This window comes from Pseudomonas sp. R151218B TE3479 (assembly GCF_053629195.1).
The window spans coordinates 2,115,408-2,341,555 of sequence record NZ_JBRJHV010000001.1 but is presented as its reverse complement, the minus strand read 5'-3'; the positions used below and the strand labels follow the sequence as shown (position 1 = coordinate 2,341,555).

The 226,148-nt window shown below is 61.4% G+C and carries 228 protein-coding genes (1 of these 228 only partly in view); 59 read left to right on the top strand and 169 right to left on the bottom strand.

Annotated features, from left to right (window positions below; translation table 11 throughout):
- Positions 1–67: 67 nt before the first annotated feature.
- The 4 genes from AB7M32_RS10465 to tsaA all read left to right on the top strand — a co-directional run bounded on the left by AB7M32_RS10465 (position 68) and on the right by tsaA (position 2,568).
- A complete protein-coding gene (locus AB7M32_RS10465) occupies positions 68–541 on the top strand; it encodes a GNAT family N-acetyltransferase (protein ID WP_072410535.1) in 474 nt (157 codons plus the stop codon).
- Positions 542–624: 83 nt separating this feature from the next.
- Positions 625–1,335 carry an rRNA pseudouridine synthase gene (locus AB7M32_RS10460; RefSeq protein ID WP_454249853.1) on the top strand — a complete coding sequence of 237 codons (711 nt, stop codon included), beginning with the start codon at positions 625–627 and terminating at the stop codon, positions 1,333–1,335.
- A gap of 59 nt (positions 1,336–1,394) precedes the next feature.
- On the top strand, positions 1,395–1,856 hold the full coding sequence (locus AB7M32_RS10455; RefSeq protein WP_072410539.1) for a YehS family protein: 462 nt from the start codon (positions 1,395–1,397) through the stop codon (positions 1,854–1,856).
- A 13-nt stretch (positions 1,857–1,869) separates the two neighbouring features.
- Positions 1,870–2,568: a tRNA (N6-threonylcarbamoyladenosine(37)-N6)-methyltransferase TrmO gene (gene tsaA / locus AB7M32_RS10450; protein ID WP_454249852.1), complete on the top strand. Its 699-nt coding sequence runs from the start codon at positions 1,870–1,872 to the stop codon at positions 2,566–2,568.
- 182 nt (positions 2,569–2,750) lie between these two features.
- On the opposite strand, the gene fpr is transcribed toward tsaA, so the two are convergent.
- Positions 2,751–3,530 (bottom strand): ferredoxin-NADP reductase, encoded by a 780-nt coding sequence (gene fpr, locus AB7M32_RS10445; RefSeq protein ID WP_003184787.1) that lies wholly within the window; start codon positions 3,528–3,530, stop codon positions 2,751–2,753.
- Between the two features lie 121 nt (positions 3,531–3,651).
- Between fpr and AB7M32_RS10440 the strand changes: the two genes are divergently transcribed.
- Positions 3,652–4,578 (top strand): LysR family transcriptional regulator, encoded by a 927-nt coding sequence (locus tag AB7M32_RS10440; RefSeq protein WP_024617637.1) that lies wholly within the window; start codon positions 3,652–3,654, stop codon positions 4,576–4,578.
- Positions 4,579–4,582: 4 nt separating this feature from the next.
- On the opposite strand, the gene AB7M32_RS10435 is transcribed toward AB7M32_RS10440, so the two are convergent.
- From AB7M32_RS10435 to AB7M32_RS10425, 3 genes are all read right to left on the bottom strand, one after another.
- A complete protein-coding gene (locus AB7M32_RS10435; protein ID WP_053118952.1) occupies positions 4,583–4,945 on the bottom strand; it encodes a diacylglycerol kinase in 363 nt (120 codons plus the stop codon).
- 72 nt (positions 4,946–5,017) lie between these two features.
- Positions 5,018–5,671: a response regulator transcription factor ErdR gene (gene erdR / locus AB7M32_RS10430; RefSeq protein WP_454249851.1), complete on the bottom strand. Its 654-nt coding sequence runs from the start codon at positions 5,669–5,671 to the stop codon at positions 5,018–5,020.
- A 211-nt stretch (positions 5,672–5,882) separates the two neighbouring features.
- Complete coding sequence (locus AB7M32_RS10425) at positions 5,883–6,629, bottom strand: tRNA-uridine aminocarboxypropyltransferase (protein WP_454249850.1); 747 nt, start codon at positions 6,627–6,629, stop codon at positions 5,883–5,885.
- Positions 6,630–6,813: 184 nt separating this feature from the next.
- On the opposite strand from AB7M32_RS10425, the gene AB7M32_RS10420 reads away from it, so the two are divergent.
- Complete coding sequence (locus AB7M32_RS10420; protein WP_003198359.1) at positions 6,814–7,236, top strand: quorum-sensing-regulated virulence factor family protein; 423 nt, start codon at positions 6,814–6,816, stop codon at positions 7,234–7,236.
- Here the strand turns inward: AB7M32_RS10420 and AB7M32_RS10415 are convergent, their stop codons facing one another.
- Entirely contained in the window at positions 7,237–7,431 is a 195-nt protein-coding gene (locus tag AB7M32_RS10415) for a hypothetical protein (protein ID WP_072410549.1), read from the bottom strand. It abuts the gene before it with no gap.
- Positions 7,432–7,885: 454 nt separating this feature from the next.
- Here AB7M32_RS10415 and AB7M32_RS10410 point away from each other — a divergent pair, with 454 nt between their 5' ends.
- On the top strand, positions 7,886–9,004 hold the full coding sequence (locus AB7M32_RS10410; RefSeq protein ID WP_454249849.1) for an LOG family protein: 1,119 nt from the start codon (positions 7,886–7,888) through the stop codon (positions 9,002–9,004).
- A gap of 47 nt (positions 9,005–9,051) precedes the next feature.
- Here AB7M32_RS10410 and recX read toward each other — a convergent pair whose 3' ends face one another.
- The 44 genes from recX to AB7M32_RS10190 form a co-directional block, all read right to left on the bottom strand.
- Positions 9,052–9,519: a recombination regulator RecX gene (gene recX, locus AB7M32_RS10405; RefSeq protein WP_454249848.1), complete on the bottom strand. Its 468-nt coding sequence runs from the start codon at positions 9,517–9,519 to the stop codon at positions 9,052–9,054.
- A gap of 8 nt (positions 9,520–9,527) precedes the next feature.
- Entirely contained in the window at positions 9,528–10,580 is a 1,053-nt protein-coding gene (gene recA / locus AB7M32_RS10400; RefSeq protein WP_003198351.1) for a recombinase RecA, read from the bottom strand.
- An 83-nt stretch (positions 10,581–10,663) separates the two neighbouring features.
- Positions 10,664–11,164, bottom strand: coding sequence for a CinA family protein (locus tag AB7M32_RS10395; protein WP_454249847.1), 501 nt, complete (start codon positions 11,162–11,164; stop codon positions 10,664–10,666).
- A gap of 71 nt (positions 11,165–11,235) precedes the next feature.
- The gene (locus tag AB7M32_RS10390; RefSeq protein WP_454249846.1) at positions 11,236–11,772 is read right to left on the bottom strand and encodes a lysis system i-spanin subunit Rz; all 537 of its coding nucleotides are present in this window, start codon (positions 11,770–11,772) and stop codon (positions 11,236–11,238) included.
- A complete protein-coding gene (locus tag AB7M32_RS10385; protein WP_454249845.1) occupies positions 11,754–12,317 on the bottom strand; it encodes a glycoside hydrolase family 19 protein in 564 nt (187 codons plus the stop codon). Before AB7M32_RS10385 ends, AB7M32_RS10390 begins: the two co-directional genes overlap by 19 nt.
- 24 nt (positions 12,318–12,341) lie before the next feature.
- A complete protein-coding gene (locus AB7M32_RS10380) occupies positions 12,342–12,788 on the bottom strand; it encodes a phage tail assembly chaperone (RefSeq protein WP_454249844.1) in 447 nt (148 codons plus the stop codon).
- On the bottom strand, positions 12,789–13,688 hold the full coding sequence (locus tag AB7M32_RS10375) for a gp53-like domain-containing protein (protein ID WP_454249843.1): 900 nt from the start codon (positions 13,686–13,688) through the stop codon (positions 12,789–12,791). It lies immediately after the preceding gene.
- A 119-nt stretch (positions 13,689–13,807) separates the two neighbouring features.
- Positions 13,808–14,368, bottom strand: coding sequence for a tail fiber assembly protein (locus AB7M32_RS10370; protein WP_454249842.1), 561 nt, complete (start codon positions 14,366–14,368; stop codon positions 13,808–13,810).
- A gap of 7 nt (positions 14,369–14,375) precedes the next feature.
- On the bottom strand, positions 14,376–15,476 hold the full coding sequence (locus tag AB7M32_RS10365; protein WP_454249841.1) for a phage tail protein: 1,101 nt from the start codon (positions 15,474–15,476) through the stop codon (positions 14,376–14,378).
- A 25-nt stretch (positions 15,477–15,501) separates the two neighbouring features.
- A complete protein-coding gene (locus AB7M32_RS10360) occupies positions 15,502–16,011 on the bottom strand; it encodes a phage tail protein (RefSeq protein WP_454249840.1) in 510 nt (169 codons plus the stop codon).
- The gene (locus AB7M32_RS10355; protein ID WP_454249839.1) at positions 16,008–17,159 is read right to left on the bottom strand and encodes a phage tail protein; all 1,152 of its coding nucleotides are present in this window, start codon (positions 17,157–17,159) and stop codon (positions 16,008–16,010) included. The genes AB7M32_RS10360 and AB7M32_RS10355 overlap by 4 nt, the downstream gene beginning before the upstream one ends.
- Positions 17,160–17,169: 10 nt before the next feature.
- The gene (locus AB7M32_RS10350; protein WP_072410592.1) at positions 17,170–17,769 is read right to left on the bottom strand and encodes a YmfQ family protein; all 600 of its coding nucleotides are present in this window, start codon (positions 17,767–17,769) and stop codon (positions 17,170–17,172) included.
- Positions 17,757–18,797, bottom strand: a complete 1,041-nt coding sequence (locus AB7M32_RS10345; protein WP_454249838.1) for a baseplate J/gp47 family protein — start codon at positions 18,795–18,797, stop codon at positions 17,757–17,759. The genes AB7M32_RS10350 and AB7M32_RS10345 overlap by 13 nt, the downstream gene beginning before the upstream one ends.
- The gene (locus AB7M32_RS10340; RefSeq protein WP_072387841.1) at positions 18,787–19,185 is read right to left on the bottom strand and encodes a phage GP46 family protein; all 399 of its coding nucleotides are present in this window, start codon (positions 19,183–19,185) and stop codon (positions 18,787–18,789) included. The genes AB7M32_RS10345 and AB7M32_RS10340 overlap by 11 nt, the downstream gene beginning before the upstream one ends.
- Positions 19,185–19,694 carry a phage baseplate assembly protein V gene (locus AB7M32_RS10335; RefSeq protein WP_072410595.1) on the bottom strand — a complete coding sequence of 170 codons (510 nt, stop codon included), beginning with the start codon at positions 19,692–19,694 and terminating at the stop codon, positions 19,185–19,187. The genes AB7M32_RS10340 and AB7M32_RS10335 overlap by 1 nt, the downstream gene beginning before the upstream one ends.
- Before the next feature lie 254 nt (positions 19,695–19,948).
- A complete protein-coding gene (locus tag AB7M32_RS10330; protein ID WP_454249837.1) occupies positions 19,949–20,989 on the bottom strand; it encodes a phage baseplate assembly protein in 1,041 nt (346 codons plus the stop codon).
- A 3-nt stretch (positions 20,990–20,992) separates the two neighbouring features.
- Positions 20,993–22,231, bottom strand: a complete 1,239-nt coding sequence (locus AB7M32_RS10325) for a DNA circularization protein (RefSeq protein WP_454249836.1) — start codon at positions 22,229–22,231, stop codon at positions 20,993–20,995.
- Positions 22,218–23,792, bottom strand: coding sequence for a phage tail protein (locus AB7M32_RS10320; RefSeq protein ID WP_454249835.1), 1,575 nt, complete (start codon positions 23,790–23,792; stop codon positions 22,218–22,220). The genes AB7M32_RS10325 and AB7M32_RS10320 overlap by 14 nt, the downstream gene beginning before the upstream one ends.
- A 130-nt stretch (positions 23,793–23,922) precedes the next feature.
- Positions 23,923–24,219 (bottom strand): phage tail assembly protein, encoded by a 297-nt coding sequence (locus AB7M32_RS10315; RefSeq protein ID WP_092165897.1) that lies wholly within the window; start codon positions 24,217–24,219, stop codon positions 23,923–23,925.
- Positions 24,216–24,563: a phage tail tube protein gene (locus AB7M32_RS10310; RefSeq protein ID WP_003198314.1), complete on the bottom strand. Its 348-nt coding sequence runs from the start codon at positions 24,561–24,563 to the stop codon at positions 24,216–24,218. The genes AB7M32_RS10315 and AB7M32_RS10310 overlap by 4 nt, the downstream gene beginning before the upstream one ends.
- Positions 24,564–24,630: 67 nt before the next feature.
- A complete protein-coding gene (locus AB7M32_RS10305) occupies positions 24,631–26,127 on the bottom strand; it encodes a phage tail sheath subtilisin-like domain-containing protein (RefSeq protein WP_454249834.1) in 1,497 nt (498 codons plus the stop codon).
- Complete coding sequence (locus AB7M32_RS10300) at positions 26,127–26,309, bottom strand: DUF2635 domain-containing protein (RefSeq protein ID WP_454249833.1); 183 nt, start codon at positions 26,307–26,309, stop codon at positions 26,127–26,129. Before AB7M32_RS10300 ends, AB7M32_RS10305 begins: the two co-directional genes overlap by 1 nt.
- Positions 26,306–26,872: a phage tail terminator protein gene (locus tag AB7M32_RS10295; protein WP_454249832.1), complete on the bottom strand. Its 567-nt coding sequence runs from the start codon at positions 26,870–26,872 to the stop codon at positions 26,306–26,308. The genes AB7M32_RS10300 and AB7M32_RS10295 overlap by 4 nt, the downstream gene beginning before the upstream one ends.
- A gap of 221 nt (positions 26,873–27,093) precedes the next feature.
- Positions 27,094–28,110 (bottom strand): phage late control D family protein, encoded by a 1,017-nt coding sequence (locus AB7M32_RS10290; RefSeq protein ID WP_454249831.1) that lies wholly within the window; start codon positions 28,108–28,110, stop codon positions 27,094–27,096.
- Between the two features lie 9 nt (positions 28,111–28,119).
- The gene (locus AB7M32_RS10285) at positions 28,120–28,332 is read right to left on the bottom strand and encodes a tail protein X (RefSeq protein WP_454249830.1); all 213 of its coding nucleotides are present in this window, start codon (positions 28,330–28,332) and stop codon (positions 28,120–28,122) included.
- Positions 28,325–28,708 carry a phage tail protein gene (locus tag AB7M32_RS10280; RefSeq protein ID WP_072410629.1) on the bottom strand — a complete coding sequence of 128 codons (384 nt, stop codon included), beginning with the start codon at positions 28,706–28,708 and terminating at the stop codon, positions 28,325–28,327. Before AB7M32_RS10280 ends, AB7M32_RS10285 begins: the two co-directional genes overlap by 8 nt.
- Positions 28,708–30,888: a phage tail tape measure protein gene (locus tag AB7M32_RS10275; protein ID WP_454249829.1), complete on the bottom strand. Its 2,181-nt coding sequence runs from the start codon at positions 30,886–30,888 to the stop codon at positions 28,708–28,710. The genes AB7M32_RS10280 and AB7M32_RS10275 overlap by 1 nt, the downstream gene beginning before the upstream one ends.
- Positions 30,889–30,894: 6 nt before the next feature.
- On the bottom strand, positions 30,895–31,020 hold the full coding sequence (locus tag AB7M32_RS10270; RefSeq protein WP_256573040.1) for a hypothetical protein: 126 nt from the start codon (positions 31,018–31,020) through the stop codon (positions 30,895–30,897).
- Positions 31,017–31,592 (bottom strand): phage tail assembly protein, encoded by a 576-nt coding sequence (locus AB7M32_RS10265; protein ID WP_454249828.1) that lies wholly within the window; start codon positions 31,590–31,592, stop codon positions 31,017–31,019. Before AB7M32_RS10265 ends, AB7M32_RS10270 begins: the two co-directional genes overlap by 4 nt.
- 152 nt (positions 31,593–31,744) lie before the next feature.
- Positions 31,745–32,251 (bottom strand): phage major tail tube protein, encoded by a 507-nt coding sequence (locus AB7M32_RS10260; protein ID WP_072410645.1) that lies wholly within the window; start codon positions 32,249–32,251, stop codon positions 31,745–31,747.
- Complete coding sequence (locus tag AB7M32_RS10255) at positions 32,251–33,417, bottom strand: phage tail sheath protein (protein WP_060738969.1); 1,167 nt, start codon at positions 33,415–33,417, stop codon at positions 32,251–32,253. The genes AB7M32_RS10260 and AB7M32_RS10255 overlap by 1 nt, the downstream gene beginning before the upstream one ends.
- Before the next feature lie 2 nt (positions 33,418–33,419).
- Positions 33,420–33,629, bottom strand: a complete 210-nt coding sequence (locus tag AB7M32_RS10250) for a hypothetical protein (RefSeq protein ID WP_454249827.1) — start codon at positions 33,627–33,629, stop codon at positions 33,420–33,422.
- A gap of 89 nt (positions 33,630–33,718) precedes the next feature.
- Positions 33,719–34,156 (bottom strand): phage tail protein, encoded by a 438-nt coding sequence (locus tag AB7M32_RS10245; protein WP_454249826.1) that lies wholly within the window; start codon positions 34,154–34,156, stop codon positions 33,719–33,721.
- An 81-nt stretch (positions 34,157–34,237) separates the two neighbouring features.
- Positions 34,238–35,785 carry a phage tail protein gene (locus AB7M32_RS10240; RefSeq protein ID WP_454249825.1) on the bottom strand — a complete coding sequence of 516 codons (1,548 nt, stop codon included), beginning with the start codon at positions 35,783–35,785 and terminating at the stop codon, positions 34,238–34,240.
- On the bottom strand, positions 35,786–36,421 hold the full coding sequence (locus tag AB7M32_RS10235; protein ID WP_454249824.1) for a phage tail protein I: 636 nt from the start codon (positions 36,419–36,421) through the stop codon (positions 35,786–35,788).
- The gene (locus AB7M32_RS10230) at positions 36,418–37,413 is read right to left on the bottom strand and encodes a baseplate J/gp47 family protein (protein ID WP_454249823.1); all 996 of its coding nucleotides are present in this window, start codon (positions 37,411–37,413) and stop codon (positions 36,418–36,420) included. The genes AB7M32_RS10235 and AB7M32_RS10230 overlap by 4 nt, the downstream gene beginning before the upstream one ends.
- Positions 37,410–37,742, bottom strand: coding sequence for a phage baseplate protein (locus tag AB7M32_RS10225; protein ID WP_014336817.1), 333 nt, complete (start codon positions 37,740–37,742; stop codon positions 37,410–37,412). The genes AB7M32_RS10230 and AB7M32_RS10225 overlap by 4 nt, the downstream gene beginning before the upstream one ends.
- 11 nt (positions 37,743–37,753) lie before the next feature.
- Entirely contained in the window at positions 37,754–38,365 is a 612-nt protein-coding gene (locus AB7M32_RS10220) for a phage baseplate assembly protein V (RefSeq protein ID WP_454249822.1), read from the bottom strand.
- A gap of 3 nt (positions 38,366–38,368) precedes the next feature.
- Positions 38,369–38,881: a hypothetical protein gene (locus AB7M32_RS10215; protein ID WP_454249821.1), complete on the bottom strand. Its 513-nt coding sequence runs from the start codon at positions 38,879–38,881 to the stop codon at positions 38,369–38,371.
- Between the two features lie 36 nt (positions 38,882–38,917).
- Complete coding sequence (locus tag AB7M32_RS10210) at positions 38,918–39,268, bottom strand: phage holin family protein (protein WP_025212143.1); 351 nt, start codon at positions 39,266–39,268, stop codon at positions 38,918–38,920.
- A gap of 130 nt (positions 39,269–39,398) precedes the next feature.
- Positions 39,399–39,827: a hypothetical protein gene (locus AB7M32_RS10205; RefSeq protein WP_454249820.1), complete on the bottom strand. Its 429-nt coding sequence runs from the start codon at positions 39,825–39,827 to the stop codon at positions 39,399–39,401.
- Positions 39,828–39,912: 85 nt separating this feature from the next.
- Entirely contained in the window at positions 39,913–40,557 is a 645-nt protein-coding gene (locus AB7M32_RS10200) for a hypothetical protein (protein WP_454249819.1), read from the bottom strand.
- Positions 40,558–40,576: 19 nt separating this feature from the next.
- Positions 40,577–40,759 (bottom strand): Com family DNA-binding transcriptional regulator, encoded by a 183-nt coding sequence (locus AB7M32_RS10195; protein WP_454249818.1) that lies wholly within the window; start codon positions 40,757–40,759, stop codon positions 40,577–40,579.
- A 469-nt stretch (positions 40,760–41,228) separates the two neighbouring features.
- On the bottom strand, positions 41,229–41,963 hold the full coding sequence (locus tag AB7M32_RS10190; RefSeq protein ID WP_072343527.1) for a LexA family transcriptional regulator: 735 nt from the start codon (positions 41,961–41,963) through the stop codon (positions 41,229–41,231).
- Between the two features lie 629 nt (positions 41,964–42,592).
- On the opposite strand from AB7M32_RS10190, the gene AB7M32_RS10185 reads away from it, so the two are divergent.
- The 5 genes from AB7M32_RS10185 to fdxA all read left to right on the top strand — a co-directional run bounded on the left by AB7M32_RS10185 (position 42,593) and on the right by fdxA (position 47,298).
- On the top strand, positions 42,593–42,946 hold the full coding sequence (locus AB7M32_RS10185; protein ID WP_063322743.1) for a DUF6124 family protein: 354 nt from the start codon (positions 42,593–42,595) through the stop codon (positions 42,944–42,946).
- A 127-nt stretch (positions 42,947–43,073) separates the two neighbouring features.
- Complete coding sequence (locus AB7M32_RS10180; RefSeq protein WP_454249817.1) at positions 43,074–43,832, top strand: zeta toxin family protein; 759 nt, start codon at positions 43,074–43,076, stop codon at positions 43,830–43,832.
- Complete coding sequence (locus AB7M32_RS10175; RefSeq protein WP_454249816.1) at positions 43,829–43,996, top strand: hypothetical protein; 168 nt, start codon at positions 43,829–43,831, stop codon at positions 43,994–43,996. The genes AB7M32_RS10180 and AB7M32_RS10175 overlap by 4 nt, the downstream gene beginning before the upstream one ends.
- 268 nt (positions 43,997–44,264) lie before the next feature.
- Positions 44,265–46,832, top strand: coding sequence for a DNA mismatch repair protein MutS (mutS, locus tag AB7M32_RS10170; RefSeq protein WP_187330234.1), 2,568 nt, complete (start codon positions 44,265–44,267; stop codon positions 46,830–46,832).
- A 142-nt stretch (positions 46,833–46,974) separates the two neighbouring features.
- On the top strand, positions 46,975–47,298 hold the full coding sequence (gene fdxA / locus AB7M32_RS10165; RefSeq protein WP_030139464.1) for a ferredoxin FdxA: 324 nt from the start codon (positions 46,975–46,977) through the stop codon (positions 47,296–47,298).
- A gap of 660 nt (positions 47,299–47,958) precedes the next feature.
- On the opposite strand, the gene rpoS is transcribed toward fdxA, so the two are convergent.
- The 8 genes from rpoS to AB7M32_RS10125 form a co-directional block, all read right to left on the bottom strand.
- A complete protein-coding gene (rpoS, locus tag AB7M32_RS10160; protein WP_047227588.1) occupies positions 47,959–48,966 on the bottom strand; it encodes an RNA polymerase sigma factor RpoS in 1,008 nt (335 codons plus the stop codon).
- Positions 48,967–49,072: 106 nt separating this feature from the next.
- Complete coding sequence (locus AB7M32_RS10155) at positions 49,073–49,918, bottom strand: peptidoglycan DD-metalloendopeptidase family protein (protein ID WP_060738980.1); 846 nt, start codon at positions 49,916–49,918, stop codon at positions 49,073–49,075.
- Positions 49,919–50,129: 211 nt separating this feature from the next.
- Complete coding sequence (locus AB7M32_RS10150) at positions 50,130–50,765, bottom strand: protein-L-isoaspartate(D-aspartate) O-methyltransferase (protein WP_161796107.1); 636 nt, start codon at positions 50,763–50,765, stop codon at positions 50,130–50,132.
- A gap of 41 nt (positions 50,766–50,806) precedes the next feature.
- On the bottom strand, positions 50,807–51,556 hold the full coding sequence (gene surE / locus AB7M32_RS10145; protein WP_072408313.1) for a 5'/3'-nucleotidase SurE: 750 nt from the start codon (positions 51,554–51,556) through the stop codon (positions 50,807–50,809).
- Positions 51,544–52,602, bottom strand: coding sequence for a tRNA pseudouridine(13) synthase TruD (gene truD, locus AB7M32_RS10140; protein ID WP_454249815.1), 1,059 nt, complete (start codon positions 52,600–52,602; stop codon positions 51,544–51,546). The genes surE and truD overlap by 13 nt, the downstream gene beginning before the upstream one ends.
- Positions 52,599–53,072, bottom strand: a complete 474-nt coding sequence (ispF, locus tag AB7M32_RS10135; protein WP_072408310.1) for a 2-C-methyl-D-erythritol 2,4-cyclodiphosphate synthase — start codon at positions 53,070–53,072, stop codon at positions 52,599–52,601. The genes truD and ispF overlap by 4 nt, the downstream gene beginning before the upstream one ends.
- A 43-nt stretch (positions 53,073–53,115) precedes the next feature.
- Positions 53,116–53,961, bottom strand: a complete 846-nt coding sequence (gene fghA / locus AB7M32_RS10130; RefSeq protein ID WP_454249814.1) for an S-formylglutathione hydrolase — start codon at positions 53,959–53,961, stop codon at positions 53,116–53,118.
- Between the two features lie 8 nt (positions 53,962–53,969).
- A complete protein-coding gene (locus AB7M32_RS10125) occupies positions 53,970–55,082 on the bottom strand; it encodes an S-(hydroxymethyl)glutathione dehydrogenase/class III alcohol dehydrogenase (protein ID WP_060738985.1) in 1,113 nt (370 codons plus the stop codon).
- 107 nt (positions 55,083–55,189) lie between these two features.
- Between AB7M32_RS10125 and AB7M32_RS10120 the strand changes: the two genes are divergently transcribed.
- Entirely contained in the window at positions 55,190–56,086 is an 897-nt protein-coding gene (locus tag AB7M32_RS10120) for a LysR substrate-binding domain-containing protein (protein WP_454249813.1), read from the top strand.
- A gap of 170 nt (positions 56,087–56,256) precedes the next feature.
- Here AB7M32_RS10120 and ispD read toward each other — a convergent pair whose 3' ends face one another.
- The 23 genes from ispD to rpsB all read right to left on the bottom strand — a co-directional run bounded on the left by ispD (position 56,257) and on the right by rpsB (position 82,817).
- Positions 56,257–56,964 (bottom strand): 2-C-methyl-D-erythritol 4-phosphate cytidylyltransferase, encoded by a 708-nt coding sequence (gene ispD, locus AB7M32_RS10115; protein ID WP_072408301.1) that lies wholly within the window; start codon positions 56,962–56,964, stop codon positions 56,257–56,259.
- The gene (gene ftsB, locus AB7M32_RS10110; protein WP_003184873.1) at positions 56,961–57,239 is read right to left on the bottom strand and encodes a cell division protein FtsB; all 279 of its coding nucleotides are present in this window, start codon (positions 57,237–57,239) and stop codon (positions 56,961–56,963) included. Before ftsB ends, ispD begins: the two co-directional genes overlap by 4 nt.
- Positions 57,240–57,410: 171 nt before the next feature.
- Positions 57,411–58,700 (bottom strand): phosphopyruvate hydratase, encoded by a 1,290-nt coding sequence (eno, locus tag AB7M32_RS10105; protein WP_092330631.1) that lies wholly within the window; start codon positions 58,698–58,700, stop codon positions 57,411–57,413.
- Positions 58,701–58,946: 246 nt separating this feature from the next.
- Complete coding sequence (gene kdsA, locus AB7M32_RS10100; protein WP_053152762.1) at positions 58,947–59,792, bottom strand: 3-deoxy-8-phosphooctulonate synthase; 846 nt, start codon at positions 59,790–59,792, stop codon at positions 58,947–58,949.
- A 4-nt stretch (positions 59,793–59,796) separates the two neighbouring features.
- The gene (locus AB7M32_RS10095; protein WP_058542194.1) at positions 59,797–61,428 is read right to left on the bottom strand and encodes a CTP synthase; all 1,632 of its coding nucleotides are present in this window, start codon (positions 61,426–61,428) and stop codon (positions 59,797–59,799) included.
- Positions 61,429–61,702: 274 nt separating this feature from the next.
- Complete coding sequence (gene tilS, locus AB7M32_RS10090) at positions 61,703–63,031, bottom strand: tRNA lysidine(34) synthetase TilS (protein WP_454249812.1); 1,329 nt, start codon at positions 63,029–63,031, stop codon at positions 61,703–61,705.
- Positions 63,032–63,166: 135 nt separating this feature from the next.
- Complete coding sequence (locus AB7M32_RS10085) at positions 63,167–64,114, bottom strand: acetyl-CoA carboxylase carboxyltransferase subunit alpha (protein ID WP_060738991.1); 948 nt, start codon at positions 64,112–64,114, stop codon at positions 63,167–63,169.
- A 149-nt stretch (positions 64,115–64,263) separates the two neighbouring features.
- Positions 64,264–67,785: a DNA polymerase III subunit alpha gene (gene dnaE, locus AB7M32_RS10080; RefSeq protein WP_454249811.1), complete on the bottom strand. Its 3,522-nt coding sequence runs from the start codon at positions 67,783–67,785 to the stop codon at positions 64,264–64,266.
- A 241-nt stretch (positions 67,786–68,026) separates the two neighbouring features.
- Positions 68,027–68,686, bottom strand: a complete 660-nt coding sequence (rnhB, locus tag AB7M32_RS10075) for a ribonuclease HII (RefSeq protein ID WP_454249810.1) — start codon at positions 68,684–68,686, stop codon at positions 68,027–68,029.
- The gene (gene lpxB / locus AB7M32_RS10070) at positions 68,683–69,813 is read right to left on the bottom strand and encodes a lipid-A-disaccharide synthase (RefSeq protein WP_454249809.1); all 1,131 of its coding nucleotides are present in this window, start codon (positions 69,811–69,813) and stop codon (positions 68,683–68,685) included. The genes rnhB and lpxB overlap by 4 nt, the downstream gene beginning before the upstream one ends.
- 2 nt (positions 69,814–69,815) lie before the next feature.
- The gene (gene lpxA / locus AB7M32_RS10065; protein WP_454249808.1) at positions 69,816–70,592 is read right to left on the bottom strand and encodes an acyl-ACP--UDP-N-acetylglucosamine O-acyltransferase; all 777 of its coding nucleotides are present in this window, start codon (positions 70,590–70,592) and stop codon (positions 69,816–69,818) included.
- Complete coding sequence (fabZ, locus tag AB7M32_RS10060) at positions 70,589–71,029, bottom strand: 3-hydroxyacyl-ACP dehydratase FabZ (RefSeq protein WP_003184897.1); 441 nt, start codon at positions 71,027–71,029, stop codon at positions 70,589–70,591. The genes lpxA and fabZ overlap by 4 nt, the downstream gene beginning before the upstream one ends.
- Positions 71,030–71,134: 105 nt before the next feature.
- Entirely contained in the window at positions 71,135–72,190 is a 1,056-nt protein-coding gene (lpxD, locus tag AB7M32_RS10055) for a UDP-3-O-(3-hydroxymyristoyl)glucosamine N-acyltransferase (RefSeq protein WP_454249807.1), read from the bottom strand.
- 3 nt (positions 72,191–72,193) lie between these two features.
- Positions 72,194–72,697, bottom strand: coding sequence for an OmpH family outer membrane protein (locus AB7M32_RS10050; RefSeq protein WP_003184901.1), 504 nt, complete (start codon positions 72,695–72,697; stop codon positions 72,194–72,196).
- 45 nt (positions 72,698–72,742) lie between these two features.
- Positions 72,743–75,118: an outer membrane protein assembly factor BamA gene (bamA, locus tag AB7M32_RS10045; RefSeq protein ID WP_454249806.1), complete on the bottom strand. Its 2,376-nt coding sequence runs from the start codon at positions 75,116–75,118 to the stop codon at positions 72,743–72,745.
- 74 nt (positions 75,119–75,192) lie between these two features.
- The gene (gene rseP / locus AB7M32_RS10040) at positions 75,193–76,545 is read right to left on the bottom strand and encodes an RIP metalloprotease RseP (protein ID WP_072408283.1); all 1,353 of its coding nucleotides are present in this window, start codon (positions 76,543–76,545) and stop codon (positions 75,193–75,195) included.
- A 52-nt stretch (positions 76,546–76,597) separates the two neighbouring features.
- Positions 76,598–77,788, bottom strand: a complete 1,191-nt coding sequence (ispC, locus tag AB7M32_RS10035) for a 1-deoxy-D-xylulose-5-phosphate reductoisomerase (RefSeq protein ID WP_158457680.1) — start codon at positions 77,786–77,788, stop codon at positions 76,598–76,600.
- Entirely contained in the window at positions 77,785–78,591 is an 807-nt protein-coding gene (locus AB7M32_RS10030; RefSeq protein ID WP_454249805.1) for a phosphatidate cytidylyltransferase, read from the bottom strand. Before AB7M32_RS10030 ends, ispC begins: the two co-directional genes overlap by 4 nt.
- Positions 78,591–79,346, bottom strand: coding sequence for a polyprenyl diphosphate synthase (uppS, locus tag AB7M32_RS10025; protein WP_454249804.1), 756 nt, complete (start codon positions 79,344–79,346; stop codon positions 78,591–78,593). Before uppS ends, AB7M32_RS10030 begins: the two co-directional genes overlap by 1 nt.
- Positions 79,347–79,359: 13 nt before the next feature.
- Positions 79,360–79,917 carry a ribosome recycling factor gene (frr, locus tag AB7M32_RS10020; protein WP_072408276.1) on the bottom strand — a complete coding sequence of 186 codons (558 nt, stop codon included), beginning with the start codon at positions 79,915–79,917 and terminating at the stop codon, positions 79,360–79,362.
- Positions 79,914–80,657, bottom strand: coding sequence for a UMP kinase (pyrH, locus tag AB7M32_RS10015; protein ID WP_024779012.1), 744 nt, complete (start codon positions 80,655–80,657; stop codon positions 79,914–79,916). Before pyrH ends, frr begins: the two co-directional genes overlap by 4 nt.
- Positions 80,658–81,017: 360 nt before the next feature.
- Entirely contained in the window at positions 81,018–81,884 is an 867-nt protein-coding gene (gene tsf, locus AB7M32_RS10010) for a translation elongation factor Ts (RefSeq protein ID WP_092165839.1), read from the bottom strand.
- A gap of 195 nt (positions 81,885–82,079) precedes the next feature.
- Positions 82,080–82,817 (bottom strand): 30S ribosomal protein S2, encoded by a 738-nt coding sequence (gene rpsB / locus AB7M32_RS10005; RefSeq protein ID WP_003198231.1) that lies wholly within the window; start codon positions 82,815–82,817, stop codon positions 82,080–82,082.
- 490 nt (positions 82,818–83,307) lie between these two features.
- Here rpsB and map point away from each other — a divergent pair, with 490 nt between their 5' ends.
- The 3 genes from map to dapC all read left to right on the top strand — a co-directional run bounded on the left by map (position 83,308) and on the right by dapC (position 88,181).
- Positions 83,308–84,090, top strand: a complete 783-nt coding sequence (gene map / locus AB7M32_RS10000; protein WP_053118843.1) for a type I methionyl aminopeptidase — start codon at positions 83,308–83,310, stop codon at positions 84,088–84,090.
- 53 nt (positions 84,091–84,143) lie between these two features.
- Positions 84,144–86,846, top strand: coding sequence for a [protein-PII] uridylyltransferase (locus AB7M32_RS09995; protein ID WP_454249803.1), 2,703 nt, complete (start codon positions 84,144–84,146; stop codon positions 86,844–86,846).
- Positions 86,847–86,981: 135 nt separating this feature from the next.
- Complete coding sequence (gene dapC, locus AB7M32_RS09990) at positions 86,982–88,181, top strand: succinyldiaminopimelate transaminase (RefSeq protein WP_018603735.1); 1,200 nt, start codon at positions 86,982–86,984, stop codon at positions 88,179–88,181.
- A 266-nt stretch (positions 88,182–88,447) separates the two neighbouring features.
- Here dapC and AB7M32_RS09985 read toward each other — a convergent pair whose 3' ends face one another.
- The gene (locus tag AB7M32_RS09985) at positions 88,448–88,807 is read right to left on the bottom strand and encodes a DUF6124 family protein (protein ID WP_454249802.1); all 360 of its coding nucleotides are present in this window, start codon (positions 88,805–88,807) and stop codon (positions 88,448–88,450) included.
- Between the two features lie 641 nt (positions 88,808–89,448).
- Positions 89,449–91,095: a Na+/H+ antiporter gene (locus tag AB7M32_RS09980; protein WP_454249801.1), complete on the bottom strand. Its 1,647-nt coding sequence runs from the start codon at positions 91,093–91,095 to the stop codon at positions 89,449–89,451.
- A 299-nt stretch (positions 91,096–91,394) separates the two neighbouring features.
- On the opposite strand from AB7M32_RS09980, the gene AB7M32_RS09975 reads away from it, so the two are divergent.
- The 4 genes from AB7M32_RS09975 (at position 91,395) to AB7M32_RS09960 (ending at position 94,604) form a co-directional block, all read left to right on the top strand.
- Positions 91,395–91,757, top strand: coding sequence for an ArsC family reductase (locus AB7M32_RS09975; RefSeq protein WP_053119206.1), 363 nt, complete (start codon positions 91,395–91,397; stop codon positions 91,755–91,757).
- 32 nt (positions 91,758–91,789) lie between these two features.
- Complete coding sequence (gene dapD / locus AB7M32_RS09970) at positions 91,790–92,824, top strand: 2,3,4,5-tetrahydropyridine-2,6-dicarboxylate N-succinyltransferase (protein ID WP_092202214.1); 1,035 nt, start codon at positions 91,790–91,792, stop codon at positions 92,822–92,824.
- A 173-nt stretch (positions 92,825–92,997) separates the two neighbouring features.
- Complete coding sequence (locus AB7M32_RS09965; protein WP_454249800.1) at positions 92,998–94,203, top strand: aminotransferase class V-fold PLP-dependent enzyme; 1,206 nt, start codon at positions 92,998–93,000, stop codon at positions 94,201–94,203.
- Positions 94,200–94,604: a SufE family protein gene (locus AB7M32_RS09960; RefSeq protein ID WP_454249799.1), complete on the top strand. Its 405-nt coding sequence runs from the start codon at positions 94,200–94,202 to the stop codon at positions 94,602–94,604. Before AB7M32_RS09965 ends, AB7M32_RS09960 begins: the two co-directional genes overlap by 4 nt.
- Before the next feature lie 111 nt (positions 94,605–94,715).
- On the opposite strand, the gene tcdA is transcribed toward AB7M32_RS09960, so the two are convergent.
- Entirely contained in the window at positions 94,716–95,534 is an 819-nt protein-coding gene (tcdA, locus tag AB7M32_RS09955) for a tRNA cyclic N6-threonylcarbamoyladenosine(37) synthase TcdA (protein WP_092202220.1), read from the bottom strand.
- Between the two features lie 372 nt (positions 95,535–95,906).
- Between tcdA and dapE the strand changes: the two genes are divergently transcribed.
- The 3 genes from dapE to AB7M32_RS09940 all read left to right on the top strand — a co-directional run bounded on the left by dapE (position 95,907) and on the right by AB7M32_RS09940 (position 98,329).
- Positions 95,907–97,058, top strand: coding sequence for a succinyl-diaminopimelate desuccinylase (gene dapE, locus AB7M32_RS09950; protein WP_454249798.1), 1,152 nt, complete (start codon positions 95,907–95,909; stop codon positions 97,056–97,058).
- Complete coding sequence (locus AB7M32_RS09945) at positions 97,058–97,867, top strand: putative RNA methyltransferase (protein ID WP_454249797.1); 810 nt, start codon at positions 97,058–97,060, stop codon at positions 97,865–97,867. Before dapE ends, AB7M32_RS09945 begins: the two co-directional genes overlap by 1 nt.
- Positions 97,868–97,951: 84 nt before the next feature.
- Entirely contained in the window at positions 97,952–98,329 is a 378-nt protein-coding gene (locus AB7M32_RS09940; RefSeq protein WP_053182357.1) for a hypothetical protein, read from the top strand.
- 266 nt (positions 98,330–98,595) lie between these two features.
- Here the strand turns inward: AB7M32_RS09940 and AB7M32_RS09935 are convergent, their stop codons facing one another.
- Positions 98,596–98,805, bottom strand: coding sequence for a cold-shock protein (locus AB7M32_RS09935; RefSeq protein WP_454249796.1), 210 nt, complete (start codon positions 98,803–98,805; stop codon positions 98,596–98,598).
- 234 nt (positions 98,806–99,039) lie between these two features.
- On the opposite strand from AB7M32_RS09935, the gene plsB reads away from it, so the two are divergent.
- The 4 genes from plsB (at position 99,040) to AB7M32_RS09915 (ending at position 103,310) form a co-directional block, all read left to right on the top strand.
- The gene (gene plsB, locus AB7M32_RS09930) at positions 99,040–101,538 is read left to right on the top strand and encodes a glycerol-3-phosphate 1-O-acyltransferase PlsB (protein ID WP_454249795.1); all 2,499 of its coding nucleotides are present in this window, start codon (positions 99,040–99,042) and stop codon (positions 101,536–101,538) included.
- A 187-nt stretch (positions 101,539–101,725) separates the two neighbouring features.
- Positions 101,726–102,097, top strand: a complete 372-nt coding sequence (locus tag AB7M32_RS09925; protein ID WP_454249794.1) for a hypothetical protein — start codon at positions 101,726–101,728, stop codon at positions 102,095–102,097.
- Between the two features lie 94 nt (positions 102,098–102,191).
- Positions 102,192–102,587 carry a YbaY family lipoprotein gene (locus tag AB7M32_RS09920; RefSeq protein WP_060739014.1) on the top strand — a complete coding sequence of 132 codons (396 nt, stop codon included), beginning with the start codon at positions 102,192–102,194 and terminating at the stop codon, positions 102,585–102,587.
- Between the two features lie 33 nt (positions 102,588–102,620).
- On the top strand, positions 102,621–103,310 hold the full coding sequence (locus AB7M32_RS09915) for a DUF4197 domain-containing protein (RefSeq protein ID WP_454249793.1): 690 nt from the start codon (positions 102,621–102,623) through the stop codon (positions 103,308–103,310).
- A 135-nt stretch (positions 103,311–103,445) separates the two neighbouring features.
- Here the strand turns inward: AB7M32_RS09915 and AB7M32_RS09910 are convergent, their stop codons facing one another.
- Positions 103,446–106,511 carry an efflux RND transporter permease subunit gene (locus AB7M32_RS09910; protein ID WP_454249792.1) on the bottom strand — a complete coding sequence of 1,022 codons (3,066 nt, stop codon included), beginning with the start codon at positions 106,509–106,511 and terminating at the stop codon, positions 103,446–103,448.
- 6 nt (positions 106,512–106,517) lie between these two features.
- A complete protein-coding gene (locus AB7M32_RS09905; RefSeq protein ID WP_454249791.1) occupies positions 106,518–107,618 on the bottom strand; it encodes an efflux RND transporter periplasmic adaptor subunit in 1,101 nt (366 codons plus the stop codon).
- A 94-nt stretch (positions 107,619–107,712) separates the two neighbouring features.
- On the opposite strand from AB7M32_RS09905, the gene AB7M32_RS09900 reads away from it, so the two are divergent.
- Complete coding sequence (locus AB7M32_RS09900) at positions 107,713–108,348, top strand: TetR/AcrR family transcriptional regulator (RefSeq protein ID WP_454249790.1); 636 nt, start codon at positions 107,713–107,715, stop codon at positions 108,346–108,348.
- A 123-nt stretch (positions 108,349–108,471) separates the two neighbouring features.
- On the opposite strand, the gene AB7M32_RS09895 is transcribed toward AB7M32_RS09900, so the two are convergent.
- Positions 108,472–109,254 (bottom strand): class I SAM-dependent methyltransferase, encoded by a 783-nt coding sequence (locus AB7M32_RS09895; RefSeq protein ID WP_092253813.1) that lies wholly within the window; start codon positions 109,252–109,254, stop codon positions 108,472–108,474.
- Between the two features lie 91 nt (positions 109,255–109,345).
- Between AB7M32_RS09895 and AB7M32_RS09890 the strand changes: the two genes are divergently transcribed.
- Positions 109,346–109,966 carry an energy transducer TonB gene (locus AB7M32_RS09890; RefSeq protein ID WP_454249789.1) on the top strand — a complete coding sequence of 207 codons (621 nt, stop codon included), beginning with the start codon at positions 109,346–109,348 and terminating at the stop codon, positions 109,964–109,966.
- A 1-nt stretch (position 109,967) separates the two neighbouring features.
- Here AB7M32_RS09890 and AB7M32_RS09885 read toward each other — a convergent pair whose 3' ends face one another.
- The 7 genes from AB7M32_RS09885 to ppc all read right to left on the bottom strand — a co-directional run bounded on the left by AB7M32_RS09885 (position 109,968) and on the right by ppc (position 117,401).
- Positions 109,968–110,666 carry an extensin-like domain-containing protein gene (locus tag AB7M32_RS09885; protein WP_454249788.1) on the bottom strand — a complete coding sequence of 233 codons (699 nt, stop codon included), beginning with the start codon at positions 110,664–110,666 and terminating at the stop codon, positions 109,968–109,970.
- Between the two features lie 16 nt (positions 110,667–110,682).
- Positions 110,683–111,504, bottom strand: a complete 822-nt coding sequence (locus AB7M32_RS09880) for an isocitrate lyase/PEP mutase family protein (protein WP_092330731.1) — start codon at positions 111,502–111,504, stop codon at positions 110,683–110,685.
- A 33-nt stretch (positions 111,505–111,537) separates the two neighbouring features.
- Positions 111,538–112,398 carry a DUF72 domain-containing protein gene (locus AB7M32_RS09875; RefSeq protein WP_454249787.1) on the bottom strand — a complete coding sequence of 287 codons (861 nt, stop codon included), beginning with the start codon at positions 112,396–112,398 and terminating at the stop codon, positions 111,538–111,540.
- Positions 112,398–112,706, bottom strand: a complete 309-nt coding sequence (locus tag AB7M32_RS09870) for a hypothetical protein (protein ID WP_454249786.1) — start codon at positions 112,704–112,706, stop codon at positions 112,398–112,400. Before AB7M32_RS09870 ends, AB7M32_RS09875 begins: the two co-directional genes overlap by 1 nt.
- A 353-nt stretch (positions 112,707–113,059) precedes the next feature.
- Complete coding sequence (tsaB, locus tag AB7M32_RS09865; RefSeq protein WP_454249785.1) at positions 113,060–113,737, bottom strand: tRNA (adenosine(37)-N6)-threonylcarbamoyltransferase complex dimerization subunit type 1 TsaB; 678 nt, start codon at positions 113,735–113,737, stop codon at positions 113,060–113,062.
- A 94-nt stretch (positions 113,738–113,831) separates the two neighbouring features.
- Positions 113,832–114,479 (bottom strand): adenylate kinase, encoded by a 648-nt coding sequence (gene adk, locus AB7M32_RS09860; RefSeq protein WP_072408226.1) that lies wholly within the window; start codon positions 114,477–114,479, stop codon positions 113,832–113,834.
- 291 nt (positions 114,480–114,770) lie between these two features.
- The gene (gene ppc / locus AB7M32_RS09855; protein WP_072408224.1) at positions 114,771–117,401 is read right to left on the bottom strand and encodes a phosphoenolpyruvate carboxylase; all 2,631 of its coding nucleotides are present in this window, start codon (positions 117,399–117,401) and stop codon (positions 114,771–114,773) included.
- A gap of 180 nt (positions 117,402–117,581) precedes the next feature.
- On the opposite strand from ppc, the gene AB7M32_RS09850 reads away from it, so the two are divergent.
- From AB7M32_RS09850 to AB7M32_RS09840, 3 genes are all read left to right on the top strand, one after another.
- Entirely contained in the window at positions 117,582–117,926 is a 345-nt protein-coding gene (locus AB7M32_RS09850; RefSeq protein ID WP_025212083.1) for a hypothetical protein, read from the top strand.
- A gap of 387 nt (positions 117,927–118,313) precedes the next feature.
- The gene (locus tag AB7M32_RS09845; RefSeq protein WP_003198164.1) at positions 118,314–118,727 is read left to right on the top strand and encodes a DUF4398 domain-containing protein; all 414 of its coding nucleotides are present in this window, start codon (positions 118,314–118,316) and stop codon (positions 118,725–118,727) included.
- 51 nt (positions 118,728–118,778) lie between these two features.
- Positions 118,779–119,567: an OmpA family protein gene (locus AB7M32_RS09840; RefSeq protein WP_454252119.1), complete on the top strand. Its 789-nt coding sequence runs from the start codon at positions 118,779–118,781 to the stop codon at positions 119,565–119,567.
- 190 nt (positions 119,568–119,757) lie between these two features.
- Here AB7M32_RS09840 and AB7M32_RS09835 read toward each other — a convergent pair whose 3' ends face one another.
- From AB7M32_RS09835 to AB7M32_RS09765, 15 genes are all read right to left on the bottom strand, one after another.
- The gene (locus AB7M32_RS09835) at positions 119,758–120,087 is read right to left on the bottom strand and encodes a hypothetical protein (RefSeq protein WP_454249784.1); all 330 of its coding nucleotides are present in this window, start codon (positions 120,085–120,087) and stop codon (positions 119,758–119,760) included.
- The gene (locus AB7M32_RS09830) at positions 120,084–120,989 is read right to left on the bottom strand and encodes an alpha/beta hydrolase (protein WP_454249783.1); all 906 of its coding nucleotides are present in this window, start codon (positions 120,987–120,989) and stop codon (positions 120,084–120,086) included. The genes AB7M32_RS09835 and AB7M32_RS09830 overlap by 4 nt, the downstream gene beginning before the upstream one ends.
- Before the next feature lie 149 nt (positions 120,990–121,138).
- On the bottom strand, positions 121,139–122,416 hold the full coding sequence (locus AB7M32_RS09825; RefSeq protein ID WP_053118756.1) for a flavohemoglobin expression-modulating QEGLA motif protein: 1,278 nt from the start codon (positions 122,414–122,416) through the stop codon (positions 121,139–121,141).
- Between the two features lie 36 nt (positions 122,417–122,452).
- Entirely contained in the window at positions 122,453–123,007 is a 555-nt protein-coding gene (locus tag AB7M32_RS09820; protein WP_454249782.1) for a hypothetical protein, read from the bottom strand.
- Between the two features lie 74 nt (positions 123,008–123,081).
- Positions 123,082–123,798: a TetR/AcrR family transcriptional regulator gene (locus AB7M32_RS09815; RefSeq protein ID WP_072408214.1), complete on the bottom strand. Its 717-nt coding sequence runs from the start codon at positions 123,796–123,798 to the stop codon at positions 123,082–123,084.
- 101 nt (positions 123,799–123,899) lie between these two features.
- A complete protein-coding gene (gene lysS, locus AB7M32_RS09810) occupies positions 123,900–125,402 on the bottom strand; it encodes a lysine--tRNA ligase (RefSeq protein WP_072408212.1) in 1,503 nt (500 codons plus the stop codon).
- Positions 125,403–125,510: 108 nt separating this feature from the next.
- Positions 125,511–126,606 (bottom strand): peptide chain release factor 2 gene (prfB, locus tag AB7M32_RS09805; protein ID WP_095963568.1). Its coding sequence is split into 2 segments (ribosomal slippage): positions 125,511–126,533 and positions 126,535–126,606, totalling 1,095 coding nucleotides; the frame shifts between segments, so codons are not numbered across the junction.
- Positions 126,607–126,881: 275 nt separating this feature from the next.
- Positions 126,882–127,883, bottom strand: coding sequence for a diguanylate cyclase domain-containing protein (locus AB7M32_RS09800; RefSeq protein WP_454249781.1), 1,002 nt, complete (start codon positions 127,881–127,883; stop codon positions 126,882–126,884).
- A 45-nt stretch (positions 127,884–127,928) separates the two neighbouring features.
- A complete protein-coding gene (gene cheB, locus AB7M32_RS09795; RefSeq protein ID WP_454249780.1) occupies positions 127,929–128,939 on the bottom strand; it encodes a chemotaxis-specific protein-glutamate methyltransferase CheB in 1,011 nt (336 codons plus the stop codon).
- Positions 128,936–131,200, bottom strand: a complete 2,265-nt coding sequence (locus AB7M32_RS09790; RefSeq protein WP_454249779.1) for a response regulator — start codon at positions 131,198–131,200, stop codon at positions 128,936–128,938. The genes cheB and AB7M32_RS09790 overlap by 4 nt, the downstream gene beginning before the upstream one ends.
- Entirely contained in the window at positions 131,197–131,865 is a 669-nt protein-coding gene (locus tag AB7M32_RS09785) for a chemotaxis protein CheW (RefSeq protein WP_072408204.1), read from the bottom strand. The genes AB7M32_RS09790 and AB7M32_RS09785 overlap by 4 nt, the downstream gene beginning before the upstream one ends.
- Positions 131,862–133,127, bottom strand: coding sequence for a CheR family methyltransferase (locus AB7M32_RS09780; RefSeq protein WP_454249778.1), 1,266 nt, complete (start codon positions 133,125–133,127; stop codon positions 131,862–131,864). Before AB7M32_RS09780 ends, AB7M32_RS09785 begins: the two co-directional genes overlap by 4 nt.
- A complete protein-coding gene (locus AB7M32_RS09775) occupies positions 133,124–133,660 on the bottom strand; it encodes a chemotaxis protein CheW (RefSeq protein ID WP_454249777.1) in 537 nt (178 codons plus the stop codon). Before AB7M32_RS09775 ends, AB7M32_RS09780 begins: the two co-directional genes overlap by 4 nt.
- Complete coding sequence (locus tag AB7M32_RS09770) at positions 133,660–135,282, bottom strand: methyl-accepting chemotaxis protein (RefSeq protein WP_454249776.1); 1,623 nt, start codon at positions 135,280–135,282, stop codon at positions 133,660–133,662. Before AB7M32_RS09770 ends, AB7M32_RS09775 begins: the two co-directional genes overlap by 1 nt.
- Before the next feature lie 871 nt (positions 135,283–136,153).
- Positions 136,154–136,864 carry a tellurite resistance TerB family protein gene (locus AB7M32_RS09765; RefSeq protein WP_060739037.1) on the bottom strand — a complete coding sequence of 237 codons (711 nt, stop codon included), beginning with the start codon at positions 136,862–136,864 and terminating at the stop codon, positions 136,154–136,156.
- 184 nt (positions 136,865–137,048) lie between these two features.
- On the opposite strand from AB7M32_RS09765, the gene AB7M32_RS09760 reads away from it, so the two are divergent.
- The 9 genes from AB7M32_RS09760 (at position 137,049) to AB7M32_RS09720 (ending at position 146,139) form a co-directional block, all read left to right on the top strand.
- Entirely contained in the window at positions 137,049–137,963 is a 915-nt protein-coding gene (locus AB7M32_RS09760) for a LysR family transcriptional regulator (RefSeq protein WP_092202279.1), read from the top strand.
- Between the two features lie 202 nt (positions 137,964–138,165).
- Positions 138,166–139,623, top strand: a complete 1,458-nt coding sequence (locus AB7M32_RS09755; RefSeq protein ID WP_454249775.1) for a gamma-aminobutyraldehyde dehydrogenase — start codon at positions 138,166–138,168, stop codon at positions 139,621–139,623.
- 90 nt (positions 139,624–139,713) lie between these two features.
- Positions 139,714–140,865: a putative ABC transporter substrate-binding protein YdcS gene (gene ydcS / locus AB7M32_RS09750; protein WP_092202283.1), complete on the top strand. Its 1,152-nt coding sequence runs from the start codon at positions 139,714–139,716 to the stop codon at positions 140,863–140,865.
- A gap of 235 nt (positions 140,866–141,100) precedes the next feature.
- On the top strand, positions 141,101–142,138 hold the full coding sequence (locus tag AB7M32_RS09745) for an ABC transporter ATP-binding protein (RefSeq protein ID WP_454249774.1): 1,038 nt from the start codon (positions 141,101–141,103) through the stop codon (positions 142,136–142,138).
- Between the two features lies 1 nt (position 142,139).
- On the top strand, positions 142,140–143,087 hold the full coding sequence (locus AB7M32_RS09740; protein WP_072408186.1) for an ABC transporter permease: 948 nt from the start codon (positions 142,140–142,142) through the stop codon (positions 143,085–143,087).
- A complete protein-coding gene (locus AB7M32_RS09735; protein WP_454249773.1) occupies positions 143,077–143,895 on the top strand; it encodes an ABC transporter permease in 819 nt (272 codons plus the stop codon). The genes AB7M32_RS09740 and AB7M32_RS09735 overlap by 11 nt, the downstream gene beginning before the upstream one ends.
- 147 nt (positions 143,896–144,042) lie before the next feature.
- The gene (locus tag AB7M32_RS09730) at positions 144,043–145,467 is read left to right on the top strand and encodes a gamma-aminobutyraldehyde dehydrogenase (protein ID WP_072408182.1); all 1,425 of its coding nucleotides are present in this window, start codon (positions 144,043–144,045) and stop codon (positions 145,465–145,467) included.
- Positions 145,468–145,613: 146 nt separating this feature from the next.
- Entirely contained in the window at positions 145,614–145,877 is a 264-nt protein-coding gene (locus tag AB7M32_RS09725; RefSeq protein WP_063322816.1) for a CopG family ribbon-helix-helix protein, read from the top strand.
- Positions 145,840–146,139: a type II toxin-antitoxin system RelE/ParE family toxin gene (locus AB7M32_RS09720; RefSeq protein ID WP_454249772.1), complete on the top strand. Its 300-nt coding sequence runs from the start codon at positions 145,840–145,842 to the stop codon at positions 146,137–146,139. Before AB7M32_RS09725 ends, AB7M32_RS09720 begins: the two co-directional genes overlap by 38 nt.
- 44 nt (positions 146,140–146,183) lie before the next feature.
- Here the strand turns inward: AB7M32_RS09720 and AB7M32_RS09715 are convergent, their stop codons facing one another.
- Positions 146,184–146,369 (bottom strand): hypothetical protein, encoded by a 186-nt coding sequence (locus AB7M32_RS09715; protein WP_003198116.1) that lies wholly within the window; start codon positions 146,367–146,369, stop codon positions 146,184–146,186.
- 361 nt (positions 146,370–146,730) lie between these two features.
- Between AB7M32_RS09715 and AB7M32_RS09710 the strand changes: the two genes are divergently transcribed.
- Complete coding sequence (locus AB7M32_RS09710) at positions 146,731–148,359, top strand: glucan biosynthesis protein D (RefSeq protein ID WP_060739047.1); 1,629 nt, start codon at positions 146,731–146,733, stop codon at positions 148,357–148,359.
- 176 nt (positions 148,360–148,535) lie between these two features.
- Here the strand turns inward: AB7M32_RS09710 and AB7M32_RS09705 are convergent, their stop codons facing one another.
- From AB7M32_RS09705 to AB7M32_RS09695, 3 genes are all read right to left on the bottom strand, one after another.
- Positions 148,536–149,642 (bottom strand): NADH:flavin oxidoreductase/NADH oxidase, encoded by a 1,107-nt coding sequence (locus AB7M32_RS09705; protein WP_072408178.1) that lies wholly within the window; start codon positions 149,640–149,642, stop codon positions 148,536–148,538.
- Positions 149,643–150,031: 389 nt separating this feature from the next.
- On the bottom strand, positions 150,032–151,741 hold the full coding sequence (gene recJ / locus AB7M32_RS09700) for a single-stranded-DNA-specific exonuclease RecJ (RefSeq protein ID WP_454249771.1): 1,710 nt from the start codon (positions 151,739–151,741) through the stop codon (positions 150,032–150,034).
- A 167-nt stretch (positions 151,742–151,908) separates the two neighbouring features.
- Positions 151,909–152,451 (bottom strand): YaeQ family protein, encoded by a 543-nt coding sequence (locus AB7M32_RS09695; RefSeq protein ID WP_060739050.1) that lies wholly within the window; start codon positions 152,449–152,451, stop codon positions 151,909–151,911.
- Positions 152,452–152,598: 147 nt separating this feature from the next.
- Here AB7M32_RS09695 and AB7M32_RS09690 point away from each other — a divergent pair, with 147 nt between their 5' ends.
- Complete coding sequence (locus AB7M32_RS09690; RefSeq protein ID WP_454249770.1) at positions 152,599–153,798, top strand: CaiB/BaiF CoA transferase family protein; 1,200 nt, start codon at positions 152,599–152,601, stop codon at positions 153,796–153,798.
- Positions 153,799–154,092: 294 nt separating this feature from the next.
- Here AB7M32_RS09690 and AB7M32_RS09685 read toward each other — a convergent pair whose 3' ends face one another.
- From AB7M32_RS09685 to ffh, 11 genes are all read right to left on the bottom strand, one after another.
- Positions 154,093–154,380, bottom strand: a complete 288-nt coding sequence (locus AB7M32_RS09685) for a DUF3509 domain-containing protein (protein ID WP_060739052.1) — start codon at positions 154,378–154,380, stop codon at positions 154,093–154,095.
- Between the two features lie 163 nt (positions 154,381–154,543).
- Positions 154,544–155,932 carry a transporter substrate-binding domain-containing protein gene (locus tag AB7M32_RS09680; protein WP_454249769.1) on the bottom strand — a complete coding sequence of 463 codons (1,389 nt, stop codon included), beginning with the start codon at positions 155,930–155,932 and terminating at the stop codon, positions 154,544–154,546.
- A gap of 120 nt (positions 155,933–156,052) precedes the next feature.
- The gene (thrC, locus tag AB7M32_RS09675; RefSeq protein WP_454249768.1) at positions 156,053–157,462 is read right to left on the bottom strand and encodes a threonine synthase; all 1,410 of its coding nucleotides are present in this window, start codon (positions 157,460–157,462) and stop codon (positions 156,053–156,055) included.
- Between the two features lie 103 nt (positions 157,463–157,565).
- Positions 157,566–158,870: a homoserine dehydrogenase gene (locus AB7M32_RS09670; RefSeq protein WP_072408170.1), complete on the bottom strand. Its 1,305-nt coding sequence runs from the start codon at positions 158,868–158,870 to the stop codon at positions 157,566–157,568.
- A 132-nt stretch (positions 158,871–159,002) separates the two neighbouring features.
- Positions 159,003–159,734: a bifunctional protein-disulfide isomerase/oxidoreductase DsbC gene (gene dsbC / locus AB7M32_RS09665; protein WP_454249767.1), complete on the bottom strand. Its 732-nt coding sequence runs from the start codon at positions 159,732–159,734 to the stop codon at positions 159,003–159,005.
- A gap of 300 nt (positions 159,735–160,034) precedes the next feature.
- Positions 160,035–160,931 carry a site-specific tyrosine recombinase XerD gene (gene xerD, locus AB7M32_RS09660; protein ID WP_158455857.1) on the bottom strand — a complete coding sequence of 299 codons (897 nt, stop codon included), beginning with the start codon at positions 160,929–160,931 and terminating at the stop codon, positions 160,035–160,037.
- 132 nt (positions 160,932–161,063) lie between these two features.
- Positions 161,064–161,414 carry a 50S ribosomal protein L19 gene (gene rplS / locus AB7M32_RS09655; protein WP_003175895.1) on the bottom strand — a complete coding sequence of 117 codons (351 nt, stop codon included), beginning with the start codon at positions 161,412–161,414 and terminating at the stop codon, positions 161,064–161,066.
- A gap of 45 nt (positions 161,415–161,459) precedes the next feature.
- The gene (trmD, locus tag AB7M32_RS09650) at positions 161,460–162,233 is read right to left on the bottom strand and encodes a tRNA (guanosine(37)-N1)-methyltransferase TrmD (protein WP_454249766.1); all 774 of its coding nucleotides are present in this window, start codon (positions 162,231–162,233) and stop codon (positions 161,460–161,462) included.
- A complete protein-coding gene (gene rimM, locus AB7M32_RS09645; RefSeq protein WP_058544503.1) occupies positions 162,215–162,751 on the bottom strand; it encodes a ribosome maturation factor RimM in 537 nt (178 codons plus the stop codon). Before rimM ends, trmD begins: the two co-directional genes overlap by 19 nt.
- 5 nt (positions 162,752–162,756) lie before the next feature.
- Complete coding sequence (rpsP, locus tag AB7M32_RS09640) at positions 162,757–163,008, bottom strand: 30S ribosomal protein S16 (protein WP_003198088.1); 252 nt, start codon at positions 163,006–163,008, stop codon at positions 162,757–162,759.
- 251 nt (positions 163,009–163,259) lie between these two features.
- The gene (gene ffh / locus AB7M32_RS09635) at positions 163,260–164,636 is read right to left on the bottom strand and encodes a signal recognition particle protein (RefSeq protein WP_060739058.1); all 1,377 of its coding nucleotides are present in this window, start codon (positions 164,634–164,636) and stop codon (positions 163,260–163,262) included.
- 195 nt (positions 164,637–164,831) lie between these two features.
- Between ffh and AB7M32_RS09630 the strand changes: the two genes are divergently transcribed.
- From AB7M32_RS09630 to cmoB, 8 genes are all read left to right on the top strand, one after another.
- Positions 164,832–165,644, top strand: a complete 813-nt coding sequence (locus AB7M32_RS09630) for a cytochrome C assembly family protein (protein ID WP_060739059.1) — start codon at positions 164,832–164,834, stop codon at positions 165,642–165,644.
- A gap of 12 nt (positions 165,645–165,656) precedes the next feature.
- Complete coding sequence (locus AB7M32_RS09625; RefSeq protein ID WP_454249765.1) at positions 165,657–166,898, top strand: HlyC/CorC family transporter; 1,242 nt, start codon at positions 165,657–165,659, stop codon at positions 166,896–166,898.
- Positions 166,899–167,308: 410 nt separating this feature from the next.
- A complete protein-coding gene (locus AB7M32_RS09620) occupies positions 167,309–168,622 on the top strand; it encodes an MFS transporter (protein ID WP_092202319.1) in 1,314 nt (437 codons plus the stop codon).
- Positions 168,623–168,774: 152 nt separating this feature from the next.
- Positions 168,775–171,189 carry an endopeptidase La gene (gene lon, locus AB7M32_RS09615; RefSeq protein ID WP_454249764.1) on the top strand — a complete coding sequence of 805 codons (2,415 nt, stop codon included), beginning with the start codon at positions 168,775–168,777 and terminating at the stop codon, positions 171,187–171,189.
- A 214-nt stretch (positions 171,190–171,403) separates the two neighbouring features.
- Positions 171,404–171,796, top strand: a complete 393-nt coding sequence (locus tag AB7M32_RS09610; RefSeq protein ID WP_014336724.1) for a protease inhibitor I42 family protein — start codon at positions 171,404–171,406, stop codon at positions 171,794–171,796.
- Between the two features lie 2 nt (positions 171,797–171,798).
- Complete coding sequence (locus AB7M32_RS09605; RefSeq protein ID WP_454249763.1) at positions 171,799–172,434, top strand: lysoplasmalogenase; 636 nt, start codon at positions 171,799–171,801, stop codon at positions 172,432–172,434.
- Between the two features lie 152 nt (positions 172,435–172,586).
- The gene (gene cmoA, locus AB7M32_RS09600; protein ID WP_018611163.1) at positions 172,587–173,330 is read left to right on the top strand and encodes a carboxy-S-adenosyl-L-methionine synthase CmoA; all 744 of its coding nucleotides are present in this window, start codon (positions 172,587–172,589) and stop codon (positions 173,328–173,330) included.
- A complete protein-coding gene (cmoB, locus tag AB7M32_RS09595) occupies positions 173,327–174,283 on the top strand; it encodes a tRNA 5-methoxyuridine(34)/uridine 5-oxyacetic acid(34) synthase CmoB (protein ID WP_454249762.1) in 957 nt (318 codons plus the stop codon). The genes cmoA and cmoB overlap by 4 nt, the downstream gene beginning before the upstream one ends.
- Before the next feature lie 117 nt (positions 174,284–174,400).
- Here cmoB and tadA read toward each other — a convergent pair whose 3' ends face one another.
- The 8 genes from tadA to treP form a co-directional block, all read right to left on the bottom strand.
- Entirely contained in the window at positions 174,401–174,898 is a 498-nt protein-coding gene (gene tadA / locus AB7M32_RS09590; RefSeq protein WP_122568785.1) for a tRNA adenosine(34) deaminase TadA, read from the bottom strand.
- Positions 174,898–176,274, bottom strand: coding sequence for a multicopper oxidase family protein (locus AB7M32_RS09585; protein WP_072408147.1), 1,377 nt, complete (start codon positions 176,272–176,274; stop codon positions 174,898–174,900). Before AB7M32_RS09585 ends, tadA begins: the two co-directional genes overlap by 1 nt.
- Positions 176,275–176,449: 175 nt before the next feature.
- Entirely contained in the window at positions 176,450–176,842 is a 393-nt protein-coding gene (locus tag AB7M32_RS09580; RefSeq protein WP_454249761.1) for a DUF6632 domain-containing protein, read from the bottom strand.
- Positions 176,843–176,947: 105 nt separating this feature from the next.
- Positions 176,948–177,235, bottom strand: a complete 288-nt coding sequence (locus AB7M32_RS09575) for a PTS transporter subunit EIIB (protein WP_454249760.1) — start codon at positions 177,233–177,235, stop codon at positions 176,948–176,950.
- A gap of 2 nt (positions 177,236–177,237) precedes the next feature.
- On the bottom strand, positions 177,238–179,772 hold the full coding sequence (gene ptsP / locus AB7M32_RS09570) for a phosphoenolpyruvate--protein phosphotransferase (RefSeq protein ID WP_454249759.1): 2,535 nt from the start codon (positions 179,770–179,772) through the stop codon (positions 177,238–177,240).
- Positions 179,773–179,843: 71 nt separating this feature from the next.
- The gene (locus tag AB7M32_RS09565) at positions 179,844–181,067 is read right to left on the bottom strand and encodes a carbohydrate porin (RefSeq protein WP_454249758.1); all 1,224 of its coding nucleotides are present in this window, start codon (positions 181,065–181,067) and stop codon (positions 179,844–179,846) included.
- A gap of 142 nt (positions 181,068–181,209) precedes the next feature.
- Positions 181,210–182,853, bottom strand: a complete 1,644-nt coding sequence (treC, locus tag AB7M32_RS09560) for an alpha,alpha-phosphotrehalase (protein WP_454249757.1) — start codon at positions 182,851–182,853, stop codon at positions 181,210–181,212.
- 70 nt (positions 182,854–182,923) lie between these two features.
- On the bottom strand, positions 182,924–184,366 hold the full coding sequence (gene treP, locus AB7M32_RS09555) for a PTS system trehalose-specific EIIBC component (RefSeq protein WP_454249756.1): 1,443 nt from the start codon (positions 184,364–184,366) through the stop codon (positions 182,924–182,926).
- A 244-nt stretch (positions 184,367–184,610) separates the two neighbouring features.
- On the opposite strand from treP, the gene treR reads away from it, so the two are divergent.
- A complete protein-coding gene (treR, locus tag AB7M32_RS09550) occupies positions 184,611–185,315 on the top strand; it encodes a trehalose operon repressor (protein ID WP_158455845.1) in 705 nt (234 codons plus the stop codon).
- Between the two features lie 39 nt (positions 185,316–185,354).
- Here treR and AB7M32_RS09545 read toward each other — a convergent pair whose 3' ends face one another.
- From AB7M32_RS09545 to AB7M32_RS09535, 3 genes are all read right to left on the bottom strand, one after another.
- Entirely contained in the window at positions 185,355–185,879 is a 525-nt protein-coding gene (locus tag AB7M32_RS09545) for a helix-turn-helix transcriptional regulator (RefSeq protein ID WP_454249755.1), read from the bottom strand.
- A gap of 4 nt (positions 185,880–185,883) precedes the next feature.
- The gene (locus tag AB7M32_RS09540; RefSeq protein ID WP_454249754.1) at positions 185,884–186,159 is read right to left on the bottom strand and encodes a hypothetical protein; all 276 of its coding nucleotides are present in this window, start codon (positions 186,157–186,159) and stop codon (positions 185,884–185,886) included.
- Between the two features lie 299 nt (positions 186,160–186,458).
- Positions 186,459–187,373 (bottom strand): SDR family oxidoreductase, encoded by a 915-nt coding sequence (locus tag AB7M32_RS09535; protein WP_454249753.1) that lies wholly within the window; start codon positions 187,371–187,373, stop codon positions 186,459–186,461.
- Positions 187,374–187,477: 104 nt separating this feature from the next.
- On the opposite strand from AB7M32_RS09535, the gene AB7M32_RS09530 reads away from it, so the two are divergent.
- Positions 187,478–188,089: a TetR/AcrR family transcriptional regulator gene (locus AB7M32_RS09530; protein WP_454249752.1), complete on the top strand. Its 612-nt coding sequence runs from the start codon at positions 187,478–187,480 to the stop codon at positions 188,087–188,089.
- A 142-nt stretch (positions 188,090–188,231) separates the two neighbouring features.
- On the opposite strand, the gene AB7M32_RS09525 is transcribed toward AB7M32_RS09530, so the two are convergent.
- Entirely contained in the window at positions 188,232–189,014 is a 783-nt protein-coding gene (locus tag AB7M32_RS09525) for an SDR family oxidoreductase (protein ID WP_454249751.1), read from the bottom strand.
- Entirely contained in the window at positions 189,011–189,337 is a 327-nt protein-coding gene (locus AB7M32_RS09520) for a nuclear transport factor 2 family protein (RefSeq protein ID WP_072408120.1), read from the bottom strand. Before AB7M32_RS09520 ends, AB7M32_RS09525 begins: the two co-directional genes overlap by 4 nt.
- A gap of 101 nt (positions 189,338–189,438) precedes the next feature.
- Between AB7M32_RS09520 and AB7M32_RS09515 the strand changes: the two genes are divergently transcribed.
- A complete protein-coding gene (locus AB7M32_RS09515) occupies positions 189,439–190,350 on the top strand; it encodes a LysR family transcriptional regulator (RefSeq protein WP_454249750.1) in 912 nt (303 codons plus the stop codon).
- Positions 190,351–190,450: 100 nt separating this feature from the next.
- Here the strand turns inward: AB7M32_RS09515 and AB7M32_RS09510 are convergent, their stop codons facing one another.
- From AB7M32_RS09510 to AB7M32_RS09495, 4 genes are all read right to left on the bottom strand, one after another.
- On the bottom strand, positions 190,451–191,314 hold the full coding sequence (locus AB7M32_RS09510) for a class I SAM-dependent methyltransferase (RefSeq protein WP_454249749.1): 864 nt from the start codon (positions 191,312–191,314) through the stop codon (positions 190,451–190,453).
- 63 nt (positions 191,315–191,377) lie between these two features.
- Positions 191,378–192,223 carry an alpha/beta fold hydrolase gene (locus AB7M32_RS09505; RefSeq protein ID WP_072408114.1) on the bottom strand — a complete coding sequence of 282 codons (846 nt, stop codon included), beginning with the start codon at positions 192,221–192,223 and terminating at the stop codon, positions 191,378–191,380.
- Positions 192,224–192,392: 169 nt separating this feature from the next.
- Entirely contained in the window at positions 192,393–192,770 is a 378-nt protein-coding gene (locus AB7M32_RS09500; protein ID WP_072408112.1) for an antibiotic biosynthesis monooxygenase family protein, read from the bottom strand.
- 56 nt (positions 192,771–192,826) lie between these two features.
- On the bottom strand, positions 192,827–193,720 hold the full coding sequence (locus AB7M32_RS09495; protein ID WP_454249748.1) for an NAD(P)/FAD-dependent oxidoreductase: 894 nt from the start codon (positions 193,718–193,720) through the stop codon (positions 192,827–192,829).
- Between the two features lie 104 nt (positions 193,721–193,824).
- On the opposite strand from AB7M32_RS09495, the gene AB7M32_RS09490 reads away from it, so the two are divergent.
- Positions 193,825–194,454: a TetR/AcrR family transcriptional regulator gene (locus AB7M32_RS09490; RefSeq protein ID WP_454249747.1), complete on the top strand. Its 630-nt coding sequence runs from the start codon at positions 193,825–193,827 to the stop codon at positions 194,452–194,454.
- A gap of 207 nt (positions 194,455–194,661) precedes the next feature.
- Here the strand turns inward: AB7M32_RS09490 and guaA are convergent, their stop codons facing one another.
- The 4 genes from guaA to AB7M32_RS09470 all read right to left on the bottom strand — a co-directional run bounded on the left by guaA (position 194,662) and on the right by AB7M32_RS09470 (position 199,415).
- The gene (guaA, locus tag AB7M32_RS09485; RefSeq protein WP_072408106.1) at positions 194,662–196,239 is read right to left on the bottom strand and encodes a glutamine-hydrolyzing GMP synthase; all 1,578 of its coding nucleotides are present in this window, start codon (positions 196,237–196,239) and stop codon (positions 194,662–194,664) included.
- A gap of 79 nt (positions 196,240–196,318) precedes the next feature.
- Entirely contained in the window at positions 196,319–197,788 is a 1,470-nt protein-coding gene (gene guaB, locus AB7M32_RS09480; protein ID WP_060739079.1) for an IMP dehydrogenase, read from the bottom strand.
- A gap of 244 nt (positions 197,789–198,032) precedes the next feature.
- Complete coding sequence (locus tag AB7M32_RS09475) at positions 198,033–198,581, bottom strand: sugar ABC transporter ATPase (RefSeq protein ID WP_072408104.1); 549 nt, start codon at positions 198,579–198,581, stop codon at positions 198,033–198,035.
- A gap of 66 nt (positions 198,582–198,647) precedes the next feature.
- The gene (locus tag AB7M32_RS09470) at positions 198,648–199,415 is read right to left on the bottom strand and encodes a sulfite exporter TauE/SafE family protein (RefSeq protein WP_454249746.1); all 768 of its coding nucleotides are present in this window, start codon (positions 199,413–199,415) and stop codon (positions 198,648–198,650) included.
- A gap of 229 nt (positions 199,416–199,644) precedes the next feature.
- Here AB7M32_RS09470 and xseA point away from each other — a divergent pair, with 229 nt between their 5' ends.
- The 3 genes from xseA to leuA all read left to right on the top strand — a co-directional run bounded on the left by xseA (position 199,645) and on the right by leuA (position 203,991).
- Positions 199,645–201,024: an exodeoxyribonuclease VII large subunit gene (gene xseA / locus AB7M32_RS09465; protein ID WP_454249745.1), complete on the top strand. Its 1,380-nt coding sequence runs from the start codon at positions 199,645–199,647 to the stop codon at positions 201,022–201,024.
- Positions 201,025–201,027: 3 nt separating this feature from the next.
- Positions 201,028–201,849, top strand: coding sequence for a peptidoglycan DD-metalloendopeptidase family protein (locus tag AB7M32_RS09460; RefSeq protein ID WP_158455838.1), 822 nt, complete (start codon positions 201,028–201,030; stop codon positions 201,847–201,849).
- Positions 201,850–202,311: 462 nt separating this feature from the next.
- Positions 202,312–203,991 carry a 2-isopropylmalate synthase gene (gene leuA, locus AB7M32_RS09455; RefSeq protein WP_158455836.1) on the top strand — a complete coding sequence of 560 codons (1,680 nt, stop codon included), beginning with the start codon at positions 202,312–202,314 and terminating at the stop codon, positions 203,989–203,991.
- Between the two features lie 276 nt (positions 203,992–204,267).
- Here leuA and AB7M32_RS09450 read toward each other — a convergent pair whose 3' ends face one another.
- The 21 genes from AB7M32_RS09450 to trmJ all read right to left on the bottom strand — a co-directional run bounded on the left by AB7M32_RS09450 (position 204,268) and on the right by trmJ (position 223,178).
- Positions 204,268–205,062: an amidohydrolase gene (locus AB7M32_RS09450; protein WP_454249744.1), complete on the bottom strand. Its 795-nt coding sequence runs from the start codon at positions 205,060–205,062 to the stop codon at positions 204,268–204,270.
- On the bottom strand, positions 205,050–206,198 hold the full coding sequence (locus AB7M32_RS09445; protein ID WP_454249743.1) for a pyridoxal phosphate-dependent aminotransferase: 1,149 nt from the start codon (positions 206,196–206,198) through the stop codon (positions 205,050–205,052). The genes AB7M32_RS09450 and AB7M32_RS09445 overlap by 13 nt, the downstream gene beginning before the upstream one ends.
- 235 nt (positions 206,199–206,433) lie before the next feature.
- On the bottom strand, positions 206,434–207,906 hold the full coding sequence (der, locus tag AB7M32_RS09440) for a ribosome biogenesis GTPase Der (protein WP_072408094.1): 1,473 nt from the start codon (positions 207,904–207,906) through the stop codon (positions 206,434–206,436).
- Positions 207,907–208,107: 201 nt separating this feature from the next.
- Positions 208,108–209,259: an outer membrane protein assembly factor BamB gene (bamB, locus tag AB7M32_RS09435; protein WP_454249742.1), complete on the bottom strand. Its 1,152-nt coding sequence runs from the start codon at positions 209,257–209,259 to the stop codon at positions 208,108–208,110.
- The gene (locus AB7M32_RS09430; protein ID WP_025212011.1) at positions 209,252–209,893 is read right to left on the bottom strand and encodes a YfgM family protein; all 642 of its coding nucleotides are present in this window, start codon (positions 209,891–209,893) and stop codon (positions 209,252–209,254) included. Before AB7M32_RS09430 ends, bamB begins: the two co-directional genes overlap by 8 nt.
- Positions 209,894–209,933: 40 nt before the next feature.
- Entirely contained in the window at positions 209,934–211,223 is a 1,290-nt protein-coding gene (gene hisS, locus AB7M32_RS09425; protein ID WP_025212010.1) for a histidine--tRNA ligase, read from the bottom strand.
- 22 nt (positions 211,224–211,245) lie between these two features.
- A complete protein-coding gene (ispG, locus tag AB7M32_RS09420; RefSeq protein WP_003185136.1) occupies positions 211,246–212,355 on the bottom strand; it encodes a flavodoxin-dependent (E)-4-hydroxy-3-methylbut-2-enyl-diphosphate synthase in 1,110 nt (369 codons plus the stop codon).
- A gap of 3 nt (positions 212,356–212,358) precedes the next feature.
- Positions 212,359–213,381, bottom strand: a complete 1,023-nt coding sequence (locus AB7M32_RS09415; protein WP_454249741.1) for a RodZ domain-containing protein — start codon at positions 213,379–213,381, stop codon at positions 212,359–212,361.
- Positions 213,381–214,139, bottom strand: a complete 759-nt coding sequence (gene pilW / locus AB7M32_RS09410; RefSeq protein WP_072408090.1) for a type IV pilus biogenesis/stability protein PilW — start codon at positions 214,137–214,139, stop codon at positions 213,381–213,383. Before pilW ends, AB7M32_RS09415 begins: the two co-directional genes overlap by 1 nt.
- Positions 214,140–214,151: 12 nt before the next feature.
- Positions 214,152–215,300 carry a 23S rRNA (adenine(2503)-C(2))-methyltransferase RlmN gene (rlmN, locus tag AB7M32_RS09405; protein ID WP_053118626.1) on the bottom strand — a complete coding sequence of 383 codons (1,149 nt, stop codon included), beginning with the start codon at positions 215,298–215,300 and terminating at the stop codon, positions 214,152–214,154.
- A 28-nt stretch (positions 215,301–215,328) separates the two neighbouring features.
- Positions 215,329–215,754, bottom strand: a complete 426-nt coding sequence (gene ndk, locus AB7M32_RS09400) for a nucleoside-diphosphate kinase (RefSeq protein WP_042727994.1) — start codon at positions 215,752–215,754, stop codon at positions 215,329–215,331.
- A gap of 87 nt (positions 215,755–215,841) precedes the next feature.
- A complete protein-coding gene (gene iscX / locus AB7M32_RS09395) occupies positions 215,842–216,042 on the bottom strand; it encodes a Fe-S cluster assembly protein IscX (protein ID WP_072408088.1) in 201 nt (66 codons plus the stop codon).
- 13 nt (positions 216,043–216,055) lie between these two features.
- Positions 216,056–216,397: an ISC system 2Fe-2S type ferredoxin gene (gene fdx / locus AB7M32_RS09390; RefSeq protein ID WP_042727996.1), complete on the bottom strand. Its 342-nt coding sequence runs from the start codon at positions 216,395–216,397 to the stop codon at positions 216,056–216,058.
- Positions 216,398–216,400: 3 nt separating this feature from the next.
- A complete protein-coding gene (hscA, locus tag AB7M32_RS09385; protein WP_454249740.1) occupies positions 216,401–218,263 on the bottom strand; it encodes a Fe-S protein assembly chaperone HscA in 1,863 nt (620 codons plus the stop codon).
- Positions 218,264–218,313: 50 nt separating this feature from the next.
- Positions 218,314–218,835, bottom strand: coding sequence for a co-chaperone HscB (gene hscB, locus AB7M32_RS09380; RefSeq protein ID WP_072408084.1), 522 nt, complete (start codon positions 218,833–218,835; stop codon positions 218,314–218,316).
- Positions 218,836–218,843: 8 nt separating this feature from the next.
- Positions 218,844–219,167, bottom strand: coding sequence for an iron-sulfur cluster assembly protein IscA (gene iscA, locus AB7M32_RS09375; RefSeq protein ID WP_003185155.1), 324 nt, complete (start codon positions 219,165–219,167; stop codon positions 218,844–218,846).
- Positions 219,168–219,192: 25 nt separating this feature from the next.
- Positions 219,193–219,579, bottom strand: coding sequence for a Fe-S cluster assembly scaffold IscU (gene iscU, locus AB7M32_RS09370; protein WP_003185157.1), 387 nt, complete (start codon positions 219,577–219,579; stop codon positions 219,193–219,195).
- 43 nt (positions 219,580–219,622) lie between these two features.
- Positions 219,623–220,837 carry an IscS subfamily cysteine desulfurase gene (locus tag AB7M32_RS09365; RefSeq protein WP_265033997.1) on the bottom strand — a complete coding sequence of 405 codons (1,215 nt, stop codon included), beginning with the start codon at positions 220,835–220,837 and terminating at the stop codon, positions 219,623–219,625.
- 50 nt (positions 220,838–220,887) lie between these two features.
- Positions 220,888–221,379 (bottom strand): Fe-S cluster assembly transcriptional regulator IscR, encoded by a 492-nt coding sequence (gene iscR / locus AB7M32_RS09360; protein ID WP_003185160.1) that lies wholly within the window; start codon positions 221,377–221,379, stop codon positions 220,888–220,890.
- A gap of 250 nt (positions 221,380–221,629) precedes the next feature.
- Complete coding sequence (gene cysE / locus AB7M32_RS09355; RefSeq protein WP_454249739.1) at positions 221,630–222,406, bottom strand: serine O-acetyltransferase; 777 nt, start codon at positions 222,404–222,406, stop codon at positions 221,630–221,632.
- Position 222,407: 1 nt separating this feature from the next.
- Positions 222,408–223,178: a tRNA (cytosine(32)/uridine(32)-2'-O)-methyltransferase TrmJ gene (gene trmJ, locus AB7M32_RS09350; RefSeq protein WP_454249738.1), complete on the bottom strand. Its 771-nt coding sequence runs from the start codon at positions 223,176–223,178 to the stop codon at positions 222,408–222,410.
- 144 nt (positions 223,179–223,322) lie between these two features.
- On the opposite strand from trmJ, the gene suhB reads away from it, so the two are divergent.
- Positions 223,323–224,141: a type III secretion system regulator SuhB gene (gene suhB / locus AB7M32_RS09345; protein ID WP_003185165.1), complete on the top strand. Its 819-nt coding sequence runs from the start codon at positions 223,323–223,325 to the stop codon at positions 224,139–224,141.
- Positions 224,142–224,460: 319 nt separating this feature from the next.
- Here suhB and AB7M32_RS09340 read toward each other — a convergent pair whose 3' ends face one another.
- From AB7M32_RS09340 to secD, 3 genes are all read right to left on the bottom strand, one after another.
- Entirely contained in the window at positions 224,461–225,009 is a 549-nt protein-coding gene (locus AB7M32_RS09340) for a glycine zipper 2TM domain-containing protein (RefSeq protein WP_014336691.1), read from the bottom strand.
- Positions 225,010–225,126: 117 nt separating this feature from the next.
- Positions 225,127–226,041: a protein translocase subunit SecF gene (gene secF, locus AB7M32_RS09335; RefSeq protein WP_072349309.1), complete on the bottom strand. Its 915-nt coding sequence runs from the start codon at positions 226,039–226,041 to the stop codon at positions 225,127–225,129.
- Between the two features lie 9 nt (positions 226,042–226,050).
- Positions 226,051–226,148, bottom strand: the end of a protein-coding gene (gene secD, locus AB7M32_RS09330) for a protein translocase subunit SecD (protein ID WP_072408078.1). Its footprint extends 1,771 nt past the window's final position; 98 of the gene's 1,869 nt are visible here — the last part of the coding sequence; the start codon falls outside the window, past its right edge; its stop codon occupies positions 226,051–226,053.

The following is a 226,148-nucleotide window of genomic DNA, read 5'->3' as shown; positions in this document are numbered from 1 at the left end:
GATGCGGGGCTTTTTTACGGCTATTGTATGGAGAAACCAGCACATCCAGCACAAGGAACAGGCGGACATGCGCCAGCATTCGGTCATCCATACACCGAAACCGAGCGATTACCAGGAACTGACCCAGGTTTGGGAGGCCTCGGTGCGGGCCACCCATGAGTTTCTGCCGGACAGCTACATCGAACTGCTGAAAAACCTGGTGCTCACCCGTTACCTGGATGCGGTGATGCTCATTTGCACCCGGGACGCACGCCAGCGGATCACCGGTTTCGCCGGTGTCGCGGCTGGCAAGGTCGAGATGCTCTTCATAGCCCCGCAACACCGTGGCCAGGGCCTGGGCAAGCTGTTGCTGCGCTACGCCATGGAACACCTGAACGCCAACCAACTGGACGTCAACGAACAGAACCCGCAAGCCTTGGGCTTTTACCTCAAGCAAGGCTTCGAAGTGGTAGGGCGCTCGGCAAAAGATGGCATGAACCAGCCCTACCCACTGCTGCACATGCGCTACAAGCAGCCCGACCTGAAGGCCGGACGCGGCTAAAAGTTGCATGAGGCAAATGGACCCGCGATTAACCGGCCCCAGGCAGGTACAATGCCCACCCTCTTTTTGTTACGGCCCCCGTCATGACTGACCCGATTCGTCTCTCCAAACGCCTCATCGAACTCGTCGGCTGTTCCCGTCGCGAGGCTGAGCTGTTCATCGAGGGCGGCTGGGTCACCGTGGATGGCGAAGTGATCGACGAGCCGCAGTTCAAGGTAACGACCCAGAAGGTCGAACTCGACCCCGAGGCCAAGGCCACCGCGCCGGAGCCGGTGACACTCCTGCTGAACGTCCCGGCGGGCATGGACGTAGACACCGCGATGGCCTCTCTTGGACCGCAGACCCTGAGCGAAGAACATCGCTTCGGCAAGCGGCCCCTCAAGGGCCATTTCCTGCGCCTGACCGCCAGTGCCGACCTGCAAGCCAACGCCAGCGGGCTGCTGGTGTTCACCCAGGATTGGAAGATCTTGCGCAAGCTCACCGCCGACGCCGCCAAGATCGAGCAGGAATACGTGGTGGAAGTCGAAGGCGAAATGGTCGCCCATGGCCTCAATCGCCTGAACCATGGCTTGACCTACAAGGGCAAGGAGCTGCCGGCGGTCAAGGCCAGCTGGCAGAACGAGAACCGCCTGCGCTTTGCCATGAAAAACCCGCAGCCCGGCGTGATCGCTCTGTTTTGCCAGGCGGTCGGGCTCAAGGTCATCGCCATTCGCCGTATCCGCATCGGCGGCGTGTCCATCGGCAAAGTGCCGCTGGGCCAGTGGCGCTACCTGTCCGCCAAAGAGAAATTCTAATTTTTTCCGGCGCCGCACCGAACGCAGGCGCCCACTGCCGATTGATCAGGACTGCACACATGATTCACAACGACGTACTGCGCAGCGTGCGCTACATGCTCGACATCAGCGACAAGAAAGTCATCGAGATCATCAAGCTGGGCGGCCTGGACGTCTCCCTGGCGGACCTGGCGGGCTACCTCAAGAAAGACGAGGAAGAAGGCTTCGTGTTCTGCCCTGACGAGGTCATGGCGCATTTTCTCGATGGCCTGGTGATCTTCAAGCGTGGCAAGGACGAAAGCCGTCCGCCCCAGCCGATCGAAGTGCCGGTGACCAACAACATCATCCTCAAGAAACTGCGGGTGGCCTTCGAGCTGAAGGAAGACGACATGCACGCCATCCTCAAGGCCGCCGAGTTCCCGGTGTCCAAGCCGGAACTGAGCGCGCTGTTCCGCAAATTCGGCCACACCAACTACCGCCCGTGTGGCGACCAATTGCTGCGCAACTTCCTCAAGGGCCTGACGCTGCGCGTCAGGGCTTAAACAGCAGCCAAAAATGACCTACAGCGTCTCTCCCATCGGCTTCGTCCGCTCCTGCTTCAAGGAAAAGTTCGCCATCCCCCGCCAACCGCAACTGGCTCCGGCCGCACGCGGTGTGCTGGAGTTGGTGGCGCCGTTCGACCAGGGCGAGGCGGTGCAAGGCCTGGAGCAGGTCAGCCATGTCTGGCTGCTGTTCCTGTTCCACCAGACCCTGGAGGACAAGCCACGCTTGAAAGTGCGGCCGCCACGCCTGGGCGGCAACAAGTCCATGGGCGTGTTCGCCACCCGCGCCACCCATCGCCCCAATGGTATTGGCCAGTCGGTCGTGAAGCTGGAACGGGTCGAAGCCGGGCGCCTGTGGCTCTCGGGTATCGATTTGCTGGACGGCACGCCGGTGCTCGACATCAAGCCCTACGTGCCCTACGCCGACATCATCGGCTCGGCCTCCAATAGCATCGCCAGCGCCGCGCCTGAGTTGATCGCGGTGCAATGGGCGGACACCGCCCGGGTTCAAGCACACGAACATGCCTCGCGCCTGGAAGAGCCGTTGGTGGAGTTGATTGAACAATGCCTGGCCCAAGACCCACGCCCGGCGTACCAGATTCCCACAGCCGAACGGGAATATGGCGCGCAGTTCTGGGATGTGGACGTTCGCTGGCGTTACCCGCAACCGGGGCTGATCCGGGTATTGGAAGTCGTTCCTGCCGTTAAATAAAACCCGGAAACGAAAAAGCCCGCGCGGCCTTTATCAGGCGGCGCGGGCTTTTTTTATGCTCAGTCAGTTGGACCGAGTCGCTGCCATCGCGAGCAAGCTCGCTCCCACAGGTGGATTCAATCCAAGTCCCCATGTGGGAGCGAGCTTGCTCGCGATGGCGATCTACCAGTCACCACAACAGCTTACTTCTCTACAAACGCCCGCTCGATCAGGTAGTCACCCGGCTCGCGCATACGCGGAGAAACGGTCAGGCCGAAGCTGTTGAGCACTTCACTGGTCTCGTCGAGCATGCTCGGGCTGCCGCACAGCATGGCGCGGTCGTCCTGCGGGTTGATCGGTGGCAGACCGATGTCGCGGAACAGCTTGCCACTGCGCATCAGGTCGGTCAGCCGGCCTTCGTTCTCGAACGGCTCGCGCGTCACGGTCGGGTAGTAGATCAGCTTGTCACGCAGGGCTTCGCCGAAGAACTCGTTCTGCGGCAAGTGCTCGGTGATGAATTCGCGGTAAGCGACTTCATTGACGTAACGCACGCCGTGGCACAGGATCACTTTTTCGAAACGCTCATAGGTTTCCGGATCCTGGATGACGCTCATGAACGGCGCCAGGCCGGTGCCGGTGCTGAGCAGGTACAAATGCTTGCCAGGCTTGAGATCGTCCAGCACGAGGGTGCCGGTGGGTTTCTTGCTGATGATGATCTCGTCGCCTTCCTTCAGGTGCTGCAACTGGGAAGTCAGCGGACCATCGGGCACCTTGATGCTGAAGAATTCGAGATGCTCTTCCCAGTTCGGGCTGGCAATCGAGTAAGCGCGCATAAGCGGGCGGCCGTTGGGCTGTTGCAGGCCGATCATCACGAACTGACCGTTCTCGAAGCGCAGGCCCGGATCGCGGGTGCACTTGAAGCTGAACAGAGTGTCGTTCCAGTGATGAACACTGAGGACACGCTCGTGGTTCATGTTGCTCATGTACGGGGACTCCTGGGAATGATGCCTGCGCCGATAATCTGCGCAATTGCATCGCATTCTAATGGCGGCGACAATATCTGTTAAATGGATTATTAAGATAAGGGTTATCGGTTATATCGATATGCGATTTACTCTACGTCAACTTCAAGTCTTCGTCGCCGTCGCCCAGCAAGAAAGCGTGTCTCGCGCTGCGGGCCAGCTCAACCTGTCGCAGTCGGCGGCCAGCACCTCCATCACCGAACTGGAGCGCCAATCGAGCTGCCAGCTGTTCGACCGTGCCGGCAAACGCCTGAGCCTCAATGCCCTGGGCAAACAGTTGCTGCCCCAGGCGGTGGCGCTGCTGGACCAGGCCAAGGAGATCGAAGACCTGCTCAATGGCAAGTCCGGTTTCGGCTCACTGGCGGTCGGCGCGACGCTGACCATCGGCAATTACCTGGCGACCTTGTTGATCGGCGGGTTCATGCAGCGCCATCCGGAAAGCCAGGTGAAGCTGCACGTGCAGAACACTGCCAATATCGTGCACCAGGTTGCCCACTATGAAATTGATCTGGGTCTAATCGAAGGCGACTGCAGCCATCCGGACATCGAAGTGCAAAGCTGGGTCGAGGACGAACTGGTGGTGTTCTGCGCTCCTCAACACCCGCTGGCCAAGCGCGGCCAGGCGACCATGGAGGAATTGACCCATGAAGCCTGGATTCTGCGGGAACAGGGTTCGGGCACGCGACTGACTTTCGACCAGGCCATGCGCCACCACCGCAGCGCATTGAACATCCGCCTGGAGCTGGAACACACCGAAGCGATCAAGCGCGCCGTTGAATCCGGCCTGGGCATTGGCTGCATCTCACGCCTGGCCCTGCGCGACGCCTTCCGCCGCGGCAGCCTCGTCGCAGTGGAAACACCGGACATGGACCTGGCGCGGCAGTTCTACTTCATCTGGCATAAACAGAAGTACCAGACCTCCGCCATGCGTGAATTTCTCGAATTGTGCCGTGCGTTCACCGCCGGGGCCCAGCGCAGCGACGAAATCGTGCTACCGGCCATTGCCTGAGCCGTTACAGCAGGATCAGGCCCCACACCAACGCGATCATCGTCAGGGCGACGAACTGGGCAGCGCTGCCCATGTCCTTGGCGTTTTTCGACAACGGGTGCAGCTCCAGGGAGATGCGGTCGATGGCCGCCTCCACCGCCGAGTTGAGCAATTCCACGATCAATGCCAGCAGGCACACGGCAATCAGCAGCGCCTGTTCGACACGGCTGACGTTCAGGAAGAAGGACAACGGAATCAGCACGACGTTGAGCAGCACCAACTGACGGAAAGCCGCTTCGCCGACAAAAGCCGCGCGCAGCCCGTCCAAGGAATAGCCGGAGGCGTTGAGGATGCGTTTCAGGCCGGTCTGGCCTTTAAAAGGTGACATAGAGTGAGCAACTGATCGAAAAGGAGTGGAGAAACTAATTCAAACCCGGTCAAAAAAGCGTGAAGCAGCGCATTAAGCCTGCGGCGAAATTGACTCAAGTTGTTGCAGCAGCAGGGCCGCCTGGGTCCGGGTGCGTACGTTCAGTTTACGGAAGATCGCCGTGACGTGGGCCTTGATAGTGGCCTCCGACACGTTCAATTCATAGGCAATCTGCTTGTTCAGCAGGCCTTCGCAGACCATGGTCAACACTCGAAACTGCTGTGGCGTGAGGCTGGCCAGGCCCGCACTGGCGGCCTTGGCTTCCTCGGACACACTCACGGCTTCAAACGCCTGGGGCGGCCAGCTGACATCGCCGTCCAGGACCGCCTTCACGGCCTTTTGAATCATTTCAAGGGAGCTGGACTTGGGGATGAAGCCACTGGCGCCGAACTCCCGGGCCTTGACCATCACTGACGCTTCTTCCTGGGCCGAGACCATGACCACGGGGATCTGCGGGTATTGGCCACGCAACAGCACCAGACCTGAAAAACCGTAGGCACCGGGCATGTTCAGATCCAGCAGCACCAGGTCCCAATCGGACTTCGCTGTCAACTGGACCTCCAGTTCCGCGATACTGGCCACCTCCGTCAATCGGACATCCGGGCCAAGGCCCAGGGTCACTGCCTGATGCAACGCGCTGCGAAAGAGCGGGTGGTCATCGGCAATCAGGATTTCGTATGTGGCCATTTTTCAAATGATCCTGTTTTTAATGGCAGGCCCGAAGCATTCGCACCTCGCCAAGACAACTCAAGACACCGCCCTGCGGCGGCATCCACAGGGCACGTGCAATGCCAAACATGACGTTTCAACACGGGCGGCGCCCTGGTCGGCGCCAAGCATGCCCAGCGAAGCCGGGGTGGTCAAGCAGCACGGCCGCCCCTGAGTCCAGTATGGGCCACTATTGAGCCAATACTGTGTGCGACGTACGAATGAAGGGTTGCAACTCGGCATGGGCCGGGGTCGACACATTGACCTCCTGCTGGCCCTTGGCGCCCAGGTAATGCTGGCTGAACACATCGAAATAGGCATCCAGGGCCGACGCGGCATTGCTGTCCCCCGCCAACTCCAGACACAACGCCGCCACTTCCGCAGTGCACAGGTGCTCGCTGCGGGTCGAACGACGCAAACGGTAGCGCGACAGTTTGTCGGGCAGCAGGCTCAGGATCGGCAGCCGATCGAAATACGGGCTTTTACGGAAAATCTTCCGTGCCTCCGTCCAAGTCGCGTCCAGCAGAATGAACAACGGGCGCTTGGACTGATCGAGGTCCACCGTGTGGGTGACCCGCGATGGCTCGACGTATTCGCCCGGAAACACCAGGTACGGCTGCCATTGCGGATCGTTCAGCAACGTCAGCAGTTGCTCATCGACCTCCGTGCGCGACCAGATGAACGCATGGTTGTCGCGCACCACGTCGGCGATCAGCCAACCGGTGTTGCTCGGTTTGAACACTTCCTTGTTGGTCATTATCAGGCAGACCCCGGAACGGGTTTCAACGCTCGGACGCCAAGCGCACAGGCAATGGCTCTCGATCACCCGGCAGGCGCTGCAACGGGGGGCGCGCCAGCCTCGGGCCTGGATCGGCTTGATCCCTTCATCGATGCGCTGGTCGCGCAGGCGGGCTACGGCGTTAGGGGCGTGATTCATCGTGGGCGACGCCGACAGACAGAAAAACTCGACACGAACAACACTCGGCAGGGCAATAAAGGCCGGCAGTCTACCAGAGCGCACGAGCCTGTACCGTCCACCCGAGCTCCCCTATAATCCCCGGCCACTGAACGCACAGTCATGTGATCGGTCGAACCACCAGTCACTGAACCAGGAGAGTTTCATGCTGCGCCTTATCGTCCCTACCGTTGCCGTTCTGCTGGCGACGTCCTTCAGCGCTCAGGCTGCCTCGCTGAAAGAACTCGAACTGAACAAGATGCTGCAGAACGTTGCCAAGGAAAGTAGCGTCGGTACGCCGCGGGCAATCAACGAAGACATTCTCGATCAGGGGTATACCGTCGAAGGCACCGAGCTGATCAACCACCTCAGCGTGCAAAGCAGCCATGCCCAGAAAATGCGCGCAGACCCCAAGGCCGTGTATTTCCAGTTGGGCTCCACGGTGTGCACCAATCCGGGCTTCCGCAAGTTGATGGCCAAGGGCGCGACAATGCGCTACGAATTCACCGAGGTTAAGACCAACCGCCCGGTCGCGACCGAGCGCTTCCAGGAATCGGATTGCCCGAAACCCGCCAAGACGAAGAAGTAATCAACCCGAGCTTGCGCGCCGCTGCTCATCGTCGGCGCGCAATTCCGCTACCAGCGCCTGCAGGTAGCGCGAGCGCCATGCCCGCCCTTCCAGTCGACGACAGCATTCCTCCTCAAGACTCACCCGATTGGCCTGTGCCGATTCCAACAACATCAAGTACAACTGCCTGTCGAGCTCCAGAGTCACCCTGGTCATCTCTCCCGCCTCCATGCCCGTCCGCTTCAATCCATCACGTAGCACCAGCCCTGAGCGCCAAATTGCATTGCCACGCTTGTTATCAGTAAATCAGAGCGGCACGCACCCGGCCGGCAATCTGACGAGCGGCGCGATATGGCGGTGCACTTATCCAGCGGTTGCCAACGGTCACTTTTGAGCGCCATGATCAGGACAGCAAAGATCGGCTAGATTCAAAAGTATTCTGAGTATTTGCATCGGGCAGAAAGAGGCTGCCCGACCAACACCTTGGTGTGCTTGTTTTCATTAAAAGGGAAAAACAGAACCCGCTGGATGGCTTGGTCGCCCTGCTGCAGACCGCGTCAAGCCAGGTCAACCTCCAGGCCGCTGCCTGGGCTGACGACGACACACGAAGTGTCGTGGTCCTGATGAATCTCTCATCCGGGCCAGGGTCCTGTTAAGAAGGAGAAGTTGAATGCCTTATAAACCGAATGACCTGCTCAGTCGTCATTTTGAGAACCACGGCCACGACCTTACCCACAAGGTCGAAGAACAACTCAACCTGGTGTCTCCCAACAGCCCCAACCTCCCCATTTACCGTGACATGATCCTGACTGTGCTGCGCATGGCCCAGGAAGATCACAACCGCTGGAATGCCAAGATCACGCTGCAGACCCTGAGGGAATTGGAACACGCCTTCCGTACGCTCGAACAATTCAAGGGCCGGCGCAAGGTCACGGTTTTCGGCTCGGCCCGAACGCCTATCGAACATCCGCTGTACGGCCTGGCCCGAGAGTTGGGCGCTTCGCTGGCCCGCTCGGACATGATGGTCATCACCGGTGCCGGCGGTGGCATCATGGCCGCTGCCCATGAAGGCGCGGGACGGGACCATAGCCTGGGATTCAATATCACCCTGCCTTTCGAACAGCACGCAAACCCGACCGTTGAAGGCACGTCGAACCTGCTGCCGTTCCACTTCTTCTTCACCCGCAAGCTGTTTTTCGTCAAGGAAGCCGATGCATTGGTGCTCTGCCCTGGCGGTTTCGGCACGCTTGACGAGGCGCTGGAAGTTCTGACGCTGGTCCAGACCGGTAAAAGCCCACTGGTACCGGTGGTCCTGCTGGATGTTCCCGGGGGCAAGTTCTGGCAAAGCGCCCTGGACTTTATCCGCGAGCAGTTGGAGGAAAATCGCTACATCCTGCCCACCGACATGAAGCTCATGCGCCTGGTGTACAACGCCGAAGAGGCCGTGGAAGAGATCAACCAGTTCTACCGCAACTTCCACTCCAGTCGCTGGCTCAAGCATCAGTTCGTGATCCGCATGAATCACAAGCTAAGCGAACAGGCACTGCAGCAGATGCAGGTAGATTTCGCCGACCTGTGCCTGAACGATTGTTTTCATCAACATGACTACAGCGGTGAAGAGCACGACGAGGCCCGGTTCAGTCATCTGACACGTCTGACATTCACTTTCAACGCCCGTAATCATGGTCGCTTGAGGGAATTGGTGGACTACATCAACCTGCCGGAAAACTGGGCCCAACCTGCCCAAAAGACCCACCCCCTTACCTGGGAGCCGATCAAGGTAACCTGAGCCCATAAAAAAACGGCCCGCTATCGAAATAGCGGGCCGTTTTTTATTCAATCATCCATGCCGCGACCGCTGAACAAGCGGTTGATCATTTCCATGGAGTAGCCTCGGTACGCCAGGAAACGCCCCTGCTTGGCTCGCTCTCGTGCATCGATGGGCAAATGCCCTGAGAACTTGCGACGCCAGGTGTCCGTCAGTTGCTCCTGCCAATCGATACCGCTTTCGCGCAAAGCGAGCTCGATATCCGGGCGTTGCAAACCGCGCTGGCCCAGCTCCTCACGAATGCGCAAAGGACCGTAGCCGGAGCGGGCGCGATAAGCGATGAAGCTTTCCAGGTAACGGGACTCCGACAGCAGGCCCTCTTCAGTCAAACGGTCGAGGGCCGTGTCGATCAATTCATCGGGCGCGCCGCGCTGACGCAGTTTACGCGTCAGCTCGACCCGACCGTGCTCGCGCCTGGCGAGCAGGTCCATCGCAGTTCGCCGCACCGCGACGAGGGTATCGAGTACGGCGGTCATCGGATCGATCAGATGTCAGCGTCAGCCAGATCGTCAGCGGTCTCGCGATTAGCCACGGACTTGACGTCTGCGACCGGGCTCAACAGTTTGTCACGCAGTTGTTTCTCGAGGGCAGCGGCAACTTCCGGGTTATCCGCCAGGAACTTGGCCGAGTTGGCCTTGCCTTGACCGATCTTGGTGCCGTTGTAGGCGTACCAAGCGCCCGACTTCTCGACGAAACCGTGCAACACACCCAGGTCGATCATCTCACCATTGAGGTAGATGCCCTTGCCGTAAAGAATCTGGAACTCGGCCTGACGGAACGGCGAAGCCACCTTGTTCTTCACGACCTTGACGCGGGTTTCGCTGCCGACCACTTCATCACCTTCTTTCACCGCGCCAGTACGGCGGATGTCGAGGCGAACCGAGGCGTAGAACTTCAGTGCGTTACCCCCGGTGGTGGTTTCCGGGCTGCCGAACATCACGCCGATCTTCATACGGATCTGGTTGATGAAGATCACCAGGCAGTTGGCGTTCTTGATGTTACCGGTGATCTTGCGCAGGGCCTGGGACATCAGGCGAGCCTGGAGGCCCACGTGCATGTCGCCCATTTCACCTTCGATTTCAGCCTTTGGCACCAGCGCCGCCACGGAGTCGACGATGATCACGTCGACCGCGTTGGAACGCACCAGCATGTCGGTGATTTCCAGGGCCTGCTCGCCGGTGTCCGGCTGGGAAACCAGCAGGTCGTCGACGTTGACGCCCAGTTTGCCGGCGTATTCCGGGTCCAGGGCGTGTTCGGCGTCGACGAAGGCGCAGGTCGCGCCGGCTTTTTGGGCCTGGGCGATCACGGACAGGGTCAGTGTGGTTTTACCGGAAGACTCAGGACCGTAGATTTCAACGATTCGGCCTTTTGGCAGACCGCCGATGCCAAGCGCAATGTCCAGGCCCAGGGAGCCGGTGGAGATGGAAGGAATAGCCTGACGGTCCTGATCGCCCATACGCATTACGGCACCCTTGCCGAATTGACGTTCGATCTGACCCAAGGCCGCAGCCAAGGCTTTCTTCTTGTTGTCGTCCATTAAAGTCCTCACGTAATCAATAAGGCCTGACGGCCAACACCTGTATAAGTAGCCAGTATTATTCCACAGCGATTGAGGATCGCCTACCCCTGATTTGAGATTTCTACAGCGGCATGTTGCAGCAGCCCCTCTAGCGCGGCCTTCACCGTTTGTCGGCGGACCTCGTCGCGGTTGCCTGAAAAGAAGCGCTGTTCGCTGATCAGCGTCTGGCCGACGGCCCAGGCGAGCCATACGGTACCCACCGGCTTGCTCGGCGAGCCCCCATCCGGCCCGGCCACCCCGCTGACCGCCACGGCAAAACGCGCCAGGCTTTTGCGCTGGGCGCCTTGTGCCATGGCCTCGACCACCTCGCGGCTGACCGCCCCGACTTTTTCGAACAGCTCGGCCGGCACCTCCAGCTGCTGGCTCTTCTGGCGATTGGAATAGGTGACATAACCGGCCTCGAACCAGGCCGAACTCCCGGGAATCCGGGTAATCGCCTCGGCAATCCCGCCGCCCGTACAGGACTCGGCCGTGGTGACGTGGGCATTGAGCAACTGTAGGCGTCTGCCCAATTCAGCGGCCAGTTCGGTAATGTCGTCCATGGTGCTCTCCTGATTCCACGCGATTGAGGCCTACCGTACACGAGCAGTCGACGCTTGCAAGGCTCGCCGGATTACCGACCCAGCGCTCTGATATAGGCCTGACAGGCCTGCAAGGCAATCAGTGCGCGATCACCGGCGTCGGTGATGGCGATAATTCGTTGAGCATGCGCCGGGTCAAGTCGGGCGCGTGGGGCGCCATGATCCAGGCCGCCGGCGCCGGTGGCGGCAGGCACTGCACAACCGGCGGCAACATCGTTGGCGTCGAGGAGGACTGACAGCCGGACATCGGCAGTAGCAAGGCGATCGCGCAGGCGATCCTGGTCACGTTGGGCATCGCTCAAGGCTCGGTAATGGGTTTGTTCGCTGGTGGAGAGTTGTTGTTCAAGGGCGAGGCGTTTGTCCTGCTCGGCCTTTTGCTGCATCGCGGCCGCCTGGCTTATCTGACTCAACGTCGCAGTCTGGGCTTGTGCCAGTTGCGCCAATTGTTGGCCATAACGCCAATCTTGGAGTCGCCACGCGAGCATTGCCGGACCACCCGCCAACACTGCCAGTAAAACGACAATGCCAAGGCTGCGAGCAGAAAAAGGCATCAGGCCGAAGGCTGGCATAACACCGCCCTCGCCCGCGCCCAGAGTTGCAGGCGCTCCTCCAAGCCGTTCAAACCGCCGTTGATGCGGCGGGTGATGGTATTGAATTGATCGCGGTCGGCCAGTTCGTTCAAGCCGTTCTGCTCCCAGAACCACGCCGCGGATTCAGCGGCCCATTGCGGTTGCTCCAGCAGCTCCGGCAAAGCCAGCAGGCGTTCGTCGCCAAACAAACCCAGGCTGCAACGAAGGTAGTTGTCGTGCCCGGTTATCTGAATCAACCCTCGGCCTCGGTACTTCTGACCGTCACCGTCGGCCTGGGGCGTATTGCCCAGGCGCACGGCCAACGGTCCCGTGTCGTACTGGCTGAGGTATTGATCACCGCCGAGTTCGCGCACATAGCGCAATTGCCCCGATTCATGGCCGACCTGCGCCAGAAACGCAGCGATGCGTTTAGGCGTTTCGATACGGTGACGGGGCATGGCGCTGTTAAGCGCGGAAACAAAAACGCCCGCTTGGCTGCGGGCGTTAGGCATGATTTTGATGAGTTGCTGTTGGGTAACGTCCATGCTCAGACCATAGAAAACAGATTATTAAAGTTGCCCAGCCAGCCAGGGCGGCGCGACCGGGCGATGTTCAATGGCCGGGAAAAACTCATTCTGCGGCCAATCCCTGAGGGCGCGACGGTAAGCCTGGAGCGCTGTGTATTGCGTTTGGTCCAGGGTTGTACCGCCGCCATCGTCCATTTCGTCGCGATCCCGGGCTACCAGGCGGTCGGTGGCCGTAAGCTGGCCGTTGCGCCAGGCATACTCGTTCGCAGTAGCCTGGGCCGCGATCATAGGAGGCGGATCTATGAGAATGGGGTAACCGTTGTCTGGGTTGACTGAGATTCTCTTGGGCGAAACGGCCAGTTGTTGAAGCAGCGAGAGCCAATAAGCCCGCGGGATTTCTATGACATCTTCGGGAATGTCTGAAGTATTGATACCAGGAACATAAGCTCCGCAGGTACTTGGACTGAACAACACGCTCAATTCGTTCATTCAATAACCCTTCGCGAAATAAGTGACACCCCATCCAGCCGCTACTTGCCCTACATAGTTTCGGACTTTCAGACGTACGCCTTGCCGTGTGGCTGTCCCGCCCACCACAATCACGATGGCTGAGTCGCCGCCCGCGTGAGTCGCCACTGCCGAGACGAAGGCGTTGGGAAAGGAAATGGGAAAAGTAACGAAGACCTCGCCATTGGCATCGGTCGTACCGAAGCCCCACTGGTCGATGTTTCCACTGGCATATTTCTGGTAACCCGGATTACCGAGCTGGCCCGAAAACAACGAGGTGTACTTCAGCAGAATGGTGCCGCCGATCAACCGCCATTGGTTGTCCAGTTTAATGAACTCCGCTGTTTCACCCCGCCCCAGATCGATCGGTCCCAATGCCGCACTTGACGAACCTATCGTATCGACAGCCGAGGCCGTCAAAACGGTCACCACGCCGGTTCCCACATTGATAAGGTTGAGCGTCGCCCCATGCATGACTCCGGCTGTATCGGGCAACGTCGCGCTGATCGGTGTCGCACTAGCGAAACTGACGACCCCGCCGATGTGAGCCACTGTCAACGCGGTATTGGTCGCGTATGCAGTAAAGCCGGAATACTGGAGCCCGCTGCGTCTCACGAACTCCGTAGTCGCCACGGATCTGTCGTTGTCGAACTGTGGAGCGGTGGTGAATAACCCGCTGCCTCGCAATGCTGTCAATAACTGATTGTTCAGTTGTTCCGACGGTGTCAACCCGGCGGCTTGAATGACATTAAGCACCTCTTGCGTGACGCCATTCCCCCAACTGGCGGGGATCAATGATCCCGGCGTACCTGCCAGTGGATCCTCATCCACGAACCGACCATTCACCAGGCCCGCACTGGGCACACTTTTGGGATAATCCAAGTTCCTCTCCTTTAAATTTCAAACGGTCGAAAACGGCAATAGAAAGCCTCGCCTGTTGACTCGCGCCAACAGCGTCTGGGAAGAATGAACGTTTCTTAGCCGTCCAACCTGTATTGGGTTTAAACAGCGGACTCAGGCACGACCGGCCAGGTGATGTCGGTTGGGAAACCGGCTTGATGCTGGATGCGGTTCAATTCGACGCTGTAGAGTTTCCAGTCCAGCAACGTCAGCTGTTCCTGGTCACTGGCCTCGCCGATGTCTTCGGCGTACTGGAAGGGAGCGATTTTCTGAACCGCGTCCCGCAGCAATTTGTCGCGTTTGGATAACACTTCGCGCTTGATGTCGGCCAGTTTCAGCGTTTCATCAAAGACCCAGGCGTTATCACGCCAGATGTAATAGTTACCGGGCCAGGGCTCGGCGGTGTACATCTCCGGCAATTCGCCGAACTCGGTCCATTGCAAATGAGCGCCGTTGTCCTTGCGATAAACCGACCCACGCCAGTCCACCATCTCTCGCGGAACGCCGTTCACCATGACCCATGAATGGTGCTCTTGGGCAGCGGGTAATTCGAAGGAAAGCTGGATGCCGTTACTTGGGATTTGAATGCCCATGCCGGGGGTGACGAAAAGTTCTATCGGGCCAGATAGAACACCTGAGCCGTCAAACAGATAAATATACATAATGGCCTCAGATCAGCTTGATTCGGGCGGGATAGGCAATGTTTCTAGGGCGAGTTTCAGTGCTGAAAGTGCCGATATTGCCTACAAGTTCGCCACTGGAAAAGAAAAGTGGATTGGGATACGTCGTACCAACTATCCCCGTTGCAGGAGCAGCATTAACGTCACGAGTCACGTCCCAAGAGCCATCAGCAATACCAGGCCCCGGACGATTAGCACTACCCGAACTGGTAGGCAAAAAGTGGTTGTGACTTTCAAGGGCATACATTTGTCTGCTGCCCGCCGAACGATCAACATCTACGCCTCGGGCCTCATCCAACACGCGCAAGAACTCGCCACGAATATCGGGAAGTCGAAAGGTTGTCGCACCATCACCGCTGGTCCACGCACCTTCGTTCCCCGCTCTGGCAGCTTCGGTCACTAGCGCACCGGACGCTTGCGCAAAGTCCCACAGCCACGGCCATTCGCTACGCACCAGCAAATTACCGTTAAGCACTGCATACCCGCCGGGGATAACCTGGCGTGTGCTCTCGAAGGAAATGCGTCCCAGCGCCGTCGAATCAAAGCGATTTACCGGCCACCAGACCCCAGCCTCGTCGCTGCGCAAATGCCACCAGTCACCGCTACCCATCAACACTAAGAATGGATAACCACTGGCTGCCAAGTGAGTGTGGAACCTAACCCTATCAGTTCCTGCAGCGCGCACCGTCAGGCGGTTACCGCTGTTATCCACACGTCGCACAATCACATCGCGAACACCAAGCGCCGCGTTGGCTGTCGGCAGGGTTACAGTGTTCGCACCAGCACTGGCATCGATCAGCACAAGCCCCAATTCCTCGGCGGTCAGCACTTTTGAAACCGATAACCGTGTAATCACCGAACGCATCGGGCTGCTGCGTCCAAGGATGGTTTGCAACGCCTTGATCAACTGTCCGGTGTCTGCTTCGGAGGGTGTCATGCCGGCCGCCGAGATCACGCTAAGGATTTCCTGGGTGACACTGTTTCCCCATACGGCAGGAATCAGCGATCCAGGCGTGCCCGCCAGCGGACTTTCATCCACGAACCGACCGTTCACCAGCCCGACGCTGGGAACACTTTTTGGATAATCCATGTTTTATTGCTCTCTATGGATGGGTTCAAGCGCGAAGAGATAGCGCTCGGATAGTCGCAAGCACCTCATCAGCCACTTGGCTGGCAAGATCCGCCTTGCCTTTGGCCATGTGTGCGCGAATCTGTGCCTTGGCCTTGAGGCGCAGTTCGCGAAGCGCCAGCAGGTTCGCTTCAAATTCAGCGGCCTTGGCGAGAATCTGATCCGCCGCCTGCCTGGCTGTGCGCCCTTTTACGACCCAGGCAGAAACCGACAACGGAACGGCTTTTTTCGGGTAGCCCTGATCCTTGAAGGCCTGCGCTTCAAGGGCCGCTTGTCGATATTCCAGGGCGCGCAGGGGATCACCGGCCAAGGCGCGACGGGCGCTGTCGGCAGCGGAATCGATCTTGTCGCACAGGCGTTCGCCTTCCTGTTGTTTAAGCACACCCGCTTTCTCAACATCCAGCACCCAACTGTCACCGTTCCAGTCATGGGCTGGAGAAGGCCGCGCGGGACGCAGCCCTTCCTCGAACTGATGCAATTCTTGAACGACGTTCATCGAATCAACTCCCAGGAAAAATTAACGTTCACAGCAGCGGAAAAGTTGATTGCAATGCCGTTGGAATAGTCCGATTGCGCAAAGGTCTTGATCCCCATGCTGAATAGCAACTCGTCACTAGCAGCATTTGCGGCCCCAAGGGTATGTTCGGCTTGGTATACCTGCCACAGCGAACGTAGTTCGGAGTGATCAAAACTGGCCGTCAAAGTCGAAACGGTAGTATCGCCAACGACATTGCTGGAAAAAATCAAGGCCGGCGCACCGGCGGAGGACCAACCATCCCAATTACTGGATGTCCCCACCGTGGGATTCAACGAGCAGTAGTTACCACCGAGCCATCCGCCCGGAGCAAAACCAACAGTTGTAAGGCCAGTGGGGTGGGGCGTCGGATTACCCACTATCAAACGTGCCGCCCGGGCGTGAGGATCAAGCGGTAGTGAAACCACGCCACTGCCATTGACGGTCTGCGTCCACATTAACCGGGCACGGTTGTAGATCAGCCTGACGACAGGTACCGATCCGGGTCCAGCTGTCACTATCCAGGCAATGCAAATGTCTAGCGGGGTCGACTGAAAGCCCCCACCCGCAGCCCCATTGGCGATACCCTTCAGCCCCTCGGGGGCCGAGTCATGAGGGGCTCCGCGCTGCGTGTAGAAGGTCAGCGCTCCACCGCTCACCTGCGCTCGCAAGAAGTAGCTAGAGGTCGGCAATAGATCGCCGCTGCTCCATGCCTGAGTGGTAAAGGTACGCACTCTGCCCAACTGTCCCGACACCACTTCCTGTCCCAGGCCAATCAATACGCCCGCGGGAATCGAAACGCGTCCGCCGCTGGTTGAAACCGCAGAGGGAGTCACCACCAGACGTCCGTCAGTAGTGGCCACGGTCGGCATGGGCAGCGAACTTATCGGCAAAGCAGAATCAAGCGTCCATCCCCTGGCCGACACACTGCGAATTGCTTGCAGCAACTGATCATATTTCTGCTCGTCCGGCGTCAGCTCACCCGCCTTGATGACGTTCAGAATTTCCTCCGTCACCCCATTTCCCCAATCCGCCGGAATCAACGACCCCGGCGTCCCGGTCAGCGGGTTTTCATCCACGAACTTCCCATTCACCAGTCCGGCGCTGGGCACACTCTTCGGATAATCCATCTTCTATTCCTTAGTCATAATTGATGTGAACCTTCGTATGCGCCGGTGCACTGCGATGAATCAGGCACTCCAGAGCCGAGCCCGGATTGACGCCAAAACGCTCGCCCCAATAGCTCGCGCCAAAACGCCGCCCCAGCAGCAGCCGGCCACCGGTATTGAGGGTCCACATGAACTGCGCCTGCCAGGTGCCAAAATGCGCTTCGCCGAACCGGGCGCGGCCCATGCGCGGCGCCTTCAGTTCGGTGATGGTGGCGTTGGGGTAACCCTGGCTCTTGGCGATTTCCACGTAATAGGCAATGGCTTGGCTGCCCACCGCCAACAACCGTCGGCGCACCGCCAAACGGCGATCGTCATACAACGGCGTGGCCCCGAGGCACGGATCCGGCAGGTTCATCACCCGCTCCCAGTCCGGCACCAGCTCACTCACGCCCGCCGGGTCCATCTCGTTGAGCAGGTCGGCGGCACGGGCGTCGAGGCGGGCCAGTTCCTGGGCGATGCCTTGCAGCACGTCGTCCAGCTCCGGCACGTGCTCCGGATCCCATGCCGGGCCGCTGGGCAGCAGGCTGCGCAGTTGGGCCTGGTACTGTTCGGCGGTTCTTATTCCAGCCATGTGCAGCCTCCGAACGTCAGCAACTGGTTGCTGGCGGCGACGACATCGGCGACTGGCGCGCTGAGTTTGTGGTCGGTTTCGCCGGTGGCGCTGCTGATGGCTTCAGCGATATGACTGAGCAACAGCGTTTCGCCGAGGCCGGCTTCACGGTTATGCAAGTCGCGCAGTTGGGCCTCGATGGCGGCCCGCACGGCGCTGGTGTCCGGCGTGATGCGCAGCCGGTAGTTCACCGGTACCTGCGTCGGCGCCAGCACGTGCAGCTCGGCGGTCACCGGGCGCAAGGGCTCGATATAGGCCCGCACCTCTTCCAGTTGCTCGGCGTTGGGGATCGGTTGCGGGTCGTCGTCCCGCATCACGAACAGGCCGACGGTGCCTGGCCCCAGGTAGCTGCCCCGACACCACGCACGGGTGATGCCGGGGCACTCCAGGGCCCAGGTTTCATAGTCCTGGGCCGAACCGCCGTGGGGAATCACGCGATAGGAACGGATCACCCTGGCCCGCAGGGACTCAAGGCTTTCCCGGGCAACACCGCCGGTCAGCCCCGGCGCCAGCACGGTGAAGCGATTGTCGATGCCCAGAAGCGGCTGCACCGGTGTCAGCACCAGGCCGGCATCGGCATTGCCCAGGCTACCGGCCTCCAGCGCCGCGACGGTGGCGGTGTTCAGGCCATTGCTGGTGGTGCGGGCGGTGGTCACTTTATAAGTGCGGCCATCGGTGGATTGCAGCAGCGTATCGACATCCAGCACAGCACCGGCCGTAGCGCTGAAACTGACATTGCCGCTGGCCACTTGGGCCGCTTTGCGCGCCTGGTTCAGGCGCAGGGCGGCGATGCGTTCCAGGGTGGACTCATCGGCCTTGTCCGGCAGGATCTGCTCGGCGATCCAGTCCAGGTAGCCATACAGGCCGTAGGCGGCGCCGCCAAGGGTGCGGGCCAGCACCTGGGCATCGGACTGGCGCAGCGAATCGCTGGCCAGGTCGCTTTGGGCGCGCTTGATCAGCACCGGCAGCGAAGGGGTTTCAAACGGCATAGGTCACCTGCCAACTGTTATCGGGGTTGATGTCCAGGCGCTCGCCGTCGGCCAGGGTCAGGACCGTGCGCAGGTTCAGGCGCTGGGCGTCGAGGCGTTCGCTGATGATGTCGATGGCGCTGCAGTGGCCGTCATCGATCAGCCATTGCAAGGCTTCGCGGGCATAGAATTCGGCGTCGAGCTGGGTCTGGCGGGTCAGCTTGACCCGGCGCAACAGCCACAGCCGCGAGCCGATGCGGTCGTCGGCAACGGTGGGAAAGGTGTCGCCCCACCAGCCGAAACGTTCGTCATCATCGACGGCATCGTCGTCGGCGGCGCGGCGCCAGGTGAACAGGCTGATCAGCACCGAGCGGGTCAGCGCGGCGTGCAGGTTCTGGCTGATGAACATCATTGGCCTCCCGCCGGCGCACCGGTCTGGCCGTTGCCGGCCTGTACGCCAACATGCACATGTTTGATCTGGCTGATGCCGCCGGCGATCTGGTCGCCTTGGGAGACGATCTTGCCGGTGTGGTTGATGACCGGGCTGTCGATGTTCACCGCGCTACTGGCGCGGATGTTCAGGGTTGCAGTCTCGATGTCGATGACACGACCGCGCTTGAAGTGGAGCTTGTCGCCTTCGTCGGTGTAAAGCGCCACTTCGCCGGGGGCCAGGGCCTGGAGACGGAAGCGGCGATCGGCAACCACCAGGACCACGGCATGGGAGCGGTCGCCCCCCAGGAACGTGGCAATGCCCTCGGCACCGGCCAGCGGGTTGCTGGTGAAGCCGTAGGGTTCGAAGTGCTCCATGTCGTCGTTCACTTCGCCGGCGGTGAGGCGCATTTGCAGCGACTGCAACTTGGTGGCCGAATTGGCGAGCACGACAGTGCCGCGCGCCAGGAGGCGGGTCAGTAGGCTCATTGAGGTTTCCTTGAGAATCGGGGACTTGAACGCGGTGTTCGGATCAACGTCTCTATTGGCTGCACTGCCGCCATCGCGAGCAAGCTCGCTCCCACAAGGGATTTGTGGTGGGCGGATACTTTGGGGTCGCTCTCGAAATACTGTGGGAGCGAGCTTGCTCGCGATAGCGGCAGCACATCCGACATCGATGCAAGCTGACCCACTGCCATCGCGAGCAAGCTCGCTCCCACAGGGGATCTGTGGTGGGTCGGGGCTCAGGGTTTTGGCGGCACCGGGTTGGCGTCGAAGGTATGCGGCGGCGCGACTTGCAGGGTGGTGACGGAGCCTTGGGACGACAGCGAATACGTCACTTTGGAAATCAACATGTCACCGTCGAACCCCAGCACCGGGTCGATCACCCGTACCAAGGTGTTGTGCCGCCACAAGTCACCATTGGCCTGGCGCCAGCCTTGCACGCGGTAGGTGGTGGTCAGGGCCTTGCCGGTGCGGATGGCGCTTTCCCAATCGGCCCGTTGCTGGGCCAGTTCGAAGGTCAATTGCGCGCTCTCGCTGATCACCGTCACCCGCTTGCGCTTGAAGCCCAGATCGGTGGCGGTGCCAGAGACTTCACTCACCACCGCCCCGCTCTGTTGATCATTGCCCTTGTGCTGGCCGATGACCCGGTATTCGGAGAACACCTGGCTATAGTCCATAGGTGCGCTGCCCGACAGAATGTTCTTGCCCAGCTCCAATACATCACTGGCCCGCCCACCGCTGCCGGGTTTGGCCAGCAACACACGTCCTTGTGCGTCGTCGGTGGAGAACACTCGGAACAACGTCAGCAAACGGTCGATGGATTGAAAGACCGTTTCCCCCGGCACGATGCTGTGTTCGCTCAACCGCGCGGTTTCAGGGATCTCGCTGATGACTCCCACGCCGTATTGCGATGCCAGGGCCTGGACGATGCTCAGCAGCGTTTGCCCGCGCCATTGGGTCGGGCGGTTGATCGCGGCGCAGTCCACCAGGTCCTGGGTCTTGGAACCGCCTTCAATGCTCAGGCTGATCTGTCGACCGTCATAGCTGACCGGTGCCTTGAACACATAACCGCTGAGGACCAGATCGGCACCAATGCGCACCTGGCACTCATCGCCCGGACGGATCGGCACGGCTTGGGTCTGCCCCGGCCATTGCCAAGTGATGTCGAGTTTGAAGGTGCGAAACTGGCGCTCCAGGTCCGCACTGATTTCCACGCTTTTCCAGCCGCCGTAATCCAACCCGCCGACAGTAAGCGAGACAGCGTTGTCGAGCTCGCTCATGGCTTATTCCCCCGAGACTTTCAGGTCATTGGGCGGCAGGAAACCAGGATGGGCGACGCCGTTACGCTGGGTCACCTCCGTCACCCGGGTGGCATCGGCGAATTGCTGATACGCCACCACCAGCGCCGGCAGGCTTTGCTTGAACGACAGGTTGATCAGCCTGACACCCGAAGACGCCACCGCCGTCAGGTGCGCGGCCATTTGCTGGCGCAGGTTGTTCATCGCCTGGTAGTGCTCCGGATCAGCCTTGAGGGAGGCCTGCCAGATGACATCGTTGAGGGCATCGCGCAGGGCCAATACATCGTCGGCCACCGGCACGTCCCGGCGCTGGACCGGTTGCACGGCCTGTTGCGCCACCGATGGCGTGGTGCCCAACTTGACCGCAGGCGCTGCTACCGGCATCGCCGCAATCCATTGCGCGGCCTGCACCAACAGCGTGTCCTGCACCAGGTCGGCCACGGCCTGGGCCGCCGCCGTGGTGTCCTTGCCCGTCGTGAGTTTGGGCGCGTCGGCCTTGCGAATGGCCTCCACCTGTTGCGACACGCTGGCAATCACGCCGCGATAGCCGTCACGGGCAAAGTCCTTCAGTTCCCGAATATCGCCCAGCAACCCCTTGAACTCGGCCACCACCTCCTTGGGCAACGCTTTCACCGCCTTGACCAGATCGCTGAGTTGCCGATAGGTCTCGATCAACGGCTTGAGCTCCTGCTCGATCACGCCGTAGATCTCCTTGAGGCTGTTGCGCAGGTCAGCGATGCCGATCCGTGCGGCCTTGATCAAGGTCATGGCGTCTTCGAAGCGCCGCACCGCCGAACCGAGGAAGCTGTCGGCCGAGACCAGCAGCAGTTTCTGGCTGTTGATCGTGGCCGAAGGGAATTGCAGCGGCTGGTCGGGATAGAACTTCAGGGCGAACGTCACCAACCCGCCGTCCTGACGGGTCTGGGTCATGTCGCACTCGCCGACCTTGACCTGCAGGCGCCCCAGCCACGGGTGCACCAGTTCGCCGCTGCCCTGCTCCAAGGCCTTGAGCAGCTTGTCGCGCTGCTCCAGGCAATCGGGGCCGACGATGAACGCCGTCAGCTCATGAATTTTCGCCTGCTGGCCGAGCCCCTCGAAAAACGGCTGGTCACGCTGGGGATATTCATGCAGTTGGCCTTTGTGGCCGACCGGGGTTTTCGCCTGGTCGACCCAGAACCCGACGCCACGAAACGACGCCGGCAACAAACGATCACGCCAGCTCATTGGAGCCTCCTGTGGACAGTGAGCGATAGCCGATGCGCGAACTCACCGCCAGGGCCGGTTGATTGGTCTGGGGCGGATCGGCGCGCAACCCGGCCGGCGCATTTTCGAAGCGCACGGTCAGGCCGCCTTCGAGTTGCGTGCGGTTATTGGCGGCGCTTTGTTGCACCAGGGCGCTGGAGGTTTGTGGCAACGTACCCGGCGCCAGCGAGGTCTTCGCCGGAACGTTGGCGGAGGCTGGCGCCAGGCTGGACGACAGGCCCGGAGGCTGCTCGCTGGCCGCGCCAAAAAACGCCGGCGCCAGCTCACCTTTGCCTTCGGCGTTGGTGGCGCGCTGCGCCTCGGTCAAACCCTCGACCTTAGCGGTGAACGAGGTGATCATCTCGCCGAAGCCGCCGTTGAAAAATGCCTTGATCGGCGCGATCACCGCCTGCAACTCGTTCCACCACTGGCTGAACCACTCACCCACCGGCCCCCACTGCTTGACGAGACCCTCGATGGGTGACCAGTCGAACAGGCCGCTGAACACCGCCAGCATGATTGACACCTGGTTGCGCACGCCCTCCCAGATCCCGGCGAAGACTTCACCGATCGTGCCCCAGTTGGCCATGATCAGCCCCAACGGCGTCCAGTCGAACAGGCCTTTCAAGGCGTCCATCACCGGCACGGTCAAGGCCCTGAGCAGGTCCCAGATCGCCGCGAACAACCCGGTCAGGGGCGCCCAATTGGCAACGATCAAGCCCAAGGGCGACCAGGCAAACAGCGTCTGCATGAAACCGATGACCGGCGTTGCCGCCGCCACGATCACATTCCAGAGGGCGCCAAAAAAGCTGCTGATCGGCCCCCAGTTGCTGATCACCTGCCCCATCGGGGTAAAGGCGAACATCGTCTTGAAGAACTCGACCATCGGCAGGACGATCGGCGCAAGCCTCTGCCAGAGTCCGGCGAAGAACGCTGAAATCGGCTCCCAATGGGCGACGATCATCCCTGCCGCCAAGGCGATGCCCATGGCAATCAAGCCGATGGGGTTCATCTTCAAAGCCAGGTTCACCACTTCGAACGCCTGGCTCGCGCCGCTGACCGCCATCTGAATCGCGTTGAACGCCACGACGCCATTCGCCAGGCCCTGTACCAGTTGCGGGTTGTCCTGCAGCACCTGGGCCACGCCGCTGACCATGGGCTGTAAACTGACCGCCACTGCGTTGACCGCTGGCCCCAAGGCTGAGCCGAACTGCACCGACACGTTACTGATGGAAGTCTTCAATCCATCCAGGTTCTGTGCCGCTACACGGGGCGCTTCAGGGGCCTGGACGGCGCTGGCCGCCGCGCTCGCGGCGCCCGCTTCGTCCTTGAAGGCCAGCGCCGACTTGAGCCCGTCCATAAAGGGCTGGGCCAGGCCGCCGCTGGGCAACAGACCGGAAATATCCAGGCTGCCCAGACCCGTGGCGTCGAGGTTCTGCTTGAAACTCGCGACCTTCGCACGAAGGCCGGCGAGCTTGGGTGACAGCTCGTCGATGCCCGTCAGCAGCACCGCTTTTCTCTCTACCTTTTGTGTGTCTGCCATCACTGCACCTGCTGCATCGCATTGATCCGTTGCGCGTGCTCCAGAGATTCGCGGAGCACATCCAGTGGCCTGGCCATCATCTGTTCGGGGTCAACCTTCCAGAACCAGGCCAGGTCATAGGCGGCGGCGATCAGGTCGCCGATGGCTGCGACGCCGCACTCATGAAAAAACTCGCGACGGCCCAGCTCAGGGCGTTGAGGTCAGCCAGGTCCAACTGGTTGACCGACGACGGTGGGATGCCGGCGCACACCGCGATGTATTTGGCCGCGACGTCCATGTCCAGGCTCACCTCCTCGCTCTTGTCGATCTTGTAGGGCAGCGCCTTGATCGCCCGGACCTCTTGCACCGTCGGACGGCGCAGGGTCAGTTCGCTCAGCGGCTCGCCGTGGGCCTCGATGGCCACGCGCAGCGTCACGAGATCAGTCATTGCCAGGTCCCCTTGATGCCTTCGAATTTCAGCTCGATGGTGGCGTCGTCGCCCTTGGACACCGGCTCTTCCACCAGGTAGGCGCCAGCCAGCACGTAGACCTTGCCGTTGTTGAATTCGCAAGTGACGGTCATATCAGTGCCGGCGACCAGTTGCTTGAGCGGGAAGTCCGCGGTGTGCAGGGCCGTCACCTTGAAGGACGGGGCGATGTCGGTTTCCTTGTAGAAACCCGGTACGACGGTTTCGCGTTTGGTGAACATCAGTGGCGCTTCGCAGCCGCCATTGATGGTCAGTTGAGCGCCGTCCACTTTGACGTAGCAGGTGCCCGCAATCAGTTGACCCATGGTGTTTCTCCCTTCAAATAAAAAGCCCACGCAAGGTGGGCTGAATGCATGCGACTGAGTGCTACCGTCAGGCGGCGGCGTCGTATTGCAGGCGGAATTGGTTGAGCAGCGCGAACACCCGCAGGCCGTTGATGTAGTCCGGTGGGAACAGCACATTGACCCGGCTCGGGTCCTGGCTGTCACGCTCCACAACCAGGTGTTCGGCGAACAGCTCGGCGTTTTCCACGTGGCCTTCCAGTTCGAGCTTGGCGTATTGCGCGATCAGCTCGCCGCGGATGGTGCTCGGGGTCACGATGGGCTGGCCGGCGCCGAAACGGGTGCCGTCGGAGGCCAGTTTGTGGCGACCGTACTTGCTGGTGATCACGCTTTGCAGACGACGGACGATGAACGCCGACTGGTGCATGGTTTCGCTGTCCAGGTAGGAGTTGTCAGCCTGGCCGAAGGCATTCTTCTGATACGTGGTGATGGAACGCTGGATGCGTACGTAGCCACCTTCGTAATACGCCGTGGCGATGCCGTAGTTGAGCAGCGACTGGCGCTCGGTCAGGGTGAAACGCTCGCTGGCCGGTGCCGGGTCCAAGCCTGGCAGGCTGCCGCTCTGGGTCGGACGGCTGGCGTCGGCGGAGATGAACACCGCCGTGCGAGCCGCCAAGGCCGCGGCCTGGACCCAGAACGGTTGCGGCACGCCCAGCTCCAGCGCCTGGAGGGTCATGTGCTGGTCGTTGCGCGCCTGTCCGGCGGCGACCAGGGTGCCAATGGTGCCGCGCTTGGCGCTGTAGACATGGCCGAACAACTGCTTGGCCCAGGACCAGCGGCCGGTGTTGTCGTCCATGACCGCTTGCCAGGTGTTGAGGCTCGCCACGTCGGACCAGGGCATGGCGATGAATTCGAAAGGCTCGTCGCCCAGGGCCGCGACGGCAGCGGTCTGGTCCGGCACACCGGCGCCCCCGGTCATGGCGTTGATGGCGGTGGTCAGCCCCGCCGGGGTGTCTTCGCCATTGCTCTTGCCCAGGCGATTGAACTGCAGGCTGATGTCGTTGCCGCTGTCGCCGGTCCATTTGGCACTGAGAGTCACGACGCCTTCGGCGGCCGCAGCGGTCACCGGCAAGTCGGCGGCGGCGTTGATTTTCAAGGCCAGCGCAGTGGCGGCCTGGGCCGCCGTGGCACCGTTGACGATGGCGGCCTGGACGCGCACACCGCCGACGTACAGGTTGAGCACACCGCTTTCAGTCGCGGTGCCGGTGAAGGTCAGCACGCCCTTGGCGATGGCGCCTTCGACGTTGTGCAGCGGCAGGCACCAGATTTCGCCGAGCGGGTCGGTCTTGCGCCAGGTTTCGTACATCGAGGCAAGCATCGAGCCTTGCCCGCCGATGTTCTTGGCCAGCGCGACGCTGGACACCAGCACCAGTTTGCCGACATCGGCCGGGGCGACATTGTCGTTGACCTGGGCGACGATCAACCGGCGCATGGCCGATGACGCACTATTGGCGGCCGAGTTGTCCATTTCGGCGTAAAACAGCGGAACACGAATGTCCGCGGGAATGTTGCTGAATCCGATCGCCATTATTTGGCTCCCTGTGGTTTGGCCGCTTTCACGGCTTTGGTAGTGATATCGCCATCGGCCAGACGTCGACGCCACCAGGCGTTGTCCGGCACTTCACGGCCGTGGAGGGGCAACAGATCGCCCGCTTCCGGGTCCGGTACGGCACGGCCCGGGGCCGGCAGCACGGTGATGCGTTTGCTCATGGGGTTACGTCTCCAGAGAAAGTCAGTTCCACGCGCCCGTCGGGGCCGGGATGTTTCAGGTTGGGGTCCGCCGGGTCGATGGCATCGACCCGCACGGTGGCCCCGGTAAAGGACGACAAGCCGTCCAGTTCACGCTCGTGCCAGCTTTCGGCAGGCTGGCTCGCCAGATTGCGGCCCAGCTGGAACTCGGCGAAAAAGCGCAGCCGGTACACCACACGGCTGTTGTTGAGGGAAACCAGCTCACCGCCGTCGTACTCGATGCCGGTGTAGTCGCCAGCGGGTTTGAACCCCACCAGCGCGCGCCAAAATTCGGCACGCAGGTCGTGCAATTGATTCAGCGCTGTTGTCACGTCGGTGAAATCAAGAACCAAGGTCACTTCGAAGCGGTCGCGGATCGCTTGCCGGGTGGCGTTTTGCGCCGTGTTTGCACTGGCCAGATCGTTGACCGGCGCTACGTAGGCGCAGGGGGGTTGCAATGTGCCAAGGTCGATACCGGCGGCCACTCGATTGGCCACGGTTGGGCATTGCTCACGCAACTGCGTGAGGATCGGAGTGATCTTCATGGAGGAACTCCAGGTGTATGGAAAGTGCTGCGAGATATCGCGAGCAAGCTCGCTCCCACACGGAGGGCGGTTGGACACGGGGATGTGCAACACGAACAAAACTTGTGGGAGCGAGCTTGCTCGCGATAGCGGTGGGTCAGGCAACATTGATGCTGAATGTGCTGCCGTCTTCGCGAGCAAGCTCGCTCCCACCGGGTTCAGCGGTGTTTGAGGGTCAGGTGTCAGGCCCTGGCATCCAGGCAGGTCGCGTCAATCTTGCAGCGATAGCTGTTTGCACGGTCACCGGAGGCGGTGACTTTATCGATCGACCAGCGACCACGCATGAAGTCCGGCCAGGTGGGGTCCAGCAGCACGATGCCTTCCGCCGACAGCCCCGGGTTGCCCGGGCATTCGATCTTCACCTTGAGTGCTTCGCGCATCATCCGACGCACCTCACCTTCACCGGCGGCACGGGCGTCGTTGGCGCTCTGGAAACGCTGGCGAAGGGTCTTGAACGGCGCGATGCCGCTCTCCTCCACTCGCAATGTGCCGGTTGCCGCGTCCCACCAACGGGTCTTGCAACCCTGGTATTTCGCCCGGGCGGTTTCATCAAGGACGGCTGAGATAAAAGCCTGATCGCCTGGACGATTGTTCGTCGTCACTGACAGTTTGATTTGCGGCAGGACTTTGCCCGACAACGACTTCGCCTGACCGCGCCGCGCCAGTACATACAACTCGTTGACCGGCTTGGCGACCGCGTCATAACGGTGAGCCAGGCGCGTCAGGAACCCCATGTCGGTTTCATTGGACTGGTCGATGTGTTCGATCTTAATCAGCGACAAGTCCGGCGCCACACGGGGAGAAAAGCCATGCCTGGAGGTCAATTGACGAAACAGCGCGCCCAAGGTCGTCGGGCCATGGCTGACGGAGCGGCGCTGCTTGAATCCAGTCTGGTCCGCCGCACTGAACGGCGCGGCCATGGCCACCAACGTCAGGCGCAACGGGAACAGCGTCGGCGTGCGCCGGGTAATGACGAACTCGCCCTTGTCCACCAACCCCGACTCCAGATAACCAACCCGCAGACCGATTTTCCCGCCCAGGCTGGGCAAGCCTTCAAGCCCCTCAAGGCTGATCGTCAACGTCAGTTGGTCAGACTCGATTCCCGCCGCGTCGACGTGGCTCCAACTGAGCAATCGTTCGTTGAGCAGCGCGGCGTTCGCGCCATAAATTTCCACCGCGGGCGTGAAACCCAATGACATGTCGCCTCCTTAATCCCAGGCCGAAACCGGTGGGCTTGCCACGGGTTTGAGGTCCACTTCCGGCAAGACAACCCATACGCCCGCCGGCAATACCGGGCTCCATTCAGCCAATCCCGGATTGAGCAGCCAGAGCGCCTCCTCGACGATATCGTCACAACGCTCCAGCTCTCGGTACAGCAACAGATTCACCGAGTCACCGGCGATACTTCGAACCCTACGCATTGGCGAACTCCATCAATTCAACCACCCAGCCGACCACCATCGCCGTGCCGTCATCAATGATTTCGGTCTGGGTTTCCGTGACCTTGTTGATCTGCCACAGACCCCAGTTGCGACCGATGCCATCGACCAGCGGCAGCGGGATGCGCTGCGCCTGCAATGCGCGCAGCTCATCGAGACGATCCATGGCAGTCGCGTACATCGACTTGCCCGTGATCGTCAGCCCTTGCAGGCCTTGGCCGATCTGGCTGGACTTGGGTTTACTGGTGAGAATGTCGATGCTTTTCCAGCCACCGTCCGACGTGTGTACCAACTGGTGGTACGCAAACTTTCTCGACAGCCCAAAGATGAAACTGCCGAGTGCCATTTGTTGACGCATCACGTACCTCCGTCGGTCAGGGCGGCGTCACTGCGCATGGCCAGTGAGCTGGGCATGGTCGTTAAGCCGAATTGGCCCGAGAGCTGCTGCACGACCAGGTTGGCCAACTGACTGGCACTGGCCTGGTCCTGGCCGTTGATGTAGATGTTCGCGGTCATGGTGTTCTGCTGTGTGGTTGTCTGGGTGCTGGCCAGGTCTTTGCTGATCTGGTCTGGAGCGGCGAGCCTGTCGGCGGGGGCGACGAGTTTTTCACCCAGGGACGCGCCGGCATCGCTTCCCAGCCAACCGCCCAGCAGTCCGCCAATCAGCCCTCCGATGGCAGTGCCGATCACCGGTACGACACTGCCCAAAGCGGCACCGGCCGCAGACCCCGCAGCAGCGCCTGCCCAGCCGCCACCCGCGGCTCCCAAACCTGCGCCCATCATCCGTTTGTCGCCGGTCAACACACCCTCGGCCACATCAGCGACGGCGCCGACCACTTTTAATGGGCCGGGCCCCTTACGCGTCATCGAGCGTAATGAGGCCGTGGGCGCGAGTGAAAAACGCCCTGCGCCTCCCCGCGAGCCTCGTGTACTCACCCGTACTTTCGGCCCTCTCGTGGATTCGGGACGCTGGCTGGCATTGCTTGTATCCAGCTTGTCCCCTGGAGGATTTTTCCTGAAATCTTCGGAGATCACCTCGCCCAATCGGCCGGGAAGGTGCGCAGCAGCCTTGCCCAACACCCGCTTGGCCACCTGATTGGACATCTCATCCGCTACGGCTTTGAGCAGCGCCCCCACCAGCGGTTTGATCGCCGCGCCTAGCAGCACAATGGCCGCGGTGGCTTTAGGAGAGGACTCAGCCAACTCACTCAGGCCATCGGTCAGCGAGCCCAGCCACTGAAACGAGTTATCCGCCACAGGCATCAGGGCGTTTCCCGTGGCCACCGACAAGCGCTCGTTGCGGGCGTTGAGGATGTTCAACTGGCCCTGCCGGGTGTTCGACAGCGCCAACGCGTCCTGCCGCACCGAGCCGTCATTGCCCAATTGCGACGTGGCGTATTGGCCTGGGTCTTTCACCTGCAAGAAGGCGGCGTTCACATCGGGCAGTTTCTGCGCCATGCGCAGCACCGCCTCATCGCCATTGCCGAATAGCGTGGCGGCAAGGGTCGAGCGCCTCTCGGCCGGTTGCGCGTTCAACGCCGCCAGCACCGTCATCACCGTGCCAGGCGCGGTGTCCTTGTCACGCAAACCGCTCGCCACCGCCTTGGGCTCCAGGCCCAGCTGTTTCCAGGCCGTTTGCTCGGTGGCGGAGGTCTGGTCAGCCTTGCCCAGGGCCGTGGTGAAACTATCCAGCGCCACGCCAGCTTCAGCTTGTTGGGTACCGGTATTGAGCAACGCCGCCGTCAACGCGGCGGCTTGTGCAGGGGCCAGGCCTGCCGCCGTCGCCGCCGCACCGTCACGCTGCAAGACCGCACCGATCTCAGCCGGTTTCGCACCATTGGGTAGCTTGCCCAACTGGTTGGCGGCATCCGCCAAGTCAAAGGCTTCGGCGCCGTTGAGCTTCATGGAGATGCGCCAGTCGGCCAGCATTTCGGCGGCCTTCATGGCCGGCATCTCGAACGCCGTCGCAGTGACGCCAGCATCCGAGGCAAAACGCGACAGTGCCAACTGTCGCTCAGAGGCATCGTGCACATCGCTACCGATGCCTTTGCTGGCCGCCAGGCTTTGCATCCTCACCACTTCAACCGCCGTGGTGCCCCTGGCCGCCACCAGCGGTGCGGTGGCGATCTGCTGGGTTGACTCAGCCACCTGTTGAATCTGGCGCGGCCCGAATTGGGTGGCCTTCTTCAGATCGGCCATGGCCGAATCCATCGCTATCGCGGGTTTGAGCAGCGCCGGTGGTTCGATACCGCCACTCGGCTTGCCCTTTGGCTCACTGGCCGACTCGCCCTTGGCGTCGGCGCCCATCGTTTGGGAAAGCAATCGTTGCGCCGACAGCTTCACGGTCAGCGACTCGATTGCCGTGGTCAGCAGGCCGAGCTTGAGCCCGAGTGTTTCCAGCGCCAGATCGAGGCTCGCCAGTTGATCCCTGGCGAACGCGCCTTGGGCCGACATGCCACTGGTGAGGCTGGTATTACCGAACGCCAACCCACTCTCGTTGAAGGCTGCGTATTTGAGCGAATATCTATCGTCCGCCATCCCGCTCTACTCCTGTTTCACGCCAAGGCGAGCGATCGCGATGTCGTAGCGGCGCAAGGCCTTGCCGGCGTCCCACTCCAGGATTTCCGCCTCACTTACCGAGTAAATGAGCGGCACCACATCGAGGATCACTTCGATGTCGCGCTCCGAAAGAAGTCCGCCGGTTTGTTTAAAAAATCGTCGATGCGTACCTGCAGTTGCGTCCAGTCGGGCACGGTCAGCCGATCGAGATCGGGGATCATCAGACCGGCGCAATGGGCGGTGATGAACTCGGCGCGTTCCTTGGCCGTCTTCAGTTTTTTCATCGCCTTGGTGGCCCGCAGCACCGGCATTTCCAGGGTCAGCGAAGTCATGCTGCGGCCCGCGACGTCGAGCGGTTGCAGCAGCTGTACCTGATCAGGGTCGACGGATGAGCCGGCCACCTGTTCCAGGAAGTGGGACGTCGGACGGGTAGACATTTCATGCACGTACTGCGCAATGCTCACGTAGTCCGGGCGCGTGAGCTGGTCGAGTTCCTTGACCGACAGCCCGGTGGCCAGTTTGGCCAGTTCGAAGAACTGATCGTCTTCGTCATCGCCGGCGCGGGCCAGGGCGTCTTTTTGCGCGGCGTAGTACAGCGGCTTCAGTTGGAGTTGCTTGATCTGCGACTCGTCGTCACCGGTGATCGGCGACAGCAAGACGTGAACGGGAGGCGTCCAGGACATGGAATCAGTTCCTTGATAAATCAGAGGACAACCTGTGGGAGCGAGCTTGCTCGCGATGACGTCGGATCAGTCAGCATCGATGTTGGCTGACACACCGCTATCGCGAGCAAGCTCGCTCCCACAGGGATTGGGTTCAACTGACGGGCATTCGTTTACGGCAACAACACCGCACGGCGAGCATCGCCGAGGATGTCGACGCCGTTGAGTACGAACTTCTGGGTGCGCACGTCGATGTCGATCACCGGGACGCCGTTTTCCAGGCGGTTGTAGGTGCGGCAGGACAGATCGAGGATGGTCTTGGGTTTCTCGTTCATTTTCAGCGTCGTTTCCTCAAGGGACTTCAACTTGCCGCCCACCGTGTGGTAAGTGAACCAGGTGTTGCCGTCCTGATCCTGGCCGGCTTCACGCACGTTCAGCAGAATGTCGTCGCCCACACTCACGCCCAGCGCCAGCATGACTTCCGGACCGAGGCCTTGCAGTGTCAGCTTGGCCGTCAGCGCTTTGCCGGCCTTGGCCATTTCCTCGCCAATGAAACGGCCGCCACGCATCTCTTCCATCTCGAATTCGATCTTCGGCGGGGTGAAATCTTCCACGGTCGCCGACAACGGCAGGCCCTGCAGGGTGGCCGCGATGGCCTGTCTTACGCGGTTGGTAAACATTAGAGAACGTCCTCCAGGAACTGCTCGATGATTTCATCGCGGGCATTGAGTTGATAAATCATGTGTTCGTTCGGCGCGTAGCGGCCGTAGTCGATGACCACGTACCAGGTACCATTCTTGTACTTCTCGACGCTGTTCAATTCCGGGTGCAGGTACACGCTGCCGCCGGGGATGGTTTCGTCAGCGACCAGGGTTTGCAGCCAGTCGTTGATGCGCTTGACCTCCTGGTCCATGAACGACTTGGTCAGGTTCTTGGCCATGGCTTTCTGGCCGGCCTTGACCAGCTTGCGGCTGATGGCATCTTCCAGGCCGACGTAGCTGATGAACTTGCCGGTGATGGAGCGGTTGCCCAGCAACGAGAAGCCGCCGAGGATGGTCCGGGCGTAGTAGCTGACGCCGTAGCGGTTGAGCAGATCGCCTTCGGTGGAGGTGTCGAGGATGTTGTATTCGACGGTGCGGGAAACGTCTTCGGCGTAGGTGACCTGGTTGCCCGGGCTCTCCCATTGCTTGACCTTGGCAAGGGCGGCGATGGCCAGGCTCGACGGCGCCAGGAAGACGTTTTTCTTCGCGGCCTTGGAGTACACCGCCGGCATGTTGTGCACCACCAGGCAACGGTCGAAACCGAGGTCGGCGCCGCCCAGTTCCTGGCTGTAGGTCACCTGGTCGGCGACCGCGACGTCCTTGCCATCGAGCACCACACGGGCCTTGATACGCTTGCCGAACGAGGCGAACTCGCTGGCCACGGCCTTGGTGCCGGTAAAGCCCGGCGCGCCGATGATGGTCAGGTCTTCAGCGACCCCACTCAACGCGGCCAAGCCCAGCTTGCGCCCGGTCTGCGCCTCGATACCGCCGATCACATTGTTCTGCGTGTCGGCCAGCGTGGCGCCCTCTTCGACGATGACCACGTACACCGGCACCTTGACCACTTTGAGGATCTGGTAGACGGCGTGGAACAACGTCCCCGCTTCGGCACCGGTCGGATCCAGCTGGGCCTGGGTGGTGAAGCTGTTGATGCGGAACGGGGTGTTTTTCGGAATCAGCGGGTTGGCATTCGGCGCGGTGCCGACCAACCCGATGACGTTGTCACCCAGGCCACCCATGGCCTCGGGAGATTCAGTGGCATTGACGGTAATGCCGTTGTGCTCGAAGTTCAAAACCTCAGCCATGGTTATTCAGCCTTCTTGGTGGCGGCCTTTTTGGCCGGGGTGGATGCAGAGACCGGTTCACCAGCCTCGGTTTTTTTCAGCTCCAGGCGACCCGCACTGCGCAAGGCATTGGCCTCGACGTCGAGCAGGTCGAGTTCCTGGCCGGCGGTCGACCAGTGACCACCGCCGGTGGGGAATGGGAGGAGCACGGTGTAGGTTTGGCGTGGTGCCATTTTGGGGTTCTCCAGATACGAAAAAGCCCCTTGAGAAGGGGCTGTTGGGTGTTGGACGGATAAGAAAACGCCCCGTCGGGGCGGGGCGTTTATTGGGGCTGTTTAAGCAGCCAGAACGGTGTTATCGGACGGTGATCGACCAAGGGGAACTCTTTCCGCTCCGGCCAGTTGCGTAGCGTTCGTCGATACGTTTGAAGCTCCGAGTACTGTTCGACAGAAAGAGTGGTCTCTTGCCCCTCCTCCAGCTCGTCTCGATGCCGGGCAACCATGCCATCGGTCACAACAAGCTGGCCGTCACGCCATACACGCTCAATCGCTGCTAAAGACTCAGGCGACTGTTCAGGTGGATTGACAAGTATTGGATAACCATCTTCGCCACTTGAAATCCGCTTCCCTTTGGACTGTCCCTCAAGAAGCGCCATATGTCGCTCTTGGGTTATTTCGACTACATCTTCGGGGATCTGAGCAGCAGAGTGAATGGAGTCATCGTAGAAACCACCCGTTGTCTTGCTTGAAAAAAGAGTCACGTTCTCACCTCACACTCACAGTCCCTGTATCCAAGACTGATAAAGTAGTTTTATTTTGTTAGGAGTTCCTTATCCTGAATGTCAGTAACCGATGGCAAACAGGAAGATGGCGTCGCCCCCAGTCGCCAACTGACTCGCGATGCTGGCTGATACTTTAGAACTTCCAGATGGATGAGCACCACATGCGTACATGCTGCCACCAGAAGCCGTGGCGTCGTTACTGGCAAACACACGAAACACTGCGTTTGGGAATGCTATCGGGTAAGTCCATGTACCAAATCCGTTTGTAGTCCCTGCAGTGCCCCACTGGATGATCAGACCGCTCGGGAGTCTCTGATAGCCATTGGCCACGAGACTAGCGCCAAACTGGCTACTGTGTTTGTTAAGGTGCGAACCGCCAACCATTCGCCAGCCTGATCCGACGTTCACAAGAGTGACTGAATCAAGCGCCTCAATTGAAAACGAGGTGATGGTTGAACCCGTTGCCCCTACGTTCGGACCTATGATGTCGGACCCTGCCGCCGCAATAGTGGTATCAGCCACACCGGCAGAAAAATGAATCGTCGCGCCGGTTGGCAGCCCACTGATGGGTGGCAACGTAACAGTTTTACCAAGAAGTCCAACGGACCCTACCAGTAGGAAGCCACAATGCGCAGCCGTCAGGCTGATCGTATCGGTAATAGCTATAGCGGCACTTAGATTACCCAGAGCTCGTTGCACAAACAGGTTTGTAGCAAGCTTGTTCGTGTTATCAAACTGAGCCCCTGTTTGAGCTGTAGGCGCTCCTTGGAAAGCTGGGGAATTAATCGGCGCAAACCCTTGAGTGATGTTCTGAAAACTCAGCGCCGTAGTACCTAGCACGATCACACCATCGGTTATCAACTGCCAGATCGTATTAGCAAATGTCGTCCCTTCCTCAACCGAGACAATCAACCCCGAGGTAACCTCGGCACTTGCGTCGGCATCTTTCGCACGAATCCATGCGCTGTTTGCAACCACATAGATTCCATTGTCTTTCGCCAACGTCTGGGCTTTAACAAGCACCCGATCCCCAGCGACGGCGGCCACTCCATCGATCATTTGCGCGCCACTCAAGACAACATTGATGGTCGTCGCCACCCGCACAGACTGTTTCCTGTCGAGCTTGGCAAGCTCATCGGCAACGTAGCTTTGCACCCAGGCCCGCGTCGCCTTGACCACCGTATCGTCAATCAGCAACGTCACCGACTCAGCATTGCTGGTCTCGAAAATCGACCGAATGTAAAACTCTTTCCCCGAACCGGAAGTCGCCAACACCGGTTTGAACGACTCTGGATATTTGACAATCGCATACAAAATCCCGGTATCGGTCCAGATCCCGGCCTCCCGCACATACCAGCCGCCCACTTCAGGCGGGATGGTCACTTCAGCCAGCAACCAGCTCGGGTTTTTCTCATCCTGGAACAGTGCATTGAGCGGCCCGCGCCACACTTCGCGTTTAAGCGCCGTGGCGGTGGCGGCTGGGTTGTAGACCGCGCCGCCGCCGTCACCAACGGAAATCTGCGACAGCTTGATGGGTGTGCCCGCCGCCTTGCAGGCGGTTTCGTAGGCGATCCCCGCATCGGTGAGCAGGGTGTAGTAGTCGGCCATTTAGGACCCCTGTGGATAAATAGTGGAGGTTTCGACGCTGTAGAGCCCGGCGGCCATGAAGGCCTGGCCCGAGGCTTCGAGCCCTTCGATGACAACCGGATAAACCGTGGTCAGTTCGCCGCACAGCGTCGCGGCACCGATGACGTGCCTGCCGAAGGCCCTCAAGCCGACAGACACCGTCAAGGTGTCGCGTTCGCTCTTGGCATCGGCCAGGCGACGGTCGAGACGGGCGTCGATGGCTTCGCTGTAGGGTTGCTCGGTAAACGCCCTGACGGAAAAACTGTAGGGCGGACCCGATGGCGTTTGCTCATACCAGGCGCGTACTTCAGGCATCAGTTGCAAACCCTTGGCGGCATTTTCCAGCGCCTTTCGCGTCCCGGCCTGCCGCGCGGTGGGCCAGGCGAGTTCAACGGTCAGGCGCTTTTCAGTCTCAGGCGCTGCAGAGCTCCACTCACCGACGCCGCGGTCCGCCGCGAGATACGGCAGGAATGCGAGGGGCGTGGCCGCCGGGTTCATCAGCTCGGGAAACGGCGGATCGATGCGTTCGAGCAGCCGGGCGAAACCGAGATCCAGCGCCCGTTCCAATGGCGAACTGTTGACCGGCAGCAGGCTCAGGCGGGGTGTGTCGTCAGTCATAACGTGTCCACCTCGACCTCAACGCCTGTGCAGTACGGGGCTTGGAAAGCCGTCGTCACAATCGGTGCAAGTGGTTCGAGAATCTGGAGCTGAACCGCGCCAGCACTGTGCAGCGTGTAGTCGATCCAGCTCGGGTCCACCCGACCTTCCAAGCGATGACACGCCTCGGCGTATTCCCGCAATTGCTGTTCGGCGGCAACCTGGGTCAGGCCCGAATCCGGGCCGGCGTTGATCTTCGCCACGACGCGGATTTTGTAGGGCTTGATTTGCGCGGCCTGCACGATGACCAGATCGGTTTCCGGCCGCACATCAGGCCGGGCGAAGTGCTGGCGAACACCGTTCAGCAGCGCTTCGGACGGTGTGCCGTCGCCCTCGCGGGAAAGCACCGTGACCGTGACTTCGCCCGGTGCCGTCCGGCGTCCGTTGCCGTCCTTGACTTGCGCGGCGAGACCATCCGGATCGAACGTGTAGGTCACGTTCACGACACCGCCAGCGGCACTTTCCACCTTCACCGCAGGCCGTTCGCCGAGGGTGAAGACCTCTCGCCGATACTGCATGCGCGAGCCCGCCGCCGGAGCATGGGGCGCCAGGTAGTAGCGCAACCGCGCATCGTCATCGCTCTCGTAGACCGGGGCGATGGGCGGGAACGCTGCCGGGTCGCCCGGGTCGAGCAACTGACGCTCAAGCCCCATGTCCGCAAGGCGGGCATCAAGGTTGGTCCCGGTGGCCCACCACGCCAACATCTGCTTGATGCGAGCGTTGTATTTGCGTTCGTGGGTTTGCAACCGTACGCAGAACGCCTCAAGCGCCAGGGTCAGCAGTTCGCTTTCGTTTTCGAGGCTGTCCACCAGCTTCGCCGCGCTGGCGGGAGAGCGTGCGGCGACGTACTCGACCACGAAGGTCTTGAACTCCGCGAGAAGGTCCTCGAATGCTTCGACGGTGACGATGGCCGGTTCGGCCAGTTGGTTCTGGCCGGGTATCAACATGCTCATGTCACCACCTCGAAAGTCTGTTTGCGGTTTTTCCAGGTGCCGGCGAAACGCAGCAGCAATCCGGCACCGTGCCGGCTGGCGACAATGACCTGTGGCTCGAAATCATCGATGCCATTGTCCGGGTTGTAGAACGCTTGGGCCGCGTGGCTCTGGGCGAGGATCAGCAGGTCGTCGCCGAGGTTCTGACCCAGCAACTGCGTGAGTGCGCAGCCATACAACGGGCGCTTCTGGCGAGTGCCCAACGGCGTGGTCAATGCACGGGTGGCGCGCTGCACGAACTGCAGCCAGTCGTCGACGGTGGCGCCGGTATTTCGATCGATTCCAATCATGAGGAAATCTCTTATGCGGTACTGATGACGCGTCCTTGGTGATCCACCACCGGGCCGCTCAGGTGCACACCGGAAGCGTCGAGCCGCAGGCCGACGGCGCCCAGTTGCAGTTCGATGGTCTCGGGCGTCATCGCCAGCCGCGCCGGGCCGATGTTCAGCTCGAGGGATTCACGGGAACCGGTGAACGCCGCCGGGCCGTTTTGCCAGTGCAGGACATGGCTGGCATGGTCGTAGCCGTTTTCCGTACCGTCCTGATAGAGGCGCCGCGTCAGCGAGGCCTGGGTCGAGACGGGCGGGAACTGACCGCCGTTGAGGCCGAACAACGCCACCGCCTGCCCGCCGCTCTCGCCGCCGCCATGGTTCAGCAACAGGCACTGCTCGCCCACGGACGGAATCCGCGACTCGCTCTGGGCGCCGGCGCTCGGATTGAAAAAACGGATCGCCGGTGTCAGCAACCCGCCATGGCTGACCTTGCAGGTGTTGCTGGCCGCATCGACTTCCTGGCAAACGCCGATGCGGCAGAAACTCTCCGCACGCCGATGCAGGTCTTCCAGCTCGGTTTCCATCTGTGCCAGACGCTCGATGATCGGCCCCAGATGCATCTGTAACAGCCCATCGAACATGGCTCAGCCCTCGAGTGCGGTGTATTGATCCGGGTCGTCGATGTTCGACACTTCCCAGGTACGGGCAAATTTCGGGATGCCCAACGGGTCCTCCAGCAGCGTCGGGCCGAGGTACAGGGTTTGGTTGAAGGAAAGGCTCCAGGCGCTGTACACCCGTGCTTCGTGGATGAACGTGGATGCGATGCCATCGATCTCCGTGGGCAGATCGCATTGATCGCCCGACAGGCCCCAGCGGTTATCCACGACCAAGTGCTTCAATTCACTGGCCAGATCGCAGGCCTCCCAGCCTGGAACGGCCATGACCACTTGCAGGGAAACCGTCAGGACATGGGCGATACGCCCGTCATTGGCGCGGTTACCTGACGCATCGCGTTCAATGCCAATCAGCACCCAGGGTTGGTCATCGGTGCCATCGAATTCCTGGGGGCTACCGACTTTCAAGGTGGGATAAGTGATGCGCAGCGTCTGGGCAATGGCGGCGAACAGCTGCGACGGTTTTTCGATAAGGACGGGCATTGATCGCCTCCTTGTGTATGGATCAGCGATGTGGGATCACGGCTGGTCGGGAGGAAGGTCTCGCGGTGGCACTTCGCAAACGCCGATCCGCTTGGCGACCCAGCGCTCGTAAAGACCGATCGCCACATCGGCGCCGGCCATGGCGGTCAGGCAACCCAGGGCGCAAGCACTCCAGATCGACATACCGAGGGCATACAACAGCATGGTTGCCGAAACCCCGCAGACCACGCAGGCACCGGAGCGCAGCACCACGCGGCGCAGCAACGGCCAGCCACGGGCCCCCTCCTTGTCGGCGCGCCACATCTCGCCGGACACCCCGCCCACCAGGGCGAGCACGATGACCAGCCAGATCGGCATGTCCAGCAACGCTTGTTGCTCGTTTGTCATGTCTCGTTTCCTGGGGTGATTAAGATTGGGCGGGGAAGTTGTTTGAAGTTGAAAGAGATGTGGGTCGTTGCAACCCATTAAGTCACTGGAAACGGCGTTCAAACGTTTATCAGCTCATTGAAGGCTGACATCACTTTGGCGCAGCGCAGGTCGCGCCTTTGTAAGTCATGGTGTAGGTGTAGTGCCTGTCCCAGGGTAGCGGTAGCGCACTGGGTGCTGCCCATTCCGCGTAGTTACCCGACATCGAACCTGCGGCAACGAACTTGCCCATGGCAATGGTCGCGAGATTGTTGGCGCTCCCTGCACCCGGCATTGGCACACTCCCATTCCATTGGAGATCGTCCCCATTCTGGAACCATGCGCCCTTCCAACCGGCCTGGGAGCTCGAGTACCAGGTATTGTCTTCTTTGAAACAGATCGTCTGGTTGGCATAAAAACCGCCGCCCGGAACATGGTAGGAAGCGAATTGCCAGGAACCGACAGGCGAGGTTTCGGCAATGGCTTGGATGGCCTGGGTCGCCAGGACGGCTGCGAGCAGCATGCTGAATAATTTTTTCATTAGTTTACTTCCCTTAGATAAATAGGTTTTTGAGGCGAGTTAATACAGCTCTTTTAACTGGATACCTCCAGAGTCCTTGTTACGCCTACCGAGTAATCAGCATGTCTACGCTGGTCGCGTCGCAAGAGTTGTTAGCCTTTCTGTCGATGACCAGATAAAGCGAAGACGTCGGCGTGACTGCGACGTTGTTCAACATGAACGTAGTGCTACCGCCGTTTGCTAGGCTCCCGGACTGGAGCACGGTGTCACCCAGGTTGAGCGACCAGCCAATCCCATCCCCGCAGGCGTTATGCAGGTCGTTGACCCGACCCAGCACGTTGATGTTGCCGGTGACAGGACTGGCCCAGCGGAAGATGCTCTGGCTGTTGGTGCCCGGATGCGCAACCACGTCCCCCTGTTTGAATACGAAACTGGTGCCCGAGCCAGTAAAGGTGAAGCTTTTCTTGGGAATAGCGATCCAGGAAGCCGGGACATCGTCTCGCCAGCAAGTCGTTGGATTACCGTTACACACCTCGGCCTGGAACGTAGGAAAGAGCGTGTAGTTGGCCGAGGCATTCACCCCCGATTTGTTTTGCATGAACGACCACGGCGAACCGGCCGGTGCGGCTTCGGTCATCAGGTACATGTCCCGGGCCAGGTTCCACGACATGGCCGTATCAGCCCAGGTGTTCAGAGATACGAAGGACGATAGAAACGCAGTCGCCAGGAGGATTTTTTTGAGCAATTTCATTTTTTTACCTCGATGAATGTCATTGAGTACGGAGTGCAGGGTCTCTTCCGCACGCTGTTCGCTCGCCGGCGTTCACTCGAGGCTCAACGGCCTTCACATGATTCAACGTCCCACACCGGGGACATTTGATCTGGAGTTCGGTGTTCTCGCCCATGCGGGCCAGAAGTCGTTTGCAGTGACCGCATCTGAAATCCTTCAGCATTGAAAGCCCTCCATTGGCGGCGGTGATGTGTTTGAACGCACCTCACGGTGCAGGCATTCCAAAAAGCCCGGTCGCCCAGGCTTTTCAGTAATGCGCTTGATCTTTCGGCGCGACTGGCGCGGTACGGATCCATTCAAATTGTTCCTCCGGCCGCGGTCCCTGCCCGCCGGATAACTGCTTCTGGTGCTTTACGCTGCACACCCGGGTCAGTTGCCAACCCTCTGAACCGTTAAGGCCGGTTCATCGCTGCCTGTTGGTGGAACTAAAGAGCTTCGTTGCCAGCCGCTTTGTCGAGCGGCTTGGACACAGAATATGCATGGATGCATATACAGTCAATGCGCAAATGCATTTATTTATGCATTAGAAATGCGTAGGCGCATGAAACCTCGTAAATGCGGGGGGGGTAGTGGGTTTTCGGGAGGCGAAAAAAAACCCGCACGGCGGCGGGTTTTATCTGACAGCCGAGGGGTTAACGGGCGTACATGCCCCACCAGAAGACGTGACCGAGGATGACGATTTGCTCGTCCTGCATTTCCTGGAACGTGTAGTCCTCGTCCGGATGTTCGTCGCGGTTGAAGCTGCGCAGGCGGATGCCGGTGGGCAGGCGATAAAGCTGCTTCACTCGCAGTTGGCCGTTGTGATTGATGGCGTAGAGGTCACCGTCGACGATGTCGCCAATTCCACACTTACCTGCGTTCACCCCGACCGTGGCACCGTCGCGCAGCACCGGCAACATGCTGTTGCCGCGCACCGTCACGCACTTGGCCTGGTCGAACTGCACGCCGTTATGCCGCAGGCTACGCTTGCCAAAGCGCAGGCTTGAGCGCTCGCTTTCCTCGATGACGAATCTTCCTGATCCAGCAGCCAATTCAACCTCGCGCAGAAAAGGGACCGACACTTCGTCTTCTTCGACGGGTGTTTCGTCGTCCCACAGGCTTATGTCCTTGAGTTCGGAATGCGGCTCATCGCGGCGGGCATTGCCGGCAGGCGCAACGTCCGCGCGCCCGCGCAACTGGTCGGTGCTCACGGCAAAATATTCGGCGATCTTCGAGATGTGTTTATCCGAAGGATCGACAATCTTGCCGCTGAGGATCCGCGAGAGGGTGGACTGAGGCACGCCGGTACGCCGGTGAAGCTCCGTGGGGGAGATCCCGTGCTGATCGAGCAATGCTCTTAATACGGTAGAAACGTTGCGTTTTTGCATAACGCGCATAGTGCTTGTTCTTTTCGCAGAAGACAAATGCTGTTTTGCATAAGCGTGCATATCGATGAAGAAACCATTCACTCAAGGTCGGCCCGATCCACCGTGGCGAGGGAGCTTGCTCCCGCTGGGCTGCGCAGCAGCCCCAAAAAAACTTCCGACCACTGAGCATCAGGCCGATTGAGTTCAATCCTGTTGGGCGCGCTCCGCACGCCAGCGGGAGCAAGCTCCCTCGCCACAGGTTCAATCCAATCCTTGAATTGGGGAATTTCCCCTACAACTTCTTGGGAAAATCCTCAATCCGCGTCCTTCAAATATGCGACACCAGGCTACATCGCCTTGCGCCTCTGCCTACGACTGCGCCAGAATCCGCCGGCTTGTCCACCTTGGATCCCATCAGTACTTTGATTCTCGTCACTGCCCATCAGTGATCGGGTTTAGTCGCTCGGTATTCCAAGGTGCTCATTGCTCCATTCAGTCAGGTACTTCTATTCCTGCACTTGATGGTAGCTGTGCGCAGGGCGCCCTCGGGCGCGCCGGTTTCTTGGATCCCCGGTCGACTAACCTGCGTACAGCTGCCGCCCCTCGTTTAGTCGCGAGTGAGTGGTGGCTCAACTTCAAGGATCCATAGAATGCCGAAGAACACTCCAAATCCCCCAGACGATCACGTCTCCCGCAGCCAATCGGCCAATGCCAGGAAACTCGACGAAGCCGCCACCCGCGCCTTGGACTATTACCTCAAGCCCAAAGCCGGCAAAGAAACATCCGACACACTCGATACCCTTTTCATCATCGCCCCTAACATCGACGCCGAATGCCTGCTCGCCAACCTCAGCGAAACCCTGGCCTCGGCCAATGCGATGGTCAGTGACCTGGCGTTCGACCTGGAGGGCTCACGACGACATATCGCGTTGGGGGTCCAACAGATGATTGAGCTGGGCCAATTGCTGGCGAATCGGGCGTTGGATGTAGTTGAGCCTAGGTAGGCGTTCATGATGCAGCCCCGGCGAGGGGGGGCGTGCCCCTCGCTAGGGGCTCACCCACTTCACTAAACAGTACTAGCCAGCCTAGCTCGGCTCAGACAGCAAGCATTATCGAGAAGGAGTTGGATTGATGACGGACGATGCCGATTCACGCAACCAGGTAATGACGCTAGCAGACCAAGCCGTTTGTGAAGACGCGCTGCGCTTCGCTCGATCTAATAAAAAAATAATCGCGAGAAGACTCACAGATAAGCTGATTTATCCGCCAGAAGAGGCACCAGTATCAGTTTTCATGGCAGGCTCTCCGGGCGCAGGCAAAACCGAGGCCTCCATAGCCTTGGTAAATCTATTTGCGGATGCAGCCATCCTACGCATAGATCCCGATGAGCTGCGAAACGAATTTCCCGCTTACACGGGGGCTAACTCCTGGCTTTTTCAGGGTGGCGTGTCGATTCTGGTCGAAAAAATATTGGATTTTGCGTTGGACCAAAGGCAGTCCTTCATCCTTGACGGAACGTTTTCCAACATAGACGTAGCAAGACGGAACGTAGATCGCTCCTTGAAAAAAGGCCGATTCGTACAAATTTTGTATGTCTATCAATCGCCGGTGCTTGCCTGGGGATTCGTCAACGCTCGTGAAGCGGCTGAAGGCCGGAGAATTCGCAAAGAACATTTCATCGAGCATTACTTCGCCGCACGTGACGTAGTGAACGCGCTTAAGCTAGAGTATCAAGGCGACGTCCATGTGGATCTATTGCTCAAGCATATCGACAACTCGGGACGACTTTACAAAGCTGGTGTCGATAAAATTGACTACCATATCCCTGAGCGACATACGCGGGCCGACCTAGAGGCCACGCTCGGGCCACCATTAGGAGCGCACCTATGATCTCGATCAAGCTAGGCTTGACTAAAGGGGCCAAAAGCACCTTTGCCGATTTTATTCGCAATGCAAAATCGGACCAAAAGAAGCGTGTTTACAGCGAGGTTTTGACTGAAGCTACCAAGCAGCAGAATCAGTTGATGATGCAAGCCGAGGCGAAACGAACCTAATATCCAGATTTTAAGAGAAGCCCGACCAAGCGTCGGGTTTTTTATTATCTTTAGCCCATGCTCCGTAAGGCGATTGCAAGCACTCCGCTGGCAAGAAATACCCAAGGGTCAGAAATCCAACTTTACCAAAGCGATGGAAGACGCTCATCCCTGGGTAGCACCAGACCACCCATGTTAACCTTGCGCCCATCGCGGAAAAGCCGGGCCAATGCCCCTCCTTTTGCCCCACATCTTTCAACGAGCTTGCCTGACACCCATGAATACCGCCGTGAACGACCTGTCCAGCCACACGCCGATGATGCAGCAATACTGGCGCCTGAAGAACCAGCATCCCGACCAGTTGATGTTCTACCGCATGGGCGACTTCTACGAAATCTTCTACGAGGATGCGAAGAAGGCCGCCAAGCTGTTGGACATTACCCTGACGGCGCGTGGGCAGTCGGCGGGCATGGCGATTCCGATGTGTGGGATTCCTTACCACGCGGCGGAAGGTTACCTGGCGAAGCTGGTCAAGCTCGGCGAATCCGTGGTGATCTGCGAGCAAGTCGGCGACCCGGCCACCAGCAAGGGCCCCGTGGAACGCCAAGTCGTGCGGATCATCACTCCGGGTACGGTCAGTGACGAGGCCTTGCTGGATGAACGCCGGGACAACCTGATCGCCGCGGTGCTGGGGGATGAACGCCTGTTCGGCCTGGCGGTGCTGGATATCACCAGCGGCAATTTCTCGGTGCTGGAAATCAAGGGCTGGGAAAATCTGCTGGCGGAGCTGGAGCGGGTCAACCCGGTGGAGCTGTTGATCCCGGATGACTGGCCCAAAGACCTGCCGGCAGAAAAACGCCGTGGCGTGCGACGTCGGGCGCCGTGGGATTTTGAGCGTGACTCGGCGCTGAAAAGTCTCTGCCAGCAGTTCTCCACCCAGGACCTCAAGGGTTTCGGCTGCGAGAACCTGACCCTGGCCATTGGCGCAGCCGGTTGCCTGCTGGCCTACGCCAAGGAAACCCAGCGTACCGCCCTGCCACACTTGCGCAGCCTGCGTCACGAACGCCTGGATGACACCGTGGTACTGGACGGCGCGAGCCGCCGCAACCTGGAACTGGACACCAACCTGGCCGGCGGGCGCGACAATACCCTGCAGTCGGTGGTCGACCGCTGTCAGACCGCCATGGGCAGCCGCCTGCTGACTCGCTGGTTGAATCGGCCGCTGCGGGACCTGACCGTGCTGCTGGCGCGTCAATCCTCCATTACCTGCCTGCTGGATCGTTATCGCTTCGAGCAGTTGCAACCGCAGCTCAAGGAAATCGGTGACATCGAGCGGATCCTGGCCCGTATCGGCCTGCGTAACGCCCGTCCCCGGGACTTGGCGCGCCTGCGCGATGCCCTCGGCGCCTTGCCCGAGCTGCAAGTGGCGATGACCGACCTCGAAGCGCCGCACCTGCAACAACTGGCGCGCACCACCAGCACTTATCCGGAGCTGGCCGCGCTGCTGGAAAAGGCCATTATCGACAACCCACCGGCGGTGATCCGCGACGGCGGCGTGCTGAAAACCGGCTACGACGCCGAACTCGACGAGTTGCAAGCGCTGAGCGAAAACGCCGGTCAGTTCCTGATCGATCTCGAAGCCCGGGAAAAAGCCCGCACCGGCCTGGCCAACCTCAAGGTCGGCTACAACCGCATCCATGGCTACTTCATCGAGCTGCCCAGCAAGCAAGCCGAGCAAGCCCCGGCCGATTATGTTCGCCGCCAGACCCTCAAGGGCGCCGAGCGCTTCATCACCCCGGAACTCAAGGCGTTCGAAGACAAGGCGCTGTCGGCCAAGAGCCGCGCCCTGGCCCGGGAAAAAATGCTCTACGAAGCGCTGCTCGAAGACCTGATCAGCCAACTGCCACCGTTGCAGGACACCGCCGGAGCCCTGGCGGAACTGGACGTGCTGAGCAACCTGGCCGAACGTGCGCTGAACCTGGACCTCAACTGCCCGCGCTTCGTCAGCGAACCGTGCATGCGCATCAGCCAGGGCCGTCACCCGGTGGTCGAGCAGGTACTGACCACGCCGTTCGTGGCCAACGACCTGAGCCTGGACGACAACACCCGCATGCTGGTGATCACCGGTCCGAACATGGGCGGTAAATCCACCTACATGCGCCAGACCGCACTGATCGTACTGTTGGCCCACATCGGCAGTTTCGTCCCGGCGGCCAGTTGCGAACTGTCCCTGGTGGACCGGATCTTCACCCGGATCGGCTCCAGCGATGACCTGGCCGGTGGGCGTTCGACCTTCATGGTGGAGATGAGTGAAACCGCGAACATCCTGCACAACGCCACCGAACGCAGCCTGGTGCTGATGGACGAAGTCGGACGCGGCACCAGTACGTTCGACGGCTTGTCCCTGGCCTGGGCGGCAGCCGAACGGTTGGCGCACCTGCGGGCCTACACGCTGTTCGCCACCCACTACTTCGAGCTGACGGTGTTGCCGGAAAGCCAGCCGCTGGTGGCCAACGTGCACCTCAACGCCACCGAGCACAACGAGCGTATCGTGTTCCTGCACCATGTGCTGCCCGGTCCGGCCAGCCAGAGCTACGGCCTGGCGGTGGCACAACTGGCCGGTGTACCGAGCGAAGTGATCAGCCGTGCCCGCGAGCACCTGAGCCGCCTGGAAACCACCAGCCTGCCTCACGAAGTGCCACGCCCGACCAAGGGCAAGCCGGCCGCACCGCAGCAAAGCGACCTGTTCGCCAGCCTGCCACATCCGGTGCTCGACGAGCTGGCCAAACTCGATCTGGACGACCTGACCCCACGCCGGGCGCTGGATTTACTCTATACATTGAAGACACGGATCTAACGCACAGGCTTTCAAGCTGTTAGAATCTCGCGCGGTTTGGGATGCTGCGGACTATTAGCCTGGTTTGCAGACTATCGCTCCCAAACCTGGCGAGCCCACCGTGAAGGGTCTTCGCTGCCGCCGCCTGAGGAGAGAATTAGAAATGACCTTCGTCGTCACCGACAACTGCATCAAGTGCAAGTACACCGATTGTGTAGAAGTCTGTCCGGTGGACTGCTTCTACGAAGGCCCGAACTTCCTGGTCATTCACCCGGACGAGTGCATCGACTGCGCCCTGTGTGAGCCGGAATGCCCGGCGAATGCCATCTTTTCGGAAGACGAAGTGCCGGCCGGCATGGAGAACTTCATCGAGCTGAACGCCGAACTGGCGGACATCTGGCCGAACATCACCGAGAAGAAAGACGCTCTGCCGGACGCCGAAGAGTGGGATGGCAAGACTGGCAAGATCGCAGACCTGGAACGCTGATTACCCATCGTTCGCTAAAAAGGCCCCTTGCGGGCCTTTTTTGCTTTTCCGGATTCAAGAAATCGCAGGCAAAAAAAGGGGCGGTTTGACCCGCCCACATTTTTTCCCTAATCCCTTTAATCCTATTCATCGTCCTGATGAATCGCGTCCTGCGATGTCCTTCCTTCCCATCGTCCTTGACGGGTGTGTCTGTCCGTCGACACAGGACTGATATTAGTGTTTTACCCGCCGAGTGCAATTCACCGGATACCGTCGACTGTCTCTGTCATGATACAGCCACAAATAAAACAACCTTATAAATCAGCAAGTTAAAAAGATACGACAACCTTTATAGTCGTCTATCCCGTGCACGGGAATCCGAACGCTTACGCAACACTAGGCAAAAGCTTACACGCCGAATCTATAAATAGAGAAGGCTGAGGAACGCACTCTTGTGGCGAGGGGATTTAGCGAAACGTCGCACCGCCCCGTTGGACTGCGTAGCAGTCCCAAATTATTGAATTGAACACCGCGATTTCTGTTTCAGGGCCACTTCGCGCCCCATCGGGGATAAATCCCCTCGCCACAAGAGTGCGTCGCATGGCGTAGTGCTCAATGCATCTGCTCAGAAACGAAAAAGCCCCGAACCAGTCGGGGCTTTTGCTGCTGCACTTGCGTTCGTTACTGGAACAGCGACTCACTCGACAGGCCATTCTTCTCCAGGATCTCCCGGAGACGCTTGAGGCCTTCCACCTGGATCTGCCGGACCCGTTCACGGGTCAAGCCAATCTCCAGGCCTACATCTTCAAGTGTGCTGCTTTCATGCCCCCGCAAGCCGAAGCGGCGGATCACCACTTCCCGTTGCTTGTCGGTCAGCTCCGAAAGCCACTGGTCGATACTCTGGGACAAGTCATCGTCCTGGAGCAACTCGCATGGATCGGTAGGTCGATCATCGGTGAGGGTGTCGAGCAAGGTTTTATCCGAGTCCGGCCCCAGGGAAACGTCCACCGAGGAGACCCGCTCGTTGAGCCCAAGCATGCGCTTGACCTCACCCACCGGTTTTTCCAGCAGGTTGGCGATTTCTTCGGGTGAAGGCTCATGGTCGAGTTTCTGGGTCAACTCGCGGGCGGCCCGCAGGTAGACGTTCAGTTCCTTGACCACATGAATCGGCAACCGGATTGTCCGGGTCTGGTTCATGATCGCCCGTTCGATGGTCTGGCGGATCCACCAGGTGGCGTAGGTCGAGAAGCGGAAGCCGCGCTCGGGGTCGAACTTCTCCACGGCACGAATCAGGCCCAGGTTGCCCTCTTCGATCAGGTCCAGCAGCGAAAGGCCGCGATTGACGTAGCGTCGGGCGATTTTCACCACCAGGCGCAGGTTGCTTTCAATCATGCGTTTTCGACCGGCTGGGTCGCCACTTTGCGACAGCCGCGCAAAATGAACTTCTTCCTCGGGAGAGAGCAGTGGCGAAAAACCGATTTCGTTGAGGTACAGCTGAGTGGCGTCCAGCGCCCGGGTGTAATCGATGTACTTATGTTGTTTAAGTGAAGCGGAGTGTCTGGATTTGGCACGAACGGAAGGTGGAGTCGCCCCTTCATCATTCGACATCGAATCCATAGCGATGCCGGTCTCCATAAGGAGAACCTCATCGTCGATGTCAAACTCCGGCACTTCTTTACTGAGAGCCATTGTTATAGTCCTTTGGTGAGTTCGACCTCAAGCTCAAGCGACGCCTTTATCCTTGGCAACGCTGGAGCCTGTTCCCTCTACGTGACGGAACAGGCTGACAATCAAATCAACGACGTGGCAGGAATTGCAGCGGATCGACTGGTTTACCTTGTCGGCGAATCTCAAAGTGCAGTTTCACCCGGTCCGTTCCCGTTGATCCCATTTCGGCAATTGTCTGTCCGACCTTGACCTGCTGCCCCTCCCGAACCAACAGCCTGCGGTTGTGACCGTAGGCACTGACGTAGGTATCGCTGTGTTTGATGATCACGAGTTCGCCGTAGCCCCTCAAACCACTCCCGGCGTACACAACCGTGCCATCAGACGCGGCTAAAACAGGCTGTCCCAAATCCCCGGCGATATCAATTCCTTTATTCAAACTACCGTTTGAAGAGAATTTTCCAATGAGAACGCCATTAGAAGGCCATCCCCAGCCAGTCGGGGCGGGACCCGCAGGAGGCATCGGAGCAGGGGCCGGTTTGCTCGCGACGGACGGTATTACCGCCGTTCCAGACCCCGCCGGCCGGCGAATGACCGTGGTTTTGCTCGATGACGAAGCCGTCGAGCCCGACTGAGTCACCACCGCGGTAGGCGTTGAACCGCTCCGGCCATCGAAGCGAATCGTCTGACCGGGGTGAATCGTATAAGGCGCAGGAATGTTGTTGCGCGCCGCGAGGGCCTTGTAGTCCCAGCCGTAGCGAAAAGCGATGGAAAACAGCGTATCACCGCGACGGACTACATATTGGCCGGTCGTTACCGTAGGACGTTGAGGTGTTGCGCTGTTGCGATCGACAACCCGGACATTGCTCGACGGCGTACTGGAACAACCGACCAGCAAAGTGCTCAAGACAAGGCCAGTCACCAGGCGCTGAAAGCTCGTGATACCCATACGCTGCGCAATGACTGTGAGACTCACCCGCCGCTCCCTTTGTGGTGGCTGAAAAATTGGAGGCTGCCTGTCCAGGCAGCGTTCATACAAATATAGCTGGCAACGACTGCGCCTCTATTAATGAAGCGCAACGCGCCGCCGCACACGTTTGCTCGACGCCATTGGGCTCTGTTCAGCGAATCGGTGCCGCTGTAAGACACAGACGTGGCCACGGAATTCAGCGTCCGTTTATAAATGCTCAGGCCAACGGTCCATTGAGCAACGGCACGAACCGCACCGCGCCCAGGACATGTCGTGAAAAACCGTGTTCTTCGCGCACGATCAGCATCAGTTGCTGGACTTCACCGGCGCCCACGGGAATGACCAGCCGTCCACCAGGGGCGAGCTGATCCAGCAGGGCCTGGGGCACGTCGGTGGCCACGGCGGTCACGATGATGCCGTTGTATGGCGCCAAGGCCGGCCACCCTTCCCAGCCATCGCCCCAACGAAACACCACATTGCGCAGGTTCAGCTCCACCAGGCGTTCCTTGGCGCGATCCTGCAGCACCTTGATCCGCTCGACGGAAAACACCCGCTCGACCAGTTGCGACAACACCGCCGTCTGGTAACCCGAACCTGTGCCGATCTCCAGCACCTTGTCCAGCGGCCCGGCCTCGAGCAGCAACTCGCTCATGCGGGCCACCATGTACGGCTGGGAAATGGTCTGGTTGTGGCCGATGGGCAATGCCGTGTCTTCGTAGGCGCGATGGGCCAGGGCCTCATCGACGAACAGATGGCGCGGCGTGCGGCGAATCACCTCCAACACCTGGGCATTGGACAGGCCTTCTTCGTAAAGACGCTGGATCAGTCGTTCACGGGTGCGCTGGGAGGTCATGCCGATTCCACGGCGCAGCATATCGTCTTGCTCACGAGCCATCAGCGCAGCCCCTCCAGCCAGCCATCGAGGTTTCGAAAGGCGTCATTGAAGGTACGGTCCAACTGCAACGGCGTGATCGATACATAGCCCTGCATCACCGCATGGAAATCAGTACCCGGCCCGCCATCCTCGGCATCGCCGGCGGCGGCGATCCAGTAACCGGCCTTGCCGCGCGGGTCGACGACGTGCATCGGTTGGGCGGCGCGGGCACGATGGCCCAGGCGCGTGAGCTGGATGCCACGGATGTGATCGAGCGGCAGGTTCGGGATATTCACGTTCAGCACCGTACGGGGTGGCAGGTCCAGTTCACCGTGGGCTTCGACCAGTTTACGGGCGAAATAGGCGGCGGTCGGCAAGTTATCGACCTGCCGTGAAACGAACGAAAAGGCAAACGACGGCTTTTCCAGGAAGCGCCCTTCCAGGGCAGCGGCGACCGTGCCGGAATACAGCACGTCATCTCCCAGGTTGGCGCCCAGGTTGATGCCCGACACCACCATGTCCGGTGCTCGTTCCAGCAACCCATTGATACCCAGGTGCACGCAATCGGTCGGGGTCCCGTTGAGGCTGATGAAACCGTTATCCAGATAGCAAGGGTGCAACGGACGGTCGAGCGTCAGCGAGCTGCTGGCGCCGCTTTTGTCCTGGTCCGGAGCGATGACCACGCACTCGGCAAAATCCGCCAGCGCAGCATAAAGCGCGGCAAGACCGGGTGCTGTCACCCCGTCGTCGTTAGAAATCAGAATACGCATGGGCTGTCCGTCTGCCCCACCGGCACCAGATCGACGAGTTCGCGCACCAAGACAGTGGCGAAACATCCGGCCGGCAGGACGAATTCCAGTTGCAGAATGTCAGGCTGGGGATAATGCCACGACAGCCCGCCAATGGGCAGTCGCAGGATGCGACGTTCGTGACTCATTCCCGCGTTTATCAACCAGTCCCGCAGATCGGCCTCGTCCTCGGCGATGGCCTGTTCCAACTCAAAGGTCGCGCCGGCGGCAGGCGATGGTCCCTCGCCCCACTGCGGCCCGGTCGGGTGCAGATCGAGGATCGCCAGGCGTGGATCGCTGCATTCAGCCTCATCGGCCGGGAAAAAACTGCGGCTGTCGGTGAAGGCCAGCAAGTCGCCGACCTGCGCTTGTTGCCAGGTGCCATCGGCGACCCGCGCCGCCAGCACCCGGTTGAACAGGAAACTGCGGGCGGTGGACAACAGTCGCGAGCGCACGTTGCGCTGTTCCGGCAAGGCCTTGCGCGCGGCCCAGGCACGGGCATCGGCGACATTCCCGCCGTCATGGCCGAACCGCTGGGCGCCGAAATAATTGGGGATGCCCTGGCGCATGATCTGTTGCAGACGCGCCTCGATGGCGGCCACGTCCCCCTTGAACTGGGTCAGGCGCAGGGTGAAGCCATTGGCCGAGTGCGCGCCGCGTTGCAGCTTGCGTCGATGCCGGCCGGTCTTGAGGATCTTCAGCGTGTCGTTTTCTGCCGCTGACAAGTCCGGATCGGCCTTGCCCGGCAGTTGGACGCTGAACCACTGACGGGTCAGGGCCTGGCGGTCCTTGAGCCCGGCGTAGCTGACGGTGCGCAACGGCACGCCGGCGGCCTTGGCGATGCGCCGGGCGGCCTCTTCAGTGTTCAGGCCGCGCTTTTCCACCCAGATCCACAAATGCTCGCCATCGCCGGTCAACGGGATATCGAGCACTTCGTCGACCTGGAAATCTTCAGCGGTGGCCTTGAGGACCGCGCTGCCCAGCGATGGGCCGTAGGCACGCGGCCCCAACAGTTCCAGTTCGGTCATGGGCGCAGCAACAAGGCAACGGAATGGACAGCGATGCCTTCTTCACGGCCGACGAAGCCAAGCTTTTCGGTGGTGGTGGCCTTGACGTTCACTTGGTCCAGCTCAACTTGAAGATCCTCGGCGATCAGGCGACGCATCGACTCGATGTGCGGCGCCATCTTGGGCGCCTGGGCGACAATGGTGTTGTCGACATTGCCGACTTTCCAGCCCTTGGCATGAATCAGCGCGACCACATGGCGCAGCAGCACGCGGCTGTCGGCGCCCTTGAATTGCGGGTCGGTGTCGGGGAAGTGCTTGCCGATGTCACCCAGCGCCGCGGCGCCGAGCAAGGCATCGCTCAAGGCATGCAGCAGGACATCACCGTCAGAATGCGCGAGCAGCCCGAAGCCGTGTGCGATCCGCACGCCGCCCAGAGTAATGAAGTCGCCTTCAGCGAAACGGTGAACATCGTAGCCGTGGCCAATACGCATAAAAAAACGCCCCGATTTTTGTCAGGGCGTGATTCTACCTGCATTAGGCGTTTAGAGCGCGCGCATGATGCTGCAAGTGGTCGTCAATGAAGCTGGCGATGAAGAAGTAGCTGTGGTCGTAGCCCGGTTGCAGGCGCAACTCCAACGGATGGCCGGCGGACTTGGCCGCCTGTTGCAAGGCTTCGGGCTTGAGCTGGTTGGCCAGGAAATCATCGCGATCGCCCTGGTCCACCAGCAATGGCAGCTTCTCCTGCGCCTCGGCAATCAATGCACAGGCATCCCATTCCCGCCATTTCGAGCGGTCTTCTCCCAAGTAACGGGAGAACGCCTTCTGACCCCATGGGCAATCCATTGGATTGTTGATCGGCGAAAAGGCCGACACCGAACGGTAACGCCCCGGGTTGCGCAAGGCGCAGACCAGCGCACCGTGACCGCCCATGGAGTGGCCACTGATGCCGCGTTTGTCCGAAGCCGGGAAATGCGCTTCGACCAGCGCCGGCAATTCGTGCACCACGTAGTCATGCATCCGATAGTGCCGCGCCCACGGATCCTGCGTGGCGTTCAGATAAAAGCCCGCCCCCAGGCCGAAGTCCCAGGCATTGTCCGGATCACCCGGCACGTCGGCACCACGAGGGCTGGTGTCCGGCGCGACGATGATCAGGCCCAACTCGGCGGCCATGCGCTGGGCGCCGGCCTTTTGCATGAAGTTCTCGTCGGTGCAGGTCAGCCCGGACAACCAATACAGCACCGGCAACTTACCGCCCTGCTCGGCTTGCGGTGGCAGGTACACGGCAAACACCATGTCACAACCCAGCACGTCGGAACGGTGCCGGTAGCGCTTGTGCCAGCCGCCAAAGCTTTTCTGGCAAGAAATGTTTTCCAGACTCATGACCGACCTCAGAAATGGATAACGGTGCGGATGCTCTTGCCTTCATGCATCAGGTCGAACGCCTTGTTGATATCTTCCAGGCCCATGGTGTGGGTAATGAAAGTATCCAGCGGGATCTCGCCCTTCTCGGCCATTTCCACGTAGCTTGGCAATTCGCTGCGCCCGCGCACGCCGCCAAAGGCCGAACCGCGCCAGACGCGCCCGGTCACCAACTGGAATGGACGGGTAGCGATTTCCTGGCCGGCCCCGGCTACGCCGATGATCACCGACTCGCCCCAGCCCTTGTGGCAGCATTCCAGCGCGGCGCGCATCAACTGCACATTGCCGATGCATTCGAAGGAGAAGTCCACGCCGCCATCGGTCATGTCGACGATGACTTCCTGGATCGGACGGTCGAAGTCTTTCGGGTTGACGCAATCGGTGGCGCCCAGTTGCTTGGCGATTTCGAACTTGGCCGGGTTGATGTCGATGGCGATGATCCGCGCGGCCTTGGCCTTCACGGCGCCGATCACGGCCGACAGGCCGATGCCACCCAGGCCGAAGATCGCCACGGTGTCACCCGGCTTGACCTTGGCAGTGTTGAGCACCGCACCGATGCCCGTGGTGACGCCACACCCCAGCAGGCAGACTTTTTCCAACGGCGCTTCTTTTGGAATCTTCGCGACGGAGATTTCCGGCAGCACGGTGTACTCGGAGAACGTCGAGGTGCCCATGTAGTGGAAAATCGTCTCGCCCTTGTAGGAAAAACGCGAAGTGCCATCCGGCATCAGGCCTTTGCCCTGGGTGGCGCGAATCGCCTGGCAGAGGTTGGTCTTGCCCGACTTACAGAATTTGCACTGACCGCACTCCGGCGTGTACAGCGGGATCACATGGTCGCCCACCGCCACCGAAGTCACACCTTCGCCGATGGCTTCGACAATGGCGCCGCCTTCATGACCCAGGATCGACGGGAAGATCCCTTCCGGGTCGGCGCCCGACAGGGTGTAGGCATCGGTGTGGCAGACACCGGAAGCCACCACGCGCAACAGCACCTCGCCCGCCTTGGGCATGGCGACGTCGACTTCAACGATTTCCAGGGGTTTCTTGGCCTCGAAGGCAACGGCAGCGCGCGACTTGATCATTCGGGTACTCCAGCAAATAAATACAAGACCGGGAGTGTAATCCTCCGCCGGACAATGAATAATCCAGCCAAAAGCAAAACATTATTGCTGCACAGGGATAATCTTTCATGTCCGATAACCGCTGGGAAGGCATCGACGAATTTGTGGCCGTGGCCGAATGCAACCAATTCACCGCCGCCGCCGAGCGTCTCGGGGTTTCCTCCTCCCATATCAGTCGACAAATCGTACGACTCGAAGAGCGTCTACAGACACGCTTGCTGTACCGCAGCACCCGCCGGGTGACCCTGACCGAAGCCGGACAAACTTTTTTGCAACATTGCCAGCGTCTGCAGGATGGACGCGAAGAAGCACTGCGAGCCGTCGGCGACCTGACCAGCGAACCCAAGGGCATGCTCCGCATGACCTGTGCCGTGGCCTATGGCGAACGGTTTATCGTGCCACTGGTGACGCGGTTCATGGGGCTCTACCCGCAGTTGCGGGTCGACATCGAGCTGAGCAATCGCCCGCTGGATCTGGTGCATGAGAGCCTGGACCTGGCGATTCGCCTGGGTCGCTTGCAGGACTCCCGCCTCGTCGCCACGCGCCTGGCCCCCCGGCGCATGTACGTGTGCGCCTCCCCCTCTTACCTGGAACGCTACGGCCGGCCCCACAGCGTGTCGGAACTGAGCCGCCACAATTGCCTGATCGGCAGCTCCGACATCTGGCAACTGGAACAGAACGGGCGGGAATTTTCCCAACGGGTGCAGGGAAACTGGCGCTGCAACAGTGGGCAAGCGGTGCTCGATGCGGCGCTGCAGGGCGTGGGGTTATGTCAGTTGCCGGATTACTACGTGCTGGAGCATTTGCACAGTGGTGCGTTGATCTCCCTGTTGGAAGCCCATCAGCCGCCGAATACGGCGGTGTGGGCGTTGTATCCACAGCAGCGGCATCTGTCGCCGAAGGTGCGCAAGTTGGTGGAGTATTTGAAGGAGGGGTTGGCGCAGCGGCCGGAGTATCGGGGATGACAGTGAATTTTATGTTGCCTGACCGATTGCTATCGCGAGCAAGCTCGCTCCCACTGGGGTTTATCGTCGAATGATGGGCAAGTGTTCCACACCGGTCCATTGTGGGAGCGAGCTTGCTCGCGATGGCGCCGGCCCAGATGCTGAAGATCTAACGAGGGGACAGGTCCCGCTTAATGCCGATTCGCCCAACGCTGGCGCAACCACTCCAGGTCCTCCGGCCGGGTGACCTTGATGTTATCCGAACGCCCCTCGATCAACCGAGGCGCCTGCCCCGCCCATTCCATGGCGGACGCTTCGTCGGTAATCACCGCATCCGCCACCAGGCTGTCGGCCAGGGCGCGGTGCAAGGCACCGAGGCGAAACATCTGCGGCGTGTAGGCTTGCCAGATCACGCTGCGATCAACGGTTTCCAGCACGCGGCCATGCTTGTCGACGCGCTTGAGGGTGTCGCGCGCCGGAACGGCCAGCAGGCCGCCGACCGGGTCGTTCGCCAACTCGCTGAGCAGTGTGTCAAGGTCGGCCCGAGCCAGATTGGGGCGGGCAGCGTCGTGTACCAGCACCCAATCGTGATCGTCGGCACCCTGCCCGTGCAGATGCAGCAAGGCATTGAGCACTGAATCGGAACGTTGCTCGCCACCGTCTACACGCTGGATGCGTGTGTCGCTGGCGCAGGCCAGGGTCGGCCAGTAAGGATCATCGTGTGCAAGGCTGACCACCACACCCTTGACGGTGGGATGGTCGAGGAAACAGCCGAGGCTGTGTTCGAGAATTGTGCGTCCGCCCAGTTGCAGGTATTGCTTGGGACGGTCGGCGGCCATCCGGGCGCCAACGCCCGCGGCAGGAATCACGGCCCAGAAGGCCGGCAAACGCATACTCATTGGGCCAACTGGTAGAGGGTTTCGCCCTCCTTGACCATGCCCAGCTCATGTCGAGCCCGCTCTTCAACGGTCTCCATGCCTTTTTTCAACTCTGTGACTTCGGCGTCCATCACCCGATTACGCTCCAGCAGCGCCTCGTTTTCGGCGTGCTGGTCGGCAATTTGCTGAGTCAGGTCGGCCACTTGCGCCAAGCTGCCATTGCCCACCCACAAGCGGTACTGCAGGCCGGCCAGCAACAGGAGCAAGACAAGAAACAACCAATTGGGACTGCGCATCGAATATCAGGTATCCAGTGAAAAAAGACCGCCATGCCAAACTTTGAAGCGTCTGATAGCACGAAGCCTGGAAGAACCAGGCTTGTGCTTGATAAGGCATCAGATTAGAGGGAAAAGCACCGCCATGGCGACTTTTCCGACCTAAGCCGCTGTCTTTTTATCATTTACCGCTTAACCGCGAAACTCGGCGCGACCGTTGTACTTGGCCTTGCCATTCAATTGCTCTTCGATACGCAGCAATTGGTTGTACTTGGAAACACGGTCGGAACGGCACAGCGAACCGGTCTTGATCTGGCCCGCCGCAGTGCCCACGGCCAGGTCGGCAATGGTCGAGTCTTCGGTTTCACCGGAGCGGTGGGAGATCACGGCGGTATAACCGGCGGCCTTGGCCATCTGGATGGCTTCCAGGGTTTCGGTCAGGGTGCCGATCTGGTTGAACTTGATCAGGATCGAGTTGGCGATCTTCTTGTCGATGCCTTCTTTCAGGATCTTGGTGTTGGTCACGAACAGGTCGTCACCCACCAGTTGGGTCTTCTCGCCGATCTTGTCGGTGAGAATTTTCCAGCCAGCCCAGTCGGACTCGTCCAGACCGTCTTCGATGGAGATGATCGGATAACGTTCGGTCAGGCCCTTGAGGTAGTCGGCGAAACCTTCGGCGGTGAACACCTGGCCTTCGCCGGACAGGTTGTACTTGCCGTCTTCGAAGAACTCACTGGCGGCGCAGTCCAGGGCCAGGGTCACGTCGGTACCCAGTTTGTAGCCAGCGTTGGCCACGGCTTCGGAGATCACTTTCAGCGCGTCTTCGTTGGACGCCAGGTTCGGTGCGAAACCGCCTTCGTCGCCAACGGCAGTGCTCAGGCCACGGGCCTTCAGCACGGCCTTGAGGTGATGGAAAATCTCGGTGCCCATGCGCAGGCCTTCGGAGAAGGTCTTGGCGCCAACTGGCTGCACCATGAACTCCTGGATGTCGACGTTGTTATCGGCATGCTCGCCGCCGTTGATGATGTTCATCATCGGCACCGGCATCGAGTAGACACCCGGAGTACCGTTGAGGTTGGCGATGTGCGCGTACAGCGGCAGGTCCTGGTCCTGGGCAGCGGCCTTGGCAGCGGCCAGGGACACAGCGAGGATAGCGTTGGCGCCCAGGGAGGCTTTGTTCTCGGTACCGTCGAGCTTGATCATCGCGTGATCGAGGGCTTTCTGGTCGGCAGGGTCCTTGCCCAGCAACAGTTCACGGATCGGGCCGTTGATGTTGGCGACGGCTTTGAGCACGCCCTTGCCCAGGTAACGGCTCTTGTCGCCATCACGCAGCTCCAGCGCTTCGCGCGAGCCAGTGGAAGCACCGGACGGCGCGCAGGCGCTGCCGATGATACCGTTGTCGAGAAGCACGTCCGCTTCAACAGTGGGGTTGCCACGGGAGTCGAGAACTTCACGACCTTTGATGTCGACGATTTTTGCCATTGTTGTAAACACTCCAAAGTTGACTAGAACGTTGCAGAAAACTTGCTCGCGCTCAGCTGCGAAGCAGCCAAGCGCCTGGATGGGAGCGCTTCGCACTCCAGCGGGAGCAAGCTCCCTCGCCACAAAGAGCAAGGCTTGCCGACGATGAGCCCTGAAGGGCACCATCGCAGGCCATGCTCCCACAAGAGCAGTGCGGCCAGCGGGCCAGAGCGATAATCGAGCGGTACTTTACCGGAGAAAACCGCGTTACGCGGTTTCTATCGTCGGAAAACCCTTGACCAGCTCGTCCAATGCCTTGAGCTGAGACAGGAAAGGTTCCAGCTTGTTCAAGCGCAAGGCACAAGGGCCGTCGCACTTGGCGTTGTCCGGATCGGGGTGGGCCTCCAGGAACAGGCCGGCCAGGGACTGGCTCATGCCCGCCTTGGCCAGGTCGGTGACCTGGGCGCGACGACCGCCGGCGGAGTCGGAGCGACCACCGGGCATCTGCAAGGCGTGGGTCACGTCGAAGAACACCGGGTACTCGAACTGCTTCATGATGCCGAAGCCGAGCATGTCCACCACCAGGTTGTTATAGCCGAAGCTCGAACCACGCTCGCAGAGGATCAACTGGTCATTGCCGGCCTCTTCGCACTTGCTCAGGATGTGTTTCATTTCCTGGGGCGCGAGGAACTGGGCTTTCTTGATGTTGATCACCGCACCGGTCTTGGCCATCGCCACCACCAGGTCGGTCTGGCGCGACAGGAAAGCCGGCAACTGAATGATGTCGCAGACCTCGGCAACAACCGCGGCCTGGGCAGGCTCGTGCACGTCGGTGATGATCGGCACACCAAAGGCTTGCTTGATGTCCTGGAAGATCCGCATGCCTTCCTCCAGGCCCGGGCCACGGTAGGACGTCACGGACGAACGGTTGGCCTTGTCGAAGCTGGCCTTGAACACGTAAGGAATACCCAGTTTCTGGGTCACCTTCACGTATTCTTCGCAGACCTGCATCGCCATGTCGCGGCTTTCCAGCACGTTCATGCCGCCGAACAGCACCATGGGCTTGTCGTTGGCAATCTCGATGTCGCCGACGCGGATGATCTTCTGGGCCATCGTCTTATGCCTTTTTCTGGTGTTGAGCCAAAGCGGCCTTCACGAAACCACTGAACAGCGGATGGCCGTCCCGTGGCGTCGAGGTGAACTCGGGGTGGAACTGGCAGGCGACGAACCACGGATGGTCCGGGGACTCGACCACTTCCACCAGCGCGCCATCACCGGAACGACCGGAGATTTTCAGGCCGGCCTCGATCAGTTGCGGCAGCAGGTTGTTGTTCACTTCGTAGCGATGCCGGTGACGCTCGACGATCACATCCTTGGCATAGCAATCGTGCACCTTGGAGCCGGCTTCGAGCAGGCATTCCTGGGCGCCCAGACGCATGGTGCCGCCCAGGTCCGAGCTTTCGGTGCGCACTTCCACGGCGCCGGTGGCATCTTCCCACTCGGTGATCAGGCCCACGACCGGATGGCCGCTGGCGCGATCGAACTCGGTGGAGTTGGCGTCTTTCCAGCCCAGCACGTTACGGGCGAACTCGATGACCGCCACTTGCATGCCCAGGCAGATCCCCAGGTAAGGCACCTTGTTTTCGCGAGCGTATTGCACGGCGGTGATCTTGCCTTCCACGCCCCGCAGGCCGAAGCCGCCCGGCACGAGGATCGCATCGGCGCCTTCGAGCAGGCCAGTGCCCTGATTCTCGATGTCTTCGGAATCGATGTAGCGCAGGTTGACCTTGGTGCGGTTGCTGATACCGGCGTGACTCATCGCCTCGATCAGCGACTTGTAGGCGTCCAGCAGTTCCATGTACTTGCCGACCATCGCGATGGTGACTTCGTGTTCCGGATTGAGCTTGGCATCGACCACGGCGTCCCATTCGGACAGGTCGGCGCTGGCGCACTGCAGGCCGAAGCGCTCGACGACGAAATCGTCCAGGCCCTGGGAGTGCAGGATGCCCGGGATCTTGTAGATGGTGTCGGCGTCTTCCAGGCCGATGACCGCGCGCTCTTCAACGTTGGTGAACTGGGCGATCTTGCGACGCGACGAAATGTCGATCGGGTGATCGGAGCGGCAGATCAACACGTCAGGCTGCAGGCCGATGGAACGCAGTTCCTTGACCGAGTGTTGCGTGGGCTTGGTCTTGGTTTCGCCAGCGGTGGCGATGTACGGGACCAGAGTCAGGTGCATCAGCATCGCGCGCTTGGCGCCGATTTCGAAACGCAACTGGCGGATAGCTTCGAGGAACGGCTGGGACTCGATATCGCCCACGGTCCCGCCGATTTCGACCATTGCCACGTCGGCGTCGCCGGCACCCTTGATGATGCGGCGCTTGATTTCGTCGGTGATGTGCGGGATGACCTGGATGGTCGCGCCCAGATAGTCACCACGACGCTCCTTGCGCAGCACGTGCTCGTAGACACGGCCGGTGGTGAAGTTGTTGTTCTGGGTCATGGTCGTGCGGATGAACCGCTCGTAGTGGCCCAGGTCCAGGTCGGTCTCGGCGCCGTCGTGGGTGACGAACACTTCACCGTGCTGGAACGGGCTCATGGTGCCCGGGTCGACGTTGATGTACGGGTCCAGCTTGAGCATGGTGACCTTAAGTCCCCGCGCCTCCAGGATGGCCGCCAATGAAGCCGAGGCAATGCCTTTCCCCAATGAAGAAACAACACCGCCCGTGACGAATATGTAGCGCGTCATGAAAAACCCTAGAAGTCTGCGTTAAAGCGGTCCGAGCCGCCGGGGAAAGCGAAGGAAGGCCGAAGCCCCCGATCACCTGCATTAATCACAGTGCACCTTTCAAAAAAACCGCCGCGTTGGGACAGACCGGAAGTGAAATCACCGGTACGTTGCTCGCTACACATTTTTTGGAATCGCCCAGCAAAGACTGCTTGGTAATCGGCAACTCCTGCAATTCAGGCGAATCCACAGAAGTTGTATCAAGAAGGGAGCGTAGTCTACCGGAAAGCCCCTTTCAGCTCAAACCCAGATCTTGGTTTCCTGGCGTCCAGATCAATCGCCAACTGCTATCAGCTTGTGCATCGAGCCCGGCCAGGTTGGCCACCGCCAGCAATTGCTCGCCTTGATAGAGCAGCGGCAATCGGCCGCGAACGAACGCCGGCACGCCCTTTTCATTGAGCAAACGCTTGAGATCACGATGACCACGACCCGCTAACGCCAGCACCTCGCCGCCTTGACGATAGCGCACGCTAAGCGGCCCCGCAGGCGGCTGGCCGATAAGCACCACCTGGCCATTGCCCGGCAAGCGCAGCGGCAGTACCGGATCCGCCCAGTCGACGGGGCCTGGCGGCGAACATCGCCAGTGGTCGGATAACCACCAGACCCGCCCGGCGGCCCGGTGCAGCTCGCCGCCGGCCAGGCGCCAGATGGGCCGCGCATCGTCCGCGGCATCGCGCAACGAGTCCCAGCCCGCCCAGTGATCGGTGTCGGGCAGCAGGGTCAGCGGCGCCAGCCAGTGGCTCAACGCGTTGCGCTGACGGGCCGGCGACAACACCCGCAACGGCGCCAGCACCAGCGATTGCAGCCCAAGCCAGTCGAACGCGTCCGGCGTCATGGCCTGGGCCAAGTCGATCCGCGCCAAGTCGTCCAGCAAGCCTTGGGCTTCACCCATGTGCGCAGCACTTCGGGCCAGGGTCGCCGAGGCTTGCGGCCAATGCTCGGCCAGCACTGGAAAAACCCGCTGGCGCAGGTAGTTGCGCGCGTACCGGTGATCATCGTTGGACGGGTCGTCGATCCAGCTCAAGCCCTGTTGCGTCGCATAGGCTTGCAGCTCGGCATGGGACACCTCGAGCAAAGGCCGCAGCAGATGCCCCAGACCCAAAGGCCGCTGCCGTGGCATCGCCGCCAAACCCCGCACCCCTGCCCCCCGCAGCAGGCGAAACAACAAGGTTTCGGCCTGGTCATCACGATGCTGGGCGGTGAGCAGCACTTCATTGTCATGGAGGGCCGCCACGAACGCGCCATAACGCGCCTCCCGGGCGGCACCCTCGATACTGGCGCCAGGGCGCACTTGCACATTCACCACGTCCAGCGGTACGCCAAGGGCGGCACAGACCGAACGGCAATGATCCGGCCACGCCTCGGCCACCGCCTGAAGGCCGTGATGCACATGGATAGCACTTAGCGCGGGCAAGGCGTGGTGTTGCGAAAGGGTCACGAGCAGGTGCAGCAGGACGGTGGAGTCGAGGCCGCCGGAGAAGGCGATGCGCCAGGTGGCGGCGTTGCGCCAGGGGGATAGCTGTGTGAGGAGCCGGGTTGGCAGATCGATCCTGGACTGATTCATAGAAACTGGCCTTCACACAAATCAAATGTGGGAGCGAGCTTGCTCGCGATGGCGGTGTATCAGTCAACTTATCTGTTGAATGTTAAACCGTTATCGCGAGCAAGCTCGCTCCCACACAGGGGGACAGCGCTTGGATCAGAGACCGTAGCTCATCAACCGCTCGTAGCGACGGGCCAGCAGCGCGTCGTTGTCGAACTTCTTGAGCATCGACAGCTGGGAACTCAGCTCGGCGCGGATCAGTGCCGCCGCCGCAGCCGGGTCGCGGTGGGCGCCGCCCACGGGCTCGTTGATCACTTTGTCGACGATGCCCAGGCCTTTGAGACGCTCAGCGGTAATGCCCATGGCCTCGGCGGCATCCGGCGCCTTCTCGGCAGTTTTCCACAGAATCGAGGCGCAGCCTTCCGGCGAGATCACCGCGTAAGTGGAATACTGCAGCATGTTCAGTTGGTCGCAGACACCGATGGCCAACGCACCGCCGGAACCGCCTTCACCAATCACGGTGGCGATGATCGGGGTTTTCAGGCGTGCCATGACGCGCAGGTTCCAGGCAATCGCTTCGCTCTGGTTGCGCTCTTCGGCATCGATGCCCGGATAGGCGCCCGGCGTGTCGATGAAGGTCAGGATCGGCATCTTGAAGCGCTCGGCCATCTCCATCAGGCGGCACGCCTTGCGGTAGCCTTCCGGACGCGGCATGCCGAAGTTGCGGCGCACCTTCTCGCGGACTTCGCGGCCTTTCTGATGGCCGATAACCATCACCGGCTGCTCGTCCAGGCGGGCAACGCCGCCGACGATCGCGGCGTCATCGGAGAAGTGACGGTCGCCATGCAGCTCATCGAACTCGGTAAAGATGTGGTCGATGTAGTCCAGGGTGTACGGACGACGCGGGTGACGCGCCAGGCGGGCGATCTGCCAACTGGTCAGCTTGCCGAAGATGTCTTCGGTCAGCGTGCGGCTTTTGTCCTGCAGACGAGAGATTTCATCGCCGATATTCAGCGAATTGTCATTACCGACCAAGCGCAACTCTTCGATCTTGGCTTGCAGGTCGGCGATCGGCTGTTCGAAATCTAGAAAATTCGGGTTCATAGGCGTCCGTCTTGGGTCGACGTCCAAGAGAGCTTGGGCCGGCCGGTTGTCTATTCGCGCCTACCTTAAGGGAGAGGCGCGTTCAGGTCGAGATTAAAAATTCAGGTCGAGATCAGGGGCATTCCGGTTTCAACAGTGGCCCCTGGCCGTCAACGGTATTGGAGGAAGACGTTGTCTTTGCCGAACTGGTCACGCAAGGCTTGAATCAACGCATCCGCCGGATCGATCCGCCAGCCTTCACCGAACTGCAGCACGGCCTTGGCATCGGGGCGTACGTACTCCATGGTGATCGGACAGGCACCGCGATGGCGCTTGAACAATTCGCCCAACCAGCGTAGCTGATCGCCCTTGAGGTCCTGGGTCTGCAACTTCAGGCGCAGGCTCTCGGCCAGGTTGGTCCGGGCATCTTCCATGCTCATAACCCGCTTGACCCGCAGCCGCAGGCCACCGGAGAAGTCATCGTTGCTGACTTCGCCTTCCACCACCACCATCGCGTCGGTCTGCAACAGCGACTGCGCCGAATGGAACGCATCGGCGAAGAGTGACGCCTCGATGCGCCCGGAGCGGTCGTCGAGGGTGATGAAACCCATCTTGTCGCCCTTTTTGTTCTTCATCACCCGCAGGGCGATGATCATGCCGGCGACCGTCTGGGTGTCGCGCGCCGGTTTGAGGTCGATGATGCGCTGGCGGGCGAAGCGGCGGATCTCGCCTTCGTATTCGTCGATCGGGTGACCGGTGAGGTACAGGCCCAGGGTGTCTTTTTCACCCTTGAGGCGTTCCTTGAGGGTCAGCTCCTTGGCCTTGCGATGGTTGCCGTAGACATCGGCGTCTTCCTCGACGAACAGCCCGCCAAACAGGTCGGCGTGGCCGCTGTCGTGGGTACGGGCGGTCTGTTCGGCGGCCTTGATCGCCTCCTCCATTGCCGCCAGCAACACCGCGCGGTTGCGGTCGATGTTGGCCTGGTAGGCCTTGGGCTCATCCTGGAAGTAAGGCCCGAGCCGGTCCAGGGCGCCACTGCGGATCAAACCATCGAGGGTGCGTTTGTTGATGCGTTTGAGGTCGACCCGCGCGCAGAAATCGAACAGGTCCTTGAACGGCCCGTCCTGGCGCGCTTCGGTGATGGCTTCCACCGGCCCCTCGCCCACGCCCTTGATCGCACCGAGACCATAGATGATGCGGCCTTCGTCGTTCACCGTGAACTTGAACTCCGAAGCGTTCACGTCCGGTGCGTCGAGGCGCAGCTTCATGGTCCGCACTTCTTCGATCAAGGTCACGACCTTGTCGGTGTTGTGCATATCCGCCGACAGTACCGCGGCCATGAATGGCGCCGGGTAATGCGCCTTCAACCATGCCGTCTGATACGACACCAGGCCATAGGCGGCGGAGTGGGATTTGTTGAAGCCGTAGCCGGCGAATTTTTCCACCAGGTCGAAGATGTTGCCTGCCAGGTCCGCATCAATGCCGTTGTTCGCGCAACCTTCGATGAAACCGCCGCGCTGCTTGGCCATTTCCTCGGGCTTTTTCTTACCCATGGCTCGACGCAGCATGTCCGCGCCGCCGAGGGTGTAGCCGGCCATCACCTGGGCAATCTGCATCACCTGTTCCTGGTACAGGATGATGCCGTAGGTCGGGGCCAGCACCGGCTTGAGGCCGTCGTACTGATAATCCGGGTGCGGGTACGCCAGCTCGGCGCGGCCGTGCTTACGGTTGATGAAGTCATCCACCATGCCCGATTGCAGGGGCCCCGGACGGAACAGGGCCACCAGTGCGATCAGGTCTTCCAGGCAGTCGGGCTTGAGCTTCTTGATCAGCTCCTTCATGCCCCGGGATTCAAGCTGGAACACCGCCGTGGTTTCGGCTTTTTGCAACAGGCTGTAGGTCGGCTTGTCATCCAGCGGGATGAAGGCAATGTCCAGCGGCTCTTCGCCGACCTTGGCCCGGTCGCGGTTGATGGTTTTCAGCGCCCAGTCGATGATCGTCAGGGTCCGCAGGCCGAGGAAGTCGAACTTCACCAGGCCCGCCGCCTCGACGTCGTCCTTGTCGAACTGGGTCACCAGGCCGTCGCCTTCTTCGTCGCAATAGATCGGCGAGAAGTCCGTCAACTTGGTCGGCGCGATGACCACGCCCCCGGCGTGCTTGCCGACGTTACGCACCACGCCTTCGAGCTTGCGGGCCATCTCCCAGATTTCCGCGGCCTCTTCGTCGACCTTGATGAAGTCCCGCAGGATTTCTTCCTGCTCGTAGGCCTTTTCCAGGGTCATGCCGACTTCGAACGGAATCATCTTCGACAGACGATCCGCCAGACCGTAGGACTTGCCCTGCACCCGCGCCACGTCACGCACCACCGCCTTGGCGGCCATGGAACCGAAGGTGATGATCTGGCTTACCGCGTTGCGGCCGTATTTCTCGGCCACGTAGTCGATGACCCGGTCGCGACCGTCCATGCAGAAGTCGACGTCAAAGTCGGGCATGGATACCCGCTCAGGGTTGAGGAAACGTTCGAACAGCAGGTCATATTCCAGCGGGTCGAGGTCGGTGATCTTCTGCACATAGGCCACCAACGACCCGGCACCCGATCCACGGCCAGGGCCCACCGGCACGCCATTGTTCTTGGCCCACTGGATGAAGTCCATCACGATGAGGAAGTAACCGGGAAAACCCATCTGGATGATGATATCCAGCTCGAAATTCAACCGATCGACATAGACCTGGCGCTTGGCTTCGTAATCTTCGGTGGTGTCCTTGGGCAACAGGACGCGGAGGCGGTCGTCGAGGCCATCGAAGGAGACTTTGCGGAAATACTCGTCGATGGTCATGCCATCGGGAATCGGGAAGTTGGGCAGGAAGTGCTTGCCCAGCTTCACTTCGATGTTGCAGCGCTTGGCGATCTCGACGGTGTTCTCCAGCGCCTCGGGCAAGTCGCTGAACAACTCGGCCATTTCCTCGGCGCTCTTGAGGTATTGCTGGTCGCTGTAGTTCTTCGACCGACGCGGGTCGTCGAGGGCACGGCCCTCACCGATGCAGACCCGCGTTTCGTGGGCTTCGAAATCTTCCTGCTTGATGAACCGCACGTCGTTGGTCGCCACCAGCGGCGCACCGATCCTATCGGCCAGGGCCACGGCGGCATGCAGGTGCTCTTCGTCATTGGGGCGGTTGGTGCGTTGCACCTCGATGTAGAAACGGTCCGGGAACACCGCCATCCAGTCACGGGCCAGGGTCTCGGCTTCGTCGGGATTGCCACTGATCAGGGCCAGGCCGATTTCACCTTCCTTGGCCGCCGACAGCATGATCAGCCCTTCGCTGGCCTCGGCCACCCACTCGCGCTCGATGATGATCGAGCCGTTGCGCTGACCATCGATAAAGCCGCGGGAGATCAGCTCGGTGAGGTTGCGATAACCCACGGCGTTCATCACCAACAGGCTGATACGGCTCAGCGGCGCGTCCGGGTCCTTGTTCGACAGCCACAGGTCGGCGCCACAGATCGGCTTGATCCCGGCGCCCATGGCGGCCTTGTAGAACTTGACCAGCGAGCACATGTTGTTCTGGTCGGTAACCGCCACGGCAGGCATGTTCATGCCCACCAGGGTCTTGACCAGGGGCTTGATCCGCACCAGACCGTCGACCAGGGAGTATTCAGTGTGCAGGCGTAGATGAACGAATGAAGCCGGCATAGTGATCCTGCGTTAAGTCATGAAAACAACAAGGCCCGGATTGTACCGGGCCTTGGGTAAAACATCAGCCATGAGTGTCCGGTCTTGAAAACGCGAACAGGGCTTTTGTGGCGAGGGGATTTATCCCCGCTGGGGCGCGAAGCGGCCCTTAAACCTGACAACCCGTTACGCCTGATAGACTTCGGGACTGCTTCGCAGTCCAACGGGGATAAATCCCCTCGCCACAAAAGCAGCGTTCGTCTTAAGAAACAGGGCACTGACTGTTTATCATCAACCCTTCACGGGCCTCATAGGCCAGCCGCACCGGGGCGAACGAGCGCCGATGAATCGGCGTCGGCCCCAGGCGCGCCAGGGCTTCCAGATGAACGGGGGTCGGGTAGCCCTTGTGGCTGCCGATGCCGTAGCCCGGGTAGATCAACTCGAAGGCGCTCATTTCCCGGTCACGGCTGACCTTCGCCAGGATCGAGGCCGCCGCGATGGCCGGCACCTTGCCGTCGCCCTGGATGACCGCTTCGGCGCGCATCGACAGTTTCGGGCAGCGATTGCCATCGATCATCGCCAACTTCGGCGTGATGTGCAGCCCCTGCACCGCACGCTGCATGGCCAGCATGGTGGCGTGCAGGATATTGAGCTCATCGATTTCTTCGACTTCGGCCCGGGCGATGCACCAGCTCAGGGCTTTCTCGCAGATTTCGTCGTAGAGTTTTTCGCGACGGGCTTGCGTGAGTTTCTTCGAGTCATTGAGCCCCAGGATCGGTCGGTTCCGGTCGAGAATCACCGCCGCCGTCACCACCGCGCCGCACAACGGGCCGCGCCCCACTTCATCGACACCGGCCACCAGCTCTTCCACTTCGGCGACCAGGTTGAAATCCAGGCCCATCTGTAGCTTTACGTTGCTCATGGTTTTGCGCCGATCAGGGTCAGTACTGCATCAGCCGCCTGGTTGGAGGCATCGCGACGCAGGGTGCGGTGAATTTCGTCAAAGCCCCGCGTCTGTTCCTCGCCGCCGTCGATCAAGGGCGAGAGCGTGGCGGCCAGCGCCTCGGCGGTCGCATCGTCCTGCAGCAGCTCCGGCACCAACAGGCGTTGGGCCAGCAGGTTCGGCAAGGACACGTAGGGGCTCTTGACCATGCGCTTGAGAATCCAGAACGTCAGCGGCGCCAGGCGATAGGCGACCACCATCGGGCGTTTGTACAACAACGCCTCAAGGGTAGCAGTGCCGGAGGCAATCAACACCGCATCACAGGCCGCCAACGCGTCATGGGAACGGCCGTCGAGCAACGTCACCGGCAAATCGCGACCGGCCAGCAGGGCTTCCAGCTGGACGCGCCGCTGCGGACTGGCACACGGCAGGACAAAACGCACACCAGGGCGTAGCGCCCGAAGGCGTTCGGCGGCGTCGAAGAACAAGCCACCCAGGCGACTCACTTCGCCGCCCCGGCTACCGGGCATCAAGGCCACCAGCGGTCCGTCGGGCAAGCCCAACGCCTGGCGAGCGGCCTCGCGGTCGGCTTCCAGGGGAATGGTATCGGCCAGGGTATGCCCGACAAACCGCACCGGCACACCCTTCTCTTCGTAGAACCTGGCCTCGAACGGCAGTAGCGTCAGCATCAGGTCGCAGCCTTCGCGGATCTTCAGCACCCGCTTCTGCCGCCAGGCCCAGACCGACGGGCTGACGTAGTGCACGGTCTTGATCCCGGCCTGACGCAATTTGAGTTCGATATTGAGGGTGAAATCCGGCGCATCGATGCCGATGAACACATCCGGTTTTTCTTCGATCAGGGTCTGGATCAGTTTCTTGCGCCGGGCCAGCAGCTCGCGCAGGCGACCGAGCACTTCCACCAGCCCCATCACCGACAGGCGTTCCATCGGAAAATAGGAGGTCAGGCCTTCGGCCTGCATCAATGGCCCACCGACGCCGATGAATTCCACTGCGGGGTGCTGCGCCTTGAGCGCTCGCATCAGACCCGCGCCCAGAATGTCACCAGAAGCCTCTCCCGCCACCAGTGCAACGCGCACGTTAGCCATGGTCAGCGAGTGATGCCGCGGGTCGAAGATTGGATGGAATCGCGGAAGATCGCGACTTCCGGGTATTGCGCCGACGCCTCGGCCAGTTCGGCGAGCGCCTGCTCGACGGTCAGGCCCTGGCGGTACACCACCTTGTAGGCGCGACGCAGGGCCGTAATCGCGTCTTCGCTGAAACCACGACGGCGCATGCCTTCGAAGTTCATGCTGCGGGCTTCGGCCGGGTTGCCGAACACCGTGACATAGGCTGGGACGTCCTTGCCGATGGCGGTGCCCATGCCAGAAAAGCTGTGGGCGCCGATATGGCAATACTGGTGTACCAGGGTGAACCCGGACAGGATCGCCCAATCGTCCACATGTACATGGCCGGCCAACGCGGTGTTGTTGACCAGGATGCAATGGTTGCCAATCACACTGTCATGGCCGATGTGTGCATAAGCCATGATCAGGTTGTGGTCGCCCAGGGTCGTTTCGGAACGATCCTGGACGGTGCCACGGTGAATCGTCACGCCTTCGCGGATCACGTTGTGATCGCCAATGACCAGACGGGTTTCTTCACCTTTGTACTTGAGATCGGGCGTGTCCTCGCCTACCGAAGAAAACTGGTAGATGCGATTGTGACGACCGATCCGGGTCGGCCCCTTGAGCACTACGTGGGGACCGATCACCGTACCCTCGCCGATTTCCACACCTGCGCCGACAATCGACCACGGGCCGACCTCGACATCGGCGGCCAGGACGGCCGTCGGATCGATGATTGCGCGAGGGTCAATCAAACTCATAGTTTGCGTTCCGCACAGATGATTTCAGCGGAGCAGACTGGCTTGCCGTCGACCGAAGCCTGGCATTCGAATTTCCAGATCTGGCGCTTGCAACTGATGAACTTCGCTTCGAGGATCAACTGATCGCCCGGGGTGACCGGCTGGCGGAAGCGCAGCTTGTCGGAACCGACGAAGTAATAGAGCGTGCCATCGGCAGGCTTGACGTCGAGCATTTTGAAACCAAGGATCCCGGCAGCCTGGGCCATCGCCTCGATGATCAATACGCCCGGCATGATTGGATGCGCGGGGAAGTGACCATTGAAGAACGGCTCGTTGATGCTGACATTCTTATAGGCGCGAATGCGCTTGCCTTCAACGTCCAGGTCCACCACCCGATCCACCAGCAGGAACGGGTAACGGTGAGGCAGGTATTCGCGAATCTCGTTGATGTCCATCATTTCGGGGGGAAGCCTATGTAAAGATTGGGAGCGCACGAGTGACGCGCACTCCGCTAGCAAATCAAGATGCCCTAACGGCTGTGCACACTTGATATGGAAATGGTATCAGCCATCTGATGAAGCATTACCGCCAGGGGTCACGTCCCCTACACGCTTTTCCACCTGCTTGAGGCGCCGCGCGATGTCGTCGAGCTGGCGGATACGCGCCGCGCTCTTGCGCCATTCGGCTGCCGGTTGCATGGCTGTGCCGGAAGAATAGGCGCCCGGCTCGGTAATCGAATGGGTCACCATGGTCATCCCGGTCAGGAATACGTTGTCACAGATGTCGATATGGCCTACCAGGCCCACGCCACCGGCGAGCATGCAATGCTTGCCGATCTTGGTGCTACCGGAGATACCCACGCAAGCGGCCATGGCGGTGTGGTCACCGACCTGGACGTTGTGGGCGATCTGGATCTGGTTGTCGAGCTTGACGCCATTGCCGATGACTGTGTCGGCCAGGGCACCGCGGTCGATCGCGGTATTGACGCCGATCTCCACGTCATCGCCGATGGTGACACCACCGATCTGGGCGATCTTCTGCCAGATGCCTTTCTCGTTGGCAAAACCGAACCCTTCGCCACCCAGCACGGCGCCAGACTGGATCACCACCCGCTTGCCGATGCGCACATCGTGATACAGGGTAACCCGTGGCGCCAGCCAGCCGCCTTCGCCGATCTCGCTGCGCGCACCAATGACGCAATGGGCGCCCAGTGTGACGCCGGCACCGATTCGGGCCGCGCTTTCGATGACCACGAACGGACCGACGCTGGCCGTGGGGTCCACCACGGCATCTGCGGCGATCACGGCGCTGGGATGAATACCGGCGGCCGATGTCGGCTTGGGATCGAACAGATGGGAAATGCGGGCGTACGCCAGGTACGGATCGGGCACGATCAGGGCATCGCCGGTAAACCCATCGGCATCAGCGGCCTTGAGCAACAGCGCGGCGGCCCGGCTGTCGACCAGGTACTTGCGGTATTGAGGGTTTGCCAGAAAGCTCAACTGAGCTGGGCCAGCCTCTTGCAAAGTGGCTAGCCCAGTAATTGTCTTCTCCGGGTCGCCACGCAGGGTGGCGCCGAGGAACTCGGCCAACTGGCCGAGCTTGATAATCGCTGTCATGGATTACTTCAGCTGATTCATGCGCTCGATCACTTGGCGCGTGATGTCGTATTGAGGCTTGACATCGATCACTGCGCCACGCTCGAACACCAGGTCAAAACCACCCTTCTTGATGACTTCTTCCACGGCGCTGTCGAGCTTCGGCTTGAGTTGCTTGAGCATTTCGCGGTCGGCAACGGCTTTCGCTTCGTTCAGCTCCTTGGACTGGAACTGGAAGTCACGGGCCTTTTGCTTGAATTCAAGCTCCAGACGCTCGCGCTCGCCCTGGGCCATTTTGTCGCCACCGGCGACCAAACGATCCTGGATGCCCTTGGCGCTGCTTTCCAGGCCTTTGAGCTTGGTCAGTTGCGGGCCGAATTTTTTCTCCGCATCCACAGCGTATTTCTTCGCCGCGTCGGATTCCAGCAGGGCCATCTGATAATTCAGCACGGCAATCTTCATGTCGGCAAAAGCCGGACCTGCGACCAGTACGGTCGCCAGGAGAACCAATTGAGTCAACTTACGCACGATGCACTCCTACAAAATCCATTGTCGTTATCTTGGGTCAGACGCTTAGAACGTCTGGCCGAGGGAGAATTGGAACACTTGGGTTTCAGCGTCATCCGGTTTCTTGATCGGCATCGCCAGCGCGAAGCTCAAAGGACCCAGCGCGGTGACCCAGGTCACGCCCACACCCACGGAACTGGCCAGGTTGCTCAGGCTGATGTCGTTGCACTTTGTGTCGGACTTGGTGCCGTTAGCGTTGGTGGTGTCACTGCAACTTGAATCGAAAACGTTACCCACGTCCCAGAATACCGAGGTACGCAGGGAGCGTTGATCCTTGACGAACGGCATTGGGAACAGCACCTCAAGGCCACCCTGGATAAGGACGTTGCCACCGAACGGCAGTGGATCCTGGTCCGGGTCTCTAATGGTACCCGGGTTATTGCCCTGACTCGGCGTACTACGCGGACCCAGGGTGCTGTCCTTGAAGCCACGTACCGAGTTGAAACCACCGGCGTAGTAGTTCTCGTAGAACGGCAGGCCATCGGTGGAACCGTAACCGTCACCAAAGCCCAGTTCGGTGTGCAGGCGCATGGTGTAGGTGTCGGTCAACGGCTGGAACAGCTGGCCACGATAGTCGAGCTTGAAGAACGACAGGTCACTGCCTGGCGTGGTTGTTTCGAACACCAGGCTCTGGGAATGGCCACGGGTCGCCAGCACGCCCTTGTTCAGGGTCGACTCGGACCAGCCGGCGGACGCCTTGAAGTTCAGGTAGCTGTCGCCTTCCTTGTTCACGAAGTCGAAGATCTCGTCGACGGTGTAGCGACCGGTGTTGATCTTGTCCTGCTGGGCGGTGAGGCCGAAGGTCAGGCGCGAGGTCTCGCTGATCGGGTAGCCGATGTTGGCGCCGACACCGTAGCTGTCCACCGCATAGCTGGAGATGTCAGAGTCCAGCTCGTCATAGTCGGTGGTGCGGTAGAAGGCGTTATAGCCCAGGCTCACACCATCAGCGGTCCAGTAGGGGTCCACGAAACCGAAGTTGTAGCGGGTCTGGTATTCGCTGCGGGTCAAGCCGATGCTGACCTTGTTACCGGTACCCAGGAAGTTGTTCTGGGTAATGGAGCCACCGAGGATCAGGCCGGCGCTCTGGGCGAAACCGACGCTCGCGGTGATCGAGCCGGAAGCCTGCTCTTCGACGCTGTAGTTCACATCGACTTGGTCATCGACGCCCGGCACGGCCGGTGTCTCGACGTTGACTTCCTTGAAGAAGCCCAGGCGCTCCAGGCGGGTCTTGGACTGGTCGATCAGGTAGGTCGACGCCCAGCCACCTTCCATCTGGCGCATTTCACGGCGCAGCACTTCGTCCTCGGACTTGGTGTTGCCACGGAAGTTGATGCGGTTGACGTAGGCACGCTTGCCCGGGTCCACGGCGAACGTGATGTCGACGGTGTGATCTTCATCGTGTGGCTGCGGCACGCCGTTGACGTTGGCGAAGGTGTAGCCCTCGTTACCCAGGCGGCGGGTGATCAGCTCGGAGGTGGTGGTCATCAGCTTGCGCGAGAACACCTGGCCCTTCTGTACCAGCAGCAGCGACTTGACCTGGTCCTCGGGAACCTTCAGGTCACCGCTGAGCTTGACGTCACGAACGGTGTACTTCTCGCCTTCGTTGACGTTGACGGTGATGTAGACGTGCTTCTTGTCCGGGGTGATGGACACCTGGGTCGAAGCGATGTCCATGTTGATGTAGCCACGGTCCAGGTAGTAGGAACGCAGGCGCTCCAGGTCACCGGAGAGTTTTTCACGGGCGTACTTGTCGTCGTTCTTGAAGAACGACAGCCAGTTGGTGGTCTTGAGTTCGAACAGGTCGATCAGGTCTTCATCCGGGAACACCGTGTTGCCCACCACGTTGATGTGCTGGATGGCCGCCACGGTGCCTTCGTTGATGTTGACCTTCAGGCCGACGCGGTTGCGCGGCTGCGGCACCACTTCGGTGTCGACGGTGGCCGAGTAGCGGCCCTGGGCAACGTATTGGCGCTGCAGCTCGTTACGCACGCCTTCGAGGGTGGCTCGCTGGAAGATCTCGCCTTCGGCCAGGCCGGATTGCTTGAGGCCCTTCATCAGGTCTTCAGTGGAGATCGCCTTGTTGCCTTCGATCTCGATACTGGCGACCGACGGGCGCTCGACAACCGTGATGACCAGGACATTGCCGTCACGGCCCAGCTGGATATCTTGAAAGAAGCCGGTCTTGAACAGCGCACGCGTGGATTCCACCAGGCGCCGATCATCCGCCTGCTCGCCGACGTTCAACGGCAAGGCACCAAAGACGCTACCCGCGGAGACCCGCTGGAGGCCATTGACGCGAATATCAGAGATAGTGAAGGACTCGGCGTGAACTTCGGCGATCATCAATACGGTGAGAACCGCAGTTAGCAGCAGACGTTTCATGAAGTCCTTTCTTATTCCAACTGGCAATAAACAAACTGCCGCAAAATGCGGCAGATTCGCAATTCAGCGAAGCGTTACAGACGACCCAGATCGTTGACGAGGGCAAGCAACATGACCCCGACCACCAAGCTGATACCGATCTGTATCCCCCAACCTTGCACCCGATCCGACAAGGGACGACCACGCGCCCACTCGATCAGATAAAACAGCAGATGCCCCCCATCCAGTACCGGAATGGGCAGCAAATTCAGAACCCCCAGGCTAATGCTCAGATAAGCAAGGAAATTCAGGAAATCAGCGACGCCCGACTGGGCAGAAGCGCCCGCCACTTTAGCAATGGTTATCGGTCCACTCAAGTTTTTTACCGAGAGCTCACCGAACAACATTTTCTTGAGCGAGTCCAGCGTCAGGATGCTCATGGTCCAGGTACGACGCGCACCCTCGCCAATCGCCGCCACTGGGCCGAAACTGACCTCGCGGATCATTTCCGGTGGCCAGTCGACCGCCTTGACGCCCGCGCCCAGGTAACCGGTCGGCGCCTTGCTCTCGCCACGGGCGGCCAGGGTCACCGGGACATCGATTGGAGCACCGTCGCGCTCGATGCGCAGCACAATTTTGGTATCAGGACGTACACGAACCGAATCGACGACCTGTTGCCAGTCGCTGACCGGCTGGCCGTCGAGGGCCAGCAACCGATCGCCGGTCTTCAGACCAGCCGTTTGGGCCGGGCCTTTCGGGTCGAGTTCGGCGAGGATCGGCGGCAAGGCTGGACGCCATGGCCGGATCCCCAGGGAGCGGATCGGATCCGGCTCGTCCGCGCCCTTGAGCCAGTTGTCCAAAATGAGTTCGCGAGGCGAATCCACTGTGGAGCCTTGCTCGCGCACCATCAATTGCAACGAACCGCTCTCACCCAGGCGACGTACCAATTGCAGATTGACCGCCGCCCAGCCCGATGTCGGCTCGCCATCGATGGCGACGATTTCCTGCCCAGCACCCAGCCCGGCACGGGCGGCAACGCTACCGGCCTCTACCCCACCGATGACCGGGCGCACCTGCTCGCTGCCCAGCATGGCCAGGCCCCAGAAAAACACCATGGCCAGCAGGAAGTTGGCGATCGGCCCCGCCGCGACGATGGCAATACGCTGACGGACGGTCTTGCGATTGAAGGATTGATCGAGCTGATCGGCCGGGACTTCGCCTTCACGCTCGTCGAGCATCTTGACGTAGCCACCCAACGGGATGGCCGCCACGACGAACTCGGTGCCTTTCTTGTCGTGCCAGCGCAGCAATGGCATGCCAAAGCCCACGGAAAAACGCAGGACCTTGACGCCACAGCGACGCGCAACCCAGAAATGACCGAATTCGTGAAAAGTGACCAACACCCCCAAGGCAACCAGGGTGCCGACAATCATATAGAGCGCGCTCATCTGTTTTCTCCGCAATCCTGTCCAGGGCAACCCTGGCTAACGTATCGCAGCTTCAACGCCCGTGGCGCTGCAGCCATTGGCCCGCCAACTCACGAGCCCTGGCATCCGCCGTAAATACTGTATCGAGGTCATCGACCGAAACCACGGCCTCGAGATTCAAGACTTCCTCGATGATACTCGCGATCTCGAGGTAACGGACACGTCCATCGAGAAATGCGGCAACGGCCACTTCATTGGCCGCGTTCAACATGGCCGGCGCACTGTTGCCCGCCTCGGCCGCCTGGCGCGCCAGGCGCAGGCAGGGGAAGCGCTGCTCATCGGGCGCCTGGAAATCCAGGCGAGCGATAGCGAACAGGTCCAACGGCGCAACGCCCGAGTCGATACGCTCCGGCCAGGCCAGGGCGTTGGCAATCGGAGTGCGCATGTCCGGGTTACCCAACTGGGCCAGTACTGACCCGTCGACGTAGTCCACCAGGGAGTGAATCACGCTCTGGGGGTGAATCACCACCTCGACCTGCGACGGCTTGGCATCAAACAGCCAACAGGCCTCGATCAGCTCCAGGCCCTTGTTCATCATGCTGGCCGAATCCACGGAAATCTTGCGCCCCATGGACCAGTTCGGATGGGCACAGGCCTGCTCGGGTGAAACATGCACCAATTCTTCCAGCGGCGTCTGCCGGAACGGACCACCGGAGGCTGTCAGCAAAATCCGCCGGACACCTACCGCGCCGAGACCACGGGAAAAATCCCGCGGCATGCATTGAAAAATCGCATTGTGCTCGCTGTCGATCGGCAGCAACACCGAGCCGCTCTTGCGTACAGCCTGCATGAACAGCGCGCCGGACATCACCAGCGCCTCTTTATTAGCCAGCAGGATCTTCTTGCCGGCTTCCACCGCTGCGAGGGTCGGACGCAGGCCCGCCGCACCGACGATCGCCGCCATCACGGCGTCGACTTCAGGGTCGGCAGCCACTTGGCAGAGCCCCTCCTCCCCCACCAGCACACGGGTTTGCAGGCCGGCTGCGCGCAGATCATCCTGCAACGTCCGCGCCACGCCAACCTCAGGCACGACGGCAAACCGCGGAGTGTGGCGAATGCACAACGCCAGCAATTCGCTCAAACGCGTGAAACCACTGAGGGCGAACACCTGGTAGCGCTCCGGATGCCGGCCTATGACATCCAGCGTACTGAGGCCAATCGAACCGGTCGCACCAAGAACAGTGATCTGCTGGGGGCGACTCACGATGCCGCCATCCACAACAGCACGGCAAAGATCGGGATCGCGGCAGTCAGGCTGTCGATGCGATCCAGCACACCACCGTGACCCGGCAACAGGTTACTGCTGTCCTTGATCCCGGACTGACGCTTGAACATGCTTTCGGTCAGGTCGCCGACCACCGACACGAATACGATCAGGGCGGCGCCAATAAGGCCTATGAACAGTTGCGCGACCGTCCAGTCCCGCACAAAACCGACCACGGTGGTGATCACCAGGCTCAAGGCCAGGCCACCATAGACCCCTTCCCAGCTCTTGCCCGGGCTGACTTGCGGCGCGAGCTTGCGCTTGCCGAAGGCCCGACCGGAGAAGTAGGCGCCAACGTCGGCCCCCCAGACCAGCACCATCACGGCCATGATCTGCCAGTTGCCCAACGGGCCTTGCTTGATCCAGATCAGCCCCTGCCAGGCTGGCAGCAGGATCAACAGGCCGATCACCAGCTTGGTCGCCGTATTGGCCCAATGATGCGTCGTCCGTGGATAGGTCAGGACGAGGAAGGTCGCCGTCGCCCACCACAACACCGCGGCACCCAGCACCCAAGGCGCGAGGCCGGGCACCACGTACATGATGAACAGCATGGCCGCCACGGCCGTCGCATAGGTCACGCGCGCCGACTGCGCAGGGAAACCCGCCAGCCGCGCCCACTCCCACGCACCCAAGGTCACGACCAGCCCGATGAACAGCGCAAAGCTGCCACCTTCGAGCAGGAAGAACCCAGCCAGGGCGATAGGCAACAGGATCAAGGCAGTGATGATTCGTTGTTTAAGCATTAAACCCGGGCTCCAGCTTCGATCTGCTCGCTTGTTTTACCGAAGCGACGCTGACGGGAAGCGAAATCGGCCAGTGCGGTGCGCATGGCTTCGTGTTTGAAGTCCGGCCAGAACAGGTCGGAGAAGTACAGCTCGGCATAAGCCAACTGCCAGAGCAGGAAGTTGCTGATGCGATGCTCGCCACCGGTGCGGATGCACAGGTCCGGCAATGGCAGGTCACCAGTCGCCAGGCAGGTCTGCAACAGTTCAGGAGTGATGTCTTCCGGGCGCAAGTGCCCGGCCTGGACTTCCCGCGCCAGCCGCTGGGCAGCCTGGGCTATGTCCCACTGGCCGCCGTAGTTGGCGGCGATCTGCAGGACGAACCGATTGGTGCCCGCCGTCGCGGCCTCGGCCTCGCGCATCGCAGCCTGCAATTCAGGATGGAAGCGCGAGCGATCACCGATGATGCGCAAGCTGATCTTGTTGTCGTCGAGGCGCCTGGCCTCACGACGCAGGGCCTTGAGGAACAAGTCCATCAAGGCGCTGACTTCATCGGCCGGCCGTTGCCAGTTCTCGCTGGAGAAGGCGAACAGGGTCAGCACCTCGACCCCTGCCTCGGCGCACACCTCGATGACCGCACGAACCGCATCGACCCCCGCCTTGTGCCCGGCGACGCCAGGCATAAAGCGTTTCTTGGCCCAGCGGTTGTTGCCGTCCATGATGATCGCCACGTGACGCGGAACCGCGAACGGCACGGCCTGCTTGGTCTTTTCCATGAAAACGAGACCCTTATACGGCCATCAGGTCTTTTTCTTTCTGCGCCAAATCCGCGTCGATCTTAGCCACGTACTTCTTGGTCAGGTCGTCGATTTCGCCAGTGGCGCGACGCTCTTCGTCTTCGCTGATTTCCTTTTCCTTGACCAGATCCTTGAGCTGGCTGTTGGCATCGCGACGGATATTGCGCACGGCGACGCGAGCGTCTTCAGCCACATCGCGGGCCTGCTTGGTGAAACCACGACGGGTTTCTTCAGTCAGGGCCGGCATGGAGATCAGCAGCAGCTCACCCAGGTTGGTCGGGTTCAGGTTCAGACCGGCACTGCCGATGGCCTTGTCGACCGCGCCCAGCATGTTGCGCTCGAAAGCCACGACCTGCAGGGTACGCGCGTCCTTGACGGTGATGTTGGCCACCTGCTTGATCGGCGTGTCGGCGCCGTAGTAAGGCACCATGACGCCTTCCAGGATGCTCGGGTGCGCCTGGCCGGTACGAATGCGACCAAAGTTGTGCGCCAGGGATTCCAGGGTTTTCTGCATGCGCTGTTCAGCGTCTTTCTTGATTTCGTTGATCATTGTTGAACTTCCTCGATCAGTGTTCCTTCGGCGCCGCCATGGACGATATTCAGCAGGGCACCGGGCTTGTTCATGTTAAAGACGCGCAGCGGCATCTTGTGGTCGCGGCACAGGCAGATGGCTGTCAGGTCCATGACACCCAGCTTGCGATCCAGCACTTCATCGTAGGTCAGATGATCGAACTTCTCGGCATGCGGGTCTTTGAACGGGTCAGCGGTATAGACGCCATCGACCTTGGTTGCCTTGAGCACGACATCGGCGTCGATCTCGATCGCTCGCAGGCAGGCGGCCGAATCCGTGGTGAAGAACGGATTACCGGTACCGGCGGCAAAGATCACTACTTCCTTGGCGTTGAGGTGACGCATGGCTTTGCGGCGGTCGTAGTGATCGGTCACGCCAACCATGGAAATGGCCGACATCACGATGGCCGAGATATTGGCACGCTCCAGCGCATCGCGCATAGCCAGGGCGTTCATCACAGTGGCCAGCATGCCCATGTGGTCGCCCGTGACCCGATCCATGCCAGCCGCGCTCAGCGCCGCGCCGCGGAACAGGTTGCCGCCGCCGATGACCAGGCCGACCTGAACGCCGATCCCGACCAACTGGCCAACTTCCAGGGCCATGCGATCCAGCACTTTCGGATCGATCCCGAACTCTTCCGAGCCCATCAGGGCCTCGCCGCTAAGCTTGAGTAGAATGCGTTTATAGCGAGCCTGATAACCACTGCCCTGCTGAGCCATTGCGAATCTCTCCTGCGGCGTATGTGTTCAAAAAATTCTTTGCAAGCTGTTTGCAGCCTGCGCTCACTCTAGCCTTTGCACGAAAAGTGCCTGCGCGACGATCATACTGCGTTGAAAACTGGCTCGGAATGCTCATTTACAACCAGTAAACTCCGCTTCCTCGCCAGTTTTCGCCTTGTCTGATCGCCGCTCGGCGACTTTTCGTACAAAGCCAAGCTTGACGCTGACACAGCGCCATCGGAACACGGCTTTGTAAGCCAGTTCCGACAGGAAACCAATAAAAATCGGCATCCCCATCCGAAAAGAGGCTGCGCGCGTTAAGCGGGCAGCCTCTTCTGGGCGACAGTTATGAAAACCGTCTTATTGCTTGCTGGCAGCAGCTACCTGGGCAGCAACTTCAGCAGCGAAGTCATCAACCGGCTTCTCGATGCCTTCGCCTACTTTGAAGTAGGTGAACGAAACGATTTCAGCACCGGCTTTCTTCGCCAGGTCGCCAACCTTGATTTCCGGGTTCTTGACGAAAGCCTGCTCAACCAGGCTGGCTTCGGCCAGGAACTTGGAGATACGGCCGCTGACCATTTTTTCTGCGATTTCAGCAGGCTTGCCTTTCAGCTTCTCTTCGTTCAACTGCAGGAAAACACCCTTCTCGCGCTCGATCGCTTCAGCCGAAACGTCCGTAGGCAGCAGGAACTCAGGGTTGGTTGCAGCCACGTGCATGGCGATGTCTTTCGCCAGCTCGGTGTCGCCGCCCTTCAGGACAACCGCAACACCGATCTTGTTGCCGTGCAGGTAGGTACCGACCACGTCACCTTCAACGCGAACCAGGCGACGGATGTTGACGTTTTCGCCAGTCTTGCCAACCAGGACCAGGCGCGCTTCTTCCTGGGACTCGATCAGCGGGGCTGCGTCGGTCAGTTTGTCAGCGAAGGCTTTTTCGACGCTGGCAGCGACGAACGCCTTGAAGTCATCCTGCAGAGCCAGGAAGTCGGTCTGGGAGTTGACTTCCAGCAGAACGGCAGCCTTGCCGTCGTCCTTGATGGCGATGGCGCCTTCAGCGGCGACGTTGCCGGCTTTCTTGGCAGCCTTGATGGCGCCCGAAGCACGCATGTCATCAATGGCTTTCTCGATGTCGCCGCCAGCCTTGGTCAAGGCTTTCTTGCAATCCATCATGCCTTCGCCGGTACGCTCGCGCAGTTCTTTGACCAACGCTGCAGTAATCTCTGCCATTTCAAAATCCTCTTGGATAGGTTTTCAACCATTCCACCCGATCGAACGGGCGATCAATTCTTCCTGGAAAACCACTGCTTATAGGCCGCGGCAGGTTACAAACAAGTCACTGCGCTGGCGGCAAATGGTTTTCGAGGTGGCAAAAAGGGGGCCAAGCCCCCTTTTTGCTTACTGAGTCAACGCCAGGGGCGTCAATTACTCAGCGGCTGCTGCCGGAGCTTCTTCAGCGAAGACTTCGGTGCCGCCATTCACGTTGTTGCGACCACGGATCACAGCGTCAGCCATCGAACCCATGTACAGCTGGATGGCGCGGATGGCGTCATCGTTGCCTGGGATGATGTAGTCAACGCCTTCCGGGCTGCTGTTGGTATCGACAACGCCGATGACCGGGATACCCAGCTTGTTGGCTTCGGTGATCGCGATGCGCTCGTGGTCAACGTCGATCACGAACAGTGCGTCAGGCAGACCGCCCATGTCCTTGATACCGCCCAGGGAGCGGTCCAGCTTCTCAAGATCGCGAGTGCGCATCAGCGCTTCTTTCTTGGTCAGCTTGGCGAAAGTACCGTCTTCGGACTGGACTTCAAGGTCACGCAGACGCTTGATGGAAGCGCGAATGGTCTTGAAGTTGGTCAGCATGCCGCCCAACCAGCGGTGATCGACGTACGGCGAACCGCAACGTGCTGCTTCTTCAGCAACGATCTTGCCAGCGGAACGCTTGGTGCCGACGAACAGAATCTTGTTTTTGCCCTGGGCCAGGCGCTCTACGAAGGTCAGTGCTTCGTTGAACATCGGCAGGGTTTTTTCAAGGTTGATGATGTGGATCTTGTTACGCGCGCCGAAAATGTACTTGCCCATTTTCGGGTTCCAGTAACGGGTCTGGTGACCGAAGTGCACACCGGCCTTCAGCATATCGCGCATGTTGACTTGGGACATGATAGTTCCTTGATAAGTCGGGTTTGGCCTCCACGTATCCCAATGACCAACCAGCGGCTATATAAACCGAAGGCACCCAGGTCATCGTGTCGACACGTGTGTGGATTTAAGCTTACGGGGTCATCCCCGGAAAGCGGCGCATTTTATACCACAGCAAGGGCGAAAACGGAACACGGATTCTGAAAACCTCTGTAGCGAGGGGATTTAGCGAAACGGCGCAGCACCCCGCTAGGTTTTGTAGGAGCTGGCGAAGCCTGCGATCTTTTGATCTTTCGCTTGGGACTCAAGCGTCTGCAGAAAGATCGCAGCCTCGCTTCGCTCGACAGCTCCTACGGGCACGCACCAGCGGAGCTCCCCCCACCATAGAGTTCCAGCCTGGAGAGCTCATTGTACTGATCGTCTGTTAGAATCGCGTTTTCAGGGCCGCGCTGGTCATCATCCGCCGCCCATTTCGTTTTGAACAGCGCCGTCGGGCGCAGAGAGAGCCTGTATGACCGTTACCCTCAAGACACCCGAGGACATCGCCAAAATGCGTGTCGCCGGCAAACTCGCCGCCGAAGTGCTGGAGATGATCGCCGACTACGTCAAGCCGGGCGTGACCACCGAAGAGCTGGACCGCATCTGCCACGACTACATCGTCAACGAGCAGAAGGCCATCCCGGCCCCACTCAACTACAAGGGCTTCCCGAAGTCGATCTGTACCTCGATCAACCACGTGGTCTGCCACGGCATCCCCAACGAAAAACCGTTGAAGGATGGCGACACCCTGAACATCGACGTCACCGTCATCAAGGACGGCTATCACGGCGACACCAGCCGCATGTTTCATGTCGGCAACGTACCGGAGTGGGCCCAGCGCCTGTCCAAGGTCACCCAGGAATGCATGTACATGGCCATCGAACTGGTGAAGCCGGGCTGCCGCCTGGGAGACATCGGCGAAGTGATCCAGAAGCACGCGCAGAAGAACGGCTTTTCGGTGGTGCGCGAGTTCTGCGGCCATGGCATCGGCAAGGTGTTCCACGAAGAACCACAGATCCTGCACTACGGCCGTGCCGGCACCGGCATGGAACTGCAGGCGGGCATGACTTTCACCATCGAGCCGATGATCAACCAGGGCCGCGCCGATACCAAGGTGCTGGGCGACGGCTGGACCGCCATCACCAAGGACCGCAAGCTGTCGGCCCAGTGGGAACACACCCTGCTGGTCACTGAGACGGGTTATGAAATCTTCACCCTGCGCAGCGATGACACCATCGCGCGCGTTTCCGCCTGATCCGAACCCAGCCTATAGATCCGATAGATATAGATAGAAAGGAAAGCCATTCAATGCCGCAGGTGGATCCCGAACTCTTCGACCGCGGCCAGTTCCAGGCTGAACTGGCCCTGAAGGCAAGCCCCATCTCGGCGTTCAAGAAGGCGATCCGCCAGGCCCATGAGGTCCTCGACCAGCGCTTTCGCACTGGCCGGGACATTCGCCGGCTGATCGAGGACCGCGCCTGGTTCGTCGATAACATCCTGCAAAAGGCCTGGGAGCAGTTCGACTGGAGCGAAGACGCCGACATCGCCCTGGTGGCCGTGGGCGGCTATGGGCGTGGCGAGCTGCACCCCTACTCCGACATCGACCTGCTGATCCTGCTCGACAGCGCCGACCATGAGGTTTTCCGCGACTCCATCGAGCGTTTCCTGACGCTGCTGTGGGACATCGGCCTGGAGGTCGGCCAGAGCGTGCGCTCGGTGCAGGAATGCGCCGAGGAGGCCCGCGCCGACCTGACGGTGATCACCAACCTGATGGAAAGCCGCACCATCGCCGGCCCCGAGCGCCTGCGCCAGCGCATGCTCGACGTCACCAGCACAGAGCACATGTGGCCCAGCAAGGACTTTTTCCTGGCCAAGCACGCCGAGCAGAAGGCCCGTCACCACAAGTACAACGACACCGAATACAACCTGGAACCCAACGTCAAGGGCTCGCCCGGCGGGCTACGGGACATCCAGACGATCCTGTGGGTCGCCCGTCGCCAGTACGGCACGCTGAACCTGCGCGCCCTGGCCGGCGAAGGGTTCCTGGTGGAAAGCGAAAACGCCTTGCTGGCCTCGTCCCAGGAATTCCTGTGGAAGGTCCGCTACGCCCTGCACATGCTCGCAGGGCGCTCCGAGGACCGCCTGCTGTTCGATCACCAACGCTCCATCGCCGGCCTGTTGGGTTTCGAAGGGCAGGATGCCAAGCAGTCCATCGAAAACTTCATGCAGCAGTACTACCGCGTAGTGATGAGCATCGCCCAGCTCAGCGAACTGATCATCCAGCACTTCGAGGAAGTCATCCTCGCCCCCGAAGACGAAGAACCGCCGCAGCCGATCAACTCACGCTTCCAATTGCACGACGGTTACATCGAAGCGCGCAACGCCAACGTGTTCCGCCGCACGCCCTTCGCCATGCTTGAGATCTTCGTGCTCATGGCCCAGCAGCCGGAAATCAAGGGCGTGCGCGCCGACACCATTCGCCTGCTGCGGGAAAACCGTCATCTGATCGATGAGGATTTCCGCCACGACATCCGCAACACCAGCCTGTTCATCGAGTTGTTCAAATGCAGGATCGGCGTGCACCGCAACCTGCGCCGGATGAACCGCTACGGGATTCTCGGGCGTTATTTACCGGAGTTCGGCTTCATCGTCGGACAGATGCAGCACGACCTGTTCCACATCTATACGGTCGATGCCCACACCCTGAACCTGATCAAGCACCTGCGTAAGTTGCAGTACACCCAGGTGTCGGAGAAATTCCCGCTGGCCAGCAAGCTCATGGGCAAGCTGCCCAAGCCCGAGCTGATCTACATGGCCGGGCTGTACCACGACATTGGCAAGGGCCGCCACGGTGACCACTCCGAAATCGGCGCGGTGGATGCCGAGGCGTTCTGCCAGCGCCATCAACTGCCCCTGTGGGACAGCCGGCTGATCGTCTGGCTGGTGCAGAACCACCTGGTGATGTCCACCACCGCCCAGCGCAAGGACTTGTCCGACCCGCAGGTGATCCACGACTTCGCCCAGATCGTCGGCGATGAAACGCGCCTGGATTACCTCTACGTGCTGACCGTGGCCGACATCAACGCCACCAACCCGAGCCTGTGGAACTCCTGGCGCGCCAGCCTGTTGCGCCAGCTCTACACCGAGACCAAGCGGGCCTTGCGCCGCGGCCTGGAAAACCCGGTGGACCGTGAAGAACAGATCCGTCGCACCCAAAGCGCGGCCCTGGACATCCTGGTACGCGGCGGCACCGATCCAGACGATGTCGAGCAGCTCTGGTCGCAATTGGGCGATGACTATTTCCTGCGCCACACCGCCGGCGACGTGGCCTGGCACAGCGACGCGATTTTGCAGCAACCGGCCGATGGCGGGCCGCTGGTGCTGATCAAGGAAACCACCCAGCGCGAGTTCGAGGGCGGCACGCAAATCTTCATCTATGCGCCGGACCAGCACGACTTCTTCGCCGTGACCGTGGCGGCGATGGACCAGCTCAACCTCAACATCCATGACGCCCGGGTCATCACTTCCAGCAGCCAGTTCACCCTCGACACCTACATCGTGCTCGACACCGACGGCGATTCGATTGGCGACAACCCGGCGCGGGTCAAGCAGATTCGCGACGGCCTCACCGAAGCCCTGCGCAACCCGGCGGACTACCCGACCATCATCCAGCGCCGGGTACCGCGCCAGCTCAAGCACTTTGCCTTTGCGCCCCAGGTGACGATCCACAACGATGCCCAGCGCCAGGTCACCGTGTTGGAACTCAGCGCCCCGGACCGCCCGGGCCTGCTGGCGCGGATCGGCCATATTTTCCTGGAGTTCGATCTGTCGCTGCAAAACGCCAAGATCGCCACCCTCGGCGAACGGGTAGAAGACGTGTTTTTCATCACCGACGCTCACAACCAGCCGCTGTCCGATCCGCAACTGTGCAGCCGCCTGCAGGCGGCCATCGTCCAGCACCTGAGCGTCAACCAGGAACCCGATGCTCACCTGACCCGCATCAGCATCTGAACGAACAATCCCCCTCTGTGGGAGCGAGCTTGCTCGCGATAGCGGCGGAACATCCAGCATTGATGCTGCTGACACACCGCCATCGCGAGCAAGCTCGCTCCCACAAGGACCGCGCCCACATTGACGAGGCCCTCGATGAACAACGCTTTGAACCAGTTGCAGCCCTACCCGTTCGAAAAGCTCCGCGCCCTGCTCGGCAGCGTCACGCCCAACCCCGACAAACGCCCCATCGCATTGTCCATCGGCGAACCCAAGCATCGCTCGCCCAGCTTCGTGGCTGAAGCCCTGGCCAGTAATCTGGAAAAAATGGCCGTGTACCCGACCACCCTCGGCATCCCGGAACTGCGTGAAGCCATCACCGGCTGGTGCGAGCGTCGCTTCAACGTGCCGAACGGCTGGCTGGACCCGGCGCGCCATGTACTGCCGGTCAATGGCACCCGTGAAGCCTTGTTCGCCTTCACCCAGACGGTGGTCAACCGGGGCGACGATGCCCTAGTGGTCAGCCCGAACCCGTTCTACCAGATCTACGAAGGCGCGGCGTTCCTGGCGGGGGCCAAGCCGCACTACCTGCCGTGCCTGGACGCGAACGGCTTCAACCCGGATTTCGATGCCGTATCACCGGATATCTGGAAACGCTGCCAGATCCTGTTCCTGTGCTCCCCCGGCAATCCGACCGGCGCGTTGATCCCGGTGGATGTGCTGAAAAAACTCATCGCCCTGGCTGACGAACATGACTTCGTCATCGCGGCGGACGAGTGCTACAGCGAACTGTACTTCGACGAACAGACTCCGCCGCCGGGCCTGCTCAGTGCCTGCGTCGAACTGGGGCGCAAGGATTTCAAGCGCTGCGTGGTGTTTCACAGCCTGTCCAAGCGCTCCAACCTGCCCGGCCTGCGCTCCGGGTTCGTCGCCGGCGACGCGGACATCCTCAAGGGTTTCCTGCTGTACCGCACCTACCACGGCTGCGCGATGCCGGTTCAGACCCAACTGGCGAGCATTGCCGCGTGGAACGACGAAGTGCACGTACGGGCCAACCGCGCGCTGTACCGGGAGAAATTCGACGCCGTGCTGGAAATCCTCAGCCCGGTGCTGGACGTGCAACGCCCCGACGGCAGCTTCTACCTGTGGCCAAACGTGGCCGGCGATGATGCAGCGTTCTGTCGCGACCTGTTCGAACAGGAACACGTGACCGTGGTGCCAGGCTCCTACCTGTCCCGCGATGTGGATGGCGTCAACCCGGGCGCCGGGCGCGTGCGCATGGCCCTGGTTGCGCCATTGGCCGAATGCGTGGAAGCGGCGGAGCGGATCCGCGCGTTCATCCAGCGTCGGGGTTGATGGCTGTATCGCGCTGAAGAGGACCGCTGTTGTGGCGAGGGAGCTTGCTCCCGCAGGGCTGCGCAGCGGCCCCAAAGCGGTCAACTCAATTTACCTGACACATCGGGTTGTCAGGTTTGGGGGGCGCTTCGCGCTGGAGCGCCAGCCCGGCCCAGCGGGAGCAAGCTCCCTCGCCACAGGGGCTTGGTGTCGATTGGCATATTTGTGAACGACACAAATCCCCTGTGGGAGCGAGCTTGCTCGCGATGAGGCCGGCATTTATTGCATCAAGTCCGAAGCTCTACCCGATCCAACGCCTTGTTCGCCAACAACGTTCCCAACTCAATCATCTGCGCCACTCCCAATGCTACATGCCGCCGCGAGCCGTCCTGATCGAAGGCAAGGTCATTGAGCATTGCATTGGCCGAAGCCAGGGTTTCGCTGAGATTGGCCAGCAACACTTCGGTGTCGATACCGTCAGCCACAGTGAATAATTGTACTGAGGGCTTGGGTTCTGACTTGCCGTCGTCAGGTTTGAGGTATTGATCCAGCACACGGTCAGCAGCCTCTTGCAGCTTTTCCGGTGCGTAATCGCCGTAAGGGAAAGTGGATGCGGGTTTGGGAGGGTTTGGAGTTTCTTTGATCATTTGATGCTCCTTGGGTGTTGGAGCTGCCACAAAGTCTTCTCACGGACTTAGAGAGAGTGGCAGCCGTACGCGGGGTGAGAATCCGGGTTAACACCCACCAAAAACCCGGCCATGTCGAAACATGCCCGCGCACAGCCGCCATAACACGATGTATGGACGAAACGCGCCAGCACTTTATATGGCCGGCGCCTATGCGCATAGTGGGTGTTCGGATTCTCACGTCCGGTCGCTGATTTGGCAGCGACACCCAAAGGCTAGAGCCCTCGCTTCCGACGGACAACCTTAAAAACTTGTCGGAAACTTCGGTGCGTCTGACAGACCACGATCGCCTGCTCAGACAAGAAAAGAAATAAAATGCGCCTCCCTAAAGCAAGCCATTGATTTTACTGGTTTCACACCTCAACAAATCTCATACAGCTTTGTTTCAAGAATCAAGCTGGCTTGAATTCGCTAATACCAGTAGCCATGATCGCCCCCGTCACCAGCGAAGCTGGCAGGAGTCTGGGTCCCTCTCGGGTTGACCCAGCGGCGCAGAAGGGCATCAAGCTCAACTGCGTGTCGATTGAAGCCGCCCTAGGGCGGCTTTGCTTTTTATGAGGGCAAGGATTGTAAAAACATACCTGCCGCTTTGACCCCTACCGCTATTTACCCAACCCCAAATTCGCCTCCGCCAAATCCAACTCCCCCAGCACCTCACGCAGCACATCATCGCCAATCTGGTGATGACGGCTGAGGCGATACAACTCCAGCCGCTGCGCCCGAAAAGCCTTCAAGCGCAGCCGGCGTTCCAGCAGGTCCATTTCGAACGCCAGAGCCTGGGCTTCGGCGGAATCGTTGAACACGTCGAGCTGGTGACGATACTCGGACATCAGCCGTGCCTTGACCTCGGTCGCCAGCGCCGCCTGGGCCGCATCCGGCGTACTGCCCGCCTCGGTCGGTTCTTCCACTTCCAGCGCATGGATCGCCGCTTCAGCGGTTTTGCGCCAGGCCTCGCGGACTTCGTTGCGTCGTTTGTCATCAGGGCTCTTTTCGATGCCCCGCAGCAACAACGGCAAGGCGATGCACGCCGCGATCAACGACAGCAGAATCACCCCGGCGGCAATGAAGATCAGCAGGTCTCGCTCGGGAAACGCCTCGCCCGCGTCCAACAGCATCGGCACCGACAGCACGCCCGCCAGCGTCACCGCGCCGCGCACGCCACCGAAAGTCAGCAACCAACAAGAACGTGCGGTCGGTACCGGGGTCAGTTCGCCCTGGCCACGCCAGCGTCGCAACAGCCCGGACAGGCGCCAGATGCTTTGCACCCAGACAAACCGCAGCACCAGCAGCACCAGGAAAATCGCCAGCACGTCCAGGCAGCGGTAGAACAATGTCGGCCAGAGCGTGGTCTCGAGGTGGGTCACCGCCTTGATGATGTCCGGCAGTTGCAAGCCCAGCAGCAGGAAAATCAACCCGTTGAAGGCGAACTCCAACAGCGACCAGACACTGCGATTGAGCAGCCGCGTGCCAGTCTGGCGCGGCAGCAGGTCGAGCCAGCTCTGCATCATCCCCGCCGCCACCGCCGAGAGAATGCCCGAGGCGCCCAAGCGCTCAGCCAGCACATAGGCGGCAAACGGCAGCAGCAACATGAACACCACATGGGTGGCCGGGTCGTCCCAACCCCGGGCAATCATCCACGCCCGCAGTCGGCCCAGCAGCCAACTCAGGGCCACGCCGACCAGCAGGCCGCCGACCGCCACCAATACGAACGTCAGGCTCGCACTGGCCAGGGAAAAGACCCCGGTGATGGCCGCCGCCAGGGCGAACTTGAACGTGACCAGGCCCGACGCATCGTTCATCAGCGCCTCCCCCTGGAGCATGTGCATCAACGGCGCGGGCAGACGGTCGCGGGCAATCGCCGACACCGCCACCGCGTCGGTCGGCGACAACACCGCTGCCAGGGCAAAGGCCACCGGCAACGGGATACTTGGCAGCAGCCAATGAATGAAATAACCGGCGCCCACCACGGTGAACAACACCAAGCCCACTGCCAGGGTCAGGATCGGCCCGCGCAGGCGCCACAACTCGCGTTTGGGCATGCGCCAACCGTCGGAGAACAGCAGCGGTGGCAGGAAGAGAAACAGGAACAACTCAGGATCGAGGGCCACGTGCAGGCCCAGGGACGGCCAGGCCAGCACAGCACCGGCGCCGATCTGTACCAGGGGCAGCGGCAGCGGGATCAACCGTCCGATCAGGCGCGACACGCCTACCAGCATCAACAGGATCAGGACGGTATAAGCGCTTTGCATAACGGTTTTCCATTGGCAGCGACACACATCCGGCAACAGCTTGCCGTTGAAGTGCCATATTAACCGCCTAGGATTAACTTGGCCGTTACACCTATGTCGCAGTCCTGCCCTTGTGGGAGCGAGCTTGCTCGCGATAGCGGTGTAGCCAGTCGACATCAATGTTGGATGTAAGACCGCCATCGCGAGCAAGCTCGCTCCCACAGGTTTTGGTGTACATCAACCTGGGCCGTCGCGAAACCGTCCGGTCATGGCATAATCCTTCACCTTTTATTTCCAGCACCTGCAAAGGGGGCAGTTCCTTGACCGATTCAAGCAAAACGTTGCACCTTTTCGGCATCAAAGCCTGTGACACGATGAAAAAGGCGCGCACCTGGCTCGATGATCACGCTGTGCACTACGACTTTCACGACTACAAGACCGCCGGCATCGACCGTGAACACCTGACCCAATGGTGCAACGAGCATGGCTGGCAAGTGGTGTTGAACCGTGCCGGTACGACCTTTCGCAAACTCGACGACGAACGCAAAGCCGATCTCGACCAGACGAAAGCCATCGAACTGATGCTCGCCCAACCCTCGATGATCAAGCGCCCGGTGCTCGATCTCGGTGACCGAACCCTGATTGGCTTCAAGCCAGATATTTATGCGGCAGAGATCAAGTAAGCCTGCCCAGTCCATTTTGTAGAGGTAATTTCATGTCCACTACCCTGTTCAGCCTGGCCTTCGGCGTCGGCACCCAAAACCGTCAAGGCGCCTGGCTGGAAGTGTTCTACGCACAGCCGCTGCTCAAGCCGTCGGCTGACATCGTCAAAGCCATCGCGCCGATCCTTGGCTACAGCGAAGGCAACCAGGCCATCACCTTCACCACCGCCCAGGCCTCGCAACTGGCTGAAGCCCTCAAGGGCGTCGATGCCGCACAAGCTGCCCTGCTGACCCGCCTGGCTGAAAGCCACAAGCCGCTGGTCGCCACCCTGTTGGCCGAAGATGCCCAACTGAGCTCCACCCCTGAGGCCTACCTCAAGCTGCACCTGTTGTCCCATCGCCTGGTCAAGCCCCACGGCCTGAACCTGGCCGGCATCTTCCCGCTGCTGCCGAACGTGGCCTGGACCAGCCAGGGCGCGATCGACCTGGCCGAACTGGCCGAGCACCAGCTCGAAGCCCGCCTGCGTGGCGAGCTGCTGGAAGTGTTCTCGGTGGACAAGTTCCCGAAAATGACCGACTACGTGGTCCCGGCCGGCGTGCGCATCGCCGACGCCGCGCGCATCCGCCTGGGCGCCTATGTGGGTGAAGGCACCACGGTCATGCACGAAGGTTTCGTCAACTTCAACGCCGGCACCGAAGGCCCGGGCATGATCGAAGGCCGTGTCTCGGCGGGCGTGTTCGTCGGCAAGGGTTCGGACCTGGGCGGCGGTTGCTCGACCATGGGCACCCTGTCGGGCGGCGGCAACATCGTGATCAAGGTGGGCGAAGGCTGCCTGATCGGCGCCAACGCCGGCATCGGCATCCCGCTGGGCGACCGCAACACCGTGGAGTCGGGCCTGTACGTGACCGCCGGCACCAAAGTCGCCCTGCTGGACGAAAACAACCAACTGGTGAAAGTGGTCAAGGCCCGCGATCTGGCCGGCCAGCCCGACCTGTTGTTCCGCCGCAATTCCGAGACCGGCGCGGTGGAATGCAAGACGCACAAGTCGGCCATCGAGCTGAACGAAGCACTGCACGCCCACAACTAAGCTTCACACCACCACCTGTGGGGGCGAGCCCTTGTGGGAGCCGAGCTTGCTCGCGATGAACGATGACGCGGTCTTGCAGCTAAACCGTGTCGCTGCCATCGCGAGCAAGCTCGGCTCCCACAAAAAAGCCCGCTCCCACAAGGTCCGGCGTATATCCAGCAGGGCCCGAAAGCATGTTGATCCAATCCCCCTGGCGTGCCGATTTCCCGGCCATCGCCGCCCTGCAACGGCAAGGCCAGACCTACCTGGACAGCGCCGCCACCACGCAAAAACCCCAAGCCCTATTGGACGCCCTGACGCATTACTACGCCAACGGCGCGGCCAACGTGCACCGTGCACAACATTTGCCGGGCGCCCATGCCACCCAGGCGTTCGAGGACAGCCGCCTCAAGGCTTCGCAATGGCTCAATGCCGGAAACTGCGGGCAGGTGGTCTTCACCCACGGCGCCACTTCGGCGCTGAATCTGCTGGCCTACGGGCTGGAACATTTATTCAACCCGGGCGATGAGATCGTCATCAGCGCCCTGGAACACCACGCCAACCTGCTGCCGTGGCAGCAACTGGCCGAGCGCGGTTCGTTGACCCTGGTGGTATTGCCACTGGATGCCGACGGCGTGATCGATCCTGGCGCCGCCGCCGAACTGATCGGCCCCCGTACGCGCTTGCTGGCGGTGAGCCAGTTATCCAACGTGCTGGGCGCCTGGCAGCCCGTGCCGGCGCTGCTGGCGCTGGCCAAGGCCCACGGCGCGCTGACGGTGATCGACGGCGCCCAAGGCGTGGTCCATGGCCGCCACGACGTGGAAGCGCTGGGCTGCGACTTTTACGTGTTTTCCAGTCACAAACTCTATGGCCCCGACGGGCTGGGCGTGCTGTTCGGCCGTACCGAAGCCCTTGGCAAGCTGCACCATTGGCAGTTCGGCGGCGAAATGGTGCAACAGGCCGATTACCACAGCGCCACCTTCCGTCCGGCACCGCTGGGCTTCGAAGCCGGCACGCCGCCGATTGCCAGCGTGATCGGCTTGGGCGCGACCCTGGACTACCTGTCCGCCCTCGATCCGCAAGCGGTCATCGACCATGAAGCGGCGCTGCACGACTACCTGCGCCATGGCTTGCTGGCCCGCAACGGCATTCGCCTGCTGGGCAACCCGCGCCTGGCCCTGGTCAGTTTCGTGGTCGAAGGCATCCACAACGCCGACCTGGCGCACCTGCTGACCGAGCAAGGCATTGCCGTGCGCGCCGGGCATCACTGCGCGATGCCGCTGTTCAAGCATTTGAAGCTGTCCGGGGCAATTCGGGTGTCGTTGGCGTTGTACAACGATTCCGCCGACATCGAACGGTTCTTCGAAGCCCTCGACCAAGCCTTGGAGATGTTGCGATGAACCTGCCAGCCGATGCCGCCACGGCGCTGCAGATCTTTCGGGACGCGTCAGGCTGGGAGCAACGGGCCCGATTGCTGATGCAATGGGGCGAACGTCTGCCACCCCTGAGCGACGCGGACAAGTGCGAGGCTAATCTCGTCCACGGCTGTGAAAGCCAGGTGTGGTTGGTGGGTCACTTGCACGACGGGCACTGGCAGTTTTGCGCCAGCAGCGATGCACGGTTGATCCGCGGGTTGGTGGCGTTGCTGCTGGCGCGGGTCAACGGGCTGTCCGCTGATGAGTTGCAACAGGTGGACCTACCGGATTGGTTCAACCAGCTGGGATTGTCGCGGCAGCTGTCGCCGTCGCGTAGCAATGGCTTGAATGCGGTGTTGAAGCGGATGTTTGAGTTGACTCAGTAACCGCCATCGCGAGCAAGCTCGCTCCCACAGGGGATTTGGTGTACGCAAATACTGCATTCAGCCCGACCCCATGTGGGAGCGAGCTTGCTCGCGATGAGGCCATCAGCCCCCTCAAACCTGAGGCTTGACCCTGTCAGCCGGTCGCCGCACACCCGCCACGATCTTATCCACAGCCTTGGTCGCCGCGACCATGCCGAACGTCGCCGTGACCATCATCACCGCACCAAACCCACCGGCGCAGTCGAGCTTGACGCCGTCGCCGACAAAACTCTTCTGCAGGCAAATGCTGCCGTCCGGTTTCGGGTAGCGCAGTTGTTCGGTGGAGAACACGCAAGGCACGCTGTAGTGGCGGGTCACGGTGCGGGAAAAACCGTAGTCGCGGCGCAAGGTGGAGCGCACCTTGGAAGCCAGTGGATCGTTGAACGTACGGTTGAGGTCGCAGACCTGGATCAGCGTCGGGTCGATCTGCCCACCCGCGCCGCCGGTGGTGATGATCTGGATCTTGCGGCGCTTGCACCAGGCGATCAGTGCAGCCTTGGCGTTGACGCTGTCGATGCAGTCGATCACGCAGTCGATGTTCGGCGTGATGTACTCGGCCATGGTGTCGCGGGTGACGAAGTCCGCCACCGCGTGCACCGTGCAGTCGGGGTTGATCCCCCGCAGCCGTTCGGCCATCACGTCGACCTTGGGTTTGCCGACGGTGCTGTCCAGGGCGTGCAACTGGCGGTTGGCGTTGCTGACGCAAACATCGTCAAGGTCGAACAGCGAAATCTCGCCCACGCCGCAACGGGCGATAGCTTCCGCCGCCCAGGACCCGACACCACCGACGCCGACGATCGCCACATGGGCCGCCCGCAGGCGTTCCAGGCCTTCAATTCCATACAAACGGGCGATGCCGGCAAACCGTGGATCTTCTGTACTCATGACCATTACCCCAAAAACCGGCGCGCATTATAGGGCTTTGTCTCGGCAATTTAAGCAAAACCTCTGTGGGAGCGAGCTTGCTCGCGATGGCGTCGGATCAGCCAGCATCGATGTCGACTGATACACCGCCATCGCGAGCAAGCTCGCTCCCACAGGTTTTGTGTTCCACCTGTCCCGCACCAGGGGCCAATGGTGTTCGTTTTGCTATAAGATAACCGCCATTTTGCGAACCTTGGCCCAAATGCAATCCAACGGCCGAACTCAGGACCTGTGGGAGCGGGCTTGCTCGCGAAGGCATCATCACTGACGCTAAAAGCTTCGCGAGCAAGCCCGCTCCCACAGAGCCCGTGTTTCCTTTCCATGTTTCCGGAGTTTTCCATGACGGCCCACGCCGACCTCTCGCCGACCCTGCAACTCGCCTGCGACCTGATCCGCCGTCCGTCCGTGACGCCGGTGGATGCCGATTGCCAGAAACTGATGATGCAGCGCCTGGGCAACGCGGGCTTCACGCTCGAGCCGATGCGCATCGAGGATGTGGATAACTTCTGGGCCAGCCATGGCAAGCATGACGGCCCGGTGCTGTGTTTCGCCGGGCACACCGATGTGGTGCCGACCGGTCCGGTGCAGGCCTGGCAGCTCGACCCGTTCGACGCCGTCATCGATGAAGAAGGCATGCTCTGTGGGCGCGGTGCGGCGGACATGAAGGGCAGCCTGGCGGCGATGGTGGTGGCGGCCGAACGGTTCGTCGCCGACTACCCGGACCACAAGGGCTCGCTGACCTTCCTGATCACCAGCGATGAAGAAGGCCCGGCCCACCACGGCACCAAAGCCGTGGTCGAACGCCTCAAGGCCCGTCAGGAACGACTGGACTGGTGCATCGTCGGCGAACCGTCGAGCACTACCTTGGTGGGCGATGTGGTCAAGAACGGTCGGCGCGGCTCCCTCGGCGCCAAACTGACCGTGCGCGGCAAGCAAGGCCACGTGGCTTATCCACACCTGGCGAAGAACCCGATCCACCTGGCCGCGCCCGCCTTGGCCGAATTGGCCGCCGAGCATTGGGACCACGGCAACGACTTCTTCCCGCCCACCAGTTTCCAGATCTCCAACCTCAATTCCGGCACCGGCGCGACCAACGTGATCCCCGGTGACCTGGAAGCGGTCTTCAACTTCCGCTTCTCCACCGAGTCCACCGTCGAAGGCCTGCAACAGCGGGTAGCCGACATCCTCGACAAGCATCAGTTGGACTGGCACATCGACTGGGCCTTGTCCGGCCTGCCGTTCCTCACCGAACCGGGCGCGCTGCTCGATGCGGTGTCGTCGAGCATCCGGGATGTCACCGGGCGCGAGACCCAGGCGTCCACCAGCGGCGGCACGTCCGACGGTCGCTTCATCGCCACCATGGGCACGCAAGTCGTGGAACTCGGGCCGGTCAACGCGACCATCCACCAGGTCAACGAGCGCGTGCTGGCCGCCGATCTCGACGTGCTGACCGAGATCTACTACAAGACGCTGATCAAGTTGCTCGCCTGATGCTCGCCTGCCCGATCTGCAGTGAACCGCTGAACGCGGTGGATAACGGCGTGGTGTGCCCGGCCGGCCACCGCTTCGACCGCGCGCGGCAGGGGTACCTGAACCTGTTGCCGGTGCAGCACAAGAACAGCCGCGACCCCGGTGACAACCAGGCGATGGTCGAAGCCCGCCGCGACTTTCTCAACGCCGGGCACTATGCCCCGGTCGCCCGGCGCCTGGCTGAACTGGCCGCCGAGCGCGCGCCCGGGCGCTGGTTGGACATCGGCTGCGGCGAGGGTTACTACACCGCACAGATCGCCGAGGCGTTGCCCCAGGCCGATGGCTATGCCCTGGACATTTCCCGAGAGGCGGTCAAGCGTGCCTGCAAACGCAACCCGCAACTGACCTGGTTGATCGCCAGCATGGCCCGGGTGCCGTTGGCGGACGGTTGCTGTCAGTTCCTGGCCAGCGTGTTCAGCCCGCTGGACTGGCAAGAGGCCAAGCGCCTGCTCAGCCCCGGCGGCGGCCTGATGAAGGTCGGCCCCACCGCCGGCCACCTGATGGAGTTGCGCGAGCGCCTGTACGACGAAGTGCGCGCCTATACCGACGACAAGCACCTGGCCCTGGTGCCGTCGGGCATGGTGCTGGATCACAGCGAAACCCTCGAATTCAAGCTGACCCTCGACAATGGCCAGGATCGCGCCAACCTGCTGGCCATGACGCCCCACGGTTGGCGCGCCAGCGCCGAACGCCGCGCCAGCGTAATCGAACAGGCCGAGCCCTTCGAGGTCACGGTGTCGATGCGCTACGATTATTTCGTTCTTCAATAACCTTTTTGATTCCGGGCCCCGGGCAACCGTTCGGGGCCAGTTAAATCCGCGAATGGATTTTTCAAGACCGCAGCGAGGACATCCATGCGCCAACCCGATATCGAGATTTACCTCAAGGACGCCGACGTCGACCACAAGGCCATCGCCGCCTGGCTCGGCCAGGCCCTGGGCCCGTGCAGCGACTGGGTACAGAAAGGCCAGACCTACAAGTGCAAGGCCGGCAGCATCCCCGTGACCTGGCTGCCCAAGGCCGTGGGCAAATGGAACAGCCTGTACCTGGAAAGCGACCAGACCCCGTGGGAAGACGACATCGCCTGCGCCCGCGCCGCCTTCGCCGCACTGAACGTCGAAGTGCGTTGCGCGCCTGGGTCATGGGTGGAAGAAGAAGGAGAAGAATCGGCGGACCGCTGGATTCGCATCAGCGCCGACGGGGAAGAAGAGATTACCTGGAAGACGGCGTGACGCGAAGAACCAATGGGGGAGCGAGCTAACTCGCGATAGCGGTCTGCCTGAGACGATGATGTTGAAAGTACCGCCATCATCGCGAGCAAGCTCGCTCCCACAGGGGATGTGTGGCGGGCACGAAATATGTGAACACCCCGTTCAAAACTGTGGGAGCGAGCTTGCTCGCGATAGCGGTAGATCAGCCAGATTGGAAGTGACTGACACACCGCTATCGCGAGCAAGCTCGCTCCCACAATGGGTTTTGTGTAGCCAGTGAATGCGGTTTACAACCCCACCACATCCTCAGCCTGCAAGCCCTTATGCCCTTCCACGACCGCGTACTCGACCTGCTGGCCTTCGGTCAGGGAACGGTGGCCTTCGCCGCGGATGGCGCGGTAATGCACGAATACATCCGCCCCGCCTTCGCGTTGGATGAAGCCGTAACCCTTGGCGTCGTTGAACCACTTCACACTGCCGGTTTCCCGTGCTGACATGATGCTCACTCCCATTTTTATCTTATAAGTCGACTTTTCGATGGAAAGCCGTACGAACTTTCACCACCGTCTGGCCGTCAATGGGAGGCCGGGGCGGTAACCTGCCGAGTATATGACACACGGGAAAACTCTCAACTGACTTTACTTCGGCGCTTTTTTGCCGATTTTCGATGAATCCGGCACACTAGCGGGCCCGAGCAGCCGCTCGGTTTTATCCACTCATGCAGAAGCCGTATGACCCGCTCCCCGTTCCGCCGTCTTGTGTTTGGCACCCTGCGCCGACTGTTGTACCTCTGGGTTCGCTCCGAGACCATCAACCAGTCGTCCTTTACCCTCAACCTCGACCGCAGTCGTCCGGTGTTCTACGTCCTGCAAGACCCTTCGCTCACCGACCTGGCGGTGCTCGACACCGAATGCACCAAGGCCGGCCTGCCTCGTCCGGTGCTGCCGGTCTCGGTGGGCAACCTGCTGGAGCCGGCGGCGTTTTTCTACCTGACTCCCGCGCCGGACTGGCTCGGCCGCCAGGACAAGCGCGGTGCGCCCCCCACCTTGACCCGCCTGGTCGATGCCCTGAGCCACAACGCGGCCGAGGACGCGCAGATCATCCCGGTCAGCGTGTTCTGGGGCCAGTCGCCCGACAGCGAATCCAGCCCCTGGAAGCTGTTGTTCGCCGACAGCTGGGCTGTCACCGGGCGCTTGCGCCGCCTGTTGAGCATCATGATCCTGGGGCGCAAGACCCGCGTGCAATTCTCCGCACCGATCCACCTGCGCGAACTGATCGAACACGACAAAGGCCACGAACGCACCGTGCGCATGGCCCAGCGGATCCTGCGGGTGCATTTTCGCAACTTGAAAGCGGCGGTCATCGGCCCCGACATCTCCCACCGACGCAACCTGGTCAAGGGTCTGTTGAACCAGCCGCTGGTCAAGCAGGCGATCGCCGAGGAAGCCGAACGGGAAAAGATCGCCCCGGAAAAAGCCAAGGCCCAGGCCCTGCGCTACGGCAACGAGATCGCTTCGGACTACACCTACACCGCGATCCGTTTCCTGGAAGTTGTACTGAGCTGGTTCTGGAACAAGATCTACGACGGCATCAAGGTCAACCACATCGAAGGCGTGCAGAACGTCGCCCAGGGCCACGAAGTCATCTATGTGCCGTGCCACCGCAGCCACATCGACTACCTGCTGCTGTCGTACCTGCTGTTTCGCAACGGCCTGACGCCACCGCACATCGCCGCCGGCATCAACCTCAACATGCCAGTGATCGGCGGCCTGTTGCGCCGAGGCGGGGCGTTCTTCATGCGCCGCACTTTCAAGGGCAACCCGCTCTACACCGCGGTGTTCAACGAATACCTGCACACGCTGTTCACCAAAGGTTTCCCGGTGGAGTACTTCGTCGAGGGCGGTCGCTCGCGCACCGGGCGCATGCTGCAACCCAAGACCGGCATGCTCGCCATCACCCTGCGCAGCTTCCTGCGCTCGTCGCGCATGCCCATCGTGTTCGTGCCGGTCTACATCGGTTATGAGCGGGTGCTGGAAGGCCGAACCTACCTGGGCGAACTGCGCGGGGCCAGCAAGAAGAAAGAATCGATCTTCGACATCTTCAAAGTCATCGGCGCCCTCAAGCAGCGCTTCGGCCAGGTGGCGGTGAACTTCGGCGAACCGATCAAGCTGGCGGAATTCCTCGACGGCGAACAACCCGGTTGGCGCCAACAGGAACTGGGCCCGCAATTCAAACCGGCCTGGCTCAACGCAACCACCCATCGCCTCGGCGAGCGCGTGGCCCGTCACCTGAACGAAGCCGCGGCCATCAACCCGGTCAACCTGGTCGCCCTGGCGCTGCTGTCCACCAGCCGCCTGGCCCTGGACGACCGCGCCATGGCGCGGGTGCTCGACCTGTACCTGGCGTTGCTGCGCAAAGTCCCGTACTCGCCCCACACCACCCTGCCCGAAGGCGATGGCCAAGCGCTGATCGAACACGTGAAGGGCATGGACCTGCTGTCGGAACAGAGCGATGCCCTGGGCAAGATTCTGTACCTGGACGAGCAGAACGCGGTGCTGATGACCTACTACCGCAACAACGTGCTGCACATCTTCGCCCTGCCGGCGTTGCTGGCGAGCTTCTTCCAGAGCAGCTCGCGCATGAGCCGCGAACAGATCCTGCGCTACACCCATGCGTTGTACCCGTACCTGCAATCGGAGTTGTTCATTCGCTGGTCGCTGGAAGAGCTGGACAGCGTGGTCGACCAATGGCTCGAGGCGTTTGTCGAACAGGGCCTGCTGCGTTTCGAAAACGACCTGTACCTGCGTCCGGCGCCGAGTTCACGGCACTTCGTGCTGCTGACCCTGCTGTCCAAAAGCATTGCCCAGACCTTGCAGCGCTTCTACATGACCGTCTCGCTGCTGCTCAACAGCGGTCAGAACACCGTCAGCGCCGAAGAGCTGGAAGACCTCTGTACCGTCATGGCCCAGCGCCTGTCGATCCTGCATGGCCTGAACGCACCGGAATTCTTCGACAAGAGCCTGTTCCGCCACTTCATCCAGACGATGCTGGACCTCGATGTGCTACGCCGCGACGAGGCCGGCAAACTCAGCTACCACAAATTGCTGGGCGAACTGGCCGAAGGCGCGGCCAAGCGGGTGCTGCCGGCGGAGATTCGCTTGTCGATTCGCCAGGTGGCGTTGCATCGCAGTGAAGATGCGGCGGAGATCGCCGTCAGCCCCGACCTTTGACATTTGCCGATCACTCACCCTGAACATGGAACGGTTCTGGTGAGTGCATCGGTCAATTGGCAGGCGTACTCCGACGCCACGCAGCGGCCAAGGCGACGTCAAACGAAGAAAAGACTTACAGAGAACTTTGGAGCAGGCCTCTAGGATGAGGTCACGTCAATGTCGACGTATTGAAAAGGAATTCAACATGAACATCATCACCCTCACCCTGCAACTGCCCGCAGGCTACGAACTTCCGGAAGCCGGCCGTGCCGAAATCAGCGTTCGAAATGCCGACGGTGTGCAGATCAGCACCAGCGGCGGCCAGGGCTCGAACATGGCGCCAAGGGAGCCGCTCCAGCAGCCTTGGCAGTATCGCTTCCAGATCAATTCCGAGAGGGCGTCCGTAGGCGAGAAACTCTCGGTAAAGGTGCAAATGTACCAAGGTGGTACCGCTCTTTTCCTTGATACCGAACAGGCCTTCACCTGGGATGGCGGCGATCAAGACGTTGACATCCCTCTGAGCCTGGCGCCAGCATCGCTGGCTGAAACTGTTCAAGCGCCCGTGTTCGGTTCCTGATCCGCGACGCGACGCAGGGATGCTTGGACGCAAATCCGTTAAATGCTCGTTGACGCCGGTGTGTGGCTGGCGTCAACGAGCCAGGTGCTTCCCCATGAAAAAACTCGCTCTGCTCGCATCCATGGCCTTGCTGGCCGCTTGCCAATCGACAACACCACCCGCCGCGTCCCTCGACGGCGAAGTCTTCTATCTGCAACGCATCGCCCTGCCGCCCAACGCTACCTTGAGCGTTAGCCTGCAGGACGTTTCCCTGGCCGACGCTCCTGCGGTGGTGCTCGATGAACAGAGCGGCCCGATCAAAGGCCAGGTCCCGCTGCCGTTCCACCTCAGTTATGATCCCGCCCAGGTCAAGCCCGGCCATCGTTATGCCGTGAGCGCCCGCATCGAAGTGGATGGCCAGTTGATGTTCATCACCACCGAACAACACGCCGTGCAACTCGATGGCAAGGATCCGCAGCCGTTGAAGATCCGCGTCAACGCCGCACGCTGATTGCTTTTTCCAACTTTTTTCAAGGACGCCATCATGCTCCGCTCTACCCTCCGTTTCACCGGCCTGTGCGCGGGCCTGTTGATCTGCGCCAATGCCATGGCCCTGTCCCTGGGCGACCTGTCGCAACAAGATGCCACGGGCGGCCTCAAGGACGCCTTGGCCCAAGGCGCACAGGTGGCGGTCAAGCAACTGGGCACACCCGGCGGCTTCAGCAACAACCCGGATGTGAAAATCGAACTGCCAGGCAAGCTGGGCAAAGTCGCCAGCAAGATGAAGGCCTTCGGCATGGGTGAGCAGGTCGATCAACTGGAAACCAGCATGAACCAGGCTGCCGAGGCCGCCGTGGTCCAGGCCCAGCCGATCCTGGTCAATGCCGTGAAGAACATGAGCGTGAGCGATGCCAAGGGCATCTTGAGCGGCGGCAACGATTCGGCCACGCAATACCTGAACAAGAGCAGCCGCGAGCAGATCCGCGCCAAGTTCCTGCCCATCGTCAAACAAGCCACCGACAAGGTCGGCCTGGCCCAGAAATACAATGCCTTCGCCGGCCAGGCCGCGACGCTCGGCGTGCTGGATGCCAAGAGCGCCAACATCGAGAACTACGTGACCGAACAGGCGCTGGATGGATTGTTCGAGATGATCGGCAAGCAGGAAGCCACCATTCGCCAGAACCCGGCGGCTGCGGCGACCAGTTTGGCGAAGAAAGTCTTCGGCACCCTCTGAGCCCCGGCCCAAAACAACTGTGGGAGCGAGCTTGTTCGCGATGGCGGTATCAGCTTCAACAACTTTGCTGGTGTTGCACCGCTATCGCGAGCAAGCTCGCTCCCACATTGGATCTGCGCTGGTCGCTGGATCAGTTCAGGTTTTCTTGACCCTGAACCACGCCGCATACAACGCCGGCAGGAACAACAGCGTCAACGCCGTGGCCACGATCAAGCCGCCCATGATTGCCACCGCCATCGGCCCGAAGAACAGGCTGCGTGACAGTGGGATCATCGCCAGCACCGCGGCCAGTGCGGTGAGCACAATCGGGCGGAAGCGGCGCACCGTGGCTTCGATGATCGCCTGCCAGGGCGCTAGGCCAGCCTTGATGTCCTGTTCGATCTGATCCACCAGGATCACCGAGTTGCGCATGATCATTCCCGACAGCGCGATAGTGCCGAGCATGGCGACGAAGCCGAACGGCTGGCGGAACACCAGCAAAAACAGCGTGACGCCGATCAACCCCAGGGGCGCGGTGAGAAACACCATGGCCGTGCGGGAGAAACTGCGCAGTTGCAGCATCAGCAACGTCAGTACCACCACGATGAACAACGGCACACCGGCATTCACCGATTTCTGGCCGCGGGCCGAATCCTCCACCGTACCGCCCACCTCCAACAGGTAACCGTCCGGCAGCTCGGCACGAATCGGCTCCAGGGTCGGGAAGATCTGCTGGACCAGGGTCGCCGGTTGCTCCTTGCCGTAGATATCGGCCCGCACGGTCACGCTCGGCAGGCGATTGCGGTGCCAGATCACGCCCTCTTCGAAGCCGTATTCCAGCGTCGCGATCTGCGACAGGGCCACGCTCTGGCCGTTGTCGGTTGGCACCGCCAGGCTCGGCAGCAGCGACAGCTCGGTGCGTTCATGCACCGCACCGCGCAGCAGGATTTCGATCAGTTCGTTGTCTTCCCGGTACTGGCTGACACTGGAGCCGGTGAGGGAGCTGCGCAGGAAACTCGCCAGGTCGGTCGTGCTGACACCCAAGGCCCGGGCACGGTCCTGGTCGACGTTCAGGTACACCACCTTGCTCGGCTCTTCCCAGTCCAGGTGCACATTGACCACGTAGGGATTTTCGCGAACTTTCGTCGCCACTTTCCGCGCCAGGGCCCGGACTTCTTCGATGTGCTCGCCCGTGACGCGGAACTGCACCGGATAGCCGACCGGCGGGCCGTTTTCCAGGCGCGTGACCCGGGAGCGCAGGGTCGGGAATTGCTCGTTCAGGGTCGCGATCAACCAACTGCGCAACGGCTCGCGGTCTTCGATGGTCTTGGCCAGCACCACGAACTGGGCAAAGCTGGAAGCCGGCAGTTGTTGATCCAGCGGTAGATAGAAACGCGGTGAACCGGTGCCGACGTAGGCCACGTAGTTGTCGATACCGGCATGGTCCTTGAGCAGCGCTTCCAGGCGCTTGACCTGCTCGGCGGTGTTGCTCAGGGAGGCGCCTTCCTGCAGCTTCAAGTCGACCATCAGCTCCAGCCGCCCCGATGCCGGGAAGAACTGCTGCGGCACGAACCGGAACAACACCACCGAACCGACGAACAACAGCACGGTCAGCAGGATGACGGTTTTGCGCCGACGCACGCACCATTCCACCATTCGCCGGACACGCTGATAAAACGGCGTGCCATAAGGGTCGGTCTGGCCGTCAGTCGTGCCATGTTTGGCCGCATGAATTTTCGCCAAGTCTGGCAGGAGCTTTTCCCCCAGGTACGGCACGAACACCACGGCGGCCACCCAGGACGCCAGCAACGCCAGGGTCACCACCTGGAAAATCGAACGGGTGTATTCGCCAGTGCCCGATTGCGCGGTGGCGATCGGCAGGAAGCCCGCCGCCGTGATCAACGTACCGGTGAGCATCGGGAATGCGGTGCTGGTCCAGGCGAAGCTGGCGGCCTTGATCCGGTCGAAGCCCTGCTCCATCTTGATCGCCATCATCTCCACCGCAATGATCGCATCGTCCACCAGCAGCCCCAGGGCCAACACCAGCGCGCCGAGGGAAATCTTGTGCAGGCCGATCCCCAGGTAGTACATGGCGGCGAACGTCATCGCCAGTACCAGAGGGATCGCCAGGGCCACCACCATCCCGGTGCGCAGCCCCAGGGAGAAGAAGCTCACCAGCAACACAATCGTCAGCGCTTCCACCAACACTTGGACGAACTCACCGACCCCGGTCTTCACCGCCGCCGGCTGGTCCGAAACCTTGCGTAATTGCATGCCGGCGGGCAGGGTGTTCTGGATACGGGCAAAGTCGGCTTCAAGGGCCTTGCCCAGAATCAGGATATCCCCACCTTCCTTCATCGCCACAGCCAGGCCGATGGCGTCCTCGCCCATGAAGCGCATGCGTGGCGCTGGCGGGTCGTTGAAACCACGGCGCACGTCCGCCAGGTCGCTGATGCGGAACGTACGATCGCCGACCCGGATCGGGAAGTTGCGGATCTCTTCCACCGTCTGGAAATTCCCAGAAACCCGCAGTTGCAAACGCTCGCTGCCAGTCTCGAAGAAGCCCGCAGTGGAAACCGTGTTCTGCTCTTCAAGGGCCTGCTGGACTGCGGCCAAGGGTAGACCGAGGGTCGCCAGCTTCACGTTCGACAACTCGATCCAGATCTTCTCGTCCTGTAACCCGAGCAGCTCGACCTTGCCCACGTCCTTGACCCGCTGCAACTGGAGCTGGATGCGATCGGCGTAGTCCTTGAGCACGGCATAGTCGAAGCCGTCGCCGGTCAGTGCGTAGATATTGCCGAAGGTGGTCCCGAATTCGTCGTTGAAGAACGGCCCCTGGATACCCGGCGGCAAGGTGTGGCGGATATCGCCGATTTTTTTGCGCAACTGGTACCACAGCTCGGGAATCTGCGCCGAATGCAGGGAATCGCGGGCCATGAACGTCACTTGGGATTCCCCCGGCCGAGAGAACGAGACGATCCTTTCGTAGTCGCCGGTTTCCATCAGCTTCTTTTCGATGCGCTCGGTGACTTGCCGCGAAACTTCCTCGGCCGTGGCGCCTGGCCAGTTGGTCCGGATCACCATGGCCTTGAAGGTGAACGGCGGGTCTTCGCTCTGGCCGAGCTTTGTGTAGGAAAGCGCGCCGACGATGGCCAGCAACAACATCAGGAACAGTACGATCTGGCGGTTACGCAGCGCCCATTCGGAAAGATTGAAACCCATCGCGGATTACTCCTTCGCCGTCAGGTTGACCACACGGTTGGAGCGATCCACCGGCCGCACCTGCTGGCCGTCGAGGAGCACATGCACGCCGGCAGCCACCACCCAGTCGTCGGGGCTCAGGCCTTCCAGCACCGGCACAGTCTTTTCGCCGAAGGCGCCGACCCGCACCGGGACTTTTTTCAAGGTGTTGTTGGCGTTGACCACCCAGACATACGTCGCGCCGTTCTCAGCCGTCAGGGCCGACAAGGGCACCGACAGCGGCACCTTGTCGGCAGTCTGGATAAACACCCGCGCGCTCTGGCCCAACTCGGCCGGAACACTGCCGGCGGTAAAGGCCACGCGGGCGGCGAAGGTACGGGACTTGGGATCGGCCGCGGGCGACAGTTCGCGAATACGCCCGCTGAAACGCTGGTCGGGCTGGCTCCACAGCTCGACCGAGACCGGCTGGCCGATCTTGAACCGGCCAAACCCTTGTTCCGGCAGACTGATCAGCACCTCGCGCTCACCGTCGGTGGCCAGGGTGAAGACGGTTTGCCCGGCCGAAACCACCTGCCCGACTTCCACCGAGCGCCGGGCCACCACGCCATCCTGGGGCGCACGCAACACCGAATAGCTGGCCTGGTTGTTGGCGACATCGAACTCGGCCTTGATCTGCTTGAGCCGTGCGGTGCCGGAGCGATAAAGGTTTTCGGCATTGTCGTACTGGGAGCGGCTGACCATTTGCCGCTCCATCAAGGTTTTGTAGCGGTCACGCTCGGCGCGGACCAGGTTCAGGTTGGCCTCGGCGGCGGCGACCTGGGCACGGGTCGCTTCCAGTTGCAGGCGTACATCTTCGGGATCGAGCTCGGCCAACGGTTGATTGGCCTTGACCCGCTGCCCCTCTTCCACCAGTCGTCGGCTCACCTTGCCGCCAATGCGAAAGGCCAGATCGGGCTCGAAACGGGCCCGCACTTCGCCAGGGTAACTGTCCATCGCCTGGGCCGACGGCTCGGGCTTGACCACCATGGCCGGGCGCACGGCGACGGGCACCGGCTCGTCACGACCGCACGCAGACAATAAAAAAACCAGGGTGACTGGCACGGCGAGGGGCAGGGCATAGCGGAACATGGCGAGTGACCTTTCGCTAATGGTGCTTGGAATAATTATACTGGCGAGTATGTTATTAATAGCAAACTCACCAGTCCAGTATTAAAGCGAAGAAATGTCGAACAATCCTTCCCCCCCCAGCGGCCCTGGTCGCCCCAAGGACCTGGCCAAGCGCCAGGCCATTCTCGATGCGGCGAAACGCCTGTTCCTGGGCATGGGTTATGCCAATACCAGCATGGACGCCGTCGCCACCGAGGCCGGGGTTTCCAAATTGACGGTCTATAGCCATTTCAACGACAAGGAGACACTGTTCTCCGCTGCCGTCATCGCCAAATGCGAAGAGCAGGTGCCGTCGCTGTTTTATGAATGGCCCGACGGCGTTCCGATCGAACACGTGTTGTTGAACATTGCCCGCGGGTTCAACCAACTGATCAACAGCGACGAATCCCTGAACCTGCATCGGCTGATCATGGCCCTGGGCAGCCAGGACCCGAAGCTGTCGACGATCTTCTACGAAGCAGGCCCACAGCGGATGCTCTCAGGCATGGAGCGGCTGCTGGCCAAGGTCAACCAGAGCGGAGCCCTGAGCATCGAAAAACCGCGCAATGCCGCCGAGCATTTTTTCTGCCTGATCAAGGGCGCGGCGAATTTCCGGTTGTTGTCTGGCTGCGGCGAACCCCAGAAACCGGAAGCGGCCGAGGCTCATGTGCAGGAAGTGGTGGGGTTGTTCATGCGGGCTTATAGGCCTTAGCTCGACCGGTAGCCTTTTGCTGGCTGGAAGGGCCTCATCGCGAGCAAGCTCGCTCCCACAGGGCTTGATGAGCCACAGATCCAATGTGGGAGCGAGCTTGCTCGCGATGCAGGCGACCCGGTCTCAGGGCTTGAGCGCTTTCTTCGGGTAGATGTCGTAGCGACTGGATTTGCCATCGAGCCCATGGCTCGGCTTCGGCCCTTCGATGCACGGGGCTTTGCGCGGGCGCTTGACCACCACCCGGTGCGTCGCCAGGGCCAGGGCCGCGGCAAGCAGTGCCGGGGCGTCCGGGTCATCGCCCACCAGGGGGCGGAACAGGCGCATTTCCTTCTTCACCAGGGCGGTTTTTTCACGATGAGGGAACATCGGGTCGAGGTAAATCACCTGGGGCGGTTCGCCTTCCCAGTTGCGCATCACCTCAATGGAATTGCCCTTGAGCAAACGCATGCGCGCCACGATCGGCGCCACCTCGAAGTCCTCGGCCCCACGGGCCAGGCCATCCTCCAGCAAGGCGCCAATCAGCGGCTGGCGCTCGATCAGGCTCATGTCGCAGCCCAGGCTGGCCAGCACGAACGCATCCTTGCCCAACCCGGCCGTGGCATCGAGCACCCGCGGACGCACACCCTGAGCGATGCCGACCGCCTTGGCGATCATCTGGCCGCTGCCGCCGCCGTACAAGCGCCGGTGAGCCGCACCGCCTTCGACGAAGTCCACGCGCACCGGCCCTGGTGCATCCGGGCCCAACTGCTGCAATTGCAACCCCTGCTCACCGACCTGCAAGGCAAACTCGCCATCGTCCACTTGCAAAGGCAGGCCAAGCCGCTCGGCCCAGTGTTCGGCCTGCGGTTGGAAGGCCGGGGCCAGGGCCTCGACATGGATGCGGCAGGCCGCGGGTTGCTCACTCATGGAAACATGCTCAAAAAATTAAGGATCGGCAAAAACGGCCGATAACAACGGTGAACGGCATTTTGCCAGAGCTGAGCGTCGACCGAGAAAAATGTCAGACATTCAATCCACATCGATAGGCGTTATCTCCCCTTACGGCGATTACAGCCTGCGTAACACCCAAGCGCTGAGCGGCGTCAGTCACCTGTGGCAGGATTTTTTTTCCCGGGCCCTGGCCGATCAACTGGGTGATAACGCACCGGCGCCTGGCAGCTACCAGCCAGTGCCCCTCGATGAGGCCGTTGAACCGACCCTCGGCGCCGAGCTGCTGGCGCACATCGTTAGCCAGCGTACCTGTGAAGTGACCGAAACGCCGGTCAAGCCGCCTGAACCATTGTTCCTGCCCATCGCCGAATTCGAACTCGACCTGCTGGACAAGCCCTTCCCACCCTTCCCGCCGGAAGAAATCGCCGCCCAGCAAAAACAGCAGACCTTCGAAAGCAACTGGGTTCGCCCACTTGTTCTCGCCGCCGGCCAACCGCTGCCAGAGCCGGGCCCGGCACCACAACCGCGCCCATTGCACCTGCCGATCGCCGAGTTCGAACTGGACCTGCTGGACAAACCCTTTCCGCCGTTCCCGGAAGAAGAGCTCGTAGCACAGCAGAAGCAACTGGACTTCGACACCCGCTGGGCGCGTCCGATCGTGCTGCAGAACCTGCGCATCGCCGCCTGAATCAGCGACAGATCCACCATGGCCCCACGTCCAGATGAAAATGGTTGCGGTGCGCCGCGTTGTAATCCGGGCTCAAGACCACACTGAACATGTCGCAGGCGCCGTCCCGTGCCTGACGCAGAAAGCGCGCATCGGCATTGTCCTTGGGCCAGTCCCTGAGCACGCTGATCGTGCGCCCATCGGCCAGGCGAAACCCGGCGATGTCCAACGCACTGGCGGTGGCGTGCTGGCTACGCGCACCGCTCTCGCGACCGTACATGTTGCGGCAGGCGAAACTGCCGAGGTGATCGACCCGCGTCACTCTCTGCCCGTAGGCTGCTATTGCCGCCGGCTGCAACCCATGGCGCTCGAACAGCGCGAACGCCACCGCAAGCGGGCAACTGGCGAGGAAACTGCTGCTCAGCGCCACCTCACCGCCCTGCACCCTCAACACGTTGGTCAACGGGCACGACGTATTGGCGCCACTGTCGGCCTGGCGCGCGGTGCGCAGCCCCGAGGTGGCGAGGGCCTGGTCACACAGCTGCGGGTCGTTGCGCAAGGCCATGAGTTTGAAGCGGGTCAGCAGGTTGGGCGCGAGATTGACGTCCAAGGGCGCCCAGGGATTCCATTGGGGCGGCAGTGCCACCCAGCCGCGCCATACCGCCAGCACGGCGACGCCAACGAGCAGTGCCACGATCGCAAGAGCTTTCAAAAACCGCACGACAATGCCTCGGGCATCAACCCTTGAATAATTGGTTGGCCTGCTTGAACGGCATCGAGCGGCGCGTGAAGGTGAACGTGCCCTGTTGCTGGATTTCCTCGGCGGCGCGGAAGAACTCGCCATACGCGGCCAGGGCCAGCGCTGACCCGACGCTGATGCGCTTGACGCCCAACTCGCTCAACTGGGCGACGGTCAGGTCCAGCGCCCCGGACATCAGTACATTCACCGGTTTCGGCGCCACGGCCTGCACCACCGCGAGCACTTGCTTGGCGCTGCTCAGCCCCGGAGCGTAAAGCACGTCAGCCCCCGCGTCCGCGAAAGCCTTCAGGCGGCGAAGGGTGTCGTCCAGATCCAGATTGCCGTGCAGGAAGTTTTCCGCCCGGGCCGTCAGCAGGAAGGGATACGGCAAGCTGCGCACGGCCTCGGCGGCGGCCTTGACCCGCGCCACGGCGTGGTCGAAGCAATAGATCGGGCTGTCTTCGCGCCCCGTGGCATCCTCGATCGAACCACCCACCGCACCGGCCTGCGCCGCACGGAGCAGGTTACGCGCACAGTCCTCGGGGGCATCGGCAAAACCGTTCTCCAGGTCGACGGCCACCGGCAGGTCAGTGGCTGCCACAATCGCCCGTACGTTGGCCAACGTGTCCTCCAGGCCCAGCGCGCCATCGGGTCGGCCCAAGGAAAAGGCGTGACCGGCACTGGTGGTGGCCAAGGCTTCAAAGCCGAGGCTGGCCAGCATCTTGGCCGAACCGGCATCCCACGGGTTGGGAATGACAAAGGCCCCTTCGCGTTCGTGCAAGGCCTTGAACGCCTGGGCTCGACGAGTTTGCGCATCCATGTAGTTCGCTCCTGAGCAGAGAAGGAGTGGGCCTCAGAGCAAACCCAGTTGCTCGGCGGCGGGTTCTCTATATAGCGCAGGCAGGGCCGGCAAGCCAGGTAATCGACTCATCAAACGCTCGTGAAAGCGTTGCGCGAGCCGGGCCGCCAGCAGGTTGTCGGCAGTGTGCAGGAAGATATAAGGCGTGCGTCCCTCTTCGATCCAACCGGCGATTTTCTCCACCCAGGGCGTCAGGAACGGTTCGTTGGCTTCCAGCACTGGATGGCCGATGAAGCGCACTTGCGGACGTTGCGTGAACGCTGCGGGCCGGGGCGGCACGCGGGGCTTTTTCGATTGCGCGTGAAGCACGGCGGGATCAAGGGAGGTGCAGCTGAACAAGGCCCGGGGATCGAGGCAGATGCGTTCGACGCCGCGATCGAGCAACAGACGATTGAGCCGCCGCTCGGCGTCGCCCTTGGCAAAGAATTCATCGTGACGGACCTCCACGGCCAAGGGGCGCTGCAAGGCGTCGATGAACCCTGCCAATTCCGCTAACCGATTCGGAGTGAAGGCCTTGGACAGTTGCAGCCAGTACGGCGCGACGCGCTCGCCCAAGGGGCTGAGCAGTTGCAGGAAGGTTTCGGTAGCCGTCAGGCGCTCGCGCAAGTCGCCATTGTGGCTGATGTCACCGGGAAACTTGGCGGTGAAACGAAAGTGCTCGGGCATGATGTCGGCCCAGCGCTGGACCGTGGCCGCAGACGGGCTGGCATAGAAGGTCGTATTGCCTTCCACGGCATTGAACACTTGGGAATAGAGATCGAGGAAGTCGGTGCTTTTGGCGTCCTGGGGATAAAGGTAATCGCGCCAGGCGTTTTCGCTCCAGGACGGACAGCCCAGATAGTAAGGCAAGACCATCAGATGTAGAGATCGAGTCCCAGCACTTCCATATCCCAATCGACGAAACCGGCGGTGCTCAGGTAGCTCGCCAGGGCCGTGGCGACGCTGCGGCTCATCGCACGGTGATAAATCATGTCTTGCTGGCGGGCGGGAAGATTGCTCAGGCGTTGCGCGGAAGCTTTGGCGGCGCGGGCGGCCAATTGTTCCTCGGACGGAAATTCCAGGTCACCGTCGATGTCATCGAAGTTTTCCGGCTCAGTGGTTTTACCCGCACGAGGCCGACGCTTGATGGGATAGGACTGGGATGAAAAGCCGTCTATACGCATAACAGAATGCTCGGTATCAATGATGGCAATTTAGCGGCACTTTCGCAGCCGCGCAAATGCGCAAGTGATAACTAGAACACATAAAATCCAAAAGGTTTAAAAACGGGGCGAAAAAGTGACGACTGGCAATATCGGGTGTGACTTTTGAGGAAGGAAATGACTTTGGGTAGGAGGGTGCCGGGTGTGACAGTGTCAGGGGATGCTTTTGTGGCGAGGGGATTTATCCCCGCTGGGGTGCGAAGCGCCCCCCGACGGTGTTGGGCCATGCACTTATTTAGCGAGTGCTGCGCACTCGAACGGGGATAAATCCCCTCGCCACAACGGTGCTCGCTTGAATACCCTTCGCTGTCGAGTTACCGCTCGGACTTGGGTGTTGCCACCTTGTCCCTCAGGTACACCGGCTGCGCATCATCGGCTGGAATGGCTTCGCCCCGTGCCCAGGCGAAGCAGGCCAGGGCCAGCAGGTCTTCGGCGTGAGGCAGCAGGGTGGCGTCCTGGCCGGTCAGGCTGACAGCGATGCGTTCGCCGTAACCCCAACCTGTGCCGGCGCCAAACCAGTCACCGTCAGCCCCGCTTGGCAACGCCGCGGCCTCAGGTGGCAATACCGCCTCAGAACCGACCAGGCGCATCTCGCCGTCGGTTTCGCAGTAGCAGCCCCAGTACACCTCGTCCATACGCGCATCAATGGCCGCCGCCACCTGGCGGACGCCGTGCTCACGCATTGCCCGCTGGGCCAGTACCGCCAGGTTCGAGACCGGCAACACCGGCCGCTCCAGGGCAAAGGCCAGCCCCTGCACCACACCGATGGCGATGCGCACGCCAGTAAAAGCCCCTGGCCCACGACCGAAGGCAATCGCGTCCACCGCCTGCAAGGTCGTCCCGGCGTCGCTCAACAGTCGCTGGATCATCGGCAACAGTTTCTGCGCATGCAGACGCGGGATCACCTCGTAATGGCTCGTGACCTTGCCGTTGTGCAGCAAGGCAACGGAGCAAGCTTCAGTCGCGGTGTCCAGGGCCAGCAAGGTGCTCATCGATGTGTCCGTAAATCAGGTGGGAAAAAAGTGCGCCAGTATAAACAACTACGGCCCGCAAGCGGGCCGTAGTTGATGCAACTGATCAGACTTTTCAGCTCAAGGCTGCAAGCACCTTGGCCGTGATCGCTTCGACCGAACCGACACCTTCGATGTGGCTGTATTTCGGCTTGCCGTTGGCAGCCGACAGTTTCTGGTAGAAATCCACCAGCGGCTTGGTCTGGGAATGGTAGACCGACAGGCGATGACGCACGGTTTCTTCTGTGTCGTCCTTGCGTTGCACCAGCTCTTCACCTGTCACGTCGTCCTTGCCTTCGGTTTTCGGCGGATTGTAGACGGTGTGATAAACGCGACCGGAAGGTTCGTGAACGCGTCGACCGGCAATGCGCTGGACGATTTCCTCGTCTTCGACGGCAATTTCAACCACCGCATCCAGCTCGACACCAGCAGTCACCAGGGCTTCAGCCTGGGGAATGGTGCGCGGGAAGCCATCGAACAGGAAGCCATTGGCGCAGTCGGGTTGAGCGATGCGATCCTTGACCAGGGCGATGATCAGGTCATCCGACACCAGGCCGCCGGCATCCATGATGCTCTTGGCTTGAACGCCCAGTGGAGTGCCCGCCTTGACCGCGGCACGCAGCATGTCGCCAGTGGAGATTTGCGGGATACCGAATTTTTCGGTGATGAACTTTGCCTGAGTACCTTTACCGGCCCCGGGAGCTCCCAGCAGAATGACGCGCATCGATGTGCTCCTCAATTTTTTTATGTAAAACGCTCGGATTCGCCTCGTGGGGCCAATCTTCGAAAAACAGGATCGTGACCGCCCAAACGGCCAAAGGCTGATCAAGATACACAGCAGGCCCGACCCACACAAGCCGCCGAAAGTCGGAGTAACCCGCGCCCGATACGACCTTCGGAGGGGGTGGCGAGCGTCGCAACCGAACAACAAACTGTCGCCTGCTCGACCTGCTCCCTCCCCCAGCGGACAACGCCCGGGAACGCCGGACGAGCCGTTTCGGTGCGCTGACTGATGTTAGCCGGTATTACGCAAACCGGCGGCAATCCCCGCCACAGACACCAGCAACGCCTGTTCCACGGGGCTGCCCTGGGCGACATCCTGCTGCCGCGAGCGCGCCAACAGTTCGGCCTGCAACAGGTGCAACGGGTCGAGGTAGGTGTTGCGCAGGCGAATGAATTCCAGCGTGGCTGGGCTATGTGCCAGTAGCTGCGACTGACCGGTCAAGCCAAGGACCACCGAGCAGGCCTGCGACAATAGGTCGCGTAAATGCGCACCCAAAGGCAGCAGCCCAGGTTCCACCAAACGCTCGTCGTAAGAGCGCGCGATATCGGCGTCGGCCTTGGCCAGCACCATCTCCAGCATATCGATGCGGGTCCGGAAGAACGGCCATTGCTCGCGCATCTGCCCCAGCAACTCACCTTCGCCGCGCTCCAGGGCCTTGCTCAGTGCGGTTTCCCAGCCGAGCCAGGCCGGCAGCATCAGGCGGGTCTGGGTCCAGCCGAAGATCCACGGGATCGCCCGCAGGCTTTCGATGCCGCCGGCTCGACGCTTGGCCGGACGGCTGCCCAAGGGCAGGCGCCCGAGTTCCTGCTCGGGGGTGGACTGGCGGAAGTACTCGACGAATTGCGGGTTCTCCCGCACCACGGCGCGATACGCACTGACGCCGTCGGCCGCCAGTTCGTCCATCAAGTCCCGCCACTGCGGCGTGGGTGGCGGCGGTGGCAGCAACGTCGCTTCAAGCACCGCGGCGAGGTAAAGATTGAGGTTCTGTTCGGCGATGTCCGGTAGGCCGAATTTGAAACGAATCATTTCGCCTTGCTCGGTGGTGCGGAAACGCCCGGCCACCGAACCGGGTGGCTGGGACAGGATAGCCGCGTGCGCCGGACCGCCACCACGGCCCACGGTGCCGCCACGCCCGTGGAACAACAGCAGTTCGACTTGCTGCTCGCGGCAAATGTCCACCAGCCGCTCCTGGGCCCGATACTGTGCCCAGGCCGCCGCCGTGGTTCCGGCATCCTTGGCCGAGTCGGAGTAGCCGATCATCACTTCCTGAGGACCTTGCAACCGCGAGCGATAGCCAGGCAGCAGCAACAGCCGCTCGATCACCGGCCCGGCGTTGTCCAGGTCGGCCAGGGTTTCGAACAGCGGCACCACCCGCATCGGCCGCAACACGCCGGCATCCTTCAACAACAACTGCACGGCGAGGACATCGGAAGCCGCGCCGGCCATGGAGATCACATAGGAACCCAGGGACGCCGCCGGTGCCGCCGCCACTTCCCGGCACGTCGCCAACACTTCCGCCGTGTCGGCCGACGGCTTGAAATGGGCCGGCAGCAGCGGGCGCCGGTTGTTCAGCTCCTCGAGCAGGAAGCTGATGCGCTGCTCCTCGTTCCAATCCTCATAGCGGCCCAGGCCCAGGTAGTCGGTGATTTCCGTCATGGCGGCGCTATGACGCGTCGAGTCCTGACGCACATCGAGGCGCACCAGGAACAAGCCGAAGGTCACCGCCCGGCGCAGGCAATCGAGCAACGGCCCGTCGGCAATCACGCCCATGCCGCACTCGTGCAGGGAGTGGTAGCACAGCTCCAAGGGGTCCAACAGTTCGCGGTTGTGCTGCAACACCTCGGCGCCGGGTGGCGTGGCGGCACTCAAGGAGGCGTGGGCCCAGTTGCGGGTGGCGCGCAGGCGTTCACGCAGTTGCTTGAGCACGGCGCGATACGGTTCGGCGCTGTCGCCGGCCTGGGCACGCAAGGCCTCACTGGCGTTTTGCATGGACAACTCGGCCGCCAGTTGGTCAACGTCACGCAGGTACAGGTCCGCCGCCATCCACCGTGCCAGCAACAGCACCTCGCGGGTGACGGCGGCAGTGACATTCGGGTTGCCGTCACGGTCGCCGCCCATCCATGAGGCAAAGCGGATCGGCGCAGCCTCCAACGGCAGACGCAAGCCGGTGGCGGCATGCAGGGCCTGATCGGCCTTGCGCAGGTAATTGGGGATGGCCTGCCACAGCGAATGCTCGATCACCGCGAAACCCCACTTGGCTTCGTCCACCGGGGTCGGTCGGGTGCGGCGGATCTCTTCGGTGTGCCAGGCTTCGGCGATCAAGCGCTGCAGCCGTTCGTGAATCTGCGCGCGCTCGGCGCTGGTCAGGTCGCGGTGATCCTGGGCGGCCAGTTGTGCAGCGATGGCGTCGTATTTCTGGATCAGCGTACGGCGAGCCACTTCCGTGGGGTGGGCCGTGAGGACCAGTTCGATCTCCAGGCGGCCCAACTGCCGCGCCAGCGCCTCGGCGCCATGGCCCTCGGCCCGCAACCGGGCGAGCAGCTCGGGCAGGACCCGTGCTTCGAAGGGCGCCGGTTGCGACTCGTCGCGACGGTGGATCAATTGGTACTGTTCGGCAATGTTGGCGAGATTGAGAAACTGGTTGAACGCTCGCGCCACCGGCAGCAATTCGTCCTCGCTCAGTTGGTTGAGGCTGGCGCTGAGTTCGGCGTCCACGGAGCCGCGTCGGTCCGCCTTGGCCCCCTTGCGGATCTGCTCGATCTTGTCGAGAAACGTGTCCCCGTACTGTTCGCGGATGGTATTGCCCAGCAGTTCGCCGAGCAGGTGGACATCCTCGCGCAAGCGGGCATCGATATCGGTCATCAGCATTTCTCCAGCAAAAAAATCCGGACAGCTCTTGGCTTAGAGAGTGCCGATGCCCGCCGCTTATGACAAGCGACGAAGGGACTTTAAACCTTGTCCAACAAAGCTAGTCTCATGAGTAAGCCACACAACGGCTTGTCACTCACCGCGACTGCCACGAGCAGGCTGATTGAGGTCATCATGAAAATTCGTGAGCTTGCCCAGCATTGGGAAGAAAACGCCAAGGGTCGCCTGACCCAGACCGGCTACACGATCCATCTGGACGTGGAAGCCGCCGCTCGCCTGGCGGCGATTTGCGACATGTACCCCAAGCGCCACCCCGAGGAGCTACTGGGCGAACTGATCGGGGCCGCGCTGGAAGAGCTGGAAGCGAGCTTCCCCTACATCAAGGGTTCACAAGTCGTGGCCACCGACGAAGAAGGTGACCCGCTGTACGAAGACGTGGGCCCGACCCCGCGATTTCTCGCGTTGTCCCGTCGGCATCTGCACGAACTTTCCTCGCAGAACGACAAATCCAAACACTGATTTCCCTATAGCGCAAATCTTGTAGGAGCTGCCGAAGGCTGCGATCTTTTGATCTTTTCGTTTGAGACTCAAGCGGCAGGGGAAAGATCGCAGCCTCGCTTCGCTCGGCAGCGCCTACGCACGCGCCCTCCAAAAAAACGCACGTTCCCTACGCCGGGAATACCGCTGCGCGCCCTGAAAGTTCAGCTTTTCTGCCGCTGACCGATCAGTCAGTAATTCCTTTTGGCGAATGGCCATCCTCGCTGAACTTTTGAAAAACGCCTCGGGTCACACCGAGTAACCATACTGGAACGGTTGTTTAAATAAACGCGCCTTGGCGCCAACGCCTAACCAGACGTCACGGTTTCGGTCCCAGCATGGATTTGTCGTTTTTTCAGGAGTTTTCCAATGGAGTTGAAGCCTATGAATACCTGCACTGCCAAACCCTCATCCACTGGCCTGCGCGGCTTGAAGCTGGCTGCCCTGGCGATCGGTAGCAGCTTCATTCTCGCCGGTTGCGCCGGTAATCCACCGTCTGAGCAGTACGCGGTGACCCAATCGGCGGTCAACAGCGCAGTCAGCGCCGGCGGCACCGAATTCGCCGCTGTGGAAATGAAATCGGCCCAGGACAAACTGAAGCAAGCCGAAATCGCCATGCATGACAAGAAATACGACGAAGCCAAGCGACTGGCCGAACAGGCCGAGTGGGATGCCCGCGTCGCCGAGCGCAAGGCCCAGGCCGCCAAGGCCGAACAAGCACTCAAGGATTCTCAGAAAGGGGTTCAGGAACTGCGTCAGGAAGGCATGAACAAGGTTCAGTAAGCCGTTCACGCCACGACGTACTTCTCATTGATAAAAGGACGACAGACTATGATGCACAAACACTTGATGATGCCCGCCCTGCTCGCAGCCTGCGTAGCCCTGGCCGCTTGCTCCCATGACCCGAACGCGAACCTGGAACAGGCGCGGACCAACTACAACGGCCTGCAGGCCGACCCGGCCGCGACGAAGGTAGCGGCGCTGGAAACCAAAGACGCCGCCGACTTCCTGGCCAAGGCCGACAAGGCTTACATGGATAAGGAAGACGAAGCCAAGGTCGACCAGTTGGCCTACCTGACCAATCAGCGCGTCGAAGTGGCCAAGCAGACCATCGCCCTGCGCAACGCCGAAGCCGAGCTGAAAAACGCCGGCGACGAACGCGCCCGTGCGCTGCTCGACGCTCGCAACGCGCAGATCAAGCAACTGCAGGACAGCCTGAACGCCAAACAGACCGAACGCGGCACCCTGGTGACCTTCGGCGACGTGCTGTTCGCCACCAACAAGTCCGACCTGCGCGCCAGCGGCATCACGAACGTGAACAAGCTGGCGCAGTTCCTCCAGGAAAACCCGGACCGCAAGGTGATCATCGAAGGCTATACCGACAGCACCGGTTCGGATTCCTACAACCAGTCGCTGTCGGAACGCCGCGCGAGCTCCGTGCGCACCGAGCTGGTGAAGATGGGCGTAGACCCAGCCCGTATCGTGACTCAGGGCTACGGCAAGGAATTCCCGGTGGCCGACAACACCAGCGTCTCGGGCCGCGCCATGAACCGTCGCGTGGAAGTGACCATCTCCAACGACAACCAGCCAGTGGCTCCGCGCTCGACCATGAGCGCCAACTGATCGGCTGAGTGCAACAAAAAAGCCCCGCCTGACTTCAATCAGGCGGGGCTTTTTAATGGCTGCACACATTGTGTTGAGCTGGTCGTATCCCCTGTGGGAGCGAGCTTGCTCGCGATGGCGGCAGGTCAGTCGACATAGGTGTTGACTGATCCACCGCTATCGCGAGCAAGCTCGCTCCCACAGGGAATTGTTACGGCTGAAGCTTCTGCGGCGTCTCCTGGCCCATGCAGCGCACCGCGCGTTTCTTCTCGTTGATCAGCACCCCGGTCAGGCCTTTCTGTTGGGTGTCAAACAGCACCAGCACGCCGTCGATGCACTGGGCCACCTGTGGAGCCGGCTCCAGGGAGATCTTGTAATCCTCGCCCGGCACGGTCTTGAGCAGGGTGAATTGGTCGAGCAGCAACGCGTCCTCGGGCTTGGCGAAGTGCAGGTAACCGTAGTACCACAGCACCGCGACGGTGCCGATGATGCTGCAGATACCGGTGATGATCAGGGGGATGGCGTTACGTTCTTCGCTCATTGCGCACTCTCAGCAGATTCAACGGGTGATTTCGGGTAGTTCGGGACCTCGCCCAAGCGGCGCAGGCCGTCAAAGTGCTGGGGGTCGTCGAGGTAGCGCAGCATCACGGTGCGCCAGACCGGGTCGGCGAACGTCTGCACATGGCCGCCGCGGGTCAGTTGCAAGACCCGGGGCGGCGGCGCAGCTTGATACAGGCGGATGCCGTTGGAAAGAGGCACGATAGGGTCATCCAGGCTGTGGTAGATCAATTTCGGTACGCCATTCAATTGCGCCACGGAACTGATCGCGCTGTCACCGTCCGGCACCAGCCAGGACAACGGCACCTGGAACGGCCAGGTCAGCCACGATGTGCTCAGGGCAAAACGTCCGACGTCGCGGTAACTGGCCGGCACGCCATCGAGCACCAGGGCCTTGAGCTGCCGTTGCCGCTGGGGATTTTCCACCAGGTAATGCACCGCCAGCGCGCCGCCCAGGCTCTGGCCGAGCAGCACGAGCGGCTTGCCCTGGACGTCGGGCGACTGATCGAGCCATTGGAACGCGGCGTCGATGTCCTGGTAAATCGCCGGCAGGCTCGGCTCGCCTTCGGACACGCCGTACCCCCGGTAATCGACCATCAACACCTGATACCCCTGCTCCGGCAACCACCAGCTCCCGCCCAGGTGCCAGGCCAGGTTGCCGCCGTTGCCGTGCAAATGCAGCACCGTGCCCTTGACCTCCACGCCTGGTTTGACGGGCAGCCACCAGCCCCGCAGCTTGAGGCCGTCAGCGGTGGTCAAGGTGACGTCGCGGTACTCGAGCTTGGCCCGCTCGGGGGTAAACGGCAGGCCACGTTCGGGGTAGAACAGCAGTGAGCTGCAGCCGCTCAGGGCCAGCAGCAGGCAAAAGATGCCGAGGATTCGCATCCGGTGAAACCTCGCAAGATCAGGGTTGAAACATAACCCCCTTGTGGGAGCGAGCTTGCTCGCGATAGGGGCGGTTCAGTCACGGCTGTGTTGACTGTCCTGCTGCTATCGCGAGCAAGCTCGCTCCCACAGGGGGGTGGGTGTTGTGTTCAAAGGATATTGGAATAATCCGCTTCGATCCGGTCCAGGCTCAGGTGGTTCAGGAAGTTGGAGAAACACATCCAGGCCGACAGGGCATTCATGTCGCGGAACTGCTCGGGCAGGTATTTGGGCGGCACCACCAGGCCTTCGTCCACCAACTGGCGCAACGTGCGCATGTCCTCCAGGGTGGTCTTGCCGCAGAACAGCAGCGGCACCTGCTCCAGCTTGCCTTTGCGCACGGCCAGCTGAATGTAGTTGTAAACCATGATGAAGCCCTTGAGGTAGGACAAGTCTTTGGTAAATGGCAGGCCGGTTGGCACCGAGCCACGGAACACCCGGCTGGCGTTGCCATAGCTTTCGGCCATTTCAAAACCCTGCTCGCGGAAGAATTCGAAGACCTGCAGGAAATCGGCGCCCTCCTCCACCATATGAATGGCCCGGGTGCGGTTGGTGAGCTTGCGCAGGCGACTGGGGTAGGAGGCGAAGGTGATGATTTCCATCAGGATCGCCAGGCCTTCCTGGGTTACCGTGGACGAGGGCGGGCCCTTGGACAGGAAGGTGCAGATCGGCTGGTTCAGGCCGTTGAGGGTGGTGCCGACGTGCACCAGCCCTTCATGGACCTCCAGCGCCCGCACATCGCGCTCGTTGAACATCGCATCGGTGCGGATCTTGATGTAGTCCGCGCCCGCCGCCGCGTCGGCCACGATGCCATCGGACTCGAACACCCGGATGGTTTCCTCGGCTTCGCCGAACACCCGGTTGAGGCGGTGCTGCAACAGGTTGACGGCTTCCTTGGCGCTGAGGACTTTCGGCTCGTCCTTGAGGTCGCCACGGCCATCGATGTTATTCAGGTAATCGGAAAGCATCAGGCCCAGGTCGGCCAGGGTCGGATCGCCGGCGTGGAAGGCATCGGAGGCGGCGCCATAGAGTTCCTGAGAGATCAGCCCGAAATCCTCGGTGCCACGGGCTTCGAGCATGCGCACCACCATGCGGTATTCCTTGCACATGCGGCGCATGATCTGGCCAACCGGGTTGAACTGCCCCAGTTGACGGGTGATGTCACGCTCGATGTTCTGGAACTCCAGCTTCACTTTGCTGGAATCGAAGGACAGTGGTCGGTTGAGGTAATAGTCGCGATCCACCGCGGGCATTTCCTTGCCTTTGGCCTTGAGAAACCCCTTGCGGATATTCTCGTCCCACTTCACCGCATCGAGGATGCGAATCGGCGTTTGCGCCAGCACAATGCGATCGGACAAGGTGCGTATCGTCTGCTGGTAATCGTCCACCCGGAACTCCTGTGAAAAAACGTCCGCTTGTAGCAATTATTGGGATTTGACCAGTCGCTGGTAACGCACGGCTTCCGAGAACACATCGGAATTGGCCGGATCGTCGAGGTAGCTGAAAACCTTGTTCATGTCGCTGTCCACCAACACCCCTTCACCCTCCTCGCTCTGGTTCGGCTGGCCGCTGAGGAGCTTCTGGCCGATGGCCTGGTTGATCTGCTCCAGGTCCAGGTTGTAGATCACCAACTCCTGTTTATCGGTCAATTCGAAACCGGCGATCAGGAAATGTCCGCCATAGCGGGCCGGCACCTTGGCCGACAGGTACCACCGGCTGCCGTGACGGGACACGGTCAGGGGAATGGCTTCGCGCTCATGGGGCCTGGCCCTGAAGTAGCTGATGGCCTGGTAGCGGTGCTTGCCGACCTGCGTCAGCTCCAGGTTCAACGGTTCGCCCCAGGCATTGGTGCTGGTCCAGTGGCCGAGCAGGCCCGCGGGCGCGGCTTCGCTGTCAGGCAACGGCGCCTTGAACGACACCAGGCAGCCACTGAGCAGCAGCAACGACACGGCCAGTACAACGGCACGCCAGGCTTTCATTTGAACTCCCTATGGCATCTGTGGCGAGAGGATTTATCCCCTCGCCACAAGGGGCTGCTGTAACCCAAAAAGGGTCACACCGACGCCAGTACCAGGTGCATGTAGCGGGTCAGGATGCCGAGCATGTCTTCATCGGCTACCGGCTCGGCGCCATTGAGCAAGCCCTGATATTCCATCCGTCCGATAATCGCCGTCAACACTTTGGCATCCTGTTGCGGCTCGCGGGAGCCTAATACCTGGAAAAACTGACACGTGCCGTGCAGCAAAATCTGCTGGTGGGAGCGCACCAACTCCGCCAGGCGCGGGTTGAGCAGGGCTTCCTGGCGAAAGGCCTGCTCGGCCATCAGGTACTCACGACGACTGTCCAGCTGATGGCGTACGTAATCGGCGGTCATCCGGGCAATGTCATCCGCCAGTTGCGAACGCGACTGAGCGCTGCCGTCACCATAGGCAACCATTTCCCGCAGCAGGCCCTCGTTGTTGGCCCACAACTTGGCCATGAACGCTGCGCTGCGTTCCACGTATTGGGCGAAAGTGTCGGTGAGCAGGTCATCGATGTCTTTGAAATAATACGTGGTGGCCGACAGCGGCACGCCCGCTTCGGCGGCCACCGCGCGATGACGCACCGCGCGCACGCCATCGCGCACGACAATGCGCATGGCCGCATCGAGAATCTCCTGGCGACGCTGCTCACTGCCCTGTCGGCTGGCCTTGCGGCCCTGGTACTGAACACTTTCAGCGACAGCCGTGGCGACGCCCGCTGCACCTTCTGAAGCCATTGCACGATTCACGACAGGTCTTCCTCGCTCTTTGAAAAACTAACCAATTGATACGTTTGTACCAGACAGGCAATAAAAAGCCGCCCATCGAGGCGGCTTTTTAATTGAAGCACTTACGCTTGAGGCCGCATGTGCGGGAAGAGAATGACATCCCGGATCGACGGTGAGTTGGTCAACAACATCACCAGGCGATCGATGCCGATGCCTTCGCCGGCGGTCGGCGGCATGCCGTACTCCAGGGCCCGCACGAAGTCGGCATCGTAGTGCATGGCTTCGTCGTCGCCGGCGTCCTTGTCGGCCACCTGGGCCATGAAACGCTCGGCCTGGTCTTCGGCATCGTTGAGCTCGGAATAGGCGTTGGCGATTTCACGCCCACCGATGAACAGCTCGAAACGGTCGGTCACGCTTGGGTTCTCGTCGTTGCGACGGGCCAGCGGCGAGACTTCGAACGGGTACTGGGTGATGAAGTGCGGCTGTTCCAGCTTGTGCTCGACCAGTTCTTCGAAAATCATCACTTGCAGTTTGCCCAGGCCTTCGAAGCCCAGCACCTTGGCGCCGGCCTTCTTGGCGATGGCGCGGGCCTTGTCGATGTCCTGCAGGTCGGCGGCGGTGATCTCAGGGTTGTACTTGAGGATCGAGTCGAACACCGACAGGCGCACGAACGGCTCGCCGAAGTGGAACACCTTGTCGCCGTAAGGCACGTCGGTAGTCCCGAGAACAAGCTGCGCCAGCTCGCGGAACAGCTCCTCGGTCAGGTCCATGTTGTCTTCGTAGTCGGCGTAGGCCTGGTAGAACTCGAGCATGGTGAACTCGGGGTTGTGCCGGGTCGAAACGCCTTCGTTACGGAAGTTGCGGTTGATCTCGAAGACTTTCTCGAAGCCACCGACCACCAGCCGCTTGAGGTACAGCTCCGGCGCGATGCGCAGGAACATTTCCATGTCCAGGGCATTGTGGTGGGTTTCGAACGGCTTGGCCGCCGCACCGCCAGGGATGGTCTGCAGCATCGGCGTCTCGACTTCCAGGAAGTCGCGCTTCATCAGGAAGCTGCGGATGTGAGCGATGACTTGCGAACGTACACGGAAGGTCTGGCGCACCTCTTCGTTGACGATCAGGTCGACGTAGCGCTGGCGATAGCGCTGCTCGGTGTCGGTCAGGCCGTGGTGCTTGTCCGGGAGCGGGCGCAGGGACTTGGTCAGCAGGCGCACGCTGGTCATCTCGACGTACAGGTCGCCCTTGCCGGAACGGGCCAGGGTGCCTTCGGCGGCAATGATGTCGCCCAGGTCCCAGGTCTTGACGGCCGCCAGGGTTTCTTCCGACAGGGTCTTGCGGTTGACGTAGACCTGGATGCGCCCGGTCATGTCCTGGATCACCATGAACGAACCACGATTGAGCATGATACGACCGGCCACCTTGACTGGAATCGCCGCCTCGGCCAGCTCTTCCTTGGTCTTGTCCGCATACTGCTTCTGCAAGACGTCGCAGTAGGCGTCGCGGCGGAAGTCGTTGGGGAAGGCCTGGCCCTTGGCGCGCTCGGCAGCAAGCTTTTCCTTGCGCAGGGCGATCAGGGAGTTTTCTTCCTGTTGCAGGGCTTGCGGGTCGAGTTCTAGGTCGCTCATGTCTTTAAGGATTCCATCACAGGTTCGTTGCCCCCGGCCCGGGCCGGAGTTTGCGGGCGAGCCGCGCTTCTTGATGGAAGCGTGCTCGCCCGCCGCATGGGTGTCGCGTTACAGCCCTTGTTTGAGGCTGGCGATCAGGTATTCATCGATATCGCCGTCGAGCACCTTGTCGCAATCGCTGCGTTCGATGCTGGTACGCAGGTCCTTGATCCGCGAGGCGTCGAGCACGTACGAACGGATCTGGTGACCCCAGCCGATGTCCGACTTGGTGTCCTCCAGCGCCTGGGACGCCGCGTTGCGTTTCTGCACTTCCTGCTCGTACAGGCGGGCCCGCAGCATCTTCATCGCGGTGTCTTTGTTGGCGTGCTGGGAGCGCTCGTTCTGGCAGCTGACCACGGTGTTGGTCGGTACGTGGGTAATCCGTACCGCCGAGTCGGTGGTGTTGACGTGCTGACCACCGGCCCCGGAGGAACGGTAGGTGTCGATGCGCAGGTCCGCCGGGTTGATCTCGATCTCGATGTTGTCGTCGATTTCCGGCGAAACGAACACGGCCGAGAACGAGGTGTGGCGACGGTTGCCGGAGTCGAACGGGCTCTTGCGCACCAGGCGGTGCACGCCGATCTCGGTCCGCAGCCAGCCAAAGGCGTATTCGCCCTTGATGTGCACGGTGGCGCCCTTGATCCCGGCGACTTCACCGGCCGACAGTTCCATGATGGTGGCGTCGAAACCGCGCTTGTCAGCCCAGCGCAGGTACATGCGCAGCAGGATGTTGGCCCAGTCCTGGGCCTCGGTGCCGCCGGAACCGGCCTGGATGTCCAGGTAGGCGTTGTTCATGTCCATCTCGCCGCTGAACATGCGACGGAATTCCAGCTTGGCGAGGTTCTCGTCGAGGCGTGTCAGCTCGGCGACGACATCGCCGACTGCGCCTTCATCGTTCTCTTCGACAGCCATGTCCAGCAGGTCGCGGCAATCGGCCAGACCGCTGGACAACTCGTCCAGGGTCTCGACGATCTGCGCCAGCGCAGAACGCTCGCGGCCCAGCTCCTGGGCGTACGAAGGGTTGTTCCAGACATTCGGATCTTCAAGCTCGCGATTGACTTCGGTCAGGCGCTCATGCTTTTGATCGTAGTCAAAGATACCCCCGAATAGTTTCGGAGCGCTCGGACAGGTCCTTGATGGTGTTAAGGATCGGGTTGATTTCCATGGCGGGCAGCACTCGTTGGCGAACTTTTGAAAGCCGGCGAGTATAACGTAATCAAGCGCCAGCGGCAGCCCGCCTGGCGGCTTTAGGCATGAAACTCAGGGATATGGCTGAACACCGGCCCCGTGGCGAGGGAGCTTGCTCCCGCTGGGTTGCGCAGCAGCCCCAAAAGGAGCGACTCAACTCATCTGATACACCGAGCCGTCTGGTTTCAGGCCTGCTGCGCAGCCCAGCGGGAGCAAGCTCCCTCGCCACGAAAGCCACCTCGCCCAGCTGTATTATTCGACCCCCACCCGATTACGCCCATTGTGCTTGGCCAGGTACAGCCCCTTGTCCGCCGCCGAGATCAGTTGCCGGCAATCGCCACCTTGCTGCGGCGTGACGGTCGAGACACCAATGCTGATGGTCAGGTTCTCGCCGCCGTCGGGCGTGGTATGGGGGATTTTCAGGGCGACGACGCTCTGGCGCAGTTTCTCGGCCATCAACCGGGCACCGCCCGGCGAGGTGCCAGGCAGCACCAGGGCGAACTCTTCACCGCCGTAGCGGGCCGGCAAGTCGGACGGACGGCTGCACGCCTCGCGGATCGCCGTGGCGACCTTGCGCAGGGCTTCGTCGCCTTCCAGGTGACCGAAGTTGTCGTTGTAGGCCTTGAAGTAGTCCACGTCGATCATCAGCAGCGACAGTTGGCTCTGGTCGCGCATCGCCCGGCGCCATTCCAGCTCCAGGTACTCATCGAAATGCCGGCGATTGGACAGCCCGGTCAGGCCGTCGGAGTTCATCAATCGTTGCAGCACCAGGTTGGTGTCGAGCAGTTGCTGCTGGCTGACTCGCAGTGCGCGATAGGCCGCGTCGCGCTGCAACAGCATCATGTAGGAACGCGAGTGATAGCGGATGCGCGCCACCAGTTCGATGTTGTCCGGCAGCTTGACCAGGTAGTCGTTGGCCCCGGCGGCGAACGCCGCGCTCTTGACCAGCGGGTCCTCCTTGGTGGACAGGACAATGATCGGGATATCGCGGGTGGCGGGATGGTTACGGTACTCGCGCACCAGGCTCAGGCCATCCAGGCCGGGCATCACCAGGTCCTGAAGAATCACCGTCGGCTTGATGCGAATCGCTTGGGCAATGGCCTGGTGGGGATCGGAGCAGAAATGGAAGTCGATGTTTTCTTCATTCGATAGCCCGCGCCGCACCGCTTCGCCGATCATCGCCTGATCGTCGACGAGCAAGACCATGGCGGCGTTCTCATCGCGCTTGAAATCGTCGAGCTGCAGATCATTCATGATGGCCTACCTGGGTACGGCCTGGGGCAAGGCTCGCGGGGTTCTTCATGGGGTCACAATCTCCAACAGCCGTGGCGCGATGGCGTCCAGGGCAAGAATATGGACGGCGGCATCGATGGCGGCCGCTGCTTTGGGCATGCCGTACACCGCGCTGCTGCGCTGGTCCTGAGCGATGGTCACATAGCCCTGCTGGCGCATGAGTTTAAGCCCTTGCGCACCGTCGCGGCCCATGCCGGTGAGCAGTACGCCCACCGCGTCACCGCTCCAGTACTGGGCGACACTTTCAAAAAACACGTCGATGGAGGGCCGGTAGATCTCGTTCACCGGCTCGGCGGTGTAGGCCAGGGTGCCGTCCTTCAACAAACGCAGGTGATGGTTGGTCCCGGCCAGCAACACCGTGCCACTTTGCGGCGTCTCGCCGTGCCGGGCCAGGCGCACCGTGTGACCCGACACACTGCCCAGCCACTCGGCCATGCCCGCGGCGAACACCTCATCCACATGCTGGACCAGCACGATCGCTGGGGCAAAGTCCCGCGGCAACGCCTTGAGCAGCACTTCCAGCGCCGCCGGCCCGCCCGCCGATGACCCGATGGCCACCAGGCTCTTGCGCGACACGGCCGCACGCTGCGCCGCGGGCGCGGGGCGCTCACGCTTGTTGCGCTCACCGATCAGCCAGCCGATGTTGGCGATCTTGCGCAGCAGCGGTGCAGCCGCGTCCGCCGGATTACCGACGCCCAGGGCCGGGGTATCGACCACATCCAGCGCGCCATGGCCCATGGCCTCGAACACCCGGTGGACGTTCTGCTGGCTGTCCCCGGTGACTATCACGATAGCGCAGGGGCTGTCGGCCATGATCCGCCGGGTGGCCTCCACCCCGTCCATGATCGGCATGAACAGGTCCATCAGGATCAGGTCCGGGGTGTATTCGGCGCAACGCTGCACCGCCTCGGCCCCGTTGGCGGCCACCCAGACCAGTTGATGCGCAGGCTCGAACGCCAGGGCGCGACGCAGGGCCTCGACCGCCAGGGGCATGTCATTGACGATGGCGATCTTCAAGCGCGGGCCCCTCCGATCAATTCAACCACGGCGTCGAGCAAGGCGTCGTCGTGGAAACTCGCCTTGGCCAAATAATAGTCGGCGCCGGCGTCGAGGCCACGGCGACGATCTTCTTCGCGATCCTTGTAGGACACCACCATCACCGGCAGCGACTGCAAGCGGTTGTCGCGCCGCAATAGCGATACCAGCTCGATACCGTCCATGCGCGGCATGTCGATATCGGTGATCAGCAAGTCGAAATCCTCTGAGCGCAATGCATTCCAACCATCCATGCCATCCACCGCCACCGCCACGTCGTAGCCGCGATTGAGCAGCAACTTGCGTTGCAGCTCGCGCACGGTCAGGGAATCGTCCACCACCAGGATCCGCTTGCGCGGGGCCTGGGCCTGGTCCTGCCGAGCGATGCGCTCCAGGCGCCCGGTATCGAGCAATTTTTCCACCGAGCGCAGCAGGTCTTCGACATCGATAATCAACACCACCGAACCATCGTCGAGCAGGGCCCCGGCGGAAATGTCCTGGACCTTGCCCAGGCGTTCGTCCAGGGGCAGGACGACCAGGGTTCGCTCGCCGATGAACCGCTCCACCGCCACCCCGTAGATCGTCTCGCGCTCGCGGATCACCACGACCTTGAGGGTCTGGCCGCCGTTCTGCGTCGGCGGGCGATTGAGCAACTGGCTGGCGGCGACCAAGCCGATATGCCGGCCTTCGTGCCAGAAATGCTGACGCCCTTCGACCTGGACGATATCTTCCGGCGCCAGGTCGCACATGCGTTCGATGTGGACCAGGGGGAAGGCATACGCCTCATTGCCGACTTCCACCACCAGACTGCGCACCACCGACAGCGTCAACGGCACCTCGAGATGGAAACGACTGCCCTCGCCCGCCGTCTGCTCCAGCACCACCGCCCCGCGCAACTGCCGGACCATATGCTGGACCGCGTCCAGGCCGACGCCGCGCCCGGACACTTCGGTGACTTTGTCGCGCAGGCTGAAACCAGGCAGGAACAGAAAGGTGAGCAGTTCCTCCTCGCTCAGACTGGCGACGGTTTGCTCGGGAGAAAGACCGCGCTCGACAATGCTGCGGCGCACCCGCTCCAGGTCTACCCCGGCACCGTCGTCCGCCAACTCCAAGACCAGCAGACCAGCCTGATGAGAGGCGCGCAGGCGGATCAGGCCTTCGGCGGGCTTGCCGGCCAGTATCCGTTGCTCCGGGGCTTCGATGCCGTGGTCCACGGCGTTGCGCAGCAAGTGGGTCAGTGGCGCTTCGAGCTTTTCCAGCACATCGCGGTCGACCTGGGTTTTCTCACCTTCGATCTCCAGGCGCACCTGCTTGCCCAGGCTGCGGCCCAGGTCACGGACCATACGTACCTGCCCCGACAGCACATCGGCGAACGGCCGCATGCGACAGGCCAGCGCCGTGTCGTACAGCACCTGCGCCCGTTGACTGGCCTGCCAGGCGAACTCATCCAGCTCGACGGTTTTCTGCGCCAGCAACTGCTGGGTCTCGGCGAGCAAGCGGCGTGCATCGCCAAGGGCTTCCTGGGCCTGGAGGCTCAGGGCATGGTCCTTGAGGTGCACGTTCAGCTCTTCAAGGGCGCGCAAGCCAGTGCCTTGCTGGCGCTTGAGCCGTTGCAGCGTCGCCAGCCAGGGCTTGAGGCGCTGGGTCTCGACCAAGGACTTGCTCGACAGGTCGAGCAAACTGTTGAGGCGTTCGGCCGTGACCCGCAAGACCCGCTCGCCGCCTTCAGTGACCCGTTTATTCTTCGGAACCGGCTCCGGTGCCGCGAACGGCTCCGGAACGAGCAGCTCGACACTGATGGGGTCGACAGGCACCTCGATGCTTTTCGGTACCGGCGCCGGCATTGGTGCAGCGTTGGGGTCGAGCAAACGCCCCATCAACGCCACATAGGCGTCGATGTCCGGGGCGCCGACGTTGTTGCCCGGCGTGGCGATGCGCGTCAGCAGGTCAGTGCCTTGCAGCAAGGCATCGATGTGCTCGGCCCCCAGCACCAGGCGCCGCTCCTGGGCACCGACCAGGCAATCCTCCATGACGTGGGCCACGCTGACACCGGCGTCCACCCCGACGATCCGTGCCGCGCCCTTGAGGGAATGCGCCGCGCGCATGCACGACTCGAGGTAGTCGGCCTGGGTCGGATCGCGCTCCAAGGCCAGCAAGCCGGTGCTCAGCACCTGGACCTGGGCTTCGGCTTCCAGGCTGAACAGTTCCAGCAATGAGGCGTCGCGCATCTGGTCAGGGGTCATGACAGGCTCCGGGCCACGGCGGACAGCAGCTGTTCTTCATCCAGCCAACGCAGGCTGCGGCCTTTGTAGGGCAACACGCCACGGGTGTACTTGCCCGCCGACGGCGAAGCGCTCGCCAGGATGCGTTCATCGATGGCATGGATGCCGTCCACCTCATCCACCGGCACCACCACCGGCCCGCCCTTGGCCGCGACAATCAACATGCGCGGCATGACCCGTGTACCGGCAACCGCCGCGCCGGGCTCCAGGTCCAACAGCTCCACCAGCGACAGGCAGGCCACCAGTGCCCCGCGCACATTCGCCACGCCCAGCAAGGCCCGTGAGCGTTGGTGGGGCAACGAGTGGATAGGCTGCAACGGTGCCACTTCCACCAGGCTGCGCGTCGTCAGGCCCAGCCATTCCTCGCCGAGACGGAACATCAGCAGCGAGCGTGTGACCACCTCGTTGTCCACCGGAGCCAGGGACAAGTCCCGTTGATCCTGCGGCAAGGTGTAACGGTCGAGCAGCCGGGTGGCGGCCGCCGAATACACCGCGCAATTGCGGCAGTGGATATGCTCGACCAACAATGGACAGGATTTATCGCCATGCACCCCGATGCGGTTCCAGCAATCATCGATTGCCCGGGCATCGTCATGGGTGACGTTGTAAGAAGCCGAACCGCTCATCGTTTGTGCTCACTGTCTGCCGTGCGCCCGCTACGGGCGGCGCGTTCCTGCAATCGACGGGCTCCGGCCGCGTCTCCCTGGGAAGCCAGCAGCGCCGCCAGATGCACCAGGGCCTCGGCGTGTTGCGGTTCAAGATAAAGCGCCTTGCGATAAAAACCCTGGGCTTCAAGCGCGCTGCCGGCCATGTCGCTGAGCAGACCCAACCAGTAGAACACCTGGGCGTTCGGCGCATGGCTGCGCAAATACTCTTCGCACGCCCCACGGGCCTCGGCGCTTTTGCCACCGTTGGCCAGGGCGGCGATATTAGCCAGCAAGGTCGCGGCGTCGCTGCTCTTGGGTGGGGCAATCGGCGTGACGCTCGCGGCAAACGGCCGCGGCCGAATCACCGGCGCAACGACCCGGGGCGGCGGCTGACGAATCGGCAACGGCGGCGGCATCAACGCCGGCACCGGTTGAGGCTCCACAGCCCCGTGGCGACTGAAGGCGAACGATTGGGCTATCCCGATCGAGCGCATGCCCAGGCGTCCCAGCAAGCTGCCCTCGGCGGGGCCGATAAACAGCACGCCGTCCTGATGGGTCAGGCGCTTGAGCACTTGGAACACCTGCTGCTGGGTCGGCTGGTCGAAATAGATCAGCAAGTTGCGACAGAACACAAAATCGTAAGGTGCCTCGTGCACCAGCAAGGCCGGATCCAGCAGGTTGCCCACCTGCAAGCGCACCTGTTCACGTACTCGTTCGCTGAGGCGGTAACCCTCGTCTGCGACGTCGAAATGCCGTTCGCGAAAAACCAGGTCGGCGCCACGGAAGGAGTTTTTGCCGTAGCGCGCGTCCTTGGCCCGCGCCACCGACAGCGGGCTGACGTCCAGGCCGTCGACCTTGAACTGATGCGGCCCCAGGCCCGCGTCGAGCAGAGCCATGGCAATGGAATAAGGCTCTTCGCCCGTGGAGCACGGCAAGCTGAGGATGCGCAGCGCACGCAGGTACTTGATCTCGGCCAGGCGCTTGACGGCCAGCCTGGCGAGGGTCGCGAAGGATTCCGGATAGCGGAAGAACCAGGTCTCCGGGACGATCACCGCTTCGATCAGCGCCTGCTGCTCCGGGGCCGAATGCTGCAGGGCCTGCCAATACTCATCGGCGGTTCGCCCGGGCACGGCACTGATCCGTTGGCGCACGGCCCGCTCGATGATCGCGGTGCCGACGGAGGTCACATCGAGGCCGATGCGTTCCTTGAGAAAATCGAAAAAACGTTGATCGTTGTTCATGGCGTTGCCCCGAGGTCGTCGAGGCCCAGCGGCGGCGCAGGAAACAGCAGCGCCCGAACGGATTCGTCGAGCAGGTCATTGACCCGCACCCATTGCAGCAATCCGTGGGCATCCTCGCGTACGGGGCCGAGGTACGGGGCCTGCCGATTGTCCAGGCCATAGGGTTTGAAATCGGCCGGATCACAACGCACGGTGTCGGTCGCCTGTTCCAGGATCAATCCCAGCACTTGCCCGGCTTGTTGCCCATCGCTTCGATAACGCACCAGCACCAGCCGCGTACTGGTTCGGGCCTCGGCATTCTGGCCGAACGTCAGGGCGCACAGGTCGATCACCGGCACCATCGTGCCGCGCCAGGCAAACACCCCCGCCACCCAGGACGGCGCCCGGGCAATCGGCTTGAGGGGCAAGCGCGGCAGCACCTCCACCACATCGATGGCCTGCAGGGCGTACCGTTCGTTGTCGATACTGAACACCAGGAACAACGACTGGCGGGCCGTCGGTGCAGCGCCACGCCGGGTATCGAGTTCGCCCATCAGACTTTGAAACGCGAGACGCCGCTGCGCAGCCCCACGGCGACCTGGCTCAGTTCGTCGATGGCGGAACTGGCCTGGCGCAGGGACTCAACGGTCTGGCTGCTGGCATCGCCCAGTTGCACCAAGGCGTGATTGATCTGCTCCGCGCCGGTGGCCTGGGCCTGCATGCCTTCGTTGACCATCAACACCCGCGGCGCCAGGGCCTGGACCTGATGGATGATCTGCGACAGTTGCTCGCCGATCTGCTGCACTTCGGCCATGCCCCTGCGCACTTCTTCGGAGAACTTGTCCATGCCCATCACACCGGCCGACACCGCGGACTGGATCTCGCGCACCATCTGCTCGATGTCATAGGTCGCCACGGCGGTCTGGTCGGCCAGGCGCCGCACTTCCGTGGCCACCACAGCGAAACCGCGCCCGTACTCACCGGCCTTCTCGGCCTCGATGGCCGCGTTAAGGGATAGCAGGTTGGTCTGGTCGGCCACTTTGACGATGGTCACCACCACTTGGTTGATGTTGCCGGCCTTCTCGTTAAGGATCGCCAGCTTGGCGTTCACCAGGTCAGCGGCGCCCATCACCGAATGCATGGTTTCCTCCATGCGCGCCAGGCCTTGCTGGCCGGAGCCGGCGGCCACCGAAGCCTGGTCGGCGGCGGTGGAAACTTCGGTCATGGTGCGCACCAGGTCCCGGGAGGTGGCGGCGATTTCCCGGGACGTCGCGCCGATCTCGGTGGTGGTGGCGGCGGTTTCGGTGGCCGTGGCCTGCTGCTGGCGCGAGGTGGCGGCGATCTCGGTGACCGAAGTGGTGACCTGCACGGAAGAGCGCTGCGCCTGGGACACCAGCGAGGTCAGTTCGGCCATCATGTCGTTGAAGCCGGTTTCCACCGCGCCGAATTCATCTTTGCGCGCCAGGTTCAGGCGCCCGCTCAGGTCGCCGCTGCGCATGATCGCAAGGATCTCGACGATGCGGTTCATCGGCGCCATGATCGCTCGCATCAACAACAGCCCGCACAGTACGGCGACGGTCAGCGCAACCAGGAACGACAGGCCCATGGCGACCTTGGCCGCCGTCACCGCATCGCCAATGGTCTGGGTAGCGCTTTCCGCCAGCTCGCGATTACGCTCAATGATCTGATTCAAATGCCCGCGACCACCGATCCATGCGGGCGTCAGGTCTTTCTCCAGCGCCAGCCGTGCCCCCTCGTAGTCCTTGCGCTGGTACAAGTCCAGGACCTTTGCCACCGCCTGATTGAACGCCAGGTGGAAGGCCTCGAACTCGTCGAACGAGGCTTGGTCGGCCGGGTTCTGGATCAACTTCTGGTAGTTCTGTATCTCTTCGCGCAGGTGCTGCTCGAAACCCTGGTAGCGGGCCTTGTCCTCGGCGGTGATTTCCCGGTTGCCCGAGAGGCCGACGATTTGCTGGGTCAGGACGTAACTGTCGACCCAGCCACCGCGGATCATAGAACTGAAGTACACCCCTGGCACCGCATCGGTCCGGACCTTTTCGCCACTGTCCTGGATCTTCAACAACCGTGAAGACGAGACAACCACCATCAGCAGCATAATGGCGATAATCACCGCAAAACTCGCCAGGATGCGTTGGCGCAATGTCCAATTCTTCACAATAAAACCTCGGGCATTTGAAATGCTGGGGAGTATAGCCGAGGGCGGCGTGGCGTCTGTATGGCGGCGTGGGAGGATTGCTCGCAATGGAGTGCATCCCTATGGGAACGAGCTTGCTCGCGATAGCGATGTATCAGTCAAAAACGCTGTGACTGACCGGGTGCCATCGCGAGCAAGCTCGCTCCCACAGGGAATAGCGTTGGACACAGAACTGCCAAACACCCCAAAACCACTGTGGGAGCGAGCTTGCTCGCGATAGCGATGTATCAGTCAAAAACGCTGTGACTGACCGGGCGCATCGCGAGCAAGCTCGCTCCCACAGGGAATAGCGTTGGACACAGGACTGCCAAACACCCCAAAACCACTGTGGAAGCGAGCTTGCTCGCGATAGCGGTGTATCAGTCAAAAATGCTGTGACTGACCGGGTGCCTTCGCGAGCAAGCTCGCTCCCACAGGGGATAGCATTGGACACAGGACTGCCAAACACCCCAAAACCATTGTGGGAGCGAGCTTGCTCGCGATAGCGGTGTATCAGTCAAATATACTGTGACTGACCGGGTGCCATCGCGAGCAAGCTCGCTCCCACAGGGAATAGCGTTGGACACAGGACTGCCACCCCCCAAAACCATTGTGGGAGCGAGCTTGCTCGCGATAGCGGTGTATCAGTCAAAAACGCTGTGACTGACCGGGCGCATCGCGAGCAAGCTCGCTCCCACAGGGGATAGCATTGGACACAGGACTGCCAAACACCCCAAAACCACTGTGGGAGCGAGCTTGCTCGCGATAGCGGTGTATCAGTCAAAAATGCTGTGACTGACCGGGTGCCATCGCGAGCAAGCTCGCTCCCACAGGGAATAGCATTGGGGCTGTTTTAGGCAGTCGCCTGGCGCACCTGTTTTTCCAATTCAACCTTCAGCCCCGGCTCCAGCTTGAGTTGGCGCGCCAGTTCGTCGAGGTAGGACTTCTCCATGAAGTTTTCCTCGTCCACCAACATCACACTGGCGATGTACATTTCCGCGGCTATTTCCGGGGTGCTGGCGGCGCGGGCGACGTCGGTGGGGTCCAGGGGTTTGTTGAGTTCGGCGTGCAGCCAGTGTTGCAGCTCCTGGTCGTTGTCGAGCTTGGTGAATTCACCTTCGATCAACTGCCGCTCCCGTTCGTCCACATGACCGTCGGCCTTGGCCGCCGCCACCAGGGCCTTGAGGATCGCCTGGCTATGCTGTTCGACCTGCGCCGGGGGCACGCGGTCGAGGGTCTGCGGTTCGGTTTTAGGCGCGGTGCCCTGTTGGGCCTGCCAATTGCCATAGGCTTTGTAGGCGATCACGCCCAAGGCAGCCAGGCCACCGTAGGCCAGGGCCTTGCCACCGAAGCTGCGAGCTTTCTTGTTGCCCAGCAACAGGCCCATGGCCCCAGCGGCCAGGGCCCCGCCGCCCGCACCGGAAAGCATCCCGCCCAGGTTGCCAGAGCCGCCGAGCAACCCGCCCAGGCCGCCGGACGACTTGCCCTGTGAGCCGCCAGCCTTGTTCTGCAACATTTCCTGGCCGGACTTGAGAAGCTGATCGAGCAATCCACGGGTGTTCATTTGTTGCCTCCACATTGTCGGGTCAACGTAAGGCCCCCAGCCTAGATCGAAAGTGCCCTGACGCCGCAGGCGAGATTGCTTCCAGATGTTGCCTGGCTCATCCGAAGACACACTCACCTACCTTTCTAAAAAAACGATATACACTCCAGCACATCGATAAAAATCAGCCACCGGGTACACACCCATGATGACCCTGCGCCAGATCCGCCACTTCATCGCCGTGGCTGAAACCGGTTCTATCTCCGCGGCTGCGCAAACCGCCTTCATTTCCCAGTCCACCCTGACCTTGGCGATCCAGCAACTGGAGCAGGACATCGGCGTCAGCCTGTTCAGCCGCCACGCCAAGGGCATGACCCTGACCCACCAGGGCCATCAATTCCTGCGCCAGGCCCATTTGATCCTGGCCACCGTCGACAACGCCAAGCGCAGCCTGCAACAAAGCACCGATCAGGTGGCCGGCCAAGTCACCATTGGCGTCACCAGCCTGGTCGCCGGCTATTACCTGGCCGACCTGCTCACCCGTTTCCAGCGTGCCTACCCCAACGTGGAGATCCGCGTGATGGAGGACGAACGGCCGTACATCGAGCATTTGCTGGTCAGCGGCGAAATCGATGTCGGGGTGCTGATCCTGTCCAACCTGGAAGACCGCCACGCCTTGCAGACCGAAGTCCTGACCCATTCGCCACACCGCTTGTGGTTGCCGGCACAGCACCCACTGCTGGAACACGACAGCATCAACCTGGCCGACGTGGCCCGCGAACCGCTGATCCAGCTGAACGTCGATGAAATGGACCGCAACGCCCAACGCCTGTGGCGCGGCGCCGGCCTGCAACCGAGGGTCACCCTGCGCACCGCCTCGACCGAAGCGGTGCGCAGCCTGGTGGCGGCAGGATTGGGCGTGTCGATCCAGCCGGACATGACTTACCGGCCCTGGTCGCTGGAAGGCGACATCATCGAAGCCCGACCGATCGCAGACCTCAACCAGACCCTCGACGTAGGCCTGGCCTGGCGCCGGGGCACGGCGCGACCGGCATCGGTCGACCCGTTCCTGGCCGTCGCCCGGGAACAACCTCATGGCGGGCGCAAGCCATCTATTTAATCGAATGCAGCCTTGAGTATTTCGAATTTGTCGGCCTTGAGGCTGAGCACTAGTCTTGCTGCATCACCACGACCCCTTGTGGGAGCGAGCTTGCTCGCGATGGCGGAGTGTCAGCAAAGCATTTGTCGACGGATAGACCGTCATCGCGAGCAAGCTCGCTCCCACAGGTTCTGTGTTTCAATCGAAAAAAGAGAAATCGGACATGGCTGGCACGCAAACCCCGTTGTGCACCGCGTTGCTGATCGACGGAGAGTTCGTTGCCGGTGAAGGCCTTGTCGAGCCGATCCTCAACCCGGCCACTGGTGAGGTGGTGGCTCACATCGCCGAGGCCAGCACCGAACAGGTGGAAGCCGCGATCCTCGCCGCCCATCGCGCCTTCGACGGCTGGGCGCGCACCACGCCGCAACAACGCTCGAACCTGTTGCTGGATATCGCCAGCGCCATCGAAAAGAACGCCGATGAGCTGGCCCGCCTCGAATCCCTGAACTGCGGCAAGCCGCTGCATCTGGCGCGCCAGGATGACCTGAGCGCCACGGTGGATGTCTTTCGTTTCTTCGCCGGCGCCGTGCGCTGCCAGACCGGCCAGCTCAGTGGCGAATACCTGCCCGGCTACACCAGCATGGTGCGCCGCGACCCGCTTGGCGTGGTGGCGTCCATCGCGCCGTGGAATTACCCGATCATGATGGCCGCCTGGAAAATCGCCCCAGCCCTGGCCGCCGGCAATACGCTGGTGTTCAAGCCCTCGGAACACACGCCGCTGTCGATCCTGGCCCTGGCGCCGGCACTGGCCAGGATCCTGCCGCGAGGCGTCATCAATATCATTTGCGGGGGCGGCGAAGGTGTGGGCAGCCATCTGGTCAGCCACCCGAAAGTGCGCATGGTCTCGCTGACCGGCGACATCGTCACCGGGCAGAAGATCCTCCAGGCGGCGGCGAAAACCCTCAAGCGCACGCACTTGGAACTGGGCGGCAAGGCGCCAGTGATTGTGTGCAACGACGCCAACATCCAGGCCGTGGTCGAAGGCGTGCGCACCTACGGCTATTACAACGCCGGGCAGGATTGCACCGCAGCCTGCCGGATCTACGCCCAGGACGGGATTCACGACCGCCTGGTGGCCGAGCTCGGCGCAGCGGTCAGCAGCCTGCGCTTTGCCGGCAAGCGCGACACCGACAATGAGATCGGTCCGCTAATCAGCACCCGCCAGCGCGATCGCGTGGCCAGCTTTGTCGAGCGTGCACTCGGCCAGCCGCACATCGAACGCATCACTGGCGCGGCGGTGCATTCCGGCGCCGGTTTCTATTACCAACCCACGCTGCTGGCCGGCTGCAAGCAAAGCGATGAAATCGTCCAGCGCGAGGTGTTCGGCCCGGTCGTCACCGTGACCCGCTTCGACGAACTCAGCCAGGCGGTGGACTGGGCCAACGACTCCGAATACGGCCTGGCCTCCTCGGTGTGGACGCAAAACCTGGACAAGGCCATGCAGGTGGCGGCGCGGCTTCAATACGGCTGCACCTGGATCAACAGCCATTTCATGCTGGTCAGCGAAATGCCCCATGGCGGCCTGAAACGTTCGGGTTACGGGAAAGACCTGTCCAGCGATTCGCTCCAGGACTACAGCGTGGTGCGCCACATCATGGCCCGCCACGGCCAGCATCTGTAGCCAATAGCACTACTCTAATAACAGGCCAACCATGGCGTTTCACCCGCTTCGAACACTGCCCCGACCATAATTAAAGCAAGAGGGATTTCCATGTACGCGCACAAGACCGTATTGCTCAGTGCTCTCACCACGGCGCTGCTGACCAGCGTCAGTCTCCAGGCCGCCGAACCGCTCAAGGCCATTGGCGCTGGCGAAGGTCAACTGGATATCGTTGCCTGGCCGGGTTACATCGAACGCGGCGAAAGCGACAAGGCCTACGACTGGGTCAGCGGTTTCGAGAAAGAAACCGGCTGCAAGGTCAATGTGAAAACCGCCGCCACGTCCGACGAAATGGTCAGCCTGATGACCAAGGGCGGCTATGACCTGGTCACCGCCTCCGGCGACGCCTCGTTGCGGCTGATTGCCGGCAAGCGCGTGCAGCCGATCAACACCGCGCTGATCGCCAACTGGAAGAATCTCGACCCGCGTCTGAAGGATGCGCCGTGGTACGTGGTCAACCAGCAGACCTATGGCACCCCGTACCAATGGGGCCCGAATGTGCTGATGTACAACACCGACGTGTTCAAGCAGGCGCCCACCAGTTGGAGCGTGCTGTTCAACGCCCAGGACCTGCCTGACGGCAAGCCGAACAAGGGGCGCGTGCAAGCCTACGACGGCCCGATCTACATCGCCGACGCGGCCCTGTACCTCAAGACCGCCAAGCCTGAGCTGGGCATCAAGGACCCGTACCAGCTCGACGAAGCGCAATACAAGGCCGTGCTGGAATTACTCAGGGCTCAGCAGCCGTTGATCCACCGCTACTGGCACGACACCACTGTGCAGATGAGCGACTTCAAGAACGAAGGCGTGGTGGCGTCCGGTGCCTGGCCGTATCAGGTCAACGGCCTGATGAACGAGAAGCAACCGATCGCCTCGACCATTCCGAAAGAAGGCGCCACCGGCTGGGCCGATACGACAATGCTCCACGCCGAGGCCAAGCATCCCAACTGCGCGTACAAATGGATGGACTGGTCGCTGCAACCGAAAGTCCAAGGGGACGTGGCCGCGTGGTTCGGTTCCTTGCCTGCGGTGCCGGCAGCATGCAAGGGCAGCGAACTGCTGGGCGCCGAAGGCTGCAAGACCAACGGCTTCGATCAGTTCGACAAGATCGCCTTCTGGAAAACCCCACAGGCCGAGGGTGGCAAGTTCGTGCCGTACAGCCGCTGGACCCAGGACTACATTGCGATCATGGGTGGGCGGTAAGTCCCTTTAGTCGCATGAACATAGCAGATGAACATCTGCTCTTGTGGCGAGGGGATTTATCCCCGTTGGGGCGCGAAGCGCCCCCAAAACTGACGCCTCTGACTATCAGGCAGACTGAGTCGACTGCTTTGGGGCTGCTTCGCAGCCCAGCGGGGATAAATCCCCTCGCCACAGGTCCGTGCCCGACAATCCAGCCATGACTCAATAGAAGTCGCGCTTTTTGGAGCCCCGCACCATGACGCTTGCAGTCCAGTTCACCCAGGTATCCCGTCAGTTCGGCGATGTGAAAGCCGTTGACCGGGTCTCCATTGATATCCAGGACGGCGAGTTCTTTTCCATGCTGGGCCCGTCCGGCTCAGGCAAGACCACCTGCCTGCGGCTGATCGCCGGGTTCGAGCAACCCAGTGCCGGCTCGATTCGTATCCACGGCGAAGAAGCCACCGGGCTCGCGCCGTACCAGCGGGACGTCAATACCGTTTTCCAGGATTACGCCCTCTTCCCCCACATGAACGTGCGCGACAACGTGGCCTACGGCTTGAAAGTCAAAGGCGTCGCCAAGGCCGAGCGCATCCAGCGCGCCAACGAAGCCCTGGAGATGGTGGCCTTGGGTGGCTATGGCGAACGCAAGCCGGTGCAGCTCTCCGGCGGCCAGCGCCAACGCGTGGCCCTGGCCCGGGCGCTGGTCAACCGTCCGCGGGTGTTGTTGCTCGATGAACCCTTGGGCGCCCTGGACCTGAAGCTGCGTGAACAGATGCAGGGCGAGTTGAAGAAGCTGCAACGCCAGTTGGGCATCACCTTCATTTTCGTCACCCACGACCAGACCGAAGCGCTGTCGATGTCCGACCGCGTGGCGGTGTTCAACAAGGGGCGCATCGAACAGGTCGACACCCCACGCAACCTGTACATGAAACCGGCGACCACCTTCGTCGCCGAATTCGTCGGCACCTCCAACGTGATTCGTGGCGAACTGGCCCGGGAACTGAGCGGTTATCCACAGCCGTTCTCGATCCGCCCGGAACACGTGCGTTTCGCCGAGGGCCCGTTGGCCAGCGGTGAGATCGAGGTCCACGGCCTGCTGCACGACATCCAGTACCAGGGCAGCGCCACACGCTACGAGTTGAAACTTGCCAACGGCCAGACCCTGAACCTCAGCCAGGCCAACACCCAATGGCTCGACAACGCAGCCCAGCACCAGACCGGCCAGCACCTCAGCGTTCGCTGGGCCCGTGAGGCGATGGTCGCGCTGCACGACACCGTCAGTGGCGAGGTGTGAGATGAACACCCTGGCCATCACCCAAGCGCCTGCGCCCGGTTCGCCGCTGCGGCGCTTTGCCAACCTGCTGTACCGACGGCCCAACCTGTACCTGTCGATGTTGCTGGTGCCGCCGCTGCTCTGGTTCGGCGCGATCTACCTCGGCTCGCTGCTGACGTTGCTGTGGCAAGGTTTCTACACGTTCGATGACTTCACCATGGCGGTCACGCCGGACCTGACCCTGGCGAACTTCGCGGCGCTGTTCCAGCCCTCGAACTTCGACATCATTTTGCGCACCCTGAGCATGGCGATTGCCGTGTCCATCGCCAGCGCCATCGTCGCGTTCCCCATCGCCTACTACATGGCGCGCTACACCCGCGGCAAGACCAAGGCATTTTTCTACATCGCGGTGATGCTGCCGATGTGGGCCAGCTATATCGTCAAGGCCTACGCCTGGACGCTGCTGCTGGCCAAGGGCGGCGTGGCGCAGTGGTTCGTCCAGCACCTGGGCCTGGGGCCGGTGCTGCAGTTCGTGCTGGGGATCCCGGGCGTGGGTGGCAGCACCTTGTCCACCTCGCACCTGGGGCGTTTCCTGGTGTTCGTCTACATCTGGCTGCCGTTCATGATCCTGCCGATCCAGGCGTCCCTGGAGCGCCTGCCGCCCTCGCTGCTGCAAGCCTCGGCGGACCTGGGCGCCAGGCCACGCCAGACGTTCACGCAGGTGATCCTGCCGCTGTCGATCCCGGGCATTGCCGCCGGCTCGATCTTCACCTTCTCGCTGACCCTGGGGGATTTCATCGTGCCCCAGTTGGTGGGCCCGCCGGGTTACTTCGTCGGCAGCATGGTCTACGCCCAGCAAGGCGCCATCGGCAACATGCCCATGGCCGCGGCGTTCACGCTGGTGCCTATCGTGCTGATCGCGGTCTATCTATCCATCGTCAAGCGACTGGGAGCTTTCGATGCGCTCTGACTCTCAAGACCGAGCCTCGTGGGGCTTGCGGATCGCGGCGTGGGGCGGGCTGGTGTTCCTGCATTTCCCGATCCTGATCATCTTCCTCTACGCCTTCAACACCGAGGACGCGGCCTTCAGTTTCCCACCCAAGGGCCTGACCCTGAAGTGGTTCAGCGTCGCCTTCTCGCGCCCGGATGTGCTGGAGGCGATCAAGCTGTCGTTGCAGATCGCGGCCATCGCCACGCTGATCGCCATGGTGCTCGGCACCCTGGCTTCGGCGGCGCTGTACCGCCGCGACTTCTTCGGCAAACAGGGCATTTCGCTGATGCTGATCCTGCCGATTGCCTTGCCGGGGATCATCACCGGCATTGCCCTGCTGGCAACCTTCAAGACCCTGGGCATCGAACCGGGGATGTTCACCATCGTCGTCGGCCACGCCACCTTCTGCGTGGTGATCGTCTACAACAACGTGATCGCCCGCCTGCGCCGCACCTCCCACAACCTGATCGAAGCGTCGATGGACCTGGGCGCCGACGGCTGGCAGACCTTTCGCTACATCATCCTGCCCAACCTGGGGTCGGCACTGCTGGCCGGCGGGATGCTGGCCTTCGCGCTGTCGTTCGACGAAATCATCGTCACCACCTTTACCGCTGGCCACGAACGCACCCTGCCGCTGTGGCTGCTCAACCAGCTCAGCCGCCCGCGCGACGTGCCGGTGACCAACGTGGTGGCGATGCTGGTGATGATGGTCACGATGTTGCCGATATTGGGCGCGTATTACCTGACCCGCGGGGGTGAGAGCGTGGCCGGTAGCGGCGGGAAATAAATGTCACGGTGGAACCGGATCTCCTGTGGGAGCGGGCTTGCTCGCGAAAGCGGCGTGTCAGGCGGTGCAAATATTGGATGACATACCGCATTCGCGAGCAAGCCCGCTCCCACCCAGACAACAAACAAAACTCAAGAGGACTTGGACATGCAAACCAAACTGCTGATCAACGGCCACCTGGTAGACGGCGAAGGCCCCGGCCAGGCCGTGTTTAACCCCTCGCTGGGGCGAGTGCTGGTGGAAATCAACGAGGCCAGCGAAGCCCAGGTCGATGCCGCCGTCCGTGCGGCCGACAGCGCCTTCGACAGCTGGTCGCAGGTTGCGCCCAAGGACCGTTCCCTGTTGCTGCTCAAGCTGGCTGACGCCATCGAAGCCCACGGCGAAGAACTGGCGAAGCTGGAGTCGGACAACTGCGGCAAACCCTTGAGCGCCGCGCTGAACGACGAGATCCCGGCGATTGCCGACGTGTTCCGCTTCTTTGCCGGTGCCAGCCGCTGCATGAGCGGTTCGGCGGGCGGCGAGTACCTGCCGGGGCACACTTCGATGATCCGTCGCGACCCGGTGGGCGTCATCGCCTCCATCGCGCCGTGGAACTACCCGCTGATGATGGTCGCCTGGAAAATCGCCCCAGCCCTGGCCGCCGGCAATACCGTGGTGCTCAAGCCTTCGGAGCAAACCCCGCTCACGGCGCTGCGCCTGGCGGAACTGGCGTCGGAGATTTTCCCGGCCGGCGTGCTCAACGTGATCTTCGGCCGTGGGCAGACCGTCGGCAACCCGCTGGTCACCCACCCGAAAGTGCGCATGGTGTCGCTGACCGGCTCCATCGCCACCGGTTCGAACATCATTTCCAGCACGTCCGACAGCGTCAAGCGCATGCACATGGAACTGGGCGGCAAAGCTCCGGTGATCATCTTCGACGATGCCGACATCGACGCGGCCGTGGAAGGCATCCGCACCTTCGGTTTCTACAACGCCGGCCAGGACTGCACCGCCGCCTGCCGCATCTATGCCCAGCAAGGCATCTACGAGCAGTTCGTCGAGAAACTCGGCGCCGCGGTGGGCAGCATCAAGTATGGCCTGCAAACCGCATCCGACACCGAGATGGGCCCGCTGATCACCGCCCAGCACCGCGACCGCGTGGCCGCTTTCGTCGAGCGGGCCATCGCCCAGCCGCATATCCGCCTGGTCACCGGTGGCAAGGCGGTGGACGGCAACGGATTCTTCTTCGAGCCGACGGTGCTGGCCGACGCCCAGCAGGATGACGAAATCGTCCGCCGGGAAGTCTTCGGACCGGTGGTGTCCGTCACCCCGTTCCTTGACGAAGCACAAGTGCTGGCCTGGGCCAACGACTCGGACTACGGCCTGGCTTCATCGGTCTGGACCAGCGATGTCGGCCGTGCCCATCGCCTGTCGGCACGCCTGCAATATGGCTGCACCTGGGTGAACACCCACTTCATGCTCGTCAGCGAAATGCCCCATGGCGGTCAGAAACGTTCCGGCTATGGCAAGGACATGTCCATGTATGGGCTGGAGGATTACACGGTGGTGCGGCATGTGATGTTCAAGCATTGACGACAAGACAACGTTGGCAACACATGCTCGCGCCTGCCCGGCGTTCGTCCTGCTAAGGTTTTCGTCGATCGGTGCACGCCCGCCGGTTGACGGAAATCCTGGCAGCACCTAGGGTGTCTACAACGTATACACCTTGGAGATCAGCCATGGCCTCGCCCGTTTTGTCCTTTCGTGTGGAAGAAGGTCTGGCCCAACAGCTGGACTTGCTGGCTGCCGCCACCGACCGCGACCGCCAATATCACCTCAAGCGTGCACTGGTTCGATATGTGGAAGCCGAATCCTGGCATCTGCAAGCCATCAGCGAAGGCATGGCCGATGCCGACGCTGGAAACCTGACCGATCTGGACGCCGTGAAGGCTAAGTGGGCAAAGCGTGCCGAGCATCGTACTGACCGACAAAGCACAGAGTGACCTCGACTCGATCCACGAACATTACCAAAGCGCTATCGGCGCAGAAGGCGCCGATGAGGTCATCCTCGCCATCCTGGAGACATTGCGCCAACTGCAACGCTTTCCCGGCTCGGGCCGTCCTTCGGTCGTTCCCGATATTCGAGAGCTGGTGCTGACACGCTACCCGTTCGTTGCCCCGTACCGGCTCGAGCAGGGACAACTGCAAGTCCTGCGGATACTGCACCAGCACACCGAACGTCCCCAGGACTGGTCGGTGGAGTGATGTCGGCCGGCGCGCCTGCCCCGACCGCTCACCTGCGCCACGCTTCAAAACCGCGAAACACTCCTCATCGCATCCACCAGATAGCGCATGGCGATGCGGTCGTTTTCCGACAACTCCCGATAGCGCTCCACCAGCCTCAATTCTTCAAGGCTGAGCCGGCGTGTCCTGCGCGGGTTGGTCAGGCCTGGAAAGATCCCCAGCATTTCGGTAATGCCCTGTATTTTTGTCATGAGTTGTCCTTCTTTACGTCGAGGTTGACCTGATAGCGCCGTCTGAACCCGGGTTAGCTCGTCTGTCACGCTAAAGAATAGGGAGGATTCAAAGCGTGGAAAGGGAGTTTTAGAGTAATTAGTCAAAAAAAGTTGGAATCGACATAAAAAAAGAAATAACTGTAAGAAAATTTGACCAAGCCACGCTTTCCTTTCTCTCAAAACCCCTATTTCCCCTATGATTTTGCGCCTCGGTGAACCGATCCAGCTCTCAGGCATCTGTTCTAACGTTCGTCGCGTTTGGCCAAAGGCATGTCCGAACTCATTTACCAATCTCTGTCGCCAGGATCGGCGCGGGATTGTTTCGAGAAAGGTTGTATTTATGCACCGCAGGAATCTGCTCAAGGCCTCCATGGCCTTCGCCGCCTACACCGGGCTGTCGGCTTCAGGGCTCATGGCCGCACGCGCCTGGGCCGCCGATCAGACTGCCGACGGCGAAGCCCGTCCCTTCGATTTCAACGGTTTGAAGGATCAGGCCCGGCGGCTGGCCGAGAGCCGCTACGTCGACACCAAGCAAGTCCTGCCACCCACCCTGGCGCAAATGTCGCCGCTGCAGTTCAACGCCATCCAATACGACGTCAATCACTCGTTATGGAATGACCTGGAAGGACGGCAACTGGACGCACAGTTCTTCCACGTCGGCATGGGCTTCAAGCAGCCGGTGCGCATGTACAGCGTCGATCCGAAGACGCGTATGGCCCGTGAGGTGCACTTCCGTCCGGAACTGTTCAACTATGAGAAAACCACGGTCAACACCTCGCAACTGACGGGTGACCTGGGCTTCGCCGGCTTTCGTGTCTTCAAGGCGCCGGAGCTGGATCGGCACGACATCGTTTCATTCCTGGGGGCCAGCTATTTCCGCGCCGTGGATGCCAGCGGCCAGTACGGGCTGTCGGCCCGGGGCTTGGCCATTGACACCTACGCCAAGAAGCGCGAGGAATTCCCGGATTTCACCAAGTTCTGGTTCGAAACCCCGGACAAGAACAGCACCCGTTTCGTAGTCTACGCCCTGCTCGACTCCCCCAGCGCCACCGGTGCCTATCGGTTCGACATCGATTGCCAGCCGACCCGTGTGGTGATGGAAATCGATGCCCACATCAATGCCCGTACCGCCATCGAGCAACTGGGGATCGCCCCCATGACCAGCATGTTCAGTTGCGGCACCGTCGAACGGCGCATGTGCGACACCATTCACCCGCAAATCCACGACTCCGATCGGCTGGCCATGTGGCGCGGCAACGGCGAGTGGGTCTGCCGTCCGTTGAACAACCCTGCCACCCTGCAATTCAATGCCTTCGCCGACAACAATCCGAAAGGTTTTGGCCTGGTGCAGACCGACCACGACTTCGCCAGTTACCAGGACACGGTGGACTGGTACAGCAAACGCCCAAGCCTTTGGGTCGAACCGACGACGGCGTGGGGCGAAGGCTCGGTGGACCTGCTGGAAATTCCTACCACCGGAGAGACCCTGGACAACATCGTCGCGTTCTGGACGCCGAAAAAACCGGTGGCCGCCGGTGATTCGCTGAACTATGGCTACAAGCTCTACTGGAGCGCGCTGCCGCCGGTCAGCACCGACCTGGCCCACGTCGACGCCACCCGTTCAGGCATGGGTGGTTTTATCGAAGGCTGGGCACCGGGCGAGCATTACCCGACCGTCTGGGCACGTCGTTTCGCCGTGGACTTCAGCGGCGGCGGCCTCGACCAACTGCCGCCGGGCACCGGCATCGAACCGGTGGTGACCTGCTCCCACGGCGAAGTGAAGGACTTCAATGTGTTGGTGCTGGATGCGATCAAGGGCTACCGCATTACCTTCGACTGGTACCCGACCGACGACCGGGTGGACCCGGTGCAGATGCGCCTGTTCATTCGCACCAAGGACCGCACCTTGAGCGAAACCTGGTTGTACCAGTACTTCCCGCCGGCACCGGATAAGCGCAAGTATCCCTGATAGCGATCGGGTGTCTGGGCTAGCCCTATCGCGAGCAAGCTCGCTCCTACAGTAGATTGATGTTCTACCCTCTGGGAGCGGGCTTGCTCGCGAAGACGGCAGTACAAGCACCAGCGATTTCAGAGATGAAAAAGCCCCGGCCAATGATGACCGGGGCTTTTTGTTTTACTGGGCACTCAATCGCGTAAATCCGATTCATGAATCGGTTGGTCTCGATGCGTAGCCCGCTGGTACTGCGCCGGCCACGTGGCCTTGCGGCCGCCCAGGTCATCATCGGCATGCAGGGCCCAATACGGATCGCGCAACAATTCGCGGGCCAGGAAAATGATGTCGGCCTGGCAGGTGCGCAGGATATGTTCGGCCTGGGCCGGTTCGGTGATCATGCCGACGGTGCCGGTGGCGATTTCCGACTCCTTGCGCACCCGCTCGGCGAAGCGTGTCTGGTAACCCGGGCCGGTGGGGATTTCCGCATTGGCGGCCGTGCCGCCCGAGGACACATCGATCAGGTCCACTCCCAGCGCCCTGAAGCGCCGCGCCAGCTCCACGGTTTCATCCGGGTTCCAACCGTCCTCGACCCAATCGGTGGCGGAAACGCGAACGAACACCGGCAGCTCTTGCGGCCATACGGCCCGGATCGCTTCGGTGACTTGCAGCACCAGGCGGATGCGGTTTTCGAAGGAGCCGCCATATTGATCGCGCCGCTGATTGCTCAAGGGCGACAGGAACTGATGCAGCAGGTAACCATGGGCCGCGTGGACCTCGACCACCTTGAAACCGGCCGCGAGGGCGCGCTTGGCCGAATCCACGAAGGCCTGGATTACCCCGGCGATCTGCCCTTCGTCCAACTGCACCGGCTGGGTGTGTTGCGGGTCGAAGGCAATCGGCGACGGACCGACCGGCACCCAACCGCCATCCTCCGGTTTGACGCTGCCATGCTTGCCCAGCCAAGGTCGCCAGGTGCTGGCCTTGCGCCCGGCATGGGCCAGCTGTATGCCCGGCACGGCCCCTTGGGCAGTGATGAACCGGGTGATGCGTTGCAAGGGTTCGATCTGTTCATCGTTCCACAGCCCCAGATCCTGGGCGGTGATACGACCGTCGGCGGTCACGGCGGTGGCTTCGGTGAACACCAGGCCGGCACCGCCCACGGCGCGGCTGCCCAAATGCACCAGGTGCCAATCGTTGGCCAGGCCATCGGTGCTCGAATACTGGCACATCGGCGATACCGCGATGCGATTGGGCAGGGTCAATTGGCGAAGGGTATAGGGTTCCAGCAGCAGACTCATGGGGCACCTCTCGAATCAGTGGGCAGGCTCCAGGGTTCTGTTTGAAAAGTCGACGAGTGACAAGAAGGTGCAACACCCGCCCCCGCGGGCAAAAAATTCGACAAGACGTCACAAGGGCTATCAAGCAGTGCTTAGAGCCTAGTCGACAACCCGGGAGGCAGGAGGGTTCAGAACTTAAAAACCGACGGTGTGACCAGATTACTCTCGATCGGGCCTGTGACTTTGTGGCGAGGGGATTTATCCCCGTTCGGCTGCGCAGCAGCCGTGAGCCCGAGCAATGCCGTTTGGCTGAAGGAATACGGTGCTGGGATATTTTGGGGGCTGCTGCGCAGCCCAGCGGGGATAAATCCCCTCGCCACACATCATCACTTGATCAATAGCATTTGTGCCTACCGCGGTTCGATATGGGCAATCATCAACTGCACCGTTTCCTGGCCGCGGAACTCGTTGAGGTCGAGCTTGTAGGCCAGTTCCACCCAGCGCACGGTAGGGTTTGGCCAGATCTCGCGGTCGATGCCGAAGGCGATGCCGTCGAGCTTCACCGAGCCGCACTCGCTCTTGAGAATGACCTTCAGGTGCCGTTCGCCCACCACGCGTTGCTCGACCAACTGGAACACGCCATGGAACATCGGCTCCGGGAAATGCTGGCCCCAGGGACCGGCATGGCGCAACGCCCGGGCCAGTTCGAGGTGGAACTCCTCCACCGCCAGGGTGCCATCCGACAACAGCCGGCCGGTCAGGTCTTCTTCGCGCAATTGCCGGCGCACTTCCGCGTCGAACGCTTCGGCGAACAACGGAAAATTCGCTTCCGGCAACGTCAACCCCGCCGCCATGGCGTGACCGCCGTACTTGCTGATCAGGGTCGGATGCTGCGCCGCCACCACGCTCAGCGCATCGCGAATGTGAAAGCCCGCTACCGAGCGCCCCGAGCCCTTGAGCAAACCGTCCCCGGCATCGGCAAAGGCAATGGTCGGGCGGAAATAGCGCTCTTTCATCCGCGAGGCGAGAATGCCGATGACCCCTTGGTGCCACTGCGGGTCGAACAGGCACAAACCGAATGGCATCGACTCCACTGGCAGGTCCTTGAGCTGAGCCAGGGCTTCACGCTGCATGCCCTGCTCGATGGACTTGCGGTCCTGGTTCATGCCGTCCAGTTGCGCCGCCATCTCCCGCGCCAGGGTCGGGTCGTCGGTGAGCAGGCATTCGATGCCCAGGCTCATGTCGTCCAGGCGCCCTGCCGCATTCAGACGCGGCCCGAGGATAAATCCGAGGTCGGTGGAAGTAATCCGTGAAGCGTCGCGCTTGGCCACTTCCAGGATCGCCTTGATGCCGGGTCGGGCGCGGCCGGCGCGAATCCGTTCCAGGCCCTGGTGCACCAGGATCCGGTTATTCGCGTCCAGGGGCACCACGTCGGCCACGCTACCCAGAGCCACCAGGTCGAGCAATTCGCCGATGTTCGGCTGAGGGGTGCTGGCATACCAGCCCAGGCTGCGCAGACGCGCCCGCAAGGCCATCAGCACATAGAAAATGACGCCGACCCCGGCCAGGGCCTTGCTCGGGAACTCGCAGCCCGGCTGGTTCGGATTGACGATGGCATCGGCCGCCGGCAGTTCGAGGCCAGGCAAGTGGTGGTCGGTGACCAGCACCCGGAGCCCCGCCGCTTTCGCCGCCGCCACGCCTTCCACGCTGGAGATGCCGTTATCCACGGTGATCAGCAACTGTGGCTCGCGGGTCAAGGCGACTTCGACGATTTCCGGCGTCAGCCCGTAGCCATATTCGAAACGATTGGGCACCAGATAGTCGACATGGGCCGCACCGAGCAGGCGCAAGCCCAGCACGCCCACGGTACTGGCGGTCGCGCCATCGGCATCGAAGTCACCCACGATCAGGATGCGCTGGCGTTGCTCCAACGCCGTTACCAACAGATCCACCGCGGCGTCGATCCCCTTGAGCTGCTCAAAGGGAATCAGGCGCGCCAGGCGCTTGTCCAGCTCAGCCTCGGACTGCACGCCGCGTGCCGCGTACAGGCGCGTCAACAGGGGCGGCAGGTCACCGAGAAATGGCAGGGTGTCGGGCAGTTGGCGGGGTTCTATGCGCATGGGGTGACGACATTTCTCTGGATAATCGTGAAAGTTCTGGCAGGGAGCTTGTGTGGGAGCGGGCTTGCTCGCGAAAGCGGCGGCACATTCAACATAAATGCAAACTGATCTACCGTATTCGCGAGCAAGCTCGCTCCCACAATGAGTTCACTTGATGCCGGAGCGGTTCAACCGCGCTCGCCCAGCAACCACTGCAACTGGACTTCATGCTGGCCACGGTCGTCGGTCACGAAAATCGTGCCCTCGCTGATCATCACATCCCACTTGATCACCCGGGGCATATCCTGGGCCAGGGTTTCGAGCACGTCCTGGGGCACGGCGGCGATGTTGACGTTCTTCAGGTTCTTGACCGCCGGGATCACCTTGCCTTCCCAGACCCGCAGGCTGCCATAGGCCAGCAGGCTGGTGCGCTCGGTCCGGCGCGAGCACCAGGTCAGGCGATCGGCATCCGGCTGGCCGACTTCGATCCAGTGCAGCACACGGTCATCCAGGCTTTTTTCCCACAGCGCAGGCTCATCGACGTCTGACAGACCACGACCAAACGCCAGCAGCTCGTTGTACCAGAACGCGTAGGCCAGCAGGCGCACGGTCATGCGCTCTTCGGTTTCCGAAGGGTGGCGGGCGATGGTCTGCTTCACATTCTCGTACACATTGCGGTCGAGGTCGGTGAGGTTCAGTTCAAACTTGTAGGTCGTGGACGGCTGGGCCATGAACGGGCTTCTTGATACGAGGAAAGGCGGCAAGTCTAACCGATGACGCAGGCAATCCACGAATTGCCGACCATCAACCTGCGGCGACCGGCCCTGGCCTATGATAAAACGCTCTATTCGTTCTGCCTTTGTCCTACAGGATCCGTCATGTCGCTTACTGCCAAACCCCTTGCCGGCGTCAAAGTCATCGAACTGGGCACCTTGATCGCCGGGCCCTTCGCCTCGCGCATCTGCGGCGAATTCGGTGCCGAAGTCATCAAGGTCGAATCGCCCGACGGCGGTGATCCGCTGCGCAAGTGGCGCAAGCTGTACGAAGGCACCTCACTGTGGTGGTTCGTCCAGGCGCGCAACAAGAAGTCCCTGACCTTGAACCTCAAGCACCCCGAAGGCCTGGCGATCCTGAAAAAACTGCTCGGCGAAGCCGACATCCTGATCGAAAACTTTCGCCCCGGCGTGCTGGAAAAGCTCGGCCTGGGCTGGGATGTGCTGCATGCCTTGAACCCGAAACTGGTGATGGTGCGGCTTTCGGGCTTCGGCCAGACCGGGCCGATGAAAGACCAGCCGGGGTTTGGCGCGGTGGGCGAATCCATGGGCGGCCTGCGCTACATCACGGGGTTCGAAGACCGCCCACCGGTGCGCACCGGGATTTCCATCGGCGACTCCATCGCCGCCCTCTGGGGCGTGATTGGCGCATTGATGGCCCTGCGTCACCGGGAGATCAACGGCGGCACCGGACAAGTGGTGGACGTGGCCTTGTACGAGGCGATTTTCGCCATGATGGAAAGCATGGTGCCGGAGTTCGACGTGTTCGGCTTCATCCGCGAGCGCACCGGCAATATCATGCCCGGCATCACCCCCTCGTCCATCCACACCAGCGCCGATGGCAAGCACGTGCAAATTGGCGCCAACGGCGATGCGATCTTCAAGCGCTTCATGCAGATCATCGGCCGTGACGACCTGGCCAATGACCCGCAACTGGCCAGCAATGATGGCCGTGACAGTCGGCGTGACGAGCTGTACGGGGTCATCGATCGCTGGGTCAACGCGCTGCCGCTCGATAGCGTTATCGACCAACTGAACCAGGCCGGGGTGCCGGCCAGTCGGATCTTCAGCGCCGAGGATATGTTCAGCGACCCGCAGTTCCTGGCCCGTGAGATGTTTCTGCAGGCCAAGCTACCGGACGGCAAGGCGTTCAAGATGCCGGGGATCGTACCAAAGCTCTCCGACACCCCGGGCACCTGCGAATGGGTCGGGCCGGCACTGGGCGAGCACAACGCCCAAGTGCTCGGCGAACTGGGCTACGACCCACAGCAGATCGCCAAACTGCGCAGCGATGGCGCCATTTGAGGCACTGCAGGGGAGCAGCCGCTGGAGATCAAACTGTGGGAGCGAGCTTGCTCGCGATGGCATCGGCCCAGTCGACTTGATGTTGACTGGCACACCGTCATCGCGCGCAAGCTCGCTGCCACAAACATAAACGCCGGGCAAAAAGAAACCCCGAGAAGTGGGGAGACGACTCGGGGTTAAACGTGACCACTCAAGGTCCGTACAACAAGCGACAAGCACCGGAGCACAATGCTCGCTCTTGCTGGTAAAGGGTCTGACTCATCAAGACGTAGGAAGGTTCCCACAAAAGCCCAGTCAATTCGCCGCGACCATGACCTTGTCGCGCGCCAGATTGCGCAGCGCCGCAATCACACAGGGCTCCAGGCGCCCCTCGGCAATCAGCACATCGCGATGCAGGCCATCGACTACGTCCGTCAACTGACGCTTGTCGGTCAATTGGGCCTGATTGAACACTCGCTCGACCATGATGACCCCGCTGGCATTCTTCAGCGTCACCCGGCATTCGCCCTTGGCGCCGGAGGGAGTCAGCGAGACCTGATACGGGCTCAAGGCTTCATTCAGCAATAGGCTGATACTTTCCATTCGCTCACCCTTCAATAGTCCGAAACAACTGCATGTGCACAGTAAATGACCGTGGGCCGCAGCAGAAAGTTCGTCAGCGCACCGAACCGGCATGCCTTCAACCTGTTCAACCGAGCATGCGCGTCCAATATGACAGGCAAACAACAGCGTTCTCCGAGAGTCGTTACGGGGTGACCGCCGGCTCGGCCAAGCCCCTGTCGCAACGACGCCACCGCCGCCCGACATCGGTCCAGCCGCCCAGAATGCCGCGCAACTGTCCATCAGCCCCATAGAACGGCACCGACCAATGATAGATTTCCCGCAATCTGCCGTTGAACATCAATTGCCGGTCGACGAATCGAGACTGGCCGGTGCGCAATTGCTCCATCACTTCCCCATGCAGCAGCTCGGCGGTGGCCGGCGGGAATGATGCCGAGTCGGTAAGCCGCGTGCCCCGCAGTTTTTCGAAGCGGGTCGCAAACTGGTCTTCATAGCTTTTGTTGCACATGATCAGACGCCCTTCCAGATCACAGATGAAAATCGGGTCGGGAATGGCATCCATCAAGGCCCGCTGGAGCATCAACTGGTCCTTGAGGACCGCTTCGGCCTTGAGGCGTTGGTCGATCTGTATCTGCAGGCGGCGGTTCCACAGCAGGGACAAGAGGCCAAACACCAGGACCACGGTCACACACCAGTAGCCCCAACGGGAGATCCGCTCCCAGATCGATGGCGCCTGGACGGGAGTCGCACCGGCCATCCATTTCGAACGCAGTGCACGCATGTCCTCGGCGGGGAAGGCTTCCAGCGCTTTATTCAAGATACTCAACAGCATGGTCAGGTCCTGGCGCACCGCCAGGTAGTCCGGTTCCCACTTGCCCTCAAGGCCGCTGCCGACCTGCAACTGCCCGGCGGGATAGAGATGCACCCCGGTTTCATTTTCGATGGTGGCATAGGCTTCCCGGCTCTCTACCAGCGCCCGCGCCTCGCCAAAGGTCTTGGTCGTGCGCAGTTCGATCGTCGGGTAATCGCGCCTGATTTCCGCCTCCAATGCATGCCGTGCCGGCAGTGCCAGGACCTTGCCTTCGAGCTGCTCCAGCGAATGCAGGGACGATTCCCCGTCACGGCCGACGAATACCCAACCGGAACCACCGAATGCATGGCTGAAACTCAGGAAGTCCCGACGTTCTTCATTCATCGCCAGCAGGGTCGTCATGTCGGCTTCGCCATTCTCCAGCATTGTCAGCAACTCACCGGGAGAGAACGATTCCCGATGCACGAACTCAAGGCCGGTCATGTGCGCGATGCGCTGGAGAACGTCGTGGTTCAACCCATTCCACTGCCCCTGTTCATCCCTGAACAGGTACAACGGAAACTGCATCGTGGCCACGATGACCCGGGGGTTCTCCTTGATCCATTTCAACTCCTGCGCGTCCAGCACCAGCCGTTCGCCGGGGTTGGGTGGTGGTATTTCGAAAGCCGCCAGCGGCGCCGCGTTGCCTCCCTGCGTCCAGTACATCAGGGCCAGCCCCATTACCCAGCCCAGGGCTGGTTTGCCTTTGATAAAAAACGACATCTGCATTTCCTTCGAGATGACTCGCCCATCCCTCCAAGGGCGAAAACCCGGCCAGTTTGGCATGCAGAAACAAGAAAGCCCGTCAGGAGACGGGCTTCAAAATGTGACAGGTTTACCCGGTCAGAGTGGCTTGCCGCGATTGCCATGCTGGCTGACAAAGGCCTGCACGGCTTTCAAATCGTTGGGCAACACGGTGCAACGCTCATCTCGCTCAAACAAATCAGAAAGATGCGCAGGCAGTTCGAGCGCTTTTCCTACACCGGCTTTCTCCACCGCTTCCGGGAACTTGACCGGGTGTGCCGTGCCCAGGATCACCATGGGGATGTCCAGGCTGCGACGGCATTCACGGGCCGCCCTGACGCCGATGGCCGTGTGCGGGTCGAGCAGTTCGCCGCTCTGGGCGAACACCTCGGCGATGGTTTCGCAGGTCTGCTCATCATCCACGGCCAGGGAGTCGAACAACTTGCGAGCTTCGGTCCAGCGCTCAGGCTCGACGCTGAAACCGCCACCCTGGCGGAAGCTGTCCATCAGCCCGGCAATCGCCGCGCCGTTGCGACCGTGCAGGTCGAACAGCAGGCGCTCGAAGTTCGACGACACCATGATGTCCATCGAAGGCGACAGCGTGGCATGCAGGGTTTCCTTGACGTACTGGTTGCCGCTCATGAAGCGGTGCAGGATGTCGTTGCGGTTGGTGGCGACGATCAATTGGTTGATCGGCAGCCCCATGTTGCGCGCCAGGTAACCGGCGAAGATATCGCCGAAGTTGCCGGTCGGCACCGAGAACGATACGGAACGGGCCGGACCGCCCAATTGCAGGGCCGCGTGGAAGTAATAGACGATCTGGGCCATGATCCGCGCCCAGTTGATCGAATTCACCGCCACCAGCCGCGTACCCTTGAGGAAGCTCTGGTCGGCGAAGCTGGCCTTGACCATTTCCTGGCAGTCATCGAAGTTGCCCTCGATGGCGATGTTGTGGATGTTGTCGCCGAAAATCGTCGTCATCTGTCGACGCTGCACTTCCGAGACCCGGTTGTGCGGGTGCAGGATGAAAATGTCGACGTTTTCGCAATGCTTGCAGCCTTCGATGGCCGCCGAACCGGTGTCGCCAGAGGTGGCACCGACGATCACCACGCGCTCGCCACGCTTGTGCAGCACATAGTCCAGCAGGCGACCGAGCAGTTGCAGGGCGAAGTCCTTGAACGCCAGGGTCGGACCGTGGAACAGCTCCATGACCCATTCGTTACCGTTGAGCTGACGCAACGGTGCGATGGCATTGTGGGAAAAGACCCCATAGGTCTCTTCCAGGATCTTTTTGAAATCGGCGTCCGGGATACTGCCGGTGACGAACGGGCGCATGACCCGGAACGCCAGCTCGTGATACGGCAGGCCGGCCCAGGAAGCGATTTCCTCCTGGGTGAAGCGCGGCAGGTTTTCCGGCACATAGAGACCGCCATCCGTGGCCAGGCCGGCCAGGAGGACATCTTCGAAATTCAGGGCCGGTGCCTGGCCGCGGGTGCTGATATAGCGCATTTTTGGCAAACCTTCGGTTTGAGCTTCAAGGTCAAGCTGCACGCGACAAGTCAAAGCGGCTCGGCTTCTACTTGCGGCTTGCAGCTTATAACTTGCCGCTAAATTAATTCAAATGTTCGACGCGGATACGGACCACCGGCCCAACGACACCCTGGAGCGCTTCCAGCGCCGCAATCGCGTCGTTGATGTTCTGCTCGACCACCCGGTGGGTCAGCAGGATCATAGGCACCAGGCCGTCGTGCTCCTCGACTTCCTTCTGCATGATCGACTCGATGTTGATGCCGCGTTCCGAGAGGATACTCGCCACTTGGGCCAGCACGCCCGGATGGTCCTTGGCCTGGATGCGCAGGTAGTAGGAGCTTTCGCACGCCTCGATCGGAAGAATTGGGTGCGCCGACAGCGAATCCGGCTGGAAGGCCAGGTGCGGCACACGGTTTTCCGGGTCCGAGGTCATGGCGCGAACCACGTCCACCAGGTCGGCAATGACCGAAGAGGCCGTCGGTTCCATGCCCGCGCCGGCGCCGTAGAACAACGTCGAGCCAGAGGCATCGCCGTTGACCATCACCGCGTTCATCACGCCATTGACGTTGGCGATCAGGCGATCGGCCGGGATCAGCGTCGGGTGCACCCGCAGCTCGATGCCGCTGGCGGTGCTGCGCGCCACGCCCAGGTGCTTGATGCGGTAGCCCAAGGCTTCGGCGTAGTTCACGTCAGCGGTGGTCAGCTTGGTGATGCCTTCGGTGTACGCCTTGTCGAACTGCAACGGAATGCCGAACGCAATGGACGCCAGGATCGTCAGCTTGTGCGCTGCGTCGATGCCTTCCACGTCGAAGGTCGGATCGGCCTCGGCGTAGCCCAGGGCCTGGGCTTCGGCGAGCACGTCTTCGAAGGTGCGACCCTTCTCGCGCATCTCGGTGAGGATGAAGTTACCGGTGCCGTTGATGATCCCCGCGACCCAGTTGATGCGGTTGGCCGACAGGCCTTCGCGGATCGCCTTGATCACCGGGATACCACCGGCCACGGCGGCTTCGAATGCCACGATCACGCCCTTCTCGCGGGCCTTGGCGAAAATCTCATTACCGTGAACAGCGATAAGCGCCTTGTTCGCGGTGACCACATGCTTGCCATTCTCGATGGCCTTGAGTACCAGCTCGCGGGCAACGGTATAGCCGCCCAGCAGCTCTATGACGATGTCGATCTCAGGGTTCGTGGCCACTTCGAAGACATCGTTGGTAATCGCAATACCGGTCGTCTGGAACTGAGGCTTTGGCGTGCGCATGGCAATTTGTGCCACTTCGATCCCACGCCCGGCACGACGAGAAATTTCCTCGGCGTTGCGCTGAAGTACGTTGAAGGTGCCGCCACCGACGGTACCTAACCCACAGATGCCTACTTTGACCGGATTCACTCTTGACTCCCCATGAAACGGCCGACGCAAGGTCGGCCGTGAAATACAGCCGCGCAGCAACGCGGCTCTGTGTTTAACGGCCCGACGAATGTGTTCGCCGAGCCGTGATCTTCAAAAGCGGACCGCCCATGATCATTTCGCGCTCAGGGCCAGTTTGGCCACTTGTGGTGCCGGCTGGTAGCCCGGAATTACCTGACCATCGGCCAAAACAATCGCCGGCGTACCGTTCACGCCTATTGACTGTCCGAGCGCAAACTGCTTGGAAACCGGATTCTCGCACTTGGCGGCCTTGATTTCCTTGCCGTCGACCATCTTGTCCATGGCCGCTTTCTTGTCCTTGGAGCACCAGACCGCCTGCAACTGCTCATCGCCCGGCGAGCCCAGGCCCTGGCGCGGGAACGCCACATAGCGCACTTCGATACCACGCTTGTTCAGCTCCGGCACTTCGGCGTGCAGCTTGTGGCAATACGGGCAGGTGGTGTCGGTGAACACGGTGATGTGGGACTTGGTTTCGCCGATCGCCGGATAAACCACGGTTTCAGCGACCGGAATGCCGTTGATCAACTTGGAAATACCCTGGCGCTCGGTCATCTCGGTGAGGTTGACCGGCTTGCCGTCCTTGAGCTCGAACAGGTTGCCCTGAACGATGTACTGGCCGTCGGCGCTGGCGTACAGCACGCGGCTGCCCTTGAGCTTGACTTCATACAGGCCGGCCATGGGGCTGGCCGAGATGGCTTCGATCGGCACTTCGAGCTGAAGGTTTTCCAGGCTTTTGCGGATAGCCTTGTCGGCCGCGTCATCGGCGACGGCGAAGGTACTGGCCAACGCAATGGCGGCGGCGGTGAACATCTGGATCAAACGCATGGGGACTCCTGAGGCGAACAAATGAGACGGGAAACGCCGACCCGCAGATTCGGGTTCCAACCGCCCACTGTGCAAACCGGCAAAGCCTACCACATAAGGCTGGCGTGGCCGAATGCCGCTGACGCACGACGTTTTGTAAGCACACACAGGATTGATGTCGGCTGACACGCCATCATCGCGAGCAAGCTCGCTCCCACAGGGATTTGTGGTGGACGCGCAATTGCGGTCTGGCACAGCTCCAAAAATGTGGGAGCGAGCTTGCTCGCGATGGCGTCAGCATTGACGACATCGCGGCAGATGTCATCCCCGTGGATGATGCTTGGCATGCAAGTCCTGCAACCGCGCCCGGGCGACGTGGGTGTAGATCTGGGTGGTGGATAGGTCGCTATGGCCGAGCAGCATCTGCACCACCCGCAAGTCGGCGCCGTGATTGAGCAGGTGTGTGGCGAAGGCATGGCGCAGGGTGTGGGGCGAGAGGGATTTATTGATCCCGGCCACCTTGGCCTGGTGCTTGATGCGGTGCCAGAACGTCTGGCGAGTCATCTGCTCGCCGCGCAGGCTGGGGAACAGCACATCGCTGGGACGCCCGCCCAGCAACTCATGCCGGGCATCGCGCATGTAGCGCTCGACCCAGACAATCGCTTCCTCGCCCATCGGCACCAGGCGCTCCTTGCTGCCCTTGCCCATCACCCGCAGCACGCCCTGGCGCAGGTTGACCTGTTCCAGCGTCAAGCTGATCAACTCGGTGACGCGCAAGCCACAGGCATACAGGACTTCCAGCATGGCCCGGTCGCGCTGACCGATGGCCTCGCTGAGATCGGGTGCCGCCAGCAGCGCCTCCACATCGGCTTCCGACAGGGACTTGGGCAACGGACGCCCTAGTTGCGGCATTTCCACACGCAAGGTCGGGTCTACCGCGATCAGCTTTTCCCGCAGCAAATAGCGATAAAACCCACGCAGGCCGGAGAGAAACCGCGCGGTCGAGCGGGGTTTGTAGTTCTGCTCCAGGCGCCACGCCAAGTGATCGAGGATCAATTCCCGGCCGGCATTGACCAGTTCCAGGTGATTTTCCTGCAACCAGCCGTTGAACAACGCCAGGTCGCTGCGGTAGGCATCGCGGGTGTTATCGGACAAGCCCTTCTCCAGCCATAGGGTGTCGAGAAACTGGTCTATCAGCGGATGATCGATGGCTGGCATAAGAACTCTTGAAGGATGCGGGCACACACGGCATCGAAATGGAAAATGAAGCTATGCAGGGTGCTCAAAGCGCAAATCGCAGGCAACAAAAAAGCAGCCCGCAGGCTGCTTTTTTTGCATCGGAAGCTGGACTTAAGCCAGTTTTTCCTTGATGCGAGCTGCTTTACCCGACAGGTCACGCAGGTAGTACAGCTTGGCTTTACGTACGTCACCGCGACGCTTGACAGCCATGCTGTCGATTTGCGGGCTGTAGGTCTGGAAAGTACGCTCTACGCCAACACCGTTGGAGATTTTACGAACGGTGAATGCACTGTTCACGCCACGGTTACGCTTGGCGATAACGACGCCTTCGAACGCTTGCAGACGGGAACGGTCGCCTTCCTTCACTTTCACCTGAACGACAATGGTGTCGCCTGGGGCAAAGGTAGGGATTTCTTTGGTCATCTGCTCTGCTTCGAGTGCAAGGATGATTTTGTTAGTCATGCTGTGCTCCTAAGGCGAGTCGTCGGACTCACCATCGATACGTTGTTAACTATCGTCCCGCTCGCGGATGTATTCCTCGAGCAGCTTCTTCTCTTCTCCAGAAAGCGAGCGGCTTTCCAGAAGATCGGCGCGTCGTTCGTAGGTCCGACCAAGGGACTGCTGCAAACGCCAACGCCGGATGTGCGCGTGGTTGCCACTTAGCAACACGTCGGGAACACGCTGATCCGCATACACCTCCGGTCGGGTGTAGTGCGGGCAATCCAGCAGACCATCCGTAAAGGAATCTTCCTCAGCGGAATCTGCATGCCCTAAAGCTCCAGGCAGCAGTCGTGTAACCGCATCGATCAGGACCATCGCCGGCAGCTCGCCGCCAGACAGTACATAGTCGCCAATCGACCACTCTTCATCGACATGAGCTTCAATGAAACGCTCGTCAATGCCTTCATAACGGCCGGCAATCAGGATCAATGCATCCGATTTCGCCAGCTCGCGTACCGCCGACTGAGTCAGCTGACGGCCTTGGGGCGACAGGTAGATCACCCTCGCACCCTCCCCGGCTGCCGTCCTGGCCTGAACCAGCGCATCTTCCAGGGGCTTGATCTTCATCACCATGCCCGGACCACCGCCAAACGGGCGATCGTCCACAGTGTGATGCCGATCCGTGGTGTAGTCCCGCGGATTCCAACAGGTGAGCTGCAACAGCTCCTGTTTCACCGCGCGGCTGGTTATGCCGTACTCGCTGATGGCGGAAAACATCTCGGGAAACAACGTGATGACTTCAACGCGCAAATTAGCCACGTTTAGAAATCCGCATCCCATTCCACCTTCATCTCGCCTGCGGCAAGGTCGACGGCCAACACGCATTGCTCGGTATAGGGCAACAGGCGTTCGCGATCATCCAGGCTGCCGACGCAAGGCTTGACCACCATGACATCGTTCGAACCGGTCTCGAGCAGGTGATCGATTTTCCCGAGCAATTGCCCGAGGTGGTCGATGACCTTCAGACCCACCAGCTGGTACCAGTAGTACTCGCCGTCGGTCAGTTCAGGGAACAGGTTGCGCGGCACGCAGATCTCATAACCGGCCAGAAGACGAGCTTCTTCACGATCATCGAGACCCTTGAGCTTCGCGACCAGGAACTTGTCGTTCCCGCGTCCGCTGACCAGCTCCACCTGTTTCACGCTACCTTCGCGCTTGAGCGTCCAGGTTTTGTAGTCCAACAGGTTCTTGATCGGATCAGTAAAGGAATACACCTTCACTTCGCCGCGAACGCCATGTACAGAATAGATCTTGCCGACAACGATCAAATCATCAGCATCTTTTGGCGTCGCGTTCATATTGCTCAGGCCGCAGCCTTAGCCGATTCCTTCAACAACTGAGCAACGCGCTCAGAAGGTTGTGCACCAACGCTCAGCCAGTAGGCTACGCGCTCTTGGTTCACGGACAGACGAACTTCCTGACCACGGGCAACAGGGTTGAAGAAACCAACCTGCTCCTTGTGGGAACCGTCACGCGGGTTGCGGCTGTCGGTTACGGTCAGGTGGTAAAACGGGCGCTTTTTGGAGCCGCCAAGGGCAAGACGGATTGTTAGCATGTGAACATCGTTCCTGTAGTCGGTGCTGCAAATCTAAATGCACAGCGGGCATAGGTGCCCGAAAGGCCGCATATTCTAAGGAATATCCGGACTTTTGCAAATGTCTTTTTCCGGCGCCTGGCGCCATGCGATCAAGATTTGCCATAGAGCCGTCATGAAAAACGGCAGGTCAGCTCCCGCATAGCGCGGGTTTGCTGGAGATCCCCGCATCCGTGCGGGGCGACGCCGGCATGACAGCCGGCGCAGATTCTTTACATTTTCGGCATGCCGCCGCCGGGCAACATACCGCCCATGCCGCGCATCATCTTGGCCATCCCGCCCTTGGCGGAGAATTTCTTCATCATCTTCTGCATCTGCTTGTGTTGCTTGATCAAGCGACCGATGTCCTGCACCTGGGTGCCGGAACCCATGGCGATGCGGCGCTTGCGCGAACCGCTGATCAGCTCAGGGTCGCGGCGCTCGGCCGGGGTCATGGAGTTGATGATGGCTTCCATCTGCTTGAACTGCTTTTCAGCCGCGCCCTGGGCATTGCCCATCTGCGCCAGGTTCACGCCACCGATGTTCGGCAGTTTGTCCATGAGGCCGCCAAGGCCGCCCATGTTCTTCATTTGTTGCAGCTGGTCGCGGAAGTCTTCGAGGTCGAAGCCCTTGCCCTTCTTCAGCTTCTTGGCCAGTTTGTCGGCCTTGTCCTTGTCGAGGGTCTGCTCGGCCTGCTCGATCAGGCTGAGCACGTCGCCCATGCCGAGGATGCGCGAGGCGATACGCTCGGGGTGGAACGGCTCGAGCGCTTCGCTCTTCTCGCCCATGCCGATGAACTTGATCGGCTTGCCAGTGATGGCGCGTACCGACAGCGCGGCACCGCCACGGGCGTCACCGTCGACCTTGGTCAGGATCACGCCGGTCAGCGGCAGTGCATCACCGAACGCCTTGGCGGTGTTGGCCGCGTCCTGGCCGGTCATGGCATCGACCACGAACAGGGTTTCCACCGGGTTGATCGCGGCATGCAGCGCCTTGATCTCGCCCATCATTTCTTCATCGATGTGCAGGCGACCGGCGGTATCGACGATGACCACGTCGATGAACTTGAGCTTCGCTTCCTTAATAGCCGCCTGGGCGATGTCCACCGGCTTCTGGCTCAGGTCGGACGGGAAAAACGTCACACCGATGTCGTTGGCCAGGGTTTCCAGCTGCTTGATCGCCGCCGGACGGTAGATATCCGCCGACACCACCATCACCGACTTCTTCTTGCGCTCCTTAAGGAAGCGCGCCAGCTTGCCGGCTGTCGTGGTCTTGCCCGCGCCCTGCAGACCGGCCATCAGCACCACCGCTGGCGGTACGGCGGCGAGGTTCAGGTCTTCGTTGGCGGCGCCCATCAGGCTTTCGAGCTCGGCCTGGACGATCTTCACGAACGCCTGGCCCGGCGTCAGGCTGCGCGACACTTCGGTGCCGACGGCGCGTTCCTTGACCGAATTGACGAAATCCTTGACCACCGGCAGGGCGACGTCGGCTTCGAGCAACGCCATGCGCACTTCGCGCAGGGTGTCTTTGATGTTGTCCTCGGTCAGTTTCGCCTTGCCGGTGACATGGCGCAGCGTCTGCGAGAGACGGTCGGTTAGGTTTTCAAACATGCGCGATCCTTTCAGGCCCAGATGAGACCGGGATAATGGCGGCCCAGACCGTGAAAAATGTGCTCGGCGAGCCTGCGGCGTGGGCAGGTCGCGGATTATAGCGAAGAAGCGTGCGGCGTACACCTGCTGTGGTCTTTCGTGTGGAGGGGGTTCTATGCCAAACTCAGCGCCTTTCGGGCTTGCCTAACAGGATTTATGCTCCCCTTGTCACCCAGCTTGCTTGCCACCCTCGCCGCCGCTTGCCTTTATGCCGCTGCGACCCTCTATCAAGGCACCCGCCTGGCCACTGGTGCCAAGGCGAACAAACGCCTGCTGGTCACGCTTGGCGTGCTGGCGGTGCTCGGCCACGCGGCCAGCCTTTATACCCACCTGATGACACCCATCGGCCTGGGCCTGGACTTTTTCAACGCCGCCAGCCTGATCGCCGTCGCCGTGATCGCCCTGACGCTGCTGGCCTGCTCGCGCATTCCCGTGGAAAACCTGCTGGTGCTGCTGTTCCCGCTGGGGCTGGCCACGGTGCTGCTGGCGCAGTTCGCGCCGTCGGGCACCGTGCAGATCATCGACGAAGAACCGGGCATCCTCGCCCACATCCTGCTGTCGATCCTCGCCTATGGCCTGTTCACCATCGCCGTGTTCCAGGCCCTGTTGCTGCTGGTGCAGGACCACCAGCTCAAGAACAAGCACCCCTCCGGGCTGATCCGCAACTTCCCGCCGCTGCAAACCATGGAAAGCCTGTTGTTCGGTTTCCTCTGGGCCGGCTGGAGCCTGCTGTCGCTGTCATTGATCTCCGGCTGGTTGTTCGTCGAGAACCTGTTCGCCCAGCACCTGGTGCACAAGACCTTGCTGGCCTGCCTGGCGTGGGTGGTCTTCAGCGTGCTGCTGTGGGGCCGCAACCGCCTCGGCTGGCGTGGGCACAAAGCGATTCGCTGGACCCTGGCCGGTTTCTGCCTGCTGATGCTGGCGTACTTCGGCAGCAAGCTGGTCCGTGAATACATCCTGCATATCTGACGGACGGCCCTGATGGATACGTTGCCCGTAGCGCCGTTGTTCGCCGTGCTGGTGGTGCTGATCCTCTGGTCGGCCCTGTTCACGGCCATCGAAGCCGCCCAGCAACACCTGCTGGCCCAGCGCACGGCTTCGCGTGCCAGTGACAAACCACTGGCGACACTGACCTTCCCGCTGCCCAGCCTGATCCTGTGCAATACCCTCTGTCGCGCCCTGGCCGTGGTCATCGGCACCTTGCTGGCGATTTTTACCTGGCTGGAAAACGGCCCCTGGGTCGCCTGGCTCGGCACCAGCGCCGCGCTGCTGGTGTTCGCCGACTACCTGCCGCGCACCTTGGCCAGCCGCCAGCCCGACGCGGTGCTGGCACTGGGTAACACCTTGCTGGGCATACCGTTGAAGATCCTCTACCCCTTTGCCTGGCTGTTGAATGGCGCCAGCCGGTTGTTGCTGCGTCCATTTGCCCGCAAGCCCGGGATGGTGCAGCAGAGCGACGACGAAATGCCCGTCCCACCGCGCAGCGAGCAGGAATCAGAGCAGGGCAATGGCCGGCTGCATCCGATTTCCGGCATCCACGCCCTGGACAACATCACCGTCAACGATATCCTCGTGCCCCGCAGCGAAGTCGATGGGATCAACCTCGACGACCCCATCGGCGAGATCATCGAACAGTTGCGCCTGAACCGACGGACGCGCCTGCCGGTGTTCCACAGCGATATCAACCAGGTCGAAGCAGTGCTCAACACCCGCCAGATCCGTCACTTGCTGGCGGACGCGAGCCTGACCAAGGAAGCGCTGCTGACGGCTTCCCATGAACCCTACTTCGTGCCCGAAAGCACACCCCTGCAGCTGCAACTGCTGAATTTCCACAAGCAGCAGCGGCGCCTGGGCATGGTGGTGGACGAATACGGTGAAGTACTGGGCATCGTCACCCTGGAAGACATCCTCGAAGAAATCGTCGGCGAATTCGAGAGCCAGCACAGCCTCGACAACCCCCACGTCCATCCCCAGCCCGATGGCCGCCTGATGATCGATGGCGCGGCGTCGATCCGCGAATTGAACAGGACCCTGGGTTGGCATCTGCCTTGCGACGGTCCCAAGACCCTCAACGGGCTGGTGACCGAAGCCCTGGAAACCATCCCCGAAAGCCCGGTCTGCCTGAAAATCGGGCGTTATCGGCTGGAAATCATCGAGACCGTGGACAACCGCGTCAGCCAGGTGCTGGCGTGGCATAACAGTTCGGTGCCTGCCACCTCTTAGTTCCCAACAGTCCCAAAGTGAAACACAGTTGTGGCGAGGGGATTTATCCCCGTTGGGTCGCGCAGCGGCCCCAAACTGTTAGTCAGCTGCCTCAGATTTGGCGCAACGTCTTTTTGGGACTGCTTCGCAGTCCAACGGGGATAAATCCCCTCGCCACAAAAGCTCGTTTCGGCGTCAACAGGTATTGTTGATTCATTAGCCCCCTTCCTATACTCAACCCGCTTACCCAGCCCGCCCGAACCCCGTGCCTACCCTGCATCCGAACGGTTCCGGCCAGACCATCGACAAAATCCGCAACAGCCCTGGGACTGTTCCTACCCGAAACAGCGACGGGATACCCGCCCACATCCCTGGGTGTTCGACCATAATAATTCGCTCCAACGGAGCACATGACTGTCAGGGATAACCGCATGACGACCGCTACCTGCAACGAGGCTGTGCCTGCCCAGCCGACCAACTCGGCCACTCGCGTGGCGACCGCGAGCTTCATCGGCACTGCCATCGAGTTCTACGACTTCTACGTCTATGCCACGGCGGCGGCCCTGGTGATCGGGCCGGTGTTCTTCCCACAAACCTCAGGCACGGCACAAATGCTGTCGTCCTTCCTGACGTTCGGCATCGCCTTCCTCGCCCGTCCGCTGGGCTCTGCGCTGTTCGGCCATTTCGGCGACCGGATCGGCCGCAAGTCGACGCTGGTGGCCTCCCTGCTGCTGATGGGCGTGTGCACCACGCTCATTGGCGTGCTGCCCGGCTACGCCAGCATTGGTGCCTGGGCGCCGATCCTGCTGTGCCTGCTGCGATTCGGCCAGGGCCTGGGGCTTGGGGGTGAATGGGGCGGAGCGGCGCTGCTGGCCACCGAGAACGCGCCCAAGGGCAAGCGCGCCTGGTTCGGCATGTTCCCCCAACTGGGGCCCTCCATCGGCTTCCTGGCGGCCAACGGCCTGTTCCTGACCCTGGCCATGAGCCTGGACGACGAGCAGTTCCGCGCCTGGGGCTGGCGGATTCCGTTCCTGCTCAGTGCGGTGCTGGTGATCGTCGGCCTCTATGTGCGGCTCAAGCTCCATGAAACCCCGGTGTTCGCCAATGCCATGGCCCGCCAGGAGCGGGTCAAGGTGCCATTGGTCGAGCTGTTCAGCCAATACTGGGCGCCGACCTTGCTGGGCGCCGCAGCGATGGTGGTGTGTTACGCGCTGTTCTACATCTCGACGGTGTTTTCCCTGAGCTACGGCGTGTCAACCCTCGGCTACAGCCGCGAGACATTCCTGGGCCTGCTGTGCTTTGCCGTACTGTTCATGGCCGCCGCTACGCCGTTGTCCGCCTGGGCCAGCGACCGCTACGGCCGCAAACCGATCTTGATCATCGGTGGCCTGCTGGCGATTGCCTCGGGTTTCCTCATGGAACCGTTGCTGACCCACGGCTCGACCGGCGGCGTGGCGCTGTTCCTGTGCATCGAGCTGTTCCTGATGGGGGTGACCTTTGCCCCCATGGGCGCCTTGCTGCCGGAACTGTTTCCGACCCACGTGCGCTATACAGGCGCCTCGGCGGCCTACAACCTGGGCGGTATCGTCGGCGCCTCGGCCGCACCGTTCTTCGCCCAGAAACTGGTGGCGATGGGCGGCTTGAGCTATGTCGGAGGCTATGTTTCAGCGGCTGCGCTGCTTAGCGTCATCGCCGTGCTGTGCCTGAAGGAAACGCGCCACAACGACTTGAACCGGGTCGCCTAGGACGGGCCCGTGGCGAGGCTCCGCGCCTCGCCACGCAAACCTGTCGCCAGCCTGAACGGCCACCAATGAAATAACCATTAACAATCGCCCACCATTGAAACCACCCCCCACCTGCCCCATCTAAGACCCATACCCCATTGCGCAGGTGCCCCATGAGCGACCAGCACTCTACCGAAGCCACTAACGACTACGCTGATTCCGAACACATCGAACACACTTCCTCCGGCACCGGCCTGGCGCTACCCGGCCAGAACCTGCCGGACAAGGTCTACATCATCCCCATCCACAATCGCCCCTTCTTCCCGGCCCAGGTGTTGCCGGTCATCGTCAACGAAGAACCGTGGGCCGAGACCCTGGAACTGGTGGCCAAGTCCGATCACCACTCCCTGGCGCTGTTCTTCATGGACACGCCCCAGGAGGACCCGCGCCATTTCGATACCTCGAAACTGCCGTTGTACGGCACGCTGGTGAAGGTCCATCACGCCAGCCGGGAAGGCGGCAAGCTGCAGTTCGTCGCCCAGGGCCTGACCCGCGTGCGCATCCGCACCTGGCTCAAGCACCATCGCCCACCGTACCTGGTGGAAGTCGAATACCCGCACCAGCCGAGCGAGCCAACCGACGAGGTCAAGGCCTACGGCATGGCGCTGATCAACGCGATCAAGGAACTGCTGCCACTCAATCCGCTGTACAGCGAAGAGCTGAAGAACTACCTCAACCGCTTCAGCCCCAACGACCCTTCGCCGCTGACCGACTTCGCCGCCGCGCTCACCTCCGCCACCGGCAATGAGCTGCAGGAAGTGCTCGACTGCGTGCCCATGCTCAAGCGCATGGAAAAAGTGCTGCCGATGCTGCGCAAGGAAGTCGAAGTGGCGCGGTTGCAGAAAGAGATTTCCGCCGAGGTCAACAACAAGATCGGCGAACACCAGCGCCAGTTCTTCCTCAAGGAGCAACTCAAGGTCATCCAGCAGGAACTGGGGCTGACCAAGGACGACCGTAGCGCCGACATCGAACAATTCGAGCAGCGGCTGGAAGGCAAAGTGCTGTCGGCCCAGGCGCAGAAGCGTATCGAAGAGGAGATGAACAAACTTTCCATCCTGGAAACCGGCTCGCCGGAATACGCCGTCACCCGCAATTACCTGGATTGGGCGACCTCGGTGCCGTGGGGCGTGTATGGCCAGGACAAACTCGACCTCAAGCATGCGCGCAAGGTGCTCGACCAGCACCACGCCGGCCTGGACGACATCAAGGACCGCATCCTCGAATTCCTCGCCGTCGGCGCCTACAAAGGCGAGATCAACGGTTCCATCGTGCTGCTGGTGGGCCCGCCGGGCGTGGGCAAGACCAGCGTCGGCAAGTCCATCGCCGAATCCCTGGGCCGGCCGTTCTACCGCTTCAGCGTCGGCGGCATGCGCGATGAAGCCGAGATCAAGGGCCATCGACGCACCTACATCGGTGCCCAGCCGGGCAAGCTGGTGCAGGCGCTCAAGGATGTCGAAGTGATGAACCCGGTGATCATGCTCGACGAAATCGACAAGATGGGCCAGAGCTACCAGGGCGACCCGGCCTCGGCCTTGCTGGAGACCCTCGATCCGGAACAGAACGTCGAATTCCTCGACCACTATCTGGACCTGCGCCTGGATCTGTCGAAAGTGCTCTTCGTGTGCACCGCCAACACCCTGGACTCGATTCCCGGCCCGCTGCTGGACCGGATGGAAGTGATCCGCCTGTCGGGCTACATCACCGAAGAAAAAGTCGCCATCGCCAAGCGCCACCTGTGGCCCAAGCAATTGGCCAAGGCGGGTGTGTCCAAGGGCAGCCTGAGCATCAACGACAGCGCCCTCAAGGCCCTGATCGACGGTTACGCCCGTGAGGCCGGGGTGCGACAGCTGGAGAAACAGCTGGGCAAACTGGTGCGCAAGGCGGTGATGAAGCTGATCGACGACCCGAAAGCGGTGATCAAGCTCGGGCCGAAGGACCTCGAGGCCTCCCTGGGCAAACCGGTGTTCCGCAACGAGCAGGTGTTGTCCGGCATCGGCGTGATTACCGGTCTGGCCTGGACCAGCATGGGCGGGGCGACCTTGCCGATCGAGGCGACGCGCATCCACACCCTCAATCGCGGCTTCAAGCTGACCGGGCAACTGGGAGAGGTGATGAAGGAGTCGGCGGAGATCGCCCACAGCTACGTCAGTTCGCACCTGAAGCAATTCGGCGGCGATCCGAAGTTCTTCGACGAGGCCTTCGTTCACCTGCACGTACCGGAAGGCGCCACGCCCAAAGACGGCCCGAGCGCCGGCGTGACCATGGCCAGTGCCTTGCTGTCCCTGGCCCGCAACCAGCCGCCGAAAAAAGGCGTGGCCATGACCGGCGAACTGACCCTCACCGGACACGTCCTGCCGATTGGCGGCGTACGCGAGAAGGTCATCGCGGCGCGCCGGCAGAAAATCAACGAACTGATCCTGCCAGAAGCCAACCGGGGCAACTTCGAAGAATTGCCGGACTACCTCAAGGAAGGTGTGACGGTGCACTTTGCCAAGCGGTTTGCGGATGTGGCGAAGGTGTTGTTCTGAGCATCTTGTAGCGCCTGCACGGGCCTCATCGCGAGCAAGCTCGCTCCCACAGGGTTTGGTGTGGATCACAAATGCTGTGAACACCACAAATCCACTGTGGGAGCGAGCTTGCTCGCGATGGCGCCATCAGCAACAACATATCCCCACCCGACACATCCAGTAGCATCTTCGGTTATGCTCGCCGTTCGTCGTGAATGCCGGAGCCGTTGCCCTTATGTCCCTCACTCGCCTGCTCGTCCCCCTCAGCCTCGCCCTGCTGAGCGCCTGCGCCACGCAAACCAGCAACAACGTGACCGTGGAAAAACTGAGCCAGTGCCCCGTAAGGCTCAATAACGGACAGAACCTGATCCTGAGCCTGCCCAGCAACCCCAGCACCGGTTATCGCTGGGCGATCCAGGATTCGGCGGGCGGCGTGTTGAAGGGCTTGGGGCCGGAGGTTTATCGCAACCCGGAAGACGCCGGCATCGTTGGCGCCGCGGGTGTCTCGACCTGGCGCTTCCAGGCGTTCAGCGCCGGCACCGGGCGCTTGCGCCTGACTTATCAGCAGCCTTGGGCACCGGAAGTGCCGCCCGTGGAAACCTTTGACTGCGCTATCGCGGTGAACTGACTGTGGGTTGGCTGATCCTCGCACTGATGGGTGCGGCCACCTACCTGTACGGCCTGGCCATGCATGCCACGCTGCTGTGCCTGCTGGTCAAACCCATGCCGGTGCTGGCCCTGCTCGGCTGGCTGCACGACGCCCCGCCCAGCGAATATCGGCGCTGGATCAGCCTCGGGCTGATTTTTTCGCTGGTGGGCGATGTGTTGCTGGCCTGGCCGGGGGACCTGTTCGTGTTCGGCCTTGGTGCGTTTCTGCTGGCGCACCTGGCTTACCTGAAAGCCTACCTCAGCGATTGCCGCCGCCCGGCGCTGCTGCCCTTGGCCCTGGCCTTGGGCATCGGCGCGGTGCTCCTGGCAATCCTGGTGTCGAGCGGTCTCGGGCCATTGCTGGGGCCGGTGGTGCTCTATGGCCTGGTCATCAGCGCCATGCTCTGGCGAGCGTTGGCACGACTGGGTACCGACGTGCCCAAGCGTTCGGCGTGGTTGGCCGCCGCCGGGGCGCTGGCGTTTGTGTTTTCCGACAGCCTCATCGGCATCAACCGGTTCGTGCAACCCTTCCATGCCGCGCCTTACCTGATCATCGTCAGTTATTGGCTGGGCCAATGGGGCATTACAGCGTCGGCGTTCGCCCGAAAGCCACACTGAGCCAAATAATGTGGGAGCGAGCTTGCTTGCGATAGCGGTCTGTCAGTCAACATTATGGCCGGCTGAACCAGCGCCATCGCGAGCAAGCTCGCTCCCACTGTTTTTTTGGTTAAAATGCCGGCCTTTTCACCACCCATGCCGCTGGAACCGCCGTGAGCAAAGACCCCGATCGCCTATTCGCCCAACCCCTGGCACAAGTGCCGGACTTCGCCTTCAACGAGGACGTGGTGCGGGTGTTTCCGGACATGATCAAGCGTTCGGTGCCGGGTTACCCGACCATCGTCGAAAACCTCGGCGTGCTCGCCGCGCAATTCGCCCAGCCGGGCAGCGTGCTCTATGACCTCGGCTCGTCCCTGGGCGCGGTGACCCAGGCCCTGCGCCGCCATGTGCGCACCGACGGTTGCCGGGTGATCGCGGTGGATAACTCGGCGGCCATGGTCGAGCGCTGCCGTGAATACCTCAACGGCCAGGACTCGATGTTCCAGGAGCTGCTGCCGGTGGAAGTGATCGAAGGCGACATTCTCGCCCTGACATTCCAGCCAGCCTCGGTGGTGGCACTGAATTTCACCCTGCAATTCATCGCGCCGGACCAGCGCACCGCCCTGTTGAGCCGCATCCGCCAGTCCCTGCTGCCGGGTGGGGCCCTGATCCTGTCGGAAAAATTGCGTTTCAACGATGCAGAGGAACACGCCCTGCTCACCGACCTGCACGTGGCGTTCAAACGCGCCAACGGCTACAGCGAGCTGGAAATTGCCCAGAAACGCAGCGCCATCGAAAACGTCATGAAGCCCGACAGCCTCGAAGAGCACCGCGAACGCCTGCTGGCGGCCGGGTTCTCGAAAGTCGTGCCGTGGTTCCAGTGTCTTAACTTCGCCTCGTTGATTGCCCTACCATGATTGATCTGTCCCCCCTCGCCCGCCATCTGGCCGGCACGCCCCTGGCCGATTGGGCCGCGACGCTGCAGGCGCAACTCGACAGCAAAATGGAGAAGGGCCATGGCGATCTGGAACGCTGGCAAAGCGCCCTCGATGCCTTGCCGGTGCTGCAGCCGAGCGAGATCGACCTGCTGAACGGCCTGACCCTCGATACCGACTGTTCCGACGAAACCCGTGCACAGATGCGTACGGCACTGATGGGCCTGTCGCCGTGGCGCAAAGGGCCGTTCAACCTGTTCGGCGTGCACGTGGACACCGAGTGGCGCTCGGACTGGAAGTGGTCGCGGGTGGCGCCGCACCTGGACCTCAAGGGCAAGCGCATCCTCGATGTGGGCTGTGGCAATGGTTACTACATGTGGCGGATGCTCGGCGCCGGGGCGGACACGGTGATCGGCGTCGACCCCAACTGGCTGTTCTTCTGCCAGTTCCAGGCGGTACAGCGCTACCTGTCGCAGCCCAACGCCTGGCATTTGCCGTTCCCCTTCGAGGCCCTGCCAGCGGAACTGGAAGGCTTTGACACGGTGTTTTCCATGGGCGTGTTCTACCATCGCCGCTCGCCGATCGAACATTTGCTCGCCTTGAAGGATTGCCTGGTCAAGGGCGGCGAGCTGGTCTTGGAAACCCTGGTGATCGAGGGTGATGAGCACCAAGTGCTGGTGCCCGAGGACCGCTACGCGCAGATGCGCAACGTGTGGTTCCTGCCGTCGGTCCCGGCCCTGGAACGCTGGCTGCGCCGCGCTGGGTTCAGCGACGTGCGCTGCGTGGACGTGAGCCTGACGACCGTGGAAGAACAGCGCAGCACCGAGTGGATGAAGTATCAGTCATTGAGTGATTTCCTCGACCCCGCCGACCACAGCAAAACCATCGAAGGGCTGCCGGCGCCGATGCGGGCGGTGATTGTGGCGCGTAAATAAATACTCCAGACACCACTCCCCCTGTGGGAGCGAGCTTGCTCGCGATGACGGCCGGGCATTCAACAGCCATGTTGCCTGACAGACCGCTATCGCGAGCAAGCTCGCTCCTACAGGGGTTCAGTCTGAAGACTTGGCTCTTCGGGCCTTGAAGAACTCACTCAACACCGTACTGCACTCCTCGGCCAACACCCCGCCCTCGAACATCACCCGATGGTTCAGGAAACCCTGGCTGAAAAACTGCCCCTGGCTCTGCACGATGCCAGCCTTGGGCTCCAGGGCGCCGTAGACGACCCGGGCGATGCGCGAGTGGACGATGAGGCCGGCGCACATGCTGCACGGTTCCAACGTCACATAGAGGGTGCTGCCGGGCAGGCGATAGTTGCTCACCGCCTGGGCCGCGGCGCGGATGGCGACCATTTCCGCGTGGGCACTGGGGTCGTGGCCGCTGATCGGGCAGTTGAAGCCACGCCCGATGATCTCGCCGTCCTGCACCAGCACCGCGCCCACCGGCACTTCCCCCAGGGCGGCACCTTGGGCGGCGAGGGCCAGAGCTTCGCGCATGAAGTCCTGGTCGCGGCTGCGGTCGATGATTTTGGCGGGACGAATCTGACGCATCACGCCACCTCGATGGCGGCCATCAGGCCGGTTTCCATGTGGTCGATCACATGGCAGTGGAACATCCACACCCCTGGATTATCCGCCACCAGTGCCACCTGCGCCCGTTCGTTCTTGCCCAGCAAGTAAGTGTCAGTGAAATACGGCACGACCTTGTGCCGGTTCGACGCGATCACCTTGAAGCTCATGCCATGCAAGTGGATCGGGTGCTGGTACTGAGTCATGTTCTTCAGTTCGAAAATGTAGCTCTGCCCTTTCTTCAGGGTGGCGATCGGCCGGTCGGCGCAGGTCTTGTCGGTGATGTCCCAGGCCTTGCCGTTGATCTGCCACAGGCTTGGCGGCTTGCCATTGTCGACATTGACCGACACCGAACCGACCCATTCGAAATTGAAGTTGAGTTTCTCGGCATTGGCCAGGTCCGGTTCGGACACCGGGTTGGCTGGCAATGCCGGCGGCCACTGGGTCGGTGCGTCACTGTTGGGCACCGAACGCAAGGTGCCCAGGCGCACCGGGCCATTGCGCAACGACAATTCTTCGCCCGCCGGCGGCGCCTTGATCGCCAGGCAAATGCGCATGCCCGGGCCCAGCCAGTATTCCTTGCCCAGCGGGCGCGGTTCGATGGGGTTGCCGTCCAACGCATAGATCTGCGCTTCAACGCCTGGGATGTTGATACGGTAAGTCAGGGTGTTGTCGAGGTTGAGCAAACGCACCCGGGTAATCTGCCCGGCCGGCAGGTCAATCACCGCCTGCGGCACGCCGTTGATGGTCGCCAGCCGCCCGGCCGTGCCGCCACGGGCCGCTTCACGGGGAATGCTGAACGCGACGAACTCGCCCTGCTCATCCACATGCCAGCTCTTGAGGCTCAGGGTCTGTTCGTACTTGAAGCCGGTGGGCTCACGCTCTTCGATGATCAACGGTCCCACCAGCCCACGGCCGAGCTCTTCGCTGCTGTTGACGTGGGGGTGATACCAGTAACTGCCGGCGTCCGGCACGCGGAATTTGTAGTCGAAATATTCGCCCGGCAACACCGGCAACTGCGAGACATACGGCACGCCGTCCATCTCCAGCGGCAAACGGATTCCGTGCCAATGGATGGTGGTGGCGACCGGCAGGTGATTGATGAAACGCACCCGCAACCACTCGCCCTGGCGCACCCGCAGCTCGGTGCCCGGCGCCGAGGGGCCGAACGCCCAGGCCTGGGTCTTGTGCCCCGCCACCAACTCGACGTCCAAGGGCGCGGCGATCAATTCATAGTCGTGACCGGCTTCAGCGTCGGCCCGCTTGCCCAGCCAATACCGCGACGCGCCGCCTGCACCCACACCAACGACAACAAGACCGGCCAGGCCACCGAGTATTTGGCGACGGGTAAAGGACATGAACGCAACCACCTATTGAATCCGTGCAAACCGTTGGGCCCGCAAAAGGCGAATACGATACACCCGCAGATGAGAAACAGTAAGGCCAGCGAAAATGAAAAAAACAAAATGAAAAATGCCCTGGGGAAGTTATCCACAGGGCATTTCGTGCACTCTGGATCAGTCTATTCGCTGATTACGTATTGCTGCGCCGCGGCGTGAAGAAGGCCAACGCCGCTGCAACGATGAACAACGCGGGCACGTCGCCCACCAGATGGCCGATGTGGCTTGTCCCATCCACCTCGACGCCGAAGGACTGCACGGCCATGATCGCGCCGTGCACGACGCTCGACCAAACGGTGAACCAGATCAGGCTCAAATGTTTCATCGGATCGCGCGACGCCATCAGCAGGAACACGCCGAGGGTCGCGTAGATGCCGACGATCATCAGCGGATACTGGGAATGGCCGCTGTGCCACGCCCAGCCGGACGGCCACAGGATCATCAGCGGCCAGATCGCGAATATGGCGATCAGACCGACTACGATCAAAACGATGCGCAAGGCGGCGAGCCGTTGGGTGTCGTTCATGGCGGGCTCCTTATTGCGGCGGATTGCCGTAACTGGATGCCCGTGAGTATAGAACGCTCCCCGGCGTATACCCCGTCAACCGATACCGTCAGTCGTCTTGACGGTTCAGGCCGGCATGCCCGTAATCAGATGCACCACACCGTGCTCCAGTGTCATCACCCCTGCCACCCCGGCCGCGCTCAACCCCGGCCGGTCGATCCGTGCCACGTCCCGCAACTCCACCCGCAGCCGCGTCAGCGCTACGGGTTGATGGTGCTTGAGGTTATCCGCGCCACCCAGCGCGGCGACGATGGCCGGTGACAGCTCATCAACCGCTGTCGCTGGCCTGGACTCTTCCGGTACCAGGTCCGGGGTCAGGGCTTTCCAGAATGCCTGTTGCAATTTGTCGAACATGTTCAATGCTCCATGGCCAGGGTGGCCGGACTGGCCGTGGGTGAATGAATACGCAAGAGATCGCGCACTTGCTCGGCGCTTTCCTGGGCCAAGGCCTGTTGGGCCAGCGTGCGGCATTCGCTCAGATCCCATTCACGCACACAGGCCTTGATGGCCGGAATCAGCGGCACGCTGACCGATAGCTCATCCACGCCAAGCCCCAGCAACACCGGTACCGCCAAGGTTTCCGATGCCAGCGCGCCACACACTCCGACCCATTTGCCGTGGGCGTGAGCGGCCTCGACCGTCCGGGCGATCAGGCGCAGCACCGACGGATGCAGGCCATCGGCCTGGCTGGCCAAGCGCGGGTGGTCGCGGTCCATGGCCAAGGTGTACTGGGTCAAGTCGTTGGTCCCGATGGAGAAGAAATCCACTTCGGGAGCAAACAGGTCGGCCATCAGCGCCGCCGCCGGCACTTCGATCATGATGCCCAGCTTCGGCGCTTGCGGCAGGCCCAAGTTGCGCACCTCTTCGTCCAACATCTGCCGCGCCAGCCGCAACTCCGACAGCTGCGTGACCATTGGCAGCATGATGTGCAGCCGCGTCAGCCCCGAACAGGCGAGAATTGCCCGGAACTGTTCGCGCAATAACTGAGGTCGCTCCAGGCACAGGCGAATACCACGCATGCCCAGGAACGGATTGGCCTCGTGGGCCATCGGCACATAGGCCAGCGGCTTGTCCCCGCCCACGTCCAGGGTACGCACCACCAGATTACGCTCAGCCCCCAGGGCCCGGGCGACAGCGCCATACAGGAGCGCTTGCTCGTCGTGTCCCGGTGGGTGGGCGCGATCCAGGTAAAGCAGTTCGGAGCGCAACAGCCCCACCCCTTCGCCCCCCAGGGTCATGGCCTGCTCCACGTCCCGGAGCGACCCTACATTGGCACTCACCTCGACTCGGTGGCCATCAAGGGTACGGGCCGCCAGGGCCGATTGCTCGAGGTCGCGCCGCTGCCGTCGCAACTGTCGGTCACGGGAGGCCTGGAGTTGCTCAATCCGGGCCGCGTCTGGATTCAAATGCAGTTCTCCGCTGTCGGCATCCAGCAACACCGGGGTGCCGTTGGCGAGGGTCAATACCTGCTCAGGCACGCCACACAACGACGGCAGGCCCAGCGCACGGGCCAGGATCGCCACATGGCTGGTAGCACCGCCACCCACCGTGACGAAACCGGCGATTCGCGAGGTGTCCAGGTTGGCGGTCTGGGACGGCGTCAACTGCGCGGTCACCAGGATCGACTGCTCGGGCAGATCCCAGGCGTGGTCCCGTACGCCGAGAATCAGCTTAAGGACCCGATGCCCGACATCGGACAGATCCATCGCGCGCTCGGCCAGCAGGGTACTGCCCGACTGCTGGAACTGCGTGGCGGTCGCCTCGGTCGCGGTTTTCCAGGCAAAGGCCGCACTCTTGCCTTCGACGATCAAAGCCCGAGCCTGCTCCAGCAAGGTGGGGTCTTCCAGCAGCTCCTGATGAGCGCCAAAAATCTGCGCCTGGACGCTGCCCGCGCCCTCGTTCTGCAGCGCCTTCAATGCCTGGTTCGCCTGGTTCAACGCCTGGTCCAGGAGGGCCTGCTCGGTCTCGATTCCCGCGCCTGGCTCTTGCACTTCCAACGCCTGGGTCGCGATCTGCACCACCACACCCGACACCGAGCCCGGCGAGGCACACACGCCTTGCCAGCGCTCAGGCGTGGGCGATTCGACGCACATGGGCACTTCTGGCGTCGGCTGCGCCTGGACGGATTCACCGCAGCCCGCCAACAATAGTTGCGTCAGTGCCTCGAGCGCCTGTTCGGCCTGTGGACCGGCGGCACTGAGCTGCAGACTGTCGCCCTTGACCGTCTGCAACGCCATGATCGCCACCAGGGATTTGGCATTGGCGCTAGCCTGCTGCTTGTGCAGGCAGATGTTCGCATCAAAGCCTTTGGCCGCCTGGGCGAACACCGCAGCGGGACGCGCATGCAGACCGCTGTCATTAGGCAGGATCAGCGGCTTGGAAAACCGCACCGAGCCCTGTTGCGTCTGCGCGTCCTGCCCTTGCGTCCCTTGACTCACCTGCAGCAACGGCTGACCACTGTCCACCCAGGACGCCTGGGCCGGTATCAGGCTGAAGTCTTCGCCAGTGACCACCAGCATCAACGTCAATAGACTGCGCGCGTGCAAGGCGATGTAGTCGGCATCGAAATCGATCAGCGGTTGCCCGACCTCGACTCGTTGACCTATTTCTACTCGGGAAGTAAAGCCCTTGCCCGCCAGGTTCACCGTGTCCAAGCCGATGTGCATCAACACCTGAACACCGTTGTCACTGGTGACACTCACTGCATGGGCGCTGTCCTGGAGCGTGCCGACAACACCGGAGAGCGGCGCACAAAGGGTCTGCGAAGTCGGATCGATACAGATTCCATCCCCCACGACACGGTTGGAAAAGACCGGATCAGGCACGTTGTCCAAGGGCATCAAGACCCCGGACAACGGTGCGAGCAATTGCAAAGGTTGCGTTGTGTTCATGACTTCACCTGCTGCTGTCTGTTCTTTTGGCATCGCGGGCAGAGCGCATCCACCGACCCGCGTCACACGGGTCATTTCCACCAGTACTCAACCTGCACGCCCACGTTGGAACCATGCCGCGTGCCGCCAAATGCACCGGTGTCGGACAGCGCCGAACCGGCCGCCAGTTCATTGGCTGCGCGCTGGGCCGCCGCGTTCCAGCTGGCGTAGGTGTAATACAGTCGTATTTCCGGGCGGGCCCAGAATTCCGGGCCCTTGGGCGACCAAGTAGGGGCAAAGGTGAATTTGCTCAGCTTGCGTGTTCCATCGCTGGCCTGCACTTGGTCATGGCCCAGTTCCGCCACCAACTTGAACTGATCGGTGATGGCGTAGGCCGGCCGAACCCCCAACGACAGCCAGTCCTGATCGGCGCCATCAGGGCGAATGTCCTTCTGGTACACCGCCTGCACTTGCCCGCCGAAACGCGGCGTGACCTGCCAATCGAAAAACTCCACCAGACGATAGCTCTTGTTGCTGTCGTCCAGTCCGGTATCGCCGGTATAACCCAGTCCGGTGCCGGGCCCCTCACCGTATTGCAAGGCCAGTTTATTCTTGCCACCCAGGAAGTCCTGCTGCACATGCTGGGCGGTCAAGGCCCAGCCGCGATGAGCATCACGACGACTCGCCTGATCGATGAAGCTTACGCCGAACTCCAGCTCGCCACCGGGGTTGGTATCGAAGCCGCCCACGTTGAAATCATGCCGGTTGACTGGGTCTTTCTGGTACAGGTTGTCCTTGCGCGAAAAGGCGTAGCTGTATTTCAGCCCGCCGATCAACACATCCTCGATTCCGGCCCCAGTGGCGCTCTGGTTCCAGTAGTAGAAATCGGAAATATGGATGTCGTTACGCTTGTAGTAACGCCGACCGGCCCATAGCGAGCCTCCGTTCAGGCTGGGCATGTTCGACCACTGGGCATACATCTGCGGCATCCGCGCCGCGCCGTTTTCGCCCTGGAACGTCGGCGTGCGGTCGTAGCGGTTGTACAGCGACGCCATGCCATCCACGCTCAGTACCGAACCGTCGTCGAGGGTGAAAAGATCCTGGCGCAGCTCCAGTTCGCCATATTGTTCGCACTCGTTGCCCAATCGGTATTTGCTTTGTGCCCCGGGCAACTGGAAACAGGATTGGGAGCGGCCATTGGTGGCGCTGCCGACGCCACTGCGCAGGTAGCCGGAGAACTCCAGGGCCTGGGCCGGGAATGGCAACGCCAAGCAGATACAAGACACCGCAAGTCCACGATTTATTGTTATTTTCATATGCCGCTCCTTCTTTTTTATTGTTTTTTGATGCACTTCAATCGTCCTTCGCCTGCCAACGAATGGGCGATAAAGGGCACACGGTGCGTCGAGCGCAACGTGATCGCTATCAGGCAATGCCTGGGTCAGAAATGACGTTTATTCAGTCGCTCAGGTGCAGCACGAACGACTCGTAGGGGCGTAGAAACAATCGTCGCTCACGGTGTTGGCGGTCGTAGTTGCCGATCACCCAGCGTTGCTTCGTGTCGCCGGAGAGAATCCCTTCGGGCAACTGGACTTCGCAGTCGCCACCGTAAAAGTGGCTGACGACCAGCAGGCGCTCGCCCTGGCCTTCGCGCAGGTACGCCCACACATGGGGATGCTCGGGCAGCAGCAGACGATAGACCCCGTCCTGGATCAGGGCTTCGCTGCGACGTAGGGCAATCAAGCGACGGTAGTAATGCAGTACCGAGGTAGGGTCTTGCAGTTGCTGTTCGACATTGATGAAGGCCGCGTTGGCGGGTACGTCGATCCAGGGTTCGGCACGGCTGAAACCCGCATTCGGCCCGGCAGTCCATTGCATCGGCGTGCGCCCGTTGTCGCGGGACTTTTGCATGATCGGCGCCATGGCCTCGGCTTCAGGCACTCCGGCGTTGCGCTTGAGGCGGTAGATGTTCAGGGTTTCCACATCGCGGTATTGATCGATGTGATCGAAGCCCGGATTGGTCATCCCGAGTTCCTCGCCCTGGTACACGAAAGGCGTGCCTTGGAGAAAGTGCAACGCGGTGGCAAGCATCTTCGCCGAGACCACCCGATACTTTCCGTCTTGCCCGAAACGCGACACCACCCGCGGCTGATCATGGTTACACCAGAACAGTGCGTTCCAGCCGCCACCGGCCTGCATGCCGGTCTGCCAGTCGGACAAAATGCGCTTGAGCTCTAAAAAGTCGAAGTCGGCCCGCACCCACTTTTGCAGGTTCGGGTAATCCACTTTCAAATGATGGAAGTTGAAGGTCATCGACAACTCCCGTGATTCCGGGCACGAGTAACGAACGCAGTGCTCAAGGTTGGTGGACGACATCTCGCCAACGTTGATCAGGTCGAAGCCTTCGAAGACTTCCCGGTGCATGTCCTGCAGATAGCGGTGTACGTTCGGGCCATCGGTATAGAAACGTCGGCCATCGGTGTGATCGTCAGGAAAGTCGGCCGGTTTGGAGATCAGGTTGATCACATCGAGACGGAAGCCCCCCACGCCCTTGTCCCGCCAGAAGCGCATCATCTTGAACACTTCGGCGCGCACTTGCGGGTTGTCCCAATTCAGATCGGCCTGAGTGTGGTCGAACAGGTGCAAGTAATACTGGCCGGTCTGTGCTTCGTACTCCCAGGCAGAACCGCCGAATTTGGATTCCCAACTGTTGGGCTGGTCGCGCCAGATATAGAAATCGCGGTACGGGTTGTCGAGGCTGCTGCGAGCAGCCTGGAACCAGGGATGCTCGATGGACGTGTGGTTGACGACGATATCGAGCATCAGCTTGATGTCGCGCCTGTTGGCTTCGGCGATCAACAACTCGCAATCGGCCATGGTGCCGTAGCTGGGGTCAATGGTGTAGTAATCGCTGATGTCGTAGCCGTTGTCCCGTTGCGGGGAACGCAGGAACGGGGTGAGCCACAGGTAATCGACTCCCAACCAGTGCAGGTAGTCGAGCTTGTCCACGACGCCCAGCAAATCACCGGTGGCCTGGCCGCCGTGGCTGTAGAAACTCTTTGGATAAATCTGGTAGATCACTGAGCGTTGCCAGTCTTGCATGGCGAGATTCCTTCAATCTGTTGGATGCTGGCCCGCAGGTTTCATTGCAGGCAGCCCGGCTACATGGAGGTCAGGCGACGCGATACCCGGGCCGGACGATCTTCATGCTCAACGCGCAGGTCAGGGCAAAGGGCACGCTCATGGCGATGACCATGCCGATCACGAACATGGGTATGGCGTCGGGAATGATCGAAATGAAACCCGGCAAGCCCCCCACGCCAATGGCCGAGGCCTTGATCTTGTTCAACGAGAGGAAAATGCAGCCCAGGGCCGAACCGGCCAAGGCGCAATAAAAGGGGAATTTGTAGCGCAGGTTGACCCCGAACATCGCCGGTTCCGTGATGCCGAAGTAAGCGGAAATCGCCGAGGTGGACGCCATGCTCTTGTCCCGGGCATTACGGGTCATGTAGAACACCGCCAGCGCCGCGCTACCCTGGGCCAGGTTGGACATGACGATCATCGGCCAGATAAAGGTCCCGCCCTGGGTCGAGATCAACTGAAGGTCCACCGCCAGGAACATGTGGTGCATGCCGGTGACTACCAGCGGCGCATAGAGCAGGCCGAAAATCACCCCGCCAATCACCGGCGCCAGGTCGAACAGCGCCACCATGCCTTCGGTGATCAGGATCCCGAGGTGCCGGGTAACCGGCCCGATGATGGCGAGGGCCAGCACCCCGGTGACCACAATGGTGGTGATGGGAATCACCAGCAGCTGGATGGCGTTGGGCACCCTGGCACGCAACCATTTCTCGATCACGCTCATGACATAGGCCGCCAGCAGGATCGGCAGGATCTGCCCCTGGTAGCCGACTTTTTCGATCCGGAACCAGCCGAAGATATCGAAATAGGGCAGGCTCTGGCCGTCCAGCCCCGCCACGGCCTTGCCGTAGTTCCAGGCGTTGAGCAGGTCCGGGTGGACCAACATCAGGCCCAGCACGATGCCGAGGATTTCACTGCCGCCAAAACGCTTGGCCGCCGACCAGCCCACCAGGGCCGGCAGAAAGACGAAGGAGGTGTTGGCCATCAGGTTGATCAGGCTCCAGACACCGTCCAGGTTCGGATACGCGTCGAGCAACGTCTGGCCGGCAATGAACATGCCCTTGGCCCCCAGCAGATTGTTGACGCCCATCAACAGGCCGGCGATCACCAAGGCGGGCAGGATCGGCATGAACACGTCGGAAAGCACCCGTACCAGGCGCTGCATGCCGTTGCCCTTCTGCGCGCCCTGGCGCTTGACATCGGCAATGGTCGCGGCGGCCAGCCCCGTCAGCTCCCGCAGGGCGGCGTAGACCTTTTCCACTTCGCCTGGGCCGATGACTACCTGGAACAGCCCGCCGGTAAAAAACGAGCCCTTGACCAGGTCGATCTGGTTCAGCGTTGCGCTGTTCACCCGGGCGGCGTCCTTGAGGGATAGGCGCAGGCGCGTCACGCAATGGGCTGCTTGCTCGATATTGTCGACGCCACCGAGGCTTTGCAGCAGCTCACTGGCGATTTTGGAGTAGTCGTGGCTCATGCTTTTTTTCTTCCGCGTCATTCTTGTTATTGAGAGTCGACAGCACGTGGAAGGGAAAGTACTCGTCTGTACGAGTTAAATCAACAACTCGTACAGACGAGTTTTGAAATTGTTTATGATGCCCCCCTGAAAAAAGGAAACGTCCTACGCTCCTCTCATCAAATAATGACAGCCGAATGGACAAATCCCCCACTTGGCCCTTAAGGTTCCGCCCCGGTGAACAGCGCGGTACAGAGCCCTCTCCATGAGTAAATACAACCGGATCTACAACGATCTGCTGACCAGCATTACCACTGAACGCCTGGAGCGTGGCGCCCGCTTGCCTTCGGAAACCGAACTGATGGACAGCTACCAGGCCAGTCGAGGCACCGTGCGCAAGGCCATCGAACAGCTTCAGGAACGTGGTTTTGCCCAGAAGATCCACGGCAAGGGCACCTTCGTGCTGTCGACCTCCCCCATCGAATTCCAGCTCGGCGGCATCGTCAGCTTCCAGGAGACGTACCCGCGCCTGGGCGACGACGTCAGCACCGATGTGGTCGAATTCAGCCAGATGCCCCTGGAAGGTGCCCTGCTCGAGCACATCAAGGCACCCGCCGGCAGCCAGGTGACGCGCATCAAGCGGGTACGACGAATCGACGGCAAACGGGTGATCCTGGACATCAACCATTTCGTCAGCGACGTGATCCCCGGCCTGACCCGCGACATCGCCGAGCGCTCGATCTACGCTTTCATCGAACAGACCCTGCAGCTGCAAATCGCCTATGCCCAGCGCACCATCGAAGCGGTTCGCTGCGGCAAGGACGACCAGCAACATCTGGACCTCGACGGCCAAAGCCACGTCATCGTGGTCAGCAACCAGACCTTTCTCCAGGACGGCCGACAGTTCGAGTACACCGAATCACGGCATACCCTGGATAAGTTTTATTTTTCGGATGTGGCGCGGCGCTGAAGTCGTGTGGAATCCCCGGTCAGCGACGCCACAAGCATGTCATCCAACCAAAGCTTCCAGCCCCTTGAAAGGCAAGCCCGGTAACCGCCGGCCTTCTTTCGCAACGTTGACCTGCAAAGCCACCTGGGCCACGTCCAACACGTTCTTGGCCAGCGAATAGCTACCCTTGGCCTGCAACCAGGCCAGGACGTCCGCCAAGTGCCAAATGGATGTACTCCCCTCGTGCACGGGCGCTGGGAAGCTGCCCGGATGAGCCAACATCAACTTGCGCATGTTTTGCCGAGATACACCGACAATCTCGGCTACGTCGGTCAGCCCGACTAAATCAGGCGCAACCTCGATCAGTCTGGCCGATGGCACTGCGCGGCGAACGTCACCCAACGCACTAAGTACGGCTTCAACCGCGTCAGGCGCATCGCGAGTGAACTCAAGCGCAAGCCGCCCCGGCTGCCCGATGCCTACCAAGGCATCATCGCAGCCCGCTTCACCCAGCCGCTCGACCAGTTCATCCGCAGCGCAGCCATCGTCAGCAAGCTGATATTTCAAGGTAAAGGTGAATTCCATTGTTCTATTCCTTAGCATCGTAATCCGCATCGCGCCGATTGCGATGCGTCGAGCAATTGTCCACGACGCGTCGCAACGCTCGCGCATGGTTGCCAGGACTCTTCGGCGTGCTCCATATCGATGTGATGCAGAACTCGCCACAACGGCACTCCATGTCGTTGTAGGGGCAATAAATCCTTCCCCAGGCGTGACCGCCGCCGACTTCTATGCGCCACCCGCGCCCTTCGGCATGCCTGAGCGCGTCTTCGATCTCTTTCTTCGGGTGCGTTGGACGAATCATCCGTGATCTCCAGTATTCGCATGACCCGCAGAGTTGTCAAATGACAACCCACTCTTCTTTCAAACAGCCGCACTCAGCAGCGTCTCAAAAAGGCAAAATTGATTGGCATGCGACAAGTCTCCGTGAACCATGCCGGTGAAATACCCATAGGGCTGCAGCCGATGATAAGCGCTTCCTGGCGCGCTCCAAGGCGGGTAATCGTAGCGAAAGATGACGGCACCACCCTCCCAGTACTGCCACGGTATGTAGGCGCGATTGGCAGTCGCGAAGCATAGGCAATGTATTTATGCACGGTTGGTTTAACGAAAGACCGCTTCCGTAAGCCCTTGCGACTCAAGCCACAACCTCGCAGCGACGCTCGTGTCCAGTGCTTGCGCAGGAACCTTGGCAATGGCCGGATAGCCGCGTGTTTCGCCGAGCCTGTCCGGGCCGTAATAGCCACCGCCTTGTGCCTGCGGTGACGTCGCGGCGAAGAGGGTCGGCAACGCCCCCTGCGCCGCCGGCTGGAACAGGAACCACATGTAACGACGAGCCATGCCCGGAACGCTCCGTGCGCCGGCGCCATTGGGCAACAGATCGGTGCGCGAAATGCCAGGATGAGCAGCGACGCTCTGGATGCCCCAGCCCCCAGCATCGCTGCGGCGTTGCAATTCAAGGGCGAACATCAGGCAAGCGAGTTTCGATTGGCTGTAAACCGGCATCGGCTTGTAGCTGCGCTGAGCTTGCAGATCATCGAAGTCGATCGTGCCGCTTCGGGCGGCGACGCTTGAAAGGCTGACCACCCGGGGCTTGTTGCCCTTGCGCAGCAGCGGCAGCAGTTGAGCAGTCAAGGCGAAGTGACCCAGGTAGTTCGTGCCGAACTGCAACTCGAATCCGTCGCAAGTCACCTCACGCTTCGGCGGCGCCATCACTGCCGCGTTGTTGATCAGCAAGTCCAGGCTGTCGCGCGAACTTCGCAGACGCTCGCCGAACGACTCGATGGACTCGAGGCTGGCGAGGTCCAGTGCCCCGAAAGTCACATTCGCGCCGGGAACCCTTTGGCGAATCTGATCGACTGCTGCGGCGCCTTTCGACGGATTTCGACCGGCGATGATGACATTCGCACCGGCACGGGCCAGCGCCAGCGCGTCTTGCAAGCCAAGGCCGCCAGTACCGGTGACGACCGCCGTACGGCCGCGTTGGGAAGGGATGTCGGAAACTGTCCAGTGGGTCATGATCCTTGCCTGCCGAGAAGTCGGAACATACACTAGGTGCATATAAATATGCACTTAGTGCTAACTTTGCTGCACTCAGTGCAGAAATGCAATAGGCCATCGGAATGTCAGAATCCTTTCCCCCCGCAGATGCAGCACCCACAGAAGGCTTGCGGGAAAGCAAGCGCCGCGAAACACGCCAGCGCATCGCCGAGGCCGGCCAGCGCTTGTTCCTCGCCAACGGTTACGAAGGCACAACGCTGGACACCATCGCTGCAGCGGCTGGTATCTCGCGCCGCACGTTTTTCTCGTACTTCAAATCGAAGGACGACATCATCTTGTTCTGGCAGGACGCCGATTCGGCCAGGCTGATTGCCGATCTGCTGAAGACATCGCCCGACGTACCGCCACTCGATGCTGTTCGCGATGTGATGGTCAAGCACATCGCGCGCTATACGACCGAGCAGATGACAGCCGTGGACAATCTCATGCGTTCGAGCGAATCGCTGCTTGCGCGCAAGCAGGCGTACTACGCGCAACAGGAACAAGCGCTGTTCAACGCGCTGTGTGAGGTCTGGCGGCAGCCTGAGCGGCGGTTGGCCCTTCGGATGGTGGCTGTGGTGTCCGTCGGTGCGATGAGACTCGCGCTTCAGGCGTGGCGGGATCAGACCGGCCAGCGAAAGCCGGTGGCCAAGTTCCTGCAGGACGCCTTTGACAGTTTGAAAACAGAGCTTTGACTGTAGCGACGGGGGCGTTTGCGGGTGGACATTGATACCGGACGCGGCAGATCTGCCACGTCCGGTTCGGGAAAAGCCTCGGCGTACGCCGGGTCATGCTGCGAGGTCACGGGGCCAGTGTTCAGCCGGTCGCGGCTGTTGGCTAAACTGTCGGAACGGTGCCGCCGTCGATCCGATACTCGGCCCCTGCGATCGAAGCAGACCGTGGGGACGCCAGGAAAGCGATCAAATCGGCCACCTCTTGTGGTGTGGCCGGTCGGCCCACTGGAATTCCTCCCAGCCAATCCATGACGATTTTCTTGCCGCCCTCGTAATCCGTTCCGGCGTCCGCCGCCATCCGCTGCGCAAACGCTACGGAAGCCTCGGTCTCAATCCAGCCCGGCGCAACGCTCAACACGCGAACGCCCTTCGGCGTCACCTCTCTCGCCAAAGACTTGCTATAGGTCGTGAGGGCCCCCTTGGCTGCGGCGTAGGCGGTGGTGGACTCGGGCAAAGGCAGCACGCGCTGGATGGAGCTGACGTGGATGATGACGCCGGAGCCCTGAGCCAGCATCGCTGGCAGCAACGCACGATCCAGGCGTACGGCAGGCATCAAGTTCAGGTTCAGCTCGGCGAACCAGTGCTCATCACTGATCGCGGCGAAACCGCCACCGGGAGTGTGCGAACCGCCGAGCACGTTGATCAGGATATCGACGCCGCCCCAGTCCTGCAGGACGGTCTGAGCAAGGTGATTCGCACCTTCCGCCGTCGACAGATCGGCAGCCACGTAGTTGACGCCCGCCACCGGCTCCGCTGGCAGGGTGCGCGCGGATGTCGCCACCCGAGCGCCGGCCTCCACAAGGGTTTTCACGACGGCAGCGCCAAGGCCCAGCGTGCCGCCGGTGACCAATGTCCGCAGGCCATTCAGATGAAGGTCGAAGCTCATGCCGTGATCTCCAGCGATGCGATCAGGCCGCGTTCAAGGCGAAAGCGGTAGGACAGAACGATCGGGCTGCCCGGGAAGTTGCCGGTGACGTTGGCGCGGACAACTTGAAAGCCGTCCTCTCCCTCAATGGCGAACGGCACGCTCGTCGCGCTGTACTTGGCCGATGCCTCGGCCATAAAGGCCTTGATGGCGTCGACGCCCGTGTAGGTACGGCCGTCGTCCTTCATGACGGCTTGCGCGGTGAAGCAGCGCGCCAAGGCGTCGGGGTTGTGTTCGGCCGCGAAGTACGCGGCAATAGGCTCAGGAAGGGTCAAGGTATTCAAGTTTTGGCTCCATGGGGTCAGCGAAGGCCTCAGGATGCGCGTCTACCTGAATTCAGTGAATACACTAGAATCTTTATAGGTTGCTTAGGAAATGATACAGAATGCGTGGATCCGACTTCGCTGAACTGAAGGCTTTCGTAGCCGTCGTGGAGCGCCAAAGCTTTGCCCGAGCTGCAGAGCATTTGGGCCTATCGCCGTCGGCACTCAGCCAGACCATCCGGCAGCTCGAAGGCCGCATCGGCGCTCGCCTTCTGAATCGCACAACTCGAAGCGTCGCGCCATCGGCCAGTGGCGAACTGCTCTACAGACGCATAGCGCCATTGTTTCGGGAGATGGCTGCTGCAGTCGCCCAAGCCAGTGAGGCGACAGGACAGATGAGCGGCACGCTTCGCATCAACACGCTGGGGATCGCAGCGCGGACCATCATCGCGCCCCGGCTTTCACGCTTCCATCAAGCACACCCTGACGTGGTTCTCGACATCGTGGTCGACGACGCGCTCGCCGATATCGTCTCTGGCCGCTTTGATGCGGGCATCCGCGTGGGTGGCCAGCTCGAGAAAGACATGGTTGCCGTGCGCCTCACGCCGGACCTGAACATGGTCGCCGTGGCCTCCCCGGACTATATCGCGCGCAGAGGAACCCCCAAGTCACCTGCCGATTTGCATGACCATACATGCATCAACTGGCGGCTCCAGATGGACGGCAGGCAATATCGTTGGGAGTTCGAGAAACGAGGGCAGCGACTCGAAGTGGCGGTGGACGGCCCCGTCGTCACCAATCATGCCGACATCGGCATTGCTGCTGCGCTGAACGGGCTCGGCATTGCCTATCACTTCGAGCGAGATGGCGTGGGCGAGCTCTTGACCCAGGGACGGCTGGTCCAGGTCCTGCCGGACTGGTCGATTTCACGCCCGGGGCTGTTCCTCTACTATCCGAGCCGCCAGCATCGACCCGCCCTCCTCGGGGCGTTCATCGACTGTCTCTTGGATCGAAAACCGTTCGATCAGCTCTAGGGCAGCGTCTTGGACTTTGACTTGAAGTTACGCAGTGCGGTGTCGGTAAGCATCGAGGTTTTTCCTCCGGTTCATGACGGCTTTTACCGCCAGCACCCTGTCAGCTTGCCGGATTGCATGCCATGACGATCCACGCCGCGCCGTCGATCATCACCGACCGCTCGCCGGAGAGGCCCGCGAAGGCGGCACGAACCGCGGCCCAGGCGCGGGCGCGGATGTCGTCGGGCTGATCAGCGAGTACAAGCGACAATGGGCCGCCCTCGAACGCCATCTTCACCGCGTCGTCGATAGCCGCGTCCCGCGTCCCGCCCTCGCCGAACGGGATGGAAGCATCGAAGGGCGCGATAGTGATACCGGTGAAGCCGGCCGCCGTCAGGATGCGTGTCACCCGCCCCCGGTCGCCGAACGAGAATGGGCCGGGCGCTTCGGGATCGGTCGGTGCGGTCAGTGGGACGATGCCCTTGATCGCGCCCATCGGCAGGCGAACCCAATCGTTCTCGGCCACGCCGCGCCAGCAGACGAAAGCGACCCGCCCGCCCGGCCGGAGCGCGCGTCGCATATGGGCGAACGCCCCTGTCGGATCGTCGAAGAACATCACTCCGAAACGCGAGAACAAGATGTCGAACGCGCCCTCGGGCAGCTCGGCGCGGCTGGCGTCGGCTACCCGGAACTGGGCCGACGTATCCTGGGGCGCCCGTGCGCGCGCTCGGCCGATCAGCGGTTCGGATATGTCCACGCCAAGTACATGGCCGCCCGCGCCGACGCGGGCGGCCAGAGCCAGGCTCGACGCGCCCGCACCGCAGCCGACGTCCAGCACGCGTTCCCCCGTGGCGGGCGCGGCGGCTTCGATCGCGGCCTGGCCGAACACCGCAAACATGGCGTCGAGCCGGGCCTGGTTGGCGGCCCAGTACTCTCCGCTTTGGCCATTCCAGTCGGCGACCTGAGAGGCTTTTTGCTCTGTCATGACATCTCCTCGTTTTGATTCGTTCTTAACCAGCTACCCTTTGATCGAGGCAAGGAAAGGACGCTACTTGGCCCATGCCGCGATCCGTTCCGCGATCGCCTCAGGGGCCTCGATGTGCAGGAAGTGACCGACGCCGGGGACGATCTCCATCGCGTGCGGGGCGGCGAACCGATGTCGGTCGTCGACCTGCGCGGGGAGGATGCAGCCGTCGTTGGCACCGTGAAGCTGCAACAGGGGCACCGTGATCGGCTGAGACATGCGGCGCGTCGCCCCAATCATGCCGGGGCGCAGCATCGCCCGGTAATATTTTAGGGGCGCGGGCATGCTCTTGCGCAGATGATCGTGTAGCTCTGCCTTGAGAGCGGGATCGAGCGAGAAGCCGGGCGACCACTGACGCCAGAGGCGGTCGATGAAGGCGAGATCGCGGGCGGTGGCGATCCAGCCGCTTCCAGGCAGTTGAAAGAGCCCCATGTACGAGCTCCGACGCAGTTGAGCGGGGCGCGTCAGCCGGCTCATGAACGTGAGTGGGTGAGGGATTGCGAGCGCGACCGCGCGTTCGATCCGCTCCGGCGCGGTGACGCAGGCGTCATAGGTGATCAGGGCGCCCCAGTCGTGGCCAATCAACTCCACGGCTCGCCCCGGAGACCAGCGGTCGATCAGCGCGAGCACGTCGCTGGTGAGGGCTGCGAAGTCGAACGGGCCCGCAGTCGGGGACGGTGAGTAACCGCGAAGCCAGGGTGCGATGACGTGACGGCCACGGCGGCCGAGCTCAGCAAGGAAGGGCTTCGCGGTCGGCGGATGATCCGGGAAACCGTGCAAGACGATCGTCGGTTGACCATCGGGATCCCCCCCCTTCAGCGCATGAAAGGTGCCGTGTGGCAGGTCGAAAGTGACGTGTTCGAACTCCATGTGTGTCAGCCTTTTTTCAAGAGTGGTCGGGCGAGAATGCTGATGCTGGCTTCGGTTTTTCTGGTCTTGGACATGTGCGCCTCCATGCTCATCTCCAATCTGTGCTCTCAAGCCGGCACCGACTGCTGGGCGAAGGTACCCGCCATCGCGCCTTGCCATATTTCTGGAGTCAGGCCGTGCAAAAGCCGGGGACGGCAACCTTCTGGAACAAGTGCGGGGTGGCTACGACGGATGACGGATAGGCCGAAACCTTCGCGACGAATTCGGGACGAGCGAAGGCATCGCGGAGCGTCTCGGTGGACTCCCACACCACATAGTTCAGGAACGTCGGGCTATCACCGATCGCTCGGTGCAGTTGGGTGGAGATGAAGCCCGGCTGCTGCTTCAGGGTTTCGCCTGCCGCCTTGAAGGCGTCCAGGAAGCCCGCTTCGTCGGCGGAACCGACCGTGAATATGTTGATAAGTACGATTGGCGCGGCCGAGATGCCGAGTTGGCGCTCAAGCGGGAATTTATCGTCTAGCGGCTTGAATTTCTTCAGGACTTCCATGGTGGCACTCGCGTCTATTGTGAAGTTGGAATTGGCGTGATCGATGCTGCTTGATCTCAAACCAGCATCGACTGCTGGGCGAAGATGCCCGCCGTCGCGCCTTGCCATGATGCCGTGGTGACCGAGGGCATTGCGGGGTTGGCGAGGTCGCCGGCGGCGTAGATGCCGGGCACGCTGGTTTCGCGGCGCTCGTCGACCTTGAGGACGATGCCCTGGGGCGTATCGACCGTGGCGAGACCCAGCGATTCATGCAGGCGTGCGGACGGCTTGTTGCGCGGATGCGCGAACAGGATGTCGACCGCGACAGAGGGGCCGGCGTCGAGCCTGACGGTGGCGTTATGACTCTCGTCATGGTCGATTTCGGTGACCCGACCATCGACGACAGGGATGCCACGGCGCGCCAGATCGGCTCGGATGTCGGGTGGAATGTCGTGACCATTGGCGAAGACCGTCAATGTGTCGGTCCAGTCGTGGTACAGCCTGACGTAGTTGTGCGACATTGGGCCGGACCAGACAAGCCCCCAATGCCGGCCGGCAACTTCAAAGCCGTCGCAATAGGGGCAAGGCACGATGGAGGTGCCCCAGCCTTCGGCAAAGCCAGGCAGTTCAGGCATCTGGTCGGCGACGCCATAGCTCAGGATCAGGCGGCGCGCCTTGAGGGTTTCGCCCTCGCCCGTGAGGACGGAGAAATCGTCAATGGCGCCGGAGACGCTCTCGGCGCGGGCAGTGACCAGTTGGATCGTGGGATAGCGCGCCAGCTGCTCTCGCGCCTCGGCCAGGATCTCCAGCGGTGGCTTGTGGTCGTGGCCGAGCAGGCCATGGGAGTGGTCGGCGAAGCGATTGCGCGGCAGGCCGGTATCGAGAACGGTGACCTTGCGGCGGGCACGGCCAAGCTGCAGGGCGGCGGCAAGACCGGCAAAACTGCCGCCGATGATGATGACGTCATTCATGGTGATGGGCTCCGCGCTGTGATGAAGGGAGATCGCTTGCACAATTAAGAAACTAGGAAGTACCATAATTCACGAATTTAGATACTGTCAAGTACTGGAATGTTATGAGCGAAAACAGTCAGGGCCGACGCGGCCGCCCCGTCAACGATGCGCTAGGCCAGACGATCATCGACGCCGCGGGCGAACTTTTTGTGGAATTGGGTTTTCAAGCGACGACAATGGACAAGGTCGCCCAGCGGGCGAAGATATCCAAGCTCAGCATCTATCGGCACTTCGAGAACAAGGAGGCGCTGTTCAGTGCGGCCATTGCGGCCCACTGCCAACAGTTTGCACCGCAGGCCCTTATTGAAGGCGTCGGCGGTTCGGCGGCAGATCAGCTCATGGCGGTGGGAACATCCCTGCTTCGCACGTTGCTGAGCCCGGATGTGCGCAGTGTCGAAGCCATGATCATGGCCGACAAGACGAATCAAAAATCGTTAAGCAAGCGCCATTACGAAGCCGGCCCCGCCTATGTCATTGCCCAGATCGAGGCCCTGTTGCGTCAGTTGCACGTGAAGGCGGTTCTGAACGTGCCCGATCCTCTCCAGTCCGCCCGCTTGTTTGCCGCGCTTTTCAAGGGATCCGATCTCCTGATGATCGCGCGCTTCGATGAGGCCAGAGCAGAGGACGACATCGAAATCGAATCCTATTGCCGGGCGGCCGTCGCCATGTTCATCGCCGCGCACGAAAAATAACGCCATGCCCGAAAAAGTACTCATGCGTCACGAGAGAACCCAACGAAACCTGGCTGATCAAGAGATTTGATCCCTGGCCCTTCCCTGCCAAGACGACAAGGTATCGAGCACCCAGCAGGGCATTTCCCCAAAAAGCCAAAAGCCCGCAATTACGCGGGCTTCAGGGCATTTCCTGCTAATGGGTGCCGGACAATGCCGGACGCCCCATCATTCCCACTCAATCGTCGCCGGCGGCTTGCTCGACACGTCATACGTGACGCGGGAGATGCCTTCGATTTCGTTGATGATGCGCCCGGAAACGGTTTCCAGCAGCTCGTACGGCAGGTGTGCCCAGCGAGCGGTCATGAAGTCGATGGTTTCCACGGCACGCAGGGCCACGACCCAGGCGTAACGACGGCCATCGCCGACCACGCCCACCGATTTCACCGGTTGGAACACCACGAACGCCTGGCTGACCTTGTGGTACCAGTCGGCCTTGCGCAGTTCTTCGATGAAGATGTGGTCGGCGCGACGCAGCAGGTCGGCGTATTCCTTCTTCACTTCACCGAGGATCCGCACGCCCAGGCCCGGGCCCGGGAAGGGGTGGCGGTAGACCATGTCGTACGGCAGGCCCAGCTCCAGGCCGAGGCGACGCACTTCGTCCTTGAACAGTTCGCGCAGCGGCTCGACCAGCTTGAGGTTCATTTCCTCTGGCAGGCCGCCGACGTTGTGGTGGGACTTGATCACGTGGGCCTTGCCGCTCTTGGCGCCGGCCGACTCGATCACGTCAGGGTAGATGGTGCCCTGGGCCAGGTACTTGATGTTGTCCAGCTTGCAGGATTCGGCATCGAACACGTCGATGAAGGTGCGGCCGATGATCTTGCGTTTCTTCTCCGGGTCAGACTCGCCGGCCAGGTTGTTCAGGAACTGCTCTTCGGCGTTGGCGCGGATCACCTTGACGCCCATGTTCTCGGCGAACATGGCCATCACTTGTTCACCTTCGTGCAGGCGCAGCAGGCCGTTGTCGACGAAGACGCAGGTCAGTTGGTCGCCAATGGCCTTGTGCAGCAATGCGGCAACCACCGAGGAGTCGACGCCGCCGGACAGGCCCAGCAGCACGTTGTCGGTGCCGACCTGGGCGCGGACCTGGGCGATGGCGTCTTCAGCGATTTTCGACGGGGTCCACAGGGCTTCGCACCCGCAGATGTCGAGGATGAAGCGCGACAGGATGCGGCCGCCCTGCTTGGTGTGGGTCACTTCAGGGTGGAACTGCACACCGTAGTAACGGCGATCATCGTTGAACATGCCGGCAATCGGGCAGCTGGGGGTGCTGGCCAGGATGTGGAAGTCTTCCGGCATCTTGGTGACCTTGTCACCGTGGCTCATCCACACGTCCAGGCCGAACAGGCCGTCGGCGTCGATGTGGTCTTCGATGCCGTCCAGCAGGCGGCTCTTGCCGACCACGTCGACGCGGGCATAACCGAACTCACGCAGGTCCGAACCTTCGACCTTGCCGCCCAGCTGTTCAGCCATGGTCTGCATGCCGTAGCAGATACCGAAGACCGGCACGCCCAGGTCGAACACGGCTTGCGGGCAGCGCGGGCTGTCGGCTTCGTGCACGGACTCGGGGCCGCCGGCGAGGATGACGCCTTTCGGAGCGAATTCGCGAATCGCTTCGTCATCCATGTCGAACGGATGCAGTTCGCAGTACACGCCGATTTCACGCACGCGGCGGGCGATCAGCTGGGTGTACTGGGAACCGAAGTCGAGGATCAGGATGCGGTGAGCGTGAATGTCGAGGGCCATGACTCATTCTCATGTAGTGAATCAGAAACAACTCGGGGCTGAATGAACAGCCCCGGTGATTAACGTTTTGCTGGAAGCCTTAACCTACGCGGTAGTTCGGCGCTTCCTTGGTGATCTGCACGTCGTGGACATGGGACTCGGCCATACCGGCGCCGGTGATGCGCACGAATTCCGGCTTGGTGCGCATCTCTTCGATGTCGGCGCTGCCGGTGTAGCCCATGGAGGAACGCAGGCCGCCCATCAATTGATGGATGATGGCGCTCAGGGTGCCTTTGTACGGCACGCGACCTTCGATGCCTTCCGGCACCAGCTTCTCGGCACCCGCGGAGGAGTCCTGGAAGTAACGGTCGGAAGAGCCCTGGGCCTGGGACATGGCGCCCAGCGAACCCATGCCGCGATAAGCCTTGTAGCTACGGCCCTGGAACAGCTCGATCTCGCCCGGCGCTTCTTCGGTACCGGCGAACATCGACCCCATCATCACGCAGTAGGCACCGGCGACGATGGCCTTGGACAGGTCACCGGAGAAGCGGATACCGCCGTCGGCGATCAACGGCACGCCAGTGCCTTCAAGGGCGGCGGCGACGTTGGCGATGGCGCTGATCTGCGGCACGCCGACACCGGCGACGATACGGGTGGTGCAGATCGAGCCAGGGCCGATACCGACCTTGACCGCGTCGGCGCCAGCTTCGGCCAGGGCCTTGGCAGCTTCGCCGGTGGCGATGTTGCCGCCGATCACCTGCACGTCAGGGAAGTTCTGCTTGACCCAGCGAACGCGGTCGATCACGCCTTTGGAGTGACCGTGGGCGGTGTCGACCACCACCACGTCAACGCCGGCATTGACCAGGGCGGCGACGCGGTCGCCAGTGTCCTTGCCGGTGCCGACCGCAGCGCCGACACGCAGACGACCCTGGTCGTCCTTGCTCGCCAGCGGGTAGGCCTTGGCTTTTTCGATGTCGTTGACGGTCATCATGCCCTTGAGGGCGAATTTGTCGTCGACGATCAGCACACGCTCGATACGGTGCTTGTGCAGCAACTCGCGGACTTCGTCCTTGTTGGTGCCTTCCTTGACCGTGACCAGGCGCTCTTTGGGCGTCATCACTTGGCGGACGGAAGCATCGAGACGGTTCTCGAAACGCACGTCGCGGGAAGTGACGATGCCGACCAGGTCGCCATCGTGCAGTACCGGAACGCCGGAGATGTTGTGCATGCGGGTCAGTTCGAACAGATCCCGGACCGTGGCGTCAGCCTCGATGGTGATCGGATCCTTGACCACGCCAGCCTCGAACCGCTTGACCTTGCGCACTTCGGCGGCCTGCTGTTCGATGGTCATGTTCTTGTGGATGATACCGATACCGCCTTCCTGGGCCATGGCAATGGCCAGACGGGCTTCGGTCACGGTGTCCATGGCGGCGGAAACCAGGGGGATATTCAGTTCGATGCCACGGGTGAGACGGGTTTTGAGACTGACTTCGTTAGGCAGTACTTCGGAATAACCGGGCACTAGGAGAATGTCGTCGAAGGTCAGAGCTTCTTGGCTGATACGCAGCATCGCGGGGGCTCCCGAGCGGGAAAATGGAAGCGCGCCATTATACTCATGGACCCCGTCTGGCTCAATGTAAAACTCTGTCTATTATTGGCGGGCTGATTGACGGGCTAAATCATTGCCTGATTGGCAACACATGTTCCCTGTGGGAGCGAGCTTGCTCGCGATAGCGGCGTATCAGTCAACATCGTACCAACTGACCAGACGCCATCGCGAGCAAGCTCGCTCCCACATTGGCTCATCGGCGCCCTTACAACTCCACCCTCACCCAACTCACCGGCTGATCCAGCCAATCGGCGAATTCATCGAGAAAGTCCTGCTTGAACCCCGCCTCCAGCCAGTTATTGAAGATGAACCCCAGGTTGGAAAAGCCGCAGGGCTGCAGGAACAGGAAGCCGTTGATGTCATCTTCGTGCCCACACTCGGGGCAGGTGAAGTTGTCGGTGCGCGCGGGCATCCAGTCTTCCAGGCTTTCGAACAACGCTTCGCCGACTTCCTTGCGGCACTCGGCGCAACCGGCTTCTTCGAGAAAGCCCTTGGCCGGCGTATAGATGCAGCGCTTGGTGATGATCTCCAGGCCATTGATCGCTTCGCCGAACGGCAAGGCTTCGGGGTGCATTACCACGTCGCGGGCACCGGGGGCGATAGCGTGGGCCATGCGATTGCCGGTGCGCCCGCAGGTGGTCAGTTGCTCTTCGACGATGTTCTTGCGCACCAGCCAGCGCACGATCGCCCGGGCCCGGGGCTCGTGGACCGGCAGGGTGGAAATTTTCGGGACGATGATGCTTTGCGAATTCATGACGAGGCCTGGAGGTTCCCATGGGGGCGAATAAAGGCCGGCAGCTTAATCCCTGGCCAAGCCAGGTCAAGCACTCAGGTAACGCCCGATCAAGGCAATGCCGCTGGCGAGCACCAGCCAGGTCACCAAGCGCACGAACGCCTCGCGCGACAACCTCATGGTCAGGCGACGACCCACCCACAGCCCCAGCGCCATGGCCGGCAACAAACACAGCGCCAGTACCAGCAAGGGTAGCTCGGCATACACACCGGCGACGATAAACAGGCTCAAGCGCACCACCGTGCTGCAACTGATCAAGGCGCTTTGAGTGGCCCGGGCCGGGTCCTTGGGCAGGCGGCTGTTCAGGTAGATGGCATATAAAAAGCCACCACTGCCAAATAACGCCCCGAACATTCCGCCCACCGTGCCCATCGGAAACGCCCACCGCGATGACAGCTGCGTCGGCCGGGTTTTTATCAACAGGCTATAGATGGCATAGCTGCTGATGAACAACCCCATCAACAGCAACAACAGGTCGGACTTGAGACTGAGCAGGAAAATCACCCCCAGGGTGCAGCCCAGTGCCATGCACGGGAGTAACCGCAGCAGCTCCGGCCGGGACACGTCCCGTCGCGATGGCAACAGGTTGCCGAAGGCCGCGACAAAATCCAGCAGGACCAGCAGCGGGATGATCTTCGACAATGGCATGAACAGCAGCAGGATGGGCGCGGCCACCAGTGCCGTGCCGAACCCGGCGATGCCGAACACGATATAGGCCAGGGCAATGGCCGAGCCGATCACCAGCCATTGCATGGGGGCAAATGCCCACTGGCCCAACCACGACAGAAGATTCATCCGGCACTTCCTTGATGACGAAGCGGGGACTTTAGCCAGATGTGTCGGGGCATATCCAGCATTTGTGGTGACCGGCCTACCGCTATCGCGAGCAAGCTCGCTCCCACACTGGACCTATCTCGCACTGGAAATCAAATGTGGGAGCGAGCTTGCTCGCGATGAAGGCAACTCGATCCGATTTGTTTGCACACATGGAGATTCACCAGCGAATGCCCTTATCATGCCGCCCATGATTAAAGATCCCTTTGCCCGACTGGGCCTGGACCGCGAGGTCCTGACTGTCAGCCAGCTCAACGGCCGTGCGCGGGTGTTGCTTGAAGACGTGTTCAGCAACATCTGGGTCGAGGGCGAAATCTCCAACCTTGCCCGCCCGGCCTCCGGCCATGTGTACTTCACCCTCAAGGACAGCGGCGCCCAGGTGCGTTGCGCGCTGTTCCGGCAGAATGCCGCGCGGGTGCGCCAGGCCTTGAAGGATGGGCTGGCAGTAAAAGTGCGCGGCAAGGTTTCGCTGTTCGAAGGCCGTGGCGATTATCAGTTGATCCTCGACACCGTGGAGCCGGCCGGCGATGGCGCCCTGCGCCTGGCCTTCGATGCCCTGAAGGAAAAACTCAGCGCCGAGGGCCTGTTCAGCGCCGAACGCAAGGTGCCGTTGCCGGCTCATCCGCAACGCATCGGCATCATCAGCTCGCCCACCGGCGCGGTGATCCGCGACATCATCAGCGTGTTCCGCCGCCGGGCGCCGCAGATATCCCTGACCTTGATTCCCACCGCCGTGCAAGGCCGCGAAGCCACCGGGCAAATCGTCCGCGCCCTGAAGCTGGCCGATGCCCGCGGTTTCGATGCGCTGATCCTGGCCCGGGGCGGCGGTTCGCTGGAAGACTTATGGTGCTTCAACGAAGAAGCCGTGGCCCGGGCGGTGGATGCCTGCGTCACGCCAATCGTCAGCGCCGTCGGCCATGAAACCGACGTGTCCATCAGCGATTTCGTCGCCGACGTGCGCGCCCCGACCCCGTCTGCCGCCGCTGAACTGCTGGCTCCGGACGCCGGTGACTTGGTGCGCCGGGTCGAAAGCCTGCATCGCCGGCTGGTGATGCGCATGCGCGACCGCCTGATGCGCGATCAACTGCGCCTCGAAGGCCTCACCCGACGCCTGCGTCATCCCGGCGAACGCTTGCGCCAGCAAGCCCAGCGCCTCGACGACCTGGACATGCGCCTGCGACGGGCCTTCGAGCGCAGCCTCAATACGCGCCGCGAACGCTTGATCCGCCTGGAAACCCGCTTGGCCGGGCAACATCCGGGCCGACACCTGGCGTTACTGCGCCAGCGCCTGGACAGCCTGGCCGAACGCCTGCCCCGGGCGATGCGCGAAGGCCTCAAGGCGCGCCGCGTGCAATTGCACAACCTGATGCAGACGCTGCACATCGTCAGCCCCCTGGCGACCCTTGGCCGCGGCTACAGCATCTTGCTCGACGAACGTGGCCATGCGATCCACAGCGCCGGGCAAACCCAGACCGGCCAGCGCTTGACCGCCAAGCTCGGCGAAGGCGAACTGCTGGTGCGGGTCGAAGACAATCACCTGACGCCAGTCACCCTTTCTTTACTGGACTGATTCATGCCGCGCTATCTCGCCCCACTGCTGTTGCTGTGCCTGACCTTCAATGCCCACGCCGACAGTTACATCACTCGCTTGTTGAACAAGCCGGTGCCCGGCGGCGTGGCCGTGGTGGACCTGGGCAGCGCGGCCCAGGCACCCAAAGCCACTTACCAGGGCAAGCCGGTGCTGGTGGTCAAGGAACAGCAGAACTGGCTGGCGATTGTCGGCATCCCGCTGACGGTCCAGCCCGGCACCCAACAAATCAGCAGTGGCGGCACCACCCAGCCGTTCGTGGTCGGCTACAAAAAATACCCCGAGCAACACATCACCCTGAAGAACAAGCGCCAGGTCAACCCGAACCCGGCGGACCTCAAGCGCATCGACGCCGAGCTGGCGGTCCAACTGAAGGCCTATCGCAGCTTCAGCCCGAACATTCCCAGCAACCTGCTGCTGGACAAACCGGTCAACGGCCCACTGTCGAGCAAGTTCGGCGTGCGCCGCTTCTTCAATGGCGAGGAGCGCAACCCCCATGCCGGCCTGGACTTCGCCGTGCCCGCCGGTACACCGATCAAGACCCCGGCCGCCGGCAAGGTGATCCTCACCGGCAATTACTTCTTCAATGGCAATACGGTGTTCGTCGACCATGGCCAGGGTTTCATCAGCATGTTCTGCCACATGTCGAAGATCGACGTGAAGGTCGGCCAGCAACTGGCCCGGGGCACCGTGGTGGGCAAGGTCGGTTCCACGGGTCGGGCGACCGGGCCGCATATGCACTGGAACATCAGCCTGAACGATGCGCGGGTGGATCCGGCGATTTTCATCGGTGCTTTCCAACCCTGAGATGTGTGCTGGGGCTACTGGCCTCATCGCGAGCAAGCTCGCTCCCACATTGGGATGTGTTGTGAACACCCCTATGCAACCCACAGAGATCCCCTGTGGGAGCGAGCTTACTCACGATGACGGTAGCCGCATCGCCACCGCCTGTGAATTGCCAAGCTCAAAACATCGACGCAATTTCCAATATCGACATCTCGAACATGCGCGATTAAATCTCGCAAACCCGCTCAAAAGCAGAAGTTCTCTCAATTTTTTCCGACTGCTTGCGATCCGCCGTTCACGCGGTTAGGGTTGAGGCATGAAAACCTCTCACACCCTCATCCAGCTTCGCCAGCACCGCAGCCTGTGCCTCGTCAGCGCACGACTGCCGGGGTGAATCGCAGCACCTCGTCCCGGCTGTGAAGCCACCCCATTCGAACCACCGGCAGGCCGCCTTTTTCCGGCCACGACAATAAGGATTTCCCCATGAGCATGCTCAAAGACCCGTCTTCCAAATACCGTGCCTTCCCGACCATCAACCTGCCGGATCGCACCTGGCCGTCGAAGACCATCACCGCCGCGCCGATCTGGTGCAGCTCCGACCTGCGCGACGGCAACCAGTCGCTGATCGAGCCGATGGACGCGGTCAAGAAGCTGCGCTTCTGGAAAACCCTGGTCGCGGTGGGCGTGAAGGAAATCGAGGCATCGTTCCCGGCCGCTTCCCAGACCGACTTCGACTTCGTGCGTACCCTCATCGAAGAAGGCCACATCCCGGACGACACCACCATCCAGGTGCTGACCCAGGCCCGTGAAGACTTGATCGCCCGTACGTTCGAATCCCTGCGCGGCGCGAAAAAAGCCATCGTCCACCTGTACAACGCCACCTGCCCGTCGTTCCGCCGCATCGTGTTCAACCAGGACAAGGAAGGCGTGAAGGAAATCGCGGTGAACGCGGCCAAGCTGTTCGTCAAATACGCCGCGCAGCAGCCGGAAACCCAATGGCAGTTCGAATACTCGCCAGAAACCTTCAGCGCCACTGAGCTGGAGTTCGCCAAGGAAGTCTGCGACGCGGTGATCGAAGTCTGGAACCCGACGCCCGAGCGCAAGGTGATCCTCAACCTGCCCGCCACCGTGGAAGTCGCCACCCCGAACATCTACGCCGACCAGATCGAGTGGTTCCACCGCAACATCACCCGGCGTGACAGCGTGCTCATCAGCCTGCACACCCACAACGACCGTGGCACCGGCGTGGCCGCTACCGAGCTGGGCCTGATGGCCGGTGCCGACCGTGTCGAAGGCTGCCTGTTCGGCAACGGCGAACGCACCGGTAACGTCGACCTGGTGACCGTGGCGCTGAACCTCTACACCCAGGGCATCGACCCGGAACTGGACTTCTCCGACATCGACGGCGTGCGCAAAGTGGTCGAGGAGTGCAACCAGATCCCGGTGCACCCGCGTCATCCGTACGTCGGCGACCTGGTCCACACCGCGTTCTCCGGCTCGCACCAGGACGCCATCCGCAAGGGCTTCGCCCAGCAGAAACCGGACACCCTGTGGGAAGTGCCGTACCTGCCGATCGACCCGGCCGACATCGGTCGCAGCTACGAGGCGGTGATTCGCGTCAACAGCCAGTCGGGCAAAGGCGGTATCGCTTACCTGCTGGAACAGGAATACGGCATCAGCCTGCCGCGCCGCATGCAGATCGAGTTCAGCCAGGTGGTACAGCGCGAAACCGATCGCCTGGGCCTGGAAATGACCGCCCAGCAGATCCACGGCCTGTTGCAGCGTGAATACCTGCAAGCCAACACCCCGTACGCGCTGGTCAGCCATCGCCTGCAGGAAGAGAACGGCAACAGTGCCGTAGAAGTGGAAGTGGCAAGCAAGGGCCAGGGCGAGACCAACCTGCACTGGCGCGGCAAGGGCAACGGCGCCCTGGAAGCGCTGGTGGCCGGCCTGCCGATTCCGGTGGAGATCATGGACTACAACGAACACGCCATCGGCGCTGGCACCAATGCCAAGGCGGCGGCCTACATCGAACTGCGCGTCAACGGCGAGCGTGCGGTGCATGGCGTGGGTATCGATGAGAACATCACCACGGCGAGCTTCAAGGCGCTGTTCAGTGCACTGAACCGCTCGCTGAGCCAACCGGAAGCCAAGGCGGCCTGATTCCTGGGCTGAAATGCAAAAAGGCCCCAGGGTGTGAACCCTGGGGCCTTTTGTTTGGCTGATGGTTGGGTGCTGACTGTACTGGCCTCATCGCGAGCAAGCTCGCTTCCACACTGGATCTTCAGTGGAGCCGAAATCCTGTGCCCACCTCAGCCCCCTGTGGGAGCGAGCTTGCTCGCGATGGCGGCCTGTCAGGCAATACAAGTCGGGTCATAGAACTTCTCCTTGGCTGACCGGTTATCAGCACGCAACACCGTTCTTTAAGGCTGAGTCGTTTCAATTCGTGAATTCGAAGCGATCGGCATCCAGGTTCGCCGGAAACCGTGTGCGATACGCCGCCAGGTCCGCCGCCTGCAAACACACCGTGAACACACCATCCGCGTCACCGGCGCTGAGCAAGGTTTCACCCTGGAAATCCAGCACCTGGCTGTCACCGGTGTAGGCGAAGCCCTTGCCGTCGGTGCCGACGCGGTTCACCGCCGCCACGTAGCACAGGTTCTCGATCGCCCGGGCCGGCAGCAGTCGATTCCAGTGCAGACGCCGCGCTCCGGGCCAGTTGGCGGTGTACAGCAGCAGGTCGGTGTCCTCGGCGTCGCGACTCCACACCGGAAAGCGCAGGTCGTAGCAAATCAACGGGCGAATCCGCCAGCCCTTGAGTTCGAACAGCACCTGCCGCTCGCCCGGCGTGTAGTGGTTGTGCTCGCCGGCCATGCGAAACAGATGGCGCTTGTCGTAATGCAACACTTCTCCGTCCGGCCGCGCCCACAGCAAGCGGTTGCGGTGGCTGCCGTCAGCATCCTGGATGATCACACTGCCAGTGATGACCGCGTCCAACTTCGCGGCCTGGGCCTTGAGCCACTGGCGTGTCGGACCGTTCTCCGGCTCCGCCAGGGTCTCGGACTCCATGGAGAACCCCGTGGTGAACATTTCCGGAAGGATGACCAGGTCAGCCCCTCGCGCCTGCTCCAACAGCGCTTCGAAATGCTCCAGGTTGGCCTCGCGGTCGTGCCAGGCCAGGGTGGTCTGGACCAGGGCAATGTCGAGGTTCGGCAACGCGCTCAAATCACGCATAGTTTTTCCGCCGCTTCGCGCAGCGTCTCCTCGCGTTTGGCAAAGCACAGGCGCACCAGGCGCTGGCCTTGGGGTGGGTCCTGGTAGAACACCGAGATCGGAATCGTCGCCACGCCATGCTCGCGGGTCATCCACACTGCCATGTCGACGTCATTCAGGTCCGGGCGAATCCGCGAATAATCCACCAACTGGAAATAAGTACCGGTCACGCGCCTGAAGCTGAACCGTGACGGAGCCAGCAGATCGCAGAACAGATCGCGCTTGGCCTGGTAGAAGTCCGGCAGTTCGTCGACGTGTTCCGGATGTTCGGCCATGTAGTCGGCCAGGGCGTACTGCAACGGCGTCACGCCGCAGAAGCTGACGTACTGGTGCACCTTGCGCAGCTCTGCCGTCAGGGCCGCTGGCGCCACCACGTAGCCGGTTTTCCAGCCGGTGACGTGGTAGGTCTTGCCGAACGAACTGACCACGAAGGCGCGGCGGTACAGTTCTTCATGGGCCAGGACACTGGCGTGGGCGATGCCGTCGAACACCAGGTGTTCGTAGACCTCATCGCTGACCAGGTAGATGTCACGGTCGCGAATCAGCGTCGCCAACTGATCGAGTTCGGCGCGGCTGATCAGGGCACCGCTGGGGTTGTGCGGCGAGTTGAGGATGATCATGCGCGTGCGCGGGCTCAGGGCTTCGCCGAGCTTCTGGAAGTCGATGGCGAAGTCATCCAGGCTCAATGGCACGTGCACGCAGCGCCCACCGGCCAATAGGACGGAAGGCTCGTAGCTGTCATAGCTCGGATCGAAAACGATCACTTCGTCACCACTGTGGACCACCGCCGCGATGGCACAGAAAATCGCCTGGGTCGCGCCAGGGGTCACGGTGACCTCTTGATCGGCATCGACGTTGACGCCGTAGCTGCGGGCGATCTTCGCCGCGATCTGCTGGCGCAGCGCCGGCAGGCCGGTCATCGGTGAGTACTGGTTATGGCCTTGAGCAATGTGCCGGCCAACCGCATCGCGCAGGGCCTGCGGACCATCGAAATCGGGAAAACCCTGGGACAGGTTCAGCGCGCCCGTCTGCGCGGCGAGCTGGGACATCTGGGTGAAAATCGTGATGCCGACGTTCGGCAACTTGCTGGTGATCATGAAGGGTCCCTGCTCTGCACCCGGCTCTGGTGCGGCGCGGGAGAGGTCGAGGATAGCCCAATCGCCGGGCATGAAAAAGGGTGCCACAAAGGGCACCCTTCTCACACGGACACAACTCATACCCTGTGGGAGCGAGCTTGCTCGCGATAGCGGTGGATCAGCCCGCATCCCTGTTGATGTACTGCCGCTATCGCGAGCAAGCTCGCTCCCACAGTGGATCTGCGCTGACTATCGATCAACGCTTGTCGCGGCGCTTCTTGTCGGCCTTCTTGTGGTGCGACATCAAGCGGCGCTTCTTGTTGACCTGGCGGTCGGTGAGCGTGTTCTTGTTGCCTTCGTACGGGTTCTCGCCGCCCTTGAACTCGATGCGGATCGGCGTGCCGACCAGCTTCAGGACGCGACGGTAGGTGTTTTCCAGGTAACGGACGTACGACTTGGGCACCTTCTCGATCTGGTTACCGTGGATCACGATAATCGGCGGGTTGGCACCGCCCAAGTGGGCGTAGCGCAGCTTGATCCGACGGTTGTTGACCATCGGCGGCGCGTGCTCGCCTACCGCATCTTCGAGGATCTGGGTCAGGCGGTTGGTCGGCCAGCGGGTGACCGCCGACTTGAACGAGTTCTGCACCGAAGCGTAGAGGTTGCCCACGCCCGTGCCGTGCAGGGCCGAGATGAAGTGGATGTCGGCGAAGTCGACGAAGAACAGCCGGCGCTGCAATTCGACCTTGACGAAATCCCGCTCGCTCGGCGTCATGCCGTCCCACTTGTTGATCGCGATGACCAGCGCACGCCCGGCTTCCAGGGCGAAGCCCAGCAGGTTCAGGTCGTGATCGACCACACCTTCGCGGGCGTCCATCACGAAGATCACCACGTTGGCGTCTTTGATCGCCTGCAAAGTCTTGACCACGGAGAACTTTTCAACTTCTTCGTGGATCTTGCCGCGCTTGCGCACACCGGCGGTGTCGATCAGCGTGTACTTCTCTTCGTTACGCTCGAAGGGAATATAGATGCTGTCACGGGTGGTGCCAGGCTGATCGTAGACGATGACCCGGTCTTCACCGAGCATGCGGTTGACCAGCGTCGACTTGCCCACGTTGGGACGGCCGATGATGGCGATCTTGATCCCGTCTTTTTCGCTCGGGCCCGGAATGCGCTTGGCTTCCTCACCCTCGGCAACAATCTCTTCCTCGCCCTCTTCCGGCTCTTCCGAGTCGTCCTTGGGGAAACTCTCCAGGGCGATTTCCAGCATCTGAGTGATGCCACGACCGTGGGCGCCGGCGATCGGGATCGCCTGGCCCATGCCCAACGGTGCGAACTCGGCGCGGGCCATGTCCGGGTCGATGTTGTCGACCTTGTTGGCGACCACGTAGGAACGCTTGTTACGCTTGCGCAAATGCTCGGCGATCATCTGGTCGGCGGCGGTAAAACCAGCCTTGGCGTCTACCAGGAACAGCACCACATCGGCTTCTTCAATGGCGAGCAGCGACTGCTCGGCCATTTTTTCGTCCATGCCATGTTCATCACCGGAGATGCCGCCGGTGTCGACCAGAATATAGGTACGCCCTTGCCACTTGGCCTCACCGTATTGGCGATCACGGGTCAGACCGGACAAGTCGCCGACAATGGCGTCGCGAGTCCTGGTCAGGCGGTTGAACAAGGTGGACTTGCCGACGTTCGGTCGGCCCACCAGGGCGATTACGGGAACCATGCGGCTCTCCACTTCGTTATTTCAGAAAATACAAAAGCCGCTGCGAGGCAGCGGCTGGTGCTCGGAGGCAGTCCTGTAGGAGCGGGCTTGCTCGCGAAAGCGGTGTGTCAGTTAACAAATTTTCTTCTGATACACAGTATTCGCGAGCAAGCCCGCTCCCACAAAGGACGGGCCGCTTGAGATCTAGCCCCAAGCATAGTCTTACTTGATGGTCAGGGCTTCCAGTTTGCCGCTGTTGCCATACACATAGATCATGTTGCCCACCACCAGCGGACGGGCACGCAGGCCGTCGCTGTCGATGCGCTCACGGCCGACGAAACGACCGTCCACCTGGCTGAGCAGGTGCAGGTAACCTTCCAGGTCACCCACTGCGACGTAGCTGGAGAACACTTCCGGGGCCGACAATTGACGACGGGCCAGGGAATCGTTGCTCCACAAGGCGGTGGTGGAACGCTCGTCAACGCCTTCGACGGTGCCCGAGGACAGGCTCACGTAGACGCTGCCAAAGCCTTGGGCGACACCGGCGTAACTGGACGCATCGCGCTGCCACAACGGACGACCGCTTTCCAGGTCCAGTGCCGCCACGCGGCCCTGGTAGCTGGCGACATACAACGTACCGCCGGACAGCAGCAAGCCGCCGTCGATGTCGACCACACGCTCCAGCTCCGAACGACCTTGCGGGATGGCTACGCGCTGCTCCCAGACCGGCACGCCGTTGGAAACATCCAGGGCCACCACTTTACCGGTCGACAAGCCAGCCACCGCCAGGCGGTCGGTGACGATAGGCGCACTGGTGCCGCGCAGGGTCAGTACCGCCGGGGTGCTGTCGTACAACCAGCGCTGGTTGCCGGTGGCGGCATCCAGGCCAATCAGACGGTCATCCTGGGTCTGGACCACCACCACGTCGCCGTTGGTGGCGGGTGGTGCGAGCACTTCGCTGGTCACCCGGGCGCGCCATTTCTCTTCACCGCTGCTCGCGTCCAGGGCGACGATCTCGCCCTTGAGCGTGCCGATCATGACCAGGCCGTAACCCACGCCAACGGCGCCGGAAACAGGCAGTTCGAGATCTTTCTCCCATTTGACGTCGCCATTGCTGCGATCCATCGCCATGACCACGCCCGTGACGTCGCCGGCATAGATGGTGTCGCCATCGATGGCCGGCACCAGCATGTTGTAGGTTTCACCCTGGCCATCGCCGATGGAGCGGCTCCATTGCTTCTGCAGCACGACTTCTTCTTTGAAGTCGGTCAGCTCGGCCGGTGGCAGTTCTTTCTTGCTGTTGCTGCTGCAACCCGCGGCCAGAATGGCCAGGGCCAGCAATGCTGCATGTTTCCACTGGATCACGTCACGCATCCCCTTTGGCCAGGTCGTCCAGCTTGATTTGCAGGCCACCGACCGCGGCTTCATCCGACAGCGCAGCCTTGGCTTTTTGGTAGGCCGCATGGGCCTCATCGGCACGGCCCAGCTGTACCAGCAGGTCGCCCTTGAGTTCTTCGCGGGTCGCCAGGAACGCCTTGTCGGCATCGCCGTCGAGCAGCTTCAAGGCGTCTTCGGCCTTGTTCTGTGCCGCCAGCACCTGCGCCAGGCGCTGACGCGCCACTTCGCCCAGGGTCGGGTTGGCCGGCTTGTCGACGATACCTTTGAGCTCGGTCGCGGCGTCGTCCAGCTTGCCGCTGTCCACCGCCACCTTGGCCACGAACAGGCGACCGTACTGCGCGTAGGCAGTGCCGCCGAACTCCTTGTCCAGCTTGCCGGCCAGGTCCGCCACACGGGCAGGGTCAGGCTTGCCGTCCGGGGTCAGGGTGGTTTCCAGCAATTGCTGGTAGAGCACCGAGGCGCCTTGCGACTGGTTGCTCTGGTATTTCTGGTAGGCCTGCCAGCCGAACACGATGACCAGCGCCAACAGGCCGCCAGTGACCAGCGGCTTGCCGTTGCGCGTCCACCAGTCCTTCAAATCCGCCAGCTGTTCATCTTCGGTACTCGACACCCCAATACTCCTTAATCGCTAAATCGGCTGTTTGACAGCTTCAACCCTGCACGACGCAGGTGGCCAGGTGTGCAGCAAGCGCATCCCAGGCAATGCTTTGTTGTTCGCCCTGGCCACGCAGGGGTTTGAAACCTACCACTTGTTGGGCCAGTTCGTCGTCACCGAGGATCAGTGCATACAGCGCACCGCTCTTGTCGGCCTTCTTGAATTGGCTCTTGAAGCTGCCGGCGCCGGCGTTGATCTGCAAGCGCAGGTTGGGCAACTGGTCGCGGATCCGCTCGCTCAACGACAAGGCGGCCAGTTCGGCGGCCTCGCCAAAGGCGCACAGGTAGACGTCGACCTGACGGGACAGTTCTTCGGGTACCTTGTCCAAGGCTTCCAACATCAGCACCAGGCGCTCGATGCCCATGGCAAAGCCCACGCCCGGGGTCGGCTTGCCGCCCATCTGCTCCACCAGCCCGTCGTAGCGGCCGCCGGCACAGACGGTGCCCTGGGCGCCGAGTTTGTCGGTGACCCACTCAAAGACCGTCTTGCTGTAGTAATCCAGGCCACGAACCAACTTGGGATTGATCACGTAGGGAATGCCGACAGCGTCGAGGCGCGCCTTTAGCCCTTCGAAGTGCGCACGGGACTCGTCGTCGAGGTAGTCGGCCATTTTCGGCGCGTCGACCAAGACCGCTTGGGTGTCGGCATTCTTGGTGTCCAGCACGCGCAGCGGATTGGTCTTCAGACGGCGCTGGCTGTCTTCGTCGAGCTTGTCCAGGTGCGCGGAAAGAAACTCCACCAACGCTTCGCGGTAGCGGCCACGGGACTCACTGGTGCCCAGGCTGTTGAGCTCGAGCTTGACCGCGTCACGCAGCCCCAGTTCGCCCCACAGGCGCCAGGTCATGACGATCAGCTCGGCGTCGATGTCCGGGCCCTCGAGGTTGAACACTTCCAGGCCAATCTGGTGGAACTGGCGATAACGGCCTTTCTGCGGGCGCTCGTGACGGAACATCGGGCCGACGTACCAGAGTTTCTGCACCTGGCCGCCGCCGGTGATGCCGTGTTCGAGCACCGCACGCACGCAAGCCGCTGTACCTTCGGGGCGCAGGGTCAGGGAATCGCCGTTGCGGTCGTCGAAGGTGTACATCTCTTTTTCGACGATGTCGGTCACTTCACCGATGGAGCGTTTGAACAGCTCGGTGAACTCGACGATTGGCATGCGGATCTGCCGGTAACCGTAGTTATCCAGCAGGCGCGCCACGGTGCCCTCGAAATAACGCCACAGGGGCGTCTGCTCGGGCAGGATGTCGTTCATGCCACGAATGGCTTGCAGAGACTTGCTCACGTCTATTCCTTAATCTTTCGACTTAACCGCGCGCGATGACCGCTGCGTCGGCTTCGACCTTTTCGGCCGCTTTCTGGCGAATCAGCCGTTCCAGCTCATCCACCAGATTGTCATTCGTCAGTTTCTGCGACGGCTTGCCGTCGATGTAAATCAGGTTCGGGGTACCGCCAGTCAGGCCGATATGGGCCTCCTTGGCTTCGCCCGGCCCGTTGACCACGCAACCGATCACCGCGACATCCAGCGGCACCAGCAGGTCTTCGAGGCGCCCTTCCAGTTCGTTCATGGTCTTGACCACATCGAAGTTCTGCCGCGAGCAGCTCGGGCAGGCGATGAAGTTGATGCCACGGGAACGCAGGTGCAGGGACTTGAGAATGTCGTAGCCGACTTTCACTTCCTCGACCGGATCAGCCGCCAACGAGATGCGGATGGTATCGCCAATCCCTTCGGCGAGCAGCATACCGAGGCCGACGGCGGATTTCACCGTGCCCGAACGCAACCCACCGGCTTCGGTGATGCCCAGGTGCAGCGGCTGGACGATTTCCTTGGCCAGCAAGCGGTAGGCTTCGACGGCCATGAACACGTCGGAGGCCTTCACGCTGACCTTGAAGTCCTGGAAATTCAGGCGTTCCAGGTGCTCGACGTGGCGCAGGGCGGACTCCACCAGCGCCGCCGGGGTCGGTTCGCCGTATTTCTTTTGCAGGTCTTTTTCCAGGGAACCGGCATTGACGCCGATGCGGATCGGGATGCCCCGGTCGCGGGCGGCGTCCACCACGGCGCGCACACGGTCTTCGCGACCGATGTTGCCCGGGTTGATGCGCAGGCAATCGACGCCCAGTTCGGCCACGCGCAGGGCGATGCGGTAGTCGAAGTGAATGTCGGCGACCAAGGGGACCTTGACCAGTTGCTTGATCTTGCCGAACGCCTCGGCGGCGTCCATGTCCGGCACGGAAACCCGCACGATGTCGACACCGGCGGCTTCCAGGCGGTTGATCTGCGCGACCGTGGCGGCCACGTCATTGGTGTCGCTGTTGGTCATGCTCTGCACAGCGATAGGCGCATCGCCGCCCACGGGCACGTTACCGACCCAGATCTTTCGGGATTCGCGACGTTTGATTGGAGATTCGCCGTGCATGACTTATTGACCCAACTTCAGGCGAGCGGTCTCGCCACTGGTGAACGGAGCGATGTCGACCGGCTGGCCGTTGTAGCTGACCTGCGCGCCACGGGCATACCCCAGGCGCACGGCAAACGGCGGCTTGCCGTTGACGGCGGTGCTGTCGCCCTTGCGCTTGAGGCCGCTGAACAGCACCTTGCCGTTGCCGTCGGTGATCTGCGTCCAGCAGTCGGCGACAAACTGAATCTGCACCTGGCCTTCACCCGCGACTGGCGCTGGGGTCGGGGCCGTCGGAGCTGCCGGGGCGACTGGAGCGGTCGGCGCGGCGTGGGTCGCAGGCGCAGCCGCGGTCGGTGCTGGCGTACTCGGCGCGGCCGGTGCCGTGGCAATCGGTGCGCTGCCGGTGTTCGGGGCAGCCGGTGCCGGAGCTGGAACAGCCGGCTCGGCACCCGCCTGGGCATCGGCGTCGTCCTGGCTTTGTGGCAACGCCAGGGTGGTTTCGCCTTCGGCCTGGCCTTCGACGACAGCCTGGTCTTCCGGCTCGTCCAGCGGATGGATCTGGGTGGTGCCGTCAGCGCCCTCGACCTCGACGTGCTCGGGGTTCATGGCGACGGGCTCCTTGTTGCGCAAGGACGCCTGGTCCTGCCACCAGACAAAACCGCCACCGATCACCGCGATCAGCAGCAACAGGCTGACGATTCGCAAAATGGTGTGGGAAACGCGAACCGGTTCCTCGATGCGCCCCAGGCTGTGCACGTTGCTGCCCTGGGCATCGGAACCGGTGTATTGATCGAATTGCTGGACCAGCACGGTCTGGTCCATGCCGAGCAACTTGGCATAGGCGCGGATGTAGCCCCGGGCGAAGGTGTGCCCGGGCAGCTTGTCGAACGCGCCCGCTTCCAGATTGCCCAGGGAAGCCACGGTAAGATTGAGCTTGAGGGCCACTTCGGCCAGCGACCAACCATTGCTTTCGCGGGCTTGACGCAGGGTCTCACCGGGATTTACGCGAGTCGCTGCTACAACTTCGGGATGCGCCGCTTTCATCATTGCTCCGACAGGTATTGCTGATATTCCGGCGTACCGGGATAGAGTCTTTTGAGTTGCAAGCCGTAACTCGCAGCTTTGTCGCGATCTTCAAACACATGTGCCAGCCGAACGCCGAGCAATAGACTACGTGCATTTTGCTCGCTCAGCAGGCTAAAACGCTCGTAGTAGTCACGGGCGGGCACATAATGCCTGTCTTCGTAAGACAACTCAGCCATTTCCAGCAGCGCCCGCGGTTGCTGGCGGTTGAGCCGCAGCGCCTTTTCGAGTTGCTGGCGGGCCAGGTCGCGCTGGCCCAACTGCGCGGCCGTCATGCCGAGGTTCTCGAAAACCCGCGAACGCTCGGGGTAAAGGGTATCGGCGGCAGCCTGCTCGAAGCGCTCGTAGGCTTCCTTGTAGCGTTTCTGCTCGAAAAGAAAGCTGCCGTAGTTGTTCAGGATCCGTGCATCCTGGGGCCGGCCGGACAGCGCCTTGCGAAAATGCTGGTCGGCCAGTTCCGACTCCATCTCGGCCTGGAACACCAGGGCCAGGGCCGCGTTGGCATCCGGGTCGGAATCGTCCAGCTCCAGGGCCTTCTTGAGCGGCACCTTGGCCCGTTCGGTCATGCCCTGCTGCAGGTAGCCGATGCCCAGTTGCACATAGGCCACACGTGCCTCGTCACGCCCTTTGCTGGTCTTCATCGGGTTGTAGTCACCCGACAGGACACAACCGGAACACAGGCCGGCCAACAGCAAAACGAGCGCGAAGCGCAGGGACATAGAGTTCCTCTCTTAGTGACTGTTCGCAGCGTTTTGCACCGCATCGTCCGCGGCGTTCAACTCACGCACGGCAATGTAGCGTTCGCTGCGACGGGTGCGATCCAGCACCTGTCCTACCAATTGGCCACAGGCGGCGTCGATGTCTTCGCCGCGAGTGGTGCGCACGGTGACGTTGAAGCCAGCGTGGTGAAGCTGATCCTGGAAGCGACGAATCGCGTTGTTGCTCGGACGCTCGTAACCGGAATGCGGGAACGGGTTGAACGGGATCAGGTTGATCTTGCACGGGATGTTCTTGAGCAACTCGATCATCTCGACCGCGTGCTCGACCTTGTCGTTCACATCCTTGAGCAGCGTGTACTCGATGGTCAGCACGCGTTTTTCGCCCAGGGACGACATGTAGCGCTGGCACGACTCGAGCAGCATCTTAAGCGGATACTTCTTGTTGATCGGCACCAATTGGTTACGCAATGCGTCATTGGGTGCGTGCAGCGACAACGCCAGGGAGACGTCGATGTGCTTGGCCAGCTCATCGATCATCGGCACCACGCCGGAGGTGGACAAGGTCACGCGGCGCTTGGAGATGCCGTAGCCCAGGTCGTCCATCATCAGGTGCATGGCGGAAACGACATTGTCGAAGTTCAGCAGCGGCTCACCCATGCCCATCATCACCACGTTGGTGATGGCACGGTCGACGGTCGCCGGGACGCTGCCAAAGGATTTGTTGGCAATCCACACCTGGCCGATCACTTCGGCGGCGGTGAGGTTGCTATTGAAGCCTTGCTTGCCGGTGGAGCAGAAACTGCAATCCAGGGCACAGCCTGCCTGGGACGAAACGCACAAGGTGCCGCGCTTGCCCTGGGGAATGTAGACGGTCTCGACGCAGCTGCCGGACGCCACGCGCACCACCCACTTGCGGGTGCCGTCGCTGGAAATGTCCTGGCTGACCACTTCGGGGCCGCGAATCTCGGCAACAGCCTTGAGCTTTTCACGCAGGGCCTTGCCGACATTCGTCATGGCGTCGAAGTCGTCGACGCCAAAGTGGTGAATCCATTTCATCACCTGGCCGGCACGGAAACGCTTCTCCCCGATCGAGTCGAAGAATTTCTCCATTTCCGGCTGGGTCAGGCCCAACAGGTTGGTTTTGCCGTTCGATGTAGTCATGGATTCACCTTCACTCAAAAGCCTGGGCTTAGCGAGTGGTTACTTCAGTAGCGGAGAAAAAGTAAGCGATTTCGCGAGCGGCAGCGGCTTCGGAGTCCGAACCGTGGACGGCGTTGGCGTCGATGGACTCGGCGAAGTCAGCACGGATGGTGCCGGCAGCGGCTTCTTTAGGGTTGGTAGCGCCCATCAGCTCACGGTTGCGAGCGATGGCGTTTTCGCCTTCCAGCACCTGAACGACAACCGGACCGGAAGTCATGAAGGCAACCAGTTCACCGAAGAAACCGCGCTCGCTGTGCTCAGCGTAGAAGCCTTCGGCTTCGGCTTTGGACAGTTGCTTCATTTTCGAAGCTACAACGCGCAGGCCAGCGTCTTCAAAACGGGTAACGATCTTGCCGATCACGTTTTTAGCAACGGCGTCAGGCTTGATGATGGAGAAAGTACGTTGAACAGCCATGGTGTAACTCCAGAAACGGTAATTTACGAAAAATTAAACCCGCGAATTATACGCGGGTTCTTGGGTATTGCCTAACCTGCGAGGCGATCAGTCCAATTCTTTGGCCCAGAGTTCCTGAACCGCTTCCAACACCTTCTCGCCGACTCGGCCAGAGGTGGCATCGAAGTCAGGCAGATCCAGGATCATCTGCTGCAGACGGACGAAACCTACAGAGTACGGATCGAGCCCTTCGTGGGCCTCGGCCAACTCTTCCGCGATGCGTTGTACGTCATTCCAACCATAGCTCATGACAGTGTCACCATCAGTGCGGCGCTTCGGCCGCATGGTTAAGCGAATATTTCGGGATTTCGACCACCAGGTCTTCGGTGCCGACCTTGGCCTGACAGGTCAGGCGCGACGTCGGCTCCAGGCCCCAGGCCCGATCAAGATAGTCCTCTTCCAGCTCATCGGCTTCATTCAGCGAGTCGAAACCCTCGCGGATGATGCAATGGCACGTGGTGCAGGCACAAACGCCACCGCAGGCGCTCTCGATCTCGATGTGGTTGTCATGGGCCACTTCAAGCAGGGACTTGCCGGTTTCGGCCTCTACCACCATACCGTCCGGGCAATGCTCGGCGTGTGGCAGAAAAATGATCTGCGGCATCAGTTATTCCTCGATTTCATTCAGGTTGCGCCCCGCCAGGGCGGCTTTGACCGTCGAGTCCAGGCGGCGGGCTGCAAAGGCATCGGTGACTTGAGACAGACGCTTGGTCTGCTGCTCGATGGCATAACCATCGGTGCCTTTCATCAATTCGGACAGTTCCTGCATCTGCAGCTCGATGACCATGCGTTCTTCGGCATCCAGCAAACGCTCGCCGTCGGCTTCAAGGGCCCCCTGCACGGCTTCGATCAGACGCTGGGCGTCGACCTGCTGCTCACGCAGCACACGGGCCACTTTGTCGTCGCTGGCGTGCTGGAACGAATCCTTGAGCATCTTGGCGATTTCACCGTCGGTCAGGCCGTAGGACGGCTTGACCTGGATGCTCGCCTCGACGCCCGAACCCAATTCGCGAGCGGAGACATTGAGCAAACCGTCGGCATCGACCTGGAAGGTCACGCGAATCTTCGCCGCACCGGCCACCATCGGCGGGATGCCGCGCAATTCGAAGCGGGCCAGGGAACGGCAGTCGCTGATCAGCTCACGCTCGCCTTGCAGCACGTGGACCATCATGGCCGACTGGCCGTCTTTATAGGTGGTGAAGTCCTGGGCGCGGGCAACCGGGATGGTGGTGTTGCGTGGAATCACCTTCTCCATCAGGCCGCCCATGGTTTCCAGCCCCAGGGACAACGGAATCACATCGAGCAACAGCAGTTCGCCGCCGTCGCGCTTGTTGCCGGCCAGGGTATCGGCCTGGATCGCGGCGCCGATGGCGACCACCTGGTCCGGGTCGATTTCGGTCAGCGGCTGGCGGCCAAAGGCCTCGGCAACGGCTTCGCGAACCCGAGGCACGCGGGTCGAACCACCGACCATGACCACGGCCTTGACGTCTTCGAGCTCGATGCCGGAATCACGCACGGCACGGCGGCAGGCCTTGAGGCTGCGGGCGACCATGGGCTCGATCAATGCATCAAAGGCGGCGCGGCTCAGCGAGGCTTGCCAGTCGCCATAAGCGACTTCAACGGTGGCGGCGTCGGTCAAGGCTTCCTTGGCGGCGCAGGCGGTTTGCAGCAGGTGGCGTTGCGCACCCGGGTCGAGGTCGGCGGACAAGCCCGCTTGCTCGATGATCCAGCCGGCGATGGCGTGGTCGAAGTCATCGCCGCCCAGGGCACTGTCGCCACCGGTGGCCAGGACTTCGAAAACACCGCCGGTCAGGCGCAGGATCGAAATATCGAATGTGCCGCCGCCCAGATCGTAGATCGCGACCAGGCCTTCGGCATGCTGGTCGAGGCCATACGCGACGGCAGCGGCAGTCGGCTCGTTGAGCAGGCGCAGCACGTTAAGGCCGGCCAGCTTGGCGGCGTCCTTGGTGGCTTGGCGCTGGGCGTCGTCGAAATAGGCCGGGACGGTGATGACCGCGCCCACCAGTTCACCGCCCAACGCCGCTTCGGCACGCTGACGCAAGACCTTGAGAATGTCGGCGGAAACCTCGACCGGGCTTTTCGGGCCTTGCACGGTTTCGATGAACGGCATGTGGGATTCGCCACCGACGAAGCGGTACGGCAGCTGGTCGCCCAATTGCTTGACGTCGGACAGACCACGACCCATCAAGCGCTTGACCGAGACAATAGTGTTCAGAGGGTCAGTGGCGGCGGCCAGCTTGGCCGACTCGCCCACTTCGACGCGATCGGCGTGATAGCGAACGGCGGACGGCAGGATCACCTGCCCCTGTTCATCGGCCAGCGGCTCGGAAAGACCGCTGCGCAAGGCAGCGACCAGGGAATTGGTAGTACCCAAGTCGATCCCGACAGCCAGGCGACGCTGGTGCGGTTGTGGACTTTGGCCGGGTTCGGCGATCTGCAGTAGGGCCATCGTAATCAGGACTTATCTGTAATCAGGCGTGCGACCGGAGCGGCACTGGGTTAATCGTCGAGGCGCTCTTCTAGCTGGCGCACTTCGTAGGTGAGCTTGTCGAGGAACTGCATGCGCCGCATCAGGCGTTCGGCCTGTTCGCGTTGCGCGGCATCGTTCCAGCAGGCTGCGAAGCTATCGTTCAGTGTTTGCTGGGCGTCTTTCAAGCGCCGCTTGAATACCGCGACACCGGCCAGGTCGGCGCTGTCCTGCAGATCCTCGAGCTCTTCGCGCCACTGCATCTGCTGCAAAAGAAACTCGGGATCGTGGACCGTGACCTCCAGCGGCAACTCATGGCCGCTGATGGCGAGCAGGTAACGCGCGCGCTTGGCAGGACTCTTAAGCGTCTGGTAAGCCTCGTTGAGGTTCGCCGACTGCTCGAGCGCCCGCCGCTGCTCCGCCTCGGAGGCATCGGCAAAGCGGTCGGGATGGACGCCACGGGCCAATTCAAGATAACGCGCGGACAACTGCTCGAGATCCAGCTGGAACGCAGGCTGCATCTGGAACAACGCAAAATGACAAGGAGTACCCACAAGCCGCCTCAGATGTTGAAGCTTTCGCCGCAGCCACATTCACCGCGCACGTTGGGGTTGTTGAACTTGAAGCCTTCGTTCAACCCTTCCTTGACGAAATCCAGTTCGGTGCCGTCCAGGTACGTCAGGCTTTTCGGGTCGATGATCACTTTCTGACCATGACTTTCGAATACCTGATCGTCTTCGCCCACTTCGTCGACGAACTCCAGTACATAGGCGAGACCAGAACAGCCCGTGGTGCGAACACCCAGGCGGATACCCTCGCCCTTGCCGCGCCCCGCGAGGGAGCGCTGGATATGGTTAGCTGCCGCTTCTGTCATCTGGATAGCCATGGAAAACTCCTTACCGTAACGCGGATCAGATCAAGCCTTTCTTCTGCTTGTAATCGCGAACGGCGGCCTTGATGGCGTCTTCGGCGAGTACCGAGCAGTGGATCTTCACTGGCGGCAGGGCCAGTTCTTCAGCCAGCTGGGTGTTCTTGATGGTTTCGGCTTCATCAAGGGTCTTGCCCTTCATCCACTCGGTGGCCAGGGAGCTGGACGCGATGGCCGAGCCGCAGCCGTAGGTCTTGAACTTGGCATCTTCGATGATGCCTTGCTCGTTGACCTTGATCTGCAGACGCATCACGTCGCCGCACGCCGGCGCGCCGACCATGCCGGTGCCGACATCAGGATCCTGCGCGTCCATCTTGCCGACGTTGCGCGGGTTCTCGTAGTGGTCGATGACCTTTTCGCTATATGCCATTTGCTTCAATCCTCATCAGTGAGTCGCTCTGGTGGCGACTTCTTCAGTGCGCCGCCCACTCGATTTTCGAAATGTCGACGCCGTCTTTGTACATGTCCCACAGCGGCGACAGAGCGCGCAGCTTGGTAACGGCCTCGCAGACTTTCTGCGCGGCGTAATCGATTTCTTCTTCGGTGGTGAAACGGCCGAAGGTAAAGCGAATGGAGCTGTGGGCCAGTTCGTCGTTGCGGCCCAGGGCGCGCAGTACGTACGAAGGCTCCAGGGACGCCGAGGTGCACGCCGAACCGGACGACACGGCCAGATCCTTGAGCGCCATGATCAGCGACTCACCTTCAACGTAGTTGAAGCTCAGGTTCAGGTTGTGCGGTACGCGGGCGATCATGCTGCCGTTGACGTAGAGTTCTTCAAGGTGCTCGACCTGCTTGAAGAAGCGGTCGCTCAGGGCCTTGATGCGCACGTTCTCGGCAGCCATGTCTTCCTTGGCGACGCGGAAGGCTTCGCCCATGCCGACGATCTGGTGGGTCGCCAGGGTGCCGGAACGCATGCCACGCTCGTGACCGCCGCCGTGCATGGTCGCTTCGAGGCGAACACGCGGCTTGCGGCTGACGTACAGGGCGCCGATGCCTTTAGGGCCGTAGGTCTTGTGGGCCGAGAACGACATCAGGTCGACTTTCAGCTTGGACAGGTCGATGTCGACCTTGCCGGTGGACTGAGCGGCGTCGACGTGGAAAAGGACGCCCTTGGAGCGGGTCAGTTCGCCGATGGCCGCGATGTCGTTGACGGTGCCGATTTCGTTGTTCACGTGCATGATCGAGACCAGGATGGTGTCGTCGCGCAGGGCGGCTTCGACCATGGCCGGGGTGATGATGCCGTCTTCACCGGGCTCGATGTAGGTGACTTCGAAGCCTTCACGCTCCAGTTGGCGCATGGTGTCCAGGACAGCCTTGTGCTCGATCTTGGAGGTGATCAGGTGCTTGCCCTTGGTGTGGTAGAAATGCGCGACACCCTTGATTGCCAGGTTGTCGGATTCGGTGGCACCGGAGGTCCAGACGATTTCACGCGGGTCGGCGTTGACCAGATCGGCGACCTGGCGGCGGGCGTTTTCGACCGACTCTTCGGCCTTCCAGCCAAACACGTGGGAACGGGACGCCGGGTTACCGAAGTTTCCGTCGACCAGCAGGCATTCACTCATTTTTTGCGCAACACGCGGATCAACCGGGGTGGTCGCAGAGTAATCAAGGTAAATCGGCAATTTCATGGACTCTCTCCTAAATCAGGCTGGCTGGCGTTCCGCTTGCTCTGCGGCGGTCATTCGACGGCGGACGCTTCAATCTTGTCCAGGTGCGGCGCCTTGCTGTTGCAACGGCGCTGGTCCTGACGCTGGGCTACTTCTTGCACCTCACGGCGAGTTACAAGGTCAGCCAAGCTGATACCGCTCAGAAATTCGTGGATCTGCAGGCTGAGGTCGCACCACAAGTGGTGGGTCAGGCAAGTATCGCCGCCATGGCAGTCGCCAAGGCCCTGGCATTTGGTCGCATCGACCGATTCGTTCACTGCATCGATCACCTGGGCGACCTGGATGCCTTGCATGTCCCGCGACAGCTGGTAGCCGCCGCCGGGGCCGCGAACGCTGGACACCAGGTTGCTGCGGCGCAGCTTGGCGAACAGCTGTTCAAGGTAAGACAGGGAAATGCCCTGGCGCTCGGAGATATCGGCCAGGGACACCGGCCCGTGCTGCGCATGCAATGCCAGATCCAGCATTGCGGTCACGGCGTATCGGCCTTTTGTAGTCAGTCGCATGGACAATTACCACGGAGTTCGGAATGGGGGCGAGTATGCAATTCCCGAGTATTTAAGTCAAGTATAAGACCTAGTGCTTTACTCAGGTTTACCCGCGAAAGAGCGCGCGCATGATAGCAAAGGCTGGTCGGCGGCGACCAGTGATACCGCGTTGTTGTTTATCGCGAGCAAGCTCGCTCCCACATTGGATCACGGGTGCTGATGCGATCCCTGAGGGAGCGAGCTTGCTCGCGATGAGGCCGGCAGGGTTTCAGCTAGCCTGGCTCTGATCCTTGTCCTTCACACACGCAAAGTCTTCCTCGCGCAGTTCAGGCAGGTCCTTGGCACAGTAATTACTGCCCAGGTCCTTCAGGGCCCCGCACATCCCCTCCAGGCGCCCATCGACGGCCTGCAGGTGATCGAGCAACTGGTTGATAGCCCGGGCGACCGGGTCGGGCATGTCTTCGCCGACACCGTAGGCGTCGAAGCCGATCTTCTCGGCCATGGCCTTGCGGCGAGCATCCTGCTCCTCATCGGACTTGACGATGATCCGCCCCGGAATCCCCACCACGGTCGCACCCGGCGGCACGGCCTTGGTCACCACGGCGTTGGAGCCGACTTTCGCCCCCGCCCCTACCGTGAACGGTCCCAGCACCTTGGCGCCGGCACCGACCACCACGCCGTCTTCCAGGGTTGGGTGACGCTTGCCTTTGTTCCAGCTGGTACCACCGAGGGTCACACCCTGGTACAGGGTCACGTCGTCGCCGATCTCGGCGGTTTCGCCGATGACGATGCCCATGCCGTGGTCGATGAAGAACCGACGGCCGACCTTGGCGCCCGGGTGGATCTCGATCCCGGTCAGCCAGCGGCCGAAGTTCGAGACCAGCCTCGCCAGCCACTTCCAGCCCATGTTCCACAAGGCGCCGGACAGGCGGTGGATCCAGATCGCGTGCATGCCCGGGTAGCAAGTCAGCACTTCAAAGGCGTTGCGCGCCGCTGGGTCGCGATGGAAAACGCTTTGGATATCTTCACGCAAACGTTCGAACATTTTATTTCTTCCGCTTAATCAGCTCGCCACGGGCCGCCTTCTGGGTTTCCGTGAGGATGCCGCGCAATATATTCATCTCCGCCCGGCTGACCGAGCTTCGTCCGTACAACCGACGCAGGCGCGCCATCAAGTGCCGCGGCTTTTCCGGGTCGAGGAACTCGATGTCCACCAGGGTCTGCTCCAGGTGCTCATAGAATCGTTCCAACTCGTCCATGGTCGCCAGTGTCTCACTGCGCGGCGACGTGACCTCGGTTTTTTCGACTTTGCTGGGCTTGCCTTCGGCCGCCAGCCAAGCCATGCGCACTTCATAACTCAACACCTGCACCGCCGCACCCAGGTTCAAGGAGCTGAACTCAGGGTCGGAAGGGATATGCACGTGAAAGTGACATCGCTGCAGCTCGTCGTTGGTCAGGCCGGAGTCTTCACGGCCGAACACGAGGGCGATTTCAAAGCCTTGCGCGGCTTCCTCGACCACTTTGGTGCCGCATTCGCGGGGGTCGAGCAGCGGCCAGGGAATACGCCGGTCGCGGGCGCTGGTGCCGAGCACCAGGTTGCAACCCACCAGGGCATCTTCGAGGGTGGCGACGACTTGCGCGTTGGCCAGGATGTCACCGGCACCAGAGGCCCGGGCGTCGGCTTCGTGGTGGGGAAACAAGCGCGGCTCGACCAGCACCAGGCGCGACAGGCCCATGTTCTTCATGGCCCGCGCAACTCCGCCGATGTTACCCGGATGGCTGGTATTGACCAGGACGACACGAATGTTCTGCAACAAGGGAGGCGCTCTCGAACACGATAAAGGGAGCAAATCTTACATAAGCACCTACCGTTAAGCTATGAAAGCGAACACCAACCTTCTCCTCGGAAAACTTTCTGATAGAATGCGCGGCTTTCTTTAACAACCTTAGGTGACACATCCATGCAGCCCATGCTGAATATCGCGCTGCGCGCCGCCCGCAGCGCCAGTGAACTGATCTTCCGCTCCATCGAGCGCCTGGATACCATCAAGGTCGATGAAAAAGACGCCAAGGACTACGTGTCCGAGGTTGATCGCGCCGCCGAGCAAAAGATCGTCGACGCCCTGCGCAAGGCTTACCCGAACCACTCCATCCTCGGTGAAGAGACCGGCATGCACGCCGGTACTGGCATCGAAGGCGAAGAGTACCTGTGGATCATCGATCCGCTGGACGGCACCACCAACTTCCTGCGCGGCATTCCTCATTTCGCTGTCAGCATCGCCTGCAAATACCGTGGCCGCCTGGAACACGCTGTCGTGCTGGACCCGGTTCGCCAGGAAGAATTCACCGCCAGCCGCGGCCGTGGCGCCCAACTGAACGGTCGTCGCCTGCGCGTCAGCGGCCGCACCAGCCTGGACGGCGCCCTGCTGGGTACCGGCTTCCCGTTCCGTGATGACCAGATGGACAACCTGGACAACTACCTGGGCATGTTCCGCGCCTTGGTCGGCCAGACCGCCGGCATCCGCCGCGCCGGCGCTGCGAGCCTGGACCTGGCTTACGTGGCTGCGGGTCGTTTCGATGCATTCTGGGAGTCGGGCCTGTCCGAGTGGGACATGGCAGCGGGCGCCCTGCTGATCCAGGAAGCGGGTGGCTTGGTGAGCGACTTCACTGGCGGCCACGACTTCCTTGAAAAAGGCCACATCGTTGCCGGCAACACCAAATGCTTCAAGGCAGTGCTGACTGCTATCCAGCCGCACCTGCCGGCTTCGTTGAAGCGTTAAGCCGCTCGGCTACAGAAAAAGCACCTTTCGGGGTGCTTTTTTTATGCCTGCTGGAATCTGCCCTCATGTAGGCAAGCACCTCCCTTTGTGGCGAGCAAGCTCGCTCCCACAGGGAGAATTGGGATTGGCACAGGTTTTATATCCACTGGAGATCCAGTGTGGGAGCGAGCTTGCTCGCGATGGCGGCGGCACATTCAACATTGATGCAAGCCGATCCATCGCTATCGCGAGCAAGCTCGCTCCCACAGGGGTTGAGGGATGCCCGAAAGCCGGGCACAAAAAAAGCACCCCGAAGGGTGCTTTTTTCATAACGGTTGGATCACTGGGCGGGTTCGTTCTGCCCCAGGATCAGTTGGCCTTCCTTGCTCACCGGGATCTGGTTGCCCGGGTCGCGGTCCATGCGGACTTTGCCTTCTTTGCCGTCGAGCATGTAGCGAACGTCGTAACCTACAACCTTGTCGCTGATGTCATTGACCGTGTTGCAGCGCGTCTGGGTGGTGGTGTAAGTGTCGCGTTCCTGCATGCCTTCCTGGATCTTGTTACCGGCATAACCACCACCGGCCGCCCCCGCCACGGTGGCGATTTTCTTGCCGGTGCCGCCGCCGATCTGGTTACCCAGCAGGCCACCGGCTACGGCGCCCAGCACGGTGCCGGCGATCTGGTGTTGGTCCTGAACCGGCTTCTGCCGAGTCACGGTGACATCCTTGCACACTTCACGCGGGGTCTTGATTTGGGTCTTGACCGGTTCCACGGCCAGTACTTGCGCATACTCAGGGCCACTCTTTACCAAGCTGTAGGTCGCGACCGCACCACCGGCAGTCACACCGACAGCACCCAATACCGCACCAACCAGCATCGATTTGTTCACTTGAACCTCCAGGCCATCACAAGCGGATTAATCCGCGCTTCTCCCAGCCTTGGAGCACAAAAAAAGGCGCGAGTTCAACTCGCGCCTTTTCAGCGGTGACGGACGGAGCGACGAGCCTTATGGGCGGTCGTCCACTTCCGTTTCGGTGGCCGCAGGAGGAATCAGGTCCTCGGTGCTCAGGTTCAGCCAGATCAGCACCACGTTGGCGATGTAGATCGACGAGTAGGTACCCGCCAATACGCCGACAAACAGCGCGATGGAGAAACCGAACAGGTTGTCGCCACCAAAGATCAGCAGCGCCGCGATCGCCAGCAAGGTGGAGATCGACGTCGCCATGGTCCGCAGCAGCGTCTGGGTGGTCGAGATGTTGATGTTCTCGATCAAGGACGCCTTGCGCAGCACACGGAAGTTCTCACGCACCCGGTCGAACACCACGATGGTGTCGTTGAGGGAGTAACCGATGATCGCCAGTACCGCCGCCAGCACCGTCAGGTCGAAGGTGATCTGGAAGAACGACAGGATGCCCACAGTCACGATCACGTCGTGGATCAGCGAGACAATCGCCCCCACCGCGAACTTCCACTGAAAGCGGAAGGCCAGATAGAGCAGGATGCCGCCCAGCGCCATCAGCATGCCGAGGCCGCCCTGGTCGCGCAGTTCTTCACCCACCTGCGGGCCGACGAACTCGACGCGCTTGACCTGGGCCGGGTTATCGCCGCCCGCCTTCTGCAAGGCCTCGGCCACCTGGTGGCCCAGCTGCGGGTCTTCACCCGGCATGCGCACCAACAGGTCCGTGGTCGCACCGAAGCTCTGCACGATGGCATCGCTGTAGCCCGACGTCGCCAGTTGCTCACGCACCTTGGTGACATCGGCCGGACGCTCGTAGGTCAGCTCGATGAGCGTACCGCCGGTAAAGTCCAGGCCGTAGTTCAGCCCCTTGGTGGCCCAGCTGAACAACGCCAGTACGGTGAGGAACAATGTGACGCCGAACGCAACGTTGCGAACGCCCATGAAGTTGATTGTACGTAACATGGCAGCCCCTTAAATCCACAACTTCTTGAAGTCACGACCGCCAAAGATCAGGTTGACCATTGCGCGGGTCACCATGATGGCTGTGAACATCGAGGTAAAGATCCCGA

Bases quoted from the DNA above. Each gene is read 5' to 3' on its own strand.
- AB7M32_RS10465 (WP_072410535.1), top strand. From the start codon at position 68: ATGCGCCAGCATTCGGTCATCCATACACCGAAACCGAGCGATTACCAG.
- AB7M32_RS10460 (WP_454249853.1), top strand. From the start codon at position 625: ATGACTGACCCGATTCGTCTCTCCAAACGCCTCATCGAACTCGTCGGC.
- AB7M32_RS10455 (WP_072410539.1), top strand. From the start codon at position 1,395: ATGATTCACAACGACGTACTGCGCAGCGTGCGCTACATGCTCGACATC.
- tsaA (WP_454249852.1), top strand. From the start codon at position 1,870: ATGACCTACAGCGTCTCTCCCATCGGCTTCGTCCGCTCCTGCTTCAAG.
- fpr (WP_003184787.1), bottom strand. From the start codon at position 3,530: ATGAGCAACATGAACCACGAGCGTGTCCTCAGTGTTCATCACTGGAAC.
- AB7M32_RS10440 (WP_024617637.1), top strand. From the start codon at position 3,652: ATGCGATTTACTCTACGTCAACTTCAAGTCTTCGTCGCCGTCGCCCAG.
- AB7M32_RS10435 (WP_053118952.1), bottom strand. From the start codon at position 4,945: ATGTCACCTTTTAAAGGCCAGACCGGCCTGAAACGCATCCTCAACGCC.
- erdR (WP_454249851.1), bottom strand. From the start codon at position 5,671: ATGGCCACATACGAAATCCTGATTGCCGATGACCACCCGCTCTTTCGC.
- AB7M32_RS10425 (WP_454249850.1), bottom strand. From the start codon at position 6,629: ATGAATCACGCCCCTAACGCCGTAGCCCGCCTGCGCGACCAGCGCATC.
- AB7M32_RS10420 (WP_003198359.1), top strand. From the start codon at position 6,814: ATGCTGCGCCTTATCGTCCCTACCGTTGCCGTTCTGCTGGCGACGTCC.
- AB7M32_RS10415 (WP_072410549.1), bottom strand. From the start codon at position 7,431: ATGACCAGGGTGACTCTGGAGCTCGACAGGCAGTTGTACTTGATGTTG.
- AB7M32_RS10410 (WP_454249849.1), top strand. From the start codon at position 7,886: ATGCCTTATAAACCGAATGACCTGCTCAGTCGTCATTTTGAGAACCAC.
- recX (WP_454249848.1), bottom strand. From the start codon at position 9,519: ATGACCGCCGTACTCGATACCCTCGTCGCGGTGCGGCGAACTGCGATG.
- recA (WP_003198351.1), bottom strand. From the start codon at position 10,580: ATGGACGACAACAAGAAGAAAGCCTTGGCTGCGGCCTTGGGTCAGATC.
- AB7M32_RS10395 (WP_454249847.1), bottom strand. From the start codon at position 11,164: ATGGACGACATTACCGAACTGGCCGCTGAATTGGGCAGACGCCTACAG.
- AB7M32_RS10390 (WP_454249846.1), bottom strand. From the start codon at position 11,772: ATGCCAGCCTTCGGCCTGATGCCTTTTTCTGCTCGCAGCCTTGGCATT.
- AB7M32_RS10385 (WP_454249845.1), bottom strand. From the start codon at position 12,317: ATGGACGTTACCCAACAGCAACTCATCAAAATCATGCCTAACGCCCGC.
- AB7M32_RS10380 (WP_454249844.1), bottom strand. From the start codon at position 12,788: ATGAACGAATTGAGCGTGTTGTTCAGTCCAAGTACCTGCGGAGCTTAT.
- AB7M32_RS10370 (WP_454249842.1), bottom strand. From the start codon at position 14,368: ATGTATATTTATCTGTTTGACGGCTCAGGTGTTCTATCTGGCCCGATA.
- AB7M32_RS10365 (WP_454249841.1), bottom strand. From the start codon at position 15,476: ATGGATTATCCAAAAAGTGTTCCCAGCGTCGGGCTGGTGAACGGTCGG.
- AB7M32_RS10360 (WP_454249840.1), bottom strand. From the start codon at position 16,011: ATGAACGTCGTTCAAGAATTGCATCAGTTCGAGGAAGGGCTGCGTCCC.
- AB7M32_RS10355 (WP_454249839.1), bottom strand. From the start codon at position 17,159: ATGGATTATCCGAAGAGTGTGCCCAGCGCCGGACTGGTGAATGGGAAG.
- AB7M32_RS10350 (WP_072410592.1), bottom strand. From the start codon at position 17,769: ATGGCTGGAATAAGAACCGCCGAACAGTACCAGGCCCAACTGCGCAGC.
- AB7M32_RS10345 (WP_454249838.1), bottom strand. From the start codon at position 18,797: ATGCCGTTTGAAACCCCTTCGCTGCCGGTGCTGATCAAGCGCGCCCAA.
- AB7M32_RS10340 (WP_072387841.1), bottom strand. From the start codon at position 19,185: ATGTTCATCAGCCAGAACCTGCACGCCGCGCTGACCCGCTCGGTGCTG.
- AB7M32_RS10335 (WP_072410595.1), bottom strand. From the start codon at position 19,694: ATGAGCCTACTGACCCGCCTCCTGGCGCGCGGCACTGTCGTGCTCGCC.
- AB7M32_RS10330 (WP_454249837.1), bottom strand. From the start codon at position 20,989: ATGAGCGAGCTCGACAACGCTGTCTCGCTTACTGTCGGCGGGTTGGAT.
- AB7M32_RS10325 (WP_454249836.1), bottom strand. From the start codon at position 22,231: ATGAGCTGGCGTGATCGTTTGTTGCCGGCGTCGTTTCGTGGCGTCGGG.
- AB7M32_RS10320 (WP_454249835.1), bottom strand. From the start codon at position 23,792: ATGGCAGACACACAAAAGGTAGAGAGAAAAGCGGTGCTGCTGACGGGC.
- AB7M32_RS10315 (WP_092165897.1), bottom strand. From the start codon at position 24,219: ATGACTGATCTCGTGACGCTGCGCGTGGCCATCGAGGCCCACGGCGAG.
- AB7M32_RS10310 (WP_003198314.1), bottom strand. From the start codon at position 24,563: ATGGGTCAACTGATTGCGGGCACCTGCTACGTCAAAGTGGACGGCGCT.
- AB7M32_RS10305 (WP_454249834.1), bottom strand. From the start codon at position 26,127: ATGGCGATCGGATTCAGCAACATTCCCGCGGACATTCGTGTTCCGCTG.
- AB7M32_RS10300 (WP_454249833.1), bottom strand. From the start codon at position 26,309: ATGAGCAAACGCATCACCGTGCTGCCGGCCCCGGGCCGTGCCGTACCG.
- AB7M32_RS10295 (WP_454249832.1), bottom strand. From the start codon at position 26,872: ATGAAGATCACTCCGATCCTCACGCAGTTGCGTGAGCAATGCCCAACC.
- AB7M32_RS10290 (WP_454249831.1), bottom strand. From the start codon at position 28,110: ATGTCATTGGGTTTCACGCCCGCGGTGGAAATTTATGGCGCGAACGCC.
- AB7M32_RS10285 (WP_454249830.1), bottom strand. From the start codon at position 28,332: ATGCGTAGGGTTCGAAGTATCGCCGGTGACTCGGTGAATCTGTTGCTG.
- AB7M32_RS10280 (WP_072410629.1), bottom strand. From the start codon at position 28,708: ATGCGTCAACAAATGGCACTCGGCAGTTTCATCTTTGGGCTGTCGAGA.
- AB7M32_RS10275 (WP_454249829.1), bottom strand. From the start codon at position 30,888: ATGGCGGACGATAGATATTCGCTCAAATACGCAGCCTTCAACGAGAGT.
- AB7M32_RS10265 (WP_454249828.1), bottom strand. From the start codon at position 31,592: ATGTCCTGGACGCCTCCCGTTCACGTCTTGCTGTCGCCGATCACCGGT.
- AB7M32_RS10260 (WP_072410645.1), bottom strand. From the start codon at position 32,251: ATGTTTACCAACCGCGTAAGACAGGCCATCGCGGCCACCCTGCAGGGC.
- AB7M32_RS10255 (WP_060738969.1), bottom strand. From the start codon at position 33,417: ATGGCTGAGGTTTTGAACTTCGAGCACAACGGCATTACCGTCAATGCC.
- AB7M32_RS10250 (WP_454249827.1), bottom strand. From the start codon at position 33,629: ATGGCACCACGCCAAACCTACACCGTGCTCCTCCCATTCCCCACCGGC.
- AB7M32_RS10240 (WP_454249825.1), bottom strand. From the start codon at position 35,785: ATGGCCGACTACTACACCCTGCTCACCGATGCGGGGATCGCCTACGAA.
- AB7M32_RS10235 (WP_454249824.1), bottom strand. From the start codon at position 36,421: ATGACTGACGACACACCCCGCCTGAGCCTGCTGCCGGTCAACAGTTCG.
- AB7M32_RS10230 (WP_454249823.1), bottom strand. From the start codon at position 37,413: ATGAGCATGTTGATACCCGGCCAGAACCAACTGGCCGAACCGGCCATC.
- AB7M32_RS10225 (WP_014336817.1), bottom strand. From the start codon at position 37,742: ATGATTGGAATCGATCGAAATACCGGCGCCACCGTCGACGACTGGCTG.
- AB7M32_RS10220 (WP_454249822.1), bottom strand. From the start codon at position 38,365: ATGTTCGATGGGCTGTTACAGATGCATCTGGGGCCGATCATCGAGCGT.
- AB7M32_RS10215 (WP_454249821.1), bottom strand. From the start codon at position 38,881: ATGCCCGTCCTTATCGAAAAACCGTCGCAGCTGTTCGCCGCCATTGCC.
- AB7M32_RS10210 (WP_025212143.1), bottom strand. From the start codon at position 39,268: ATGACAAACGAGCAACAAGCGTTGCTGGACATGCCGATCTGGCTGGTC.
- AB7M32_RS10205 (WP_454249820.1), bottom strand. From the start codon at position 39,827: ATGAAAAAATTATTCAGCATGCTGCTCGCAGCCGTCCTGGCGACCCAG.
- AB7M32_RS10200 (WP_454249819.1), bottom strand. From the start codon at position 40,557: ATGAAATTGCTCAAAAAAATCCTCCTGGCGACTGCGTTTCTATCGTCC.
- AB7M32_RS10195 (WP_454249818.1), bottom strand. From the start codon at position 40,759: ATGCTGAAGGATTTCAGATGCGGTCACTGCAAACGACTTCTGGCCCGC.
- AB7M32_RS10190 (WP_072343527.1), bottom strand. From the start codon at position 41,963: ATGCAAAAACGCAACGTTTCTACCGTATTAAGAGCATTGCTCGATCAG.
- AB7M32_RS10185 (WP_063322743.1), top strand. From the start codon at position 42,593: ATGCCGAAGAACACTCCAAATCCCCCAGACGATCACGTCTCCCGCAGC.
- AB7M32_RS10180 (WP_454249817.1), top strand. From the start codon at position 43,074: ATGACGGACGATGCCGATTCACGCAACCAGGTAATGACGCTAGCAGAC.
- AB7M32_RS10175 (WP_454249816.1), top strand. From the start codon at position 43,829: ATGATCTCGATCAAGCTAGGCTTGACTAAAGGGGCCAAAAGCACCTTT.
- fdxA (WP_030139464.1), top strand. From the start codon at position 46,975: ATGACCTTCGTCGTCACCGACAACTGCATCAAGTGCAAGTACACCGAT.
- rpoS (WP_047227588.1), bottom strand. From the start codon at position 48,966: ATGGCTCTCAGTAAAGAAGTGCCGGAGTTTGACATCGACGATGAGGTT.
- AB7M32_RS10150 (WP_161796107.1), bottom strand. From the start codon at position 50,765: ATGACCTCCCAGCGCACCCGTGAACGACTGATCCAGCGTCTTTACGAA.
- surE (WP_072408313.1), bottom strand. From the start codon at position 51,556: ATGCGTATTCTGATTTCTAACGACGACGGGGTGACAGCACCCGGTCTT.
- truD (WP_454249815.1), bottom strand. From the start codon at position 52,602: ATGACCGAACTGGAACTGTTGGGGCCGCGTGCCTACGGCCCATCGCTG.
- ispF (WP_072408310.1), bottom strand. From the start codon at position 53,072: ATGCGTATTGGCCACGGCTACGATGTTCACCGTTTCGCTGAAGGCGAC.
- fghA (WP_454249814.1), bottom strand. From the start codon at position 53,961: ATGAGTCTGGAAAACATTTCTTGCCAGAAAAGCTTTGGCGGCTGGCAC.
- AB7M32_RS10125 (WP_060738985.1), bottom strand. From the start codon at position 55,082: ATGATCAAGTCGCGCGCTGCCGTTGCCTTCGAGGCCAAGAAACCCCTG.
- AB7M32_RS10120 (WP_454249813.1), top strand. From the start codon at position 55,190: ATGTCCGATAACCGCTGGGAAGGCATCGACGAATTTGTGGCCGTGGCC.
- ispD (WP_072408301.1), bottom strand. From the start codon at position 56,964: ATGAGTATGCGTTTGCCGGCCTTCTGGGCCGTGATTCCTGCCGCGGGC.
- ftsB (WP_003184873.1), bottom strand. From the start codon at position 57,239: ATGCGCAGTCCCAATTGGTTGTTTCTTGTCTTGCTCCTGTTGCTGGCC.
- eno (WP_092330631.1), bottom strand. From the start codon at position 58,700: ATGGCAAAAATCGTCGACATCAAAGGTCGTGAAGTTCTCGACTCCCGT.
- kdsA (WP_053152762.1), bottom strand. From the start codon at position 59,792: ATGGCCCAGAAGATCATCCGCGTCGGCGACATCGAGATTGCCAACGAC.
- AB7M32_RS10095 (WP_058542194.1), bottom strand. From the start codon at position 61,428: ATGACGCGCTACATATTCGTCACGGGCGGTGTTGTTTCTTCATTGGGG.
- tilS (WP_454249812.1), bottom strand. From the start codon at position 63,031: ATGAATCAGTCCAGGATCGATCTGCCAACCCGGCTCCTCACACAGCTA.
- AB7M32_RS10085 (WP_060738991.1), bottom strand. From the start codon at position 64,114: ATGAACCCGAATTTTCTAGATTTCGAACAGCCGATCGCCGACCTGCAA.
- dnaE (WP_454249811.1), bottom strand. From the start codon at position 67,785: ATGCCGGCTTCATTCGTTCATCTACGCCTGCACACTGAATACTCCCTG.
- rnhB (WP_454249810.1), bottom strand. From the start codon at position 68,686: ATGAGCAACGTAAAGCTACAGATGGGCCTGGATTTCAACCTGGTCGCC.
- lpxB (WP_454249809.1), bottom strand. From the start codon at position 69,813: ATGGCTAACGTGCGCGTTGCACTGGTGGCGGGAGAGGCTTCTGGTGAC.
- lpxA (WP_454249808.1), bottom strand. From the start codon at position 70,592: ATGAGTTTGATTGACCCTCGCGCAATCATCGATCCGACGGCCGTCCTG.
- fabZ (WP_003184897.1), bottom strand. From the start codon at position 71,029: ATGATGGACATCAACGAGATTCGCGAATACCTGCCTCACCGTTACCCG.
- lpxD (WP_454249807.1), bottom strand. From the start codon at position 72,190: ATGACAGCGATTATCAAGCTCGGCCAGTTGGCCGAGTTCCTCGGCGCC.
- bamA (WP_454249806.1), bottom strand. From the start codon at position 75,118: ATGAAACGTCTGCTGCTAACTGCGGTTCTCACCGTATTGATGATCGCC.
- rseP (WP_072408283.1), bottom strand. From the start codon at position 76,545: ATGAGCGCGCTCTATATGATTGTCGGCACCCTGGTTGCCTTGGGGGTG.
- AB7M32_RS10030 (WP_454249805.1), bottom strand. From the start codon at position 78,591: ATGCTTAAACAACGAATCATCACTGCCTTGATCCTGTTGCCTATCGCC.
- uppS (WP_454249804.1), bottom strand. From the start codon at position 79,346: ATGGAAAAGACCAAGCAGGCCGTGCCGTTCGCGGTTCCGCGTCACGTG.
- frr (WP_072408276.1), bottom strand. From the start codon at position 79,917: ATGATCAACGAAATCAAGAAAGACGCTGAACAGCGCATGCAGAAAACC.
- pyrH (WP_024779012.1), bottom strand. From the start codon at position 80,657: ATGGCTCAGCAGGGCAGTGGTTATCAGGCTCGCTATAAACGCATTCTA.
- tsf (WP_092165839.1), bottom strand. From the start codon at position 81,884: ATGGCAGAGATTACTGCAGCGTTGGTCAAAGAACTGCGCGAGCGTACC.
- rpsB (WP_003198231.1), bottom strand. From the start codon at position 82,817: ATGTCCCAAGTCAACATGCGCGATATGCTGAAGGCCGGTGTGCACTTC.
- map (WP_053118843.1), top strand. From the start codon at position 83,308: ATGACCGTTACCCTCAAGACACCCGAGGACATCGCCAAAATGCGTGTC.
- AB7M32_RS09995 (WP_454249803.1), top strand. From the start codon at position 84,144: ATGCCGCAGGTGGATCCCGAACTCTTCGACCGCGGCCAGTTCCAGGCT.
- dapC (WP_018603735.1), top strand. From the start codon at position 86,982: ATGAACAACGCTTTGAACCAGTTGCAGCCCTACCCGTTCGAAAAGCTC.
- AB7M32_RS09985 (WP_454249802.1), bottom strand. From the start codon at position 88,807: ATGATCAAAGAAACTCCAAACCCTCCCAAACCCGCATCCACTTTCCCT.
- AB7M32_RS09980 (WP_454249801.1), bottom strand. From the start codon at position 91,095: ATGCAAAGCGCTTATACCGTCCTGATCCTGTTGATGCTGGTAGGCGTG.
- dapD (WP_092202214.1), top strand. From the start codon at position 91,790: ATGTCCACTACCCTGTTCAGCCTGGCCTTCGGCGTCGGCACCCAAAAC.
- AB7M32_RS09965 (WP_454249800.1), top strand. From the start codon at position 92,998: ATGTTGATCCAATCCCCCTGGCGTGCCGATTTCCCGGCCATCGCCGCC.
- AB7M32_RS09960 (WP_454249799.1), top strand. From the start codon at position 94,200: ATGAACCTGCCAGCCGATGCCGCCACGGCGCTGCAGATCTTTCGGGAC.
- tcdA (WP_092202220.1), bottom strand. From the start codon at position 95,534: ATGGTCATGAGTACAGAAGATCCACGGTTTGCCGGCATCGCCCGTTTG.
- dapE (WP_454249798.1), top strand. From the start codon at position 95,907: ATGACGGCCCACGCCGACCTCTCGCCGACCCTGCAACTCGCCTGCGAC.
- AB7M32_RS09945 (WP_454249797.1), top strand. From the start codon at position 97,058: ATGCTCGCCTGCCCGATCTGCAGTGAACCGCTGAACGCGGTGGATAAC.
- AB7M32_RS09940 (WP_053182357.1), top strand. From the start codon at position 97,952: ATGCGCCAACCCGATATCGAGATTTACCTCAAGGACGCCGACGTCGAC.
- AB7M32_RS09935 (WP_454249796.1), bottom strand. From the start codon at position 98,805: ATGTCAGCACGGGAAACCGGCAGTGTGAAGTGGTTCAACGACGCCAAG.
- plsB (WP_454249795.1), top strand. From the start codon at position 99,040: ATGACCCGCTCCCCGTTCCGCCGTCTTGTGTTTGGCACCCTGCGCCGA.
- AB7M32_RS09925 (WP_454249794.1), top strand. From the start codon at position 101,726: ATGAACATCATCACCCTCACCCTGCAACTGCCCGCAGGCTACGAACTT.
- AB7M32_RS09920 (WP_060739014.1), top strand. From the start codon at position 102,192: ATGAAAAAACTCGCTCTGCTCGCATCCATGGCCTTGCTGGCCGCTTGC.
- AB7M32_RS09915 (WP_454249793.1), top strand. From the start codon at position 102,621: ATGCTCCGCTCTACCCTCCGTTTCACCGGCCTGTGCGCGGGCCTGTTG.
- AB7M32_RS09910 (WP_454249792.1), bottom strand. From the start codon at position 106,511: ATGGGTTTCAATCTTTCCGAATGGGCGCTGCGTAACCGCCAGATCGTA.
- AB7M32_RS09905 (WP_454249791.1), bottom strand. From the start codon at position 107,618: ATGTTCCGCTATGCCCTGCCCCTCGCCGTGCCAGTCACCCTGGTTTTT.
- AB7M32_RS09900 (WP_454249790.1), top strand. From the start codon at position 107,713: ATGTCGAACAATCCTTCCCCCCCCAGCGGCCCTGGTCGCCCCAAGGAC.
- AB7M32_RS09895 (WP_092253813.1), bottom strand. From the start codon at position 109,254: ATGAGTGAGCAACCCGCGGCCTGCCGCATCCATGTCGAGGCCCTGGCC.
- AB7M32_RS09890 (WP_454249789.1), top strand. From the start codon at position 109,346: ATGTCAGACATTCAATCCACATCGATAGGCGTTATCTCCCCTTACGGC.
- AB7M32_RS09880 (WP_092330731.1), bottom strand. From the start codon at position 111,504: ATGGATGCGCAAACTCGTCGAGCCCAGGCGTTCAAGGCCTTGCACGAA.
- AB7M32_RS09875 (WP_454249787.1), bottom strand. From the start codon at position 112,398: ATGGTCTTGCCTTACTATCTGGGCTGTCCGTCCTGGAGCGAAAACGCC.
- AB7M32_RS09870 (WP_454249786.1), bottom strand. From the start codon at position 112,706: ATGCGTATAGACGGCTTTTCATCCCAGTCCTATCCCATCAAGCGTCGG.
- tsaB (WP_454249785.1), bottom strand. From the start codon at position 113,737: ATGAGCACCTTGCTGGCCCTGGACACCGCGACTGAAGCTTGCTCCGTT.
- adk (WP_072408226.1), bottom strand. From the start codon at position 114,479: ATGCGCGTCATTCTGCTGGGAGCTCCCGGGGCCGGTAAAGGTACTCAG.
- ppc (WP_072408224.1), bottom strand. From the start codon at position 117,401: ATGACCGATATCGATGCCCGCTTGCGCGAGGATGTCCACCTGCTCGGC.
- AB7M32_RS09850 (WP_025212083.1), top strand. From the start codon at position 117,582: ATGAAAATTCGTGAGCTTGCCCAGCATTGGGAAGAAAACGCCAAGGGT.
- AB7M32_RS09845 (WP_003198164.1), top strand. From the start codon at position 118,314: ATGGAGTTGAAGCCTATGAATACCTGCACTGCCAAACCCTCATCCACT.
- AB7M32_RS09840 (WP_454252119.1), top strand. From the start codon at position 118,779: ATGCACAAACACTTGATGATGCCCGCCCTGCTCGCAGCCTGCGTAGCC.
- AB7M32_RS09835 (WP_454249784.1), bottom strand. From the start codon at position 120,087: ATGAGCGAAGAACGTAACGCCATCCCCCTGATCATCACCGGTATCTGC.
- AB7M32_RS09830 (WP_454249783.1), bottom strand. From the start codon at position 120,989: ATGCGAATCCTCGGCATCTTTTGCCTGCTGCTGGCCCTGAGCGGCTGC.
- AB7M32_RS09820 (WP_454249782.1), bottom strand. From the start codon at position 123,007: ATGAAAGCCTGGCGTGCCGTTGTACTGGCCGTGTCGTTGCTGCTGCTC.
- lysS (WP_072408212.1), bottom strand. From the start codon at position 125,402: ATGAGCGACCTAGAACTCGACCCGCAAGCCCTGCAACAGGAAGAAAAC.
- AB7M32_RS09800 (WP_454249781.1), bottom strand. From the start codon at position 127,883: ATGAATGATCTGCAGCTCGACGATTTCAAGCGCGATGAGAACGCCGCC.
- AB7M32_RS09790 (WP_454249779.1), bottom strand. From the start codon at position 131,200: ATGACCCCTGACCAGATGCGCGACGCCTCATTGCTGGAACTGTTCAGC.
- AB7M32_RS09785 (WP_072408204.1), bottom strand. From the start codon at position 131,865: ATGAGCGGTTCGGCTTCTTACAACGTCACCCATGACGATGCCCGGGCA.
- AB7M32_RS09780 (WP_454249778.1), bottom strand. From the start codon at position 133,127: ATGAACAACGATCAACGTTTTTTCGATTTTCTCAAGGAACGCATCGGC.
- AB7M32_RS09775 (WP_454249777.1), bottom strand. From the start codon at position 133,660: ATGGGCGAACTCGATACCCGGCGTGGCGCTGCACCGACGGCCCGCCAG.
- AB7M32_RS09765 (WP_060739037.1), bottom strand. From the start codon at position 136,864: ATGAACACCCGTGGATTGCTCGATCAGCTTCTCAAGTCCGGCCAGGAA.
- AB7M32_RS09760 (WP_092202279.1), top strand. From the start codon at position 137,049: ATGATGACCCTGCGCCAGATCCGCCACTTCATCGCCGTGGCTGAAACC.
- AB7M32_RS09755 (WP_454249775.1), top strand. From the start codon at position 138,166: ATGGCTGGCACGCAAACCCCGTTGTGCACCGCGTTGCTGATCGACGGA.
- ydcS (WP_092202283.1), top strand. From the start codon at position 139,714: ATGTACGCGCACAAGACCGTATTGCTCAGTGCTCTCACCACGGCGCTG.
- AB7M32_RS09745 (WP_454249774.1), top strand. From the start codon at position 141,101: ATGACGCTTGCAGTCCAGTTCACCCAGGTATCCCGTCAGTTCGGCGAT.
- AB7M32_RS09740 (WP_072408186.1), top strand. From the start codon at position 142,140: ATGAACACCCTGGCCATCACCCAAGCGCCTGCGCCCGGTTCGCCGCTG.
- AB7M32_RS09735 (WP_454249773.1), top strand. From the start codon at position 143,077: ATGCGCTCTGACTCTCAAGACCGAGCCTCGTGGGGCTTGCGGATCGCG.
- AB7M32_RS09730 (WP_072408182.1), top strand. From the start codon at position 144,043: ATGCAAACCAAACTGCTGATCAACGGCCACCTGGTAGACGGCGAAGGC.
- AB7M32_RS09725 (WP_063322816.1), top strand. From the start codon at position 145,614: ATGGCCTCGCCCGTTTTGTCCTTTCGTGTGGAAGAAGGTCTGGCCCAA.
- AB7M32_RS09715 (WP_003198116.1), bottom strand. From the start codon at position 146,369: ATGACAAAAATACAGGGCATTACCGAAATGCTGGGGATCTTTCCAGGC.
- AB7M32_RS09710 (WP_060739047.1), top strand. From the start codon at position 146,731: ATGCACCGCAGGAATCTGCTCAAGGCCTCCATGGCCTTCGCCGCCTAC.
- AB7M32_RS09705 (WP_072408178.1), bottom strand. From the start codon at position 149,642: ATGAGTCTGCTGCTGGAACCCTATACCCTTCGCCAATTGACCCTGCCC.
- recJ (WP_454249771.1), bottom strand. From the start codon at position 151,741: ATGCGCATAGAACCCCGCCAACTGCCCGACACCCTGCCATTTCTCGGT.
- AB7M32_RS09695 (WP_060739050.1), bottom strand. From the start codon at position 152,451: ATGGCCCAGCCGTCCACGACCTACAAGTTTGAACTGAACCTCACCGAC.
- AB7M32_RS09690 (WP_454249770.1), top strand. From the start codon at position 152,599: ATGTCGCTTACTGCCAAACCCCTTGCCGGCGTCAAAGTCATCGAACTG.
- AB7M32_RS09685 (WP_060739052.1), bottom strand. From the start codon at position 154,380: ATGGAAAGTATCAGCCTATTGCTGAATGAAGCCTTGAGCCCGTATCAG.
- AB7M32_RS09680 (WP_454249769.1), bottom strand. From the start codon at position 155,932: ATGTCGTTTTTTATCAAAGGCAAACCAGCCCTGGGCTGGGTAATGGGG.
- thrC (WP_454249768.1), bottom strand. From the start codon at position 157,462: ATGCGCTATATCAGCACCCGCGGCCAGGCACCGGCCCTGAATTTCGAA.
- dsbC (WP_454249767.1), bottom strand. From the start codon at position 159,734: ATGCGTTTGATCCAGATGTTCACCGCCGCCGCCATTGCGTTGGCCAGT.
- xerD (WP_158455857.1), bottom strand. From the start codon at position 160,931: ATGCCAGCCATCGATCATCCGCTGATAGACCAGTTTCTCGACACCCTA.
- rplS (WP_003175895.1), bottom strand. From the start codon at position 161,414: ATGACTAACAAAATCATCCTTGCACTCGAAGCAGAGCAGATGACCAAA.
- trmD (WP_454249766.1), bottom strand. From the start codon at position 162,233: ATGGGATGCGGATTTCTAAACGTGGCTAATTTGCGCGTTGAAGTCATC.
- rimM (WP_058544503.1), bottom strand. From the start codon at position 162,751: ATGAACGCGACGCCAAAAGATGCTGATGATTTGATCGTTGTCGGCAAG.
- rpsP (WP_003198088.1), bottom strand. From the start codon at position 163,008: ATGCTAACAATCCGTCTTGCCCTTGGCGGCTCCAAAAAGCGCCCGTTT.
- ffh (WP_060739058.1), bottom strand. From the start codon at position 164,636: ATGTTTGAAAACCTAACCGACCGTCTCTCGCAGACGCTGCGCCATGTC.
- AB7M32_RS09630 (WP_060739059.1), top strand. From the start codon at position 164,832: ATGCTCCCCTTGTCACCCAGCTTGCTTGCCACCCTCGCCGCCGCTTGC.
- AB7M32_RS09625 (WP_454249765.1), top strand. From the start codon at position 165,657: ATGGATACGTTGCCCGTAGCGCCGTTGTTCGCCGTGCTGGTGGTGCTG.
- AB7M32_RS09620 (WP_092202319.1), top strand. From the start codon at position 167,309: ATGACGACCGCTACCTGCAACGAGGCTGTGCCTGCCCAGCCGACCAAC.
- lon (WP_454249764.1), top strand. From the start codon at position 168,775: ATGAGCGACCAGCACTCTACCGAAGCCACTAACGACTACGCTGATTCC.
- AB7M32_RS09610 (WP_014336724.1), top strand. From the start codon at position 171,404: ATGTCCCTCACTCGCCTGCTCGTCCCCCTCAGCCTCGCCCTGCTGAGC.
- cmoB (WP_454249762.1), top strand. From the start codon at position 173,327: ATGATTGATCTGTCCCCCCTCGCCCGCCATCTGGCCGGCACGCCCCTG.
- tadA (WP_122568785.1), bottom strand. From the start codon at position 174,898: ATGCGTCAGATTCGTCCCGCCAAAATCATCGACCGCAGCCGCGACCAG.
- AB7M32_RS09585 (WP_072408147.1), bottom strand. From the start codon at position 176,274: ATGTCCTTTACCCGTCGCCAAATACTCGGTGGCCTGGCCGGTCTTGTT.
- AB7M32_RS09580 (WP_454249761.1), bottom strand. From the start codon at position 176,842: ATGAACGACACCCAACGGCTCGCCGCCTTGCGCATCGTTTTGATCGTA.
- AB7M32_RS09575 (WP_454249760.1), bottom strand. From the start codon at position 177,235: ATGTTCGACAAATTGCAACAGGCATTCTGGAAAGCCCTGACCCCGGAC.
- ptsP (WP_454249759.1), bottom strand. From the start codon at position 179,772: ATGAACACAACGCAACCTTTGCAATTGCTCGCACCGTTGTCCGGGGTC.
- AB7M32_RS09565 (WP_454249758.1), bottom strand. From the start codon at position 181,067: ATGAAAATAACAATAAATCGTGGACTTGCGGTGTCTTGTATCTGCTTG.
- treC (WP_454249757.1), bottom strand. From the start codon at position 182,853: ATGCAAGACTGGCAACGCTCAGTGATCTACCAGATTTATCCAAAGAGT.
- treP (WP_454249756.1), bottom strand. From the start codon at position 184,366: ATGAGCCACGACTACTCCAAAATCGCCAGTGAGCTGCTGCAAAGCCTC.
- treR (WP_158455845.1), top strand. From the start codon at position 184,611: ATGAGTAAATACAACCGGATCTACAACGATCTGCTGACCAGCATTACC.
- AB7M32_RS09545 (WP_454249755.1), bottom strand. From the start codon at position 185,879: ATGGAATTCACCTTTACCTTGAAATATCAGCTTGCTGACGATGGCTGC.
- AB7M32_RS09540 (WP_454249754.1), bottom strand. From the start codon at position 186,159: ATGATTCGTCCAACGCACCCGAAGAAAGAGATCGAAGACGCGCTCAGG.
- AB7M32_RS09535 (WP_454249753.1), bottom strand. From the start codon at position 187,373: ATGACCCACTGGACAGTTTCCGACATCCCTTCCCAACGCGGCCGTACG.
- AB7M32_RS09530 (WP_454249752.1), top strand. From the start codon at position 187,478: ATGTCAGAATCCTTTCCCCCCGCAGATGCAGCACCCACAGAAGGCTTG.
- AB7M32_RS09525 (WP_454249751.1), bottom strand. From the start codon at position 189,014: ATGAGCTTCGACCTTCATCTGAATGGCCTGCGGACATTGGTCACCGGC.
- AB7M32_RS09515 (WP_454249750.1), top strand. From the start codon at position 189,439: ATGCGTGGATCCGACTTCGCTGAACTGAAGGCTTTCGTAGCCGTCGTG.
- AB7M32_RS09510 (WP_454249749.1), bottom strand. From the start codon at position 191,314: ATGACAGAGCAAAAAGCCTCTCAGGTCGCCGACTGGAATGGCCAAAGC.
- AB7M32_RS09505 (WP_072408114.1), bottom strand. From the start codon at position 192,223: ATGGAGTTCGAACACGTCACTTTCGACCTGCCACACGGCACCTTTCAT.
- AB7M32_RS09500 (WP_072408112.1), bottom strand. From the start codon at position 192,770: ATGGAAGTCCTGAAGAAATTCAAGCCGCTAGACGATAAATTCCCGCTT.
- AB7M32_RS09495 (WP_454249748.1), bottom strand. From the start codon at position 193,720: ATGAATGACGTCATCATCATCGGCGGCAGTTTTGCCGGTCTTGCCGCC.
- AB7M32_RS09490 (WP_454249747.1), top strand. From the start codon at position 193,825: ATGAGCGAAAACAGTCAGGGCCGACGCGGCCGCCCCGTCAACGATGCG.
- guaA (WP_072408106.1), bottom strand. From the start codon at position 196,239: ATGGCCCTCGACATTCACGCTCACCGCATCCTGATCCTCGACTTCGGT.
- guaB (WP_060739079.1), bottom strand. From the start codon at position 197,788: ATGCTGCGTATCAGCCAAGAAGCTCTGACCTTCGACGACATTCTCCTA.
- AB7M32_RS09475 (WP_072408104.1), bottom strand. From the start codon at position 198,581: ATGAATTCGCAAAGCATCATCGTCCCGAAAATTTCCACCCTGCCGGTC.
- AB7M32_RS09470 (WP_454249746.1), bottom strand. From the start codon at position 199,415: ATGAATCTTCTGTCGTGGTTGGGCCAGTGGGCATTTGCCCCCATGCAA.
- xseA (WP_454249745.1), top strand. From the start codon at position 199,645: ATGATTAAAGATCCCTTTGCCCGACTGGGCCTGGACCGCGAGGTCCTG.
- AB7M32_RS09460 (WP_158455838.1), top strand. From the start codon at position 201,028: ATGCCGCGCTATCTCGCCCCACTGCTGTTGCTGTGCCTGACCTTCAAT.
- leuA (WP_158455836.1), top strand. From the start codon at position 202,312: ATGAGCATGCTCAAAGACCCGTCTTCCAAATACCGTGCCTTCCCGACC.
- AB7M32_RS09450 (WP_454249744.1), bottom strand. From the start codon at position 205,062: ATGCGTGATTTGAGCGCGTTGCCGAACCTCGACATTGCCCTGGTCCAG.
- AB7M32_RS09445 (WP_454249743.1), bottom strand. From the start codon at position 206,198: ATGATCACCAGCAAGTTGCCGAACGTCGGCATCACGATTTTCACCCAG.
- der (WP_072408094.1), bottom strand. From the start codon at position 207,906: ATGGTTCCCGTAATCGCCCTGGTGGGCCGACCGAACGTCGGCAAGTCC.
- bamB (WP_454249742.1), bottom strand. From the start codon at position 209,259: ATGCGTGACGTGATCCAGTGGAAACATGCAGCATTGCTGGCCCTGGCC.
- ispG (WP_003185136.1), bottom strand. From the start codon at position 212,355: ATGCACGGCGAATCTCCAATCAAACGTCGCGAATCCCGAAAGATCTGG.
- AB7M32_RS09415 (WP_454249741.1), bottom strand. From the start codon at position 213,381: ATGAAAGCGGCGCATCCCGAAGTTGTAGCAGCGACTCGCGTAAATCCC.
- pilW (WP_072408090.1), bottom strand. From the start codon at position 214,139: ATGTCCCTGCGCTTCGCGCTCGTTTTGCTGTTGGCCGGCCTGTGTTCC.
- rlmN (WP_053118626.1), bottom strand. From the start codon at position 215,300: ATGACTACATCGAACGGCAAAACCAACCTGTTGGGCCTGACCCAGCCG.
- ndk (WP_042727994.1), bottom strand. From the start codon at position 215,754: ATGGCTGTTCAACGTACTTTCTCCATCATCAAGCCTGACGCCGTTGCT.
- iscX (WP_072408088.1), bottom strand. From the start codon at position 216,042: ATGAGCTATGGTTGGAATGACGTACAACGCATCGCGGAAGAGTTGGCC.
- fdx (WP_042727996.1), bottom strand. From the start codon at position 216,397: ATGCCGCAGATCATTTTTCTGCCACACGCCGAGCATTGCCCGGACGGT.
- hscA (WP_454249740.1), bottom strand. From the start codon at position 218,263: ATGGCCCTACTGCAGATCGCCGAACCCGGCCAAAGTCCACAACCGCAC.
- iscA (WP_003185155.1), bottom strand. From the start codon at position 219,167: ATGGCTATCCAGATGACAGAAGCGGCAGCTAACCATATCCAGCGCTCC.
- iscU (WP_003185157.1), bottom strand. From the start codon at position 219,579: ATGGCATATAGCGAAAAGGTCATCGACCACTACGAGAACCCGCGCAAC.
- AB7M32_RS09365 (WP_265033997.1), bottom strand. From the start codon at position 220,837: ATGAAATTGCCGATTTACCTTGATTACTCTGCGACCACCCCGGTTGAT.
- iscR (WP_003185160.1), bottom strand. From the start codon at position 221,379: ATGCGACTGACTACAAAAGGCCGATACGCCGTGACCGCAATGCTGGAT.
- cysE (WP_454249739.1), bottom strand. From the start codon at position 222,406: ATGTTCGAACGTTTGCGTGAAGATATCCAAAGCGTTTTCCATCGCGAC.
- suhB (WP_003185165.1), top strand. From the start codon at position 223,323: ATGCAGCCCATGCTGAATATCGCGCTGCGCGCCGCCCGCAGCGCCAGT.
- secF (WP_072349309.1), bottom strand. From the start codon at position 226,041: ATGTTACGTACAATCAACTTCATGGGCGTTCGCAACGTTGCGTTCGGC.